Genomic DNA, 225,946 nt, shown 5'->3' with positions numbered 1-225,946 from the left:
CTCGCGACACCGGGGCGTGCGATCGCCGTCAGCGCCTCCGCGCAGGTCTCCACGCTGACCCCGTACGCGGCGATCCGCTCCTCCGCCACCAGGGTGTCCAGGGCGTCGAACACCTCGTCCGCGGAGTACACGGGCGTCGGCGGGCAGTGCAGCTGCACCAGGTCGAGCCGCTCCACGCCCAGGTTGGCCCGTGAACGGTCCGCCCAGGCGCGGAAGTTGGCGAGGTGGTAGTGCTCGGGCCGCTGCTCGACCCGGCGGCCGAACTTCGTGGCCACGAACACCCCGGCATCCGGGCGGCCCTTGAGGTAGCGGCCGATCAACTGCTCGCTGCGGCCGTCGCCGTAGACGTCGGCGGTGTCGAAGAGGGTGACACCGGCCGCCACGGAGGCGTCCAGCACGGCGAGGGCGTCCTCCTCGCGGACGTCCCCCCAGTCCGCGCCGAGCTGCCAGGTACCGAGTCCGACGATCGAGACGGGACGGCCGGTGCGGCCGAGTACGCGCTGTTCCATGACGCGAGCCTCTCACGCCGCACCGCGCGGCACCCCGCGCCGCCCCGGCCGGCCGTCACTCCCTCGGCGCCCCCGCCCCCTCGTGCCCCGCCCCCTCGTGCCCCGGGGCCGCGGCGGTCGGGACCGGCTCGGCGGACCGGCCGTTCAGGAGCCGTGCGATGGCCACCGACCCGGCGCCGTGGATCAGGATGCTGCCGAGCACCGTGAGCGTCATGGTGTCCAGGGCGGTGACGGCGAGCGGCCCCTCCGGGAGGCCGTTGAAGGCGAGCAGGCCGAACACGATGGACGTCGTGCCGCGCGGACCGAGCGCGCCGACCATGAGCCGTTCGCGCCAGCTGAACTTCGAGCCGAGGAACGCGAGCAGGACCGGCACGATCCGCACCACGGTGAGCGCGGCCACGGCGACCACGACGATCGACCAGTCGACGCCCTCGCTCACCGTCAGCACCACGGCGTTGCCGAAGAAGAACCACATGCCCATCGTCATGATCGAGTTGGTGTCCTCGATCAGCTGGAAGTCCGAGGCGTCGGGAGCCGAGGCGCCGTGCCGGCGGACCGGCGCCTGCCGGATGAACCGGAAGGCGATGCCGCACACGAACGCGGCCACGAAGCCGTTCCCGTCCACCGACACCGTCACCGTGTACGCGATCAGCGGCGAGACGAGCACCATGATCCGCCGCGACTGCCCCGTCATCCAGCGCGCGCCGTCGGCCCGGTTCATCAGCCACGCGATCAGCGCCCCCAGCAGGAAGCCCGCCAGGAGGGCCTTCACCGCCGCCGGCACGGTCGTGCCCAGCGCCTCCGCGGGCGTGCGCGCCTCGGAGTGCGTCCCGGCCAGGATCAGCGCGAACAGGAACAGCGGCGACACGATGCCGTCGTTGTAGCCGCTCTCCACGTTCAGCACACCGCGCACCCGCGCCGGGATCCGCGGATCGCGCACGAGGGTCTCGGCCGGGGCGAAGTCGGTCGGGACGATGATGCACGCGATGAGCAGCAGCACCGCCCACGGCATGGCGGGCAGCAGCAGCCACCCGAGCAGCACCATCAGACCGAGGCTCAGCGGCATCGCCACCAGCAGCGCCCGCACCGCCGACACGGGGTCGTTGCCGAACAGCCGCCCACCCGGCAGTTCGGTGGCATCGACGAACAGCAGGACGGCCAGGATCACCTCGGCCACGTGCTGGGCGACCTCGGAGTCCATCGTCGCCGCGAGGTGACTGTGCGTGAACACCCCGGTGAGGACCCCCGCCAGCACCAACACCAGCGGGGCCCGCACGTGCCACTGCTCCAACCGCCCGGCGACCAGCGACCACGCCGCCACCACGCTGGTGATCACGATGAGTACAAAGATCATCGTCGAGAGGGTACCCCACCAAGGTGTCGACGCAGCGCGTCCGTCCCCGACGACCCGCGCGGCTGTTCGCAGGACTGCCATCGGGCTGTTACGGGTGTCCATTGACCTGCTGAAACGGGCTCGCCACCATCGGGGCATGACCTTCGCGAGCTGTCGCCGTCCCCGGTAGTCACCCCACAGGCCGTTGCCGAACCTCGACCGGACCGAGGACCACCATGACGCTCGCACTCGTCGCCGACCCCGCCCCGCCGTCCGCCGCCGACAAGCCGGAGGGGGCCGCCGCCGTGCTACGCGCCGTGCTCGATCACGGGCCCCTCGGGCGCGGGGAGCTCAGCCGGCGTACCGGGCTCAGTCCGGCGACCGTGTCGCGGCACGGCGCGGACCTGGTGGCCCTGGGGCTGGTGCGCGAAGCCGCGGCCGACCGGGAGCCGGCCCGGCCTGGGCGCCCGCGCAGGGCGCTGGAGATCGACACCCGGCGGCACGTGGCCGCCGGGGTGCACATCGCCGGCCCGTGGCTGACCTTCGCGCTCACCGACCTGCGCGGGCGGGTCGTCGCCCACGAGCGGACCGCCAAACCGCAGGGCGCCGACGCGCGGTGGGTGGCCGCCCGGCTGCCCGGCTTCCTGCGCCGGCACGCCGGCGGACGATCGGTGCTCGGCGTCGGCGCGGTCACCGGGGGCTGGGTGGACCCGGTGCGCGGGACCGTCGTGGAGAACGCGGCGCTCGGCTGGCACGAGGTGGCGCTGCGCCAGGAGCTGGAACGGGCGACCTGGCTGCCCGTGCACGTGGAGGGCCACGCCCACGCGCTCGCCCAGGCGGAGTGCCTGTTCGGCACGGCGCGCGGCGCCGACCTGGTGCACCTGTTCGTCGGCAACGTGGTGGACGCCGCCATCGTGGCCGGGGCCACCCCGCTGCGCGGCCCTCGCAACGGGGCAGGAGGCATCGCCCACCTGCCGGTGCCGGACTCCACCGCGCGCTGCCCGTGCGGCGCCGTCGGCTGCCTCCAGGCCACCGTCTCGGACCGGGCCTTCGCCGCGCGGGCCGCGGCGGAGGGGGTCATCGACCGGCCCGACCTGATGCTGCTGCTGTCGGCGGCCCGAGCCGGTGACGCCCGCGCACTGGACCTGTGCCGGACCCGGCTGCGCCTGCTGGCCGGGGTGGTGAGCCTGCTGCTCGACCTCATGAACCCGCAGGCCCTGGTGCTCACCGAGGCCGTCGCCATTCACCTGCCGGAGCTGCTGCCCGCGCTGCACACCGCCGTCGCGGCGCGCGGGCCCCGCGCCGGGGAGGCCGTGGTCCGCGCGGGCTCCTTCGGCACCGAGACGCTCGCCGTCGCGGCCACCGCCCCGGTGCTGGCGGCCGTCCACCAGGACCCGCTGGGGCTGCGCACCGCACGGAGCGTCCGGTGAACGGCATTACTTCCAGGCGGTCAGAAATCCTTGCCGGTGCCGCGAGCGCCCGGGAGACTTCAGCCATGGACGCACAGCGCAGGGCGACGATCCGGGCAGCCGCCGACCGGCAGCCCGTGAACGCCTTCCGCCTGCACCACTTCGCCGGCCTGGGCTGTTGAGCCGCCGCTGAGCCGCCGGGGCACCAGCCCCCGGGGCCCGTCCCGCCGTTCGAACGCCGTCGGCATGCTCCCGTGACCGTTCCGGGAGTCCTGCCCGGCCCGCACCCCCTCCACCTTCACCGCTCGGCCCACCTTCACCGCTCGGCTCACCCCACGCCGACCGCGCTCCCCGTCACGTCGCGCCCACCTCCCTAGGAGCACCATGACTCCCCCCGCCGTCCGCCGTGCCCGGCCACTGGCCCTGGTCGCCCTGCTGTCCCTGGTCGCCGCCTGCGGCACCAGTGCGAGCGCCGACAGCGCCGCCGGGGGCGGATCCGGGCAGCTCACCCTGCACGTCGGTGACCAGGGCAAGTACCTGCAGACGCTGCTCGACACCTCCGGCCAGTCCCGGGGGCTCGGCTACCGGGTGGTCTTCGACCAGTTCAACAGCGGCCCGCTGGTCAACCAGGCGTTCGCCGCCGGGGCGATCGACCTCGGCGTGATGGGAGACACCCCCGCCATCTACGCCGCCGCCGCGGGAGTCCCCGTCGACGTGGTCGGCGTCAGCCACACCGTGGGCCCCGGCTACACGCTGGTGGCCCGGGCCGGCACCGGGATCCGTACCCTGGCCGACCTCAAGGGCCACAAGGTCGCCTACTCCAAGGGCACCGCCAACCAGGGCTTCCTGCTCCAGGCCCTCGACACGGTCGGCCTCAAGCAGCACGACGTCACGGCCGTGGACGTGCCGCTGCAGAACATCGGCGGCGTGCTGGAGTCCGGCACCGTCGACGCCGCCACCGCCTCGCCGCAGGACCTGATCACCTATGGCCGCGCGCACTCCGACGCGGTCACGCTGATCAACGGTCAGCAGGTGTCCTCCGGCTACACCTTCTGGCTCGCCGCGCAGAAGTCTCTCGGCGATCCGGCCCGCCGCAAGGCCCTGGTCGACCTGGTCGGCCGGATCGTCACGGCGAACAGCTGGAACCGGGCCCACCCTGACGCCTGGATCGACGCCTACTACGTCAAGGTCAACAAGCAGACCCCGGAGGTCGGCAAGCTCGTCTGGCAGGCCTCCGGGGAGACGGAGTTCGCCCCGCTGAGCGACCAGGTGGTCGCCGCCCAGCAGCGCCAGGCCGACCTCTTCCTCGCCAACGGCCAGGTGCCGAAGAAGGTGGACGTCTCCGGCGGGTTCCCCGCCGACGTCCAGCGCGACTTCAACCCGGCCGTCGCGGCCGGCCAACACTGATCGCCCTCCCACCCCCGTCGAAATCCCAGCAGAGGAGTTCCCGTGAGCAACGTCTCGGTGCGCCCGGTCGCCGGCCACATCGGTGCCGACGTCGACGGCGTCGACCTGTCCCAGCCGCTGCCGGCCGAGTCCGTGGAGCTGATCAGGCAGGCGCTGCACCGCCACAAGGTCCTGTTCTTCCGCGGCCAGCGGCTCGACCACGCCACCCAGATCGCCTTCGCCCGCCAGTTCGGCGAGCCGACCCACGCCCACCCGCACGACGACGCGCCGCCGGTCGACCACCCGCAGATCTTCACCATCGACCCGCGCCGCTTCGAGGAGCGCTACGGCGCCGGCTTCCGCGACGAGTACCGCCGGCGCCAGTACAGCTACTTCGACGGCTGGCACACCGACGTCACCGCCGCCGTCAACCCGCCGGCCGCCTCGATCCTGCGCGCCGAGGTGGCCCCCGACATCGGCGGCGACACCCAGTGGACGAACCTGGTGGCCGCCTACCAGGGCCTGTCCGCGCCGGTGCGGGCGTTCGTGGACACCCTGCGCGCCGAGCACCGCTACGGCGGCGCACGGGAGTTCGGCGCGGGCAGCGAGTACGCCAAGCGGATCGACGGCAACCTGCTGGTCGCCGTGCACCCGGTGGTGCGGGTGCATCCGGAGACCGGCGAGCGGGCGCTGTTCGTCAACCCCGGCTTCACCAGCCACCTGGTGGACGTCTCGGCCGCGGAGAGCCGGCGCCTGCTCGACCTGCTCTACGCCGAACTCACCCGCCCCGAGTACACCGTGCGATTCCGCTGGGAGCCCGGACACGTGGCCTTCTGGGACAACCGGGCCACCGCCCACCTGGCCCCGCGCGACCTGGAGCACCTGGACGTGGCCCGCACGCTGCACCGGGTCACCCTGATCGGCGACGTACCGGTGGGGCCGGACGGACGGGAGTCCGAGCTGGTGCACGGCCGCCCGTTCACCGCCGACCGCGTGGTCAGCCCGGTCTGAGCCCGGCCCGCCTGAAGAGAACCCGAAGAGAATCCGAAGAAAGGAGGACCCACCATGGCGACCGCCGCCCTCGCGTCCCCGCCCGCCGCCCCACCGGCCGACACCGCCCCGCTCGTCGACGCCGCCGGGCTGAGCCGGCCCCGCCGCGCCCGTCTGCCGCTGCCGCGGCCCGTACGGCGCCTGGCCGGACCGCTGATCCTGGTGGCCCTGTGGCAACTGCTCGGCAGCCTCGGGGAGATCGACCCCCGGGTCCTCGCCACCCCGGGCCAGGTGCTCGCCGCCGGCTGGGACCTGGCCCGCAGCGGGGAACTCGCGAGCAACCTGCTCGCCTCGCTGCTGCGGGTCGCGCAGGGCCTGGTGATCGGGGTGAGCCTGGGCGTGGTCCTGGCGGTGGCCGCCGGCCTGTTCCGGCTGGGCGAGGACCTGGTCGACTCCACCGTGCAGGTGCTGCGCTCGCTGCCGGTCCTCGGGCTGCTGCCGCTGGTCATCATCTGGTTCGGCGTCGGCGAGGAGCCCAAGGTCGCCCTGGTGGTGTTCGCCACCGTCTTCCCGGTGTACCTGAACACCTATGCCAGCATCCGCGGCGTCGAGGGCCGACTGGTCGAGTCGGCCCGGGTGCTGGGGCTCGGCCGCCTCGCACTGATCCGCCACGTGGTGCTGCCCGGCGCCGTCCCCGGTTTCCTGGTCGGCCTGCGCTTCGCGCTCACCAGCTCCTGGCTGGTGATCATCATCGCGGAACAGCTCAACGCCACCAGCGGCATCGGCTACCTGATGAACCAGGCCCAGGCCTGGTACCGCACCGACATCATCGTGCTCGGCCTGCTGATCTACGGGCTGCTGGGCCTGGGCGCCGACGCCGTCGTCCGCCTGCTGGAACGCCGGCTGCTCCGCTGGCGACGCGGATTCGACGGAAGCTGAGAGGAGTCGGACCATGACCACGGCCACCGCAGACACCACGGGCACCGCAAACACCACTCGCGCCCCTGACACCCCTGGCACCCCTGACACCAGCCCGGCCCAGGACACCGCGGTCCTCGCCCGCGGCCTGCACCGGTCCTTCGGGGACCGGCAGGTGCTGGCCGGCCTCGACCTGCACATCCGGCGCGGGGAGTTCCTGGCCCTGCTCGGCCGCAGCGGCTCCGGCAAAAGCACCCTGCTGCGCGCCATGGCCGGCCTCGATCCCGACTTCCGGGGCCGGTTGCTGGTACCGCGGCGGCGCTCCGTGGTCTTCCAGGAGCCACGCCTCCAGCCCTGGAAGCGCGTACTGGACAACGTGGCGCTGGGGCTGCCGGGGCCGCGCGCCGCGGCCCGCTCCCGGGGCCTGGCCGCCCTGACCGAAGTGGGCCTGGAGCAGCACGCCCGGGCCTGGCCGGTCACCCTGTCGGGCGGCGAGGCGCAGCGGGCGGCCCTGGCCCGGGCCCTGGTCCGGGAGCCCGAGCTGCTGTTGCTGGACGAGCCGTTCGGCGCGCTCGACGCGCTGACCAGGATCCGGATGCACGGCCTGCTGCGGGAGCTGTGCCGGCGGCACCGGCCGGCCGTGCTGCTGGTCACCCACGACGTGGACGAGGCGGTGCTGCTGGCCGACCGGATCGTGGTCCTGGACGAGGGGCGCCTGGGTGAGGCCCACGAGGTCCGGCTGCCAGCGGAACGGCCGCGCAGTCACCCGGAGTTCGGGCGGCTGCGGGCCGCCCTGCTGGCGGAGCTGGGCGTGCCGGCCGGGCCGGACGGGGAGGCGCCCTGACCGACCGCTGCCGTCGTGACCCCGAACAACCCTGTGACCGAACGGAACGGAACCGAACCATGACCTCGGCCGAGCGCCAGCTGCACCTCAACCTGTTCATCCTCGACACCGGCCACCACGAGGCCTCCTGGCGGCTTCCCGAGTCCGACCCGCTGGCCCACGTCGACCTCGATCACCACCGGAACCTGGCGCGGATCGCGGAGGCGGCCACCTTCGACTCGGTCTTCCTGGCCGACGCCCCGGTGCTGTGGGGCGACGTGGGCCAGCGGCCGAGCGGCCGGCTGGAGCCGACGCTGCTGCTGGCGGCGCTGGCGGGCGCGACCAGCCGGATCGGCCTGATCGCCACCGCGTCCACCAGTTACAACGACCCGTACAACCTGGCCCGCCGGTTCAATTCGCTGGACCACGTCTCGGGCGGGCGCGCGGGCTGGAACATCGTCACCACCGCCGGTGACGCCGCCGCCCGCAACTTCGGCCTGGACGCCCAGCCCGCGCACGCCGATCGGTACGAGCGCGCGGCCGAGTTCCTGGAGGTGTCGACGCTGCTCTGGGACAGCTGGCAGGACGACGCCGTGGTGGCCGACAAGGAGCGCGGCGTGCACGCGCTGAACGACCGGGTGCGCCCGATCGGCTTCGCCGGCCGCCACTTCCGGGTCGAGGGCGCGCTGAACGTGCCGCGCTCGCCGCAGGGGCACCCGCTGCTGGTGCAGGCCGGCTCCAGCGAGAGCGGCAAGGACTTCGCGGCGCGCTGGGCGGAGGCGGTCTTCACCGCGCAGCCGACGCTGGCCGAGGGCCGGGCGTTCTACGCCGACGTGAAGCGGCGCGCCGCGGGCTTCGGCCGGGACCCCGAGCTCCTGAAGATCCTGCCCGGGATCGTGCCGGTGATCGGCGACACCGAGGCCGAGGCGCGGGAGTTGGAGGCCGAGCTGGACCGGTTGATCCGTCCCGAGTTCGCCCGGCGGCAGCTCGCGGGCCTGCTCGGCCTGGAGCCGGAGCAACTGCCGTTGGACGAGCAGCTCCCGGCCGACCTGCCCGCCGAGGACCTGATCGAGGGCGCCAAGAGCCGCTACACGCTGATCGTGGAGCTCGCCCGGCGCGAGCGGCTGACGGCCCGCCAACTGATCGGCCGGCTCGGGGGCGGACGCGGCCACCGCACGTTCGCCGGGACCGCCGAACAGGTCGCCGACACGATCGAGGAGTGGTTCCGCCACGGCGCGGCGGACGGGTTCAACATCATGCCCGCCGTCCTGCCCTCGGGTCTGGAGGTGTTCGCCCGGCGGGTGGTCCCGATCCTGCGCGAGCGCGGCCTGTTCCGCACCGAGTACACCGGCACCACCCTGCGCGACCACTACGGCCTGCCCCGTCCGGCCGGCCGCTCCGGCACCGCCGCGAGTCGAGCTGCGAAAATCCCGGCCCCAGGGCATCGCCGCCCTCGGTCATGTACCTTTTGAACGCTGATGACTGACCGTTCATCAGATAGCTGATCCGATGACTGGCGCAGGGGCGTGACGTGGCTTCTCCTTCTTCCGACCCATGGTTGAAGCAGCACACCGTTCAGATTGCCGCGGCGATCATCGCGGCCATGGGGGCGATCGCAGTGGCCTTCATCAGCGGCGCCTTCTCGCACCCTTCCTCGGCCTCGCAATCCCCCGGATCACCCGTCGGAGTCTCGGTTCCGACTCCCACGCCGACCCCGGAACCAGCGTCGAGCCGGCCCCCGTCTTCTCCTGCTCCGGCAACTGCGCCGGCATCCGCCACACCAGGTGCCGAAGCAGGAGAAGGCGGCGCGGACAGCTGGATCGCACAGCTCTACTCCGAACCGGTCTCCACGGGCATCGCCACTCGCGACCAGCGGCTGGCACAGGTCAGGACCGACGTACCGACGGCCCAGGTCCTGCGGAGCGACGACTTCGCCTCACTGCGCCCTGGGTACTGGGTCGTCTACGACCCGGGTCCCTTCAGCGACGGTTCCGCGGCTCTCGCCTTCTGCGCAACACACGGCCGCGTCGGCCAGGACCGGTGCATCGGCCGCTTCCTGAGCCATCACGCCGCGGACTTGCCGTACCAGTGCTTTCCGCCGGCCGCCAACCCGTCCGGCTACTGCAGGCATGGTTGACGATGCAGGGGAACGGTCGCATGCGCGGCCCGAGCCGGCGGCGGGCGGGTCGTCAGAGCACCGGCGGGCCGGCCTCGATGCGGCGCAGGACCGGGGTGAGGCGGTCGAGGTCGGGGCCGGTCTGGAGCCGGCGTTCGTCCCACCAGGTGGCGCCGGCGTCGTGGAGGGGGCCGATCAGGTCCCTGGCCCTGGCCGCGTCCGGGGGCGTGGCTCCGCCGAGCACGAACTCGAACGGGCGGTCGGGCTCGGCCGTGCGCTGCCCGCGGACGTAGCCGATCAGGTCCCGGACCTCGGCCGCGTCCGGCACGTGGCCGTGCCGGGCGCGTTCGAAGAGCGGGACCGCGCCATCGAAGCGGGCCGCGCGGCGCATGGGTGGCCGGCGCGGCCAGAAGCCGCCGATCCAGACCGGCGGGCCGGGCCGCTGCACGGTGGCGGGCAGCAACGTCACGTCGCGGGCCTCGTAGTGCGTGCCCCGGTGGTCCACCGGGGTGCCGGACCAGAAGCGCCGCAGCAGGTCCAGGCCTTCGTCGAGCCGCTCGGCCAGGACGCGCGGGTCGGCGGTGTCGCCGAAGCTGCGGTACTCGTCGTCCACCGGGCCGCCCAGGCCCGCGGCGAAGACGACCCGCCCGCCGCTGAGGTGGTCCAGGGTGGCCACCTGGCGGGCGAGTTGCTGCGGGCGGTAGCGCGGGACCGGTGTCAGCAGGGTGCCGATCCGGATCCGGGTGGTCGCGAGCGCGGCCGCGGTCAGCAGCATCCAGGGGTCGCCGAACGGCCGTCCCTGGTGGTGCCGGTGCAGGACGTGGTCCCAGACGAACAGCCCGTCCCAGCCCGTGTCCTCGGCGGCCACGGCCACGGTCGCGACGTTGCGGGGATCGGCGAAGTCGCCGAAGTTGGGGATGTTGACGGAGAAGCGCATCCCCGTGCGTTCCGACGGGATCACGACCGGCCTCCAGGGGTGTCGGCGGAAAGGCGTTGGGCGAGGTACACCGGGACGACCGAGAGCAGGACCAGGACCGCGGCGACGACGTTGACGACGGGCGCCTGGTTGGGCCGGGCCAGGTTGGCGTAGATCCACACGGGGAGCGTCCGGACGCCGGGGCCGGCCGTGAAGGTGGTCACCACGATCTCGTCGAAGGAGAGCGCGAACGCCAGGAGCGCGCCCGCCAGCAGGGCGGACCGCACGGCGGGGAAGGTCACGTAACGGAAGGTCTGGAAGGTATGCGCGCCGAGGTCGGCGGAGGCCTCCTCGGCCGAGGGCGACATGCGGCGCAGCCTGGCGACGACGTTGTTGAACACGACGACGATGCAGAAGGTCGCGTGCCCGATGACGACGGTGAGCAGCCCGAAGCCGATGCCCGCCGGGCCGAGGACCGTGCGGAAGGCGGCGTTGAGGGCGATGCCGGTGACGATGCCGGGCAGGGCGATCGGCAGGATCACGAGGAACGATACCGTCTGCCGGCCGAAGAAGCGGTGGCGCTGGACGGCGAAGGCGGTCATGGTGCCGAGGACGAGCGCGACCAGCGTCGCCCCGGCGCCCGCCTGCACGGAGGTGACGAGCGCGGTGCGGGCGCCGTCGGACTGCCAGGCCCGGACCCACCACTCGGTGGTGAGTCCGGTCGGCGGCCAGGCGAAGGAGCGGTCCTTGTTGAGCGAGTTGACCAGGACCAGGAGCAGCGGCAGGTAGACGACGGCGAGGCCGGCGATCATGGCCGTGCGCAGCGCGATCCGGGCGCGGCGGGAGAGGATCACTGGTGTTCGCCCCCTACAGCGAGTCCAGGGCGCCGGTGCGGCGCACGGCGAGCAGGTAGCCGACGATCATCACCACGGGCACGCAGGACAGCGCGGCGGCGAGCGGCAGGTCGAGGGTCACGTTGTCGGCGATCGCGGTGCCGAGCATCTGCGTCTTCCCGCCGACGATCCGCACGGCGATGTAGTCGCCGAGGCTCAGCGAGAAGGTGAAGACGGAGCCGGCGAACACCGACGGCAGGACCTGTGGCAGCACTACCGAGCGGAACGTCCGCCCGGCGGAGGCGCCGAGGTCGGCGGAGGCGTCGAGGAGGTTGGCCGGCAGGTTCTCCAGCCCCGCGTACACCGGCAGGATCATGTACGGCAGCCACAGGTACGCGAGGACGACGACGACCGCCGCCGTGCCGTACCCGGGGCTGGACAGCCCGAGCGGCGCGCCGAGCCAGTCCAGCACGCCGCCCTGGCCGAGGATGACCCGCCAGGCGTACGCCTTGACGAGGTAGCTGGCCCACAGCGGGGTCAGGACGGCGACCACCAGGAGCTTGCGGGTGCGCGGGCGGGCGATCCGGGCCATGTAGAAGGCCATCGGGAACGCCACCACGGCGTCGATCACCGTGACGGCGGCGGCGATGCCGAGCGTGCGCAGGGCGATCGCCCGGTAGACCGGCTCGGTGAGGACGGTGGTGAAGTTGGCGGTGTTCCAGGTCCGGACGACGTCGGAGGTGAAGTCGTCGACCGTCCAGAAGGCGGAGAGGAGCAGGACGGCGAGCGAGCCCAGGTAGGCGAGCACGAGCCAGGCCATCGGCGCCGCCAGCAGCAGCGCGAGCCGTAGGCCGGCGTGCCGGTGCAGGACGGACGCCGCCCGGCGCAGGCCGCCGCGCCGCCCGGGTCGGGCCAGGGGCGGGGCGGCCACGTCGATCGTCACCGGTCAGCCCTTGATCTCGGTCCAGGCGGCGGTCCAGGCGGCGTAGTCGGTGCAGGGGGTGCTGCGGCCGTCCAGGCAGTTCTTGACCGGGGTGGTCCAGTAGTAGACGTTCTTCCAGTACGGCTCGTCGGTGGCGTGGAAGGTCGTGCAGAAGTTCTTGTCCGCGGTCTGGTCGCAGGCCTTGGCGTTGGCCGGGGCCTCGCCGAACCATTCGGCGACCTGGGCGTTGGCCTTCGGCGAGACGATCCAGTTCATCCACTGGTAGGCGCAGTTCGGGTGCGCGGCCTTCGCCGACACCATCCAGGTGTCCGACCAGCCGGTCGCGCCCTCCTTCGGCAGCACCGCCTGGACCGGGGCCTTGTCGGCCTGCGCGAGGTTGGCGATCACCTGCCAGGTGGTGCCGACGACGGTGTCGCCGGTCTTGAAGGAGTTCTCCGCCTTCTGGTAGTCGTTCCAGTACTCGCCGACGGACTTGTGCTGGGTCTTCAACAGGTCGACGGCTGCCTTGAGTTGGGCCTGGTCGAGGGCGTAGGGGTTCTTGATGCCGAGTTCGGGCCTGGTCTTCATCAGGTAGAGCGCGGCGTCGGCGATGTAGATCGCGGAGTCGTACGCGGTCACGTGGCCCGCGTACGACGAGGCGCCGTCGAAGACGACGCTCCACGAGTCCGGCGCCGGCGAGACCTTGTCGGTGCGGTACATCAGTAGGTTGGCGCCGCGGCCGTGCGGGATGCCGTACATCTGGCCGCCCACCGAGTTCCACGGCTGGTTCTTGAGTCCCTCGAAGATGTCCGCGTAGATCGGGACGAGGCTCGTGTTGACGGGGGCGACGTCGCCGGAGGCGATCAGGCGCAGCGTCGCGTCGCCGGAGGCCGAGACGGCGTCGTACTGGCCGGTCTTCATCAGCGAGACCATCTCGTCGGAGGTGCCGGCGGTCTTCGTGCTGACCTTGCAGCCGGTCTGCTGCTCGAAGGGGTGGACCCAGTCGACGTTCTTGTCGTCCGCACCGTCCTCGGCGTAGCCGGCCCAGGCGACGAGGTTGACCTGGCCCTCGCCGGCGCCCAGGGACTGGAGCATCGGGAGCTTCGGCGGGTTCGGGCCGTGTGCGCCGGTCGTTGCGGTGTTGCTGCTGCAGCCCGCGAGCAGGAGGACCGCGGCGGTCGCGGCGGTCGTCGCGGTGCGGGCGATCGAGGGGATGCGCATGGGGTGTCTCCGATCTTCAGGGGAGAGGAATTGCGGGGTGGACTACCGGCCGACGCGCACGGTGTGCTTCCGCTGCCAGGCCAGCACGACGTCCGTGCCCCGGTGGCGGACGACGTCGGCCGAGCCCTCGTCGAGGTTCTGCCGGACGGCGGTCAGCCGCCCGCCCGCCTCCAGGTCGACCAGGAACCGGGTGTGGCCGCCCGCGTAGACGACCTCGGCCACCCGCCCGGTCGCCGACAGCTCGTCCGGCCCGGCGGGATCGTCCGGGTGCGCTATCCGGATCTTCTCCGGCCGGATGCTGAACGGCCCCGCCTCGCCCACGACCTGCTCGGCCGCCGCGCCGTCCAGCAGGTTGGAGGTGCCGACGAAGCCCGCGACGAAGGCGGTGGCCGGGTGCTCGTACACCTCGGCGGGCGAGCCGACCTGCTCGATCCGCCCCGCGTTGAACACCGCGACGCGGTCGCTCATCGTGAGGGCCTCGTCCTGGTCGTGGGTGACGAACACGAAGGTGATCCCGACCTCGCGCTGGATCCGCTTGAGCTCCGCCTGCATCTCGTGCCGCAGCTTCAGGTCCAGGGCGCCGAGCGGCTCGTCGAGCAGCAGCACCTTCGGCCGGTTCACCAGCGCCCTGGCGAGCGCCACCCGCTGGCGCTGGCCGCCCGAGAGCCGGGCCGGGCGGCGCCGCTCGAAGCCGTCGAGCCGGACCATCGCGAGCGCCGCGCGCACCCGCCGCGCCCGTTCGGCCTTGGGCACCCGGCGGACCATCAGTCCGTAGCCGACGTTCTGCTCGACCGTCATGTGCGGGAAGAGGGCGTAGTCCTGGAACACCGTGTTGACGTCCCGGTCGAACGGGGCGAGTCCGGTGACATCGGCCCCGCCCAGCAGGACCCGGCCGGCGGTCGGCGACTCGAAGCCCGCGATCATGCGCAGCACCGTGGTCTTCCCGGAGCCCGACGGGCCGAGCATCGCGAAGAACTCGCCCTCGCCGATCTCCAGGTCCACGCCGTCGACCGCGCGGACCTGGCCGTCGAAGCTCTTGGCGAGCGCTTCGAGCCGGACCGCCGCGGGCGGCGGGGCCGGTCGGGGCGCGTGGTCGTCGCTCATCAAGTCCTGCGGCCTTCCTGGTCGGTGTCCCGTCGTCGCTGCCGTCCGGATGGCGCTCGGGTGGGTGTCATGCAACGGACGAACGGCTCGGCGCTCGGAAACCTAGGGGGATTCCCCCGATCCGGCTATGGACGCCCGCACGGTCTTCCGCCGCCGAGTTGTGCGGCGCTACAGTCCGGCGCATGTCGGTGACCCTGCGCGAACTGCTTCGGGAAGAGGCCCTCGGCCTGCGGCTGTGCACCGGCCCGGCCGGGGCCGAACGCGTCGTGCGCTGGGTCGCGGTGACCGAACTCGCCGATCCCACGCCGTGGATGACGGGCGGCGAGCTGCTCCTCACCACGGGCCTGCGGCAGCGGACCGCCGCCGCCCAGACCGCCTTCGTCCAGCGGGTGGCCGCCGCCGGCGCGTCGGCGGTCGGCTTCGGCACCGGGCTGAGCCACCCGACCGTCCCGCGGGCGACGGTGGCCGAGGCCGGGCGGCTGGGCCTGGCCGTCCTGGAAGTCCCGTACGAGACGCCGTTCATCGCGGTGAACCGCCTGGTCGCCGAGCGGATCGCGGCCGAGGACCACAGCGCGCAGCGGCGGCTCGTCGACCAGCACGACCTGCTGGTCCAGGCGCTGCTGGGCGACGAGGGCCTCGGCGCGCTGCTGCGGGTGCTGCGGCGGGCGTGCGGGTCCGAGGTCGCCGTGCTCGACCGGCACGGGACGGTCCTCGCCGCCGCCCCGGAGCGGTCCGACGCACTGATCGAGGAGGTCCGGGCGGCCGGGCCGGACTTCGCGGAGTCGCCGGGTGGCCCGGTCCGGCTGCCGGTCCAGGTCGACGGCATGCTCGCGGCGTTCCTCTGCCTGCGGTCGGCCGGCGACGCCGCGGACGTGCTGCCGTACGCGGTGCGGCTGGTCGGCCTGGAACTGGCCCGCCGACAGGCCCACCTGGCCGGGCGGCGGGAACTGGCCGGCCAGGTCGTCGAGGACATCGTCCGGGACGTGATCGCCCCGGCCGCCGCCGAGCGCAGGCTCGCCGCCTTCGGGCTCGACGCCAAGACCGCCCACCGGGTCATCCTGGGCAGCCTCGGACCGGACGGCGGAGGGCCCGCGGCCGACCGGCGGCTCGCCCGGCTGCCCTGGCTCACGTCACCGGCGCCGGGGCGCCCCGACTCCCCCGAACCCGTGCTCACCGCAGTCGTCGACCGGTACCTGGTCGCGGTGGTCCCGCAGTCCGCCCCCGTCGACGCCCTCGCCCGGCGCTTCGGCACCGCCCTCTCCGGCCTCGACACCCGCGCCTCCGTCGGGATCGGCGGCTGCTACCGGGGCGTCGACGGCCTGCGCTGGAGCTGGTTCGAGGCCCAGGCCGCCCTCACCCGCGGCCCCGGCATCCACACCGGCGACCCGCTCAACCTGCCGCGCCTGCTGCTCTCCAGCCCCGATCTGCCGCTCAAGCAGCTCGCCACCGAGGTGCTGCGCCCGCTCACCCGCTTCGACGAGGCCAACCAGGCCGACCTCGTCACGACCCTGCACGCCTACCTGGCCGCCGACTGCTCGGTCCAGGCGGTCGCCGACCGCCTCTACGTCCACCGCAACACCGTCCGCTACCGCCTGGACCGGATCGAACGCCTCACCGGCCGCTCCCTCCAGTCCATGCAGGACCGCTTCCAGCTCTGGCTCGCCCTCCTCGCCGCCTTCCCCGACCGCGAGCCGGCGAACTCCCGGCCCGACTGACCGGCTCCGGCTGACCGGCTTCGGCCGACCGGCTCCCTCGGGCGGGAACCGGATGGCGCCCGACGTCCGTCCTGGACACCGGAGTTCATGCGTTCGACTGGCATCCACGGGGGGATGGAACGTGTCGGAGAGCGGCAATTTCATCGGAGTGTTCTTCGTCATCGTCGGACTGGTGTTCGCCGGGGCGGGCCTGGCGTCGGCGATCGGCGTGGCCGGCGGGGCCAACCGGCGGGCGCGGATCCTGCAGGACGGAGTGCCGGCCGAGGGGCGGTGCCTGCAGACGTACGTGACGGTCGAGCGGCGGGTGGGCTCGGACCTGTCCGACCCGGGCCGCCACGTGCGGCACACGATCATCGGGTTCCGCACCGCGGACGGCCGCGACATCCGCATCGAGGAGACGTCGGGCGTACCGCGCGTCGTCGGTGACCACGTGCCGGTGCGCTACCTGCCCCTCGAACCGCACGTGGCGATGGCGGTCGACCGCAACCCGGCCGGACAGGCGGCGGCCTCCGGCGCGCGGGTCGCGATGGGAGTGGTGTTCATGGTCGTCGGGCTGATCGTCGTCGTCATCGGCATCGGCATCGCGTCGAGCGGCTTCGGCTCGGGACCGCCGCACGTCCCCGGCTTCCCCGCGCCGCAGGAACCCGGCCCCGGGAGTTACGACTTTCCGTAGGGCCGGCGGGTCGCGCAGCCGCCCGGCCGTGGTGAGACCCGGCGGGATCGACCAACTGCCCCTTGCCGCGCGCCCGATCCGGCTAGCCTCGTACCACCGGTCGGGGCGCGGGAGCGTGCGGGAGTGGAAGTGGCCAGTGATCAGCCGCAGTTCCGGCGGATGGAACGTCATCTGCGCGGCGGCGCCGAGGACGTCGACTACCTGATCGACCTGTCGAACGTCGTGCGGGAGACCGCGCTCGGCGGGGAGGCGCCCCGGGCGCTCGGGCGGCTGCGCCTGGTCCTGCGCGCCCTGCGGGAGTTCACCGGCGACGACCGGGTCACCGTCCACGCGATCGCCGACGACAGCCTGATGCGGCCGGAGTCCGACGGGCAGTACCCGCACCCGGACGAGCCGCGCCTGCTGCGCGAGTGGCGGGACCGGGGGCTGATCGCCTCGGTCGGCACCGCCGACCTCGACCTGCTCGAACAGGCCGACGAGTACCGCATCAGGGTCGTCAGCGGCGACAACTTCATCGGGCACCGGGCGGAGCACCGGTGGATCCAGGGCAACCGCGACCGCTTCCTCAAGCCGGTGCGCCCGCACGGCGGCCCGGTCCGGCTCGTCCCGCGCGACATGCGGGTCTACTCCGACCGGGAGATCTCCCGCGAGGGCGAGAAGGACCGGCTGCGGGGCGACGGGATGCTCTTCGAGGGCCGGCCGCGGCGCAAGGTGCTGGAGCGCTCCTGGCGCTGCCCCCTGCCGGGCTGCCACCCCGCCCCGGCCTTCCGGCGCCGGCGGGTGGTCTGCCGCACGCACGGCACGCTGCTCACCGACAGCGGGCCGCGCCGTCCCCGCGTCCAGCTGAAGGTCATGGTGGACGGGCAGTGCCGGGCCTGGCACAACCTGGTGCAGGACGAACGCGTGGAGTTCGTCCTCGGCCGGGCCAACCTCGACCGCATCGAGCCGTGCCACCTCGCCGAGGAGCGCCGCAAACCGATCAGCCGCGAGCACCTCGTCCTCACCTCCCGCCGCGGCGCCCTCCAGGTGCTCGACACCAGCCTGGCCGGCTGCGCGATCCGCACCGCCCGGCCCGGCGCACGGCCCACCGCCTGGACGGACCTTCCGCGCCTGCGGGAGGAGTCGCCGCAGCGCCCGCGGGAGTCCCTGTTCCGCCCCTTCGGCCCGGACGACGAGATCCTGATCGCCCCCGGCGTCGTCCTGTGCCGCAGCGGCCAGCAGTGGCCCGGGGAACGCCCCGAGGCGGTGCAGGCCAAGGCGCCCCGGCGCTCGCCCACGGCGGACGAGCCCACCCGGCCGGGCTGAGCCGGAGCGGCCGGCGAACCCGAAGCGGACGGCGGACCCGGTCCAGGCCGGCGGAACAGTCAAAGAGGCGACGAGGAAGAAGAGTTGGAACACCTCTGGAACACCGATCCGGAGCGGATCGGCCCGTACCGGCTGTACGGCAGACTCGGTGAGGGCGGCTACGGAACGGTCTACTACGCCCGCCGGATCGAGCCGGGCGACTGGGCGGGGCGCGAGGTCGCGCTCAAGGTGATCCGGCCGGACCGCCTGGCGAGCGACCAGCGCACCTACCGCGAACGCTTCGTCCGGGAGGTGCGGGCGGCCCGCGCGGTCGGCGGCCGGCACACGGCCAGGGTCGTCGACGCCGACACCACCGCCGACGAGCCCTGGTTCGCCACCCGCTACATGCGCGGCATCGACCTCCGGTCGGCGCTCCGCTCCTGCGGCGGCCCGCTGAAGGGGCGCACCTGGCAGGTCCTCGCGGCCGGGCTGGTCGACGCGCTGACCCGGATCCACGCCGTCGGCCTGGTCCACCGGGACCTCAACCTCTCGAACGTCCTGCTGGACAGCCACGGCCCCTGCGTCATCGACTTCGGCATCGCCCGCGACCTCACCCGCACCGACGGGACCGCCCTCACCGGGGCGGGCAACCCCGGCACCCGTGCGTTCTCCTCGCCCGAGCAGCTGAGGAACCGGCCGGTGGAACGGCCAGGCGACGTGTTCTCCCTCGGGCTGGTCCTCGCCTACGCGGCGCTCGACCGCCATCCGTTCGGAGCCGGCTCCGAATCGGAGATCACGGCCGGCATCCTCGCCGGCCGGCCCCGGCTGGACGGCCTCCCGGCGGCGGTCGCCAAGGTGGTCCGCCCGTGCCTGGAACCCCTCCCGCAGAACCGGCCGACCACGGACCGGCTCGCCGCCCTGCTGCCGGCCGCCGAACCGGACGTCACCGGCTGGCTGCCCTCCGCCGTGCTGGCCGCCATCGTCGACCGCTGGCAGGTCGCGAACGAGCTGCGCGAGCCGCTGCGCCGCCGGCCCGCGACCGGGGGTCCGCGGCAATCGCTGACCGTGCCGCCGACCGCGCCCGGCCTGTCCCCCACCGCCGACGGCTGGAACCGCGAGGACCGCGACCTCGCGGCGTCGCCGACGGACAGCGGAAAGCGGCAGGGGACGACCCAGCCGCCGACGGCGGCGAAGCAACCGGCTGCGACGCAGCCCGCTGTGAAGCAACCGGCGGCGAAGGGGACTGCGGCGAAGCAACCCCCGGCCGCCCAAGCCGCAGCGCCGAAGGAGAAGCCCGCCAAGCCGTACGCCGGCGAGCCCGGGGCCAAGTGGCGGGCCGCCGCCGAGGCCGGGAACGCCAACGCGATGCGCCAGGTCGCGCTGGCCGTTCGGGCGACCGGCGACCTGCAGGCCACCCTCTACTGGCTGTTGCTGGCCGCCGGAGCGGGCAACACGACCGCCGCCCGCGAGGCGGCGCAGCTGATCGAACGGTACTTCCCGCACCGCGGGCCCGAGGCCGTCACGCTGTACCGGTCGGCCGCGCGGGCCGGCGAGTCCCAGTCCATGATGCGCCTGGGCACGCTGGCGGAGGCCGAACCGGGCGGCGCCGGACGGGCCGAGGCGCTGGTCTGGTTCGAGCGCGCCACGGCCAAGGGCTCCAACCAACAGGCCACCGACGCCGTGGCCCGGCTCAGGAGCACCCGGCCCAAGACCGGCGTCTCCTGGCGCGAGCGCGCGCTCCTGACCGCCTACCAGGACGCACCACCGGGCAACGAGGGCGCCACGGCGTTCGACCTCGCGAGCTGGTACCACAAGGAGACGCGCGTCCCCGAGGCGCTGCACTGGTACCTGAAGGCCGCCCAGGCCGACCACGCGCACGGCATGCTGCTGGCCGCGGAGCTCCTCGAACAGACCGGCCGGGCCGAGCAGGCGCTCACCTGGTACCGGCGCGCCGCCGAGAAGCGCCACCCTGCGGCCGGCAAGGAAGTGGAACGGCTGCGCACGGGGCTGGAGCGCACCCCCGGGCCCTCGGGCGCGGCGGCAAAGGCGCCTGCCAAGGCACCGGTGCAGACACCCGCGAAGAAGCCCGCCAAGAAGGCCGCCGCCGCCAAGACGTCCACGCCGGCCAAGGGACCCGCAAAAGCGCCCGCCAAGGCGCCGGCGAAGGCCCCCGCGAAGGTGCAGATCCCCTCCACCTCGCTCTCCGCCCGGGAGCAGGCGCAGTTCCACGAGCTCAACGGCCATCCGGCACACGCACTCACCTGCTTCCTGGCGGCCGAGCAGCAGGGTGACCCCACCGCACCTCGCGAGGTCGCCCGCCTCTCACTGGCACTGCACGAGACCGCCACCACGAGCGAGGAGCGCAAGCGGCTCAGAAGGGCGGCCGTCAAGCGCTACCGCGCCCTGGCCGAGGCCGGCGACCGCGCCGCCGCGTCGATCATGGCCACCCTCGACCCCGCCCGCACCCGCCACTGGCTGGAACAGGCGGCCGCGGCGAACGACACCGGGGCGATGCGGAAGCTGGCCCGCCTCCACCTGGAGTCGGGCACCGCCCAGGACCACCGGACCGCGCTCGACTGGCTCCACCGAGCCGGCGAGGCCGGCAACCTGGGGGCGATCCTGGACGGCGCCCGCGCGCTGGAACGCAACGGCTCGTACCGGGCGGCCATCGAGTGGTACGGCTGGGCCGACGAACGCGGCCACCCCGGCGCGGCCGAGCAGGCCGCCCGGATCGAGGCCGAACACCCCTTCGCAGCGGCGCTGCGCCTCTTCTCGAAGAGGACCTGGCTCCGCCCGCGGGACGACCGCACGGGTCGGAACACCTAGAATGTCAGCTCCGGAACCCGGAGGATCACCGCTGCCAGAGGAACGCGGCCCCACCGCACTCGCGGCACGTCGGCCACACGAACCCGTCCGGGACGAGCGGGATTCCGCCGGTGCGCCCCCAGGAGCGGGAGCAGCCTCAGGACTTCTCCTCGCGGCGCCGCGCTCGGCGCCTGCGGAGGTGCCACGCGACGATGGCGATGACGACGAGGGCGGCCAGCGCGATCGCCGCGACGCGGCCCGCGACGCCCTCGACCCGGCGGTAGGCGGCGCCGGCGAAGTAGCCGAGGAGGGTGCAGCCGACGCCCCAGGCGATGCCGCCGACGGCGTTGTAGAACAGGAAGCGGCGGTAGGGCATGCGGGAGGTGCCCGCCAGTGCGGGCACCATCGTGCGGAGGAAGGCGATGAACCGGCCGAAGAAGACGGCGGCCGAACCGCGTCGGCTCATGAAGTCCCGCGCCCTGTCGATCCGTTCCTCGTGGCGGCGCAGCGCGCGCGTGTGCAGGAGGGACGGCCCGAAGCGGCGGCCGATCTCGTAGCCGACGGAGTCGCCGAGGATGGCGGCGCCGACGACGGCGACCGTGATCCACGCGAGCGAGACCTTGCCCTGGTGGGCGAGGAGGCCGCCGAGGATCGCGGAGGTCTCGCCGGGGACGACGAAGCCGACGAATCCCACGAAGATCGCGTCCTCGGCGAAGACCAGCGTCGCGACGACGGCGTACACCACCGGTCCGGACAGTCCGCGCAGCCAGTCGGTGATCACGTTCATCGGCGCACCCCGCTCGGGATCACCCTCCCATGATCCCGCCGGAACGCCCCGACCGCCCACGACCACCCCGGGTGACCACCCGGTGACCACCGGTCCTCAGCGCGTCGGGCGCCTGCCCTTGCGGTGGTCCTGCTTCGGAAGGATCTGCCCGAGCATCGTCGGCCCCGAGGGTTCGCTGCGCGCGGGCGCCTTCGGGAGCGGCGTCTCGCCCTCGAAGACGAAGGTCCGGCCGCTGATCTCGACCCACACGGACTCGTGCAGCAGCAGCCGCTGCCCGCGCCGCAGCTGCCACGTCCGCCCGGGCCGGACCTCGCGCTCCGCGCCGTCGGCCGAGCGGACCCGGCAGCCGTTGGTGCTCGTGTCGTGCGCTTCCAGGACGCCGTCGTGGCAGGCCAGCCGGACGTGCGAGCGGCTGACGAGGTGGGTGGCCGCGCCGGTGAGCCACGGGCCGATCAGGACGGCCCGCTGCCCCTTGCGGGCCACCGGGTCGCGTCCCACGACGACGTCGTGGCCGGCCACGACAACGACGCGCGTCTGCACCTCGTCGTTCACGTGGATCTTGACCTCGACCTGGCTCGGGCGCGGCCCGCGGTCGATCAGCGGCAGCCGGTGCGTCGGGCAGACCGCCCGGCCGCGGTCGTGCCGCGGCAGCGCCTGCCCCGCGCCCGTCCGGCGCCCGCCCTCGAAGAGCCGGCAGCCGCGCTCCGGGCAGCGCCAGAGCCGTTCGAGGAACTCGCGGCGCGGGCCGCTGCCGGTGCGCCGGTCGAGCATCCCGGCGGAGAGCAGCAGGCGTTCCTCCTCCTTGCGCGTGATCTGCCAGTCCTCCGGTACGGGCATGACCCGCCGGGCGATCCCGACCCGGCCGCCGGGCAGGGGGACGGGCTTCACGAAGCGGTCGCGGTTGCCGGAGATCCACGGGTAGCGCCGGTGGAACTCGACGAAGCCGTCGTCGCTCACGACCGAGACGCCGGAGAGGTCGGCGATCTCTATCAGCCGGTCGTCCGCGACCGTTCGCGGCTCCATCAGACCGGCCTCGACCCAGTCGTGCAGCTGCGCCCGCTCGGCCCGGGTGAGGTAGGAGTCGGTGAGCAGCGAGTCGTCGACGACGGCGTAGATCTGCAGGGTGTGGTCGCCCACGTGGGAGGCCAGCGCGCGGCAGAGTGCGGTGAGCCGCTCCAGGTCGGCCTTCCGGGCGCTCAGGAGGGCGTCGTCGCGGACGACGTTGGAGACGTCGACGACGAAGTCGGCCGAGGCCGGGTCCAGCGTCAGGAATTGCTCCGCAGACATGGGCCGAGGCTAGCAGTGGCGGTGTTGAGCCGCCGTCAATGTCGCGGACTCTCATGCCGGTTGCCCTCCTTCTCATGAAGGAGGGCAACCGGGGCCGGATCACGCCACGTTGACGGCGGTGTCGTCGAGGACGAAGGAGGTCTGCTTGGTGTAGTCCTCCGAGCCGCTGAACTTGAGGGTCACGCTCTGCCCGGCGTACGCGGACAGGTCGAGGGTGTGCTGCTGGTAGCCGGCGGCCGCGTTGACGTTCGAGTAGGTCGCCAGGGTGGTGCCGTTCGCGGTCACCGTCAGCTTGTCGAAGGCGGTGGTGCTGCTCGCGGCGGTGTCGATGTGCAGCCAGAAGCTGAGGTTGTAGGTGCTGCAGCCGGCCGGGAGGGTCACGGTCTGGGCGAGGGTGTCGGTGTTGGTGGTGCCGTACCCGTCGAGCCAGGCGTCGTAGGTGCCGGAGTGCGGCGGCTCGCTGGAGCCGCTGTTGATGGTGCTGGTGCCGCTGGTGTTGGTCTCGGTCCAGCCGGCCGTCGAACCGGCCTCGAAGCCCGGGTTGGCGAGCAGTTGGGCGGCGGTGCAGCCGCTGCCGCCGCCGGCGGGCTGGACGGTCCAGGTGAAGGTGACGGAGGAGGACGGGCCGGTGGAGTCGGTCGCGGTGGCCGTCACGGAGTAGCTTCCGGCGGTGGTGGGCGTGCCGCTGATCAGGCCGGTCGTGGCGTTGACGCCCAGGCCGGCGGGCAGGCCGGAGGCGGCGTAGGTCAGGGTGCCGCCGGCCGTGTCGGTGGCGGACAGCTGGACGCTGGTGGCCGTCCCCGCGGTGGCGGTGCGGGCACCGGGGTTGGTGAGGGTGACGCTGCCGGTGGTGCTGCCGCTGCCGGCGAGCCAGGCGGTGGCGTTGAGACCGAGCGCGGCGTCGGTGCCCGCCGGGTCGTTCCAGCCGTTGTAGACGGTCTTGCCGGGCTCGCCGGTGCCGTCGTCGATGGCGGAGCTGTCGCCCCAGATGGCGACGCGGCCCTTGCCGAAGCTGCTGGTGGCGAAGAACGCGCCGGTGGTGCCGGAGTAGCCGGTGCGGTAGACGATGCCCTTGACGGAGGGGTTGTCGGCGGGCTTGAGGGTGAAGGTGGTGCCGTTGCGGATGATGCTGCCGGTGACGGTGCCGAAGGGGCCGTGCAGGACGGGGTCGGCGGCGTCGCTGATCGCCCGCGGGTTGTCGGTCTGGATGTTGAGCAGGTCGACCGAGAGCCCGAACGGGTCGTTGCTGTTGACCGAGTTGGTGGTCATCAGGTCGTTGAGGATGGCCGGGGAGTCCCAGCCGTCGTTGTTGCGGTCGCTGCCGGTGTGGTCGGAGATGAGGAAGAGGCCGCCGCCGTTCTGGACGAAGGTCATGACGGCGGTCTTCTCGGAGTCGCTGAGCCGGATGTTCGGCTCGGGCAGGACGAACTCGTCGAAGTTGGCGAGGTCCAGCGCGCCGCCGGTGCCGTAGGTGATGGTGGAGCCGCTCGGCAGCGTCTTGAGGCTGTACTGGCCGGTCTTCTGGAGGGCCACGCCCCAGGCGGAGATGGCGCCGGTCCAGTCGGTCTCCGACTGCGGGTTGGCGTTCTCGGCGAGCGGGTCCGGCTGGCTGGTGCTGATGATCCAGTCCGCGTTGCCGGCGGTCTCCGCCTTGCTGTTGTCGAACAGGACGCGGTGCTGCGCGGTGGTGGCGGGGGCCGCGGCCGGGGCGGTCGTGGCGTTCGCCGTGGTCGTCGCCGCGGCGGCCCGGTGGGGGACGGCGCTCGATCCGGCGAGGACGGTCAGGACGACCGCCCCCAGGGCGAGGGGACGGATGGTGTCGAGGCGTCTGAGCATGGGTCAAGTCCTCCGTGCAGTGGGGGTACAGGGGGGCGGTGCTACGCGCGTAGGCGCGCCGGACACCGTTCCATGATGGAGCAAGCGGCGCTTGAACGGAACGCGACGAATCAACGTTCCGCACCGCCTCCACATCCCCATAAACGGAAGACGGCCAGTCAGTTCGCGACGCCGTCACGATGACGGCCGGTCAACCCCGTCGGGCGGCGCTGCGGTGGCGGGCGAGTTTGGCCAGGGCGAACACCACCAGGGCCGCGCAGGCCACCGCAGCCCAGGCGGGGAGGAACACCGAGGCGGGTGCCAGGCCGGCCAGGGTGAGGAGCAGGGCGGGCAGGTACCAGCCGAGGACGGTCCGCGGGCCGTCGCCGTAGCGCAGCGAGATGGCGGCGTTGGCGGTGTAGAAGGCGAGGACGCCGCCGCACAACGCCCAACGGGCGCCCACCGGCAGGTGGTGCGTGGGCGCGGCCACGGCGGTGCCGAGGGCGGCGGCGATGACGGTCACGCCGGAGACCAGGACGAACGGGAGGTACATCACCGTGTCGCGGATGGCCCGGTCGGACCGTTCGGCCTGGACGTGGGCGAGTCCGCGCGCCGCCTCCGTCGTGCCCCAGACGAAGAAGACCATCGCGAGTTCGGCGACCACGACGAAGGCGAGCAGCGCCGTCGCCCCCGACGCCCGGGTGAAGTGGGCGGACAGGGTGACGCCGATGGTGTAGACGCTCTCGCCGAGCACGATGACGACGAACAGGCTGATCCGCTCGACGAGGTGCTCGACCGACAGCCGGGCGTAGAACTCGGCGCTGATCCCGGCGCGCACCGACAGCAGCACGACCTCCAGCACCGTCGCCGCGCCCCAGAGGACGAACCTGCCCGGCCCCGGCACGACGGCGGAGACGGCCCAGAGCACCGCGGGCAGGAGGCAGTAGAGGACGGGCCGCCAGACCGGCAGCGGGCTCCCGGGCCGCCGCGCCCGGTCGAGCCAGATCGCGAAGAACCCCAGCCGGACCCACGCCGCGCCCAGCGCGTACGCCCACGCCCGCGATCCGAGCCCTTCCGGCGCCGCCGCGGCCATCAGCCCGAGCGCGGGCATCGTCCCGAGGAGCAGGGCCTGGCCGCGGGGGCGGTCCGAGCCGACCACGTTGATCGTCACCGTGAGGTTCGCCCACGCCCACCAGGCCGGGAAGAACAGCACGAGGAACGTGCCGAACTCCTTCGCCCCGGGGTCGCCGTGCAGCCCCTGGGCGAGGACGCTCACCACGACCACGAACACCAGGTCGAAGAACAGCTCGAACCAGCCGGCCCGCTGTTCCTGTGGCGTCTCCTCGTGCTCCTGCATGCGACCACTCTGCCCGCCCGGCGCCGCCCCCGCCCCCGCGGCGCTCCGGCCGCGCCCCGGCGCCCTACCCGCGCGACGGCGTCACCCGGCCTGCGTCCACCACTTCTTCAGGACGTCCTCCGCCGGCTTCCCGTGGGGCGTGTACGCGAGCTTCTTCTTCGTCTCGCCGCTGTCGGGCCAGTCGTCCCACATCCACCAGCAGACGCCGGCCCACCACGGCTTGCCGTCGAAGGTGGCGAGCAACGCCTCGTAGGCGGCGGCCTGTTCGGCATCGCCGTCGCGCTTGCTGACGGTCCAGGAGTAGGGGGCGGTCGTCGTGCCGCGCTGGCTGACGTAGCCGGCCTCGGTGAAGAGGATCTTCCGCTGCCGGCTCTGGGAGAACGCGGCGAGCTCGTCGGCGATGGGCTGCCACGCCTGGCGCAGCTGGGCCGGGTCGGTCGTCGCCTTGTCGGTCAGCGGCCAGTAGGCGTCGATGCCGATGACGTCGAGGTCCTTCCAGAAGGGGACCTTCTTGTACTCGTCGTAGTTGGCGGCGTACGTCAGCGGGCCCTTGAAGCGGTCGCGGACGGCGGCGATGACGCTGCTCCAGTGCGCGCCGTCCTGGGAGGTGCCGGCGAGTTCGGTGCCGACGGCGAGCTGGTCGACGCCGTTGTCGGTGGCGAGTTGGGCGTAGTGGGTGATGAGGCCCTGGTAGGCGGTGAACCAGGCGTCCGGGTCGGACGGCCTGATCTCGGCGCGGTCGCCGCCCTCGGTCAGGTCGACGTGGGGCTTGATCATCGTCTTGAGGCCCGCGTCGTGGGCGAGGCGGATGATGTTGCGCAGGCTGTCGTCGGCGGCGGTCTCGTCGGTGGTGCGCATGGCCGAGTCGGTGACCCGGTCCTGGTACCAGGTGGGGGTGAAGGTCACCCACCGGGTGCCGGTGGCGGCGATCTGCTGGATGTAGGTCGCGGCCTGCGGGCTGTCGTAGTCGTCGGTGTTCCACGAGGGGAGCGTCATGCCGCGCATCTCGCTCGTCTTCCCGTCGTCGGGTCGGCCGGTCGGTGGTGCACCGGCCGAGGAGGGGCTGGGCTTGGGCTTGTCCTCGTCGTCGCCGGACTCCGCGGAGCATCCGGCGGCGACGAAGAGGACGGCCAGCGCCGCGAGGGCGGCGGCCGACCTCTTCACCGGGTTCACTGCTGAGAGCTCCTCACCTGTTCGGGCCGCTCAGTTGGCCAGGTCCATCGGGCCGACGAAGGTGTAGCCGAGGGCCCTGATGCCGTCGATCGTCTGCTGGAGCGGCGCCACGGGGTAGTACGGGTGGTAGAAGAAACTGGCCACCCCGTCGCGGACGGCGAGGTTGGCCCTGGCCGAGTTGATCAGGTCGGCCGGGAGCCGTGCCGGGTGGTTGTTGACGGGCACGGGCTCGTAGTTGCCGATGTCCTCGGGGAGCACGGTCGTACCGTAGACGTCCTTGACCGCGTACGGGAAGAACTGCCCGATGTAGCGGCCGGGGTTCACGGGCGCGCCGCTCAGCGTTCCGGCGAAGTACAGCGGACGCTCCAGCCGGGCCGTGTAGTTCTGGCCGAAGACCCGGTAGTCGGCGGCCGAGGCGGCGTAGTGCGGGGTGGTCCAGAGGGCGGGCCTGGGCAGGCCGGCCGCGGCGAAGCCGGCGAGGGCCGCGGTCACCCGGGACTGGGCCCAGGCGGTGGAGTCCTCGGCGGGCGGCCCGTCGTAGACGACGTTGTTGGCGGCGTCGACGTGCGAGCGGAAGAACTCGAAGTCGTCGGCCGTGACGCCGGTGTAGGGGTTGTTGACGTTGCCGTACTGGTGCGTGTAGCCGTGGTTCATGAGGACGGCGCCGTGCGCGAGCATGTACTGGAGCGCGGCGACGACGTCCGGGGCCTGGGCCAGGGTGATGGTCTGGGGCGTGCCGTTGTTGTAGACGCCCCGGGGGTCGGTGTAGACGGGGATGACGTTGATCCCGTAGGGGATGTTCTGCGAGGCCAGGTAGTCGGCCATGGTGCGCAGTTCGGTCGGGTCCGACCCCGGGCTGATGTCCTCCAGGCGCACGAACGCGCGGTGGCGCTCGGTGGTCGCCGGGGCGAGGGCGTCGAAGAGGAGGTCCTCGAACGCGACCACGCGGTCCGACTCGGACACGTAGGCGAAGGGGATCTCGCCGACGTAGGTGAGGTTGGCGGAGCGGATCGCCCACGGCGTGACGGCCCCGGTGGAGGCGTCCGTGGCCAGCGCGAGCTGGTTGACCTGCGGGTAGCCGGCGCCGGAGAGGGCGGGGTGCAGCACGCCGCCGTCCGCGCCCGCGGGGATCTTCCGGGTCAGCGTCTGGCCCTTGTACGTGACCTGGTTGATTGTCCCGACGCTGCCGTTGGTCGAGAAGTAGGAGTTGGTCGGGTCCCAGCCGTACTTCTTCTTGAAGTTCTCGATGCCGACGGCGTTGGCCATGTTCCAGACGTTGTCGCCGATCCAGTCGACCGGCTTGGCGGTCGTCATGACGTCCTGGTAGAACGCCGCCGGGACGTCGTCCGGGATGGAGCCGCCGTAGTACGTCGAGCCGACGTAGAAGGTGGCCGAGTACTGCTCCACCAGGCCGGGGGTGTACGCGGAGACCGGCTTGGCGGTGACGGTGCCGAAGTGGCCGGCGAGGTTGGCCGTCGCCATGGCGTAGAGCTCGCCGAGGTAGCCGTAGGGGCCGGTGGTGTCGTAGAGGACGAGGGCCGAGGCACCGGCCGCGGCGGTCGGGGCCTGGACGGACGGGCGCGCGGCCGCGGCAGCGGGGGCCGCCGCCGGAATGACGGGGAGCCGGTGCGCCCGGCGCTTGAGGTCGTTCACCCGCTGGGCGGCGCTCCAGGCGGCCAGGTCCGCGGAACCGGCCCCGGTGGCCGGACCGGACGCGGCGGCGGCGAGCAGCCCGCCGGACGGAACGGCCGGATTCCCGGCGCCGCCCGTCGCCTCGGCACCGGTGGAAAGTCCGACGCCGCCCAGCAGGGCGGTGATCACGGTCAGAATGAGCGGGACCCGGGCAACCGGGATTCTCCCTCTCGCCTTGCTCATTGTCGTCCCCCCTGATTCATGGGTTTCGCCGGTCCCGCACCCCAGGCACCCCCCGGTGAATCTGGTGAAGACATGGCAAGGCACGGCGGTGAAGCCCCGGCATTTTGCCGATTCTCACGCCGGGCGCAAGGAGTGTCAACAGCATTTCTCGGTCCGGCCCGTGCACTTTTCGACGGTCGACTTCGCACGGAGGAGCCGGCGTCCACGACGCGGAACGCACGCCCTCCGATGGCACCACATTCGGCCAATCATCGGCCCTCGGCCTGCGGTAATGAAACGATCATCGGCCTACCGAACGCCCGATCGGGCCGGTTCACCGCCGTTTCACGGAATTTAATATTCCGATTCGCAGCCTTTCGTGATCACGTGCTTAAGCCTGCTTGTCATCTGATAGCCTCCGACCGCACGCCCCGGACCGACGGGCGGGCTGAAATCCGGGGGGATCTCATGTACGGAAAACCCGTTCTGGGGATAGTCCTGCCCTTGGCCGGACTGATGGCGGCCCCAGAAGTTCTGCCGGGCGTACCCTTCGCCAGGGGACTGCAGGAAGCGGCCGGTGCCGGGTTCCTGCTCTACTGTTCGACAGCCACCATTCTCCTTCTCGTCAAATTCTGGTTCGCGTTCCGGAGCTCCGGTGATCGCCCGTGATCACGGAGGTCCTTCTCTGGTCGAGCGTCGCCATCATCGTGATGGCGGGCTGCTACAACGCCACCCTCTTCGTCCTCTCCAGGCGCAGGGTCCGCAACGACCGCGGTCCGCAGGCCGAGCGTCTCTACGTCTTCCTCCTCGCCTGTCTCAACGAGGAGAAGGTGCTCGCGGAGAGCCTGGCCCGGATCACCTCACTGCCGGCGGCCGACTTCATGGCACTGGTCATCGACGACGCGTCCGACGACCGCACCGCGGAGATCGCCCGCGCCGCCGACCCCGACCGGGTCAAGCTGCTGCAGCGGCACCTGCCGAACGCCCGCAAGGGCAAGGGCGCCGCCCTCAACGCCGGCATCCGCCACCTGCGGGAGTCCGGCATCCTGGACGGCCGCGACCCGGGCGAGGTGATCGTCTGCGTCGTCGACGCCGACGGCCGCCTCGACCCGCACGTCGTCCAGGCCGTCGACCCCTACTTCGACGACCCGCGCACCGGCGCCACCCAGATCGGCGTGCGCATGTACAACCGTCAGCAGGGCCTGCTCGCCCGCCTCCAGGACATGGAGTTCGTCATCTACGGCGACATCTTCCAGTCCGCCCGCCGCTACTTCGGCAGCGTCGGCATGGGCGGCAACGGGCAGTTCATGCGACTCTCCGCGCTCGACACCCTCTGCGGGGAGGACGGCTCGGGGCCGTGGAGCGACTCCCTGACCGAGGACCTCGACCTCGGGGTGCGCCTCATCGCCGGCGGCTGGACCAACCACCACTGCACCACCGCCGCCGTCTCCCAACAGGCCGTGCTCGACGTGCGACGGCTGGTGCGCCAGCGCTCCCGCTGGTTCCAGGGCCACCTGCAGTCGGCCCGGCTGGTGCCGCTGATCCTGCGCGAGGTGCCCACGAAGCCCGCGATCGACCTGCTGTACCACCTCTCCAGCCCCGTCCTGATCCTGCTCACCTCCCTGCTCCCGCTGTCCTTCGTCATCGCCACGGGCGGCGTCCTCCTCGGCTCCGTCGAGGCCGGGCACCCGTTGGTGTCGCCGATGTGGATCATCGGCCCGTACGTCCTGTCGTTCACCGCGGCGTACGCCTACGGCTGGGTCTACTTCCGGCGCGAGCGCGGGCTCGGGCTCGTCCGCGCGGTCCTGCTCTCCCACGTGTTCGTCGTCTACGGCTACATCTGGTTCGCCGCCGGATGGTGGGGCCTGTGGCGCATGCTCACCGGCAAGCAGACCTGGCTCAAGACCGCACGCACCTGACGCGCACCCGACACACGCACGCCCGTCTCCTTCAGCACCGTCCACGCACGTGCGCACGCACGACCCTCCGCGCACGTGCGGAAAAACCCTGTGCGGAAAACCCTCCCTGCCCCTCGGCAGGCACCCTCTCTGGAGACTCATGTCCCCGAACGCGAACACCACACCCGTCCGCGCCATGCTCGTCCTCGGCACCCGCCCGGAGGCGATCAAGCTCGCGCCGGTCGTCCGCGCCATGGCCGCCTCCCCGCACTTCGAGCCCCTCGTCGTCTCCACCGGCCAGCACCGCGAGATGCTCCAGCAGATGCTCGAACTGCTGCAGGTCGAAGCCAAGTTCGAGCTCGACGTGATGAGAGAGCGGCAGGAGCTGTCCAAGCTGACGGCCCGTCTGGTCGAAGGCCTGGGCGAGGTCGTCCACGCCGAACGCCCGGACCTCGTCGTCGTCCAGGGCGACACCACCTCCGCGCTCACCGGCGCCCTCGCCGCCTTCTACGAGCACGTCCCCGTCGCCCACGTCGAGGCCGGGCTGCGCACCGGGGTGCTGGACAACCCCTTCCCCGAGGAGCTCAACCGCCGCCTCATCGGGCGCATCGCCCGCTGGCACTTCGCGCCCACCCCCCGCGCCGCCGGACACCTCACCGCCGAAGGCGTCCCGGAGGCGGAGGTGTTCGTCACCGGCAACACCGTCATCGACAACCTGCTGTGGGTGCTCGACCAGGGCGCCGGCCGCGACCACTTCGAGAGCAACGGCCGGCGCCGCGTCCTGGTCACCCTGCACCGCCGTGAGAACCAGGGCGACAAGATGCGCGCCATGGGCAAGGCCCTGCGCCGGCTCGCCGACCGCGGCGACGTCGAACTCGTGCTGCCGCTCCACAAGAGCCCCGCCGTCCGCGAGGCCCTCCTGCCCGAACTGTCCGGCCACACCGCCATCCGCATCGTCGAACCACTCGACTACGTCGACTTCTCCGCCACCCTGGCCGGCTGCGACCTCGTCCTGACCGACTCCGGCGGCATCCAGGAGGAGGCCCCCACCCTCGGCAAGCCCGCCCTCGTGCTGCGCACCACCACCGAGCGGCCCGAGGCCGTGGAGGCCGGCGCGGCCCAACTCGTGGGCACGGAACCGCACGTCATCCTGGACGCCGCCATGCGCCTGCTGGACGACGACGACGCGTACCGGCGCATGGCGAGGGCCGGCAACCCCTTCGGCGACGGGCACGCCACCGCCCGGATCCTGGCCCAACTCGCCGAGGACTTCGGCGTCGACGCCGACCCGGCGCCCGCACCGGCCCCCCTCGCCGTCCCCCAGCCCAAGGGTCCGGAGTCATACTCGACGGCATGACGAGAGTTCACCGGCTCCTCACCGTCGTCCTCCTCTCCGCCGCCGCGGTGGCGGGGCTCGCCTTCGCGGTGAGCGCCATCTGGGGGGACGAGTACGGGGAGCCGGTGCGGCCGTGGACCGACGGTTCGGTCCACGGCCCCTGGCGGTCGGTCTTCGACGGCCACGGCGCGAACACCGGCTTCACGAACGGCCTGGCCCTCTCCCCCAAGCCGGCGCGGCAGCCGGACGAGACCCACGCCGGACTGATCGTCTCCACGCGGCAGTACGGGGACATGAGCCTCCAGGCCCGCATGCGCACCGTCGCCCAGCTGCGCACACCCACGCCCAACCCCTGGGAGGTGCCGTGGCTGGTGTGGGCGTACACCGACCCGGACCACTTCTACTACCTCATCCTCAAGCCCAACGGCTGGGAGCTCGGCAAGCGCGACCCCGCCTACCCCGGCGGCCAGCGCTTCCTGGCGACGGCCGCCGAGGAGTTCCCCGTCGGCGACTGGTCCGACGTCAAGGTGGTCCAGCGCGGTGCCCACCTGGACGTGAGCGTCGACGGCAAGGGCCTGGTCTCCTACGACGACGAGGAACGCCCGTACCCGGGCGGCAGCATCGGCGCCTACACGGAGGACGCCCAGGCGGTGTTCAGCGACATAGCGGTGGAGCCGACGCAGTAGCGTCCGCCGCCCACTGCCGCGACCTCGACGGGCTGCTCCGGCGCCGGCGCGGGGCGCAAACCCACGTGATCACGGGGCACCCGGTCTGCCAGACTGCCCGGCGTGAGCAATTCGAACGCCCTGCCCGTCCTGCGGACCCCCGATCTGCCGACCGCCTACCGTGCCGTCAAGCGGCTGCTGAACCTCGCGATCCCCATGGACTCGTTCAACGTCAGCGCGGAGACGGAAGCGCTCACACTCGAAGAGGTGCAGCGCATGGCGGCCGCCTTCCCGACGGCCACGATCGCCCCTGCCGACCCGTACCGGCCGGAGTCCAACGACGACGTCCGACGCATGGTCGTGGCGGGGGACCCGAACGTGGCGGCGCTGCTCCCCGTCTCGCTGATCCTCGAACGGCTGCCGGTCGGGTCGATCGAGGAGTCGTTCTTCGGGGTGGTCGGGTCCGGTCCGGGTTCGATCGACTGGGACTGCTTCAGCTGGCCGGCCGTTCCGGAGCTCGGCCTGGCGGTCCGCAACAAGGACGCCTACGTCCAGATCGCGCTCAACAGCCGGGACGTTTTCCGTGACGTGCCCGCCGAGGACCACACGGTCTTCGTCCACTTCCGGCAGGGCGACGTGGAGCGCGCCGAATGGCTGGCCCGGCAGGCCGGGTTGCAGCCGGTCGGCCCGGTGGAGTGGGGCTGGTAGGGGTCCTGCTCGCGGCCGGGCGGCCGCATTGCGCGCCGTTCGTCCTACTGGCGGGACCGCGCGCTCTCGATGCCGTCGAGCATCAGGCCGAGCGTGAAGTCGAAGCGGTCGTGGGTGGTGCCGGCCGTCAACTCCTCGGCGTAGCGCCGGGTCTGGGGGTAGGCGTCGGGGAGGGCGGCGAAGCGGCGCAGGAGTTCGTCGCGTTCGACGACCCACTCGCCGTCGCCGCGTTCGTGGCGCTTGCCGGCCATGGAGAGCTCAAGGCTGTACGCGTTCACGTAGAGCATCAGCGAGTCCATGGCCCAGGCGGCGGCCTGCGGGGGGATGCCGCCGGCGAGGAGGATGGCGAGCAGGCCCTCGCCGACCCGGAGGGTGTCGAGGTCCGAGGGGGCGGCGGCGAAGGCGGCCCGGGAGATGCCGGGGTAGCGCAGGTACTGGTCGCGGAGCTGGGTGCAGACGTCGGTGACCTGCTGCCGCCACCGGGCCGGGTCCGGCTCCGGGAGGTCGATCCGGGCGCACAGGCGGCCGATGAGCAGCTCGTCCAGGTCGTCCTTGTTCACCACGTGCGCGTAGAGCGAGGACGGCCCGGTCTCCAGGGCCGTCGCGAGGCGCCGCATGGTGAGGGCCTCGAAGCCCTCCTCCTCGATCATCGCGAACGCCGTGCTGATGATCGCCTCGACCGTGATCGGCTTCTTGCGTCCGGCGGACGGCCCGCGCCGGACGCCCGGCGCGTCCGTGTCGGTGCCGAGCTGGTGCCGCGCTGCGCGTCGCTCCTGCGGGGTGGGTGCCATGCGAGCAGTCTAACCAACCTGCGAACGGTGTTCCACGCCACTAAGAACGATGTTCGTATTGAACAGAACAGCGATCTGCTGTAGAACGGTGTTCGTGTCTACTGACCAGCTCACTTCCCGATCCCCCGCGACCACCGGCAGCACCGTGCTGCCCCCGCGCACCGCGTGGCTCGTCGTGGTCGTCGTCTTCCTCGCCGACGTCATGGACCTCATCGACGCCAGCATCGCCAACCTCGCCGGCCCCTCCATCCGCGCCGACCTCGGCGGCAGCGAGTCCACGCTCCAGTGGGTGCTCAGCGCCTACACCGCGGCCTTCGCCCTCGGCCTCGTCACGTCCGGACGGCTCGGCGACCTGCTGGGCCGCCGGCGGCTGTTCCTGCTCGGCCTGACCGGCTTCACCCTGGCCTCGCTCGCCTGCGGACTGGCCCCGAACCCGGCCCTCCTGATCACCGCCCGCACGCTCCAGGGCCTGTGCGGATCGGTCATGATCCCGCAGGGCATGGCCCTGGTGAAGATCGTCTTCCCGCCCCACCAGCTGCGCAAGGCCCTGACGCCCATCGGCCCCCTCATGGGCCTGGCCACCGTCGCCGGCCCGATCCTCGCCGGGTGGCTGCTCCACCTGAACCTCTTCGGCAGCGAGTGGCGCCCGATCTTCCTGATCAACATCCCCTTCGGCGTCGCCGCCCTCGCGATCGCCTGGCGCGTGCTGCCCGCGCACGGCGGCGAGGACCGCTCCGCCCGCCTCGACCCGGTCGGCGTCGGGCTGCTCACCGCCGCGTCGGCACTGCTGATCGTCCCGCTCATCCAGGGCCGCGAGCACGGCTGGCCCGCCTGGAGCTACGCCATGATGGCGGGCGCGGCGGTCCTGTTCGCCCTGTTCGCGCGCTTCGAGCGGCACAGCGCGCACCCGGTCATCACGCCCTCGCTGTTCCGCAAGCGCGGCTTCGTCGTCGGCCTGATGGTCTCGGGCGGTTTCTACGCCGCGCTGAGCGCGTTCGTCCTGACCGTCAACCTGCTGCTGCAGCAGGGCCTGGGCTGGTCGCCGCTGCACACCGGCCTCACGCTGATCCCGTGGGCCCTCGGCACCGCCCTGGCCGTCCTCCTCGCCGGCCGGTCGCTGGCCGTGCGGCTCGGGCGCACCGCCCTGCACCTGGGCCTGGCGATCGCGGTCGCGGGCCTGCTGGCGCTGTGGTGGTCCACCGCCCACTGGGGCACCGACCTCTCCGTCTGGAAGCTGGCGCCCGCGCTCCTGCTCACCGGATTCGGCTCCGGCATGGTCTTCGTCCCGCTCGTCGACTACATCCTCGGCGACGCCACGACCGAGGAGGTCGGCACGGGCGCGGGCACCCTCAACGCCGTCCAGCAGTTCGCCGGCGCGATCGGCGTGGCCGCCCTCGGCACGGTGTTCTTCGCCCGCGCCGGGCACGGCTCGCCGCACTCCAGCATCGACGCCGCCGAACTCGTCCTCGCCATCACCGCCGGCCTGAACCTGATCGTCTTCGCGCTGGTGGGGCTGCTGCCCCGGCACGCGCAGCAGGCGCACGGCTGAGGACGCACCCACTGACGCAAGGGAAAACACCATGAAGGCAGCACAGTTCAGCCGCTTCGGCGGCCCCGAGGTCCTGGAGATCGTCGACCTGCCCGACCCGCATCCGGGCCCCGGCGAGATCCGCATCGCCGTCCGCGCGGCCGGCATCAACGCCAGCGACTGGAAGAAGCGCCGGGGCGAGATGGACCAGGCACTCCCCCAGACCCTCGGCCACGAGGCGGCGGGCATCGTCGACGAACTCGGCGAAGGCGTCGAGGACTTCGCGATCGGCGACCGCGTCTTCGGCCTCTGCACGTCCGGCGCGGCCCAGGCCGAACTCGCGGTGCTCTCCTGCTACGCGCCGATCCCGCGACCGCTCGACTTCCCGGCCGCCGCCGCACTGCCCGCCGCCGCCGAGACGGCCACGCGGGTGCTCGACCAGCTGGGCGTCGCGGACGGACACGTCCTGCTGGTCCACGGCGCCTCGGGAACGATCGGCAGCGCCGCCGTCCAGCTCGCCGTGGCGCGCGGTGCGCGCGTGATCGGGACCGCCGGCCCCGCGCGGCAGGACTACCTGCGCGGCCTCGGGGCCGAGCCCGTCGTCTACGGACCCGGGCTCGTCGAACGGGTCCGGGCGGTCGCCCCCGACGGAGTCGACCTCGCGCTCGACGCCGCCGGGCGCGGACTGCCCGACCTCATCACGCTGACGGGCGGCCCCGGGCAGGTCGTGACGATCGCCGACTTCGCCGGCGCACGGGAGCATGGCGTCCGGTTCAGCCGGGGCGACGATGGCCGCGCCCTCCACGCCATCCGCTCGATCGGCCCGCTGATCGAGGCCGGGCGCTTCGCCCTCCCCGCCGTTCGGACCTTCGCGCTCGCCGACATCGCGGACGCGCACCGGGCCGGCGAGAGCGGCGGCCTGCGGGGGAAGCTCGTGCTGGTGATCGGCGCCGACGCTCGGCGTCACTCGGGCGGCGGGCTGTCCCAGGAGTAGGTGTCGGGCCGGTTGTGCGTACCGCCGGAGTTCTGGTCGTGGATGGCCGCGTCGGCGGTGTACGACGTCCCGTCGGCGAACTCGACCTGGCAGCGCAGGTGAACGGTCTCCCCGCGCACGGTGCCGTGGACGTGCGGGGTGCAGGAGACCGAACCGACCGGCCGGTGGTCCTGGGTGGTGATGTGGGACTTCATCACGTTCTGCAGGGCCACGTAGGCGTCGTTGTTCGGCCCGCAGGCGGCGGCAGTGGCGGCCAGGGCGACGACCGCCGCGGCTGCCACGGATGCCCGCGACAGCCGGGCCGACCGGGTCAGCCGGGCCCGCCCGCGAAGTCGGTCCACGCGCATCGGTGAGCTCCAGATCGCCGGTCGGAGGGAGCCCCGATCGTAGCCCCCGCGCGCGGGGCCCTTCACCACGCGATTCACCCGACCGGTCCCGCCCGCCCCGTCCGACACACCACGACCGGCGGACCATCGCCCGCCCCGGCAGGAGCGGCGCCTACTGTCACCCTCGCCCCTCAAAAGGGATATTTTCTGACAGATCGGAGAATCATCATGCACCGTCACACCACCTGGGCGCTGGCCGCACTCGCCGCCGCCGGCATCGCCGCCGTACCGACCGTCGCGAGCGCCGAGGTCGTCTCCGGCGGCAACCACGGAACGGTGGTGGTCGGCAACGGCAACCAGGTCGCGGGCTACGACATCATCAACGCGGGCCACGACGCCACCGTCGGCTCGCACAACGGCTCCAGCGGCGTGGCCGGCGGCGCCATGGACGCCGCCCAGGCGGCGGGCGGCAACTGGGACACCGTGATCGTCGGCAACGGCAACCAGGTCGCCGGTGACGACATCGTCAACGCCCTGAACGACGCCACCGTCGGCTCCTACAACGGCGGCTCGGGCATGGCGGCGATGATGACCACCGCCCTGAGGCCGATCACGGGCTGAGGCCTGGGCAGCCCCGGTTGAGCGCGGGAAGTCGGTGTGGCCGACTTCCCGCGCCGCTCTGTGTTCTCCCATGCGGCTGATCACGAGTCCGGCAGGAGAAGCCAGACTTCGGAGAGGGCGAGGCCGTGTTCACGGGTCGTCTCGCCGCACGGGCAGCCCAGCGCGATCAGGCGCCAGTCGCAGGCCACCGCCCACGGCCCGGCCGTGCCTCCGCAGGCCGGACAGGCGACGGTCTCCGCGGTCCACACCCCGGGGGCCGATCTGCCGTAACGGCGGAAGCGGCCCGCGTACCGGGCCCGCCAGGGCTCGACCGGGGGCGTGATCGGTGGAGTCCCGGGCCGCCTCGTCGAGGCCAGCAGGGCGAACAGGGAGGCCAGTTCGGGGATCAGGGCCTCACCGGCCTCCGTCGGCGGTGCGGCCGGGCCGGCCGGCGTCCCGTACGCCCGGGCCGCTGCCGGGGCCGGCGGGTTCGGGGTGGCGTACCAGGGCAGGAACGCTCGGGCGACGGCGGCCAGGAGGGCGGCTGCGGGCGGGCTGACGGCGCCCGCGTCCAGGTGGTGGAGGGTCGTGCGCAGCAGGCGCTGGAGCCGCCGGTCGCGGTCCGCGGCCACCAGCGTGCGCGCGGCCCCGCGCCGGGCCGGGAGCGGGGCTTGTAGGCGGGCCAGCACGGCCGCGGCCGCTTCGGCGTCCGCAACGGCAGGACGCCACTCGCCGGCAGCCAGAAGCTCCCGGGCCCGACCGGTTTCCGCCACGAGGGCGCGCGTCCGCAGCGATCGCGGCGCGAGATCGGTCTCGTGCATCCCGTGCCCGCTCATCACGCCCGCCCTTCCCCCGACCCGTGCGCACATCCCATCACACAAGCAGCCGCACCCGGCCACCACCGAAATCCACTGGACGCCGGACCCCTGACTCAGTTGCCTCCCGCCCTGCGATCGAGCGTGGCCTCAAGCCGATTCCGGAGGTCCGGCGGGCAGGCCGGGTTGGTGGCCACCGCGTAGCGGACGTCGCGTGACGGGTCTTCGGCGAGGGCCGTGAGCACGTCGGGCGGGAGGTTCCGGTTGCCGGCCAGCCAGCGACGGTTCTCCGTGTCGGCGGACGTCGCCGCGGCCCGCATCAGCCGCCGGCTGGTCGTCGCCCACAGGGCCCACCGGCGGACGACGGGGTCGAACCGCTTACGGGCGGCGGCAGTGACCAGCTCGGGCGGCGCCGACGGATTGCAGACGGCGGAGACGCGCACCTGCTGGTCCCGGTCGCGGGCGAGCTCGTTCAGGAGCTCGGCGGGGGTATGGGGGTTGGTGGCCACGGCGACGCGGACGGTCCACTCGTCGCGGGCCGCCGCCCGTAGGGCTACGGCGTCCCGGGTCCGGCCGATGGCACTGCGCCGCACGTCCCAGTCCGGATCGCCGAGCATCCGGTCCACCAGGTCGGACGGCACATCGGGGTGGGCCAGCACCGCGACGCGGACGTCGGAGGCCGGGCTCTCCGCGAGCGTGCGCAGGAGGTGTTCCGGCAGGTCGTCCCGGAGGCTCGGCCCGGTTCGCCGGCCGTAGTCCTCGATCCACTCCTCCGGGTGGTACCAGTCAGGGCCTTCGAGCACCCGCTCACAGCCCGGGGTGAAAACGGTGTTGCAGGGCCGTTGTTCGTCCACGGCGTCCTCCTGGGGCAGGCGGCCTTCAGCATTAACGTCAGATGGACGATAACACTTATCGTCGTTCGGACGATAATGGCGCCGGAGTCCTGCTGCCCCCCGATGGGACCGACCCGATCGTCAGGAGCTGTGGACCGGGCTGTCGGGGTCGAGGAGGTAGGCGCCCCTCGCGAGGCCCTCCAGGACGCGGTCGGCGGTCACCTCCGCCGTCAGTCGGCCGGAGTCCAGGACGTTCGCCTCGTAGGCGCCCAGGTCGCTGAACTGGGCGTGCATCGACCGGACCGGGGCGGGGTCGGTCAGGGCGTCGTCGCCGGTGCGGCCGGTCGCCCGGTCCAGCGTGGTGTGCTCGTCCGGGCGCAGGATGACGTAACTCAGCGGCACGGCCCGCTCCTTGGCCGCGGTGCGGAAGAGGTCGATGAACCAGGGGCCCACGACGCCGTCGTACACCACGTGGTAGCCGCCGGCGGCGTAGCCGAACGCCGCCGCGACCAGGACCTCCAGGACCACCTGGTTCTGCCGGTGGGCCTCGGGCAGGTAGGCCGGGAGCCGGCCCTGCTTGATGTAGCGCCAGAAGTCGTCACTGTGCAGGTGGACGCTCGGGGTCAGGCGGTCGGCGAGGAGCGCCGAGACGGTGCTCTTGCCGGCTCCGGGCGGGCCCGTCAGGAGGATCACCCGGCCGCCGGCGGGACTCGTCTGCTCGAAGCTCGGTGGGTTCACCCCGCCACCGTGTCACGTTCGGCCGGTGCTCCGCCCCCGATTTTGGCCCCCACGCGAGGGGCCGCGCGCTCAGTGCGGCCCGCGGCCGATGTCGCGACCGAGTTCGAGGGCGAGGACCTGGTCGAGCCGCACGAAGGTCTCGAAGCGCGTGCCGGGCGACAGGTCGGTGCGGGCCTCCAGGGCGTCGAGTGCGCGCAACGCGACCCGGGCGTCGAGGTCCTCGTCGAGGCCGTCGAAGCTCGCCTGGACCATGTCGGCCTCCGGCGCGCCGGAGGGCATGGAGGCGAGGTCGGCGACGAGCGCGCGCCAGCGGGTCAGCTTCTCGGCGGCGTCCGCCAGGGTGCCGGCGGTGAGCCGGACCGGGGTGGTGACGGCGTGTTCGAGGAGGGCGAGGCGCAGCGCGAGGGGGTCGTCCTCCGGGGTGAGGGCCGGGGTCGGCAGGTCCTCGGCCACGGGACCGGTGAGCAGGAGTAGGGCCGCCGGCGGTTCGGGTTCGGCGTCGGGGCGGCTGGTGACGGTCAGGTCGGCGACCGGCCCGTCCTGCGCGTCCGCGCGCGCGTGCAGGTGGGCGGGCGGGTGGATGCCGAGTCGGTCGGCAGCGATGCGGAGGGCCCGGAGCTGTTCGTCCGGCCCGTCGGAACCGTTCGGGACGGCGAGCTCGGTCAGCACCTGGAGGCCGTGCGTCTCGCAGGTGCGCGCCAGGACGTCACCGACCAGCAGGGCGCGCAGATCGCCGAGCCGGAACGGCCGGCCCCGCTCCCCCACGTCGACGGTCACGCGCAGGAGTCCGGTCCGGCGGGGGCGGATCTCGCTGTGCCGGCCCGTGCGGGCGTCGGTGATACGCAACGGCGTCTCCCTCTCGACTCAGTGGTGCGGTCAGGCGTGATCAGGTCCGGTCAGGATGCGGCATCGTCCGGTGCGTCACCGGTACGGCTGTCGGCTCCCCCCGGTGAGTTCCCCCTGAAGGTCCTGACGACGCCGACCGTGCCGAGGCGAACGCAGGTCGATACTCTCGGCATGACCCGGTCAGAAGACGGAACGGAAGGAGCGCCCGCATGCGCCGTGGGAGGGCCCGGGACGACGACGTACCGGCGGAGGCGAGCGAACCGGCTCAGCGGCGGCAGCATGCGCGGATCACTCCGGCATCCGTCCGCGACTCGGCGCTGATCGGGCTGCTCGCCGGTCTGATCGTCTTCATCGCCGCCATCCCGACGGCCGGTTCGGCGGCCGGAGGACCGTCCCGCCATCAAGGCCCGGGCCAGCGCGTCCACATCCTGCGGCAGTGCTGCGACAACCCCGTCCGCTGCCGGTCCGCCCGGCGGCGTCGACTGTGGTGTCCGCCGTCCCGGCGTCCGCACGGCATCAAACGCCGTGGCCCGCGGGCCCGGTGAACGATCGCGGCGGAGCCGACGTCGCTACGCTCGGTCCCGCGCTGCGCCGTCCGACCGGCACGGCGGCCTCCCCTGGTTCCTGCGACCGCGAACGGACGACCATGAGCACGCCCCTCCAGGACCCCGGATTCTTCCGGGACCCGTACCCGACGTACGCGGCGCTCCGCAGCCGAGCGGCCGTGCAGAAGCTCCCGGGCAGCGGGCACCGGGCCGGCTACGTCGTGACCGGTTACGCCGAGGCGCGGCAGGCGCTGGCCGATCCCGGACTGTCGAAGGACACCGCGCGCTTCTTCGCCGGCAAGGAGACCGGGCGCGACGTCCACCCCGCCGTCTCGCAGAACATGCTGGCCACGGACCCGCCGGACCACACCCGCTTGCGACGGCTGGTCACGAAGGCGTTCACCCCCGGGGCCGTCGACCGCCTGCGCCCGTACGTCCGCGGCGTCGCCGACACCCTCCTCGACTCGTGGACGCCCGGGGAGGAGGTGGACCTCATCGCAGGTCTCGCCGTCCCGTTGCCCGTCACGGTGATCTGCCAGCTCCTCGGTGTCCCGGCCGCCGACCGGGACGCCGTCCGGGCGTGGTCGACGGACCTGTTCGCCGCCGGCGACCACGCCCGCACCGACACCGCCTCCCACGCGCTCGCCGACTACATGACCGGGCTCGTCGCGGCCAAGCGCCGCACCCCGGACGACGCTCTGCTCTCCGCGCTGGTCGCCGCCCGGGACTGCGACGGCGACCGGCTGACCGAGCGGGAACTGGTCTCGCTGGCGGTGCTGCTCCTGGTCGCCGGGCACGAGACGACCACCGCCGCCATCGGCAACGCCGTCCTGGCCCTGCTCCGGCACCCCGACCAGCTGGAGGCGCTGCGCACGGACCCGGGCCGGATCGACGGCGCCGTCGACGAACTCCTGCGCTACGACTCGGCGGTCACCGTCGCCACCTGGCGCTGGGCCCCCGAACCGGTCCGGATCGGTGGGACGGACGTCCCGGCGGGCAGCCCGATGTTCGTCAGCCCGGGCGCCGCCAACCGCGACCCGGCCCGCTTCGCGGACGCGGACCGGCTCGACCTGGACCGGGCGGACGCCCACGCGCACCTGGCCTTCGGCCACGGCATCCACCGCTGCCTCGGCGCACCCCTCGCGCACGCCGAGGTGGCGACCGCGCTGCGCGTCCTGCTGGCCCGCTTCCCCGGCCTGCGCCTCGCCGTGCCGGCCGACCAACTTCGCTGGCGGCACTCGCGGCTCGTCCACGGGCTGGAGGCACTGCCCGTCGTGCCGTAGGCGGCGACGCTAGCCCCAGGGATCGAGGGCGTGTTTGCCGAGCGTCCGACCCGCTTCGAGTGCCTGCAGTACCCGCGCCCCCTCGGCCAGGGGGTGGACCTGAGGAGTGCCGGGCGCGTACACGCCCTGCGCGATGAGGGCCCCGATCTCGGCGAGCAAGTCCCGGTAGACGGCCGGTGCTGCGGCCGCCAACGCACCGATGTGCAGGCCCTTGACCTGGACCTGGTGGGTGAAGACCAGGTCGTGCGTGGTCAGCGTGGCGTCGCCGGAAGCCGCGCCGAAGACGACGATGCGTCCGGTGAAGGGCTTGGTGACCGCCAGACTGGCCGGGAACGTGGCCCGTCCCACCGACTCCAGGACCAAATCGACCCCGCCGCCGAGGCGGGTGATCTCCTCGGCCAGGTCGGATCGTCGGGCGTCCAGGACCGCCTCGGCGCCGATCGCCCTGACGGCATCGTGCTTCGCCGGTGACGCCGTGGCGATCACACGCGCACCGTAGTGGTGGGCGAGACGAACGGCGGCCCGCCCCACGCCTCCGGCGGCGGCATGGACGAGGACGACCTCACCGGCCCTGATCCCGCCCAACGGCTTCAGCGCCGCCAGGGCCGTGGCCCAGTTCAGCACCATGCCGAGGGCCGCGGCATCGCTCCATCCGCGCGGCACGGGAAGAACGCCCGCCGCCGGCATCGTCATGTACTGCGCGAAGGCGCCGGGGCCGGTGCCGACGACGTGGGTGCCGGGTCGGAGCGGGCTCCCGACGTCCGGGCCGACGCCCACGACCTCACCGGCGGCCTCGAAGCCGGCCACGTAGGGCGGCGTCGGACCGGCTCCGTATGTTCCGTGCGTCTGCATGACGTCGGCGAAGTTGATCCCGGCGGCGCCGACGCGGATCAGGTACTCGCCGGGCCCCGGGGTGGGGCGGCGGTGATCGGTCGTCAGGGTCAGGTCCTTCGGCCCCCGGTGCGACCGCTGGACCAGTGCCCTGCCCGTCTGCCCGGTGGTGTGCTGCTGCTCGTCGATCTCCATGCACCGACCGTAGGAACCTGACACTTGCGTGAAGGTCAAGCGGCGGTCATCGATGCGGTCGCCCGGCCTCTCGGAGGTAGGCGTCGAGCGCCGCCTGCTGCTCGCCGAGCACCGCGATGCGCGCGGCGAGCCGATCGCGGTAACTGCGTACCTCGCCCAGGAACTCCGCGCACACCGCGTCGGTGCCGGCTGCGGATCCGTCGGCGAGGCCCGGCAGGACTTCCCTGATCAACCGCACGGGCAGCCCGGACTCCAGGAACGAGCGGATGACGAGCACCCGGTCGATCGTGGACCGGCAGTAGTCCCGGAAGCCGTTGTCGAAACGGCCGGGGACGATCAGGCCCTCGTCCTCGTAGTGCCGCAACGACCTCGCGCTCACGCCGCTGAGCCTGGAAGCTTCGCCGATCTTCATGACCAAGGACAACGGCGAAGGGGCGTCGCGGTCTTCCGGCACCCGGGCCGGAAGACCGGAAGGGCAGACGCGTCCTACGCCTGCGGGCGCGGCCCGACGTATCCGGCCCGGGCCCGCATCCGCAGTGGCTCCTCGCCGTACTCCTCCACCGCGTGGGCCAGCCAGCCCGGGGTGCGGGCCACCGCGAAGACCACCTCGCCGGCCTCCGCCGGGAGCCCGGCCGTCAGCGCCATGGCGGCCAGCGCCAGGTCGATGTTGGCCCGCAGCTCCGGCCGCCCGGCCGGGCCCGCGGCCGCCTCCACCGCGGCGACGGCCGCCACCACGGCCGCGCCGCCGTCGAGTCGACGGACCGCGTCCAGCAGCGCGACCGCTCTCGGATCGCCTTCCGGGTAGAGCCGGTGGCCGAGCCCCGGGATCGGCCGTCCGGTGCGCAGGTAGTCGGACACCACCGGCACGGCGCCGTCGGCCAGCACCTCGGCGAGCATCCGGTGCGCGAGCGGGCTGGCGGCGCCGTGCAGCGGACCGTCGGTCGCGCCGAGTCCGGCGGAGACCACGGCGTACGGATGCGCCCGCGCCGACGCCGCGAGCCGGGCCGCCACCGTCGAGACCGCCAGCTCGTGGTCGATCAGCAGGACCAGGGCGCGGTCCAGGCAGGACAGCGCCTCCGGCGTGGGCGCGGCCGTGGCCAGCCGGCTCCACAGCCGCGCGGCCAGCGAAGACCCGGGGCCGGGGTCCGGATCGGGCGCGGTGCGGGGCAGCGCCTCGACCATCCCGGCGATCAGCGCCGCTCCGGCGGCGTGGACGGTCCGCTCGCGCAGGTCGAAGCGCAACGGGTCGAGCGCGGCGGCGACGGTCGCCGAGATCCGGAGCCGGTCGGGCAGCCGGATCCCTTCGGGCAGCGCGGCGGCGGCGCGGGCCAGCGCCGCGGCGGTGGCGGGCGGCACCCGCAGCTCCACCGGGGCGTCGGTGCCCAGGCCCCAGAGCCAGCCGATCGCGGCCTCGAAGCCGTACCGGGCGGCCAGTTCGACGGCGTCCCGGCCGCGGTAGTAGAGCCGACCGTTCTCGATCAGCGTCAGCCCGGTCCGCACCGCGACCGGTTCGCTGCCCCACGATGCGGCGGCGGGAGCCTCACCCGGAGCCGGGCGCACCGGGGCGCGGCGGCCACGGGCGGCCAGCTCGGCGACCTCGCGGGCGTCGAAGGTGCTGCCCTTGCCGCCCGGGGCCCGCTCGCTGCTGAGCTGTCCGCGGCTGGCGTAGGCGTACACCGTCTCCACCTTGACGCCGAGCTGCTCGGCGACCTGCTGGGTGGTCAAGCGTTCGGCCATGGTCTGCCCTCGCCCTCCGATCGGGTACGTGCGCCCTGTGTCCGCATGCCTTGATGATGACCCACAGTATTCCACATTGATTTCAATCAACGTTGACAACATAGATCAACAGTCGGAGAGTACAGAACGTCGCCGGAAACACCCACCACCTGGCACGAAGCACGCACGAGAAGGGCCACTGCCATGCCGAGCACCACCGAGATCGAGGTCCCGCGCGGCCTCAAGGGCGTCGTCGTCACCGAGACCGAACTCGGCGACGTCCGAGGGCTGGAGGGCTTCTACCGCTACCGCCAGTACTCGGCGATCGACCTCGCCGAGCAGCGCACCCTGGAGGACGTCTGGCACCTGATGCTCCTCGGCGAGCTGCCCGACGCCGCCGGCCGCGCCGCCTTCCTCGCCCGCACCACCCCGCTGCGCCGCCTGCCCGACGCGCTGCGCCCGCTCCTGCCCGCGCTGGCGGCGAGCACCGCGCACGGCGGCCCGCTCGGCGCCCTGGGCGCCGCGCTCACGGTCGCCGCGGCCGACCGGGGCGTCCGGCCGCTCTACGACACCGCGCCCGAACAGCGCGTCGAGGACGCGCTGTTCGCCACCGCACTGGTACCCACCATCCTCACCGCGCTCCAGCGGCTGCAGCAGGGCGAGCAGCCGATAGAACCGCGCGAAGACCTCGGCTACGCGGCCAACTACCTCTACATGCTGACCGGCGAGGAGCCCGAGCCCGCCAAGGCCCGGGCGATCGAGCAGTACCTGATCTCCACGGTCGACCACGGCTTCAACGCCTCGACCTTCACCGCCCGCGTGATCGCCTCCACCGGAGCCGACCTCGTGGCCTGCCTGGTCGGCGGCCTCGGCGCGCTCTCCGGGCCGCTGCACGGCGGCGCGCCGAGCCGCGCCCTCGACACCCTGGACGCGATCGGCACCCCGGAACGGATCGACGGCTGGATCCGCGAGCACGTGCTCGCCGGCGACCGGATCATGGGCTTCGGCCACGCCGTCTACCGCACCGAGGACCCCCGCTCCCGCATGCTGCGCGGCGTCGCCGAGTCCTTCGGCGGCGAGCTGGTCGAGCTCGCCGTCCAGGTGGAGGCCCGGGTCGAGGCGATCCTGGCCGAGCTGAAGCCGGGCCGCGAACTCCACACCAACGTCGAGTTCTACGCGGGCGTGGTGATGCACCTGTGCGGCCTGCCCAGGGAGATGTTCACCCCCACCTTCGCCGCGGCCCGGGCGATCGGCTGGAGCGCCAACATCCTGGAACAGGCCGCCGACCCCAAGATCATCCGCCCGGCCGCCCGCTACACCGGCCCGGCTGCCCCGCAGCCGCTGCCGACGGCCTGAGCGGCGGGCGGACGAGGCAGGCAGGGCCTCCTGATCGGGGGAGAGGAGGCCCTGCCGTCGTTCCGCTACGCGCCGACCGCCGTAGAGCCCGGCAGGTACGGCGACGTATCGGGCAACCCGACGGAACTCATCTGCACGTCAACGGCCTTCGGGTGCTTCGCGGCATCGACGGACCCGGGCCCGTGGACGGTGAATTCGAAGTCCCGGTGTGCCTTGGCATCCGGAGCGAACGGCAGCCGGATGCGCCCGTCCCGGACCATGCGCCCCACGGCACCGCGGCTGAGGCCGAGCCCGAGCATGAGCAGCCGCTCGACCCGAACCGGCGCGGGCAGCTCGAAGCCGACCAGCACCTTGAGCGGCGTGGGGTCGTCGAGCGCGTAGAGGGGCGTGCGCGCCTCGACGTCCCAGGTGCCGCTCCAGTCGAGGCGGTACCCGTTCCTCGCGGCGAGCGACGCACTCATCGTCAACTCCCGGACCACGGCGGGGTCGTTGTTCTCGTACGCCACCAGGCGGGCGGGTTCGAGCGACGACACGTGGACGCGTTCGTGAACGGGCACCTTCGAGGTGCGGTCGCACGACGCGCAGCTCAGCAGCAGCCAGACGTCGAGGAGCTTCCCGCTCGCATTGACCCGGATCTTCCCCGAGGCACGGTGCCGCACACCGGAGCAGTCCGGGCAGGGCCGAACGACGGTGGGCAGGGCGGACTGACGCACGGCCCACAGGGCCTTGCGGTCGGTATTCATGAATGTGGTTGCTTTCAGGACTCACCAGGAGCGCTCGCAGGCCGAGCCGCAGCTCTCCCGGACATGACGGATGCACACGTGAGCGCGGGTGGTCACCCCAGGGCCGAGTGCTCAGGCCCGGGTGCCAACCCGCGCGACGGGTTGGTGACAGCTACGTGGCAACCGCTAAAAGTCCATGGCCCGATCCTCATCGAGGCCGCGCCCCTCGGGCAACTCCTTTTTCTCTGGGAGAAGGTCCTCCAGGAAATGGCCCATGTCGTGAAACAGCGGAGGCCGCCGTCCCCACCTCGGGGACAGCGGCCTCCCGGCGTTACGGTCTGTCAGCCGGAGCACCGGACCGGCGGTCCGGAGGTGCGATCCTGCCCAGCGGCGGCAGGGGCGGCTTTCGGAAGCGGTTCCAGCCGTACGCCCACAGGACGGGGATGGTCACGGCGGCGGCCGTCACCGCCTCCGCCAGGAGCAGGACGGGGACTCGCCAGACGCGGCGCATGTGTTCGGTATCCCTTCTGATGCGACGAGGTTCGGTTTCCGGCCGGCGCCGGCGGCCCCCTGGACACGCGGGTGCGGCCTTTCTTCCTACGCGCAGCTACTCCGTCCCGATGGCCGCCAGGACCGGAGTCCGGGCCGCCCGGCGTGCCGGCCACAGGGAGGCCAGGAGGCCCGCTCCCGCCGCCGCGGCCAGCAGGACGGCGAGGCGCAGCACCGGCATGCTGTGGCGGAAGCCGGGCGTGTGGCGTGCGATCGCCTCGCCGCTCGCCCAGCCGACGAGGAGGCCCAGGGCCAGGCCGAGGGCGCCGCCGAGGAGGGCGATGATGAGGGCCTCGGCGCGCACCATGGCGCGCACGCCCGCCCGGGTCAGGCCGATGGCCCGCAGCATGCCGATCTCGCGGCGGCGTTCGGTGACGGACAGGGCCAGGGTGTTGACGACGCCCAGGAGCGCGACGCCGATGGAGAGGCCGAGCAGGGCGTAGAGCAGGGCGAGCATGCGGTCGGTGTCGTCGGCGGCGGCGCGGGCCAGGTCGTCGCTGCTGTCGATGCGCAGGGCGGGGCTGTCGCCGAGGGCGTGGGCGAGGGTGCGGCGCAACTCGGGGCTCGGGTGGTCACGGGTATTGACGAGCACGCTCCGGACGGCACCGGCAGGACGGGCATCCACAGGAAAGGTGGCGGCATCGACCAAGAAGCCGCTCACCAGCGCGTTGGGCTCGTAGACCCCTGTGACCGTCAACTCGGCGGCCCGCCCGTCAACCAGACGCGCGTGCACCGTACTTCCCACCTCCCGGCCGTAGCCGGCCGGCACCAGCACCTTCCCACCGCCGATGTCGGCCGCTCCCCCACTCATGCGCAGCCGCAGCATGTCCCGCACGGCGTTCGACGGCAGGGCGAGGCCGAACGCGCGCACCCCGTCGACCGTCAGTTCCACCTCCCGTAGCGCCGCGACGGCGGTGACCTCGGCGCTGGCGGCCAACGTCCTTTCCACCACCGCCGATTGAGCGTCCAGGCTCCGCATCGACACCACGTAGTCCGCCTTGAGCACGTGCGCGCCCGCGGCGTCCGCCGCCTCGAGGCCGCCGGCGGCGACGACCGTGAGGGTGGTCACCAGGCTCACGCCGATGACCAGCGACGCGGCCGGGGCGGACACGCGGCGCGGGTTGCGGGCACTGTTCCGTTCGGCGAGCCGCGCGCCGATCCCCGCACGACCGAGGAGCGGTCGGACCACCGCGAGCAGCGGCCCGACCAGCGTCGGCATGAGCGCGAGCAGGCTGCCGGCCGCCAGCACGGCGCCCAGGGCCAGGACGGGCGCGCCCTCCTGGATGCGGTCGCTGCTCGCCCCGCTCAGCAGGCCGGCCGCACCACCGGCGGCCAGCACCACACCTGCGAGCACGCGTCGCCTCCCGACGCCCTCCCGAGCCGGAGCCTCCGCGACACGCAGCGCGGCCAGCGGCGCGATCCGTCCGGCCCGCCGCGCCGGGAGCCGGGCGGCGACCACCGTGGTCAGCACCCCGGTGGTCAGCGGGACGAGCAGCGCGTACGCGGGCAGGCTGAGCGCGTCCCCGGTCGGCAGCGGGCCGCCCTTGCCGAGGTCACCGGCGATCGGGCGCAGCACTTCGCCGACGCCGACGCCCGCCGCGACCCCCACCAGCGAGCCCGCCAGCCCGACCAGGGACGCCTCGGCGAGCACCAGGCGCCCGACCTGCCGGCGCGAGGCCCCGATCGCCCGCAACAGTCCGACCTCGCGCGTCCGTTGGGCCACGAGCATGCCGAAGGTGTTGGCGATCAGGAAGCAGGAGACGAACAGCGCGACGGCGGCGAAGGACAGCAGTGTGGTGCGCAGTGAGGAGACCTGGTTCTCGGCGCGCAACGCCCGGTCGCGGGTGAGGACGTCCGCCGTCAGGACGGTGGCGCCCGGGACGGCCTGCTTCGTCGCCTGCCGCAGCCGCTCGGCGGTGACGCCGGGCGCGGCCTTCACGTGGAACTCGCTGTAGCGGCCGGGGCCGGTGAAGTGCTGCTGCGCCGTCGCGGTGTCGAACAGCACCACGCTCCCGCCGTCGGTGATGGCGGGCTCCGCGCGGGTGGTGAAGACGCCGCTGATGCGCACGGTGAGGCCGGGGCCGTCCACCGAGATCCGTGCGGCGTCCCCCACGCGGTAGCCGCAGTGCGCGGCGGCGGCCTCGTCGACGGCGATCTCGTCGCCGCCCGCGGGCGGGCGACCGCCGGTGAACGAGTACCGCGGGTCCGACCCGCCGTACCCCGCCCCGACGGCCGGGCCGCCGCGGTCGGCGGAACGCCCGTCCGGGCAGCCGAGCGCCGTGTACCCGGAGACGGCCGGGATGACCCGGCCCGTCTCGGGAAGGCCCTGCACCCGCTGGAGCTCGGCCTCGCCCAGGTCGGACGCTGCGCCGACGCTCCTGGTGTCCGGGCGGACGACCACGTCGGTGTGCGCGTACGTCTGCCGGGAGGCCCCGGTGAGGGCGTCGGACACGGTGGCGGTGACCAGCAGGATCCCCGTGACGAAGGCGACGCCGACCGCGACGGCCAGCGCGGTCAGCCCCATGCGGGACTTGTGGGCGCGGACGGTGCGCCAGGCTGCGCGAAGCATGGGTTTGCGGAAGACGGGTTGACGGAGGACGGGCTTGCGAGGCATGGGTGTGCGAGAGATGGGTGCGCGAGACATGGAACTCCGAAGTCCCCGGGGCGGACGGCAGATCGACGTCACCGATCCTGTCCGCGCCGTCCGCCCGCCCGTAACAGCCGTCCGGCCGACCGCCCGGGCATCCGCCTCGGTCAAACGGTGGAGGCGCCGGACCTGTGCAGCCGCGTACGGTTGACCGTCATGATCCCCCTCCCGACACGCGCCGACTTCGCCTCGTGGGCCTCCACCCGCAGCGGCCCCGCCATCGGTGCCACCGTCGGTGTCGTGGTCCTGGCCATGGCCGCGATCGTCACCGAGGCGCTCGACACCGGCTTCCCGCCCACCACCGTCGCCACGGTCGCCACCGGCCTGCTGTGCCTCGCCGCGCTGCTCTCGCCGCCCCGCCGCCTCCTGCGCGTCGGGTGGGCCGCGGTCTCCGCCTCCGCCGCTCTGTCCCTCGTCACGAGCCAGCTGCGGCACCGCCCCGAGCACACCTTCGGTGTCGTCGAGCTGTGCGTGCTGCTGCTCCTCGTCACCCGCACGGTCCGGTACGAGCCGCTCACACGTATGCTCCCGCTCGCCACCGCCGCCTGGCTGGCGACCCCGCTGCTCCTCCTGCGGCTGCCCGGTTCCCAGCTCACCCACGTGGCCGGCTACGCCGGGCCGGTCCTGCTGCTCGCCGCACCCGTGGTGGTCGTCCTCGGCCTGTACCTGCGCCTCCTCGACGCCACCCGGGAGCGGGAGAAGAACACCCGTCTGAACGACCAACGCCTCGAATTCGCCCGCGAGTTGCACGACTTCGTCGGACACCACGTCACCGCCATCACCGCGCAGGTCAAGGCGGTGCGCTTCATCACGGCCTCCGGGCACCCCCCGACAGCGGAGGTGCTCGACCAGGCGCTGGCGAACATCGAGGACGCCGCCGCGCAGGCCACCGGCTCCATGCGGGCCATGGTCGACCTGCTGCGCCGGCCGGACCGCCGGCCCCCGCTCCACGCCCCCGAGGGGCTGCAAGCGCTCCACGGCCTGGCCGAATCCCTCCGCGTGGCCGGCCCCGCCGTCGGCCTCACCATCGACCCCCGGCTCGAAACGGACCCCCCGGCCGACCACATCGCCTCCACCGTCCACCACATCGTCCGGGAGGCGCTCACCAACATCCGCAAGCACGCCGCCCGGGCCGAGACGGTGACCATCGACGTACGCCTGTCCGCCAACGACTCCGGCGTGCTCACCGTCTGCGTCCAGGACGACGCCGACCAGCCCCCGGCGGGCCCGTCGGCGGACCGGCGCGGCAGCGGGTTCGGCATCCTCGGGCTGCACGAACGCGTCCACGCGCTCGGCGGACACCTGACCGCGGGACCCGGACCGGTCGGCGGCTGGCAGGTCGCCGCCGACATCCCGCTCCGCCGCGGCACGCCCGATCGCCCGTCGGCACACCTGGCAGGATGACCGGCATGACCATCCGCGTCCTCCTCGCCGACGACCAGTCCACCCTGCGCGCCGCGTACCGGATGATCCTCGACTCCCAGCCCGACATCGAGGTCGTCGCCGAGGCCGCGGACGGCACGACGGCCGTCGCCGAGGCCCGCAGGCTGCGTCCCGACGTCTGCCTGCTCGACATCCGGATGCCGGGCATGGACGGACTCGAAGCCACCCGCCTCCTGGCCGGCCCGGACGCCGCACGACCGCTCAAGGTGGTCATCGCCACCACCTTCGACCTCGACGAGTACGTCCACCGCGCGCTGCACAACGGCGCGTGCGGCTTCGTCCTCAAGGACTGCTCGCCGGCCCTGCTCATCGAGGCCGTCCGCGCGGCCGCCGTCGGCGACTCGCTCATCTCCCCGTCCGTCACCGTCCGGCTGCTGCGGCACATGGCCGGTGAGCGGCCGGGGCCCGTGGCTCCGCCGCCGTTCGAGCCGCTCACCCCTCGCGAGCAGGACGTCGTCGCCATGGTCGCGAAGGGCCTGACCAACGACGAGGTCGCGGCCGCCCTCCACGTGACCCTCTCCACGGTGAAGACGCACCTCGCCAACAGCCAGCGCAAGCTCGGCGCCCGCAACCGCGTCGAGGTCGCCGCCCGCGCCTGGCAGCACGGGCTGGTCTGAGTCCTGCCGCTCGAAGAAGCCGCCGTGGACGCGATGGCCCGGAGGCGGGCACGTCAACGGGCCTTCCCGGTCCGGACCGCGACCGGCCGCAGTCAGCCGATGCCGGGACGGGGGCCGGCCGGGACGGGCATGGCGCGCCAGGTGTCCGCGAGGACCTCCATGACCACCAGGCGCATGGTGACGTCGGCCTCGGGGAAGTAGCGCTCGGTCTCGCCGATGGGGCTGAAGCCGAAGCGCGTGATCGCGCGGACCGCGTCGGCGTTCTCCAGCGACGTCATGCTCCACACCCGGCCGAGGCCGAGGTCGGCGAAGGCGAGTTTGAGCATGAGCCAGCCGATGTCGGTGGCGCATCCGGTGCCGCGCAGGTGCCGGGCCATCGTGAGGACGCCGGCGTAGCCGGTGGTGGCGTCCTCGACGTCGAGGCGGATGCCGCCGACGGGCCGGTCCTCGCCCTGCAGGCAGGCGGCCAACTGGTACTGACGGCGCGGCACTTCGGCGGCGCTCGCCACGGCCTGGTCGAGCTTGCGCCGGATCCTGGTGTCGTCCATGACGCCGGTCGAGAGATGGCGCATGCCGTCCGCGTCGCCCCAGACCGAACGCATGGCGTCCACGTCGTCGGCGCGGTGGTCCCGCAGTCGGACGAGAGCGGTCTCCAGCACCGGGAGCACCGTGGGCGGATGGACGGACGTGCTGTTCATGTTCGAACCCCAACGAGCTGTCGTGTGATTGCGGGGAGCAGGCCCCGCGCAGTACTGCTCGCAGTAGAGCAGCCGCGCGTTGACATCCGATCAACGCCACCCGAGCGGGACGTTTCGGGTGAGGAGCGACCGTCACCGTGCGCGATCGGCCGCCTGCCCGGCCACACGTGTGTAGGGTGCGCTGTCATGGTTGAAGACTGGCGGGACGACAGGATCGGCAGCGCCCTGAAAGGCGCGAATCCCACGGTGCTCCGGCGACTTGACGCCGGCTTCGCGGTGATCGGCGACGTGCAGTTCCTGCCGGGGTATTCGGTCCTCCTGGTGGACGAGCCCGAGGTGCAGCGCCTGTCCGAGCTGCAGCGGACCAAGCGGACGGCCTTCCTGGCGGACATGGACCGGCTCGGCGAGGCCGTGGAGCGGGCCTGCCGGCGTCTGGACCCGGAGTTCCGGCGCGTGAACCTGGAGATCCTCGGCAACACCGACGGCTTCCTGCACGCGCACGTGTGGCCCCGGTTCGAGTGGGAGAGCCCGGATCTCGTCGGCCTCCCGGTGTGGCTGTACCCCCGGGACAACTGGCGCGATCCCGCGAGCGCTCTCGGCCCCGAGCACGACGTCCTCCGCGAGGCGATCGGCCACGAGCTCGACGTGCTGTCAGCCGACGCTCCTGCGAGTCTTCACACGCCCGCGAGTTGACGAGACCGTTCGTACTCGGGAGCATGTGACGCTGCCCGTGCCCGCGGGTGCACGCAGACCGGTTTCTGAGGTGTGGGGTCATGGAGTTCGTGGTGTCCGAACGGTACGTCAGCAAGATCGGCCTGGCCGTCGGCGCGGCGCTGGTGCTGGCGACCTGCGCGGCAGGCGGCGGCGACGCGGTGGCGGCCACCAGCCCGGCCGCGCACGGCGCGGTGGTCGGTGCGCCCGGCGTCGCGCAGCCGGCGGCGGCCGGCGTCTCGATCACCGAGGGCGAGGTCGCCGAGGTGGGCCCCAAGGGCACGATCCTCTACCCGTCGGTGACCAGCTGCCTGGTCGTCACCGTGTACCTGCGGGACGGCGGCAAGGTCGGCGGCCACGCGAGCCTGTTCCAGGTGCCGGGCAAGTACCGTTCGGACGAGATCCTTCCGGCCATCAGGCGTGCCGTCGGCGGCCGGCCGGTGCGGGCCGTCGACGTCAGCGGAGCCGTCGGAGCCTGGAACCCCTCGTACTTCGAGAAGGCCATCGAGCAGTACACCGACGGGTCGGCCCCCGAACCGACGGGCGACGCCAAGGGGATCGGCGACGTCGTGGCCAAGCTCCTGGGACAGCCGCGCAAGGCCGTCACCGTCCGGGACGTGCCGGACGGTGACATCACCAGGTGAGCGCAGGCGGCCGGCCGGTGCACCGTCCGGGATTCGGAAGATCCGCCGTGCGGCACTGAACTCCCGTGGGATGCTGTGCCCTTGGTCCGGATACCGCATCGACCGGGGGGAGCCACCCATGCCACTGTTCGGCAACCGCAAGAACCTTCCGAAGCCGCTGTGCGACCAGCACGGCCCGTGCAAGGCGCTGGCCGAGATCTCGGTCTTCGAGGTCCGGGACCGGCTGCGGCTGCTGTTCGCCCCCACCCGCACGCTGGGCCCCGACCCCGTGGCCCGGCCGATCGACGACGAGCTGTCGGTCGTCCTGTGCGTCGACGGCGGGAAGCGGGGCGGGCGGACCGACGCCCTGTCGATAGCCGAGCACGCCGCCGACCAGTGGAGCATCAGCCGGGCCGAGCTCTGGGAGCGGGCCTTCGCCAACCTGGCCACCGAGCGGCTCAACCGGCAGTCCTTCAACGCGACGAACGGCGACGTCCTCCACACGGTCAACGGGACGGGGGCGTGGCCCGGCGCAGCCCAGGCACTGCGCCTGGAGAACGCCCTGGGCGGGGCGGAGCTGCCGCACGGCGCACTGGTCACCCTGCCGACGAACAACGGGTTCTGCGCGGCGCCGATCCGCAGCGGGTCGTCGCTGAACGCGATCCGGTTCATGATCGACCTGTCGAAGCAGCTCCAGATCAACGACCCGGCCCCGCTGTCCTCCTCGGTCTTCTGGTACCGGGACGGCTGGCTGGAGAACCTGAACGTCGGCGACAACGGCATGATGCGGCCGTCCGCCCGCTTCCGGGACATGGCGAACGGCCTCCCCGCCACGTGATCCCGCCAGGGCCCGGCACCGGGCCCCACGGCCCGGTGCCCCCTACCTCCCCCTACTCGGTCCGGCGTTCCACGCCGTCGAGGAGTAGGCCGAGGCCCAGTTCGAACCCGCGGTCGTCGAGGCCCGTCGCGCCTCCGCCGCGGGCGAAGGAGCCGTCCAAGGCGTCCGCGAGCGCCGGGTACTCCGGCCGGTAGGCGGCCGGTTCCCGGGTGAAGCCGGCGGTGAAGGTCTCCATCGCCGAGCCCAGGACCAGGTAGTCCAGGGCCGCGGCAACCTCCGCCGCGTCCGCGGGGCCGAGGCCGGCCCTGCCCAGGAGGGCGAGCAGCGCGTCGTAGCCGCGCAGGGCGCTGTCCGCCTCGACGCGGCGCCGGGCGAGCAGCGCGACGGCGTTCGGGTGCCGCAGGAAGACGGCGCGGTAGCCGCGCGCGTACGCGGCGAGGCCGGAGCGCCAGTCGGGGTCGCCGAGCGGCTCGTGGTCGATCTCGTCGTTGACCAGCTCGGAGACCGCGTCGACCAGTGATTCCTTGCTCTGGATGTGGTTGTAGAGCGACGCCGCCTTGACCCCGAGCCGGTCCGCGAGTGCGCGCATGGTCAGCCCCTCGGGACCTTCCTCGTCCACCACCTGGAGCGCGGCGACCGCGATCCGCTCGTGGGTCAGCAATGCCCTGCTCGGTCGGCCCACCAAAAATCCCCTCTTCCGCTGTCCCCGTCCAGGGGCTATGGTGCCAGACCAACAGCCGTCGCTAACTAAGTTAGTTTTATCTGGAGGGCGCAGTTCGTGGCCGAGAACACCCCCACCGAGCACACCCCACCCGTGCGCACCACAGCCCAGGGCGCCCCGGCCCAGAGCACCCCGACCGGGAGCGCCCAGACCGGGAGTGCCCCGACCGACGCCGACCGGCTCGCCGCGCTCGGCTACCAGCAGGAGCTGCGGCGCAGCCTCAGCGTGCTCGGCAACATCTCCATGGGCTTCGCTGTCGTCTCCCCGGTCGTCGGGCTGTACGCCGCCGTGCAGGTCGGCATGAGCGTCGCGGGCGGGGCCTGGATCTGGGCGCTGCCGCTGTGCCTGCTCGGGCAGTGCCTGGTCGTCGCCGTCTACTCCGAGCTCGCCTCGCAGTGGCCGCTGGCCGGCGGCGCCTACCAATGGAGCAGACGCCTGTCCAGACCGGCCTTCGCCTGGCTGAGCGGCTGGATGTGGCAGTTCGCCGTGATGTTCGGCAACACCACGGTCGCCTACCTCGCCTCGCCGTGGCTCTTCGCACTCTTCGGGGCCGTCCCGACGCCCACCGAGCAGGTCCTCGTCTCGGTCGGCTTCCTGCTCCTCTGCACCGCGGTCAACGCCTACGGCATCAACTTCCTGCGCTGGTTCGTCAGCCTGGGCATCGCCGCCGAGGCCGTCGCGTCCGTCCTGGTCGGCTTCACCCTGCTGCTGGTCTTCCGGCAGCACGGCTTCTCGCTGCTCACCGACTTCCTCGACGCGCCGAAGGGGCTGGGCATCAGCGACACCGGTGCCCTGCTCGCCGCCGTGGCCGTCGCCGGCTGGGCCTTCATCGGCTTCGACGCCTGCGTGTCGACCGCCGAGGAGACCAAGGACGCGGCCCGGCAGGTCCCCAGGGCCATGTGGTGGTCGCTGCTCAGCGTCGGGCTCGTCGTCATCCTCAACGCGGTCTCGGTCGAGCTCGCCCACCCCGACCCGGCCGCCGTCGTCGCGGTCACGGACCTCGACCCGGTCACCACCGCCGTCACCCACGCCTTCGGCGGCTGGGCCGACAAGCCCTTCGTCCTCGTCGTCCTGATCAGCTTCACCGCCTGCCTCATGGCCTCCCAGGGCGGCGCGGCCCGCGGCCTCTACTCCCTCGCCCGCGACGACGTCTTCCCCTTCTCCCGCCACGTCCGCCGGATCAACCGGCACAAGGCGCCGATCGGCGGTCTCGTCGCCGCCACGGTGATCAGCTGCGCCGCGCTGCCCCTCGGCCTGAGCACCTCGGCCATCGGCAGCCTGATCACCTTCGGCAGCGCCGCCACCTTCGTGCCGTTCTTCCTGCTCACCGTCGTCGCCCTGACCGCCCGCCTGCGCGGCACCTGGAAGCCCGCCGGAGCGGTCGGCTACGGGCGCCTCGGCACTCCGATCAACCTCCTCGCCGTGCTGTGGACCGGCTTCGAAGTGGTCAACATCTGCTGGCCGCGCGCCGTCCTCGCCCCGGCCGGAGCGCCCTGGTACCAGGTCTGGGCGGCGCCGCTCGGCGTCGGTACCGTCACCCTCGCCGGCCTCGCCTACCTGCTGGCACGCCGCCCCGACCGCCGCATGCCCGACCCCGACCAGGACCGCCCTTCCACCGACGAACTCGCCCCGGCCGTCCTGTAGTTCCGCGACCACCCCGTGACGCGTCCGGGGCCGAGCGCCCCGGACCGTCCGACCGCCTCACATTCCTAGGGACACCCGCATGACCCACCCGTTCGACGTCGTCGAGACCGGCATCGCCGACCTGCGCGCGGCGCTGGAGAAGGGCGAGACCACCTCGGTCGGCCTGCTCGACGCCTACCTCGCCCGGATCGAGGCCTACGACCGGCCCGGCACCCCCACGGCGCTCAACTCCGTCGTCGTGATGAACCCGGACGCCCGCGCCGACGCCGAGGCCTCCGACGCCCGCCGCGCCCAGGGGCGGACGCTCGGTCCGCTCGACGGCATCCCGTACACCGCCAAGGACAGCTACCTCGCCAAGGGCCTGACCGCCGCCGCCGGTTCGCCGGCGTTCGAGCACCTGGTGGCCCGGCGCGACGCCTTCGCCATCGAGCGGCTGCGCGCCGCCGGCGCCGTGCTCATCGGCCTGACCACCATGCCGCCGATGGCCAACGGCGGCATGCAGCGCGGCGTCCACGGCCGCGCCGAGAGCCCGTACAGCGCCGACTGGCTGACCAGCGCCTACGGCTCCGGCTCCTCGAACGGCTCGGGCACCGCCACGGCGGCCTCGTTCGGCGCGTTCGGCCTCGGCGAGGAGACCTGGTCCTCGGGCCGCGCGCCCGCCTCGAACAACGCCCTGTGCGCCTACACCCCCAGCCGCGGCGTGATCTCGGTGCGCGGCAACTGGCCGCTCGTACCGACCATGGACGTCGTGGTCCCGCACACGAGGACCATGGCCGACCTGCTCGAACTGCTCGACGTCATCGTCGCCGACGACCCGGACACCCGCGGTGACCTGTGGCGGGCCCAGCCCTGGGTGCCGCTGCCCGCACCGTCCCGCGTCCGCCCGGCCTCGTACCCGGCCCTGGCGCCCGCGGACACGGCGGCGGCGCGTGCGACGCTCGCCGGCAAGCGTGTCGGCGTGCCCAGGATGTACATCAACGCCGACCCCGACGCGGGCACCAACCCGGACGGCGGCATCGGCGGCCAGACCGGGCAGCGGATCGACACGCGCGCCTCGGTCCTCGCCCTGTGGCAGGCCGCCCGCCGCGACCTGGAGTCCGCCGGCGCCGAGGTCGTCGAGGTCGACTTCCCCGTGGTGACCAACTACGAGTCCGACCGCCGCGGCGCGCCGTCCCTGCTCTCCCGGGGCCTGGTCGGCCGCGACTTCCTCGCCCGCGAGATCCTCGACCTGTCGGCCTGGGCCTGGGACGACTTCCTGCGCGCCAACGCGGACCCCGCGCTCCCCACCCTCGCCGACGTCGACGGCGCCCTGATCTGGCCCAAGCACCCGGGCGAACTGCCGGACCGCTACGCCGGCTTCGACGACGTGATCGCCGACTACCCCCGACTGGTCCGCGACCAGGCCTACCGAGCGTTCACCGACATCCCGCACCTCGAACAGGGACTGCGCGGGCTGGAGGAGACCCGCAGGATCGATCTGGAGGAGTGGATGGACGAACTCGGCCTGAACGCCGTGGTCTTCCCCACGGTCGCCGACGTCGGCCCGGCCGACATGGACGTGAACGAGGCCTCCGCCGACCTGGGCTGGCGCAACGGCGTGTGGGTCGCGAACGGCAACCTCGTACCGCGCCACCTGGGCATCCCGACGGTGACCGTGCCGATGGGCACCATGACCGACACCGGCATGCCGGTGGGACTGACCTTCGCGGGCCGCGCCTACAACGACAACTCGCTGCTCCGCCTCGCCGCCGCCTTCGAGAGGACCGGGCGCCGCCGCACGGAACCGCCCCGCACCCCACGGCTGCGGGCCTCCTGAGGCCCCGACCCCGAGCGGCCCGTCCCCGCCTGAACCGGGGACGGGCCGCCGTCCGGGGCGGACGGGAACGAACTCAGTCGGACGGGCCGACCGGGCTCGGACTGAGCCGGCGGCCCGCCCGGCTCAGGTCGTCCCCGCTCAGGTCGTCCCGCGATCGTTCCGGCCCGCGGCCTGCGCGGTCTCCGCCGCCCTGGCCGCCTGGCGCTGGCGCCGCCTCGCGCCCAGCCAGCCCGCCAGACCGATCAGTCCGCCCGCGATCGCCGCGGCGACCAGCTTGTGCAGCAACTCGGACACAACGACTCCGCTTCCCGAAAGTGGCCGGCGCAGAGGATCGCGCCGCCGTGAACACCGATGGCCCGACGTTAGGAAGCGGCGATGAAATCACCGTGAAAGCGGCCGCGGGCCCTGCCCCGGTCACGTTTCCGCAGGTGAGACGCCGTATGCACGACCGGCCAGATATGGCCGCTCCCCCGTCCTGTCCCCCCGGCCGCCGCCCGGACCAGCATCGAGGCCTCAGCAGAAGCCCGGAGCCGTCCGCCCCGGCCGGAGAACCAGAACCACGGAGCAGCCATGCCGCCGAGCCCACCCGCCGTCGCCGCCCTCGACCCCCGCCAGCGCGACGTGCTGTACGCCATCGGCTGCGGCCTGACGGACGCCGAGATCGCCGCCTCGCTCGCCATTCCGGAACGCGCCGTGGCCGGCCACCTCGGCCGGATCCTGGCCACGCTCCGGCTGCGCGACCGGGCCGCCGCCATCGTCCACGCCTTCGACTGCGGACTGGTGACGCCCGGCCACGGCCCGCGCCGGCGGGCAGCGGACGCCCCGTCACGGACCGGCGCTCGCCGGCCGGCGGACCGTACGCCCGATGCGGGCCTGCGGATCTCCCTCCTCGGTCCGCCGCGGGCCTGGCGGGACGGACGACCCGTCGGCCTCGGACCGGCTCGCCAGCAAGCCGTCCTCGCCGCGCTGGCCCTGCGGCCGGACCGGGCGGTGGGCACGCACGAACTGCTGGACCGGATCTGGGGGATGGAGCCGCCGATCGGGAACGTCGTGCCGGTCTACATCTACCGGCTGCGCAAGATCCTGCGCACCGGGCCCGGGGGCGGCACGGACCCGGTGATCGAACGGGAGCAGGCCGGCTACCGGCTCAACCGCCGTGCGGTCGAGGTCGACGTGGCCCGCGCCGAGCAGCTGGCCGCCGCAGCGACGACGGCCGAGCGCGCCGGTGACCTGGCCGAGGCCGTCCGCGCCTGCTCCCAGGCGCTGGACCTCTTCTACGGCGAGCCCCTGGCCGGCCTCCCCGGACGGTTCGCCGAACTCGAACGGCTACGGCTGACCGAACACCGGATCACCCTGGCCCAGCGGAAGGCGGAGTGGCAGCTTCAGCTGGGCCGGACCGCCGAGGCAACCGCCGAACTGTCCGCCCTGGCCACGGCGCACCCGCTCAACGAGCAGGTCGTCGCGCTCCTGATGCGCGCCCTGCACCGGGGCGGCCGGCAGGCCGAGGCCCTGGCCGTCTTCGACCGCACCCGCCACCGGCTGGGCGAGGAACTGGGGGTGCTCCCCGGCGAGTTGCTGCGCCGAACCCGGCAGACGCTGCTCCGCCGGGGCCGGAGCTCCTGACCGGGCCCGCGTCCGTCTCCGGGGAGTACGGAACCGGGCCGGGCTCCGGATCTTGATAGGGTCGAACGCCAGGGGGGCTGTCATGAGCGAGATACCGCAAGCACGTGAGGAACTGAACCGGCTGGGCCGGTCCCTGCGCGAGCAGATGGTCGCGCTGATCACCGACCTGACGCCCGGCGCGGACCTCCACCTGCTGTTCCTCGACGATCCGTTGCTCGCCGACTGGCACGAGCCGCTCCGCCACCACTTTTCGGCCCTGTTCCGCGGGGAACGTCCCGCGACCGTCACCGCCGCCGAGATCACCTCCCGTGCGGCCGCCCTCCTCGACGCGGCCGGTTGGGACGTCACGACATCGGAGGAGCAGCAGGACGGGAAGCGCGCCACCATGGTCCTCGCCCACCGTGACGGCAACGTCATCCGGGTCGGGACCGGCGACCACACCTCCGCCGTGATGTTCAGCGGGCGGACGCCGGCACTGGCACTCCGCGCGCCGAAGCCGTTCCAGCGGCCGGAGCCGGTGCGGACAGCGCAGACCGTCACACCCGGTTATGTCCTCTGCTACGAGTGCGAGGGCCTCGGGTGGTGCTACGGCTGCGGCGGTCGCGGGTGGAGGCCCGGCGAACCCCATGGGCGGACCCGCTGCAGGGAGTGCTCCGGGAGGAAGGTCTGCCCGATCTGCCGTGGCGGGGGTGAGCTGGCCGTCTCCCAGCTGTCGGGGTACCAGCGGGGCTACTACCCGGACGTGGATTGACACCGGACCGGTGTCCTGCGTCCTGCGTCCACGGATGACACTCCCGCCGGACATGGCCGGAACTCGCCGGTGCACGGCGGGGAGTGGGGTTAGCCTGACGACATGGTTGCAAACTACAAGGAAGAAGTAGCCATGGGCGACCCGGAGTTCATCAGCGCACCCGCCCTGATCCTCCGGGCCCTGTCCACCGACCCGGACCGGCGCGCCATCACCACCGCCGACCGCGTCGAGATCACCGCGGGCGACTTCGCCGCCGCCACCTACCGCCTGGCCCACGAGCTCGTCGCCCGGGGCGTCCGCCGCGGCGCGACCGTCACCCTCCTCACCGGCAACACCGCCGAGGCGCTCAGCGCCCGCTACGCCGCGGGCCTGGCCGGCGCGCGCGTGGTGAACCTGTACGACGGGATGAGCGCCCCGGTCCTGGCCGAGATCGTGGCCGGCGCGGACACCACCGTCCTGCTCGTGGACGCCGAACGGTACGCGGACGCGGCCGAGTTGCTGCCCCTGGTCGACGTCACGGCGGTCCTCGCGCTGGGGCCGGGCGGGCCCGCCGAGGACGTGATCGCCGCCTCCGCCGGCCGGCCCGCCGAGGACCCGGCCGTCCCCGTCGACCCCGGCGACGACATCGGGATCCGCCACACCGGCGGCACCACCGGCATCCCCAAGGGCATCGTCAGCCTCCACGGCGCCTACCGCAGCATCCTCGACACTCCGTTCGACGGCCGTCCGCACGACGAGCCGCCCCGCCTCCTCGTCGCCACCTCGCTCGCCCACCTCGCCGGGGTGCTCGCCGACGTGACGCTCCACGCCGGCGGCTCGGTCGTCCTCCAGCGCTCCTTCGACCCCGGCGCGGTGCTCGCCGCCATCGAGCGCGAACGCGTCACCGACCTGTGGCTCCTGCCGCCACTGCTCTACCGGCTGCTCGACCACCCGGCCATCGGCCGCACCAGCCTGGCCGGGCTCCACCGCATCACGTACGGCGGCTGCCCCTCCTCCCCGACCAGGATCCGCGAGGCCGTCAAGGTGTTCGGGCCCATCCTGGTCAGCCTCTACGGCATGTCGGAGGCGCAGAAGATCGCCGTGCTCACCCCGGACGAGTACGCGCGGTTCGGCGACGACGGCCCGCTGCCGGTCGGCCGGCCCTTCCCCGACGTGGAGGTGGCGATCCGGTCCGCCGACGGCACCGACCTGCCGGCCGGCGAACAGGGCGAGGTCCACGTGCGCTCCGCCACCCTGATGGCCGGGTACCTGAAGCGGCCCGACCTCACCGAGCAAGTGCTGCACGACGGCTGGCTCGACACCGGCGACGTCGGCTACTTCGACGCCGACGGCTACCTCTACCTCTCCGACCGCCTCAAGGACCTGATCATCGTGGTCGGCGGCCACGTCTACCCCACCGACGTCGAGGACCTCCTCCTCACCCACCCGGCCATCGCCCAGTGCGCCGTCTACGGCGTGCGCGACGCCCAGGAGGCCGAACACGTCCACGTCGCCGTCGTCCCCGCCCCGGGGCAGCGGCCGCAGCTGGAGGACGTCCGCGCCTTCGTCACCGCGAACAAGGGCCGCATCTACGCGCCCGAGGCCCTGCACCTGGTGGACGCGATCCCGCTGACGGCCGTCGGCAAGCCGGACAAGAAGCGGCTCCGCGAGGCCCTCGCGGACTGAACCCCGAATTCGCCCGGACGGCGGGGCGCTCACCGAAACCCCACCGAACCCCGCACGGATCCACACCCGCTTTCAGCCCATGGTGGGGTTTGGCTCAATGAACCACCGCCCGGGTGCCGAGAAGCCAACGGGGGTGGCGGCGCTGAGGGCTGCCACCCCCACCACGGCCCGTCAGGGCGGATACCCGGTTGGAGAACACCGGGCGCAGCACTACCATCCGGCACATGATCATCTCTCATGACGTGGCCGGGACCGGACCCGCCGTCCTCCTGCTGCACTCCTCGGTGTGCGACCGCCGGATGTGGGACGCCCAGTGGCAGCCGCTGGCCGACGCGGGCTACCGGGTGGTGCGGTGCGACTTCCGGGGGTTCGGCGACTCCCCGCTGGCGGACCGCCCGTACAGCGACGCCGGAGACGTCCTCGCCCTGCTCGAGCACCTCGGCATCGAGTCCGCCGCGCTGATCGGCGCCTCCCACGGCGGACGGGTCGCGCTGACGGTGGCCGCGCTGCGCCCGCACGCCGTGTCCGCACTCGCCCTGCTGGGGGCGGGCATGCCCGGCCACGAGCCCAGTGCGACGCTGCGTGCCTTCGGTGCGCGCGAGGACGAGCTGATCGAGGCCGGTGACGTGGCGGCGGCCGTCGAACTGAACGTCTCGACGTGGCTGGGGCCGGACGCGGACGAGGAAGCCCGCGAGAGCGTCCGGCGGATGCAGCGGCACGCCTTCGAGGTGCAAGCCGAGGCCACCGGCGGACCGGATCGCGAGGAGGTCGACCTCACCCGGATCACCGCCCCCACGCTGGCCGTCTCCGGCGCGCACGACCTGCCGGACTTCCGCGAGATCGCGGCCGCCCTGCCCGTCCGGCTCCCGGGCGCCCGCCACCTCGAACTGCCCTGGGCCGGCCACCTGCCGAACCTGGAACGGCCGCACGAGGTGACGCGGATGCTCGTCGATTTCCTCGCGGACACTGCCGGATCGCGGTAGCGGTGACGGCGCCGATCCCCCTGTGGAGGCCTCGGCACGACGGAATCCTGCTAGCGCTCGAATGCTCCGGGGAGGCGGGTGAGCCCCCGACGCTCCTGCTCCGCTGTCCGCCAGGCCGCCGTGACCGCGCGGTGGGCGGCGGCCGTCGCCTCCGCCACGTCGCCCTCCAGGTGGAGCGGCGCGCCCACGTGGACGTGCACGGCCGGACGCCGCAGCGGGGCGGTGGCGAAGCCGGCGATCTGCTTGGTGGCGCTGCCCGAACTCAGGCGGCGCGCACCGCACTGGCCGAGCGGCACTACCGGGGCGCCGCTCGCCGCGGCGAGCCGGGCCAGGCCGGTGCGGAAGGCGCCCGGCTCCGCGTCACCGGAGTCCCGGCGATCGGGAAGGCAGCCCTCGCCGTAGATCAGCACGACGCGGCCGGCCGCCAGCGCGGCCGCGGCCGAGTCGAGGGCCGAGGCCGCCCGGGCCGTCCCCCGGTGAACCGGGATGTGCCCGCCGGCCCGCAGCACCCCGCCGAGCACCGGGATCCGCCACAGCCCGGCGGTCGCCATCACCACCGGCTCGGTGCCGAGGCGGCGCAGCGCGGCCAGCACCACGCCCGGGTCCGCGAGGGAGCTGTGGTTGGCCACGACGATGCTGCCCGGGGCGACCGGGCCCGCCAGTTCGGAGGTGACGGACAGACGGCCGAGGACGGGGAGCAGCGTGCTGGCGATCCGGCTGAGCATGGACGTTCCTCTTCTGGCCTTCGACGCGGGCTGGTGCCGCCATCCTCGCGGAGCACCGCCGCCGGCCGCCTGAGTAGCGGTACTCAACCCGGCGTGGGGTCGCCCGTCCGCGAAACCCCAACTCGGCTTCACCCAGGGCAGAACGCCGCGCCCTTCCCCCGGAGCCCGGGATCCATAGGCTGGAGGGGTGAGCACTCATGCGCCGAACGAAGCCCGCGTCATCCCCCTGCGCCCGAAGACCGCGCCGGCCGGTTCCGGCCGGGCGGCCGGTGCCCCGCAGCGGCCCGCCGCCGCCCCGCAGCCGTCCGAGCCGAAGGAACCGCTGTGGCGCGACCTCGTCGGCGACGTGCTGCGGCGCGAACGGCTGGCGCAGGAACGCACGCTGAAGGACGTCGCCGACGAGGCCCGGATCTCGATGCCGTACCTGTCGGAGCTGGAGCGCGGACGCAAGGAGGCCTCCTCCGAGGTCCTCGCGGCCGCCGCCCGGGCCCTCGGCCTCGGCCTCGGCGACCTGCTCTCGCTCGCCCAGGAGGACCTCGCCCGGCACGCCCGGAGCAGCCGGCTGGGCCGGAAGTCGCCCACGGCGCAGTCGCGGTACGACGGCCTCTGCCTCGTCGCCTGACCGGGCCGGCGGCCGGTACACCCCTGTGGTACCGGCCGCCGTGTCCGTGCCCGTGCCGTCAGTGGTCAAGCGGCTCAGGCGAACGCGAGTCGCCGGCTCAGCACCTCGTCGGCGATCCCGTACGCGACGGCCTCCTCGGCGGTGAGCACCTTCTCCCGGTCCATGTCCGCGCGCAGCGTCGCCGCGTCGTGGTGCGTGTGCCGGGAGAGGACCTCCTCCACCTGCGAGCGGATGCGGACCATCTCCTTGGCCGCGAGGCTGAGGTCCGAGACCGTCCCCTGCCGCCCGCCGCTGGCCGGCTGGCCCAGCAGCACCCGCGCGTGCTGGAGCACGAACCGCCGCCCGGGATCCCCGCCGGCCAGCAGCACCGCCGCCGTCGACGCCGCCTGGCCCACGCAGAACGTGGAGATCGGCGCCTGGACGAACGTCATCGTGTCGTAGATCGCCATCAGCGAAGTGAACGATCCGCCGGGCGAGTTGAGGTAGATCGAGATCTCCCGCTCCGGGTTCTCCGACTCCAGGTGCAGGAGCTGCGCGATGACCACGTTGGCGACGCCGTCGTCGATCTCGGTGCCGAGGAAGATGATCCGCTCGTTCAGCAGCCGGCTGAAGACGTCGTAGGACCGCTCGCCCTGCGCGGTGCGCTCGATCACGTACGGAACCGTGTACGACCCCATGTCACAGCCCCATCCGTCGGCGCGACGAGGCCGGGCGGATGTCGGCGAGCGACTCCACCACCCGGTCCACGATCCCGTACTCCCTGGCCTGTTCGGCCGTGAACCAGCGGTCGCGGTCGCCGTCGCGCGCGATCGTCTCCTCGCTCTGCCCGGTGTGCCCGGCGGTGATCCGCTCGATGGCCTTCTTGGTGAACAGGAGGTTCTCCGCCTGGATCTCGATGTCCGCGGTGGAGCCCCCGATGCCCGCCGACGGCTGGTGCATCATGATCCGCGCGTTCGGCAGCGCGAACCGCTTGCCGGCCGCGCCGACGGTGAGCAGGAACTGCCCCATGCTGGCGGCGAAGCCCATCGCCAGCGTCGAGACGTCGTTCGGGATGAGCCGCATGGTGTCGAAGATGGCGAGCCCCGCGGTGACCGACCCGCCCGGGCTGTTGATGTACAGGCAGATGTCGGTGCGCGGGTCCTCCGCCGAGAGCAGCAGCAGCTGCGCACAGACCCGGTTGGCCGACACGTCGTCGACCTGCGTGCCCAGCAGGACGATCCGCTGGGCGAGCAGTTGAGCCGCGAGGTGGTCGTCGAACCGGCTGGGCGGGGTGTCTCCCTCCTCCGCGCGGGGCAGGAGGGTGCCGAGTGGAGTCATCAGGTCTCCTCGAAGAGCCGGGGATGCTGTCCCCATCACTCTCGACCGCCGAAGACCCTCGGATGCGATTTCTCTGCCCGCCGCAGATTCGCCACGGGCAGAGCCCAGTCGGCGGCGCGCTGCACGCGCCCGCCGATGGCCGGTGTGTGGGCTACTCGGCGTCGCGCGGGGGCAGGCGGCGGGTGATCCGGTCGAACAGGTCGGCCAGCGGCTCGGCGACCTCCCGGCCGAACTCGGTCAGCCCGTAGGTGACCTGAGGCGGTGACGTCGGTTCGACCTCGCGCCAGACCAGGCCGTCCTGGACCAGGACGCGCAGGGTCTGGGCGAGCATCTTCTCGCTGATCCCGTGGATGCTCTCGCGCAGCTCGTAGAAGCGCAGCGCGTTGCTCCCCAGCGAGATCAGCACCCAGACGCCCCACCTGCTGGTCACGTGGTCGACCACGTCGCGCGCGGGGCAGTCGGTGTGAAACACCTCATACCGCTTGCCGGCCTCGGCCTGTCTGAACTGCACTCCTCCCACCATGTTATGAGCTTACCTCAAGGTATGTCCTTACGAAAGATTAGCTCCGGCTCCTACCATGAAGGCCACCTCAGGAAGTCGAGCAATCGAGCTATCGAGCAATCGAGCTATCGAGCTATCGAGCAAGGAGCTGATCATGATCGTGGTGACCGGGGCCACCGGAAACGTGGGCCGACCGCTGGTGCAGGCGCTCGCGACCGCGGGCCACCAGGTGACGGCGGTGTCGCGACGCACTGCGCCGGTACCGGACGGAGTCCGCCATGTCGCGGCCGACCTCACCGGGCCCGCCGGCCTTGAGCCCGTCCTGACGGGGGCGAAGGCGCTGTTCCTGCTGCTGTCCGGCGACATGCACGCCGCCGGCGCCGACCCGGCCGACATCATCGGCCGGGCCGCGGCGGGCGGGGTACGGCGCATCGTCCTGCTGTCCTCGCAGGGTGTGGCGACCAGGCCGTTCGGCCCGACGCGGATCGCCATACGCGGCGTGGAGGACGCCCTGCGCGAGTCCGGAACGGAGTGGGCGATCCTCCGCCCGGGCGGCTTCGCCTCGAACGCCCTCTGGTGGGCCGATTCCGTCCGCGCGCAGCGAGTCGTCGCCGCCCCCTTCGGCGACGTCGGCGTGCCGATCGTCGACCCGGCCGACATCGCCGAGGTCGCGGCGGCCTGCCTGGTGGAGGACGGGCACACCGGCGGCGTCTACGAGTTGACCGGCCCGGAGCTCATCACGCCCCGCCGGCAGACGGAGGCCATCGCCGCCGCGCTGGGCTCGCCCGTCCGGTTCGCCGAGCTCACGCGCGAGGAGGCCAGGTCCGCGATGTCCCGGGCCATGCCGGTGGAACTCGCCGACGACACCCTGGACATCCTCGGCTCCCCGAACCCGGCCGAACTGCGGATCAGCCCCGACGTCCAGCGCGTCCTCGGCCGTGCGCCGCGCCCGTTCGCCGACTGGGCCGCCCGCAACGTCGCCGCGTTCCGCTGATCACAGGCCGACGGCCGGCCCCCACCTCGACGAGCGTGGGGACCGGCCGTCCTCACTCCGCCGCCGCCTGGTCAGGCGTCAGCTGCCACCCCGGCAGTTGACGACGACCGCGACCGTGGCCGCACGTCAGCGCACGGTCACGGTGAACACGGGCGACGCGGTGTTCCCGCTGACGATGCGCAGCTCGTTCAGGCCCTTGATGCCGAGCTTCACGCCGAGCGAGTAGGCGCCGTTGCGGTTGGTGTTCACGGACGCCGGCAGGGTGACCCACTTGCCGTGCTGCTTCTGCTGCAGGGTCACCTTGGTGCCCGGCTTGAGGCCGGTGGTCGTGCCGTTGACCCGGAACAGCTCCCAGGCACGGACGGACGTCACCGACGGCTTGGCGGTGATGCCGGCCTGGGCGGCGGCCGCGGCGGCGACGGGCTGCGCCGCCGGGGCGGACGGGGTGGCGGCGATGGCGGTGCCCGCCAGGCCGATGGAGAGCACGCTGACGGCGGTCACGGCGGCCAGGCGCATGGAGTTCCGCTTGGAGACGATCACGGGTACACCTCTTTCGAGGGGAGGTGGGTGCCGGCCCGACCGCGGTGTCCGGTGCGGTTCGGGCCCTGTCATGTATACGGACGCCGCACCGCGCCGGTCGGTTGTGGTCGAAACGTCACCGCCTTGTAACAGCCTGCGACCGTCCCGGCCCGCCCTCGTCCGACCGACCCCCTGTCGTCACCCCGTCAACCCTGTGGTGTGATCGTCCTGTTGACGTACGACCGACAGGAGCTCGTCCCATGACCACCACGCCCACTCCCACCCGGCTGACCGTCGGCCCGCACACCTTCGACGCGCTCGCCGCCGGGCCCGCCGACGGTGAACTCGTCCTGCTGCTGCACGGTTTCCCGGAGTTCGCCGACTGCTGGACCGCCGAACTGACGGCACTGGCCGCCGCCGGCTACCGCGCGGTCGCCGTCGACCAGCGCGGCTACTCCCCCGACGCCCGCCCCGAGGACATCGCCGACTACGCCGTCGAGCACCTCGTCGCGGACGCCCTCGGCTTCGCCGACACACTGGGCTCGCCGCGCTTCCACCTGGTCGCCCACGACTGGGGCGGCCTCGTCGCCTGGGCGCTGGCCTCTGCCCACCCGGAGCGGCTCCACAGCCTGACCGTCCTCGCGACGCCGCACCCCGAGGCGCTCTTCGAGGCCATGAACAACGGCAGCGACCAGCGCGAACGCTCGCAGTACGTCAAGCTCTTCCGCCAGCCGGGCAACGTCGCCGAGCAGGGGATGCTCGCCGACGGCGCGGCCCGCCTGCACACCCTCTACCGGGGCGCACTGACGGAGGAGCTCATCGAGTCCAACGTCCGTCGCCTCACCGAGCCCGGCGCGCTGACCGCCGGCCTCAACTGGTACCGCGCGATCAACGACGAACTCCGGGTGCCCGCCGGGGAGATCACCGTCCGCACGCTCTTCGTCTGGGGCACCGAGGACATGGCCCTGGGCCGCGACGCCGCCGAACTGACGGCCAAGCACGTGAGCGCCCCCTACCGCTTCGTCCCCCTGGAAGGCGCCACCCACTGGCTCCCGGAAGCCGACGCCGACCGCATCATGCCCCACCTCCTGGAGCACCTCGCGGGCTGACCGGAGCTGCGGTCCCGACCGGCCACGCCAGCCGGGCTCAGAGGAACACGATGGCCTTGCCGTCGGCGATGCTGGCCCGGCAGGCGCGGTACAGCTGGTGCCAGGCGATCTTCTCAGTTTCGAAGGGGGACCCCGGCTCGAGGTCCGCGAGGGTGGAGTCCTCCGCCGCGGGGAGCGTGCCGTCGGCGTCGAGGTGGATGCCGAGTGACGGTGCGAGGCTCGCCAGTTCGGCCAGCAGGCGCTGGCTGGAGCCGACCATGCCGTAACCGGCGACGTCCGATTCTTCCGGGAGGAAGAGCGGATCGTCGAAGTCCACGGGTATGTAGTAGCCCGAATTGTCGGCGTGGCAGAGCAGATGGGAAGCGAACATGGACGTCTCGTCCTGGATCTTCCGGCCGTCGCGCTCGTACTGCTCGGCGTCGGTCTCCAGCGCGGGAGTGAGCGGCTCGCCGCGCCCGGCGAGCACGAAGACGCGACGCAGGTGGTACAGGTAGCTGTACGGGAAGTGGGCGGAGACGGCGGGCGCGGCGGGCGGATCGGCGATCTCCGGCTCGTGCCAGTCGACGCCGCTCTCCGCGAGCGCCGCGCTCAGGCGCGCGAAGGCGCCGCGGAAGTACGCCAGTCCCTCGGCGTCGTTCCTCGCCTGGTCGTCCAGGAGTCCCACGGTGATCGAAAGTCCCATGACCGCAGACAGTAGCGGTCACGACCGACAGCAGCGGACGCCGGTGCGCCGGGCAGTTCGCGGTGAACCGGATCGCCTGACGGGTGTCGCACTTCGACTTGCCTTCTCGGGCGGCCCGGGCCGGCCTCTCCCCCGTCGTGCACGGCGCCGCGCGCGTCAGCCGCACAGCGCTGCCGTCTGCGCCTGCATCATCCCCTTGCTCAGCGGGACGGGCGGCTCGCCCTTCAGGTCGGCGCCGAGGTCGTAGAGGTTGCCGACGAGGACCAGCTGCCGCTCGCCGTCGGTGGTGGTGAGCGAGACGCTGGTGAAACCGGGCCCGCCGCCGTCGGTCTCCCAGGCGCCGATCGTCCTGGTGCCCGGCCCCGCGCCGCACGACACGTCCATCTGCTGCACGCCGAGTCCGTACGCCGGTGCGTGGGGGAACTGCACCGTCGTGAGGAGTTCGCGCTGCTGGGCGGGGCGCAGCAGCTCGCCGGTGAACAGCGCCCGGTGGAAGTGGGCCAGGTCGTTGACGGTGGAGATCATGGCGCCGGCGGTCCAGTCGTAGGACGGACTGAAGCGCGTCACGTCCTGGTGCTTGAAGTCGTAACCGTGCAGATGGGGGCCGTGGATGGCCGGATCGGTCAGTGGGAAGGCGGTGTCAGTGAGGCCGAGCGGGGCGAGGATCCGCCGGCGGATCTCGGCGGAGGCGCTGTGGTGCGTGACCGCTTCGATGACCAGACCGGCGACCAGGTAGTTGGTGTTGGAGTACGACCAGCCGGATCCGGGCGCGAACAGCGGCTCGTGCCGGACGGCGCGGGCGATCACCTCGCGCGGGGTGTAGACGTAGTCCCGGTCGTGGCCCTCCAGGTAGGGGGCGAAGAACTCGGGCTCGGTGGTGGGATCGTAGATGCCCGCCGTGTGGTTGAGCAGGTGGCGGACGGTGATGGCCGAGCCGTCGTTGCCGTTCCCGTCGACCACTCCGGGCAGCCACTTCTCCACGCTGTCGTCCAGGGACAGCCTTCCCTCCCCCTCCAGTTGCAGCAGCACCGTCGACACGAACGACTTGGTGTTGCTGGCGATCCTGAACCACTGGTCCGGCCGGGCCCGCTCGCCGGTCGCGAGGTCCGCGACCCCGGCCGCCACCCGCGACTCCCGCTCCCCGTCCCTGGCGTAGGCCAGAACCCCCGGGAACCCGTCCGCGACCGCCTGCTGGACGCCCTCGGCGAGTCCGGCGGGCGGCGCCGTCTCCCCCGACACCGACACCAACAGCGGCCCCCTCCCCGGCACCCGCACCGGCTCCGCGACGGCCGTAGCCGGGAGAAGCCCCGTGACCGCCACCGCGCACACGCCCGCCCACAGCGCCGCCGTCCCCGTACCTGCCCTCATCGACATCCCCTGTTCGTGCTGCCCGTTCCCCGTTCACGCCCAGCGTGCCGCGCCGGCCAGCCCCTCGCCCAACCGGCTACCACCCGAATAGTTGCGGGGGTTAGCCCCCAGGTCAGGTGGCGGAGCTGGAGGCGCGCACCATGAAGAGGTACGGCAACCCGCTCGGTCCGACGAACGTGCGTGGAGAGCACGGGCATCGGCGGCCGCAGCCTTCCGTTCGCCGTCCACGCGGTGCCGACGGGGACCTTCAGGCGAGCGCCGCCTTCGTCAGCACCCCGGCCGCTTTCCCGTCCACCAGCACCACCACCGCCGCGTGCCCGCCCGCCAGCGCGGCCCGCGCCTCGGCGGCCGGCTGCCCGACCCCGACCGTCGGCAGGGCCGGCCCGAGCAGCGGGCGCACCGGGCCGTCGGGCTTGGCGCCGCCGTCCGCGAGCGCCGCCCGGAGCACCTCCCGGGACACCGAGCCGAGCACCTCCGCCTCGGCCACCCCGTACGGCCGCGCCGCCCGCGGCAGCACCGCCGGGGCGACCCCGCCCGGCACGGCCCGCAGGGCCTCCAGCGCCTCGCCGACGGTCGCGTCCGCGCCGACCGTCACCAGCGGGCCGGCCCCCTCCAGGGCCGCCCGCAGCTCGCCCTCCCCCGGTTCCTCCAGGAAGCCCAGGCGCCGCATCCACCCGTCGTTGTGGACCTTGGACAGGTAGGACCGGCCGGAGTCCGGCAGCAGCACCACGACCAGGTCGTCCGGTCCCAGCCCGCGCGCCACCCGCAGCGCCGCCGCCACCGCCGTCCCGGACGAGGGGCCGGCCAGGATGCCCTCCTCGCGCGCGAGCCGGCGGGCCGTCAGCAGCGACTCGCGGTCCGGGACGCGCTCGAACCGGTCGATCACCTCCGAGCGGTAGGCCTGCGGCCAGCGGTCCTCGACCGTCTCGGGGTGGAGGAAGTGGCCGATGCTCTCGACGAACCACGGGCTGCCGTCGCCGCCCCCGTACGACGAGGACTCGGGATCCGCGCCGACGACCGTCACCGCACCGCCGGAGGCCTGCTTGAGGTACCCGCCGGTGCCGGTGACGGTGCCTCCGGTGCCCACGCCCGCGACGAAGTGGGTGACCCTGCCGCCGGTCTGCTCCCAGATCTCGGGGCCGGTGGTCCGGACGTGGGCGTCCGGATTTGCCAGGTTGTCGTACTGGTTGGCGAGCCAGGCACCGGGGATCTCCTCGGTGAGCCGCCGGACCACGTTGAACAGGTGCAGCGGGTCCTCCTGCGGCACGGAGGTCGTCGCGAGCACCACCTCGGCCCCGTACGCCCGCAGGATGTCCGCCTTCTCGGGCGCCGACTTGTCCGACACCCCGGCGATCACCCGGTACCCCCGCCGGCGGCCCACGATGGCGAGCCCGATGCCGGTGTTGCCGGACGTCGCCTCGATGATCGTCCCGCCGGGCGCCAGCAGCCCCTCCCGCTCGGCGGCCAGGATCATCGACAGCGCGGCACGGTCCTTGACGCTCCCGCCGATGTTGAGGAACTCGGCCTTGGCGTAGATCGGCGCGGCGATCCCGGCCCCCAGCCGCGCGAGGCGGAACAGCGGCGTCCCGCCGATCGCGTCGAGGACGGACTCGTGCACTGCGGTCATCGGGCGCTCCTTCATCCGGGTCAACGTGCAACCGGGTCAACGTGTGCGGACATGTCCGAGCCTGCCCACGCCCGCGCCCCGGTAGACGAGTCCGGGGCGAGGTCGGTCACATGTCTCCCCAGACGGTGAAGAAGAGCACGATGGGGACCACGCTCAGCAGGACGCCGATCGCCTTACCGATCGGGCCGCCGTTCTTCCGGCCCGCGAGGAGCAGCACGAGGCCGGACGGGAAGAAGCCCACGAGGATGGGCAGCGGCATCATCAGCCACGGCAGCGAGACCACGAGCTCCAGGCCGAACTGCAGCCAACCGACGACGAGACAGGCCACGCGGAAACCCCAGCGCCCGGGCACCGCCAGGGGAATCAGCGTGCTGAAGCCGGCCAGGCACCACCTGGTGAGGGTTTCCCCGTCGGCTCCCGCGTGACCCGTCGCGTACGCGACGGCGTAGACCAGCCACGAGGCACCGGCACACGCGGCGAGCCCCCATGGCCGAGGCTCGGCGTAGTGCTGCGAGAGAGATCGCATCATCATCCACCCCCAGGATGCTTTGAACGCGTTCAAGGCTCTTGAACGCGTTCAAAGTAGCACCGCCATCCACCCCGCGAAGACCCACCCCCCACGGGCGGACGACCCTCGCGCGACCCCGCCGGACCAGGTGTCCGAGCGATCCGTGAGACTGGCCAGCGCAAGGACCGGCCATCGCACCACCTCGGGGGAAAACATGCACGACCCGCTCGACGGGCTCGACGACATCGACTGGGCCGCGCTGAACCACGCCTACGGACCCGCCACCGACGTCCCCGGCCTGCTGCGCGACCTCGCATCACCCGATCCGGCCGAGCGCGACCACGCGCTGGACGCCCTGTACGGAGGGGTCCACCACCAGGGCGACGTGTACGACTCCACCCTCGCCTGCCTGCCGTTCCTCTGTGCGCTCGCCGCCGCGCCGGCCGTCGCCGACCGGGGCTCCCTGCTCACCCTGCTCGACAGCATCGGCGAGAGCGCCGCCCGGCGCGCCGAACTGGCCGATCACCTCCCCGACCCGCAGGCCGTCGTCACCAGGGCGCAGGAGACCGGCTGTTGGGGCGACGACCTGGAGCTCGCGTACGGCCTGCTGGCGCGCGAAGCGCTGGAGCAGCGGCTGCCCGGCCTGACCGCACTGCTGGCCGACGCCGAACCGGACGTGCGCGCGGCAGCCGCCGTCCTCCTGGCAGGCCGCCACACCCGACCCGCAACCGTCCTGGACCTCATCACCACGCCGGCCGCCGCCGAGGAGCACGACCCGACGGTCCGCCACGCCCACGTCATCGCCCTGAGCACCCTGGCCGGGCGGCTGAGCGACGACCCGCCGCAGCAGCTGCGGGCCACGCGGGCGCTGGCCGGGCTCGCCGAGCCCGGCCAGGAGCCGGCGACGGAACTGGCCGCGCTCGCCGCCCTCGCCCGCCACACCCCGCAGCACCTGCCCGAGGGCCTCACGGACCGGGCGACGGCCGCCCTGGACCGCGCCCGGCAACACCCCACCGCATCACCCGGCGAGCCCCGCCCCGAAACCGACACCCTCCTCTCCCACCTGCGCACCCTGCAGACCGCGTCCTTCACCGAGGACACCGACGAACTCGTCGCCGAAGCACTCGACGACCTCATCGACGCCCTCGGCGACCGAGTGGCGGAACGTCACCGGCTCGTGCTCCACACACTGCGCCACGGAGACCCGCACAGCCCGCAGGCCGCTGTCGACCGGGCGGGCGACCTGCACAGCGGATGGCGCGTCCCCGACCCGGACGCCGCACGGACCGCCGAAGCGCTGGGCCGGCTCCTCCGCGGCTCCGACCCGCAACTCGCCGCAGCAGCGGCCCAGGAGCTGCGCCTCGGCCGGTTCCCGCTCTCTCCCGACCTGCTCGACACCGCCGCCACGATCGCCGACGACGGCCGGTACCGCACCGGCTGGGGCTGGGAGCGCTACCTGCCCGGCCAGTGCATCCAACTCCTCGCCGCCGCGGGCGACGAACGGGCCGTCGGCCTCCTCGCGCCGCTGCTCGCCGGCCGCTCCGTCCCCGAGGACCTGGCGCTCTACTGCCGCCAACTTCGCCCGCACGCCCACGAGATGCTCTCCGCACTGCTCGCCCGGGCGCACCCCGCGACCGAACGCTGCGAGGTGGACGGCGTCATCGACGACGCCGCCCTGGCCGAAGTCGGCCGGCTCCTCGCCGCCATGGCCGCCACCGGCCACCCGCAGGCGCACGTGGTGATCGGCCCGGTGCTGGCCGCGTGCCTCGACCTCACCCGGGACACCACCGGCTCGCTGCACCGCGGCCTCCGCACGGTCCTGTCCGACCCCGAGGGCCTCGGCCCCGACGCCGAGGACGCCCTGCCCGTCCTGCGCGAACTGCTCGGCGACCCGTACCCCGTCACCCGGGTCGACGCCGCCCGCGCGCTGTGGCACGCCGGACAGGACCCCGCCGAGATCCTGCCCGTGCTCGACGCCCTGATCGCGGACACCGACGACTGGTTCCCGCGCTTCCACGCCCTCGAACTGGCCGCCGCGATGGGCGCGGACGCCGCCCCGCTCGGGGAGCGCATCCGCACCGCCCTCGCCGCCGAACTCGCCATCGAGGAGCACGACCGAACCCTCGTCCGCCTCCTCCTCGCCGCCCGGGCCACCGGACCCGCGGAATCCCGTGCCCGGCCCGACGACGACCTGCTGCGCACCCTGTGGACGCGCAGTCGCCCCGTCCGCCCGCTCATCGCGGCGGCACTGCGGCGCGAGCAGGCCGAGCGCGACCTCCCGCCCGGCTTCCCGGAACTGCTGCACGCCGAACTCGCCGACACCCGCCGCGTCGACAACAACGGCGACCACAGCCGCGGGACGCGGTACGACACCGACGCCGACGACCGCTTCCGCGCCGACTGCCGGGCGCTGCTCGCGGAGCAGCCGGACTGATCGCCGACCGGCGGGGGCTCCGCGGTGACGATGTGCCGGCCAAGGCGAGCGAACGAGCCCCGGATTCCCGGATTCCCGGATTCCCGGACGGCGAGGACACGGCCGTCCGTTTCCGGGATGCTGAAGTCCCCCGAGCTGAAGTCCCCCGAGCCTAGGGAGAAGAGACCGTGGAGAAGTTCGTCCCGAAGTTCCAGGGCGCCCCCTGGCCCGACGGCGCGCGCGTCCTGCACGTCTACGCCGTCCCCGACCAGGCGGCCCACCCCCCGCTGGCCCGCCTGGTGGCCGAGTGCCACGAGGCGATGCGCCCGTTCCCGATCACCCCGCTCGTCGACGGCACGCTGCACTGCACCGTCGAGATGGTCGCCGACACCACGGCCGACAAGATCACCACGGACGAGCGCGACGACCTCCTCGCCGCCCTGCACGAGCACCTGGCCACGGCCGGTCCGCTGGAGGTCGTCGTCGGCTCCCCGATCGCCAACCGGGCCGGCGCCTTCCTGGACGTGTCCCCCGACGACGGCCTCGTCGACCTGCGCGAGCGCGTCCGCGACGCCATCCGGGAGGTGCGCGGCCCCGGCGCCCTGCTCCACAACGGCGGCAGGCACCACATCTCCCTCGGCTACGCCTGGGCCGAGGCCTCCTCGGACGCCCTGCAGACCGCACTCCGCCGGATCTCCCCGAGCCACGTCCCCGTCCGCTTCACCGGGCTCCACCTGCTCGACGTCCTCTTCGAGCAGCGTCCCCGCCCGCAGGGCGAGACGGCGTGGGAACTGTCCTGGGAGACGGTCGGGACCGTGGCGTTCCCCGACCGTCGTTCGACCGCCTGACCCGTCCGCCTCGTCGGCCGGCTGTTCGAGTCCGGCCGGGGGCTGGAGGTCATCGTGGCCGGAGGGACCTGGCGCGGTCCGTGGAGATGGCCAGGACGAGCCCAGGCGAACTGGCCCGCGGCGAGCAGCCGTGACCTGCTTGTATACCCTCTGGCTGGACGGCAAGGCGACCCGCCCCTCCTGAGACGGGTCGCGCCGCCAACTCACCAACCGCACCCGCCTCCTGGAGAACCCGGCATGGCCTGGACCGAGCACACCGTGATACGCGACGACGTCCGCATCTCCTGCCGCGACTGGGGCGGTTCGGGAGCCCCGGTGGTCCTGCTTCACGGGCTGGCCGGCCACGCGGGCGAATGGGACACCATCGCCCGGAGCCTGAGCCCCCGCCACCGGGTCGTCGCCGTGGACCAGCGCGGGCACGGCGCCAGCACGCGCCGCCCCGGAGACGTCTCCCGCGCCGCGTACGTCGCCGACGTCGCCGCTGTCGTCGAACAGCTCGACCTGCACCGCCCGCTCCTGGTGGGGCAGTCGCTGGGCGGCCACACCGCCATGCTCACCGCCGCCGCGCACCCCGACCTCCCGGGCGGCCTCGTCCTCGTCGAGGCGGGAGCCGGCGGCCCGAGCCCGGACGTCCCCGCCGAGATCGGCGCGGCGCTGGAGGCGTGGCCGAGGCCCTTCCCGTCACGCGGTGCGGCGGTCGAGTTCTTCGGCGGCGGTGCGGTCGGCGAGGCCTGGGCGGACGGGCTGGAGGAGCGGGACGGCGGGTGGTGGCCGCGCTTCGACCGGGACGTGATGGTCGAAGCGCTGGCGGAGAACGCCCGGCGCGCCTTCTGGGACGAGTGGACGGGCATCACCTGCCCGACACTGGTCGTCCTTGGCCAATCGGGCATCATCCCCCGGGACGAGACGGAGGCCATGCTCCAATGCCGCCCCGAGACGGTGGCCATGAGCGTCCCCGCAGCGGGCCACGACGTCCACCTGGAACAGCCCGAGACCCTGTACCGGGCACTGCACGAGTTCCTCGAACAGGTCGCCGCGGGGACGATCGACCGATGACCGGCCCCGTGGACCGTGACCGCACCCTTGAGGAGCTGATGACCGGACAGGACGTCTGACTGGCTCATCTCCTGCCACTCGCATGGGAGGTGCTGCGGGACGACCCGATGGCGGAAGGCGACATGTATGCGGGCGATCTGCTGAACACAGTGCTGACCAGGAGCCCGACGTTCTGGAGCGAGCTGCCCGGGCTCGCGCAGGAGCTCGGAGCGATCGTCTCGGAGTCGAGCGACCTGCCGCCGGACCTGATGCAGAAGGCGACAGGGTTCCTGAGCCGGTAGGAGCCCGCTGCGGCCCCGCCTACAAGTCCGCCAGGAACTCGGCCAACGACGGCGCGACCAGGCGACCACCGGGGTGGCCGGCCTCTTGGAGCAGGATCTCGCCGGTGGCGTTGTCGAGGGCGAAGGACAGGTCGGAGTAGGAGCCGGCGACGGGGAACGAGATGGCACCGCCGAACTCCGCCGCCTGCCGCCGCGTGTGTTCGGCCAGGCCGCGCACGGTGCGCTGGAGTTCTGCTTCGTTCCACAGCGTGCGGAGCGACACCGATTCACCGGAGTGCTCCAACCCGTCCACCGGGCCGCACCAGAGGCTGCCGTAGAACGCTGTCACGTCCGGATGCAGCACCCCACCGATGGCGGCGACTGCGGCCTCAAGGTCGGCGAAGTCGGGGGCCCGGTCCATTGGCACGGGCTTCCACCGGATCATGCCGTCGGGGTCGGGCTCCCCCAGCTGACAGGGCGACTGCCACTCGGGGTCGTACTCCACGACGTTCAGACCGGCTCGATCCAGACCCGGCCAGAGTCCGTCGAGAAGCAGGGCGGCGAGCCCGGTCCGCGTGTCGTGCCCGGTCAAGTGAACTCCCCGTCAACGCTCTCGTCTGCACTCGGCACGTGGCACGCTACCGGGCCGGTACGACAACGGGCGCTCGGGGTGAGTGACCGTCAGTAGATCCCGGAGAACCGGTCCCACCAGGTCGGCCGCGCCACGTGGCTGGGGAGCGGGCTCGGTCCTCGGTAGTCGGTCTCGATGAGCTCCTCGGGGATCACCACGTACTGGAGGTCTGCCAACGCCCGGCAGACGGTCGCAGAGGTCGGCGGCGTCCAATTCCGCCTCGGTCGACGTCATCCGCACATTTTGTCGCAACGGCCGTATCCGGATCCACCCGGTTCGCCCCGCGCCGGGAGGCGGTGGGTCGCGGGCCCGTCGATACTGGGCGGGACCCCGAGGAGGAGATCGTGGACTACGGTTTCGGCGTCCGGCTCGGCCGGCCGTTCGCGGAGGCGGTGGAGGCCGTCACGGCCGCGCTCAAGGAGCAGGGCTTCGGTGTCCTGACCACCATCGACATCCGGGCGACCCTCCGGGAGAAGATCGGCGAGGAGGTCGAGGACTACGTGATCCTCGGTGCCTGCAACCCCTCCCTCGCCCACCGCGCGCTCCGGGCCGACCGGCGGATCGGGCTGCTGCTCCCGTGCAACGTGGTCGTCCGGGCGGACGGTGACGGCGCCGTCGTCGAGGCCGTCGATCCCCAGGTGCTGGTCGCGCTCGCGGGGCCGGACGGTGGGCTCGGCGAGGTCGCGGACGAGGCCGGCCGGCGACTGCGTGCCGCGCTCGGCTCGCTGCGGGACTGAGGGGGCCGGCCGTGAACGCTCCCGTGGTCGTCGGATTCGACGGTTCGCCCGAAAGCCTCGCCGCCACCGAATGGGCCGTCCGCGAGGCGCAGCGCCGCCGGTGTCCGCTCACGCTCCTCCAGGCCTGGCCCGGGCCGCATCGGGATGTGGCGGGACGGGACGAGACCTTCCGCCGCGCACAGGAGCAACTCGCCTCCCGGGAAGCGGAATTGAGCGAGATGGCACCCGGGGTGGCGGTGACCGCGTCGCCGGTGTCGGGTGACCCCGTCGAGGCGCTGGAGGAGGCCGGCCGAACCGCCGCCCTGCTCGCGCTCGGCTCGCACGGCCTCGGCACCATCCGCGGGTACCTGACCGGCTCGGTGAGCCAGGAGGTGCTGCGCCGGGCGCCCTGTCCGGTGGTGCTCGTCCGCGCGCAGGCCCCGGGCGCACAGGGAGGCGGGTCGGACGGTCCGGTGGTCGTCGGGCTCGACCTGGCGCACCCTGCGGAGGACGTGCTGGCGTTCGCCTTCGAGGCCGCCGCCGTCCGCTCGGCGCCGCTGCGGGTCGTCCACGTGTGGTCCCCGCCGGCCGGGACCGAGTACATGTCCTACGGCGCCATCGGCGGGCTGGAGGGCGAGATCTCCAGCGTCGAGCGGAACGGGCTCGCCAAGGCCGTGGAGGTCTGGCGGGCCCGTCACCCCGAGGTGACCGTGACCGCCGACCTGGTCCGGGGCAAGGCGGCCGTCGAGCTCGTGGACGCGGCGGCGCCGGCCAGGCTGCTCGTCGTCGGCCGCCGCGCCCGGCACACGCCCCTGCGCCACCACCACCTGGGGCCCGTCGCGCACGCCGTGATCCACCACGTCCACTGCCCGGTCGCCGTCGTCCCGTACGGCTGACCCGGCCGGCGCCCGTCACCCGGGTGGCAGGCCGTACTGGCGCCGGCAGGGGACGGCACGCACGGTGGACGAGGGGCTCCAACGGTTCACAGGACGGTGACGGTACAGGTGGCGACACAGATGAACGCGCACGATTCCGCTCCCCGCGTCGTGGTCGGCGTCGACGGCTCGCCGTCGTCGCACGCCGCGCTGCGCTGGGCCCTCCGGCACGCCACCCTGATCGGCGGCGTCGTGGACGCGGTGGGCGCCTGGGAGCCGCCGAGCCACATCGGCTGGTCGGCGCCCGTGGTGGACCACTCCTTCGACCGGGAGGTGGCCGAGAAGCGGTTCGCCGACGAGCTCGACCGCGTGCTCGGCGACCGGGTGCTCGGCGAGGGCCGGACGGTGGAGGTGCGGCGGACGATGGTGATGGGCGACCCGTCCGACGTGCTCCTGAACGCCTCCCGGGGCGCCGAACTGCTCGTGGTGGGCAGCCACGGCCGCAGCGGCTTCAGCCGCGCCCTGCTCGGCTCGGTCAGCACCCGCGTGACGCAGCACGCCACGTGCCCGGTGGTCGTCGCCCGCGCGCACTGACGGGTCTCGGAGCTCCCCCGTTGCCGTGCGGCGGGCCCGCCCGACCAGGGCCTCGCGTCGGAGCAGCCGGTCGGGTCGCGTGCGATCAGTCGGTGTGGTTCGGCCCGTGCGGATCGGTCCACCGGGCGGGCCCGGTGAGGCCGATCAGCCGCAGGCGGTGAAGCAGGTCGTCCGGGGCGCCGATGGCTCTCAGCCGGGCAGGGGCGTGGCGGGTGAGCCAGGCGGTGAGGACGGCCACCATACCGTCCTTGTCGTCGTGCCAGGTCCACCAGGGCAACTCGTCGGCGAGCAGGTCGTCGCCCCACTCGTCGACGGCCTCCGCGAGGCGACGATCGGCCGCCGGGTGGTCCAGCGCCTCCCAGTCGTCGAGCCAGGGGCTCAGTTCGCCGGACGCCTCGACGCACAGGACGAGGGTCCGGGGCGCGTACGCGCCGGGGTCGGGGGTGACGAGGGTGTGGGCCCAGAACGCGTGCAGGAACTCCCGAACGGCCGCGGCCTGTTCCGGGGGCCACGCCTGCCAGTCCGCGCGGGCGAGGACAACCCCGATCTCGTCCCGGTACCGGTACGACTCGGACCGGCTGTCGACGACGGCGCCCGCGAGCTGGGGCAGGATGCGGCGAAGCACGGCTCCGGGGTCGCCCCACCCGGGGATGTGCCAACTCCGCCGGAGGAGGTCGGGATCGAGCACAACCCCGGGCACCTTGAGGAGGGCGAGCTCCTCGGCGCTGCCCCAGTGGCACTCGCAGTTGTGCTCGTCGGGGAGCGCGACCGCGCCGCGGAAGGCGTCCGCGAGGCCCTCCAAGGCGGCGTCGAGGCGCAGCCTCGCCCGGTGGACGTGCATGTCGGTCATGGGCGTTCGCCTTCGGGGACTCCACCGGCCTGCGCCTGGCGAAGATCGCCACGCTACCAGCCGGGAAGCGCCCCCCTCCCGGCGGGCTCACCATCTCCCGGCCTCGGGGCGGACCTTGGGCCGGATGACGCGGGGGCGCACGGAAGCTCACCCCGCGTCTGCGGCTGCTCCGTCCGGACAGCGCCCGCGCGCGGTCCGGACGGCCTCCGGCGTGTCGTGGCGCGGGCTAGAACGAGGCCCTCACCGACTCGTCGACGCGGCCCACGGCCTCCTGTTGGAACCGCTGGTCGTAGGCCCGGCGGATCTCCTCCACCGCGGCACCCGCCGTCCGCGCGGCGGGCAGCGGGTACAACAGCGTGACCAGGTAGGACCGTTCGTGCTCGATGACGCCGTGGCGGTCGCGGTACTGGCCCCGCCCGTCCTCGATGGTCAGGCCGTCCGGGAAGCGCGGCGTGATCTCCGAGTCGACGAAGGCCTGGAACTCCTGCTCCGTGACGGCGGGACCGCCGTCGGGGCGCTCGGTGCCGAAGAACAGCTCGGTGCGGGTGTACGGATCGTGCGGTGCGACCGGCGCACCGGCCGCGCCGGCGACGGGGGCGAGGGTCGCACCCGTCACCAGCAGGGCGGCACCGGCGACCACGCCGGCCCAGGTGTTGGTCTTCATGCCGTGGTCAACGCCCGGCCGGGACGCGCGATGCGCCGGTTCAGCCGTACGAGCGGTGACCGGCCGCCGGGACGGGCCCGTTCGCGCGAAGCCGCCCACCTGCATGCTGGACGGCACGGCAACGGGATCAGCTCCGGGCCACCCGCAGCGCCCAGAGCACCAGCGGCACCTGCAGCGGGAGCCGGGCGACGGCGGCGGTGCGCAGCGGCGCCGGGCGGGTGCGCCAGTCGCGGGCCATCTGCACGTTGGCGGGGAGCACCGCGACGAACAGCCCGGCGGCGGCCAGTGCACCAACGCGGCGGGTGCGCGGGTGCGCGACGGCGGCGCCGACGGCGAGCTCTGCCAGGCCGCTCAGGTGGGTCCAGGTCCGGGGGCTGCCGGGCAGGGCACGCGGGACGATCGCGTCGAACGGGCGCGGGGCAGCGAAGTGCGCCACCCCGGCGCCCAGCAGCAGTCCGCTCAACAGGCGGGCGGATCGGGCGGATCTGTCGGCGGGCATGCTGCTCCTCGGGGTGCTCGTCGGCGGGCCCCGGCGGGGAAGGCCTCCCGGGGCTACCGGAGAGTAACCCCGACGGGGCTGCGGGCGGAACTCCCTGTCGAGGCTTGCCCGGCCTCACGTGAACGACAGCAGCATGACCGGCGAGCCGCTCGGGTGGGCGGACCCGCCCGCCGGTTCGACCGTCACTCCGACGCCCGTCGCCCCGCCCAGCGGCCCGGACAGCACCAGCGAACCGTCGCCGCCCGGCAGCAGCCCCGCGGGGCGCATCGTCCCGGCGTCGTCGAACCACAGCTCGTACGTCCTGCCCCCGGCCGGGGTGGGCATGCCGGTGGCGAGGAAGGCTGCCTGGCCGCGGCCGTGCGACCACACGACGGTGCCCACGCCCGCCCCGCCGGCCACCGTCCCGCTGGCTGTACGGGCATCGGGTGCCGCGAGGAGGTCCGCGAACCGGTTCTGCTGCTGCTGGACGGCGGCGGCCCGCGCCCGTGCCTGGTCTGCCTCCCGGTGCTGCTGGACGGCCAGACCGCCGGCCCCGGCCGCGACGGCCAGGCACGCGGCGAGTGCCACCTTCGGCCAGGCTCGACGCAGCCGGCCCGGCCCGGGGCCCGCCGGCTGGACGGGGGCGGTCCGCGGGGCCTCCTGCCGGATGGCGGGCAGCGCGGCCATCACCCGCGCCTTCATGGCCTCCGGCGGCACCACGGACTCCGCCGCCCCGAGCCTGGCCAGGGTCGCGGCGAACTCGGCCACCTCCTGGGCGCAGGCCGGGCAGTCGGCCAGGTGCCGCTCGAACGCCGAGCTCTCGGCCGGGTCCAGCGCGTGCGCGGCGTACGCGCCCGTCAGCGTGTGCAGGTCGGCGACGCTCATGCCCCCACCCCCAGGCAGTCGCGCAGGCGGATGAGCCCGTCGCGCACGCGGGTCTTGATCGTGCCCAGCGGCACGCCGAGCACCTCGGCGACCTGCGGGTAAGTGAAGCCGCGGTAGTACGCCAGCGTCAACGACTCGCGCTGCAGTTCGGTCAGCACGCGCATGCACCGCCGCACCTGCTCGCGTTCCAGCCGGCCCTCGACCTGCTCCGCGACCTCGTCGAACACCGGGGCGTGGGCGGCGGCCGCGGCCCGCCGGTCGCGGTCGGCGGCGGCCTGCGCGGCGCGGACCCGGTCCACCGCGCGCCGGTGCGCGATGGTCAGCACCCACGGCATCACCGCGCCGCGTTCGGCCCGGTAGCGGGCGGCGGTCCGCCACACCTCGAACAGCACCTCCTGGGCGACCTCCTCGGACTGCGCCGGGTCCCGCAGGACGCGGCGCACCAGGCCCAGCACCGGCCCGGCGACCGCGTCGTACAGGTGCGAGAACGCGTCCTGGTCCCCGCGCGCGACCCGCGCGACCAGCTCCCCGAGGTCCGGTCCCGGCCGTCCCGGCCCGGACAGGTGCACGACGGCGCTCATCCGGCCGCGCCCCGGTGACGGCGGGCGGGCGGCGGGCCCAACGGGCGGACGGCAGGCATGGTGGACCTCCCAGGGGCCCCGCCGGAGAGGGGCCCGGCAGGGCGGAGCGGAACGGACTGGCACCCGTCCTTCGAGGCTGGCACGCGACCGGATTGGCCCGCATCCGAGGGCGCCGCCGCCTGTGCGGGGTTGTACGGAATTCGTGACTCCACACGCCGCTTCGGCCAGCCTTGAGGCGGAACACCACGGGCGCGACCGGGCCCGGCCGAGGCGACCCGCCGCCCGCGCCAAGTCCCGGGGCGCGACCGTGAGTTCCCGATGCGAGAAGCACGGACCGACCACTCCCATGCCGAAGGAGCCCCTGTGAAACTCCGTCTCGCCGCGTCGGCCGGGGTGCTGGCGCTCACCGCGACCGCCACCCTGTTCGCCGCCGGCACCGCCTCGGCCGACAACGGCGGCTGCCGGTCCCCGTACTACGCCGACGGCGTGCTGACCCAGTCCTGCATCAGCTCGGAGGGCGGACGCAACATCCGGGCCGCCGCCTACACCATGGACCACGTGCACAACAGCATCCACCTGTGCGTCAAGATCGTCGACGGGGCCGGGAACCAGTACGGCGGCACGGCGTGCAGCCCGCAGGACGCCTTCTACGGCTCGGTGTACGGCTACCTGACCCCGGTGCCCCCGGGCAGGTACTACGCCGTGGCGTGGTTCACCGCCCCCGGTTACTACTACGCCGGCGAGTCCCCCGCGATCGACGTCTCCTGAGCAACGGGACGTCCCCCGAGCACGGGCACCGGCATCCACGGGGGTGACGTCGGCGCCCGCCCGGCCCGCCCTGCGCCGCTGCCCGGCGCGGGGCGGGCCTGTGTTCATCCGTTCGGGTGATCGATGGGCCACGGCGTGTGATGCGTACGCGTCGGGGAAGGGACGGGAACGGCCCAACGTGCCCGCCGTGGGCGGGACTTCCGATGATGCCCCGATGGAGACGAACCCATGACCGACAGCCAGACCGTCACGTCCTCAGCCGTCCGCAGCGGGAGCCCGGACTCGGCAGTCGACCGCGTCGCCGACTTCTACGGCGCCTACATCGACGCCGTGTCCGACGGCACGGACGACCTGTCCGACGAACTCCGCGCCCACTGCCTCACCGAGGACTTCCGCCGGCGCCTGGCCGCGTGGGAGGAGGCCAACCACGCCGACGGCGTCCTGCGCGCCCAGGACGTCCCCACCCGCTGGGAGGTCCGCTACCACGACTCCGGCGCCGGCCACCTGTTCACGACGGTCACCCTCACCTGGGGCACCGGCCCCGACGCCGGCCACACCCGGCTGGCCGTGCAGAGCGACCTGAGCACCAAGCTGATCTCGGACATCGAGGACGGACCAGCGGATTCCTGAACGACACCCCCGGGCAGTCCTGGTCTCCGAGCCACGGCCGGCCGGGTGTGCGGCACGCGTCCGGCCCGTGAGCGGCCGCCCACGGGCCGGACGTCGGTCACGTGGTGTGAGGGCCCCGGGCCGGGCCCGGGGTGTCGACGGACTCCCGCGCGTCCGGGCGGCGCCCTGCCGCGTCCCCCACGGATATGCGCGGCAGGGCGTACGGATGCTCGTCCCGCAGGTAGCCGATGAGGTGCTCGCGCAGGGCGCAGCGGAGCGCGAACGCGTCGTCGGCGTCGGCCGCCGTCGCCAGCGCGCGGACGACGATCGTGGTGGGGGTGGTGTCGACCACCTGCAGGGCGCTGCCCTGGCCGTCCCACAGGTCGCTCTTGGCCAGGAAGTCGTCGAACTCCTGCCGCAGCAGCCCCACCGGGGCGTGGTGGTCGAGGTGGAGCAGCGCCGTGCCGGTGATCCGGCTGGAGCGGCGGGACCAGTTCTCGAACGGGCGGCCGACGAAGTAGGACATCGGCATCACCAGCCGTCGCTGGTCCCAGGTCTCGATCACCACGGCCGTCAGCGTGATCTCCTCCACCTTCCCCCACTCCCCGGCCACCACGACGACGTCCCCGATGCGCGCCAGGTCGCCGAAGGCCATCTGCACCCCGGCGAAGACGTTGGCGAGCGTGCTCTGCGCCGCCACGCCCGCCGCCACGCCGACCAGGCCCGCGGAGGCCAGCAGGCTCGTGCCGACGCCGCGGACCTCCGGGAAGGTCATCAGGACGGCACCCAGCGTCGCGACGGCGACGATCGCCTGGCAGATCCGGCCGAGCAGGCCGACCTGGGTCCGGGCGCGCCCGGCCCACACCGGGTCGCGCCGGTGGACGGCGATCCTGAGGGCGCCCTCGGCGAGAAGCGCGACGAGGCGGCCGCACAGCCATCCGCCGGAGGCGATCGCGAGGATCACCGCCAGGTGCCGCAGCCCGGCGCGGGCGGCGGGCGGCGCGGCGATCCACGGCTGCGCGGCGGCGAGCACGAGGCACGCCGTCAGCGCCAGGACCGGCCGGCGGCAGCGGCGCACCAGGAGCGGCACGCCGGCCGGGCTCCCGGGGACCACCAGCCGCCGCGCCACCGCCTGCACCACCCGGTCGAGGCCGTAGGTGACGACGGCGGCGGCGACGCCGGCGACGGCGAGGCGGAGCAGGCTCCACCACATGTGCCGGTCTCCTTTCTGCGGCGACGGGTTCGAACGGGCCGAACGGCTGGTTCAGTCGGGCGGCTCGGGCGGTTCCGGGTGGCCCGGCCGCGGCCCGGCCGGTTCGGGCGGGGGCCACAGGGGGTCCGGATCCGGGAGCGGGTCGGGCGGGGGCTCGGGCGTGCCCGGCGACGGCGGAGGGTCGGGCACCAGGGGCGGGCCGGGCGGCCGGGTCGGATCCGGCGGCGCCAGGGGCTCCGGCGGGAGTGGCGGCGGTGGCGGGAGGCCGGGCTCGGCGGGGGTGAAGGCCATGGGTGACGTCTCCTCTCCAGCGGGGGGGGACCGATCGATTCGGTCCGGTCAGGCGGCCAGCAGGTCCTTCAGCTCCCGGTCCCAGTCGATCCGGGTGTGTTCGAGCCCGGGCGGCACTATCCGGGCGGTGGCGGCCAGGAACCGGGCGACGGCGTCGGCGGAGGCGGCGAGCAGGGCGACGCCCTCGTCGTCGGCGAGCGCGATCAGCACGTAGGCGTCGTCGAACGGGGCCACGTGGACGTCGCCCTCCCCCGCGGGACCGTGGAGGCCGGCGGCGAGCAGGTCGCGCGAGAGCGTCCACGCGGCGTCCGGCTGGAAGTCCGCGAAGTCCAGCGCCACCGCGTGCGGTTCGTCGGACCGGTAGGACCAGCCGACCTCCAGGAGCCGGCTGCGTTCGTCGCCGGTCATCAGTCGCATGGTGATCCGGGCGGCAAGACGTTCCATGGGCGTTTCCCCTTTCCCGGGTTCCTCGGGCCGGGACGACCGCCGGCTGTCCCGGCCCCTGTGTGTGGTGTCCGGCGGTCCGGCGCGTCCGCCGTGACCGCTCGGCTGCCCCGGTTGCCGCGGTTCATGCCACCGGATCGGAGAACCGCCCGGGACACCCGAGAATCCGCCGCCGAGGATCCGCCGTCGAGGATCCGCCGTCCCCGGCCGTTCACGCGATCCTCACACCGGCCACCGGCATGGATCCGGACTCGGCGGGTACCCGGGGACGGACCGTACGCCGAGGGGAAAGGACCGACATGGCCACGACCAGTGACGAACTCCTCCACCGCGCGACAGGCCGGGCTCCGGACGAGGCCCCGGCGGTCGGCGCGCCCGGAGACCCTCGCGCCGCCACCCCCGCGCTGGACTCCCCCACGCTGGACTTCCCCGCACTGGACTCCCCCGGACTCGACGGCATCCCCGGGCTGGACGGCATCGACGACCCCCGGCACGTCGCGCCCGCCGACGCGCGCGAGCTGACGCGGGTGCTGCTGGTCCGGTTGGCGGCGCTGGAGGAGGGCACCCGCGAGTACTCCTACGTGCGCACCACGCTGATCGAGCTCAACCTGTCGCTGGTCCGGTTCGCGATCCGCCGCGTGGGCAACCACCGGGAGCCCCTCGAAGACCTCGTGCAGGTCGGCTCGGTCGGCCTGATCAAGGCGATCGACCGCTTCGACCCCGACCACGGCGCGGAGTTCACCACCTTCGCCCTGCCGACCATCCTCGGCGAGATCCGCCGCCACTTCCGCGACGCCACCTGGGCCGTCCACGTGCCGCGCCGCCTCCAGGAGCTGCGCATCACCCTCGCGAAGTCCCGCGACGAGCTGTTCCAGCGCCTGGGCCGGGCGCCGACGGTGCCCGAGATCGCCGCACACCTCGCCCTGTCGGAGGAGGAGGTGATCGAGGGTCTCGCCGCCGCCAACGGCCACACCGCGGGCTCCCTGGACGCCCCCGCCACCGAGGGGCGGCAGGAGCCGAACCCGCTCACCCAGCGCCTCGGCGAGGAGGACCCGCGGTTCGCCACCGTCGAGGACCTGATCGTCCTCAAGCCCCTCATCGCCGCCCTGCCGGAGCGTGACCGGCTCATCCTGTCGATGCGCTTCGGCGAGGACCTCACCCAGTCCCAGATCGGCGCCCGCCTCGGACTGTCCCAGATGCACGTCTCCCGGCTCCTCAACCGCCTGTTGAAGAAGCTCCACGCGGACCTCACCGCCCCGTAAGCCGGCCCCGCACTCCCGCGACGCCGCGCACGCCACCCACGGCCTTGGCCGCACCCGGGTGGCGTGCGTACGCTCGTGGAGCACACCCGTGGAGGGGAAGCACGACGATGCCCGCAGAGCAGACGATGCCCGCAGAGAACGAGCCCGCGACCGTGCCGACCACCGCGTTCCCCGACCCCTTCCAGGCGGGCTCCCGCCCCCGGCCCGACCTGGTCGTGCACACCCGGCACACCGACACCCGGGCGGCCGTCTGCGCGCTGGCGGGCGACCTCGACATCGAGGGCCTGGAGCCCGCCAGGAACGCGCTCGACGACCTGGTGGCCCGGCGCCCGCCGCTGCTCGTCGTCGACCTCGGACTCGTCGACTTCTGCGACTCCTCCGGCCTGAACCTGCTGTTGCGGACCCGCGTGGCGGCGATCGCCTCGGACGTCGGGTTCCGCCTCGCGGCGCCGTCCGCCACCGTGCTGCGGCTGCTCGAACTGACCTGCGCCGACAGCGTCTTCTCGCTCCACCCGTCCGTGGACGCGGCGCTCGCCGCACCGCTCTGACCGGCGGCGCAGATCCCGCCCCGACCCGGCGCGGTCGAATCCGGTCGACGGCGCGCATGATCCGCCCACGGCCGGGAATCCGAGCAGACGAAGCACGACCAAGCACCTCCAAGCACCTCCAAGTACGACCAAGCACGACGAATCACGACCAAACGCACGGAAACAGACGAAACGGACCACGACGCCGAAGCCGAAGGGGACCCCGCACATGACGACCAGCCGGGCAACCCTCGACGACGACCGGCCGGGCACCGGCCCCACGCTGCCGCCCGGCGGACAGCGCCGCCGCCTGCACCTGGCCGGGCAGCCGAAGCCCGTCGCCCGCGCCCGGGCGTACGCCGCGCAGGCCGTCGCCGACTGGTCGTGGCCGACGGGCGGCTCCGGCGCGGACGACATCGTGCTCCTCGTCGCCGAGCTGGTCGCCAACGCCCTGCTGCACGCCGGCGGCCCGGTGGACCTCGTCCTCGACGCCTCACCGGCCCGTCTGCGCATCGAGGTCACCGACCGCTCGACCACCCTGCCCGAACCGCGCCTGCCCCACCGCCCGGGCGTGCCGGGCGGGCACGGCCTCTTCATCGTCCGGAACGCCGCGACCCGCTGGGGCGCCCAGCCGCACCCCGGGGGCAAGACGGTCTGGGCCGAGCTCGACGCCGCTCCGCCGCGGTGACGTCGTAGCCGTCCCCGTGCGGCGCAACTACCGTGCCCTGAAGCACTAGTGACCCGAGCACCGCCCTGTCAAGGCAGCGGGAAGGATCCGTCAAAGTATCCGCCGCGGACGCCCCGCCCGGCGCGTCGAACGCTCCGACCCGCTAGCCTGGACCGCTTGTTCCCCCCGCGTTTCCCGCGGTCCCCGAGATCCCTCCGAGGAGCACAGCGCCGTGTCCGACAGCTTCGCGCACCTGCACGTCCACACCGAGTACTCGATGCTGGACGGGGCGGCGAAGAACGGCAAGCTGTTCGCCGAGGCGGAGAGACAGGGCATGCCCGCCATCGCGATGAGCGACCACGGCAACATGTTCGGCGCGTACGAGTTCTTCCACGCCGCCGCGAAGACCGGGGTGAAGCCGATCATCGGCATCGAGGCGTACGTCGCCCCGGCCTCGCGCTTCCACAAGAAGCAGGTCTTCTGGGCGCCGGGCGGCCAGCGCCCCTCCGGCGCCGACGGCGAGGGCGGCAAGGACGTCTCCGGCGGCGGCCGCTACACCCACATGACCATGTGGGCGCAGAACGCGACCGGCCTGCGGAACCTCTTCAAGCTCTCCTCGCTCGCGTCGATGGAGGGCTACTACATGAAGCCCCGCATGGACCGCGAGCTGATCGCCGCCAACGCGGGCGGCATCATCGCCACCACCGGCTGCCCCTCCGGCGAGGTGCAGACCCGGCTGCGGCTCGGCCAGTACGACGAGGCGGTCAAGGCGGCCGGCGCCTACCAGGACATCTTCGGCAAGGAGAACTACTTCCTGGAGCTGATGGACCACGGCCTCGACATCGAGAAGGACGTCCGCGAGGACCTCCTGCGCCTGGCCAAGCAGCTGAACATCCCGTTGCTCGCCACGAACGACTCGCACTACGTGACCGCCGACCAGGCCGACGCCCACGACAGCCTGCTCTGCGTCGGCGTGGGCAAGAACAAGGACGACCCGAACCGGTTCAAGTTCCAGGGCACCGGCTACTACGTCAAGACCGCCGAGGAGATGCGCGAGCTCTTCCGCGAACTGCCGGAGGCCTGCGACAACACCCTCGCGATCGCCGAGCGCGTCGAGTCGTACGAGGAGGTCTTCACCTACGTCGACCGGATGCCCCAGTTCGACGTGCCCGAGGGCGAGACCCAGGCCTCCTACCTGCGCAAGAAGATCGAGATCGGGCTGCAGCACCGGTACGGCGACAGCCCGAGCCAGGAGGTGCTGGACCGCATCGAGCTGGAGATGGGCGTGATCACCCCGATGGGGTTCGACGCCTACTTCCTCGTGGTCGCCGACATCTGCCAGTACGGCCGGGACAACGGCATCCCGGTCGGCCCCGGCCGAGGCTCGGCGGCCGGCTCGATGGTCGCCTACCTGACCGGCATCACCCAGCTGGACCCGCTGGAGCACGACCTCCTCTTCGAGCGCTTTCTCAACCCCGAGCGCATCAACCCCCCGGACGTCGACATCGACTTCGACGACCGCCAGCGCGACCAGATGGTCCGGTACGTCACCGAGAAGTACGGGGCCGCCTACACGGCCCAGGTGAACACCTTCGGCACGATCAAGGCCAAGGCGGCCGTGAAGGACGCCAACCGCATCCTCGGCTACCCGTTCTCCATGGGCGACCGGATCACCAAGGCGATGCCGCCGGACGTCATGGGCAAGGGCGTGCCGCTGGCCGACCTGTTCGACGAGAAGCACGCCCGGTACAACGAGGGCACCGAGATCCGGGCGCTGTACCAGAACGAGCCGGACGTCAAGAAGATCATCGACACCGGCCGGGGCATCGAGGGCCTCATCCGCGGCACCGGCGTGCACGCCGCGGCCGTCATCCTCTCCTCGACCCCGCTGCTCGACCTGATCCCGCTGCACATGCGGGACAAGGACGGCGTGATCATCACCGGCTTCGACTACCCGTCGTGCGAAGCCATGGGCCTGATCAAGATGGACTTCCTGGGCCTGCGGAACCTGGGCATCATCGACCACTGCATCAAGATCGTGAAGGCCAACCGGGGCATCGACGTCGACATCGAGAAGATCCCGATCGACGACCCCACCACCTACCAGCTGCTGGCCCGCGGCGACACCCTGGGCGTGTTCCAGCTCGACGGCGGCCCCATGCGCGCCCTGCTCAAGCTGATGAAGCCCACCGAGTTCGCCGACATCTCCGCCGTCTCCGCGCTCTACCGGCCCGGCCCGATGGGCATGAACTCGCACACCAACTACGCGCTGCGCAAGAACGCCCAGCAGGAGATCATCCCGATCCACCCCGAGCTGGAGGAACCGCTCAAGGACGTCCTCGGCCCCACCTACGGCCTGATCGTCTACCAGGAGCAGGTCCAGCGAGCCGCCCAGGTGCTGGCCGGCTACTCGCTCGGCCAGGCAGACCTGCTGCGCCGCGCGATGGGCAAGAAGAAGAAGGAGGTGCTGGAGAAGGAGTTCGTGCCCTTCCACGCGGGCTGCAAGGAGCGCGGCTACTCCGACGAGGCCATCCAGGCCGTGTGGGACGTCCTGGTCCCGTTCGCCGGCTACGCGTTCAACAAGTCGCACTCCGCCGCGTACGGCCTGGTCTCGTACCAGACCGCCTACCTGAAGGCCAACTACCCGGCCGAGTACATGGCCGCGCTGCTCACGTCCGTCGCCGACGACAAGGACAAGATGGCGGTCTACCTGGCCGAGTGCCGGCAGATGGGCATCAAGATCCTCTCCCCCGACGTCAACGAGTCGGTGGTCGACTTCACCGCCGTCGGCAGCGACGTCCGCTTCGGCCTCAAGGCCGTGCGCAACGTCGGCGTGCCGGTCATCGAGTCCCTGGTGCGCACCCGCACGGAGAACGGCAAGTACACCTCGTTCCCCGACTTCCTGGACAAGGTCGAGCTGGTCGTCTGCAACAAGCGCACCGTCGACTCCCTGGTCAAGGCGGGCGCCTTCGACTCCCTCGGCCACACCCGGCTCTCGCTCAGCAGCGTCCACGAGACCGCGATCGACGCCGTCACCGGGGTGAAGAAGCAGCAGGCCATCGGCCAGGACGACCTGTTCGGCGCGATGGACGCCGGCGACGGCGACGGCCCGGGCATCGGGCTGGACTTCCAGCTCACCAACCAGGAGTGGCCCCGCCGCCAACTCCTCGCCCTGGAGCGCGAGATGCTCGGCCTGTACGTCTCCAGCCACCCGCTGGACGGCGCCGAACACATCCTCTCCCAGAACCGCGACACCTCGATCGCCGAACTCCTCGGCTCCGGCCGCTCCGAGGGCGAGGTCCGCCTCTCCGGCCTGATCACCGGCGTGGACCGGCGCATCAACAAGGCGGGCAACGCCTGGGCGATCATCACCCTCGCCGACCGCGACGGCTCGGTCGAGGTGCTGTTCTTCCCGGCGACCTACAACCTCATGGCCGACCAGATGATCGAGGACAACGTGATCTCGGTCCGCGGCCGCCTCAACGAGCGCGACGGGTCGCTCAGCATCTTCGGCCAGGAGATCAGCACGCTCGACGTCTCCTCCGCCGAGCTCGGCACCAAGCCGCCGGTCCAGATCACCGTCCCGGTCTCCCGGCTCACCCCCCAGGTGGTCGCCGAGCTCAAGCTCGCCCTCCAGGCCCACCCGGGCGACGTCCCGGTCCGGCTGCTGACCACCAACTGGGACAAGAACACCCTCTACGAGCTCGGCTTCCTGGTGAACCCCGACAACGGCCTCGCCTCGGACGTCAAGACCCTCCTCGGCAACCGCGCCTGGGCGGGCGCGGCCGTGCGGGCCTGAGCCCGGTCGCCTCCGGCGGGTCGTCCGACCGGCCGGAGGCGACCTGTCCGTCGGGCGGTGGCGCCGTCACCAGGAGGTGGCGTCGTCCAGCGACTGCTGCCAGTAGGTGACCTTGAGGGAGTCGTCCACGTAGACGCCCTTCTCCGGCAGCGGCGGGTGGGCCCCGGCGCCGACGCTCCCGTTGCCGGAGGGGCCGCGGAAGTAGACGACCAGGGACGTGGCGGTGCGGCCGTTCGAGCCGTTGGTGCCGTCGGTGGAGGACAGGTCGACGGACGCGTAGCCGGACTCGCCGGGCTTCAGCGTGACGACGGCCTGCGGCTTCGACTCGGCGATGACCGGGGGCACGGACTGGTCCTCGCCGAACCGCACGGCCGGGTAGCCGTGGAGGTAGCAGGTGCCGGGGCCGGTGTTGGTCACCGTGAGCAGCAGGTGGTTCACCGGGCGGTTGAGCGGGGCGGCGACCGTCTTGGTGTCGGCGGCCTGGCAGGTGGTCGGGGCGGCGGGCGCGGAAGACGCGGAAGGCGCGGAGGTCATCGGCGCGGGGGTCTTCGGAACGGCGGCCGGGGTCTTGCCGGCCGCGCCGACGGACGTGGGAGCCGCCGGCGAGGCGGGTGCGGTGGCCCTGAGCGACGGGCCGGTGGACGTCGCGATGTCCCCGATGTCCCCGTTGTCGTTGCACGCGGCCAGCGAGAGGGCGGCGGCCACGACGGTCGCGGCGACGGTGATCGGACGGGTGCGGGAGGTACGGACGGACATGTGGTCGCGCCCCTTTCGGCATTCGGTCGGACGGTGCGTCCATCGGATGACCGAAGCCTGCGGAACCGTCCGTCCCAGCCGCCACGTCTGACGGGGCGATAGGTAGGGTGGAACGGCGAACCGGGCTCTGACCAGCGCGACTTGGACGAGCCCGGAACGCCGGAACGGGACGCGGGGGGATCGGAGGGGACGGGTGTCGGAGGGCACGGGGACCGCGGAGGCGGAGGACTTCGCGCGGTTGCTGAGCGGACTCAAGACCCGCTCGGGACTGAGTTACGGAACGCTGGCCAAGCGCCTGCACACGAGCACGTCGACGCTGCACCGCTATTGCAACGGCACTGCGCTGCCCAACGAGTACACGCCGGCGGAACGCTTCGCACGGGTCTGCCGGGCGACGCCGGAGGAGCTCGTGGAACTGCACCGGAGCTGGATCCTCGCGGACGCGGCGCGGGCTCGTCGGAGTGCCCCGACCGCACCTCCCGAGGCCCACGCGGAGCCGACCGTCGACGAGCCGGCCGTCGACGAGCCGGCCGTCGAGGCGGCGGCGGAGTCCACTCCGCCACGGCGCCGCCGGAACGCGCTGATCGCCTCCGCCGCGGCCGTCGCCGTGCTGGCCGCCGCGGTGATCGTCGTGCGTCCCGCGATCTGGGGTGCCGACAGCGATGCGGACGGACGGCAGGAGGCCGGCGCGACGGTGTCGGCTGGTCCGGCGGTTCCGGCTACGGCGGGTACGGCTGCCGCACCGGAATCCCCCCTCCCCGTCCCCGTCCCCGCCGCCTCCACCGCCGCGGCCGCCGTCACGCCCGCGCCGCCGAGCCCCACCCCCACCCCCACCGCCGAGGCGCCGGCGCCGCTCACCGTCGGCATCCGCCCGTACGTCTACGCCGACCCGTGCAGCCAGCACTTCCTCGTCAACAGCGCGCCCGCCCAGGTCGGCCCGCCGGCCACCGAGCGCGACGCCCCGCGCTGGGCCGCCGCCTACAGCGCGGTCTCCTCCCGCGAACAACAGGTCGCCCTCACCGTCCAGGGCACCGGAGCGGACACGGTCGTCCTGGAGGCGCTGCACGTGCGGATCACGGCCAAGGGCGCACCGCTCGCGTGGAACGACTACTCGATGGGGGTCGGCTGCGGCGGCGAGGTCGGGACCAAGTCCTTCGACGTCGACCTCGACCGGGGCAGTCCCGTGCTCGGCGGCCAGCGCGAATTCCCGTACAAGGTGAGCGCGTCCGACCCCGAGGTCTTCTACGTCACCGCGCACACCAAGGCGCACGACGTCCGCTGGGACCTGACGCTGGACTGGTCCAGCGGCGGCCGCCGCGGCACCGTCCACATCGACAACGGCGGCACCCCCTTCCGCACCAGCGCCGACGTCAACCGCCCCGGCTACGACTACCCGCTGGGCTACACCGACTGGATCAAGCGGCGGCTGGACGGCTAGCACCGGTCCGGCACCGCCCGGCGGTCACTCGCCGAGCTCGAAGGTGTCCGTCGCCACGCGGTACGGCCCGGAGGCGGCGGTCGAGGCCGGGTTCACCAGCACGACGAAGTCGGCGAGCGCGTCCTGCGAGGGCTTCCCGTCGACGGTGCTCCCCGGCTCGGCCTCCCAGTCGATCAGGTGGACGACCACCGAGTGGTCGCCGTCCGCCAGGTCGAGCCGAACCGTGTCGGGCCACGGCTCACCGGCGACGGCCTCGATCCCGCTGAGGCAGGCCACGCCCTGCGAGCGGAGGAGGTACGGTTTCGAGGACACGACGACGTACGTCGACTCGCGCTCGGTCAGCCGGGCGTCCGCGGCTGCGGAGCCGGCCCGGACCACGACGCCGAAGGCGCCGTCCGAGCGGATGTTGATCGGCACCAGCGCCCCGGCCCGGATGTGCCGGAGCCGGCCCTCCTCCTCCGACAGCTCCGGCTCCCAGCTCGCGTGGTCGACCACCCCGGAGAACGCGGCCGGGCTCCACAGCGCGAGCATGCCCGCGTCGGTGGCCACGGTCACGGGAGCGGCGTCGGGCCGGGGGTCGCTCATCGGGTTCTCCAAGATCCACGCAGCCCGAACCGGTCGGCACCGAGCCGGGCCATCCTGTCAGGGAGCCGGGCCGGCACTCGCCCCGCCCCCTCCTTCCGGACCCGTCACCGGCGACGGTCCGGTCAGGCCTCCGCCGGCGGCGCTTCCACCGGTTGCGGGGTGAGGCGCTTGAGGCCCTTGCGGTCGTAGTAGCGCGTCATCGCGAAGCCGAAGGCCAGGGCGGCCGCGAAGCCGACCGCGATCATGATCCAGGCGCGGGTCAGCCCGGCGTCGGCGCGGGCGTCGAAGTAGAGGATGGCCCGGACGCCCGCGCTGAGCTGCCGCATCGGTTCGAAGGCGCCCAGGAAGCGGTAGAAGGCCGGGGTGGCCTCCAGCGGGATGGTCGCCCCGGAGGAGGGCAGGGCCAGGGCGATGAAGACGAACATCGACACCAGTTGCCCGATGCTGCCGAACGCCGCGTTGATGGCCTGGACGCCGAGGCCGACGGCGAGGCAGGCGCAGTAGGAGAAGATCCACAGCAGCGGGATGTGCGAGGCGTCCATGCCGAGCACGACGACGCAGGCCACCATGACCATCGACGTGGTCAGCACCGAGATCCCGGCTGTCATCACCATCTTCAGCACCAGCGTCCGGGTCCGGTCGATCGGGACGGTGGGCCGGCGGGTGTGCCAGGGGCCGATCTCGCTGTCCGCGTAGCCGAGCGCGGTGTCGACGCCGTTGTGGACCAGGTTTCCGCCGATGAACCCGGCGAGCACCAGCAGCAGCGTGTAGTAGAACGCGCTCAGTCCGAGGCCGCTGTGCCTCCCGATCGGGTGGCCGACCTGCACCACCACTGCGACGGGATCGGCCAGCAGCAGCCGGGTGGTCGCGTCGGCCCCCGTCGCGGCCAGCTGTTTCCCGATGGTCAGCGAGGCCTGGTGGGCGGCGTTCTGGTTGATCTGGGACGCGAGCGAGGAGCCGAGGCTGCCCACGCCCGGGTTGGTCAGCACGGTGATGGTGGGCCGCGACGTCGCACCCGACGTGGTCAGCGCCCCGACCGAGGCCGTGAAGTCCTCCGGGATCACCAGCACGCCGTAGACCTTGCCGGAGGCCAACCGGTCCTGCGCCTCGGCCCGCCCGACCTGCCGCCACTCCACCGAGCCCGCGGGCGAGGCCGCGACGACCGCCCCCGTCACCTGCGCCCCGAGGTTCTGCTGCTGCCCGGGCAGCGGCGCGCCGGTGTCCGCGTTCACCACGGCGACCGGCAGGCGGTGCAGGTTGCCGTTCGGATCGAGGATGCTGCCCATGTAGAGCAGCGACAGCCCCAGCGCGACCAGCGCCGCGAGCACGGACGGGACCAGCCACAGCATCGGCCGTCGCAGCAGGGCGCCGACGCGCACCTGCGGGCGGGCGCCGTGGGACGGGGCGTTCGGGGAGGGCACGGTGGACCACGCTAGAACGACGCCGCACCGGTTCGGCGGCGCGACACGACGGCGATGGTCCGCGGTCGGCTGATCACCAGCAAGCAACCGCATCAATCAGGTCACATCTAGAACATCGTATGATGACCCAACTCCCGCGCTACGCGCGAAGAGTTCCATAGATGTTCCATTTGCCCGATTAATCTCCCGCTTCACACGCACGGAGCCACCCTCATGGACAACCTGTCCACCGTCGACGTCGACGGCGCGATAGAGACCCGCGGTATCGAACCCGTCCCCGACCACGAGCGCGGGGGCAGAGTCCGGGAGCTCTTCCCGACCTGGGTCGCGGCGAACATCAGCGTCCTGCTGCTCACCATGGGTGCCGCCCTGGTCGTGTTCAACCAGCTGAACTTCTGGCAGGTCCTGATCGTCGCGGCGTGCGCCGCGCTCATCTCGTTCGGCATGGTCGGCGTGCTGTCGGTCTCCGGCAAGTGGGGCGGGGCGCCGGGCGCGACCCTCTCGCGGGCCACCTTCGGGGTGCGCGGCAACCTCTTCCCCGGCGCGATCCTCTGGATCGCCCGGTTCGGCTGGGAGACGATCAACGCCGTCACCGGCGCCTACGCCGTGCTGACCGTCCTCGACCTGATGTTCGGCGTCAAGAGCAACACCGCGCTGATCGTGATCACGCTGTTCGCCTTCGTCGCCTGCACCTTCCTGGTCTCCGGCATGGGCCGCAAGGCGCTGAACGTCTGCAACACCTGGTCGACGTACCTCTTCGGTCTCTTCAGCGTCCTGGTGCTGGGCTACCTGATCGCGACCATGAAGTGGAGCGAGGTCTTCGCCAAGCCCGCGGGCACCACCGCGATGATGATCGCCGGCATCGGGACCATCGCCGCCGGCGGCATCAGCTGGGTCCCGACCGGTCCCGACTTCGCCCGCTACCTGCCGCACGCCGCGTCCGGCAAGAAGATCGTCGGCGTAACGGTCTCCGGCGCCGGCCTGGTCATGGTGCCGATGGTGCTGATGGGCGCCGTCATGGCGGTGGCCTCCCCCGGCCTGGCCCAGGCCGCGGACCCGGTCTCCTTCCTCGGCGACCTGCTGCCGACCTGGCTGGCCGTGCCCTACCTGCTCACCGCGATCGTGGGCATGCTGCTGATCAACAGCCTCTCCATGTACTCGGCCGGCTTCACCGCGCAGACCATGGGCGTCAAGCTCCCGCGCGCCCTGGCCGTCAGCATCAACGCCGTGATCTCGCTGGTCGGCGGCCTGCTGCTGATGCTGGTCGCCAAGAGCTTCCTGGGCTCCTTCATCACCTTCCTGATCCTGCTCGCCGTCTCCTTCTCGGCCTGGATCGGCGTCTACGCGGTGGACATGTTCCGCCGCCGGTCGCGCGCGGTGCGCTACGACGCCGCCGCGCTGATGGACACCAGCAGGAACAGCCGCTACTGGTACGCGGGTGGCTTCTGCTGGCAGGCGATGGTGTCCTGGGTGCTCGCACTGCTCTTCGGGCTCGCCTTCACCAAGTGCGACTGGTTCGCCGGCCCGCTCTCCGGCACACCGGTCGGCAAGTACGGGCTCGCCTGGGCGGCGACCATCGTGATCTCCGCCGTGATCATGGCCGTGCTCCCCGAGCCCCGGGAGAACACCCCCGCCGGGCAGCCCGCCGACATCCGGGCGGAGCAGCCCGAGAAGGTCACCGCCTGACCGCACTCCAGAACACCCCCGGACCGCCCGGGCACCGACTCCCCCGAGCCGGCGCCCGGGCGGTCCGTTTCTGCCCCGCTCAGGTACGACCCGGAGCCGAACGTGCGGTGGTACTCGTGCGTACGAGCCGGTGCTGCCGGTCGTGTCGGAGGTCCAGGCCGATGTCGAGGATCGGCGAGGAGTGCGTCAGGGCTCCGACCGAGAGGTAGTCGACACCCGCCTCGGCGTACGCGCGGGCCGTGTCGAGGGTCAGGCGGCCGGAGGACTCCAGCATCGCCCGGCCGTCGACCAGGGCCACGGCCTCGGCCGTCTCCGCCGGGGTGAAGTTGTCCAGGAGGATCAAGTCCGCGCCGGCGTCCAGGACTTCGGCGAGCTGGGTGAGGGTGTCGACCTCCACCTCGATCGCGAGGCCGGGGAAGCTTTCGCGGACGAGCGTGAAGGCCTCGGCCACGCCTCCCGCCGCCACCACGTGGTTGTCCTTGACCAGGGCCGCGTCCGAGAGGGACATGCGGTGGTTGACGCCGCCGCCGCAGCGGAGCGCGTACTTCTCCAGGGAGCGCAGGCCCGGGGTCGTCTTGCGGGTGTCGCGGACCTCGGCCCTGGTGCCTTCGACGGCGTCCGCCCAGGCGCTGGTGGCCGTCGCGATGCCCGAGAGGCGGCAGAGGAGGTTGAGGGCGCTGCGCTCGGCAGTGAGCAGATCGCGGGTGCGGGCGGTGACCGAGAGGAGTTTCCGGCCCGCCTCGACGCGGTCGCCGTCCTCGACGTGGCGCTCGACCTCGAAGGTGTCCGTGCAGACCACCGAGAGCACTGCTTCGGCGATGTGGATCCCGGCGACGGTGCCCGCCTCGCGCGCGGTGAAGTCGCCTGTCGCCACGGCCTCTTCGGGGACCGTAGCGACCGTGGTGACGTCCACGCCCCCGGCCAGGTCCTCCCCGAGTGCCGTGCGCGCGATGTCCTCGACCTCGACCGGGTCCAGGCCCGCGTCCTTGAGGAGCCGGGCGAGAGCGGGGTCGAGGCCGCCTGCCCCGCCGCAGTCGTCGCTGCGGCCGTCGGCCGGGAGGAGGGGGAGGTCAAGGGTGCTCACGGTCACACCTCCTGGAGAAGGGGAGGAAGGGTAGGGGGGAATTCCGTGGTGTCCGTGGTGTGGACCGCGAGCGAGCGGTCCGACTGCAGCCGTACGACCAAGTGGCGGCGCCAGTCCGCGTCTTCGCGGTCCGGGTGGTCCTCGCGCCAGTGGCAGCCGCGGGTCTCCTCGCGGAGTCGGGCCGCGGCGACCAGGGCGCGGGCCACGCACAGGAGGTTCGTCGCCTCCCAGGCCTCGACGCCGGGGACGGCCGGCTCGCGGCCGTCGGGAGCCTCGGCGTCCGCGTCCGCCCTGATGGCTTCGAGGTGCGCGGCCGCCTCGGCGAGGCTCGCCGAGGAGCGGATCACTCCGGCGCCCCTCGTCATGATCCGCTGGATCGCGAGGCGGGTCTCGGGGGCCAGGAGCGGGAGCGTGGTGCCCTCGGGGATCACCGGGTCGGTGTGCTCGCGCGCGGTCGCCGTGATGTCGTCCGCGATGCGTTCCGCGAAGACCAGGCCCTCGAGGAGGGAATTGGAGGCGAGGCGGTTGGCGCCGTGGACCCCGGTGCACGCGACCTCGCCGCAGGCGTAGAGGCCGGGGACCGTGGTGCGGCCGCGCAGGTCGGTCCGTATGCCACCCGACGCGTGGTGGGCGGCCGGAAAGACGGGAATCGGCTCCGTGACCGGGTCGATGCCGTGGCTGCGGCAGACGGCGAGGATCGTGGGGAAGCGGCTCTCCCACATCTCGGCGCCGAAGTGGCGAGCGTCCAGGTACACGTGCTCGGTACCGTGGAGCTGCATCTGGCGGGTGATGGCCTTGGCGACGATGTCGCGGGGAGCGAGTTCGGCCAGTTCGTGCTGCCCGAGCATGAACCGGGTGCCCGTCGCGTCGACCAGGTGGGCGCCCTCGCCCCGTACCGCCTCGGACACCAGGGGCTGCTGGCCCCCCGCGCCCGGCCCCAGGTAGAGGACCGTCGGGTGGAACTGGACGAATTCGAGGTCGGCGATGTCGGCTCCGGCGCGCAGGGCGAGTGCCACGCCGTCTCCGGTGGAGACCGAGGGGTTGGTCGTCGCGGAGTAGACCTGGCCGATGCCGCCCGTCGCGAGGACGACGGCCGGGGCGCGGACCGCGCCGACGCCGTCGCGCCGGCCCTCGCCCATGACGTGCAGGGTGACGCCGGCCGTACGGCCTTCGGCGTCCGTCAGCAGGTCCAGGACCAGGGCGTTCTCGATCGTCCGGACCACTGCGGCACGGACCGCTTCGACCAGGGCGCGGGAGACCTCCGCGCCCGAGGCGTCGCCGCCCGCGTGGACGATGCGGCGGCGATGGTGGCCGCCCTCACGGGTGAGCTGGAGGTCGCCCTCGGGCGAGGTGTCGAAGTGGGCGCCGGCGGCGATGAGGCGGCGTACCGCGTCGGGACCCTCGGTGACCAGGGCGCGGACCGCGCTCTCGTCGCAGAGTCCGGCCCCCGCGACCAGCGTGTCGGCCAGGTGCTGCTCAGGGGAGTCGCCCTCGCCGAGCGCGGCCGCGATGCCGCCCTGGGCCCAGCGGGTGGAGCCGTCGTCCAGGCGGGCCTTGGTGACGACGACGGTGCGCAGGCCGGCTGCCGTGCAGCGGAGGGCCGCGGTGAGGCCCGCCACGCCGGAGCCGACGACCACGACGTCCGCGTCGATCGACCAGCCCGGGGCCGGTGCGTGCAGGCGTATGCCGGTCGCGGTCGGTGTTCCGGTTCCTGTTGCGGTCATTCGGTGCCCCCTCGAGATTGTTTCTAAATCAGAAACACGCGGTGGATGCTAGTGTTTCTGATAACGAAACACAAGGAGGACCATGCCGACACCGCGCCCAGGAACACCGGTTCGTGGATCGACGACCGGCCGTCCGATCATGGCCGCGATGGACCTCTTCGGCCGTCGGTGGGCGCTGCGCATCATCTGGGAGCTGCGGGCCGGTCCGCTCGGTGCGCGGGCGCTGCTGGCACGGTGCGCAGGCATGTCGTCCAGCGTCCTCTACCAGCGACTTCGCGAACTCTCGTCAGGCGGGATCATCGCCCCCTCGGCCGATGGCTACGAGCTCACTCGGCTGGGGGCGGAGCTCGGCGATGCCCTCCGGCCACTCGGCGAATGGGCGGCCACCTGGGCGCAGGCGCAAGAGCAGGACGATCGGGGTCCTGCGGGGGCATGAAGGCCGTCCCGGCAGGCTTCGTGCACCGCAGCCTCGGCGAACCCACCCGACCGGGGCGGGCGGTCAGGCTCGGCGGGCGTGGGACGTGAGGCGCTCGGCCAGAGCGAGGACGAGGTCGCGCAGTTCGGCGGGGCGGTCGATGACGAAGGGGCGGTCGAGGGCGGCGAGGACCGCCGGGAGCCAGTCGAGGCGCTCCACCCGCAGCTCGACGCGGCGCCAGCACTCGGCCGTCTCCTCCTCCCCCTCCTCCTCCAGGATCGCGACGGCGGCGGGGAGGTGGGCGCGGATCTGCTCGACCGTTCCGTGGATCCGCACGGTCACCTCGTGCCGGTAGTCGGCCGTGGCGAAGGCCGACAGCACCCGCTGGGCCGGATCGGGGCCCTCGGGCGCCTCGAACGAGCCGGGCAGGGGCCTGGCGTCCGCGATGCGGTCGAGCCGGAAGGTCCGGTCCTCGCCGAGCCGGGCGTCCCGGCCGGTGACGTACCAGCGGCCCGCGTGGGCGACGATCCCGTACGCGTGGAGCGTGCGGTCGCTGCGGCGTCCGTCGCGGCCGGTGTAGCGGATCGAGAGCGGCCGGTGGTGGCGCACGGCGTCGGCGACGGTGAGCAGGACCTCGGCGTCCGGGGTGTCGAACTCTCCGGGCCGGTCCGTGAAGGCGAGGGCTTCCATGAGCGTGTCGAGCCGGCGGGCGACGTGCTTCGGCAGCACCCGCCGGATCTTCGCCGCCGCCGTCTCGCCCGCCGTGCGCTCCGCCGCCGCCAGGCCCGTTCGACGGCCGGCGACCAGGCCGAGCAGCACGGCCAGTGCCTCGTCGTCGTTGAGCATCAGCGGAGGCAGGCGGTAGCCGGGGGCGAGCCGGTACCCGCCGTAGCGGCCGCGCACCGATTCCACGGGCACGTCCAGGTCGATCAGCTGGTCCACGTACCGCCGCACGGTGCGCCCCTGGACGCCGAGCCGCTCGGCGAGTTCGGCCACGGTGCGGGTGCCGCCCGACTGCAGCAGCTCCAGGAGTGTGAGGACACGGCCGGTGGGTCGGGGCATGTTCGCAGCCTAACGCGAATAGTGGACCGATTCTGTCCCCTATTTCTCCTAGCCTGCGACGTACAAACCCGTGCACGCCTCGTGCACACCTTCCGAACGGCCGAGGAGCCCGCCATGGAATTCGTCTCGATCCGCATCATCACCGCCGACGTCGCACGCCTCGTCGACTTCTACGAGCGGGCCACCGGGGCCCGGGCGGCGTGGGCCACCGAGGACTTCGCCGAGATCGCCGTCGGGGGCGCGACCCTCGCGATCGCCGGCACCCGCACCGTCCCGCTGTTCGCCCCGGGCTCCGCCCGGCCGGCGGCCAACGACAGTGTGATCACCGAGTTCCTGGTCGACGACGTGGACCTCGTCCACGAGAAGCTGACCTCGTTCGTCACCGACTTCGTCGCCGGGCCCGCCACCATGCCGTGGGGCAACCGGTCGCTGCTGCTCCGCGACCCCGACGGGAACCTCGTCAACTTCTTCACCCCCGTCACGCCGGCCGCCATCGCACGGCGGAAGGACGGCAAATAGGATTGCGCACCGCCCCCGTGAGCTGGCACGGTTTCAGCGCTTCGACGTGCGAAGCGTTCCGACGACCACGGGGGGCCGTCCATGACCACGTCCGTGCCGCCGGGCGGCCTCGCGGCCGGGTACGAGCGGCCGCCCTACTGGCAGCCGCCGGTGCCGCGGCGGCCGCCGCGGGACTGGGTGCTCGACGTGGTCCTGCCCTGGCGGCTGGCGAGCCGGCTGTACGGGCCCTACCGGATGATGCGGATGTCGGCCTCCGGCGTCGCGGCGCTGGCGGGGGCGGAGCTGCTGGATCCGATGCTGCAGCCGGTGGTCACGCAGCTGGTGGCGCAGACGCTCGACCCGCTGGTGGAGCGGCTCATGCTGGCCCGGGCGCTGCTCGGCCTCGGCCTGGTCCTCTTCGTCGTGCGGGTGGCGAACGGCGCCTCCGCCAACGAGCTGTTCCTGGACTCGTTCGGGGACAGCATCGTGATGCTGCTCAGCGGGCCGGCCGCGCTGCTGCTCGCCTGTGTGCCGCTGGTGCTGCTGGCCCGGAGCGGCACCAGGCGGCGGGTGGCGCGCCTGGTGGCCCGGCCGGTGTTCACCGGTGTGGCCACGTTCGCGGCGTTCCTGGTGATGATGAAGTCCGACGCCAACGCGTACATCGGCAACACGGTCGGGCTGAACCTGCTGGTGGCGATCTGGCTGCCGGCGTTCACCCTCCCGTCGGTGTACCTGATGCACCGCAACTCCTTCGCCGTGGGCGGGCACCCGCTGGTGCGGCCGTTGGTCGCGGTGCTGCTGGTCTGGCTCACCCTGCTCGGGCACGTCACCCTGGTCGACACCAAGCACACGTCGACGCACGACGCGGCCTCGGTGGCCGGACTGCTGGCCGGGCCGGTCGCGGTGACGGTCACCGCGGTGATCGAACTGGTGCGGCTGAGGTACCGTCACCGGGTCGGCTTCCGCGGGCCGTTGCCGCCTCGCCCCCCGCGAGAACCGCGCGGCCCGGCGGGAACGCGGTAGCGTCGGCCCTGCCCACCCCGGAAGGAGCCCCGCCATGACCACGCCCGCCTTCCCGCTGGAGCCCACCCCGATCCACGTGCCCGACGAGGTCCTCGCCGACCTCCGCGCCCGTCTCGCCTCGACCCGGCCGCCGGTGGACGAGGGCAACGAGGACTGGTCCTACGGCGTCCCGGCCGGCTACCTCCGCGAGCTGGTCGCCCACTGGCGGGACGGCTACGACTGGCGCAGGGCCGAGGCCGCGATCAACGTCCACGAGCACTACGTGGCGAAGGTCTCCGGCGTCCCGGTGCACTTCCTGCGCGAGGCCGGCCGCGGCCCGCGCCCGGTCCCGCTGATCCTCACCCACGGCTGGCCGTGGACGTTCTGGCACTGGTCGAAGGTGATCGGGCCGCTCGCCGACCCGGCGGCCTTCGGCGGGGACCCGGCCGACGCGTTCGACGTCATCGTGCCGTCCCTGCCCGGCTTCGGCTTCCCCGGGCCGCTCACCGGCTTTCCGGACGTCAACTTCTGGAAGGTCGCCGACCTCTGGCACACCCTGATGACCGAGACCCTGGGGTACGGGAAGTACGCCGCCGGGGGCTGCGACATCGGCGCGCTCGTCTCCAGCCAGCTCGGCCACAAGTACGCCGACGAGCTGTACGGCATCCACATCGGCTCCGGCCTGCCGCTCGACTTCTTCAACGGTCCCCGCGCCTGGGACTTCGCCCGGAACCGGCCCCTCACCGACGAGCAGCCCGCCGACGTCCGCGCGCGCATCGTCGAGCAGGACCACCGCTGGGCGTCGCACCTCGCCGTGCACGTGCTCGACGGTGCCACCCTGGCCCACGGGCTGGGCGACTCGCCCGCCGGGCTGCTCGCCTGGCTGCTGGAGCGGTGGAACGCCTGGAGCGACAACGGCGGCGACGTCGAGTCCGTCTTCAGCAGGGACGACCTGCTCACGCACGCCACGATCTTCTGGGTGAACAACTCCACCGCCACGTCGATGCGTTACTACGCCAACGCCAACCGCTACCCGTGGTCCCCCGCCCACGACCGCGCCCCGGCCGTGGAGGCCCCGGTCGGCCTCACCTTCGTCACGCACGAGAACCCGCCGGGCGTCCACACCGCGGACGAGCGCGTCCGGGCGTTCGAAACCGGCCCGCAGGCCGCCTGGTTCAACCACGTCAACGTCAACGCCCATGACCACGGCGGCCACTTCATCCCCTGGGAGAACCCCGACGCCTGGGTCGACGACCTGCGCCGGACGTTCCGCGGCCGCCGGCCCTGAACGCCCCGGCGGGCTCAGGCGCCGTCGTTCAGGTCGGCGCGCGTCCGCAGGAACGCGAGGTACTCGGGGTCCCCTCTCAAGACTCGCACGCGGTGCCCATCCTCCCCTGAGCTACGCGCCGGGGACGTCCGGGGTCCGGGACGACGGGCGGGGGCGCAGGACCGGGAGGGCGGAGAGGACGGCCGCCGTCGCGGCGCCGAGGGCGGCCAGGGCGAGGACCGTCCAGAGCGACGGGGCCCGCGCGATGCCCGCGCCGATGCCGCCCAGCTCGCCCTGGCGGTCGATCAGCCACCGGACGATCGGGATGCCGGCGGCGGCCCCGGCGGCGACCGTGGGCAGGGCGATGGCCGTGCCGCGCACGGCCAGCACGACGGCCGACTGGCCCGGGGTCAGGCCGAGCGCCCGCAGCAGGCCGAGGTCGCGGCGCCGCTCGTGGAAGCCCGCCGCGGCCGTGGTGAGCAGCTCCACCAGGCAGATGAGGGCGAGCAGGAGCAGCAGCCCGACCACACTGGCCCGCAGCGCGCCGGGGCGGGTGACCGGGCCGGCCGGGAGGCGCAGCTCGACCTGCCCGGCGAGTCCGGCGCGGGCGGGGAGGTCGCGCTGGACCTCGGCCGGGTCGTGGCCGGGGCGCAGCGCGAGCTGCCAGAAGTCGGGGCGGGTGGGGTCGCCGGGCCGGTCGAGGGTGTCGAAGCCGGTGGAAAGGACGCGGCCGCCGTGCTCGGGTTCGAGGTCGCGCCCGACGACGTGCAGGATGCGCGGGGTGCCGCCGGTGGTGACGCGCACCCACTGGCCGACCTTGGCGCCGAGCAGGTCGAGGGCGCCCTGGCCGGCGACGGCCTCGTCGGTCGCGCGGATCGCCCGGCCCTCGACGACGGCGTACGGGTAGGGCGCGTCGGTGGTGCCGACGGCGCGGAGGGTGAGCGTCGCTGACTGGCCGGGCGCGAGGGCCTGCATCTCGCTGCCGGGGTAGGCGCCGCGGACGGCGGGGTCGGCGGCCAGGGCGGCGGCAAGCCCGGCGTCGTCCGGCGTGCGTTCGGGGCTGGCCCGGCGGGCCGTGACGGACGGGGCGGTGACGCCGCCGTCGGGGCGGGTGACGGCGTCGAGCGTGGCCCAGGTGCTCAGGGCCAGGGTGGCGGCGACGACCGGGACGGTGAGCCGGACGGCGCTGACGACCAGGCCGGAGCGCCGGCGCAGCACGCCGCCGAGGCCGAGGACGAGGGCGGGCGGCAGCCGCCGCAGCGGGCCGAGGCGGACCGGGCGGGCCGTCATGGCGGGCGGTCGGGTGCCGTCGGTCGGCGGGACGGGGGCGACCCGGGCGGCGCGCAGGGCGGGCAGGGCGGCGGCGGCCCCGACGGCGGCGAGCGCGGCGGCCATGACGCCGACGGTGGCGGCGGTGCCGCCGGGGACGAGCCGGTGGAGGACGTCCGTCCCGCCGCCGAGGGCCGGGACGGCGCGCGCGGCGATCGCGGCGCCGCCCGCGCCGAGCAGGACGCCGGTGCCGGCCAGGAGCAATTGTTCGGCGATGAACATCCAGGCGACCTGGCCGGCGGTGAAGCCGAGCGCCTTGAGCAGGGCGATGTCGCCGGTCCTGGTGCGGATCCGGCCGCCGGCCGCGCCGGCCACCGCGAGGGCGGCGGAGACCAGTGCGGCCAGGCCGCAGAGCCCGAGCAGGAGGCCGGCGAGCCGGTCGTCCTGCTGCCGCGCGTCGCGGGCGTCGAGCCAGGTGGTGATCCGGGAGACCCGGTCGGCGCCGAGGAGGCTGACCGCCCGCTGGGCGGTGTAGGCGGCGTCGGAGGGGTGGGCGAGGCGCAGTCCGAGGGTGAGGCCCTGGGCCGCCCGGTCCGGCTGGACGAGGTCGAGGGTGGCGGGCAGGGTCCAGCCGAGGTCGTAGCCGGCGGCCTGGCTGGGCAGTTGGTCGGGGCTGTCGGCGATGCCGAGGACGCGCAGTTCGACCGGGCCGCCGTGGCCGTCGAGGACGGTCAGGCGGTCCCCGGGGCGGGCCCAGGCGGCGTCGGCCGCGGACTGTTCGAGCACGATGCCGTGGACGTCGGACGGGTCGAGCCAGCTGCCGGAGCGCAGCAGCGGGCGGGGCGCGTCCGGGGTGTCACCGCGCAGCACGAGCGTGGTGCGGTCGGTGGGGCCCGCGGTGGCGGCGCCGTCGGGGCGGCGGCCGACGAGGGTGGTCTCGGCCGTGTGCTGGGGCGGGGAGACGGCGACGACGCCGGGTTCGCGCGCGAGCAGGGCGGCGGACGGTCCGTCGTCCCCGGCCTGGGCGCTCTCGGCCCCGGCGGCCCCGGCGGCCTGGGCGGTCGCGGACGGTCGCAGGTCGATCCGGACGTCGGGCGATCCGGCGGCCTGGAACTGGCGCTGCCACGGGTCGGCGGCGGCGCCGAGCAGGGCTCCGGCGAGCAGGAGGGCCGCGGCGGTGCCGCCGGTGGCGAGGACGACGAGCAGGGCGTGGACGCGGTGCGAGCGCAGGTCGGCGCGGATCCAGCGGAGGAGGGCGCGCACCGGCTCAGCCGCCGAAGTCGATGATGTCGCGGACCCCGATGGCGCCGCGCCGCGCGGCCGGGGGCTCCTCGACCCGGGCGTCGTCGGCGATCCGGCCGTCGAAAAGGCTGACGACGCGGTCGGCGGTGCTGGCGGCCCGGGCGTCGTGGGTGACGAGCACGATCGTGGTGCCCTGCTCGTGGTAGCGGGTGAGCAGGGCGAGGACGTCGCGGGTGCTGCGGCTGTCGAGGTTGCCGGTGGGCTCGTCGGCGAGGAGCAGGTCGGGCCGGTTGACCAGGGCGCGGGCCAGGGCGACGCGCTGGCGTTCGCCACCGGAGAGTTCGCCGGGCCCGGCGGCGGCCTTGTGGGCGAGGCCGAGCTCCTCCAGGAGTTCCTGGCGGCGTTCGCGGGCGGTGCGGGCCGGCAGGCCGGCGAGGACGGCGGTCAGTTCGATGTTGTCGGCGACGGAGAAGTCCGAGAGGAGGTTGCCGCTCTGGAAGACGATGCCGTAGTGGCGCCGGCGCAGGCGGGCCCAGGCGGCCTCGCGCAGCCCGTCGACCCGGCGGCCGTCGAGCCGCAGCTCGCCCTCGTCGGGGCGCAGCAGGCCGGCGAGGAGGTGCAGCAGCGTGGACTTGCCGGCGCCGGAGGGGCCGGTGACGGCGACGAACTCGCCCCGGTCGATCCGCAGGCTGATGCCGCGGGCGGCGGGTATCAGGGTCGAGCCGCTCAGGTGCGAGCGCACCAGGGCGTCGGCGGCCAGCAGCGGCGGTATCGGCTCCGAGCCGCTCACGTGAGTTCCTCCTGGCAACGCTCCAGCCAGTCGAGGTCGGCCTGCAGGTGCAGGACGGCGCCCTCGATCAGCAGCAGCGAGGTCCGGTTGCCGCGTTCGGTGGCGGCCAGTTTGTTGAGTCCGCGCATCGTGTTGATGCAGTGCCGGCGCTGGTTGTTGATCAGCGTCAGCCGATCGGCGAGGTCGGTGCCTTCGGCGAGGATCAGCTTCATGAAGAACTCGTCCCTGACCCTCGGCCCTTCGGTGGGGGCCTCGAACCAGCCGGCGAGTTCCGCGGTGCCCTTCTCGGTGATCTCGTAGACCTTCTTGTCCGGTCTGCCCTCCTGCGTCACCTCGGTGCCGCGGATCAGTCCGGACTTCTCCAGTCGGCTCAGGGTCACGTAGATCTGGCCGATGTTCGGCTGAGGGTACGCCGCGCCGAAGGTCTGCTCAAGCCCCTGCTTGAGCTCGTACCCGTAGGCGGGCTGCCGGGCCAGCAGCGCCAGCAGCTGATGGCGCACCGGGCGTCACCTCTTCCTTGGTCTTCCGTCGTCGCTGGTTACACCTCGGTCACACAGTACGGGCAGGTGGGCGCCGTTGAGCAGGGAGGCCGTATAAAGGGACGTGCGTCGGCGCCCCACCCGCGCCGACCCGATGAAGGAGCTCCATGGCAGACCGGCCGCCCACCGGGCCCCACGCGGGCCGCCGTCGCGTGACGCGCGCGCTGGTGGGCGGGGCGGCGGTGCTCGCGGCCGGGGGCGCGTCCGCCTGGTACGGCCTGGCCGGGCGCTCGCACGCGGCGGGCGATCCACAGGGCGTCGGGCCGGTCACGCTGGCCACCGGCCGGGACACCACGCACTACCTGGGCGGGCTGCTGGCCGACTGGAACGCCGAGCACCCGGACCAGCCGGCCGAGCTGGTCGAGCTGCCGGCGGCGGCGGACGAGGTGCACGCCCAGCTGGCCGGGGAGCTGTCGGCCGGCGGCAGCCGTTTCGACGTGCTCAACATCGACGTCGTGTGGACGGCCGAGTTCGCGGCCCGCCGCTGGACGGCGGCGCTGGACGAGGCGGAGTTCGCGCTGGACGGCCTCCTCCCGCCGGTCGTCGGCACCGGACGGTACGACGGGCGGCTGTACGCGGTGCCGTTCGTCGCCAACGCCGCCCTGCTGTACTACCGCAGCGACGTGCTGGCCGCCGCCGGCGAGCAGCCGCCCACGACGTGGGACGAACTGGCCCGGCAGGCCAGGACGCTGGCGCCCGCGCACGGACTGGGCGGGTACGCGGGCCAGTTGAGCCCGTACGAGGGACTCGCCGTCAACGCGCTGGAGGCCATCCGCTCGGCGGGCGGGGACCTGCTGGCGGGCGACGGCTCGGTCGTGGTGGACAGCCCGCAGGCCCGGGCCGGGCTGGAGTTCCTGGCCGGGGGCGTGCGCGACCGGTGGATCCCGCCCGAGGTGCTCGGCTACCAGGAGGAGGAGTCCCGCGCGGCGTTCGAGCGCGGCGGCCTGCTCTTCCTGCGGAACTGGCCGTACGTCTACCACGAGGTCGCCACGGCCGGCTCGCCGGTGGCGGGGCGGTTCGGCGTGGTGCCGCTGCCGGGACCGCACGGGCCGGGCAGCGGCGTACTGGGCGGGTCGGGGCTGGCGGTCAGCCGGTTCTCCCGGCACCAGCGCACCGCGCGGGCGCTGATCGGCTACCTGACGAGCCGGCGCGCGCAGTCCCGCGTGCTGACCGACGGCGGACTGCCGCCCGTGCGGGCGGACCTCTACACGGATCCGGAGCTGACGGCCCGCTTCCCGTACCTGCCGGTGCTCCGCACGGCGATCCTGGCGGCCGGGGCGCGCCCCGGCGTGCCGCAGTACCAGCAGCTGAGCCTCGCATTCAGCGAGTCGGCGTTCGAGGTCGTGTCGGGCCGCCGGAGCGCCGATGCGGCGCTGCCCCGGCTGGCGGCCGACCTGCGCGCCATCGTCGGCTGAGCCTTCGCGCCGGCCGTCTTCGGGGGCGTTCCCCTGGTTCCTGAGCACCTACTCGCGAGTACCTAACACGTATCTATGTCGAGCCGGTCTGGCTCGTTCGTAATCCCTGGAAAACCCTTTTGAAGCAGGGTCTTAACAGCGGACGTCTCTGCCTGCTATACCTAACGCGAATGCATAACCGTTGGAGTAGCGAGATGCCCCACACCCTCCCCGACGGCGACGCGGCCGCCTTGCCGCGCGCTCGGTCACACGCCCTCATCGCCCCCGCCGCCCGCCCCTGGTGGCGCGACGCGGTGATCTACCAGATCTACGTGCGCAGCTTCCGCGACACCGACGGCGACGGCGTCGGCGACCTCGCCGGCGTCCGTGAACGCCTGTACCACGTGCGGCAGTTGGGCGCCGACGGCGTCTGGCTCAACCCGTTCTACGTCTCGCCCCAGCACGACCACGGCTACGACATCGCCGACCACTGCGCCGTCGACCCGGTCTACGGGGACCTCGCCGAGTTCGACCGCCTGGTGGCGGACTGCCGCCTGCTCGGCCTCAAGCTGGTCCTGGACGTCGTGCCCAACCACTGCTCCAGCGAGCACCCGTGGTTCCGGAAGGCGCTGGCCAACGGCCCCGGCAGCCCCGAGCGGGCCCGGTTCCACTTCGCCGAGGGCCGCGGCGAGCACGGCGAACTGCCGCCCAACAACTGGCGGGCCATGTTCGGCGGCCCCGCCTGGAGCCGGGTCACCGAGCCCGACGGGCGGCCCGGCCAGTGGTACCTGCACCTGTTCACCCCGGAACAGCCGGACTTCAACTGGCGCGACCCCGACGTCGGCGCCCACTTCGAGGAGGTCCTGCGGTTCTGGCTGGACCGCGGCGTCGACGGCTTCCGGATCGACGTCGCGGCCGGGCTCTACAAGCACCCCGACCTGCCCGACTCCCCCGACCCGGACGTCGACGAGCGCACCCGCGACTCGGTCAACCCACTGGCCTGGAACCAGCCCGAGGTGCACGGCGTGTGGCGCCGGTGGCGGGCGGTCTGCGAGGAGTACACCGCCCGCGACGGCCACGAGCGCCTCCTCGTCGGCGAGGCCTCCGTGCCCACCCCGGCCGAACAGGCGCTGTACGTGCGGCCCGACGAACTGCACCAGGCCTTCTTCTTCCACCTGCTGCACGCGCCGTGGGACCTCGCGCACTTCCACCGGGTGATCGACGACGCCGTGCGGGACATCACCGCCACCGGCTCGACCGTCACCTGGGTGCTCAACAACCACGACCAGGTCCGCACGACGACCCGCTTCGCCGGCCAGGACCCGGCCTCCGGCCCGGCGCGGGCCGCGGCGGCCGCCCTGCTGATGCTCGCCCTGCCCGGCGCCGCCTACATCTACCAGGGCGAGGAGCTCGGACTACCCGAAGTCCTGGACCTGCCGGACGATTTGGTCACCGACCCGATCTTCCGGCGGACCGGCAGCCGCACCGGGATCCGCGACGGCTGCCGGATCCCGCTGCCGTGGTCGGGCACCGAGGCGCCGTTCGGATTCAGCCCGCCGGACGCCCCGGCCGCGCCCTGGCTGCCGCAGCCGGCCGCGTTCGCCGCCCACACCGCCGAACGGCAGCGGGCCGACGCCGGATCCGTCTACCACCTGTACCGCACCGCACTGCAGTTGCGCCGGGAACTCCCCCAGCTCGGCGAGGGCACGCTGCGGTGGCTGGAGGCCCCGCAAGGGGTCCTCGCGTTCGTCCGCGGCGAGGGCCTGGTGTGCGCCGTCAACTTCGGCGACACCTACGCACCGGCCCCGGTCGCCGGTCCTCCCCTGCTCGCCAGCGGCCCGTGCGTCGACGGCCTCCTGCCGCCGGCCACCGCCGCCTGGTGGATCAAGTCCACTTCCGCACAAGCGATCTGACGCCGATTCGTGCAACCACCCACCCACACGAAGGAAGCCTCGACGATGAGACTCCGCAGCATCCTCCCCACCCTGGCCACCACCGTCGTCCTCGCGGCCACCGCGACCGCCTGCGGCAGCGGCGGCGGCTCCGGGTCCGGCTCCGCCACCCAGGAGCTCAAGGGCCAGAGCCTGACCGTCGCCGCCGTCTGGAGCGGCACCGAGCAGGAGAACTTCAAGAAGGTCCTGGACGCCTTCACCGCGAAGACCGGCGCCAGCGTCAGCTACACCTCCACCGGCGACAACCTCTCCACCGTCGTCGGCAGCAAGATCGAGGGCGGCGACCCGATGGACGTCGTCATGGTCGCCCAGCCCGGCGTCGTCAAGCAGTTCGCCGACAAGGGCTGGCTCGCGCCGCTCCCGCCCAGCGTCACCGAGGCCGCGAAGAAGAACTACGCGAGCATCTGGTCCACGCTCGGCACCGTCAACGGCACCCAGTACGGCCTCTACTTCAAGGCCGCCGACAAGTCGACCGTCTGGTACAGCCCCACCGCCTTCCAGAACGCCGGCGTCCAGCCCCCGGCCACCTTCGACGACCTGCTCAAGGCCGGCCGCACCCTCTCCGACTCCGGCACCCCGGCCTTCTCCGTCGCCGGCCAGGCCGGCTGGCCGCTCACCGACTGGTTCGAGAACGTCTACCTCTCCCAGGCCGGGCCCGAGCTCTACGACAAGCTCGCCCGGCACGAGATCCCGTGGACCGACCCGTCCGTCGTCAAGGCCCTGACCACGCTCGGCAAGGTCTTCGGCGACCGGCAGCTCGTCGCGGGCGGCGGCCAGGGCGCGCTGCAGACCGACTTCCCCACCTCCGTCCAGCAGGTCTTCGGGCCGCAGCCCAAGGCCGCCATGACCTACGAGGGCGACTTCGTCGGCGGGGTCATCGCCTCCGAGCTCAAGAAGCAGGTCGGCACCGACGCGAAGGTGTTCCCCTTCCCCGCCGTCGACGGCGGCAAGGCGCCGGTGATGGGCGCCGGCGACGCGGCCGTCGTCCTCAAGGGCGCCAAGCACGCCGAGGCCGCGCAGAAGTTCGTCGAGTTCCTGGCCGGCCCGGAGGCCGCCGCCGTCTGGGCCAAGGCCGGCGGGTTCATCTCGCCCAACAAGGCCGTCGACCCGGCCGTCTACCCCGACGACACCACCCGCCAGTTCGCCAAGTCCGTGATCGACGCCGGGGACGCCTTCCGCTTCGACATGTCCGACCAGGCCCCCGCCGCGTTCGGCGGCACCGCCGGCCAGGGCGAGTGGAAGGACCTCCAGGACTTCCTCGCCGACCCCTCCGACGTCCAGGGCGCCGCCGCCAAGCTCGAAGCGGACGCCGCCAAGGCGTACAAGGGCTGATCCACATGTCTCTGCGTCCCACCCGCGGGGACCGGGCATCCGGTGGCGCCCTGCGGCGCCACCGGGGCCTCGCCCTGCTGTTCGTCCTCCCCGCGCTCCTGCTGCTCGGCGCCCTCGTCGTCTACCCCATCGGCTACTCGGTGGCCCGCAGCCTCTTCGACGCCTCCGGCCACCGCTTCGTCGGGCTCGACAACTACGGCGCCGCCTTCACCGACCACGCGACCCTCACCGCCGTGCGCAACAACGCGATCTGGGTCGCCGTCGCGCCGGCCCTGGTCACCGCGATCGGCCTGGTGTTCGCCGTGCTGACCGAGAAGGTCCGCTGGGCCACCGCCTTCAAGCTGCTCGTCTTCATGCCGATGGCGATCTCCTTCCTCGCCGCCGGGATCATCTTCCGCACCGTCTACGACGCCGACCCGCACCGCGGCGTCCTCAACGCCGCCGCCGTCGCCGTCCACGACACCTTCACCGACCAGCCCTCCTACCCGGGCGCCCGGCCGCGCCCCGGCACCGGCCTCGACCAGGCCCAGGGCGGCGACGTCACCGCACCGGCCGCCACCCGCGCCGTCCTGCTGCCACTGGTCGGCGTGCAGCCCGGCGCCGTCCCGGCCGCCGCCCAGGCGGCCCGGCAGCCGACCGGCGGCGACGGCGTCAGCGGCACCGCGTTCCTCGACTTCGTCCCGGGCGGTGGCGGCCGTCCCGGCCGGCTGGACCCCGGGAAGAAGGGCCTGCCCGGCCTCAAGGTCCAGCTCCGCGACGGCGGACGGACGATCGCCACCACGACCACGGCCGCCGACGGCACCTTCCAGTTCGCCGCGGCCCCCTCCGCCACCCTCACGGTGGTGTTGCCCGCCGCCGACTTCGCCGCCCCCTACCGCGGCGTCGACTGGCTCGGACCCGCCCTCGTCACCCCCGCCATCATCGGCGCCTACACCTGGATCTGGGCCGGCTTCGCCATGGTGATCATCGCCGGAGGCCTCGCCAACCTGCCCCGCGAGACCATCGAGGCGGCCCGGATCGACGGCGCCGGCGAGTGGCAGATCTTCCGCCGCATCACCGTGCCCCAACTCGCGCCGGTGCTCGGCGTCGTGTTCGTCACGATGGTCATCAACGTGATGAAGATCTTCGACCTCGTCTACATCATCGCGCCCGGACCGGTGCAGCAGGACGCCGACGTGCTCGCGCTCCGGCTCTACCTGGTCTCCTTCGGCGGCGGCAACGACCAGGGCCTCGGCAGCGCGCTCAGCGTCCTGCTGCTCCTGCTCGTCGTCCCCGTGATGCTCCTCAACGTCCGCCGCTTCCGCGGGAGTCACTCATGACCACCACCTCTCCTGCCCCCGGCGGGCGGCCCGCCAGGCCGCTCGCCGGCCGGCTCGCCGCCCTCACGCGCAGCGGGCTCGTCCAGGCCGTGCTGATCGTCGCCGCCGTGGCCTGGCTGGTGCCCACCGTCGGCCTGCTCGTCTCCTCGCTGCGGCCCAAGCAGGCCACCGCCAACGGCGGTTGGTGGACGGCCCTCACCAAGCCCGCCGAACTCACGCTGCAGAACTACTCGGCGCTGCTCGGCGGGGGCGACGTTCCCAAGGCCCTGTGGAACACCGTTCTGATCAGCGTCCCGGCCACCCTGCTCACCGTCGCCCTCGCCGCGGGCGCCGGGTACGCCTTCGCGTGGATGCGCTTCCCCGGGCGGGACGCGATCTTCGTCGGCGTCGTCGGGCTGCTGGTCGTCCCCGTGCAGGTCGGGCTCATCCCGGTCGCGAAACTGGAGGGCGCCGTCGGACTGTTCGGCACCATCCCGGGCGTCGTGCTGTTCCACGTCGGCTACGGGCTGCCGTTCGCCATCTTCCTGATGCGCAACCACTTCCTCGACATCCCGGCCGAACTCCTCGAAGCGGCCCGGATCGACGGCTGCGGCGAGTGGCGGATCTTCCGCACGCTCGCGCTGCCGCTCGCCGCGCCGGCCGTCGCCTCGCTGTGCATCTTCCAGTTCCTCTGGGTGTGGAACGACATGCTCGTCGCGCTCATCTTCGCGGGCAACGACGCGCAGCCGCTCACCGTCTACCTGCAGTCCCAGATGCGGCAGTTCGGCAGCAACATGGACATCCTCGCGCCGGGGGCCTTCCTGTCGCTGCTGGTGCCCGTGGTGGTGTTCCTCTGCTTCCAGCGGTTTTTCGTCCAGGGGGCGATGGCGGGGTCGGTGAAGTGACGCGTGCCCGCGGGCGTCACTCGGCGTCCGCGCCGAGCAGCGTCCGCGTCTGCACCTCGTGGAACTCGGGCTCGCCGTCCCCGCGCCGGCTCCGGACGGTGGCCGCCCAGCCGAGCAGGAAGGCGGCCGGCACCGAGACCACCCCGGGCATCTGCAACGGGAACCAGTGGAAGTCGACGTTCGGGAACAGCGCGTCCGGCGCGCCGGAGACCGTCGGCGAGAACAGTTGCAGCCCCACGGAGGTGAGCAGTCCGCCGTACACCGTCCACAGCAGTCCGGTGCGGTTGTAGCGGCTCCAGAACAGGCTGTAGACGAGGGCGGGCAGGATGGCCGACGCGGCGACCGTCACCGCCAGGGAGGACAGGAACTGGAGGTTGTAGCCCTGCGCGGCGACCGCGAGGGCGATCCCGACCGCGCCGACGGCCCCCACCGACCACCGCACCGCGCGCACCTCCGCGACCTGTGTCATCCGGCCCCGGCGCACCGCGCAGGCGGCCACGTCGTGGGCGAGCGCGGCCGCCGCCGCGAGCGTGATGCCCGCGACGACCGCCAGCACGGTGACGAACACCGCGCACGCGACGGCGGTGAACAGCGCGCCGCCCGCCGTCGTGCCCGTGCCGCCCTGCAGGTTGCCCGCGAGCAGCAGCAGGGCGGCCTGCCCGTTCGGGTCGACCGCCGAGATGAGCCGGCCGCCGAGCAGCGCGACGGCGCCCAGGCCGAGCACCACGACGGCCAGGCAGAACGCGCCGACCATGCCCACCGCGTGCCGGGTCGAGCGCCGGGCGGCGGCCCCGGTCGGCGAGGCGTTCACCCGCATGATCATGTGGGGCATGCAGGACGCGCCGAGGACCACGGTGAGGTGCAGGCCGACGAAGTTCAGCCAGCCCTCGGCGGAGTCGCCGAACCGCAGGCCCGGACGCAGGTAGGCGTCCGCCCGTCCGCTCCCCTTCACGGCGGCGGCGAGCAGCGCGTCGACGTCCCAGTGGAAGCGCGCGAGCACCGACAGCACGACCACGAGGACGGTGCCGAGGGTCAGCACGACCTTGACGATCTGGACCAGGCTGGTGCCCTTCATGCCGCCGAGCACCGTGTAGCAGACCATCAGCATGCCGACCAGCACGGTGCAGAACTGCTGCACGCCGCTGTGGGTGAGCCCGAGCATGAGCGCGGTGGCCGTGCCCGCGCTGGAGAGCTGCACGACCAGGAACGGCAGCGAGACGGCGAGCGTCACCACGGCCGCGGCGATCCTCGGCGCGGCGCCGTCCGCGCGCAGGGCGAGGACGTCGCCGAGGGTGTAGCGGCCGGCGTTGCGCAGCGGCTGGGCGAGCAGGAGCAGGACGCCCAGCGAGAGGGCGGTGCTGAGGGCGAGGGTGACCCCGTCGTAGCCGTTCACCGCGACGATCCCGGTGGTGCCGAGCAGGGTGGCGGCCGAGATGTAGTCGCCGGAGAGGGCGAGGCCGTTCTGGAACGGCGTCAGCGTGCGGTTGGCGGTGTAGAAGTCGGCCGTCTCGTCGCCCTCCGGGCCGACCAGCACGCACAGCAGCAGCGTCACGCCGACGAAGACCAGGAAGGCGATGAGCACCATCGTCTGGGTGCCGGCGCCCGGGGTGGCGGGGTTCATCGGGCCTCCGTCCGGTGGCCCGCGCGCAGGCGCTCGGCCTCCGCGTCGCACCGCGCGGCCGCGCGGCGGTCGAAGCGGGCGGCCGTCCACAGCAGCAGGGTGCCCTGCACGACGCCGAGCAGCATGCCGACGGTGAACTGCCCGAGCACCTTCGTCCCCAGCAACCCGCCGGCGGTGCACGCGAGCACCACCGTGAGCGCGAGGGGCACGCCGTTGAGCAGCGCGAAGCCGCGGGTGATCCGCAGGGTGCGGCGGCGCAGGACGGCGAGTTCCCGGGGGCTGACGGCCGGACGCGCGCCGGGCGGCGGGGTGCCGGCCGACCGGTGGCCGAAGAGTGAGGGCGACGAGGGCATGAGGGTGGTCCTTGCGTCCTTGCGTCGGTGTGTGGGCGGGCGGGCTTCTCTGCTGGGCGGCTGCGGGCGGGTTTCTCTGCAGACGGGCTGCGCGTAGTCCTCCATGATGGAGGCGCACCGGCGGGGTGACTCCTGTGCCGAACACAGAGTTCCGGGTCAGGAGTTGTCACGGATCACAAGTCGGATCACCGAGCAGGTCGCAAGGCGGATCACAGGGCCGCGTGCTCCAGCCGCCGGGTGTCCAGGGCGGCGAGCGCGGCGCTGAGCTTGATGCGGTCGCCGTGCTCGGCGGGGTTCAGGCCGGTCAGGGCGGCGATGCGGCGGATGCGGTAGTCGACCGTGTTCGGGTGGACGTGCTGCTGCGCCGCGACCTCGCGGCGGTTGAGGTTGCTCTGGAGGTAGAGCCGCAGGGTCGGCAGCAGGTCGGGCTTGTCGGCGATCGGGACGAGCAGCTCGGCGAGGTGGTCGCGGGCCGCGCCCGGGCGGGTGAGCTGGTGCTCGATGAGCAGGTCGTCCAGCAGGTAGGCGCCGGGCGGGCGCTGGAAGACGACGGCGGTGTCGCGCACCTCGGTCGCCAGGCGGACGGCGTCCGGCACCCGGTCGGGTGCGCAGACCGCGGCCCCGGCGGTGAGCGGCGCCCGCGCGGCGCGGCCGAGGTCCTCCATCGCGGCGGCCAGCCAGGGGCGGTGATCGGCCTCCGGCTCGGTGCGGGGCAGCAGGGCGACGCCCTCGGTGGCGGTCAGCTGCGCGAGGACGGGCCGGCCGGTGCGCCGGTCCAGTTCGGCGCGGATCCGCCGGATCTTCCGGCGGGCGGCGACGGCGGTGTCGACGTCCTCGCGCAGCTCGTCGCGGTGTGTGCCGATCGCCAGCGCGAGCACCAGGTAGGCGGGCGGCAGGGCGGTGCCGCTGTGGCGGGCCGCGGTGTGGATGTCGGTGCCGGTGAGCAGCGCCGACAGCATCGTGTGCCGGGCCGCGTCGCTCTCGCCGGCCTGCGCCTGGCGCTCCTCCAGGTATCCGGCGGTGACCTCGGAGACGGTGACCCGCAGGCCGGTGAGCAGCGTCCGGTAGGCGATGCCCACCTCGGCGGGCGGCAGGTAGCGGGCCAGGAAGTCGACGCACACCTGCGCGCCCAGGTAGTAGGCGTCGACCACGGCCTCGATCGGCACGCCCTCCTCCGCCCGGCGGGCGGCCGAGGCGCGCTGGTAGGCCCGCCACTTCGGCTCCAGCGGCCGGCCCGTGCGCAGCGACTGGGCGATGCCGCGGATGCTCTGCTCGGTGACGCGGCTGACGTCGTGCTCCAACTGCTCGCCGGGCAGCCGCCCGTACACCGGTTGCTCGGCCAGCAACCGCGCGGTTATCTCCGCCTTCAGCCGCGGCAGGTCGGCCAGCAGCCCCTCCGCCATGACCTCCCCGGTCGCCGGGTCACACACGCTGTCATCCGTCACAACCACGCCTTCCGCTCGCCCGTCACGCACACCCTCCCCCGCACCGGCGGGAGTTGGCCGACCTGCATGCTAGGCGCGCGGCCGGACATCGGACCGTGTGACGCGTGGCACGGTCACGAAATCGGCACTCTCGGAGGCGGCGAGTGCCGCTCCGGGCCGGCCGGCGTCATGACCCGTCACAGGGCGTACCGCCCGCTTCGGCCGCGTCCGGGGTTCCGTGCGCCATGCTGGAGGCCGTGCTGCGACTCCTGATGACCTCGGACACCCACCTGCCCACGCGTGCCCGCCGGCTGCCGCCGGTGCTCCTCGACGCCATGGCGGACGCGGACGTCGTCTTCCACGCCGGCGACTGGGTGGACACGGACACGCTCGACCTCTTCGAGGCCAGCTCCGCCCGGCTGGTCGCCGTCCACGGCAACAACGACGGGGCCGCGCTGCGCGCGCGGCTGCCCGAGGTCGCCCGGGTCGAGCTGCAGGGCGTGCGCTTCGCCGTCGTCCACGAGACGGGGCCCGCCAAGGGCCGCGAGGAGCGGTGCGAGGCCCGTTTCCCGGACGCCGACGTGCTGGTCTTCGGGCACAGCCACATCCCGTGGGACAGCTCCGCCCCGGGCGGCCTGCGGCTGCTCAACCCCGGCTCCCCGACGGACCGGCGGCGGCAGCCCACGACGACGTACCTGACCGCCCTCGTGGGCGACGGCCGGTTGAGCGAGGTGCACCTGCACGACGTCCCGCGCCCTGTCTGAGGCGGTGCCTCAGTTCGGACAGTACGTCGTCGGCAGCTGCCACTCCGGCCCGACCAGCCGCCGCTCCAGGTCGTCGATCGTGATGCGGATGCCGACCGTCCCCGCGAGTCCGACCCGGAAGCGGCTGCGGGCCAGCGCGAGCAGGGCCGTCAGGCCGTACTTGTTGATCAGCGAGGTGCGGTAGCGCGCGGTGGAGTCCGCGTCGCAGAGCCGTGCCCGGGCCGGGATCCGGCGGCCGGTCGGGCGCCCGTGGGCGTCGCAGGGGCCGACCAGCACCCTGGGGTGGCGCCGGATCCGCTCGGCTTCCCCGGATCGGGCGGGGGTCCAGATGCCGAGGGCCGGGCCGTCGGCGACCACCCAGATCTGCGACTCCAGGCGGCTGCCGTCGTCACCGAAGGTGGTGAGCAGGAGATACCTGCTGTCGGAGAGCTGCTCGGTGCGGTCGTGCACGATGTCCTCCCTCTGGCGTGACGAGCCTGGGCCGGGTCAGTGGCCGGGGCCGTGGCCGCTGGTGATCTCGTGGTGCTCCTCGGCGGTGGGCTTGGGGATCTGGCTGCCCTCGCCGTAGAAGCCGTGGGAGAGCTTGGCCCGGGTGCGGGCGAGGATGCCGGCCTTGCGGGCCACGCCGTTCTCGTCCGTCCGGGCCGGCAGCCCGACCGGCCGGTTCTGCTCGTGCGCGGTGAGCCGGTGCAGTTCCGTGGGCGTGAGCTGAGCGTGCACCTCGACGAACTCGCCGTGCGGCAGGCGCTTGATGACGCCGGTCTCGCGGCCGTGCAGCACCTTCTCCCGGTCCCGTCGCTGGAGGCCGAGGCACCAGCGCTTGGTGACGATGAACACGGCCACCGGGAGGACGAAGAAGCCGACGCGCACCGCGTAGGTGATCGCGTTCAGGGACAGGTGCAGGTGGGTCGCGATCAGGTCGTTGCCGCCGCCCGCGAGCATCACCAGGTAGACGCTGATCCAGGCGGCGCCGAGCGCGGTGCGGACGGGCGCGTTGCGCGGCCGGTCCAGCAAGTGGTGCTCCCGCCGGTCGTTCGTCACCCAGCCCTCGACGAACGGGTAGACCGCGATCGCGCCCAGGACCAGCGGGAAGAGCGTGAACGGGACGAGCACCCCGAGGTTGAGGGTGTGCCCCCAGAGCCCGACCTCCCAGCCGGGCATGACGCGGATCAGGCCCTCGGCGAAGCCCATGTACCAGTCCGGCTGGGCGTCGGTGGACACCTGGTCGGAGCGGTAGGGGCCGTACGACCAGATCGGGTTGATCGTGGCGACCGCCGACATCAGCGCGATGATGCCGAACACCAGGAAGAAGAAGCCGCCGGCCTTGGCCAGGTAGACCGGCATCAGCGGCATGCCGACGACGTTCTTCTCGGTCCTGCCGGGGCCCGCCCACTGGGTGTGCTTGTGGTAGAAGACCAGGATCAGGTGCGCCACCAGCAGGCCGAGCATGATGCCCGGGATCAGCAGCACGTGGATCGTGAAGAACCGCGGCACGATGTCGTGGCCGGGGAACTCCCCGCCGAACAGGAACATCTGGATGTACGTGCCCACCACCGGCACGGCCAGCAGCACACCCTCGATGAAGCGGATGCCGGTGCCCGACAGCAGGTCGTCCGGCAGCGAGTAGCCGAAGAAGCCGTCCAGCATGCCGAGGAAGAGCAGCAGGAAGCCGAAGACCCAGTTGATCTCGCGCGGCTTGCGGAACGCGCCGGTGAAGAACACCCGCATCATGTGCACGAACATGGCCGCCACGAACACCAGGGCCGCCCAGTGGTGGATCTGACGGATCAGCAGACCGCCGCGCACCTCGAAGCTGATGTTCACCGTCGACGCGTACGCCTCGGACATGCCGATGCCCTTGAGGGGCACGTACGAGCCGTTGTAGACGACCTCGGCCATCGACGGCTTGAAGAACAGCGTCAGGTACACGCCCGTCAGGATGATGATGACGAACGAGTAGAGGCAGATCTCGCCCAGCATGAAGGACCAGTGGTCCGGGAAGATCTTGCGCAGGTTGGCCCTCGCCAGGGTGTAGATCCCCAGCCGGCCGTCCGCCCAGTCGGCCGCCCGCTGCCCACGCCCCGGGCTCTGATTCCGCGTCATGTCCACGCACCTCGGTCGAAAGTGAAACGGGGATAGCTCCCCGTATCAAGCCGAGGCCACGATAACCGGGGAGTGATCCCCGGTTCCAGGCGGGGTGGGCATGATCACAACGGTCGGCCACCCCGCCTGCGGACGGAGTGGCGCCCCTCACGCCTCCCAGAGGCGGTAGAAGGTGTCCTCCAGGTGCTCCGAGCCGACCGGCGCACCGGGCAGCGCGTGCGTCGCGCCGGCCGGACGGAAGGCGTCGAGCAGGAGGGCGAGCGGCCGGCGCCAGCCGTCCGGGTGCTGCTCCGTCAGGGCGGGCATGGCGCGCACCAGCGGGCCCATGAGGATCAGCAGGTCCATGGTGGTCACGTCGGTGCGCACCGTGTGCTGCTCCTGGGCGCGGGCGACCAGGGTGGCGACCGTTGCGGCGTTGCGCTCGGAGAGTTCGGCGAGGAACCGGGAGTCGCGGGCGGTCGCGGTGACCAGGTCGTTGAGGCCGCGGTCGCCGGCGACCAGGGTGAAGATCCGCTCGAAGTAGCCGTGCAGCGCCCGCCAGCCGTCCGGCTCCGCCAGGGCGTCGGCGGCGGCCCGGTCGAACACGGTGCGCGTGTCGGCGAAGATCTCCTCGATCAGGGCCTCGCGCGTGGGGAAGTGCCGGTAGAGGGTGGCGTTGCCGACGCCCGCGGCCTTGGCGATGCGGTCCAGCGGCACGTTCAGACCCTCCCGGGCGAACAGCTTGCGGGCGGCGGCGGCCAGGATCTCGCGGTTGCGGGCGGCGTCCCGGCGGCGGGAGGCGGCCGGCACCGGGCCGGCGGGAGAGTCGTTCGGGGTGGCGGGCATGACGGCGGCCTCGGTGATCGTCGCGGGCGGGCGGAAGGCGGGACAACGGGAGGAAACGGGCGCCCATCAGCCTATCCGGGCACCTCCGCGGGCTCGGGGCCCGCACGACGACGCCCGCGCCCCGGGCCGGGGCGGCCCGGGGCGCGGGGGTCAGCGGAGGGTCAACGGCCTTGCAGGGACTTGACGTTGTCGCCGAAGGTCCAGCCCTTCGAGCCGTCCCAGTTGAGGGACCACGTCATGAGGCCCTTCAGCGAGCCGCCGAAGGCGTTCCAGGACTGGCCGACGAGGCCCGGGTCCAGGTAGCCGCCGCCCGCGCCCGGCTGGGCGGGGAGGCCGGGGACCTGCTTGTCGTAGGGGACCTTGACCGTGGTGCCCTGGATGGTCAGGCCGTTGTTCAGGCAGGTCGTCTGGGCGGTGAAGCCCTGGACGGTGCCGGCCTGGTAGGAGTCGCCGGAGCAGCCGTACATGCTGCCGTTGTAGTACTGCATGTTGAGCCACCACAGCCGGCCGTTGTCGGCGTACTTCTTGACGATCGGCAGGTAGGCGCCCCAGATCGAGCCGTAGGTGACGCTGCCGCCGGTGACGTACGCGGTCTCGGGGGCCATCGTCAGGCCGAAGCCGGCGGGCATCTGGGCGAGCACGCCGTCGATGATGCGCTCCAGGTTGGCCTGGGAGGCGGAGAGCGTGTTGATGTCGCCGCCACCGGACAGGCCGGTCTCGATGTCGATGTCGATCCCGTCGAAGTTGTACTTCTTGAGGATCGGGACGACGGTCGCCACGAAGCGGTCGGCGACGGTGCCGGAGCTCAGGTCGATGCCCGCGGCCGCGCCGCCGATGGACATCAGGATCGTCGCCCCGGCCGCCTTGGCCTGGCACATCTCGGCGGGGGTCGCGACCTTGACGTTGGTGTCCATGCCGTCCTGCCACTGGACGGTGCCGTCCGAGAGGATCACCGGGAAGGCGGCGTTGATGACGTTGTAGCCGTGGGCGGCGATGCGGCTGTCGGTGATGGGCACCCAGCCCATGCCGGGGTGGACGCCGTTCGCGGCGCCGTCCCAGTTCTCCCAGTAGCCCTGGAGGACCTTGCCGGACGGCCTGGGCTTCGTCGGGCAGGTGTCGCCGGGCGGCGGGGTGGTGGGCGGGGCGCTCGTGGGCGGCGTGCTCGTGGGCGGCGGGGTGGTCGGCGGCGCGCTGGTGGGCGGCGCGGACGTGGGCGGCGCGCTGGTCGGCGTCGTGGCGGTGGGCGATGGGCTGCTGCCGCCGGGGCCGGTGAGCGACACGTCGTCCGCGTAGTACGCGGGCTGCCCGTACCAGCCGTGCAGGTAGACCGTGACCGAGGTCGTGCCGGGCCCGGTCGTGAAGCCGACGCTGAGCTGCCCGTACGACGCGTTGCCCGGCGTCCAGGTGGACGGGTCGCTGCCGCCGGTGCCGGTGGCACCCAGGTAGACGTAACTGCCCTGGACGTAGGCGCTCAGCGTGTACTGGGAGTTGGGCTGCACGCTGACGGTCTGGCTGCACTGGGCGGTGTCCTGGCCGGTCGGCGTGGCCTGGAGCGCGGCGGCGCCGGAGTGGACCGGGCTGCCGACGGTCGTCCCGGAGCCGCCGGTGCAGGTCCAGCCGGAGAGGCCGTTCTCGAAGCCGGGGTTGGCCACCAGATTGGTGGTGGCGGCCCCGGCGGTGACGGAGCCGACCGCGGCGAGGCCGGCGCCGATGACGGCGGCGGCGCTCACCCCGGCGAGGGACCGCCCCAGGAGGGTCGGCCCGTGCTCGGCGCGGCTCGTGCGGTTCACCTGGGGTGCGCGTGCCAGGACCGCGCGCTGCGGGCGTGGGCCGTGCGGCCTCCGATGGAACATGCGGTGCTCCCTTCCCGCCGAGCGTCATGGACATGACCGACACGTGGGGGCGTGACGCCCGGCTCTGGGTGAGGTGGGGGGACATGTGGGGCTGTGCCGGTCCGGATCGTAGGAGGGGCGGCAAGGCCCGTCAATAGGTCTGGACCACTTGCGGAGCGGTCCGGCCGAACACGCCCCGGACACCGGCCGAATGATCCCGGGACTTCGCGGTCGGCTGCCCGTTATCCGAGGAATGACCCGATATGGTCGGTCTGCCCCGACCCCGACTCGAAAGGCTCCCGCGTTGAAGGTGACCGAGATCATCCCCGGCTCCCCCTGCTGGGCACAGCTGAGCGTCAAGGACATGGACGGCGCCGAGCGGTTCTACGGGGAACTGTTCGGCTGGACCGCCGAGACCGACCCGGACCCCCAGTACGGCGGCTACACGACCTTCTCCCTCGGCGGCTCCCCCGCCGCGGGCGCCGCCCCGCTGATGAACCCCCAGCAGCCGGTGATGTGGCTGCTGTCGTTCGCCACCACCGACACCGACGCCACCTGCGAGACCGCCAAGGCCGCGGGCGCCCAGGTGTGGATGGGCCCGATGGAGATCGGCGACCTCGGCCGCTGGGCGCTGCTCAGCGACCCGACCGGCGCCCCGTTCGCGGTCTGGCGGGCCCGGGCCTTCCAGGGCTTCGGCGTGGTGAACGAGCCGAACGCCTTCGGCTGGGCGGACCTGTCCACCAGGGACCGCAACGCCGCCGTGGACTTCTACAAGTCCGCCTTCGACTGGCAGGTCTGGCCGAACGACGTCTACCCGATGGTCGGACTGGCCGGCGAGATGTTCGGCGGGGTGATGGAGATGGGCGACCAGTTCCCGCCCGAGATCCCGTCCCACTGGATCCCGCACTTCCTCGTCGCCGACGTGGACGCGTCCGCGGCGACGGCGGGCCGCCTCGGGGCCGAGGTCCTGCACGGGCCCGTCGACGTGGAGATGGAGAACGGCCCGAGGATCGCGGTGATCCGCGACCCGCAGGGCGCCGCCTTCGGCGTCTTCGCGCCCCGCACCGGCGGCTGATCACGCCGCTGCGGCTGTCGAACCACCCCGTGCAGGCCCCGGCTGTCGGACCGCCGGGGCCTGCGCGTTCCCGCAGCCGTTGCGGCCGCGCTTCGACGACGCCGGTCGTACGTTCACAAATCATCGGCCCCAAGGGCACATTTTCCTCACTTGCCGTCAGGACGGCGCTCCGGTTGAATAAATTCCGTTGAACCGGACTTCGTGCGCGACCCGTTGAGCATTGAGGGGACGCGCTCCGCCCGTCCGACGGCTATTCGAGGCCGGCCCGCCCGTGCCCGCACCGCTGCACGGAAGTCACCGAAAATCACCTGGAGTTCGTCGCCATGACGCTTCATTCCCTCTCCCGCCACGCCGACTGCCAGGTCAGACCTCAACAGTCCCCGCGCAATGACCGCTTCTTAACCCTGGGGTTACTGTGACTTCAAAGCACGTCTCCATTGCCATCGTGGGCGGCGGCCCGCGCGGACTCAGCATTCTGGAGCGGATCTGCGGAATACCACAGATCCCCTGGGAAAGCCTGTCGATCCATCTGATCGACCCGAATCACCCGGGTTCAGGGACTCATTACCCGAGCCAGCCGAACCACCTGCTCATGAACACCATCGCCGGCCAGGTCACGGTGTTCCGCACCGGTGACTCCAGCGCTCCCGGGCAGCCGGCCTCCGGCCCCGGCCTGGCCGAATGGGCCGGCGTCCCCGAGAACACCTACCTGCCGCGCGGCGTCCTCGGCCGCTACCTGGCCCACTCCTACCGGCTCCTGCGCCGACAAGCGCCCGACACGATCAGAGTCCACGAGCACCGGGCGAGCGCGCACACGCTGCGGGCCCTGCGGGACCGGTCCTGGGTCCTCAACCTGTCGGACGGCGCGATCGTCGCCGCGGACTTCGTCTTCCTCACCACCGGCCACGGGACGAACCACCCGACGGAGGAGGACCAGGCGGTCCAGCAGTTCGTCGCCGACCACCACCGGGCCAACCCCCGGCTGCGGTACGTCCGCAACTGCTACCCGCTGCAGAAACTCGACACCATCGAAGCCGGCGCGCGCGTCGCGGTGCGCGGCATGGGGCTGTCGGCGATCGACGCCGTCGCCAGTCTGACCGTCGGCCGCGGCGGACGGTTCGTCACGGGGGCGGACGGGGAGCCCGTCTACCGTCCGAGCGGCGACGAACCCCGGATCCACGTCTACTCGCGCAGTGGCCGGGTCTTCTCTCCCCGGGCCGTCAACCAGAAGACCCCGGCGGACGCGCACCGGCCCTCGGTCCTGACGGCGGACGAGCTGCGGAACCTGCGCCGGACCCACGGTCAGCTCGACTTCGAGAGCCACCTGCTCCCCCTGCTGCGGGCCGAGCTGCGAGCGGCCGCCGAAGCCGTGGGAGGACCGGCGGACCTCCCGGAGGTCGACTCCCTGCTCCGCCGCCCCGAGCCGGGCCCGCCCAGAACGCTCGGCGCGTACCAGTCGGACCTCGTCGGCTTCCTCGCGACGGACGAGCGCCGCGCCGCCGAGGGGAACCTGAAGAACCCGGTCAAGGCCGCCGCCGACGCCCTGCGCGACCTGCGCGACGAGCTCCGGCTGGCCGTCGAGCACCGGGGGCTGACTCCGGCCTCGCACCAGCGGTTCTGCCGGGTGTACGCCCCGATGCTGAACGCCGTGGCGGCCGGGCCGCCCGCCTCCAGGTCGCGCGAGTGGCGCGCCCTGTTCGCCGCCGGGGTCCTGCACCTCGGCGCGGGCCCCGGGGCGACGGCCCGACTCGACCCGGAGAGCGCCGAGTTCGTCCTCGACAGCGCCCTGCAGTCCTCACCGCCCACCCGCTTCGACGTGCTCGTCGGGGCGAGCGTCGACCCGTTCCTGCCCGAGCACGACGCCTCGCCGCTGACGCGGTCGCTGCTGTCGGCCGGCCACGCCCGTCCCTTCGCGAACGGCTGGTTCCGGCCGGGCGGCTTCGACGTCGACACCGCCGGACGGCTGATCGACGCGGAGGGCTCGGTCGTGCCGAACATCTGCGCGCTCGGCCACATCACCGAAGGCGCGCACTACTTCACCAACATGCTGCCGGCCCCCGGCGTCGACTCCCGGATCACCGCGGACGCCGCCGCGGCCGTCCAGGCCATGGTCGACCACCTGCCCGCGCCGCAGCGGTCCCCGCAGCAGGCCTGACGGCCGGGACCCTTCCTCAAGACCCTTGGAGACGACGATGACCACCACCCAGCAACGAGCCCCCTGGATAACGCCGTTCACGGTCAAGGGCGACCACGTGACGCTGGTCCCGCTCGAAGCCGGCCACGAGGCCGAGCTCGTCGACGCCGTCGAGGACGGCAAGGTGTGGGACACCTGGTTCGCCGCCGTGCCCTCCCCCGACGGCATGCGGCAGGAGATCGAGTGGCGCCTCGGGCTCGCCGAGGAGGGGCGGATGGTGCCCTTCACCGTGCTCGACGCCCAGGGCCGGATCGCGGGCATGACCGCCTACATGAACGTCGACGCCGCCAACCGCCGGCTGGAGATCGGGCACACCTGGTACCGCAGGAGCGTGCAGCGCACCTCGCTCAACACCGAGGCGAAGCTGCTGCTGCTCCGGCACGCGTTCGAGCAGCAGGACTGCATCGCGGTCGGCTTCCGGACCGCCTTCTTCAACCAGCCCAGCCGGCGCGCGATCGAGCGGCTCGGGGCGAAGCTGGAGGGCGTCTGGCGCAACCACCTCGTCCTGCCGGACGGGACCCTGCGGGACACCTGCTACTACAGCGTCATCAACGGCGAATGGCCCGCCGTGCAGCGGCACTTGACCTGGCTGCTCGCCCGCGCCGGGTCCGCCTCCGAGTCCGCGTAGTGTCGACTGATCCCGACGCCGCCGGGCCGCTGTCCCCGAAGGCCCGGACGGCCGTCTTCCTGCTCGGCCTGTGCGCGCTGCTCACCATCTACTCCACCCAGCCGCTGCTGCCCGAGCTCGCCCAGGACCTGAACGTGCCCGTCGGGCAGGCCGCCTGGACCATCACCGCGACGACGCTGGGCGTCGCGGTGATGGCCCCCTTCGCCGGCTCCGTCTCCGACTTCCTGGGCCGCAAGCGGGTGATGGTGGCGGCGATCGGCGCGTCGCTCGCCGCCACCCTCGCCTGCGCGCTGGCCCGGGACTTCACCGCGATGCTGGTGTGCCGGTTCGCCCAGGGCCTGTTCATCCCGTTCGTGTTCGCGGTCGCCGTCTCGTACGTCGCGGAGGAGTGCACCGGCGCGGCGGCGCAGGGGGCGAACGCCCTGTACGTCTCCGGCACGGCGTTCGGCGGGTTCTGCGGGCGCTTCCTCTCGGGCGCGGCGGCCACGCACTTCGGCTGGCGGTCGTCCTTCGTCGCGATGGCCCTCGTGCTGCTCGTCACCCTCGCGGTGACGGCGGCCTGGCTGCCCAGGGAGCGGCGGTTCCGGCGCTCGGAGTCGCTGCTGGCCAGCCTGCAGGGCATCGGGCGGCACTTCGGCAACGCGCGGCTGCTCGGCACCTGCTTCATCGGGGCGGCGATCCTGTTCCTCCAGGTCGGATCCTTCACCTACGCGGGGATGGTCCTGGAAGCCCCGCCGTTCGAGCTGAGCAGCTTCGAGATCGGCGCCGTGTTCGCCGTCTTCCTGGTCGCGGTGGTCGTCACGCCGCTCACCGGCCGCCTGATCGGCCGCATCGGCAGGCTCAGGACCTTCGTCCTGGTCAGCGTCGTCTCCCTGGCCGGTCTCGGCCTCACCCTCGTCCCGTCCACCCCCGCCGTGATCGTCGGCCTGGCGGCGTCGTCCACCGGGGTCTTCTCCGGCCAGACCTGCGCCATCGGCTACGCCGCCGAGGCCGGCGGGCCCGCCAAGTCCAGCGCCGTCGGGCTGTACCTGACCTCCTACTACGCGGGCGGCAGCATCGGCGCCGTCGCCCCCTCCCCCCTCTACTCCGCCGCCGGCTGGGGCGCGACCGTCGGGCTGCTGGCCGCCGTGGTCGGCGTCAGCGTCCTGGTGGCGCTCGCCGCCTGGTCGGCCGGGGCCGGCCGACCCCATCGAATCGAGGAACCCGTTTCATGACCGACACGACCGACCTGAACAGCCGGGACACGTTCTTCTGGCTCTGCCGGCTGGACAAGGCCTCGACGGTGATGACCGTCGAGGAGGGCATCGCACCGCGCGAGGTCGGCGCCCGGACGGCGGCCGCGATCGCCAAGGTCGTCTCCGACGCCGAGGCACCCGGGGCCGACCGGCCGACCGACTACCTTCACGTCGAGCCACTGGTCCGGAACCTGGTGGGCCCCGACAGCTCCCGCATCCACTCCGGGCGCAGCCGTCAGGACATGCTGCCCACCGTCTACCGGCTGCTCCTGCGCGACCGCCTCGTCCTCGTCCACCGCGCACTCGGCGAGCTGCGCACCGGACTGCTCGCGCTCGCCGAGCGGTACGGGACGGCGATCGTGCCCGCGTACACCAACGGCGTCCAGGCCCAGCCGACCACCTTCGGACACCTCCTCCTCGGCTACGAGGCGACCCTCCGGCGCTCGGCCCTGCGCCTGGCCGAGGCCTATCCGCGCGTCAACCGGTGCCCGCTCGGGGCGGCGGCCCTCGCGACGTCGAGCTTCCCCGTCAACCGGGTGCGGCTGGCCGAGCTGCTCGGCTTCGACGAGCCCGTGCAGAACTCCTTCGACGCGGCCCAGCTCTCGCCGATCGACATCGGGTTCGAGGTGGCGGCGAACGCCATGACGCTGGCGCTGTCCCTCGGCACCTTCGTCCAGGACGTGCACGCGCAGTACCACCACGCTCGGCCGTGGATCACCCTGGACAACACCGACCTCCTCAGCCCCAGCACCCTGATGCCCCAGAAGCGCAACCCCGTCGCGCTCAACCGGGCGCGGCTGCTGGCCAGCGAGGTGATCGGCGACGGCGTCTCGACGGCACTCGCCGCGCACAACGTGTGCTCGGGCCTCACCGACTACAAGCGGGCCGAGGCGCAGCGGACCCTCGACCGCACGCTCGCCCTGCTCGGGGAGGTGCACGCCATCGTGGGCGGCATGCGGCTGGACGAGGAGGCCGCGCTCGCCGAGGTGCGGTCCGACTACTCGACGACCTCGGAGCTGGCGAACGTCCTGCAGCGCGACTGCGACGTCCCGTTCCACGTCGGCCACCGGTTCGCCTCCGCCCTCGTCACGTACGGGCGCGGCGGCGGGCTGACGGTGGAGCGGCTCGACTTCGCCGAGGCGCGGCGGCTCTACCGGGCGATCGCGGTGGAGTTCGACGGCGTCGACGGCGAACTCCCGTTGACCGAGGCGCAGTTCCGTGCCGCGCTGGACCCGGTGGACATGGTCGCGTCCTACCGCGGGCTCGGCGGCCCGCAGCCGGCCGAGTTCCGGCGGATGCTCGCGGAGGCCCAGGAGGCGGTGCGGGCCGACGCGTCGTGGCTCGACGAGGTGGCCGCCCGCCTGAGCTCGGCGGAGGCCGCACTGGAGGCGAGCTTCGGCGAACTGGCCGGGTAACCGGCCGCCGACCCGACCGGACAGGCCCGGACAGGAGTGGACAGTCGCCGCTCCTGCCGGGCCTGGATAGTGGACACCGGCCCGCACGAGTCTGTGCGGCATGAACCTCCACCGCACTCGGCCGGGGCCGCCGACGCCCGGCCCCCGGCCGGCGGCCGTGCTCACGGTGCTCGCCGCCGCGCAGTTCACCGTCATGGTCGCGACCTCGATCGTGAACGTCGCGCTGCCGCAGATCCGCGCCGGGGTCGGCCTGTCGGACGGCGGCACCACGTGGGTGGTCAACGCCTACGGCCTGGCGTTCGGCGCGCTCCTCCTGGCGGGCGGACGGGCGGCCGATCTGCTCGGCCGCCGCCGGGTGCTGACCGCCGGCCTCGCGCTGTTCGCGGGCGCCTCCCTGGCGGCGGGACTGGCCTCCTCCCCCGCCGTGCTGCTCGCGGCCTTCGCCGTGATCGAGCTGCGTCGCCCGAACGCGCTGAGCCCGCCGTACCTGTTCGCCACCGGCCGCCTACGAGGACGGCCAGGGCCGCATCGTCCTGGAGGGCCCGACCGTCGACCGCGAGGGCTTCCGGCTCTCCTGGAACTGGTGGGTCGGCGCCCCCGGGCGCGGCACCGAGCCCAACGCCCGCTCCTACACCCGCCGTTGGGTGATCGACCTGGCGGCGGGCAGCGTCGACGAGCGGATCGTCGACGACCTCCCGGTGGAGTTCCCGACCCTCAACGAGGACTACCTCGGGGTCGAGAACCGCTACCAGTACGCCGTCTCCTTCCCCGACGAGAAGGGCTACGGCGGCTACGGCGTGGTCAAGTACGACCGCACCACCGGCGCCCGCCGCATCCACCGGGTCGGCGACGCCCGCCTGCCCAGCGAGGCCGTCTTCGTCCCCGCCGCCGGCGCCGTCCACGAGGACGACGGCTACCTGCTCACCGTCGTCTCCGACCTCAAGCAGGACGCCTCGCAGCTCCTCGTCCTCGACGCGGCCGGCCTGGACCGGGTCGCCGCCGTCCACCTCCCCCGCCGGGTGACCGCGGGCATCCACGGCTCCTGGATCCCCGACACCGCCCTCGACGGCTCAGACGCCTGAAACGCCGCCGGCGCGCCCTCCCCCACGGCAGGGGGCGGGCGCGCCGGCGGTGTCGGCGGGGCTACTGCGGCGTCACGTACGCGCCGGAGATGCCGCCGTCGACGAGGAAGGTGTTGGCGGTCATGAAGGAGGAGTCGTCGGAGGCGAGGAAGGCCACCGCGGCGGCGATCTCCTCGGGCTCGGCGAAGCGGCCCAGCGGGATGTGGACCAGGCGGCGGGCGGCCCGCTCCGGGTCCTTGGCGAAGAGCTCCTGGAGCAGCGGGGTGTTCACCGGCCCGGGGCACAGGGCGTTGACGCGGATGCCCTCGCGGGCGAACTGCACGCCCAGCTCGCGGGACATGGCCAGCACGCCGCCCTTGGAGGCGCTGTAGGAGATCTGCGAGGTGGCCGCGCCCATCACGGCGACGAACGACGCCGTGTTGATGATCGAGCCCTTGCCCTGGCGCTGCATGTGCGGGATCGCGTACTTGCAGCACAGGTAGACGCTGGTGAGGTTGACCTCCTGGACGCGCTTCCAGGCCTCCAGGCCGGTGGTGAGGATGGAGTCGTCGTCCGGCGGGGAGATGCCCGCGTTGTTGAAGGTGATGTCGAGGCGGCCGTACTCGTCGACGGCCCGCTGGAAGAGGTCGCGCACCGCGGCCTCGTCGGTGACGTCGGCCTGGATGAACAGGCCGCCGACCTCGTTGGCGGCCTTGGCGCCGGTCTCGGGGTCGAGGTCGACGCAGACCACCTTCGCGCCCTCGGCGGCGAAGCGGCGGGCGGTCGCCAGGCCGATGCCGCTGCCGGCGCCGGTGATGACGGCCACGCGGCCGTCGAGTCGCTGGGTCATGCTGATCATTCCTCCGTGGAGATGAAGACGTTCTTGGTCTGGGTGAAGGCGTCGAGGGCGTCCGGGCCGAGCTCGCGGCCGAGGCCGGACTGCTTGAAGCCGCCGAACGGCGTGGTGTAGCGCACCGAGGAGTGCGAGTTGACGGAGAGGTTGCCGGCGTCGACGCCGCGCGAGACCCGCAGGGCGCGGCCGAGGTCCCGGGTCCAGATGGAGCCGGACAGGCCGTACTCGGTGGCGTTGGCGATGCGCAGGGCGTCCTCCTCGTCGCGGAACGGGACGACGGCGACGACCGGGCCGAAGATCTCCTCGGTGAAGGCGCGGTCGTCGTGCCGCACGGGCGCGAGGACGGTCGGCGGGTACCAGAAGCCGGGCCCGTCGGGGGCGCTGCCGCGGAAGGCGACGGCCGACGCGTCCGGGACGTACGAGGAGACCCGCTCGCGGTGGGCGGCCGAGATCAGCGGGCCCATCTCGGTCTTCTCGTCGGTCGGGTCGCCGACCCGCACGCCGCGGACGGCCGGCTCCAGGAGCGCCATGAAGTCGTCGAACACGGAGGCCTCGACGAGGATCCGGGAGCGGGCGCAGCAGTCCTGGCCGGCGTTGTCGAAGACGGCGTAGGGCGCGGTCGCGGCGGCCTTGGCGAGGTCGGCGTCGGCGAAGACGATGTTGGCGCTCTTGCCGCCGAGTTCGAGGGTGACGGGCTTCACCTGGGCGGCGCAGCCCGCCATGATCTCCTTGCCGACCCTCGTCGAGCCGGTGAACACGACCTTGCGCACGTCGGGGTGGGTGACGAAGTGCTGTCCGACGACCGGGCCGCGGCCGGGCAGGACCTGGAGCACGCCCTCGGGGATCCCGGCCGCCAGGGCGAGTTCGCCGAGGCGCAGCGCGGTGAGCGGGGTGAGCTCGGCCGGTTTGACGATGACGGTGTTGCCGGCGGCGAGCGCCGGGGCGAGGGCCCAGGCGGCGATCGGCATGGGGAAGTTCCAGGGCACGATGACCCCGACGACGCCGATCGGCTCCTGGAAGGTGACGTCGATGCCGCCGGCGACGGGGATCTGCCGGCCGAACAGGCGCTCGGGGGCGGCGGCGTAGTACTCGATGACGTCCCGCGCGTTGCCCGCCTCCCAGCGGGCGTTGCCGATGGTGTGCCCGGCGTTGGCGACCTCCAGGGCGGCGAGGTGCTCGCGGTCGGCGTCGACGGCGGCGGCGAAGGCGCGCAGCAACCGGGCGCGGTCGGCGGGGGCCACCCGGCGCCAGGTGTCGAAGGCGGCGCGGGCGCGGGCGACGGCGGCGTCGGTCTCGGCGAGGCCGGCCAGTTCGACGGTGGTGATCACCTCCTCGGTGGCGGGGTTGACGACCTCGAAGAGGTCAGGTTCGGTCATCGGGCGGTCTCCCTCTGGCTGGCGGTGATGAACGCGTGGAACAGGCGCAGGTCGTCGGGGTCGGTCTCGGGGTGCCACTGGACGCCCAGGGCGAAGCGGTGGCCGCTGAGTTCGAGCGCCTCGACTGTGCCATCGGCACTGTGCGCGGTGGCCTGAAGGCCGGTGCCGAGCCGGGCGACGGCCTGGTGGTGGTAGCAGGAGACCTCGGTGGCGGACCCCAGGACGGCGGCGAGCCGGCTGCCGTCCGCGATGCCGACGCGGTGGCGGACGAAGCGGGCGGGGACGATCTGGTGGCTGTCGTCGGGCAGGTGCTGGACGAGGGTGCCGCCGAGTTCGACGTTGAGCAGCTGCATGCCGCGGCAGACGCCGAGCAGCGGCAGGTCCCGGGCGAGGGCGGCGCCGAGGAGCCGGCTCTCCCAGTCGTCGCGGGCGTGGTGGGGCGGGCCGGTGCGCGGGTCGGGGGTCGCCGCGTAGCGGGCCGGGTCGACGTCCGGTCCGCCGGCGAGGACGAGTCCGTCGAGGGCGTCGAGCAGGTGGCCGGCGCCGCCGGGCTGGGGCGGCAGGAGCACCGGGGTGCCGCCCGCGCGGACGACGGCGTCGACGTACGTCTGGGGCACGAGGGAGGCGCGCTGGTTCCAGACGGACCAGGCGGCGTCGTCCTGGTAGCTGCTGATGCCGATGAGGGGTCGCCGGCGGTCGTCGTGGGTCACAGCCGCTCGAATCCGCGGCGCCGCTCCCAGTCGGTCACCGCCCGCTCGTAGGAGGCGAGTTCGGTGCGCCCGGCGTGGGTGTAGTGCCGGACGACGTCCTTGCCGAAGGCCTCGGTGGCGACGGCGCTGCGCTCGAAGGCGTCGACCGCGTCGCGCAGGGTGGCGGGCACCCGGGGCGCGTCGGAGGCGTACGCGTTTCCGGTGAACTCCGGCTGGAGTTCGAGCTGTTGCTCGACGCCGTGCAGTCCGGCGGCGATCAGGGCGGCGACCGCGAGGTAGGGGTTGACGTCGCCGCCGGGGACGCGGTTCTCGAAGCGCAGCGACGGGCCGTGGCCGACGACGCGCAGGGCGCAGGTGCGGTTGTCGCGGCCCCAGGCGATCGCGGTGGGCGCGAAGCTGCCGGGGACGTAGCGCTTGTAGGAGTTGACGGTGGGGGCGAACAGCAGGGCGAAGTCGGCGAGGCAGGCGAGCTGGCCGGCGAGGAAGTGCTCCATGGTGCGGGAGAAGCCGTGCGGGCGGTCGCCGGCGAACACGGGGGCGCCCTGCTCGTCGCGCAGGCTCAGGTGGATGTGGCAGGAGTTGCCCTCGCGTTCGTCGTACTTCGCCATGAACGTGAGGCTGCAGCCCTCCTGGGCGGCGATCTCCTTGGCGCCGGTCTTGTAGACGGCGTGGTTGTCGCAGGTGGTGAGGGCGTCGGCGTACTTGAAGGCGATCTCGTGCTGGCCGAGGTTGCACTCGCCCTTGGCGGACTCGACGGTGAGGCCGGCGCCGGCCATGCCGTTGCGCAGGCGGCGCAGGAGGGGTTCGATGCGTCCGGTGCCGAGGATGGAGTAGTCGACGTTGTACTGGTTGGCCGGGGTGAGCCGGGTGTAGTCCTTGTCCCAGGCCTGTTCGTAGCTGTCCCGGAAGACGATGAACTCCAGCTCGGTGGCGGCCTGGGCCTGCCAGCCGTAGCCGGCCAGGCGGTCCAGCTGGCGCTGGAGGACCTGGCGCGGGGAGACGGCGACCGGGGTGCCGTCGTGGTGGACGACGTCGCACTGGACCATGACGGTGGCGGGGTGCCAGGGGACGGACCGCAGGGTGGCGAGGTCGGGGCGCAGCGTCAGGTCGCCGTAGCCGTTCTCCCAGGAGGAGATCTCGTACCCGTCGACGGTGTTCATGTCGACGTCGACGGCCAGCAGGTAGCCGCAGCCCTCGGCGGCGCCGGGCACGACGTCGTCGAGGAAGTACTCGGCGGCGACGCGTTTGCCCTGGAGGCGCCCCTGCATGTCGGTCATGGCGAGCACGACGGTGTCGACGGACCCGTCGGCGACGCGGGTGCGCAGCTCGTCGAGGGTGAGCCGGGGGGTGGTCATCGGGTCTCCAGTTCGGTGTCCGGGGCGTCGGGCGCGGACGGCGTGGACGGTGCGGTCGGGACGGCGTCGACGTGGGGCCCGGTGAACCAGTGCCGGGCGGAGGCCAGCCACCAGAGGCCGGCGAAGCCGACCACGACGGCCACGGCGACGGGGGTGTAGTTGAAGCTCTCGGCGTCGATCGGACTGGCGGTGGGCAGCATGAACAGGACGGTGATCACCGCCGTCCAGGCGACGGCGACGACGCCTATCGGCCGGCTCCAGCGGCCCAGGTGCCAGGGGCCGCGCGGGAAGTCCTCGCCCTGGCGCAGCCGCAGGTACACCGGGATGACGTAGGAGATGTAGAGGCCGATGACGGAGATCGAGGTCACGGCCGTGTAGGCGGTGTTGTTCCAGAGCGCGGGCAGTCCGAGCAGCAGGGCGCCGCCGGTGGCCAGCCAGACCGCGTTGGTCGGGGTCTGGGTGCGCGGGGAGATGCGGTGCCACAGGCGGGAGCCGGGCAGCGCGCCGTCGCGGGAGAAGGCGTAGATCATGCGGGAGTTGGCGGTGACCGAGGCCATGCCGCAGAAGAACTGGGCGCCGATGACGATGAGCAGCAGGAACTGGGCGCCGCCGGAGCCGATCGCGTCGATGAAGATCTGCGCGGGCGGGACCTGGGTGTCGCTGTTGAGCGCGCCGTCGTAGTCGCGGATCGCGAAGGTGATGCCGAGCAGCAGGATCCAGCCGGCGACCAGGGAGACGGTGATGGCGTTGACGATGCCGCGCGGGCCGGAGCGGGCGGCGTCCTGGGTCTCCTCGGTCATGTGCGCGGAGGCGTCGTAGCCGGTGAGGGTGTACTGGGCCATCAGCAGGCCGAGCATCGCGACGTAGAACTGGTTGTGGAACCCCGTCTGGTTGACGAACTCGGTGAGGACGAAGGACACGGAGGCGTGCCGCTCGGGGAGGAACGCGAGCGCGCCGACGATGATCGCGACGCCGACCAGGTGCCACCACACGGACACGCTGTTGAGGAGGGCGACCAGGCGCACCCCGAAGGTGTTGAGCAGGCCGTGCACCACCAGGATGACCGCGAAGATCTCCATGGTGTGCGCGGGGGTGGCCGCGACGCCGAAGCGGAGGTCGAGGAACGCGTTGGTGAAGAAGGCGGCGCCGTAGTCGACGCTGGCGGTCACCGCGACCTGGCCGAGGAAGTTGAACCAGCCGGTGAACCAGCTCCAGGCCGGGCCGCTCGTTCGACTCAGCTTGGCGGACCAGTAGTAGAGCCCGCCGGCCGTCGGGTAGCTGGAGCAGATCTCGGCCATCGCGAGGCCGACGCAGAGGGTCAGCAGGCCGACCACCGGCCAGCCCCAGATGATCAGGGCCGGGCCGCCGGTCTTCATCCCCGTCCCGTACAGGGTGAGGCAGCCGGAGAGGATCGAGACGATGGAGAAGGAGACGGCGAAGTTGGAGAAGCCCGACATCGAGCGGGCCAGCTCCTGGGTGTAGCCCAGCTCGCGGAGGCGTTGTTCGTCGGCGGAAACGGGGGAGGAGTCCACCGGAAACACGGCGGGGCCAGGGTGGTCGGGTGAGCGTGCGTCGGTCATGGGCACCCCTGGGGGTTGAGGGTGTGCCGGGGTGCGCGCGGCCACGACGGCGTGACGCGGTCGCCCCGGCGGGTTCGACGGTCGGACGGCTCTTCAATGGTCTGGAATCAGTCCATTGGGTGGGTGAGCAGCATCGTTCCGGCTGGACGGGGGCCGCGTCAAGAGTGGGACGGGAACGAGTACGGGAATCCCGTTCGTAGGTACGATTCCGGCGTGGACGTGGACGAAACACGTGAGCGGGCGCGGCTCGACTGGCAGGCCGGGGCGATCTTCCGCCCGGTGCGGACCGGAAACGCCTTCGAGGAGACCGTCGAACGGCTGCTCCAGGCGATCAAGCTCGGCGTCTTCGGCCCCGGCGACCGGCTGCCCGCCGAACGCGACCTCGCCGCCCGGCTCGGCGTCAGCCGCGACACCCTGCGCGAGGCGCTCCGCACGCTCCAGCAGGCCGACTGCGTCGAACCCCGCCGCGGCCGCTACGGCGGCACCTTCGTCACCTACCGGATGCCCGAACCGGACGTCGACGACCTGCGCCGCGCGGCCCGCGACCTCGGCGGCGCGCTGGAGGACGCGCTGACCTACCGCCAGGTCCTGGAGGTCGGCGCCGCCGAGGCCGCCGCCCGGCGCCCCCTCTCCCCCGAGCAGCGGGCCCACCTGGAGAGCCGGCTGGAGGAGCTGGAGGGGGCGCCGGCGGAGCAGTACCGCCAGCTGGACTCGCGCTTCCACCTCGCCATCGGCGAGCTCACCGGCTCCCCCACCCTCGCCGCGGCCATCGCCGAGGCCCGGATGCGGCTCAACGACCTGCTCAACGCGATCCCCATGCTGGACCGCAACATCGAGCACGCCGCCGAGCAGCACCGGGCGATGGTGCGGGCGATCCTCGACGGCGACGGCGACGGCGCCCGCCGCGCCACCGAGGAGCACCTCGCCGCGACGGCGGCGCTGCTGCGCGGCTTCCTGGCCTGAGGCCGCTACGACGCCGCCGCGGACCGGTGGTGCAGCGTGTCGTCCAGCCGTCGTACCTCACGGCGTCGGGCCGTACAACTCCCGCTGCCACAGGGCCTCGCCGAGCAGGTCCAGGCCCTGGCGCAGGTGACGCCGGTAGGTGCCGAAGGGCAGGCCGAGGCGGCGGGCGGCGGCCTCCTGGGTGGGCGCGCCGGAGAAGTGGCCCGCCGTCAGGGCGTCCCGGGCCCGTACGCCGCGCGGGTCCCGCGCGAGGTCCTCGACGGACCGGCGCAGCAGCGCGCGCAACTCCGCGACGGGATCGGCGAGGTCGGCCGCGAGACGGGCCCGCATCAGCGCGCAGGCGGCGAAGGCGCCCGGGTCGCGCCAGTGCGTCAGCGCCTCGCGCACGCCCTGGTCGAACGCGGATTCCCGATGCCGCCCGGTCCGACCACGTAGAAGGCGAACGGCGCCTGCGGCCGCCCGGCCAGAGCGTCTCCGAAGCGCTCCAGTTGCTCGTCCCGGCCTATGAACGCCCGGACGCGCGCGCTGCTGAGCCTCTCCCCCACGGACACCACGGCGGCTCCCCTTCCCTCCGGTTTCAGCCGCCCATCCAACCAGACGCAACTCCTTCGCGTTAGTCTGGACCGCATGAGTGCCCGACCGACCACACGCCCCGGCGGGCGCAGCGCCCGCGTCCAGCAGTCCGTCCACCAGGCCGTCCGCGATCTCGAAGCGGAACTGGGCCGGGACGCCCTCACCGTGCCCCTGATCGCCGCCCGCGCGGGCGTCACGCCGTCCACCGTCTACCGCCGCTGGGGGGACCTGCGGGAACTCCTGTCGGACGTGGCCGTGGAGCGACTGCGCCCCGACGCCCCGCCGGCCGACCACGGGAGCCTGCGGGCGGACCTGGAGGCGTGGACGGCGCAGTTCGCCGAGGAGATGTCCTCGACGGCGGGCCTCGCGTACATCCGCGACGCACTGCTGGGCGATCCCGGGCACGGCAACGCGGCGCGCTGCTCCGACTACGCCGCCGAGCAGTTGAAGGCGATCGGGGTGCGCGCGGCCGGGCGCGGGGAGGCCGTGCCCGACCTGGAGGGCCTGCTGGACGCCGTCGTCGCCCCCCTGATGTACCGGATCCTGTTCCGCCCCTCGGACCTGTCGGCCGCCTACACGGACCACCTGGTGGCGACGGCGCTGGGCCGGATCGCGCCGCCTCCCGCCCTCACGTAAAAGCTAAGGGTTTGCGTTTGAGGGACTGTGAGCCTAGAGTACTTAACGCAAAGCATTCGCCTTAAGGCTCAGAGGTGCTTCCATGTCCAGCGTCATCGCCTTACTGTCCCGTCCCCCTCGCCTTCCCGTCCTGGGCCGCCGCGTCGCCTTCCCGCTCCACGCCTCGGTCCTGGTCGGCCTGCTGGCCGCCTCCAGCGCGCCGACCCCCGTCTACGCGCTCTACCAGGCCGCCTGGCACTTCTCGGCCATGACGCTCACCGTCGTCTTCAGCACCTACGCACTCGCCCTGCTGGTGGCACTCCTGACCGCGGGAACGCTCTCGGACCACCTCGGCCGCCGCCCGGTCCTCGCCGGGGCGCTGGCCGCCGAAGCCGTCGCCATCGCCCTCTTCGCCACCGCCCAGGGCGTGCCGGCGCTGATCGCCGCCCGGATCCTGCAGGGCCTGGCCACCGGCGTGGCCACCAGCGCCGCCGGAGCCGCCCTGCTCGACTTCGAGGACCCCGACCGCCCCGGCCGGGCCACGGCCGCCAACGGCATCACCCCCGTGGCCGGCATGGCGGCCGGCGTCCTGGCCGCGACCGCCCTCGTGCAGTACGCCCCCGCCCCGACCCGGACGGTCTACCTGCTGCTGCTCGTCCTGTTCACCGCCCAGGCCGCCGCCGTCCTGCTCACCCCCGAGACCGCCCGCCCCCACCCCGGCGCCTGGCGCTCCCTGCGCCCCGCGGTGACCGTCTCCCCCGCCTCCCGCCCGGCCTTCGCCCTCGCCGCGCCCGGCATCGTCGCCGCGTGGGCCCTGGGCGGCTTCTACTCCTCCCTCGGCCCCTCGCTCGCCCGGCTCATCGCCCCGCACGCCACCCGCGCCACCGGCGGCCTGGTCTTCTTCACCATGACGGCCGCAGCGGGCCTCGCCGCCCACGCCGCCCGGGCGCTGCCCGCCCGCACCGTCAACCTCGCGGGCACCGCACTCCTGATCCCGGGCGCCCTGCTCACCCTGAGCAGCCCCCAACTGCACAGCCTGACCGCCCTGTTCGCGGGCACCGCCCTCGCCGGCGCGGGCTTCGGCGCCGTCACCCAGGGAGCCCTGCGCCTGCTGCTCCCCCCGGCCGCCCCCGACGAACGCGCCGGCACCCTCGCCGCCTACTACGTCCTCAGCTACCTCGCCATGAGCATCCCCGCCGTCCTCGCCGGACTGCTCACCAACCTCTACGGCCTGCAGACCGCCGTCGCCGTCTACGCCGCGACCGTCGTCCTGCTGGCCGCCACCGGCCTCACCCACGCCGCGCGGCAGCACCGCCCGGCCCCGCACCCCTCCGGAAGGACCCCCCGATGAACACCGGCTGGAACCTCGGCGACCTCACCGTCCGCCGCGTCGACGAGATCGAACTGCCCCGCCAGACCGGCCCCTGGCTGCTGCCCGCCGCCACCAAGGAGGTGCTGGACGAAGCACCGTGGCTGCGCCCCGACTTCGCCGACGCCGACGTCCCCCGCCTGGCGAGCCACGGCTTCGCGCTGGAGGCCGGCGGACTGCGGATCGTCGTGGACACCGGCATCGGCAACGGCAAGACCCGCGCCAACCCGGCCTGGAACGGCCTCGACACCGACTTCCTGGACCGCCTGACGGCCGCCGGCTTCCCGCCCGAGAGCGTCGACCTCGTGATCACCACCCACCTGCACACCGACCACGTCGGCTGGAACACCCGCCTCGACGGCGAGGACTGGGTCCCCACCTTCCCCAACGCCCGCTACCTCACCAGCCGCACCGAATGGGACCACTGGGCCGCCACCGAGCTGGACGAGGCCCGCGCCCAGATGTTCCGCGACTCCGTGCACCCCGTCCACGACGCCGGGCTGTACCACCCCGTCGACGTCCCCGAGCAGGGCCGCGAAGTGGCCCCCGGTGTCCGCCTGGTCCCGGCCCCCGGCCACACCCCGGGCCAGGTCGCCGTGGAGCTGCGCGGAGCCGACCGCCGCGCCCTGATCACCGGCGACAGCATCCACCACCCCGTCCAGCTCTCCCACCCCCACGTGCACAGCTGCGTCGACATCGACTCCGCCCAGGCGATCCGCACCCGCGCCGGGATGCTCGAAGCCCTCGCCGACACCGACGCCCTGCTCCTGGGCACGCACTTCCCGCACCCCACGGCCGGCACCGTCCGCCGCGAGAACGGCCACTACCGCCTCCACGCCGAGCCGGCCGGCAAACTCCCGCCCACGGCGGCCTGATCCAGGCGCCGGCCGCGGCTCACTCGGTGCGCTCGACGCTCCACCCCGGCAGGTACTCGAAGAACGCGACGGCCTCCTCCCGCCACCGCGGACGCCACCCGGCGGCCTCGGTGGCGGCCTCGCGTGCGCGGCGCCGCATGTCCGCCGTCATCTTCTCGGGGACGCCGTGGCGCTCGGCGATGTCCCGGATGGCGGTAATGGCCTCCTCGGTGCAGGCTCCGTCGCCGAGTGCGGACTCCACCAGGGCCCGTTCGGAGCCGGTCGCCACCGCCAGGAGGGCGCGGACGGTGTAGTTGCGGCGCCCTTCCCGGATGTCCGCGCCGGTGGGCTTGCCCATGGCGGCCGCGTCGCCGAAGAGGTCCAGGTAGTCGTCGCGCATCTGCCCGCAGATCCCCACCAGCCGGGCGTAGCGCCGCAGTTCCTCGTCGTGGCGGCCCGGTTCGGCGCCGGCGGCGAGCAGTCCCAGCTGGAGCGGCGCGAGGACGGAGTAGCGGGCGGTCTTGTACTCGGCCACGTCGTGCAGCAGGTCCTCGGCCGGGTCCGCGGTGAAGTCCCGTTCCAGGTCGGCGATCTGGCCGGCGAACGTGGCCGACGCCGCTCGCGTCTGCACCTCCACCATGGCCTGCCGCACCGGGAGCGGGGCCCGGGAGTCGAGGAGGACCCGGAGGGACAGGGCGAGGGCGAGGTCGCCGGCGAGGAGGGAGAGCCCGAGCGCGGCCTGCGGCCGGTCGGGGAACCGGGCGCGGTAGGCGTAGTAGGTGGAGGGACCGCCCCGGCGGGTGGGGCTGTCGTCGATGATGTCGTCGTGGATCAGCCCGTGGGTCTGGAGCAGTTCGATGCTCAGTGCGGCGTCGTCGAGCCCCTCCACGGGGTCGGCGGTCACCAGGTGGGCTGCTTCGAAGAGGAGGGCCACCCGCATCCGCTTGCCGCCGCGCAGTGACAGGTCCCGCAGGAGGTCGAGGCACTCCGGGGTGAACCGGCTGGAGGTCGGGGCGTCGAAGTCGGCGGCCAGGTCCCGGAAGTACTGCTCGAACCGTGCGCCGAACCGCCGCTCGTACCCGGCGAGGCGGGCCCGGATCTGCTCGGTGAGGACGGCGGCATCGGTCACGGGACGGTCTTCCGTTCTAGGAGGGAACGTGCATCCGGCTTGCGCGGAGCGGCACGGACCGGGGCAGCGGTTCTCATGGCGGTGGTTCGGACACCATGCTCCCCCATCCGCAGCGCGGTCCGAGCAGCCGGTGGCCGGCCAGACCCTCACAGCCCCAACGCCAAGACTTGGCAATGATTTCCATCTCAAACTACAAGCCCCTGGTTGTGAAAATCGTTTCCATCTAACGTGGAGGTGTCCACCGGAGCTGGACCCCGCCCACCGGCAGGGCCAGCGGGTTCGAAGGAGCAAGTCCCCATGCGTGCCGCCCCGTCCAGCAAGGCCCGTCCCCGCCCCCTCGGAGTCGTCCTCGGCGCCACCGCCGTCGTCGCCCTCGCCGCCACGAGCGCGTGCTCCACCAGTTCGTCGGCGAGGACCGCGCCCGCGGCGTCCGCGGGGTCGAGCAGCGCCGGTGGCGGCTCGAAGGTGATCCAGGTCGCCGCCGCGGAGAACTTCTGGGGCTCGATCGCCGCCCAACTCGGCGGGGACCACGTCAAGGTGACGAGCATCATCACCAACCCGGACACCGACCCGCACTCCTACGAGCCCACCGCCGCCGACGGCCGCACCGTCGCGGGCGCGGACTACGTGATCGCCAACGGGATCGGCTACGACGCGTGGTCCGACAAGCTGCTCTCCGCGAACCCGGGGCCGAACCGGATGACGCTGAAGATCGGCGACCTGGTGGGGAAGAAGGAGGGCGACAACCCCCATCAGTGGTACTCGGCGGACAGCGTCACCAAGGTGATCGACCGGATCACCGCCGACTACAAGAAGGCGGACCCGGCCGACGCAGCCTACTTCGACCAGCAGAAGCAGACCTTCACCACCCGGACGCTGGCCAGGTACAACCAGCTGGAAGCCGACATCAAGGCGAAGTACGCGGACACCCCGATCGGCGCCTCCGAGTCGATCGTCACCCCGCTCGCCGAGAGCGTCGGTCTGAAGATGCTCACCCCGGAGACCTTCCTCGACGCGGAGAGCGAGGGCACCGACCCGACCGCCGCCGACAAGGCCGCCATCGACCGCCAGATCTCCGGCAAGCAGATCAAGATCTACGTCTACAACTCCCAGAACTCCAACCCCGACGTCGTGGCGCAGGTCAACGCCGCCAAGGCGCAGGGCATCCCGGTCGCCCAGGTCACCGAGACCCTCGCCCCGGCCGACGCCACCTTCCAGGACTGGCAGACCCAGCAGTTGCAGGGCATCGCCGACGCGCTGAAGGCGGCCACGGGCAAGTGAGCGGGCGGAACGAGCCGGGCAAGTGAACAAGCGGAGGGAGACGGGCACATGAGCATCCATCCGATCGAGAAGGTCCGTACGGACATCGGGCACACCGCTCCCGCCGGGGAGCCGGTGCTGTCGCTGCGCGGCGCGGCCGTGCGCGTGGGCGGGCGGACCCTCTGGTCGGGGGTCGACCTGACCGTCGGGGCCGGGGAGTTCACCGCCGTCCTCGGCCCCAACGGGGTCGGCAAGTCCACCCTCGTCAAGGTCCTGCTGGGAGTCCTCCCGGCGGCGGCCGGCGAGGTGCGCGTCCTCGGCGGCGCGCCCGGCGAGCGCAACGCGGCCGTCGGGTACCTGCCGCAACGCCGCACCTTCGACGCGGGCGTGCGCATCCGCGGGGTGGACGTGGTGCGGCTGGGCCTGGACGGGGATCAATGGGGGATCCCCGTCCCGGGCCCGGGCCGGGCCAAGCGCCGGGCCGCCCGGGAAAGGGTCGGGCAGGCCGTCGAACTGGTCGGCGCGGGCAGGTACGCGCACCGGCCGATCGGGCAGTGCTCGGGCGGCGAGCAGCAGCGGCTGCTGATCGCCCAGGCGCTGGTGCGGCGCCCGCGCGTGCTGCTGCTGGACGAGCCGCTGGACAGCCTGGACCTGCCCAACCAAGGTGCGATCGCCGGGCTGTTGGGCCGGATCTGTCACGAGGAAGGGGTGTCGGTGGTGATGGTCGCCCATGACGTCAACCCGATCCTCCACCACCTGGACCGGGTGGTGTACATCGCCGAGGGCGGCGCCGTCGCGGGCAGGCCCGCCGAGGTGATCACCTCCGAGACGCTCACCCGGCTGTACGGCACGCCCGTCGAGGTGCTGCGCACGAGCGACGGCCGCCTGGTCGTGGTCGGGCAGCCGGAGGCGCCGGCGCTCCACACCGACCGGCACGGGAGGGGGGACGCCGATGCCGCTCGCGACTGATGCGTGGTCACCACGGTTCTCCTGGAACCTGGTCGCCGACTTGCAGGACATGTGGTCCTACCTGTCCATGGTGAACGCCTTCCGGGCCGGGCTGATCGTGGCCGTCGTGTGCGCCGTGGTGGGCTGGTTCGTGGTCCTGCGCCGGCAGACCTTCGCCGCGCACACGCTGTCCGTCGCGGCGTTCCCCGGCGCCTCGCTGGCCGTCCTGGCCGGCTTCTCCACCTCGCTCGGCTACCTCGGGTTCTGCACCGCCGCGGCCCTCGTGATCGCGGCGCTGCAGCGCGGGGGCCGGGAGGGCGGGGCGGAGGAGTCCGCCGTCACCGGGACGGTCCAGGCGTTCGCGCTGGCCTGCGGCTTCCTCTTCATCAGCCTGTACAAGGGCCTGCTGGAAGGGCCGATGGCGCTGCTGTTCGGCGACTTCCTGGGCATCACCACCGGGCAGGTGGTGACCCTCGCGGTGATCGGCGCGGTGGTGCTCGCCGTGCTCGCGGTGATCGGACGCCCGCTGCTGTTCGCCTCGGTGGATCCGGAGGTGGCGGCCGGCCGGGGCGTGCCGGTGCGGCTGCTGGGCACGCTGTTCCTGGTCCTGCTGGGCGCGGCCACGGCCGAGGCGAGCCAGATCACCGGCACGCTGCTGGTGTTCGCACTGATGGTGATCCCCGCCGCGACCGCCCAGCAGCTCACCGCCCGGCCGGGGCTCGGCCTGGTGCTGTCGGTGCTCCTCGGCCTGGCCGCCTGCTGGGCCGGACTGATCGCGGCCTACTACCAGCCGTACCCGCTGGGCTTCTTCGTGACGGGCTTCGCGTTCGCCGCCTTCGTCCTCGCCCACCTGGTCCGCCACACCCGCGAGGCCGTCGGCCGCCGCGCGCGGACACCACTCGCGACCGGAGGTGCCGCATGACGTCCGTCGTCACCCAGGCGTTCTTCCAGCACGCCCTGCTCGCCGGGACGTTCATCGCGCTCGCCTGCGGCCTGGTGGGCTACTTCCTGGTGCTGCGCGCCCAGATCTTCACCGGTGACGCGCTCAGCCACGTCGCGTTCACCGGCGCGATGGCCGCCCTGGCCGGCGGCTACGACCTGCGCCTCGGGCTGTTCGCCGCGACCATCGGCGTCGGCCTGCTGATCGGCGGCCTGGGCCGGCACGGGCGCGCGGACGACGTGGTGATCGGCAGCGTCTTCGCCTGGATCCTCGGCCTGGGCGCCTTCTTCCTCACCATCTACACGACCTCGCGCAGCGGCGCCCGGGGCGGCGCCGGCACCAGCGTCCTGTTCGGCTCGGTCTTCGGCCTGCACGGGAACCAGACCGCCGTCGCGGTCGCCATCGCGGGTGCGGTGTGCCTGACCGTGCTGCTGATCGCCCGGCCGCTGCTGTTCGCCACCCTGGACGAGGCCGTGGCCGCCGCCCGCGGCGTGCCCGTCCGGCTGCTGGGATTCGCGTTCCTCGCACTGGCCGGCGCGTGCGCCGGCGAGGCCACCCAGGCCGTCGGATCGCTCCTCCTGCTCGGGCTGCTCGCCGCCCCGGCAGGCGCGGCGATCCGGCTCACCGACCGCCCGTTCCGCGCCCTCGCGCTGTCGGCCGCGCTCGCCGTCGCCGACATGTGGGGCGGCCTGCTGCTCAGCGCGGCGGCGCCGAAACTGCCGCCGAGCTTCGCGATCATGGCCGTCGCCACCGCCGTGTACGCCGCCACCTTCCTGGTCCGCCCGACCCGGACCGCCGGTCCGGCAACGGCCCGAACCGGGCCGTGAGCACGGAGGGTGAGCCGATGACCTCGACGCCGATGACCTCGACGCCGATGACCTCGACGCCGATGACCGAGACGCCGATGACCGAGACGGAGAACACCCCGCTGACGGAGGCCTTCCGCCGAGCCGCCGCCCGCCGCCGGACCACGCGCGAACAGACCCGGGACGACGGCGGGTTCGGCCGCCTCACCCCGCAGCGCGCCGAGGTGCTGCGCGCCCTCGCCATGTGCGAGGACTTCGTCAGCGCCCAGCTCCTGCACGCCGGACTGCTCGCCGCCGGCTCCCGGGTGGGCCTGAGCACCGTCTACCGCACCCTGACCGCGCTGGCCGCCGTCGGCCGCGCCGACGTCATCCGCGACACCAACGGCGAACGGCTGTTCCGCCACCGGCCGGGCACCGCCCACCGGCACTACCTCGTCTGCCGCGCGTGCGGCCTGAGCCGGTCCGTCGAGTCCGCCGCCGTCGAGGCGTGGGCCGACCACGTCGCCCGGACATCGGGCTTCGCGGACGTGCGGCACACCGTCGAACTCACCGGCACCTGCGCCACCTGCCTCGCGGCCGGCTGACCGTCCGCGGCCGCCACCGGCCGCGCGGACGACCCACCACTCCCAGACCCTCCGCGCGACCGGCCCACCGGGACCTCTAGATGAAGATGATTATCAACGCTACTCTATCCCCGCTCCCCACTTGACGGTGAGCAGACAGTTCTCGCCGTCCATCGGCGGCGAGCGGGCTGAGGGGCGGTCACCTTGGTGGAGACGAGTCTCGGCAGCGCCCGGCACCTCCCGGCGGAACCGGCGGTCACCCCGCCCCGCCGGAGGCCCGCGCTGCCGTTCGGAGTACTGGCGGCAGCGGTGGCCACCGTCGTCCTGGTGCCGGCGTGGGACGCGGGCATCGTACGGACCTGGCGGACCGTCATGGTCGCCATCGTGGTGCAGGGCGTGCCGTTCCTGGTGCTGGGCACCGTGGTCTCGGCGGCTCTCGGGGCGTTCGTCCCCGAGCGGGTCTTCACCCGGGTGCTGCCGCGCAACCCCGCCCTGGCCGTACCGGTGGCCGGGGTCGCCGGCGCCGTCCTGCCGGGGTGCGAGTGCGCGTCCGTCCCGGTGGCCGGAAGCCTGATGAGACGGGGAGTCGCCCCGGCGGCGGCCCTGGCGTTCCTGCTCTCCGCGCCGGCCATCAACCCGGTGGTGCTCGTCGCCACCGCGATCGCCTTCCCCGGAATGCCGGAGATGGTGCTGGCGCGCCTGGCCGCCTCGCTCCTGACGGCGGTCGTGATGGGGTGGCTCTGGGTGGCGTTCGGCCGGCCGGAATGGCTACGGCTCCCGAAGGGCCCGGCCGGTGACGGCGACGGCTCGCGCAACCCGCTGGAGGAGTTCCGGCGCGGCTTCCAGCACGACTTCCTCCAGGCCGGCGGCTTCCTGGTGGTCGGCGCCGCGGCCGCCGCCACCTTCAACGTCCTCGTCCCGCCGTCGGTGCTGCGCGTCTTCGCCGACGAACCCTGGCTGGGCGTCCCGGTCCTGGCGTTCCTCGCCGTGGTGCTGGCGGTCTGCTCCGAAGCGGACGCCTTCGTCGCCGCCTCGCTGACCGGCTTCTCACCGGTCGCCAGGCTCGCCTTCATGGTCGTCGGCCCGATGGTCGACCTCAAACTCGTCGCGCTCCAGTCCGGCGCCTTCGGCCGCGCGTTCGCCGCCCGCTTCTCCTCCGCGACCTTCGTCGTGGCCGTCGGCACCAGCATGGTGATCGGAGGGCTCGCGCTGTGAAGGCCACGCTCCGGGGCCTCGCCCCGTCCCTGCTCGTCGCGCTCGTGGGCGCGGCACTGCTACGGATCACCCTCGCCGGGGACGTGTTCCTCCAGTACGTCAAGGAGGGCCTGCGCCTTCCGCTCATCGGCTCGGGACTCGTCCTGGTCGGACTGGGCATCGCGGGCGTCGCACGCCGGCTGGCCGAGCGGCACCGGGAACCCGTGCTGCGCTTCGGCCGGGACGCCGAGGGCAACGCCGTCTGGCACCGGCCCGCCACGCACGAAGGGCACGAGTCCGGGCACGGACACGGGCACGACCACGGCCCTCGGGTGGCGTGGCTGCTCACCGTCCCCGCCCTCCTGCTGCTCTGCCTCGCCCCTCCCCCACTGGGCTCGTTCAGCGCCTCCCGTGACGGCACGGACGCCGTCGTCGACCAGGCCGGCTACGCCCAGCTGGCCACACCTGCGGCCCCCGGCACCACCGTCGGTGACACGTGGACGGACGTGGTCACCCCGATGTCGCTCACCGAGTTCATCGGCCGCAGCCACGACCCGCAGCGGAGCCTGGAGCACCGCAAGGTCCGGCTCACCGGCTTCGTCGCCCCCGGCGCGCAGCCGGGCGAGTGGTACCTCAACCGGCTGGTCGTCAGCTGCTGCGCGGCGGACGCCCGCCGCCTGCGCGTCCTGGTGCACGCCGACGGCCCGCCCCCGGCCACCGACAGCTGGGTGGACCTCACCGGCGTCTGGCACCCCACCCCCGGCACATCGGCCACCGCCGCCCCGCGGATCGACGTCTCCGAACAGCACGGCGTCCCCCAGCCCCGCGCCCCGTACCGGGACATCCCACCTTCGGACGGGTAGCCGGCCACCGCGCAGCGGCGCCGGGCCGCCTTTCGGGTTCGCCCGCCGGACGCGATGATGTCCAGCGGTCCGACTCGTCCGAGCGGGCACGGCCGTCGAGGAGAGCATCGGTGAAGATCTTCATCTCGTCCGACATGGAGGGCACCGCGGGGATCGTCGACTGGGAGCAGTGCCGGCCGACGGGCTCCCAGTACGGCTACTACCGGGAGTTGCTCGAACAGGAGGTCAACGCGGCGATCGAGGGCGCCGCCGCCGCGGGGGCCACCGAGTTCCTGGTCAACGACTCGCACTCCGCGATGTCCAACCTCCGGCCGGACCGCCTCGCGCGCCGCGCCCGCTACCTGTCGGGCCGGCACAAGCCCCTCTACATGATGCAGGGTCTCGACCCGTCGTTCGACGCGGTCTTCTTCGTCTCCTACCACGGCTCGATGTCCGGCGCGGCGTCCGCGCTGTCCCACACGTACAACCCGCGCGCGATCGCCGAAGTGCGGCTGAACGGCATCGCGGCCGGGGAGGCGGGCATCAACGCGCTGGTCGCGCTCGGGCACCGGGTGCCGGTCGTGCTGATCACCGGCGACGACGTCACCGCCCGGCAGTTCGCACCGTTCTGCCCCGCCGCCGAGGCCGTCGTCGTCAAGACCTCGGTCTCCCGGTTCGCCGCCGACAGCCTGCACCCGGAGCAGGCGAGGGAGTTGATCCGGGACGGCGCCACCACCGCCGTACGGAACCTCAGGGACGCCGCACCGCCCGCGATCGCCCTGCCCGCCACCCTCGCCGTCCGCTTCCGCAACGCCGACCTCGCCGAGATGGCGACCTGGATCACCGGCGTGATCCGCGCCGACGACCTCACCGTGCACATCACCGATGACGACCCCGTCCGCCTCTACCGCGCCTTCGTCACCGTCGTGTTGCTCACCCGGGGAATCGCCGAGTAGCCCCCTCGCGCGCCGCCAGCTCGAAGTGGCCGAGCAGGGCACGCGCGGCCCGCCCCGGGTCGGAGTGCCGGAAAACCGTTGGACGGACCGGGCCGGGAGTCGTCATGATCCGCAGTCGTGACGACTCCCGAACAATTCCTGGTCCGGGCCGCCGCCCGCAACAACGCCGAGTGGTGCGCAGCGATGGGCCGATCCCACGGCGTGGCGGGCGAGTTCGGCCCGCACGCCTGGTCCGCGCCGTCCCGAACGCCGGTCTACTACCCGGACGCGGTGACGCTGGCGCCGGGCGCCGACGAGGCCGCGCTGGTGTCGCGGATCGACACCGCCGCACCCGGCGCCTCCGTCAAGGACAGCTTCGCCGACCTCGATCTGACGGCGGCCGGCTTCCGGGTCCTGTTCGAGGCGCAGTGGATCCACCGCCCGGCCGGCGCGCCCGCCGTGGCCCCGGATCTCGCCTGGGACGTGGTGGCAGACCCGGACGCGTTGCGCGCCTGGGCACTCGCGTGGGACGACGGGGGCGGCGACGCAGACCTCTTCCGCCCCGAACTGCTGGACGACCCCGCCACCTCGGTGCTCGCCGCCCGTTCGGCCGACGGCCGGGTGGTCGCCGGAGCGGTGGCGAGCCGCAGCGACGAGGTGGTCGGAGTCTCCAACGTCTTCGCACCGAACTGCGGCCCCGACGCGGCCTGGCCGTTCGTCCTGGACGCAATGACCCGGTTGTTCCCCACCCTGCCGGTGGTCGGCTACGAGCACGGCGACGACCTGGCGGCAGCCGTCCGCCACGGCTTCGAGCCGCTGGGCCCCTTGCTGATCTGGCTGCACGAGCGGTAGCCGATCTTTCTGCGCGAACGCGACGCTCACACCTAGGCTCCAGCGTGGCCCGAGGTCGCTCAGCGGGCGGCTTCCCGAGCCGGATCGCGGAGGAGGGCGAGGCGGCTGGCGGTGCGGTCGAGGTCGCGCATGAGGGTGGAGTCCGTGGAGAGGCCAGCGAGCGGGTCGGCTCCGATCAGGACCAGGCGGACGTCGCGGTCGCAGCAGACGTCGACCAGGTTGGCGAAGCGCCGACGGCCGTCGGGGGACGCCTCGGTGAGCGGGATGACGCCGTCGAGGACGACGGTGGGGAAGCGGTCGGCGAGCGCGAGGTAGTCGGCGACGGCGGTGAGGCCCTCGCACAGCTCCCCGAAGCCGAACCACACGTGGTCGTCGCGAACCGCCCGGGCCGGCAGCTCACGGTGGTGGGCGGCGACCGGACCCGCTTCCTCGGGCCGGGGCGGGGTCAGGCCGGCCGACGTCTCGTCACCGGGGTGGAGACGGGCGCCGAGGGCGAAGCCGTGGCCGCCGTCCGCCCGGGGCCGCTGCCGGAAGTCGACGGGTCCGGAGACGTCCAGCACGTCCATCCGCTCCTCGATCAGCCTGATCGTCGGTTCGAAGAGGTGGTGGTACAGCGGGTCGGGCATCAGGCCGGCGGGCGGGTAGTTGGAGGTGGTGACGAGCGTGATCCGCCGCTCCAGCAGGGTGCGGAGGAGACGGGCGACCAGCATCGCGTCACCCGCGTCGTGGGCGTGGAACTCGTCGAAGACGAGGATCCGGCAGTCGCCGAGGAGTTCGTCCACGGCCCGGTCCACCGCCGCGCCGTCCGCGGGCCGGTTCTCCGTGCCGTGGGCCACGCCCTCGTGCAGCCGGCGGAAGAAGTCGTGGAAGTGCAGCCGCCGCTTGCGCGGGGTCGCCAGCCCGTCGAGGAAGGTGTTCACCAGCCAGCTCTTGCCGCGGCCGACCGGGCCCCAGAGGTAGAGGTGCCGCGGACTGCGGCGCAGCCGCCAGGCCGGGTGGGCCAGTTCGCCGGCCAGTCGGCTGAGTCGTTCGACCGGGAGTTCCTGGGCGGGGTCGAGCGTGAATCCGTGCTGCCCGGCGGCCCGCTGGAAGTGACCACGCATCGCCTCGTACTGCTTCTGCACCCTGTCCGTCACGGGTCCGGACCCTAGCAGGGCACCGGTGTCAGCAAGATCGTCGGCCACACCCCCATGGTCGTGGACCGCGCCGCACCGACCGGGGGCGGGGGCACTCCCACGCAATGCGCCAGGGCGCTCCCACGCAGCGCGCTCGGACGAACACGCCCTCACACGAACGACACCCGACCCCCGCAGAAGTCTCGCGTCGGCCGGGTGTCGCAAAGCGGTCCGGTCTGCGTACGCTCGCATCCCGATCCGATCCGGTCCGGCCTGTGGGCGGCATGGCAGTCACCGCCGGGATCCCGGTCATGCCGCGCCTACGGAAAAGATCCCATGAGTTACTGCACCCCCTGCCGACGCCACCTCAACGGCGCGCTCTCCTGCCCCGGCTGCGGCCGGGCCGCCGAGGCCACGACCGGGGAGGGTGCGGGCCAGGAACCCACCCGGCCGGTCGAGGTCCCGTCCACCGCGCCGTCGCGCCAGTCGGCACGACGGTCGGCCCGGCGGCGGGCCGGCCGGGCGCGGGGCCGGGTCCTGGCGGTGTCGGCGGCCGGGGTGGTGGTCTGCGGGCTGGCCACCGTGCTGCTGGCCGGCGGCAACTCGGACGGTGCGGTGACCCCGGCCTCCGCCGGCACCGGGTCACCGTCGCAGAACAACGCACCGGTCCCGGCCGCACCGGCCGCACCGGCATCGGCCACCACGGCCGCGGCCACCGCCCGCCCGCAGCCGTCGGCTTCCAGCACCCGGCCGAAGCCGTCCAGCAGCACCACGTCCGCCACGGCGTCCCCGTCCGGCCCGCCCACGTCCGCCGCCGCGCCCCTTCCCCCGGCGGACCCGCCCGCGAAGCCGGCCCCGAGCACGACCACGCCGAACACGGGCCCGGCCCCCCAGCCCTCCCCCACCCAGCACCCGACCACCCCGCCGACCACACCTGGCTGCAAACCGTTCCTGTTCTGGTGCACCTGAGCGTTCTGGTGCACCAGAACGACAGCACGCCCGGGAGGTGTTCAGGCCCGGTACGTGAACCGGCCGAGGTAGCGCAGAGCGGTGCCGTACGGGGTGGTGACGACGGTGGGGGCGAAGACGCAGATCCCGGCGTCGGCCGGCTCGGTGGACTCCACCTGTGACAGCCACTGGTCGGCGTACGAGGCCCCGCGCAGGAGCACCTCGGGCACGACCGGCGCGCAGTGGCCCTCGTCCCGGGCGTGAACGGCTTCGACGCACATCGGTTCGAGTTCGGCGATGCCGGCCTCCGCCATGAAGGCGGACGGCGTCGCGCCCTCGTTCTCCGACCACTCCGGGTCGACGTAGTCGCGGATGTCCTCGAACGACGGGAACCGACCGCGGGATAGGAAGACGTGGACGACGCCGGCTTCAGTCACCCGACGATTGTCGCCCACCGTCGACGGGTTCGCCGTGGTCACCTCCGTGGGTCGCCTGCTCCCGCCAGCGGGCCCGGTGGAAGATCGGCTCGACGGCGACCACGCAGAACGCGTGCATGGGCCGGTTCGTGCCCTCGGGGTCGAAGAAGCCCACCATGTCGCCGAGGAGGCTCTCGCCGTGCTGGTGGACGCGGCTGTCCTGGGCCACGCGGTCGCCGACGGCGGTGAGCCAGTCGCCCATCCAGAACAGGAGCTCGGCACGGGCGGTGATGACGATCGTCGCGGCGTGCTCGGTGAAGCGGGCGGGGTGACGATCGGCTCGGCGGCGGACGTCGTCGGGGCGGTCGGGAGGTCGCGCCGCCGGGGCGGTCACGCTCAAGGGCACCGGGGCGCGACGCATCCGGCGCCGCAGATCGGGCCAGTCGGAGGGCCGCAGTTCGGTGTCATCACGAGCCAGGAGCACCGGCAGCGGATGGGTGTCGCGGTCCCCGAAGGTCATCGGTCGGGCATCCGGCGGGACCGGCACGTGCACCGCGCTGTGCGGACTCGTCGCGGCGACGCGGAACAGGGCGCCGAGCCGGAGCAGATCGGCGCGGCTCGCGTTCAGGTACCCGACCTGGTGGTCGGGCGGGTACACGCACGTGTTGCGGAGCATCGGACCGGCGCTCAGGATCCGGCTGAGCCGGGTTCCGGGAGCGGCGACGGGATGGCTCGTCACCCGCAAGCGCATCCGGCCGTCGTCACCCCCCATGCGCCAAGTACAACACGCGCGGCGAGTGGCCTCACACTCCTTTTGCGGGCCCCGGGGGTGCCGCCGGCCTCCTCGGGCCTCCTGGCGGCGACGTGCCTGCACCGGGCTCAGCGCGCGCTCACCGGCACGGCCCGGAGCGGCACCAGGGTCGACGTCCCGAGGCTGGAGTTGGCGCGGCGGAACTGTTCGGCGACCCGTCCGCAGCCGGGGCACTCGCGCAGGTGGCGGGCCAGCTCGCGGCCCCGGCGGCGGCCCGGCCGGCGGGCGTCGCCGGTCAGCACCGACGTGAAGTACCGGCACTCCTTCCCGGCCCCCTCGCCCTCGTGCGCGCTCAGGTAGGCCTCGCGCAGTCCCGCGCGGGCGCGGGCCGCGAGGGAGCGCACACCGCTCGGGGTCATGCTCATCCGCTGGGCGACGGTGGCGGCCGACTCGCCCTCCACGACGAAGAACCACAGCAGCACCTGCCACCGCTCGGGCAGGGCGCGGTAGGCGCCGGCTATCAGGGCCGTCTCCTCGGCCGCGAGCAGCGCGTCGTCGGTCCCGGCCTCGTCGGCCAGGCACTCCGCCCACGTGTGGAAGTCGGCCGCCAGGACGATGCGGTCCCGGGTCTGGGCGCTCCACTCCATGGCGGTGCGCCGGACACAGGCCTGGAGGTAGGGGCGCCAGGCGTGGCGCGGGCCGCGGCCGCGGGCCACGGACTGGTAGGTGCTGGCGTAGGCCTCGGCGGCGAGGTCCTGGGCCGTCTGCTGGTCGCGGCAGAAGCGGCGGGCGTAGGCGAGCACGGCGCCGTGGTGCCGGGTGAACACCTCGGCCATGACTTCCCTGATGCGCGAACCGCCGGCCGGGGCCGGCACGGTGAGCACCTCCGCGAGTTCGGCGTCGCTCAGGTCGCTCAGTCCCGGTTCGCGGGTGCTGGTCAGCAGGGTCACCTGGTCCTCCTCGGCTGTGGCCTTCGTCCGGCGGGGATTCCGCGGGCCCGGCCGGTGTGGCGGCAGCAGGGGCCCGCACGGGGGAACCGCCCGGACGAAGGACGCGACGGCGGTCCGGTGCCGGGGCCGTCGGGACGGTGTGGCGGGAAGGGCCACAGCACACCAGTCCCACGGGTTTCCGGGCAACTGTCCGAAAACCTCCGCGCGGCCGGTGATTCCGGATCCGAATGGGGGAAATCCGTGTGCGGGGCGGCGGACGCGCCCGGGGTGGCGCCGGAGCCGCCCCGATGACGCGCGGCGGCGCTCCCCGGCACCGTGGCGAGGTCTCGTCAAGCGCGGCGGCCACGGATAACAGAAAAGGCCATACGGCATTCGCATGAGTGAACGGGCCTGCCCCGACGGATTCATGACACTGTGCCAGTTGTCGTGCGCCGAATGCGACTTGGCACACGTGTCGAACCGGTGAACAACGGGGCGAGGGTCCCCACCGGCCCGACACCGGTGGGAACCCTCGCCCTGTCGTTCGCTGTTGTCGCCGGTCACCCACCTCCCGTGTGTGCGTGCCCGGTGTGGTCGGCGCCGTCGACGACCGTGCCGCCGAGCAGCCCGTGCAGGAGGTCCGCGGTGGTGTCGGACAGCACGACCACCCACGCGTCGCCCACGAGGTACGAACCCCCGTACGCCTTGGCCTCCTCGATCCAGGCGTCCTTGGCGCGCGGCGTCGGGAAGGTGGCGATCCAGATCTCCTCGTCACCGGAGGTGCACAGGCCCTGGCGCAGGTCCGCCGCGTCGGTGGTGATCTCGGCCGTGCAGCCGATCCGCCGGGCCAGGGCCTCCACGGAGTTCCCGCCGGGGCCGGCCGTCGGCGCCGACGGCACCGTCTGCGCGGCTCCGGCCAACCCGCCGTTGCCCCAGAGGAGTTCGACGGACCCGAGCGCGAGCAGGAGGATCAGCGCGGCCCATTGGAGCGCGGTGCGCACGCGCCGGCTGTTCCCGGCCGGCCCGAGGGCGACGCCCGGAATCCTCACCTGCCCGTCGCCGGCTTGCCCTGCGGGCTGATGGCCGTCCAGAGGCCCCCGGCCATGCCGTTGCCGAGGGCGTCGCCGTAGCCCTTGTCGCCCGAGTAGACGTACGCGGGCGTGCAGTTGATGCTCAGCTGCCAGGTGCCGTCCGGGCGCTGCATCTTGCCGACGAGCTTCGGGTCCACACCCTGGATCTTGGCCGGGTCCACGGGCGCCGCGGGCATCCACGTCTTCAGGCAGTCACCCTCGCAGTTGGAGCGCATGGGCCAGGCGGTGTCCTTCCCGAAGTGGTACAGGGTGCGGCCGTTGGCGTCCACCATGATCGGGCCGAGCTGCGGGTGGGCGAAGATCGAGAGCTGCAGTCCGGCCGGGGGCTGCTGGGTCGGCTGCGGCGTCGGGGCCGCGGTGGCGGTGGGCGCCGTCGTGGCCGTGGCCGTCGCCGACGGGGTCGCCTGGGCACCCGCGCCGGTGGCCTTCGACCCGTCCGGCGCCAGGGCGTGCCAGGTGCCGCCCACGCCCTCGCCCTTGGTGTCGCCGGGCGCGGTGTCCTGCGCGTAGCGGTAGGCCGGCCAGCCGCCGACCGTCAGCTGGTGCGTGCCGTCGGCCCGGACGATCTCACCGAGCTTGGCCGAGTCGATGCCGGTGCCGGCCATGGTGCTCGCGTCCTTGATGACGGGCGGCCAGGTGGTGGCACACCCGCCGGAGCAGTTCGACATCGGCGGCCTGGCCGAGTCCTTGTCGAACCGGTAGAGCGTGAAGCCCTGGCCGTCCGTCAGGACGGAGCCCAGCTTCTCGTCCACCCGGACGGCCAACTGCCCGCCGGGCGAGCCGCTGCCGGCCGACGAGGGCGAGGCGGAGGCGGACGCCCCGTAGTCGCCGTAGGAGCCGTAGGCCCCGGCCGGAGCCGGCGCCGTCGCACCGGCCAGCTGCCCGGGGTCGGTGGGCCCGGCGGACGGGTAGGCGTTGCCGCTGCCGTTCCCGAAGGCCGCCATGAGCACGAGGCCGGCCAGGAGGAGGCAGAGCGCCACCAGGCCGTACCGCTTCGTTGTCGTCGTCAAGGTATTCCTTGCCTTTCCATCGGTGGAGCCTGGTGTTTCGGGGAATTGGGGGCCCGGAGCGCATGGGTCCGGGAGTGGCGGAGGCGCACGCGGGCCTCGGGCCCGGCGGCGGCTCACTGGATCCGCAGCGCCAGCGCGGGACACCGGTCGACCGCCCTGGCCGCTTGCTGCAGCAGCTGCGGCGGGACGGGCATCACGCCGGCGGCGGGGAATCCGTCCGCCTCCAGGCTGATGACCTCGGGCAGGACGCTCGTGCACAGCCCGTGGGCCTCGCAGAGCGTCCAGTCCACGACGATGCTTCCGGCGCTCTCCACGGCCGGCATCGGGAGCACGCCCTGGACGGGGCGGCCGCAACCGTACCGGTGTGTGTGCAGTTGGAGGTCCTCGTCGAAGACCTCCAGGGCCGAGGCCACGAACCGGGAGGCGGCGTCGGGGTGACTGCACGCCCCCCGTCCGGTGACCGCCCGCATCCGGGTCTCGACCGCGTCCAGGGCGGCCCGGCCGCCCCGCACCACCTCCTCCAGTGCTCTGACCAGCGCGGGCAGCCCGAGGTAGCACGGCCCGCACTGGCCGGCCGTCTCGTCGGCCAGCCAGCGGGCGACCCGGAGCGCCTCGCCCAGCGGGCAGGTCGTGTGCGGCAGCGGCAGGATCGCGCCGGCGCCCAGCGCCCCGCCGAGGCTCCGGAGCGACTCGCGCGACACCTCGGCCGCGGCGGCGGCCACCGGGGTCAGCCACGTGCCGTGGTAACCGCCGGTCAGGACGCCCTGCCCGACGTCCAGGCCGAACATCGCGAGCAGCTCGCCGAGCGGGACGCCGGTGGGCGTCTCCACCACCCGGGAGCCGGCGAGGGTCAGCAGGACCGTCCCGGGCTCCGACGGCGTGCCGACCTCGCGGTACGGCAGCGCCCCGAGGCGGGCCGCGACCGCGAGCTGCGCGTAGGTCTCGGCGTTGGACAGCAGGGTCGGCACTCCCCTGACCCCGCTGTCGCTGGTCCGGACGCCGCCGCCGCGCGGCAGGGCGATGCCGCTGGTGATGCCGCGAGCCAGCGCGCTCCCCTCGCCCGAGACGAACCGCTCGGGGAGCCGGGCGACGGAGACCGGCAGCCGGGTGGTCCGCCGCTCGGCCAGCGCCCTGCGCAGCGACTGCTCGGTGTCGGCCCGGGTGACGCCGACCGTCACCTGCTCCGCGTCCAGGGCCTCGGCCGCCAGCAGCGCCCCGTCCAGGACGAGGTGCGGCGTGCGCAGCAGGAGCGCGGCGTCCTTCAGGCAACTCGGTTCTCCTTCCGTGCCGTTGACGACCACGACCGGACGCGTGCGGCGGCGGGCGGCGGCCTTGACGACGGCCCGGAGCTTGCGGGCGAACGGGAAGCCGGCCCCGCCCCGTCCGCGCAGGTCGACGTTCTCGGCGAGGTCGGCCAGCTCGTCGGCCGGCAGCGCGGGCATCCCGCCGTGGACGACCAGGTGGGCGCGGTGGTCCAGGCGCTCGTCCCGCTCCAGGCCCGCGAACAGGACCGGCCGGCCGAGCCAGGCGATCGGTGCGCCGCTCATCCGTCCCGCCACCGCCGTCCGGCGCCGGCGCCGCCCTGCGGTCGGCCCGCCGCCCCCTCCGTCCGGCCGGGGCCGCCCGGACGGAGGGGACCGAGCGGACGGACGGGTGCGCCGGGCCTGCGCTTGCTGCCGCCGTCCCGGAAGACCAGCCGCAGCCCGAGGGCGATGATCACGCCCACCACGGCCACGCCGTAGAGGACGGAGACCCACGAGGCGGGCAGCCGGCCCGCGTGCAGTCCGTGGTAGAGCGCGGCGCCCCACGCCGGGTAGGCGCACATGTGGACGATCCGCCACCGGCGCGCCGCACCGGTCCTGGCCAGCAGCCCGCGGGCGGCCCCGGCGAGGGCGACGGCCAGCAGCAGGTAGCCGGCCAGGGCCCCCAGGCCCAGGACCACCGGCCGGTGCGGGTCGGCGAACGGGACGAAGGCCGCGAGCGCGCCGATCCGGTCCTGGATCAGGTTCATCCACACGTGCAGGACGAGGAACACGACGCCGGCGACGCCCATCGCCCGGTGGATCGTCTGGGCTGCCAACCGGTGGACCGGGTACAGCAGCAGCCGGTCCGTCGCCGTGAGCCCCCACAGGACGGCGGAGGTGAAGGACACCAGGGTGATGACCCCGGCGGCCACGCCGAGGAACGCCTGCAGCGCGCCGTTCACCATCACGGCCGTCAGGCCGAGCCCCGCCGCCAGCAGCGGGAGGAACCGCCACGCCCGGTGCGTGACCGGGCCACCGGGCTCGGGCCGGCCTTCGGCGGTCCCGTCCGGCGTCCGCTCCCCGACGGCGGCGCGGCGCGCCTGGCGCGTCCGGTCGGCGCGGCCCGTGCGGCTCGCGTGGCCCGAGCGGCCCGCGTGCCCCGCCCGGCGCGGCCGGCCCACCGGCGCCGGTCCGGCGGCCGAGTGCCAGGCCAGGCGGCCGTCCTCCGTCGACATTGCTGAGCCCTCCGGGCTGGTGTGGGTCATCCGCAGCGACGCCCCTCGTTGATGCAGGTCGCCATCTGGTCCAGCAGGTCCCGGGACATCACGTTGATGAAGTCCCCGTGGTCCGTGATCGGGTTGTGGAGCTGCTCGGGGAAGGTGTCGACGGCGAAGCGCACGCCGGTCGGCACGTCGTAGGCGATGCGCTGGGTCAGCCGGGGGATCGCCCGGAAGTTCCGCGGGCAGCTGCCGTCCGCCCGCGAAAAGGCGGTGTGGGTGCGGTGGTTGGCGCTGTCGGTGTTCCGGCCGTCCCAGCAGTCGGGGAACTTCAGGGTCCGGACGACCCGGCTGCCGTCCGGGCAGATCGGGTACTTGTCGGCGAGCTGGCGGTCCTCGAAGCCGGTGCAGCTCCACGAGGCGTGGGCGTTGGCCGGGCCGTTGGTGAGCGCCTTGGCGTCGCCGGTGATGATCCGCAGGAAGCGGGTCATCGGCTGGACCCTGTTCCCGGCGGCGGAGTCGTACGTGATCCCGACCTCGGCGGGCTGGAGGATGCGTCCGACGTTGCGGTCCTTCCCGCCGCCCGGCGCCCTCGCGTCCTTCTCCGCCTGACCGTCGAGGACCCGCAGCACCGGCCAGTAGTAGGCCGACTGGTCCCCGTTGGAGCAGGTGGTGCCGGCGTTGGCGAGCCTGCCGTTGGTGGAGAACGCGTCCGTGACGAGGTTCCCGACGTAGTCGTGCATGTGGTGGGCGCCGTTGCTGACCCCGGGCGCCACGATCACGTTGTCGGGGTTGAGATGGCGGTTCTCGTTGAGCCCGCACTGCGAGGTGAAGGTGCCGGTGGCCGGCCCGGTGCGGGTGGGCCTGGCGGTGTTCGGGGTGACGGTCCTGATGTCGACGAAACCGCGCCCCAGGGCGGACCGTCCACCGCTCGCCAGGTTCTTCGGCCCGGCCGCGCCGTTCTGTCCGTTGGCACCGTTCTGCCCGGCCGCGCCGTTCTGCCCTCCGTCGCCGCTCCCGCCGTCGGGGGCGTAGTCCTGGGCGGAGGAGTCGACCACCAGGTCGCGCCGGATCGCGCAGGTCGCCAGTCCGGAGACGTCCTCGGGCAGGCCGGAGTCCGGGCCCGCGCTCGCGACGAGCTTGCGCAGGGTCGCCGACCGCTTCCCGGCCAGCTCGCCCATGACCTGCTGCTCACCGCCGCCGGAGCCCGGCTCGGCGAGGCTGCGGTACGCGTCCGCCACCTGGATGTCGAGGTCGGCGAGGTCCTGGTCGACGTCCTGCTGCGCGCTCTCCGGCACCGAGGCCAGGGCCGTGCCGACGTCCGCGCAGGCGACCGTGCCCGGCCGGGCCCCGGCCTGCTGGGCAGCGGCCCCCTGCGACCGCGACGGCCGCTGCCCGGCGAACGCGGCCGCCGCGAGCGCCGAAGCGCCGGTGACCGCCAATATCCCGGCCAGCAGGAGGGCGAACGCCTTCCGCCTGGCCTTGCCGCGTTTGTGAATCCTCATGTCGCATCCTCGAAACGGGATCGGGCCTGCCTGGCAGGCCGTGGAAAGCGTTGTGCTGCCGCGGTGTCCGGGCAGGGTTTCTAGTGCTGCGTCGCCGGCCCGGAACTCGGCGCCGGGCTCGGGCCCTGACTCGGGCCCTGGCTCGGAGCGGACGTGCCGGACGGCGGTCCGGAAAGGTCGCCGAATTTCACCAGCCCGGTGTTCTCCAGGACCGTCATGTGGTCGAGCACGGTGGAATTCGCCGTCGTCGCCAGATCGCGGACGGTGGAATTCTGGGTCCCGGCGCGCACCTGGGCGACCACCGCGAAGACCTGGCCGTGGGCGTTGCGCACGATGTTCGCGAACAGCCGGTCGAAATCGGGCCCCTGGGCGTCGTCCAGCTGTTTCAGCCACGCCTTCTGCTGGTCGGAGGGCTCGTCGGGCAGGCCCAGGCCGAGGGTCCTGGCGACGTCCACCACGTCCCGGTCCAGATCCGTGTGCCCGTCGATCAGGTGCTGTCCCGCGGTCCTGACCTCGGGCGTGCCGCCCTTGGCGACAGCCATCCGGCCTGCGGGGATCTCCCACAGCCCGGCCAGCCGGACCCGTTTGACGAAGTCCCGGTCGAGCGGTGTCAGCGGCCCGGACGCCGTCTGCAGGGTCGCCACCGCGACCGGGGACGGGTCCGCCCGCGCGGCGGTGCGGTACGAGCCCGCCGATCGCACGATCGGAACCGCCAGGGCCGTGCCCGTGAACAGCACGGCCACGATCACGAGCAGGGTGGCGAACCACCGCGGAAGTCTGGTCGCCCCGGGTATTCCGTAAACCGCCGTTCCGGGTTCGCGTTTCTTCCTCGAAGATGACATCGGCTTCCTCATCGCGCCGGGATTCCGTTCACCGTCACCGGGCGGACGGTTCGGCGGCGACCGCACCGCGGAACCTCCCGGGAACCACCGGCCGCTTGCGGGCCGGTCACCGTGGAAAGAGGCCGAACCCGGGGATCCGTCCCGCGACTTTGCCCATCCTTTACCCCGAGCGCGCGGGGACGCCACACCGGAGCGCCATTCCCTACGCTTGTTCGACAATCCGTCAGCATGTGCGAACCATGTGCGGAAGGCCACTGTGGCGCGGGGCCCGGGAGGCGGTAGATTGCCGTACCGGTCGGTACCCCAGGGCGCCGCACCGGCCTGGTGTCCCCCCTTTCCGTCCGGACGCGAGCGAGGCCATGTGCGACTGAACCTCAATCAACTGGCGGTGTTCGCCAAGGTCATCGAATGCGGCGGCTTCTCGGCGGCGAGCCAGGTCCTGTTCCTGAGCCAGTCGTCCGTCTCGAAACAGGTGCAGAACCTGGAAATAGCCCTGCGCACCCAGCTGGTCGACCGGTCCGGCCCGAAGATCCGCCCGACGTTGGCCGGGGAGGTCCTGCTCGCGCAGTCCAAGGAGGTGCTCGCCCTCGCCGACCAGGCCGTCGCGGCCGTCCAGGCCGCAGCACTCCTGCTGGAGGACCCGCTGGTGATCGGCAGCACGAGCACCATCGCCGCGCACTTCCTGCCGTCCGTCCTGCTCGAACTGCGGCACCGGGCGCCCGAGGTGCGCTTCGGCCTCGTCGTCGACGGCGCCGACCGGCTGGCGACCGCGCTGGAGGAGGGCCGGATCGGCGTCGCGCTGAGCGGCGGCCCGCTGCCTCCCGGGCGCTACCGGTCGGAGCGCCTCGCCGACGACGACATGCTGCTCGCCTGCCCGGCCGGTCATCCACTGGCCGGACGGGACGTCACGGCCGCCGACCTGGCGGACGAAACGTTCCTGCTGCGCGAGGCCGGCTCGGACACCCGCCGTCAGCTGACGGACCTCCTGCACGCCTGGGAACTGTCCGGCGCCCGGACGCTGGACCTGTGGGGCACCGACGGCATCAAGGAGGCCGTACGGATCGGCCTGGGAGTCGGGCTGGTGGCGCGCCGGTCCGTCCAATTGGAGCTCCGGCACGGTGTCCTGGCCGAACTGCGGATCCACCCGGCGCCCGGGCACCGGACCGTGACGGCCGGCTCGACCCTGGCCCGGCCCCTCACTGCGTACGAGCAGATGCTGCTGCTGGTCCTACGGGACAGAGCCGCCCGGGCGACCGTGGAGGCGTGATCCCCCTCGATCACACGCGCGGCGGATTCCGCTCCAGGTAGCGGAGGCCCTGCTTGAGGTGGGCCCGCGGGTTGGTGTCCAGATGCCGGGCCCAGGCGGGCTTGCTCTCGCCGCGCCGGTAGGCGTAGCAGGCCAGGGCGTAGCCGAGCATCCGCTCGCTCAGGTAGCCGAGCCGCGAGGACGACCAGCCCTGCTTGCCCTGCCGGAAGTCGAACGCGGAGTTGGCCGTGAAGACGCCGAGGCCGAAGTGCACCGTCAGCAGGTCGGTGAGCGGCTCGTGGTCGCGCCGTTCGGCGGAGACGCGCCGCTCGTCGAGGAGGCGGACGTGCCCCAGCTCGTGCGCGATGGTGGCGACCAGCGCGACCGGACGGGCGGCCTGGCGCTGGGCGACGGCGATCACCGGCCGCCCGTTCTCCCGCCGGTAGTGCCCGGCGGCCGAGCGCGACCTGTGGGCGAGCCCGAGGCCGGCGACCATGGCGCCCTCGCCGTCGTCCGGCTCGATCTCGATCGTCAGCCGGTTGGGCGCCACGTCCAGGTACCCGCAGAGCTGGGCGATCAGGCCCCGGATGTCGGCGTCGGAGCCCACGTACGGCCCCGGGAAGAACTCGGCGGTCGGCAGCACCGGAGCACGCTCCAGCACCCCGCGCCCGAACTCGGCCGCCAGCCAGGCCATGGACTCCTCGATCCAGACCCGCTCGTCCGGCCCGACCGGGCACTTCGGCGGGAACAGCGCCATGACACCCCCCAGTGATCATGGCCATCATGCACCACGACGCAGGCGGCGTCGGCTACCGGGCCGCGGTGAAGCGGACCGAGCCGACGCCGCCTCCGGCGCTGGCACCACCCGGGCCGACGGTGTCGACCGCGTCCTGGCAGCCGGCGTCGCCGAACACGGTCGCCTCCGCGTCGGTGTCGTTGTACAGCTCGGTGACCTCGCCGCCGAGCTCGTAGCACCGGCCGTTGCCCGGGTTGTCCAGGTAGTGCTCCTGGTTGTCGCTGATGTACGTGAAAGTCCCGTCCGTGGCGTGGGCGTTGGTGGGGAATCCGATACACAGGGCCACCACGGCGGCGCCGGTGGCCAGCGTCCTTCGGAAGTTCTTCACGGGACTCGTCTCCTTCTGAACGGTGAGCCTGAACGGTGAGCTCCCCCGGCTTCCAGCGCTGCCAGTCTCACCGTTCGGCTGCGCGAAGACGCGGGACCTCACTCGAACGGCCCTTCTCCGGCGCTTCCCGTCCCCCGGAAGGCGGTACGCCGGCGCTTCCCTCTCCAGGCCCCAGGGCACCCGCGACTCGGGGCGTCGGACTCCGCCCGACAAACGCAACGCGTTTGCTTTAAGGCGGCGGGAGGGTCTACAGTCACTAACGCAAAACATTAGCTTTTGATGTGGGAGCGCTTCGCCGCCCCACCGGCCAGGAGGAGCGTCCGCCATGCCCGCAGCCGAACTCACACCACCGGAGGCGGCCCGCTGGGCCGACCGTGCCGGGCTGCCGCTGCCCGCCGACCGTCACGCCGCGGTCGCGGCCACCGCGAACCACATCCACTCCGTCGTCGCGACCCTCCGGGAGCTGGACTTCGGGGACACCCCGCCGGCAGGCGCCTACCGCGCGGAAGGAGGGCGGCCCGATGCAGCCGTATGAGCTCTCCCTCACCGCCGCCGCGGACGCCGTCCGGTCCCGCCGGCTGTCCCCCGTCGAGCTGGTGGACTCGGTCCTCGACCGCATCGAGCAGGTGGAGCCCGACCTCGGCGCCTACGTCACGGTCGCCGCGGAGCAGGCTCGCCGGGTGGCGCGCGAGGCCGAACGCGAAGCGGCGCAAGGCCGCTACCGGGGGCCGTTGCACGGCGTCCCCATGGGGCTCAAGGACCTGATCGACGTCGCGGGCATGGCCACCACGGCCAGCTCCCGGGTCCGCGCCGACCATCGCGCGCCGGCCGACAGCACGGTCGCCGCCCGGTTGACGGCGGCCGGCGCGGTGCTGGTCGGCAAGACCCACACGCACGAGTTCGCGTTCGGCCTGACCACCCCGCAGACCCGCAACGCCCGGGACCACGACCGGGTCGCCGGCGGCTCCAGCGGCGGGTCCGCGGTCGCCGTGGCGTCGGGCGCGGCGACCTTCGCCCTGGGGACCGACACCGGCGGGTCGATCCGGGTGCCCGCCGCGCTCAACGGGGTCGTCGGCCTCAAGCCGACCTACGGTCTCGTCCCCCGTCACGGCGTCACGTCCCTGTCCTGGTCGCTAGACCACGTCGGCCCGATCACCCGCACCGTCGAGGACGCGGCCCTGGTCCTGACCGCCCTCGCCGGGCACGACCGGCGCGACCCCGCCTCGCTGTCCCTGCCCGCCGAGGACTACCGGCCCGGCACGGGCACGGACCTGACGGGCCTGCGCGTCGGCGTGCCGCGCACCTACTACTTCGACCACGTCGACCCGCAGGTGGAGACCGCCGTCCGGCACGCCGTCGAGCACCTGGAGGACCTCGGCGCACGGCTCGTCGAGGTCGACATCCCGATGACCCGCTACATCCAGGCCACCCAGTGGGGCCTGATGGTGCCGGAGGCCGCCGCCTACCACGAGCGCACCCTGCGCACCGCACCGGAGTTGTACGGGGCGGACGTCCGCATCCTGTTGGAGGCCGGCGAGTTGATGAGCGCCGGGGACTACCTGCGGGCCCAGCGCGCCCGGACCATGATGCGGGAGGAATGGGCCGGCCTGCTGGAGACGGTCGACGTGATCGCCGCCCCGACGGTCCCGACGACCGCGGTGCGAGCCGGCCAGGAGACGGTCACTTGGTCCGACGGCACGGTCGAGAGCGTCTCCGACGCCTACGTGCGCCTCTCCGCCCCCGCCAACATCACCGGGGTGCCCGCCCTGACCGTCCCGGCCGGCCAGGACGCCGAGGGCCTGCCGATCGGCCTGCAACTGCTCGGCCGGCCCCTCGGGGAGCGCACGCTCCTGCGCGTCGGTCACGCCTACGAGCAGACCCAGCCCACCCGGGAGCTCACCACGGTGTCCTGAGGGCGGCGTCCGGACCGGGCGGAGCTCCGCTCGACACCGAGGCACCCCTTAAACGCAATCACTGAGCCTTAAGGGATGCCCACGCGCCGCCGACCGACAGCGCGCTCGGGCCTCGGGCACTTGGGCCCAGGGAGATCAGGGCAGAGGCAGCGCGACGGCGCGCAGCCGGTGCGTCGTGCACCGGCTGCGCGCCGTCGTCGTCGTGTGGCGTCAGGACATCAGGTGTGCATGGCCCTCCACCAGGAGCTCGCCGTACTCGAATTGCCGCCCGAGGGCCACGTACCGGTCGTACTGCTCCCGCGCGACCACGGGCCCGACCTTGGCGAGCGCGCGCAGCAGGAGGCGGAACGCCAGGTCGGGGCAGACCCGCGCCGCGACCTCGTCGAGGGCGGGCACGATGCCGGGGACGTACCCTCCGGGCGCGTGCATCGCCCCCTCGGTGATCCCGGCGGAGACCAGCAGGATCTCGTCCAGGACGGCTCCCGCCACGTGTCCGTAGGGACTGGGCGGCACGCGCTCGTCGCTGCCGCCGCCCTCGGCGGCGAGCCGCTCCCGGCCGAGCCGGACGATCAATCGGAGCCAGTCACGGCCGTCGTGACCCTCCCGGCGGAGGTCGTGGAAGGGATGGGTGACCGTCGACCAGAGCGCCTCGATCTGCCACGCGGGCAGGTCGGCGGCCTCCAGCCGCAGGGCGTCCACGAGGACCGACTCGGCGACCCAGGAAGGGTTGCGGGCGAGGTAGTCCGCCAGGACCTCGACGTCCTCGCCCTCGCTGCGCCAGTGTGCGTGGAACGCCTCGGCCAGGAGGGAGAAGCCGAAGTCGGCCGCGCCGCCGTACCGTTCCGCCATCAGACGCCCCTGCGCGGGAGCGGGAAGATGGAGGTCACGTACCAGCCCTTGGGGTGCTTGGTCGGGCCTTCGGTGTAGTCGATCTTGACCCGGACCTCGACCTTCGTGCTGGAGGGGGTGGTCACGCCGTTGCCTCCCCGCTGGTAGACCTCGCCGAGGGAGGTCAGCTTGTCGCCGTTGGCATCGAGGACGGACACGTCCGCGGTGAACTTGAACTCGCTCTTGCCGAGTCGCTTGGCCTGCCCGTACTGCTTCGCCCCGTCCGTCAGCCACGCCTGCTTGAGCGCTTCTTCCGCGGTGGCGAGGTCCTTGAACACGCCGGTGTATCCGTCGGTCTCGGCCTTGAGCTGCGCGCGGATCGCGTCGGTGCCGCTGACCGTCCCGAGGTTGTTCGTGTAGGGGCCCCCGGCGACATGGTCCTTGATGGTGTGCAGCCCCGGGTCCTTCGCCTCGTCGTTGAGCAGGTAGAGGCAGTTGTGGACGAGCAGGTCGGGCTCCTGGCCGCCACCGGTGCGCACGAAGAAGGTGTGCGGTCCGTCGACCGTCAGGTCGTAGACGGCTTCCGGTGCCTGCCCGGTCCGGTCGGTGATGCCGGTGACGGTCTGCGGGGCGTTGTCCGAGGCCCGCAGGCGGTCTCCCGGGCGCAGGGCCGAGGCGAGGGTCCAGCCGGCCTGCTCGGTGTAGAAGCGGTGACCGGCCGTGGTGGAGAGCGTGCTGCCGTCCGCGAGGGCGATGTCCACCAGGCGCCGCGTGGTGTGGGCGTAGGTGGCGGTCACCGGCTGCGGGTGCAGTCCCCCGACCGCCGGGTCGGCCGTGAGCACCCGGTCACCGGTCCGGATCTCGCTGATGGCCCGGTACGAGCCGTCGGCCAGCAGGACGCGGGTGCCCGCGGGGAAGCTGTTGACCTCGCACGTCTCGTAGACGTACTGCACCGACTTGTACTCGTCGTTCAGCTGGCGGACGAGGGCCGGGTCGATGTCGGGGGTCTTGCTCAGCGCCTCAAGGGCCTCCTTGGTGCCGACGCCGTTCTTGAAGGTGTTGCGGAAGGCGGACACGGCGTCGGCGGCGCGGAGCAGCTTGCTGGTGATCGCGTCGCTGTAGCCGTTGAGCGTCGCCTGGAGGGCGAGCTTGGCGTCCTCGATCCCGACGCCGGTTTCGAGGGCGAAGCGGAACGCGACGATGCCCTTCGCGCCCTTGGCGAGGGTGCCGAAGGGGATGAAGTTGGACGCGGCCCAGGCACAGTGCGAGTTGAATCCCGGGTCCTTGAAGCACGCGATGAAGTCGCCCGCGAAGAGGGTGAAGGCGTTGACGGTCGGTGATCCGCAGACGCCCCGCTGGCAGGTGACGTTGATCTTGTCGAAGTCCTTCTGCGTCATGGCGACGGTGGTGGTGATCTCCGACTTGTTCAGCTGGTCGCTGCCGACGAGGAGGGTGTCCCAGACGCTGTACTTCCCCATGCAGGCGGCGATCGACAGGCCCGCTTCGGGGCAGGTCTTCAGGATGTAGTCGATGGTGCCGGTGACCCTGATGGTGTACGTGACGTCGCAGACCCTGACTCCGGCGGCGTTCGTGTAGAAGTTCTCATCGGTCCACAGGTCCGCGAGGGTTCCCGTCTGTCCCTTGCCGCAGCGTGCTTCGTTGCTCTTGACGACCTCCTTCTGGAGGTCCCCGCGGGGCACGGACTCGATGTAGGAGACGCGGCCGTTGTCGTCGACGACGGCCGTGTCGCTCTGCAGCTTTCCGCCGGCCGCGTCGGCCTGCTGCTTCGACATGATCAGCTGCGCCGCCTCCCTGGCGGCCGCGTACGCGTCGTCCCTGCTCTTGGCAGCGGCGGCGGCCGAGGCCTTCGCCTGGTCGGACGCGGTCTTGGCGTCGGCCGCGAACTGGCTCGCCTGGGCCGCGTAACCGGTGGCCTCGGCGGCCGAGGCGACGGCGCGGTCGGCCGCGACGCCGGCGGAGGCGGCGGACGCCTGGGCCTGCTGGGCGTACTGGGCGGCCTGCGCCGCGGAGGCCTGGGCGGCCTGCGCGGCCTGGGCGGCCTGGTTGGCGAAGCCCTGGGCGGACTGGGCGGACTGGCTGGCCTGGTTGGCGTAGCCCGCCGCCTCGTTGGCGGCGCCGCGGGCGGTGGCGGAGGCCTGGGCGGCCTGCGCCGCGTACTGGCGGGCCTGGGCGACCGAGCCGTCGATGGTGGCGAGGTAGGACGCGACGGTGGCCACGTGGGCCGCGGTCATCGCGTCGCGCTGCTGGGCCTTGGGCAGGCCGGTCTGCAGGAACGGCACCAGACGGTCGGCGGGGCCGGACAGGACGGCCTGGGCGGCCGCCTTGACCTCCTGGCCTCCGCCGGCCAGGGCCTGGGTCACCAGGACGCGGTTGTCGTCGTCGCGGGCCTTGAACTGACCGGTGGCCAGGAAGGCCCGGACGTCGTCGATCGTGCCGTCCAGGGCCTTGCCGGCCGCGGCCTTCACGCCCGGTCCGCCGGCGGCCATGATCTGCGAGAGGGCGACGCGGTCGTCGTCGTCCTTGCCCGGGTACTGCCCGGTGGCCAGGAACGCCCGGACCTGGTCCGGCGTACCCACCGAGGCGGTCTCCGCGGCGAGGCGCTTCTCCAGCTTGCCGGGCGTCTTGGCGATCGCCAAGACGCTGGTGCGGTCGTCGCGGTCCCGGGCCACCGTCAGGTCGGTGGCCAGGAAGGCCTGGACGGCGTAGTCGTCGCCCTCCAGGGCGCTCTGGGCGGCGGCCTTCGTCCACGGGCCGGCCGAGTCCAGCAGCCGCAGCGCGGCCTGACGGCCCTTGAGCAGGGCGGTCTTGGCGTCGGTGCCCGGTGCCTGGGCGTCCTTGATCAGCTGGTCGGTGCCGGCGGCGAACTGCGTCGCCTTGCCGGACTCCCAGGCCGCCGTCTTGGCCTTCTGGTCGGCCTCGCGGGAGGCCTCGTCGGCGGCGGCCATCTCGGCGGCCTGCTGAGCGTCGAGGCGCTCCTTGTCGGTGGCGCGGGCGATGTTGGTGACCTTGTGGGCCTGCGCGGCCGAGTTCGCGGCCGAGTTGGCGGCGGCGTCGGCCGCGGTGGCGGCCGCCTGCGCGACGTTGGCGGCGGTGGCCGCCTCACCGGCGTGCCTGGCCGCCTCCTCCGCCGCCGCGGCCGCGGCTTCGGCGTGGGCGGCGGCCTCGTTGGCGGCGCGCTGGGCGTCCCCGGCCGCGGCGGCGGCCTCGTTGGCGATGGCGACGGTGGCGTTGGCGGCACGCTTGGCCTCGGCGGCGGCGCTCTGGGCGCGGGCCGCCGCGAGGCGGGCCCGGGCGGCGTCGTCGGCGGACACCCCGGAGTACTCGGCGGCCTCGGCGGCGGCCTGAGCGGCCGCGGAGGCGTTCTCGCCGGCCGACGCCGCGGCCTGCGCCGCGACTCCCGCCTGCGCCGCGGCCCGGCCGGCCCACGCACTGGCCTCGCCCGCGGTGCGGGCGTCACCGGCGGCGTTGCGGGCGGTGACGGCGGCCGCGCGGGCCGCGTCCGCCTGCCCGGCATCGCTCGCCGCGTTGGCGGCGGCGGCCAGCGCCCTGGTGGCGGCGTTGCCGGCCTTCGTCGCGGCCGACGCGGCGTCGGCGGCGGCGCTGGCGGCCTGCCGGGAGGCCTCGTTGGCGGCCTTCGCCGCCTTCGAGGCGGTCTGGGCGGCAGCGGCGGCGCGGCTCGCGGCGTCCGCCGCACGGCCTGCGGCGTTGGACGCCTGCCCGGCCGCACCCTGCGCGGCCTTGGTCTCGGCGGCGGCCTTCTCGGAGGCCTCCTTGGCCAGCCTGGTGGCGTCCAGGGCCTTGCCCGCCGCGTCCACGGCCGTCCGGGCCTGCTGCCCGGCCTGGGCGGAGGCGTTCTTCGTCAGGTCGGCCAGCTGGGAGACGGTCAGGGTCTCCTGGTCGTGGGCGGCCGCGGTCTGGTAGCCGTACTGCAGGAACTGCTGGACGTCGTCCATCGAACCGTTGAGCGCGGTGTTGGCGGCCTTCTTCACCTCCGGCCCGCCCGAGGCCATCAACTGCGACAGGTGGACGCGGTCGTCGTCGTCCCTCGCCTTGAACTGGCCCTCGTTGAGGAACTGGTTGACGTCGGTCAGCGTGCCGTCCATGGCCTTGGCGGCCGCGGCCTTCACACCCGGCCCGCCGGCCGCCATGATCTGCGACAGCCGGACCCGCTGGTCGTCCTCGAAGGCCTTCTTGGCGCCCTGGTCGAGGAACTTCTTCAGGTCGGCGGCCGAGCCCTTCAGCGCGGCCTGCCCGGCCTCGCGCACGCCGGGGCCGGAGGCCGCGACGAGTGCCTCGATCTGTGCCTTCTGGTCCTGGTCGGCCGCGACCGCCTGGCCCTTGGTCACGAACGCCGTCAGGTCGTCGCCACCACCGGTCAGTGCGATCTCGGCCGCGTGCCGTACGGCCGGTCCGCCGGCCTGCCAGGCCGCGACGGCCTTCACCCGGTCCGGGTTGGCGGCGGTGGCCGGCGGTGTGTCGGCCGCCACGGCCGGAATCGTCAGCAGCCCGGTCAGCAGGCTGCCGGCCACGAACCCGGCCGCGAGCCGTGATCGGGCCCGTGATGTCGGTGACATCCTCATGGGAGCTTCGTCATCTCTCTTCGTGTTTCGGGCACCGGAGTGCCGCCTGGCCGGCCGCGGTCACGCATCGACGGGCCGGAAGTTCTGCGGGGGGAGGAGGATTCGTTCGACGCGGCGCGACGTGGCCGCGCGAAGGAGGAAGTTCACCGAACACCGGCCCGGCGCTGCCGCCGAGGGCCCGGCCGGGGCCCCGCCACGGGGCCGGGCCGGTCTGCGGACGGTACGCACAGGGACTCCCGGAAGAAGACGCACCCGGGCGACGAACCAGCGCCCCCGAGCCGGTAAAGTGAAGATCAAGTGGACGCTATCGACAGGAAATCCGGTACGTCAAAGCATGTCCACGGCCCGGCGAAATCCTGATCCACCGTCACGTCCGGTACGGGAAACGCGGCCGAACCGCCCGAAATCCGTCATTCCGAAGGCGGACATTAAGGATGTTCGAGAACCTGGGATCCCGTCCCCCGACCATCACGGTTCGGTGACGTTTCCTCTGCCCGGTGCCACTGCGGCACCGGCGCCGGGCGCCCGACTTCCCAGCGTCGGCGGTGATCACTAAGGTCTGGCGCTGTGACTAAGCGTGAATCCGGTGACGACCTGTGGGACGAGTTCGTCCGGGAGTTCGAGAAGAACAACGCGGTGCGGGAGCCGAGTGCCGCCGAACGGGCGCGGCAGGCCCGGCAGACGAAGCCGCGGCGCTCGCGGCGGCTCGTCCTTCCCGTGGCCGCCGCCCTCCTGGTGGCCGCCGGCGCGACGGCGTACGTGCTCCGGCCGTCGGACCGGGCACCGGCCGCCGCGCCGGCCGCGTCCGCCCCCTCGGCGCACGCGGCGACGGCGTCGGCCGGTGCTCCGGCTTCGGCGATCCCGCTGTCCGTCTTCCCGGCGCAGGTGCAGGGGTACACGTTGGTGGCGAAGGTGGCGAACCCGAGCTGCACCGGCGCCGACACCGTGGCGCCGACCCTCGCCGGGCTGATCACGCAGGGGCACGGCTGTGTCGGCGTCGACCTGGCGCTGTACAAGGACGCCGACGGCAACCAGTACGACCTGGCGCTGTTCACCATGAAGGACCCGATGGAGTGCGTGCACCTCATCAACGTGCTGGCCTCCGACCCCGCGTCGTACCAGGTCGCCGTCCAGGTCCCGCCCAAGGACTCCGGCCTGCGCCAACTGCCGGCCGACAGCGGCCTCGTGCAGAACTTCGCGTCCTACGGGAACGGGATGCTCGTCGGCATGGCCCAGTGGTCCGACGGCCGGACCGCGGACTTCGGCGCGCTGTCCGACCGGCTCTCGCCGCTGACCGGGGCGGTCATCAAGAACGTCCCCGTCTGACGGAAGGCCCGGCCGGGGCGGCTCGGCGGCCGGCGCCGGGCCAGGCGCCGGAGGCCGCTTCGGACGGAGTCGCCCGGCGTCGGCCACGGGCTCGCTAGGCTGGCCGCATGGCCTCACTGGGAAGTCACGCCAACGTCTGGGAGACATGCCTCCAGCTCCTGCGCCGTCAGGGGTACCACCTGACGGTGAAGCTCGCCGACGAGGAGGACGAGGACGGGCTGGACGCCTGGCTCGCCGAGAAGGACGGGTTCACCTTCTGGGCGGACAATCCGATCGAACTGCTGGGGCTGGCCGCCGTGTACGAGGACGTGCGGCCCGAGGAGGACCGGCCCTACTGGTGGTCCGCGAAGACCGTGCGCGAGCGCCCGGACGTGCGCGAGCAGCTCGTCGACGAAGCGCTCGCGGTCCGGGACGCGCGCGTGGCGGAGCTCGCCGCACGACGGGAGCGGGATCCGGAGGGCTGGGAGGAGGAGATCCGCGCGGCCTTCTGCTTCGACGGCGACGAGCGGCATGCGGCGAACCACCTGGCTCTCCCCCGCGCCGAGTTGAGGCAGCTCCTGGACGATCCGCGCCTCGCCGACCTCCGGGACGAGGAGAACCGCGGGACCGATGGCTGAACCGCGCCTCCTGCCGGAGCACCCACGTCATGCCGTCGTGCTCGGGCTGGTGGCGGTCCTCGCGGCGCTGGTGGTCGCCGCGCTCGGCGTCCGCTACGCCGGCGCGAGCGAGCCCGGAGGGGTGGACGCGCGCATAGCGGGGGCGTTGTACGGGGTGGAGCCGCCGTGGCGGTCCATCGCCCTGGCCATGGATTCGCTGGGCGAGCCGGTCGGAGCCGCGGCCCTGGTCGTGCCGATCGTGGCGGGCTGCCTGCTGCTCCGGCGTCCGCACGCGGCTGCGTTCGTCGTTGTCGGCGTCGGTTCGGCCGTGGGAACGGCGACGCTGCTCAAGCACCTGGCGGGGCGCACCATCCACGGCGACAACCTGTCCTACCCGAGCGGGCACACCGCCTTCGCCACGTCGCTCGCCCTCGCGGTGGCGATGGTGGCGACCCGCAGGGCGGCCGGCACCCTGCTCGTGTTCGCCGCGGCGCTGGTCGCGGGCGCCGTCATGGGGTGGGCGCAGGTCGCGCTGGGCGCGCACTACCCGACCGACGTCCTCGGCGGCTGGTGCACCGCGCTGGCGGTGGTGCCGGCGACGGCGTGGCTGGTCGACCTGGCAGCCGACCAGCTCCGCCGGAGCCGTCCGTGACGCCGCGTCACACCAAGCGGCGGAAGACGGGTTTCACCGGCCGCCCGCCCAGCCACGGGGTGGGGTCGCCGGCATCGAGTGCCTTGCGGTAGACGGCACAGGCCCCGGCCACCACGGCCACGGTGCGGTCGATGTCGGCGTCGTCGAGCGCGCTGCTCACCACGAACGAGGGGGCCAGGACGCCCCCCGCGAGGAGTTGGCGCAGGAACAGGGTGCGGTACTGCTGCGAGGGCTCCCGGTTCTCGTCGAGGGTGGCGAAGACCAGGTTGCTGGCCCGGCCCCGGACGACGACGTGGTCGCCGACGCCCATGCCCACGGCGGCCTCGCGGACGCCGGCGGCCAGCCGCTCGCCGAGGGCGTGCAGCCGGGCGGTGACGCCCTCCTCGACGTAGGTGGTCTGGACGGCCATCGCGGCGGCGAGCGAGTGCGTCTCCGCGCCGTGCGTGGTGGACAGCAGGAACACCCGGTCGCCGGTGTGGCGCAGCCCGCCCCACTCCATCAGGTCCCGCCGCCCGGCGAGCGCGGAGACGGCGAAGCCGTTGCCCAGTGCCTTGCCGAAGGTGGAGAGGTCGGGCACGACGCCGTAAAGGCCCTGGGCGCCCGCCTCGGACCAGCGGAAGCCGGTGATCATCTCGTCGAAGACCAGCACGCAGCCGTGCCGGTCGGCCAGTTCGCGCAGGCCGGCGAGGTACCCGGGCGGCGGCTCGGCGTGTCCGGCGGGTTCGAGGACCAGGCAGGCGACCTCGCCCCGGTACCGGGTGAGCAGTTCCTCCGTCGCGGCCAGGTCGCCGTAGGGGTACGCCACGGTGAGGTCGGTGATCGCCGCCGGGATCCCGGCGGACATCGGCGTGGTGCCGATGAACCAGTCGTCGACGGAGAAGAACGGGTGGTCGCCGCAGATGGCCACTCGCGGGCGCCCGGTGACGGCGCGGGCGAGCCGCACCGCCGCGGTGGTGACGTCGGAGCCGTTCTTCGCGAACTTGACCATCTCGGCGGTCGGCACGGTCTCCAGGAAGCGTTCCGCGGCCCGGGCCTCCACGACGGACGGGCGGACGAAGTTGCTGCCGCGGTCCAGTTCCCGCCGGACCGCCTCCAGTACGCGCGGGTGGGCGTGGCCGAGGCTGACCGAGCGCAGGCCGGAGCCGTACTCGACGTAGCGGTTGCCGTCGACGTCCCACACGTGGGCGCCGCGGCCGTGGCTGATGACCGGGGCGAGGTGCTCGGGGTACTGGTCGTCGCCCTTGGCGTAGGTGTGCGCGCCCCCGGGGATCAGGGCGTGCAGCTTCTCGTTCGCCGCCCGCGACCGGGGCAGGGCGAACTCTTCGGCAGGTTCGGTGACTTCGGTGTCCACGCGGTCCTCAGCTCTCGTTCCGGCGCAGGACCTCGGCGAGGCTCGGCGCCTCCCGGTCCCGCTTGGACATCGACGTGGGCGGCAGCGGCCAGGGGATGGCGAGCTGCGGGTCGTCGAAGGCGATCGTCACGTCCTCGGCCGGATCGTGCGGGCGGTCGATCAGGTACGAGACGTCGGTGGTCTGCGTCAGCGCTTGGAAGCCGTGCGCGCACCCCGCCGGGATGTAGACGCTCGTCTGCGTCTCGCCGGACAGCTCGAAGTGGGCCTGGTTCCGGTAGGTCGGCGAGTCCGGCCGCAGGTCCACGACGACGTCGAAGACCCGCCCGTACGAGCAGCGCACCAGCTTGGCCTCGCCGGCGCCGGAGCGCAGGTGCAGCCCGCGCAGGACGCCGCCGACCGAGCGGGAGACGCTGTGCTGGACGAAGGCGTCCGGGTCGAGGCCCACCGAGCGGATCACGTCGGCGTCGAAGGTGCGGCAGAAGAAGCCGCGTTCGTCGGCGTACGGCGTCGGCTCGAACAGGTACGCGCCGGCGATCGCCGGGACTTGGGTCGCCTTCACGGCGCCTCCCTCACAACGTGGTCGGTCCTCGGGAAGAGGACCCTGGTCAGCTCGCGGAACTGGTCGTCGAGGCGCCGGGCCACGGCCAGGTTCCGCTCGGCGAGGGTCTGCCGCAGCTCTGCCGAGCGCTTCTCCAGCTCCCGGAACTGCTCGGTCAGCCGGTCGGCGTCGACCTCGCGCGCCGGGTGGCGGTACGTGCCCAGCCCCATCTGCTCCATGAGCGCGTCGCTCTTGGCCGCGTAGCTCAGGGCGAGCGTCGGCGTGCCGGCCTTCAGGGCGCAGACGAGGTTGTGGTACCTGGTCGCCACCACGGCGTCGGCGGCCGCCGCCTCCTCCATCAGGTCGGCCAGCGACGCCGTCCGGGCGGCGGTGACCAGCGGCGAGTCGACGGCTTCGAGGATCGCGGCGACCACCGTCGCGTCGACGTCGTCGCCGGTGAGCAGCCGGACCGGCCTGCCCTCCTCGACCAGGGTGCGGACGAAGCGGGTCGTCCCGTCGAGGTAGCGCCGGTGGATCTCGTCGGCCCTGGCCCGGTCGTCGTTGCCGCCGTGGAAGTCCATGACGCCGACGCAGACCACGCCGGGAGCACCGGACGAGGGGGCGGCCGGCGTCGGCAGGGCGAAGGCGAGGTCCGGGTGGACCGCGTCCCGCGCGGTGTCCACGCCCATCGCCCGCATCGCGTCGCGGGACAGCTCGTCCCGGTACGACCGGTACGCGGAGAGGCGCGCCGACCAGCGCACCAGCGCCCGGGTGGGCCGGTCGGCGATGGGCGCGGCGCCGACGCCGACCAGCGCCACCCGGGTGCCGAAGAGCCGGCCGGACGCGCAGAGCAGGAACAGCGCGTACGGGAAGCCCCACGGCCGCAGCGGCAGCGTGGCCTCCAGGACGCCCATGCCCGGCACGATCACCACGTCGTGCCGGCGCACCCACGCGGCGGTGCGGACGGCGTCGACGAGTTTGCCGAGGCCCTTCGCCGCGACCGCACCCGCCCGGGAGGCGGTCCGGTACTCCCCGCGGTACCAGTGCAGCCGCGTCGCCGGGATCCGGTAGCGGGCCGTGACGGCCTCGGGCCCGCCGCACAGCGCGTCGACGACGGCCTCCGGGTGCTCGGTGCGCAGGTGGCCGAGCACGGCTTCGAGCGACCCGTCGTTGCCGAGGTTGCCGGAGCCGAGCAGGCCGAAGACCCCGACCCGCACGGGGGTCATGCCCGCCGCCCCTCGCGTCCGGCCACGAGGGCGTCGACGGAGACCGTGAGCAGCCCCGGGTCGGCCGGGGCCCGGTCCTCGACCCGCTCGCCGGCGCCGGGCCGGACCCGGCTGGTCATCCAGGCGGCCAGGTGGCCGTAGCAGGCGCGCCGGTCGGCGGCCGACAGCGGCGCCCGCCGGACGGCCGAGGCGAAGCCCCAGACGTACTCGGCGAGCAGCCGGGGCGTCGGGTGCAGCGGCCCGGCGCGGCGCGGGTCCAGGTTGACGCACCGGGAGCGCTTGGAGGGGTTCGCCCGTTCGGCGCGGGTGGGGTGGTCGCGGCGGAAGTACAGCAGCTCCGGCACCTGGTGGAAGCGCCCGTGCAGGGTGATCTCGGCGACGAACGTGCGGTCCGCGTGGTGGTAGCTGTCGTGCGGCTTCACCCGGCGCAGCACGTCGGCCCGCATCACCCCGTAGAAGTCGTCGCCGCCGGGCTCGAACAGCAGGCTGCGGAAGCGCTCGGGCGCGTGCGGCGAGTCGGTGGCGAGCCCGTACTCGTAGGGCACCTTCACCTGGCCGTCGCCGTCGATGACGGCCTGGCCGGAGTGGGCGAGGATGACGTCCGGGCGTTCGTCCAGCGCCTCCACGCAGCGCAGCAGGAGGTCCCGGGCGTACAGGTCGTCGTGTGAGGCCCACTTGAAGAGTTCGCCGCGGCACTCGGTGAAGACGTGGTTGTGGTTCGGCGCGGCGCCGATGTTCCGGGGCAGGCGCAGGTAGCGGATCCGGGGGTCCTCCGCGGCGTACGTGCGGCAGATGTCCTGGGTGCCGTCGGTCGACGCGTTGTCGGAGATGACGAGCTCGAAGTCCTCGTAGGTCTGTCCGAGGAGGGCGTCGAGCGACTCGGCGAGGTACTCCTCGCCGTTGTAGACGGGCAGGCCGATGCTCAGCCGGGGAACGGCGGTCAAGGGGTCCTCACTTCGGGGATCGGGGTGCGGTGGTGCTCGCGCAGGGCGGCGCGCAGTTGGAGCCACCAGACGGCGGCGCCGCAGGCGGTCGCGCCGGCGACGCCCCAGGCGGAGCCGACCGTGCCGGCCGCGGCGGCGCCACCGAGCCCGCCGCCGAGGTAGCAGGCGGAGGCGAACAGCTGGCAGCGCAGGCTGCGCCGGGCCGCGGCGAGGGCGCGCAGCCCGGCGGCCGCGCCGCTGCCGAGGCCGGCGCCCGCGACGCCGAGGGTGGCCGGCAGGATGAGCCGGGAGGCGGAGTGCCAGACGTCGCCGAGGACGAACTGTCCGGCCCGGTCGGGCATCAGCAGCAGGGCCGAGCCCCACAGCAGCGCGGCGCCGGCCTGCCCTCCGCCCAGCAGGAAGCAGAACCGGCCGAGCCGCTCGGGCGTCCGCCGCAGGACCCGGGCCGCCTCCGCCACGGTGACCAGGGAGAGCCCCATCAGCAGGGCGAGGAACGGTCCCTGGAGGAGTTCGGCGCCCCGGACGGCACCGACCGCGCCGACCCCGACGATCGCGCCGAGCCCGTACGCCCGCAGCTGGCCGGCGCCGCTGAGGCTGACGTTCTCGACCAGGTAGCGGCTGCCGAGGTCGCGCTGCTCGCGCAGCCAGCCGCGGGCTTCGGTCACCCGGGGCCGGACGCCGGACTGGAGGAAGCCGTATCCGGCGGCGGCCGCCGCGGCGGCGCCCCAGGCCAGCAGGAAGGCGGGCACGGTGCCCACCCGGGCCGCCACGACCATGGCCGGGACGAGTGCGACGCCCTGCACCAGGTCGTTGGCGAAGGCCTTCCGCCCGGTGCCGGCCGCGAAGAACGCGAACCGCCGGGCATCCTGGAGCAGGAGCGCCGGCAGGGCGGCGCCGAGGCTCGCGAACGCGGGCCCCACGTCGCCGCCGAGGCCGAGCCCGACCAGCAGGCAGACGGCGCCGAGGGTGGCGCCGACGGCGAGCGCGGCACCGGACGATCGGGCCGCACCGGCGCGCCAGGTCGCCTCCGGCACGCCGCTGAACCGCACCATCAGCGGGTCGGTGGCCAGCCCGCGGGAGACGTTGAGCACCACGCCGTAGGTCAGCCAGGCCAGGCTGAACACGCCGAACGCGTGCACCCCCAGCTCCCGGGCGACGTAGATGCCCACCGCGAAGTTGATCATGCTGGTGACCGCCTGGTCGGCCAGCCCCCAGGACACCCGGCCGAGCACGCCCCGCCTGGCGGGCCGGGCCTGCTCGGTCCGCCCCGGTTCCCCGGCCGGGCCGGCCGGGGTCGTCGTCTTCACCCCCTCGGTGGTCATCCGCGTCACGCCTTGATCAGACCGGCGCCGCACAGGGCGTCGGCCGCGGCGGCGACCGCGTCGAAGGGCAGCCCGGAGCGCTCGGCGACGTCCAGCAGGCCGTGCTCGCCGTCGGAGAGGCTGAGCACCCACAGCATCGCCATCTGGGCCTGCTTGGCGTCGCTGCGCCCGCCGAGCGATTCATACAGCCCGCGCCGCCCCAACTGCGGTTCGCCGTACGGGCTGAGGTTGACGTAGCGCCGGTTGCGGTCGAGCACGGCGAAGGCCTCGCGGCAGACGGCGAGCGTGTCCGCCAGCGCCTCCGGGGAGACGAAGTCCGGGTTGTCCGCCGAGGTGTGGTACTCGGGGTAGCCGGCGTACGGGGTCCGGCTCAGCGAGCCGACGCCGAGGTCAAACCCGGGCGAGCAGTACTGCCGCTCGTCGTAGCCGTACGGGGTGAACTCGACGACGTCGTGCGGCCGTTCGGAGGTGCGCAGCACGTGCCGCAGCACCCGGTCGATCTCCGCGTCGCCGCGCCGGCTCTGCTTGTACGTCAGCCGTCCCCGGTCGCCCGCGCAGGCCAGCACCAGCCCGTGCTTGACCCGCTCGATCCGCTCCGCGTTGCGGGCCAGCCAGGTGATCGCCCCGATCGTGCCGGGCGCGTAGATGAAGCGGTAGGTGTAGTACGGGCTCCGCTCCGCCAACTCCCGTGCCAGATAGGTCGCCACCGCGACGCCCGCCATGTTGTCGTTGGCCAGCGCGGGGTGGCAGACGTGGCAGGAGACGATCACCTCGTCGGCGACCTGCCCGGGGACGACGTGCTCGGCGTAGGTGAGGTGGCCGTCCGCGAGGGTGGAGTCGATGCGCACCTCGTAGTCGCCGTCCGGCAGCCCGTCCAGGGTCTCCTGGGACAGGCAGAACCCCCATTCCGGCGTGTAGTAGCTGGTGCGGTACGGCACCCAGGCCGGGTGGTCCGGCAGGGTGTGCAGGTGTCCGCGCAGTTCGGACAGCGGCATGGTCGCCGCCACCGGCACGCTGTAGCCGAGCACGTGCAGGCTGGACGCGGCGAAGTCGACGACCCGGTTGCCCGCGGCGTCGGCGACGTAGGCGTCCCGGATGTTCCACTCCTGCGGCACCGTCCAGTCGAGCACCTGCGTCCCGGTCGGGACCTCGTGCACCTGGAGCGGAACGTACTCGCCGACGATGTCCAGGGTGGCGCGCACGCCGTCGCCGGTGATGCTCCGGCAGAGCGGGTACAGCCGCTCCACCAGTGCGTGCATCTCCTCGCCGAGCCCGGTCACCGGCGCCACCGCAGGGTCTCGTCGACGGCTCCGGCGGAGGACGCCTCGCGCAGCACGGCCAGCCGGGTGAAGCGGCGCTCGAAGTCCTCCCGGGTCAGACCGAACGTGCGGTAGGCGTCGGCGAGTTCGAGCGCGCCCTGCTTCACCGTCCACTCGCAGTCGAAGCCGGGCAGCGCGGCGCGGAACCGCGAGAAGTCCACCCGGTACGACCGCGGGTCGGCGCCGTTCTCGCCGGTGATCACCACCTGCGCGCCGGTCACCGCCTCGGCGACCTGCTCCGCGATCTCGGCGACGGTGACGTTGTTGACCTCGCTGCCGATGTTGAACGCCCGGTCGTGCACGGCTTCGCGCGGCGCGGTCAGCGCGGCCGCGAAGGCGCGGGCGATGTCGGCGGCGTGGACCAGCGGGCGCCAGGGCGTGCCGTCGGAGAGCACCAGCACCTCGCCGGACAGGAGCGCGTGGCCCACCAGGTTGTTCAGCACGATGTCGGCGCGCAGCCGGGGCGAGTAGCCGAAGGCTGTGGCGTTGCGCATGTACACCGGGCTGAAGTCGCCGTCGGCCAGGGCGTGCAGGTCGTCCTCCACCCGCACCTTGGACTCCGCGTACGGCGTCACCGGGCGCAGCGGGGCGTCCTCGGACACCAGCTCGTCGCCGCCGGCGGCGCCGTAGACGGAACAGGTGGAGGCGTACAGGAAGCGGCGCACTCCGGCGTCGCGGGCCAGTTCGGCCAGCCGGACGGAGGCGTGGTGGTTGATGTCGTAGGTGAGGTCCGGCGCGAGCGAGCCCAGCGGGTCGTTGGACAGCGCGGCCAGGTGGATCACGGCGTCCACGCCGGCGACGTGGTCGGCGGTGACGTCGCGCAGGTCGACCCGCGTTCCCGGCGGGTCGGCGGGCTTCGGGCCGAGGACGCAGTCGGCGAACAGGCCGGCGTCGAGGCCGACGACCTCGTGCCCGGCGGCGGCGAGGACCGGGGCCATCACGGTGCCCAGGTAGCCCTGGTGTCCGGTCAGCAGTACGCGCATGGGTTCAACCCCCCAGGTTGAGAGTGCCGAGGTCGAGCGTGAGTTTGGTGGTGGCGAAGGCCTCGGCGTAGCGCGCGTGGCATTCGATGCCGCGGATCCGCGCGAGCCCGAGGAAGGCCTCGCGGTCGTACCAGGGGCGGTGCCGCTGCGAGGGGTAGTGCTCCTGCAGCAGCCGCACCTTCTGTTCGGCGGTCTCCGGGGTGAGCGGCTGGTAGGCCGTGGGCCGGCCGAGGTCGCCGTCCCACTTGACGATCTCGTAGCCGAGCACGAGGTGGTCGCGGAACGCGGTGGTCAGCAGCTGTGCCAGGCCGCGGTGGTCCTGGTGGGCGTCGTCGGTGCGCGGGGCGAGGATGAGGTCGGGCTCGGTCCGCCCGCGCAGTTCCTCGACGGCGGCCTTGGCCTCGTCCCAGTACGCGGGCAGCCGGCCGTCCGGCAGCTTGAGGACGGTCAGGCGCAGGTCGGCGCCCGGGCAGAAGGCGGCGAGCGCGGCCTGCTCCTCCTGCTCGCGCTCGCTGCCGCCGCCGGAGAGGACCAGCGCGTCCACCTGGATGCCCGGCCGCGCGAGGCACATCGTCAGCAGCGTGCCGCCGGCGCCGATGGCGATGTCGTCGCAGTGCGCCCCCACGGCGACGATCCGGTCCAGGCGCCCCGCGCCGAGCCGGATCACGCCTTGGCTCCCACGGTGTTCGCGCCGTCCCGTTCCCACACGGCCCACGGGCGGTCGCCCCGGGCGTAGGCGAGGTCGAGCGCGGCCCGCTCCTTCACCGTGTCGGTCGGCTTCCAGAAGCCGCGGTGCTGGTGCGCCACCAGCCGCCCCTGCTTGGCGAGTCGGGCGCAGCCGTCGGCGACCAGGTCGCCGTTCTCCGGGATGTGGTCGAAGACCTCCTGGCGGAGCACGAAGTAGCCGCCGTTCTCCCACAGCGGCATGTCGCTCACCGCGGTGATGCCCCCGACCAGGCCGTCCTCGCCCAGGTCCACGCAGTGGAACGAGGACTGCGGCGGCACCACCATCATCGACGCGCCGGCGTCGCGCCGGGAGAACCGCTCGATCATCTCGGGCAGCGGGGCGTCGGTGAGCACGTCGGCGTAGTTGGCGAGGAACATCTCGTCGCCGTCCAGGTGGTGGCGCACCCGGCGCAGCCGCTCGCCGATCGGCGACTCGATGCCGGTCTGCGCGAAGGTGATCGTCCAGGACGATATGTCGGTGGACAGCAGCTCGGTCTTCCCGTTGCGCAGCACGAAGTCGTTGGACGTGGTCTCTTCGTAGTTGAGGAAGAAGTTCTTGATGTGGTGGGCCCCGTACCCGAGGCACAGGATGAACTCCGTGTGCCCGAAGTACGCGTAGTAGCGCATGACGTGCCAGATCAGCGGCCGCGGACCGACCATCGCCATCGGCTTGGGCACGTCGTCGGACGCTCCGCTGCGCATGCGCAGCCCGTAACCTCCGCAGAACAGGACGACCTTCACCGCTTCACCTCGACGATGCTGAGTTCCGGGACGGGGAAGACCAGCCGGCCGCCCCACTGGTGGACGAAGGACAGTTGCTCGACCAGCTCGTCGCGCAGGTTCCACGGGAGGACGAGGACGTAGTCGGGCCGGTCGGCGGCGATCCGCTCGGGCGCCAGGATCGGGATGCGGGTGCCCGGGGTGAACCTGCCGTGCTTGTAGGGGTTGCGGTCGACCGTGTACGGGAGCAGGTCGGGCCGGACGCCGCAGTGGTTGAGCAGGGTGTTGCCCTTGCCCGGGGCGCCGTAGCCGACGACCGTCTCGCCGCGCTCGGCCGCGTCGACGAGGAAGCGCAGGAGGTCCCGGCGCACCTTGGCCACCCGGGCGGAGAACTCGGTGTAGCCGGACAGTTCCTGGAGCCCGGCGGCCTTCTCCCGGTCCAGCACCTCGGCCACCCGCCGCGTCGGCTCGCCGGCCGCCTCCACCGGCCGGGCCCACAGCCGGATCGAGCCGCCGTGGGTGGGCAGCAGCTCGACGTCCACGAGCGCGAGTCCGCCGCTCGCGAGCGCCCGGGTCGCGGACGCGACCGTGTAGTACTGGAAGTGCTCGTGGTAGATCGTGTCGTACTGGTTCTCCTCGATCAGGGTCAGCAGGTGCTGCACCTCGATGGAGACCCAGCCGTCGTCGGCGACCAGGGCGCGCAGACCCTTGGTGAAGCCGACCACGTCGGGGATGTGCGCGTACACGTTGTTCGCCACGACCAGGTCCGCCGGGCCGTGTTCGGCGCGGACGGCCGTGCCGGTGGCCTCGTCGAGGAACGCGGTGAGCGTGGGCACGCCCGCGTCGCGCGCCGCGGCGCCGACGTTGACCGAGGGTTCGATGCCGAGGCAGCGGATCCCCCGGTCCACCACGTGCCGGAGCAGGTAGCCGTCGTTGCTCGCGACCTCGACCACGAAGGCGTCGGGGCCGAGACCCACGCGCTGGGCGGCGCCGTCGACGAACGTCCGCGCGTGCTCCACCCAGGAGGTCGAGTAGGAGGAGAAGTACGCGTACTGCGTGAACGTTTCCTCCGGCGTGATCAGCGGCGGGATCTGCGCGAGCCAGCACTCGGTGCAGACCCGCAGGTGCAGCGGGTACGTCGGTTCCGGCCGGTCCAGTTCGTCCGCGGCGAGGAAGCTCTCGCACGGCGGTGTCGCCCCCAGGTCGACGACGCTCGTCAGCGCCACCGATCCGCACAGTCGGCATGTCATCTATTGCCCCCACTCCTGCCCGCGCGGGATCCCCGTCGCGGGCCTGCGTTGTCCGTTCCCTGCGGCGGCGCGCCCTCGGCGCCGCCGGCCCGACCCGCGATCGCGGTGCGGTACCCCTCCACCAGGCGCTCCAGCCCGACGGCCGGGCTGAACGCCTGCTCGTAACGGCGCCGGGCCGCCAGTCCCATCTCCCGGTTGCGCTCCGGCTCCGCCGCGATCCGGCGCAGGCCGGTCGCGAGCGAGGCCGCGTCGCCGGGCTCGTGCAGCAGCCCGGTCACGCCGTCCTCCACGAGTTCGACGAAGGCGCCGTGCCCCGCGGCGACGACCGGGACCCCGGCCGCCATCGCCTCCACGACCACCAGGCCGAACGCCTCCAGCCACGTCGAGGGCGCCACCACGGCCACCGCCCGCGCGACGGCCTCCCGGCACTCCGCCGTGTCGTACAGGCCGGCGAACCGCACGTCGTCCCGGCCCGCCGCCCACACCGCCACCTCCGGCTCCAGCGGTCCCGCTCCGGCGATCACCAGCGGCACGCCCACGCCGCCGTCGGCGGCGATCGCGTCCCACGCGGCCATGAGCAGCCGCACACCCTTGGCCTCCGCGAGCCGGCCGAGGTAGAGCACGTGCTCACCGGCACCCGTGCGGAGCACGCCCGGCTCGGGCACGAAGTTGTGCTTCACCGCCAGCCGTCCGGCCGGCAGGCCGGCCCGCACCAGGACGTCGCGCTGCGCCGCCGAGATGCAGAAGAACCGCTCCACGCCGGACCACCACCGCCGCCGGTTGACCGCCAGGCTCAGCGCCAGCGGCACCGTCGCCAGCCGGGAGCCGCGGTAGCAGCCGTGCCGGACGGCGGGCAGCGGTGACCCCCCGACGCACTCGGTGCACGGCCGCCCGTCCCGCTGCAGCGTGCCCGGCGGGCACACCTGGGTGTAGTTGTGCAGCGTCGCGACGGCCGGCACGCCGGCGTCGGCGCAGGCGGCCAGCACCGCGGGCGACAGCAGCGGGAAGACGTTGTGGACGTGCACCACGTCCGGCCGCTCGCGGCGCAGCCGGGCGGCGAGCTCCGCGCGGGCCGCCGGGTTCCACGGCACCAGCAGCGGCACCGCGACCTTGCCCGGCAGGGACCGGGCCCCGATGTCGTCACTGCGCCGCTCGAACAGCTCGACCCGGTGGCCGGCCTCGCGCAGCAGCCCCACCTCCTGGTCGACGACCTTGTTCTCCCCGCTCGGCTGCGCCGAGGAGTAGCGGTTGTGCACCACGAGGACGTGCATCAGGTCACCTCCGATCTCTGGGCTCGGTGCAGTACGGGTTTTGGGAGTTCAACCGGGGCGGGTGCGGCCAGCAGCCCGGCGGCCACGGTCAGGTGGAGCAGGTACGGCGAGGCGTCGCCCAGTCCGGCCTCGGTGTAGGAGGCGATCGCGCAGTAGCCGATCAGGAAGATCGCGCAGGCCCGCGCCAGCGAGGGCGGGCGCAGCAGCGCGACGCCGCCCAGCACGATGATGATCGCCGCCACGATCGCGACGCCCGCCAGGCCCTGTTCGTTGTAGACGGCCAGCCAGCTGTTGTCGATCGGCAGCCCGCCGAAGGACTTGTCGCCCAGTCCGGCGCCGAACAGCTGCTCCGTCGTCGTCCGGGGCGCCGCGAGCAGGGCGTCCCAGACCTTGGCCCGGCCGGTGAGGCTGGAGAAGTTCTCCTGGCTCTGGCCGCGCAGGAACCACGCCTGGAGCAGGGAGCCGAGCGCCACGGCGGCCACGGCGGCGCACAGCACCGCCCGGGTGAAGAACCGGCGGGCGGCGGCGCTGGTCAGGACGAGCGAGCCGATCGCCAGGGCCAGCCCGAGGATCAGGCCGAGCGTGGCCGTCCGGGTGTGGGTCAGCGCGAGCAGGACGAAGGACGGCACGATGACGGCTGCCGCGCTGCCCCTGGTGGTCCGCCCGCCCAGGAGGAGCAGCACGGTGAGCCCGATGATCACCGCCGCGTACTGGCCGATCTGCGGCGGGGTCAGCGGCCACAGCGCGCCGACCAGCCGTCCGCCGTAGAGCTCGGGCATCGCCGCGCCCGGTGAGACGACCAGGCCTGCGGCCACCGAGGCGAGCACCGCGGAGTACGCCCGGATGTGGTGGCGGACGAACGTCTCGCCGCCGTCCCACCACCGGCTGAGCAGCCACAGCGTGCCGACGAAGAGCGCCAGCCGGAAGCAGCGGAACAGCGCGCCGAAGCCGGACTCCAGGTGCGCGCTGGAGATCACGCTCAGCACCAGCAGCACGGTCAGCAGGAACAGGTAGGCGCTGGGCCGGATCCGCAGCCGGAGGTTGAGGACGAGCGCCAGCGCGAACGCGGACACCAGCGAGCCCATGGTGACCATCTGGATGAGGGAGCGCGGCAGCGGGATGACGGTCTGCGCGCCGGCGGAGCCGAGCGTGTTGAGGATCAGCAGCGCCCAGACCGCGCCGACGGCCTTGGGCGTCGCCGGGCCGGCCTGCGGCCCGGCGTGCGTGAGGTCCCGGGTCACCTCAACCACCGGCCTGGGGTTGGTAGGTGCTGCCCGTGTCCTGCTGGTAGGGCTCACCCTGCCACTGCCCGAAGTCGAGCGTGCGGCTCGGGTCGTGGGCGACGAAGCTCCACGGTCCGAGGTAGGCGTTGTCGTGCCAGCGGTTCTGCTGGCCGCCGGTGATCGCCTCGGCGACCGACTGCCCCTTGTACGGCGACCAGTCCGGGTAGGTGCCGTAGTTGGCCAGCACCGCCATGCGGCCGCACTTGACCGTGCAGCCGACGGCGGACGGGTGCAGCACGAAGCGGTTGCCGTGGATGTCGACCCGCTGGGTCTTCCACCGGCAGTCGTCGTGGAGCGGCGGGGTGGCGATCGCCGGCTGGGCGCAGCGGGCGGTGTTCTTCGCCAGGAGCGTGCAGTCGCCGGAGGAGGTGTTGGCCGGGCTGTTGCAGAAGCGGTCGGCGTTCTCCCACAGGGTGATCCCGGACCAGTTGTCCTCCAGGACGTTCCCGTAGATCTCGATCCTGTCGGTGCGGGCGGGGATCCGCGGTTCGCCGCCGGACTCGGACAGGTAGACGGTCGCGTACGGGAAGTCGTCGCCGCGGTCGGCGGACCTGCGGCCCTCGACGACGTCGTTGCGCCGGATCGTGTTGTTGCGGATGACGGCGTTGTAGCTGGTCTCGTAGATCAGCGCGGCTCCGTCGTTGGCCTCCAGGACGTTGTCCTCGATGCGGAAGTCGTTGTTGTTGGTGTCCGCCCAGAGCCCGGGGCCGCGGTTGTCGTGCACCCAGTTGCCGCGCACGTCGGCGCCGTTGACGGCCCAGAACTTGACGCCCCCGGTGCAGCCGCAGCCCGGCTGGCGCTGCTCCCACTGGTCGGTGTCGTTGCCCGTGATCTCGTTGCCCTCGACCACCAGGCCGCCGACGGGGGCGCCGGACTTGTAGGCGTTCATGCCGTACTGCCCGTTGTTCTGGAGGCAGTTGGCGCGGACCTGCTGGTGGGCTCCGGCCATCAGTCCGGCGCCGGAGTTGTCGCGGATCGTCGCGTGCTCGATGACCCACCCGTCGGCCGAGTCGTGGTTGACCACGCCCTCGTTCTGCGGCGCGTTGAAGCCCTGCACGGTCAGGTAGCGGATCGTGACGCCCGCGGCGTCGCCGCCGAACGCGTACTGGTTGGTCTTCACGCCGTCGAGCACCGCGCCCGGTGCTCCGAGGTAGGTGTCCCCCTCCTTCGGGACGACCTGGGCGTACCGGTCCGCTTCGAGCTTGTGCGTCCCCGGCTGGAGCCAGAACGTGGTGTGCGGTGGGCTGCTCTTGGTCTTCGCCGTCAGGTCGCCGACCACCGCGGGGTCGACCGTCACCGCGCCCGCGGGCGCGGCGGCCGGACCTTCCCCGGGGTGGGCGCACACCTGGGCCGCGGCCACGGAGCCGGAGGGCGTGGCGGTCGGCTGCGGCGAGGTGTCCGAGCCGCCGCTCGTGCAGCCGGTCGCCAGCAGCAGGACCAGCGCCGGCGCCCCCCAGTGCCGCTTCTTGATCCCCACCCCTCCCCCCTCAGTCCCGGAATCCGAGCACGGTGGTGAACTCCTCGGTGCCGTCGGCGAATCCGGTGCCGACGAGCGTGGTCGCGGGTTCCTTGCGCCCGAAGCCGGCCGAGTACCAGCCCAGCGGCGGGTCGGTCTCGCCGCGGTGCGCCCGCCAGGACAGCCGCGCGGGCAGGTCGAGCACCGCGGAACGGCCCTCGCCGTCCCGGGTCCAGGTGAGCAGGGCCCGGTGCCCCGTCAGGTCGGCAGTGATCGCCGGGCCGAGGTGGAAGGCCAGGCGCACGGCCCGGCGCGGGCCGCGCACCTCGTCGACCACCCGCAGCTCCCGGGTGGCGGCGGTCAGCTCCACCCGGCGGCGGTGCACCGAGTCCTGGTAGCCGTCGTGTTCGGCGCTCCAGCGGGCCACGCTCCCGTTGAAGGTGTCCGCGGCCAGGACGCGGCTGCGGGCGTGCCGGGTCCACAGGAACGGGCCGCCGGAGACGGACTGGTCGCCGCCGTCCAGCTCCAGGGTGTTGTGTCCCAGGGTCGAGCGGAAGTAGCTCCGCCACTCGGGCTGTCCGTGGTAGCAGAACGTCCCGGGGTCCGCGAGGACGTCCACGCCGTCGTGGCGGACTTCCACGGACAGCGCGTCCGCGTGGGCGTGCGCGGCGATGGACAGGAAGCCGTGCGGACCGCCGTCGCAGCGGCACCAGATCTCCCCCGGGCCGCGCAGGATGGTCATACCGGCGTCGGCGAAGTGGCCGGGCCGGCGTGCCGGGCGGGTGACGGCTCCGCTCTTCCCGTACGGGCGGACCAGCGCGGCCAGCAGCGGGGTGCGCACGTCGCCGCCGGTCACCGCCGGCCACCAGGCGAGCCGGCCGAACACGGCCTCGCCGGTGGCCAGCAGCGAGGCCCAGCGGTCGGTGCCGGGGCCGTCCAGGACCAGGCCGTACCCGTCGTCGGCGTCGCCCTGGCGCGGCGGCCGCAGCCGGTTGTCCACGACGGCCGCGAGGGCGTCGGTCATCCGCAGCAGGACCAGCCGGACGGACGCCGGGACGGGCACGGCGGCGGCGTCCGCCTCGGCCAGCGCGGCGAGGCCCAGCTCCAGGACGAGCCCGTGGTACTCGGTCGCCAGCTCCCGGTTGAGGCCGGACGGGAAGGTGTTGCCGCGCAGGTGCCGCTCCAGCGAGCGCAGCGCGCCGGACCGCCAGCGCTCCGAGGCCGGGAACCAGCCGAACGCGCAGGCCGCGGCGAACTGCCCGGCGGCCTCGGCGATGACGTGGTTGTTGGCCGAGGACCCCCGGCTGGGGAAGGCGGCCAGCCAGCGCTGGTGGTGCCAGATCTGCTCCAGCGCCACCGGGTTGCCCTCGAACAGCCCGGCCGCGCCCGGCCAGCCGTCGAGCAGCCGGCGGATCCACACCCAGGACAGCAGCCGGATGCCCAGCTCGATGCCGCTGATCCAGTGCACGCCGCGCAGCGGCGGGTTGGCCGCCCACCACGACCGCAGGTGCGCGGCCACGCGCTCGGCGTAGCGCTCGTTCCCGGTGAGGGCGTAGGCGGCGGCGAGCACGGTCAGGTAATGGTGCCGGGACGGCTCCCAGATCTGCTTGATGTCCCCGACCGCGTCCTCGTTGCGGTAGGGCACGTCGAAGGCGTAGCCGGCCGGGGCCCGGCGCCCGGTCTTCGGGTCGCGCCACCAGTCCGGGTCGGCCAGGTCGTCGCGGTCCACCCCGAAGAACTCGGCGTACCCGTCCATCAGCCGGTCCGCCTCGGCGACGAGTCGCTTCGCGGCCTCCGCCGGCACCGCGGCGAGCGCCCCGGCGGGCAGGACGGCGGTGAACCGGGCGCCGGTGACCGCCGGGCAGGGCGGCGGCTCCGAGCGCCACCGCCGCCTGCGCACCGCGTCGCCCGCCCGGCCGCCGACCTCCCGCGGCCCCATCCGGGACAGCCGCCGCAGGTACCAGCCCGCGCTCATCGTCATCGCGCCCGCTCCAGCGCCACCGGCACGCCGCCGGCCAGGCCGGTCTGCACGGCGAGGGTGGCCGCCGTGGTGGCGACCAGCGACTCCAGCGGCACCGGCATCGGCCCGCCGGTCCGCACCGCCCTGACGAACGCGGCCAGCTCGTTGGACTGGCCCTTGTCCCTGGCCTTCGGCAGCCGCGAACTGACCCACCGCTTGCCCCCGTACACCGAGGCGCGGACGAAGTCGTCGAGCTTCAGCACCTTGCCGTCCGCGACGAGGTCCAGCGTCTCCTTGGGGAAGCCGGACGCGCCGGTGGTGACGTAGCTGATGGTGGCCGTGGAGCCGTCCGGGTAGCGCAGCACGACCTGGAGGTCCTCGTTGCCGGCCGAGGCGACCGCGTACACCGAGACCGGGTCGGCCTCCAGCAGCCAGCTCGCCGTGTCGATGAAGTGCCCGCCCTCGCCGGCGAACCGGGAGCCCTCGGTGCCCTGCTGGAGGTACCAGCTGCCGTGCTGCAGGCGGCCCGCGTTGACCAGGTAGCGCAGGCTCGCCGGGCCGCTCCGCGCGCCGAACCGGGCCTTGGCCTCGCGCAGCAGCGGCGAGAACCGTCGGTTGAAGCCCACCTGCAGCCGGTCGTTGCCGGACTCCGTCACGGCCGCGAGCACACCCGCCAGGTCGTCCTCGGTGAGGGCCAGCGGCTTCTCCACGAACACCGCCTTGCCGGCCAGCAGCGCCCGCCGGGTCAGTTCGGCGTGCGAGCTGTGCCGGGTGACCACGAACACGGCGTCGATGGACGGGTCCCCGAGCACGCCGTCCAGATCGGTGGTCGCCCGGGCGAAGCCGAACTTCCGCTGCGCGTTGGCCGCCGAGAGCGCCGTCGTGGTGACGACCGTGGACAGCGCGACGCCGTCGCGCCCGGCCAGGTGGGGCAGCAGCATCGACGTCGCGTAGTTCCCCGCGCCGACGAACGCCAGCCGCACCGGCGTGTTGACGGGACGGGACGGCGCGGGTGCCCTGGTCTCGACGCGTACCGCCGGCACCGCCACCACCGGGGCCTCCGCCGTTCCCTCCCCCTCGGACTCGGGGTACCGGAAGAGCACGGCCACGGCCTTCAACTCGCCGTCCTTCAGGCGCCGGTACGTCTCGACGGCGTCGCCGAAGTCGGCGATGTGGGAGATCAGCGGCTCCACGTCGACGCGGCCCCGGGAGACGAGGTCGAGGAAGCACGCGAGGTTGCGGCGCTCGGTCCAGCGCACGTAGCCGATCGGGTAGTCCCGCCCCTCCAGCTCGTACTCCGGGTCGTAGCGCCCGGGGCCGTACGAGCGGGAGAACCGGACGTCGAGCTCCTTCTCGTAGTACGCGTTCCACGGCAGGTCCAGGCGGCACTTGCCGATGTCGACGACCCGGCCCCGGTCCCTGGCCAGCGCGGCGGCCAGCTCGACGGGCTGGTTGCTCCCGCCGCCGGCCGCCAGGTACACCTGGTCCACGCCGTGGCCGCCGGTCAGCTCGGCGACGGCCGCCGCCACGGCCGAGGACCCGGGGTCGCCGCAGGCCACGGCGCCCAGGCGCGCGGCGAGTTCGCAGCGCGCCGGGTCGGGGTCGGCCCCGACGACGCGCACCCCCGCGGCGGTGAGCAGCTGCACCACCAGCTGCCCGATCAGCCCGAGGCCGATGACCAGCGCCACCTCGCCGAGCTGCGGCTCGCCCTGGCGCACGCCCTGCAGCGCGATCGACCCGACGGTGCCGAAGGCCGCGTGCCGCGGCGCGAGGCCGTCCGGCACCGGGACGTAGAGGTTCTTCGGCACCCAGTTCAGCTCGGCGTGCAGCGCGTGCTCGTTGCCGGCGCAGGCCACCAGGTCGCCGGCCTTCACGTCGTCGACCCCGGCGCCGACCTGCTCGACCACGCCGCACAGCGAGTAGCCCAGCGGCGTGTAGGAGTCCAGCTTGCCCATCACCTTGCGGTAGGTGGCGGGCAGTCCGTTGGTGGCCACGCTCTGCATGACCTTGGCCACCTGGTCCGGCCGGGAGCGGGCCTTGCCCAGCATCGACATCCCGGCCTCGGAGACCTTCATGAGCTCGGTGCCGGTGGAGATCAGCGAGAAGGCGCTGCGGACCAGCACTCCGCCCGGCTTGCAGCCCGGCACCGGCACGTCGAGCACCGACAGCTCGCCGCTCTTGTAGTTCTGCACGACCTGTTTCACCCGAAGTCCCCTTGTTCCCATGTCGTCACGTCGTCACGTCGTCACATTCCGGCCGAGGTCTCAGCCGGAGGTCGCGCCGCGGTACCAGTACTCGAGGGTCAGCACGTGCCACAGGTGCTTGGAGTAGTCCTGCTGCCCGGCGGCGTCCGCGGCGACGAGCCGCGCCAGCGCGTCCCGGCGCAGGAACCCCGACCGGACGAGCACGCCGTCGTTCACCACCTCGCGCACCAGCGGCGCCAGGTCCCGGCTCATCCAGGCCCGCAGCGGCGCGCTGAACAGGCCCTTGGGCCGGTACACGATCTCCCGGGGCAGGACGGAGGTGGCCGCCTCCTTGAGCACGGCCTTGCCCTGCCGTCCGACGATCTTGCGGTCACCGGGCACCGCGAACGCCGCCCGCACCACCTCGACGTCCACGTACGGCACCCGCACCTCGGTGGACGCGGCCATGCTCGACCGGTCCGTGTAGGCGAGGTTCAGGCCCGGCAGGAACATCCGCGCGTCCCCCAGGCACATGCGGTTGACGAAGTCGTCGAGGTCGTTGTCCCCGTAGACGTCCGCGTGCTCGGTCAGCACGTCGTCGACCGTCCCGGCCAGGTCCGGGTCGACCAGGGCGAGCAGTTCGGCCCGGTCGTACATCGTGTAGCTGCGCCGGAACGCCGTCTCCTCCGGCAGGTCGGCGAAGGAGAGGAACCGCTTCGCGAAGCGCACCGAGCGGAACCCGCGGGTGGCCGTGGCGACCGGCAGCCGGTCCACGGCCGCGGACAGGCCGCGCCGCAGGGGCCGCGGGACGCGCTGGTAGCGCAGCGCGAGCCGGTTGGCCAGGTGCTTGCGGTAGCCGGCGAACAGCTCGTCGGCGCCCATCCCCGAGAGCATCACCTTGACCCCGGCCTCCCGGGCGGCCGAGCAGATCAGGTAGGTGTTGATCGCGGCCGGGTCGCCGATCGGCTCGTCCAGGTGGTACGTCATCCTCGGCAGCAGGTCGAGCACGTCCGGGGCGATCTCGATCTCGTGCAGGTCGACGCCGAACCGCCCGGCCACCTGCCGGGCGTAGCGGAGGTCGTCGGGCATGGCCTCGAACCTGGCGTCCTCGGCGCGGAAGCCGATCGTGTAGGCGGAGATGCCGGGCCGGTCGCGGGCGGCCAGCGCGGTCAGGTAGCTGGAGTCCAGCCCGCCGGAGAGGAAGGTCGCCACGGGCACGTCGGAGAGCAGGTGACGCCGGGTCGACTCCTCGACGATGGCGGCGAGGTCCGGCCGCTCGCCGGCCCGGGCCCGCTCCCGGCCCTCGGCGGCGACGTCCCGCAGGTTCCAGTACCGGCCGCGCTCGACCCGGCCGTCGGGCCTGCACCGGAGCCAGCTGCCCGGTGGCAGCTTCTCGGCCTCGCGGAAGGCGCACCGCGAGTCCGGCACCCAGTAGTAGAGCAGGGAGGCCACCAGCGCCGCGTGGTCCACCTCCAGCGACCCGCCGGTGGCGGCGGCCAGCGCCTTGAGCTCGGAGGCGAACACCAGGCCCCCGCCGCGCCGGACCAGGAACAGCGGCTTGATGCCGAGCTGGTCGCGGACGAGCACCAGCTCGCCGGTCCGCTCGTCGAAGATCCCGAACGCGAACATGCCGCGCAGCCGGGGCAGGCAGTCGGTGCCCCAGCGCCGCCAGGCCTCCAGCAGCACCTCGGTGTCGGAGGTCCCGCGGAAGCGCACCCCGGCGGCGGCCAGTTCGGCGCGCAGCTCGGGCGCGTTGTACAGCTCGCCGTTGTACGTCAGGACGAGGCCGTCCGAGACCATCGGCTGGGCGCCGGTCTCGGAGAGGTCGACGATGGCCAGCCGGCGGTGCCCGAGCTGCACGTCGCCGTCGCCGACCGGGTGGCCGTAGCGGCCGGCCCCGTCCGGGCCCCGGTGGGCGAGGGTGTCGGTGAGCAGGTCGGTCACGGCCTTCCCGTCCGGCCACCGGTACGCTCCCGCGATGCCGCACATGTCTAGCCCGCCTCCTGGTCGTTGTCCGGGACCGGTGCGGTCCTCGTCGGTTGTCGTTCCGGGCGCCGGCGGCCGGTCCCGTCGCGCCGGGGCGGGCGGGCGCGCCGGCCGCGCGGCGCGGCGTGCGGCCCGTCCCAGAGGGTGCCGTCGGTCCGGTCCCGCGGATCGGGGTCGATCAGCACCACCCCGATCACCGGGATGCCCTGGTCCGCGAGCTGCCGGGCCACGGTGTGCAGCCAGGCGGCGCTGCCGTGCCCGGCCCGCACGACGAGCACCGTCCGGGTGCCGAGGTGCCGGAGGTCGGTCCACGCCGTACCGGGCGCCACCGAGCCGACGCCGAGCCGGCGCTCCTCGGGCGGCACGGCCCCGGCGCGCCCGCCGACGACGACGGTCGGATCCCCCGGCCTGGCGCGGCGCTTGGCGAGCTGCGGGCCGGGCAGCCCGTCGACGACGACCACCGGCCCCTCCTCCTCCGACGCCAGCTCGCCGGCGAGGTCCAGGGCGATCACGCTCGTGGTGCGCGCGCAGCCGAGTTCCAGCAGCGACACCGCGTCCGCCGAGCCGCGCACGCTGCGGGCCAGGGTCGCGGTGAGCCGGGTCCTGGCCGCCCTGGTCCGCCGGCGCTGCCACCGTCCGACGGACCTGCGGGGCACGCCGCGCAGCTCCGCGATGACCGAGGCGCCGAGGTTCGCCGCGATCTCCCGGCGCAGCACCGGGCGGTCCGCCACCACCGCGCCGACGGCGGCCACCGCGAGCCCGAGGACGAGTCCGAGGACGAGCCCGAGGGCGGCGTCGGTGGCGGCGGTCTTGGGCAGCGACTGCCGCACCGCGCGCGGGGCGTCCACGATCTGCGTGCCGGCGACGAGCCGGGGCGTGCCCACGCCCGCCTCCGCGGCGCGCTGACTGAAGTCGGCGATCCGCGACATGAGTTCGGACCGGCTGGTGTCGAGCGACTCCCGGCTCGCCGCCGTCTTCGGGTCGTTCTGCTGCGAGGCCTCCCCGATCGACTTGTTGACCTGGGCGAGTTCCTCGCGCAGCCGGTCGCGCTGGTCGAGGTAGGCCTTGGCCTCGGCGTCCGCGGCCTCCTGGATCCGCCGGACGTGGTCCGCGACGAACGCGTCGGCCAGCGCCTTGGCCCGGGCCACCGCCTCCGCGTCGCTCTTTCCCGTCACGTTGATCTGCAGGAGGTTGTTGGTCAGGCCGGCGCCCGCGTAGTCCCGCATGAAGTCCTCGGGCTTCTCCGCGGATCCGAGGGCTTGCAGGGCCTTGCCCGCGATGCCCGTGGTCTGGAGCAGCGCGGCGTCGGTGCGGATCAGCGTTCCGGGGTCGTTCGGCTGGTCCGCCTGGTGGGCGACCAGCACCTTGACCGTCGCGCTCGGCGCGGGCGGCCGCAGGACGGCCACCGCCGCACCGGCCAGCAGCCCGAGCAGCGCCATGACGCACCACAGCCGGCGGCGCCTGCGCACCGCGACCACCAGCGACTGCAGGTCCAGCAGCGGGGCGGGGGCCGAGGGCTCCGGCGTCGTACTCGTCGTCACTCCGGGCCCCTTCTCGCGTCGTCGCCGACGGCGAGCACCGGCACAGCACCCTCCGGGTGGCGGTCGGCGGAGCGCCCTGCTCGGGCCAGGACCGGCTCGGCGACGACGACGCCGACGACCTCGTGGCCGGCGTCCGCGCACGCCCCGGCGACGTCGGCGAGCTCCCCCGCGGTCCAGTCGCCCGCGCTGAGCACGACCACCGCGCCGGACTCGCCGTCGTGGTCCGGCACCAGCGGCCGGGACACCGACACGTCCACCGTCCGCAGCACGGGATCGCCCGCTGCCTCTGCGACGAGCTGCCCGGCGGCCCGGCGAGCCGTCTCGTCGCCCTCCGGGACGACGACCAGCAGCCGCCCGGGGGACGGCAGTTGGTCCCGCAGGCGGGCGCACACCCGCCGGTAGCGGAGCTGCCGGCCGGCCTCGTCGCCGGAGACGCGCGGGGCCGGCAGGTCCCACCGGACGTCCGCGCCCAGCAGTCGGCGGACCAGGGCCCGGGGGCCACGGCCGTCGGCCCGGTGGGCGGACCGGTCACCGGGGACGTCGACGGCACCGAGGAGCACCGAGCCCAGCGCCGCGGCGATCTCCGGTCCGGTGCGCAGCCGGCGGCTCGTCCGCCCGGCGGCGAGGTGGCCGACCAGCGCGACCAGGAAGAACAGCAGCGCCCCGGCGGCGACGAGCTGGATCCTCGTCGGCGGCGCCTCGCCGGAGGGCCGGGGCGCCGACCCCATGACGACCATGTTGGCCTTGTTGGCGGCCGGGTCGACCTGGTCCAGCTTCTTGATGGCGTCCTGCAGGGCGGTGCGCAGCTTCGCCAGCTCCGTACGGGTCGACACGCTGTCCACGGTCTGCCCCGGACCGGCCGCGGCGGCGAGGTCGCTGATGTTGCGGCCGGCCTGCAGCACGAGCTGGCGCAGCGCCTCGGGCTGCGCTGCCTCGGGGTCGGTGCTGTCGCCCGCGACGTGCGAGGCGAACGCGACGAACTGATGGGCCACCTGGTCGGAGAGCTGCTGCGCGCGCTCCGGGGTCTCGGCCGTGCCCGAGATCTTGATGATGTTCCCGTCCGACGCCGTGGCGCTCACCCGGTGCTGGAGCTTGGTGCCGGTGACGCCGGTCCAGCCCAGGGTGGCGGCCGCCCGGTCGACCACCACCGAACTGGTCGCGATCTGGGCCTGCGTCAGCAGCTCGCGGTCCTGCCACACCCCCGGCAGCAGGACCGACGCCGACGTCGTGTAGCGCGGCGGGAACAGCAGGGACGTGCCGTACCCGACGAGCGCACCCACCACGGCGAGGACGGCCAGGAGCCGCCACCGCCGTCGGAGGATCCGGCCGACCGTGACCAGGCGGATCGTTTCGTCGCTCAACGCCGAGGCCTTCTCCCTGCCCGACGGCCCGGGGTACGGCTGCCGTTCACGAGCGGACGGCAGGCGGCGGCGTAGGCGTCGAGCAGCGCGCGCTGGGAGTTGCGCCAGGCGAGCGGCCCGTTGATCCGCTCCTGGCCGAGCTTGCCCATCCAGGCCCGCTTCTCCGGATCGTCCATCAGCAGCGCGACGAGCCGGGCGAACTCGGCCTCGTCGTTCGCGGGCGCGTAGACGGCGGCGTCACCGGCCGAGACCCGTGCCTCCCGCAGGTCGAACGAGACGATCGGCCGGCCCATGACCATGTACTCCAGGACCTTGTTCATGGTCGACACGTCGTTGAGCGGATTGCGCGGGTCGGGCGAGAGGCACACGTCCGCGCTGGACAGGTAACGCACCAGGTCGGCGTCCGGGACGCGCCCGGTGAACTCCACCTGCTCCGCGAGCCCGAGCCGCCGGGACAGCGCCACCATCTCGTCGAAGGTGTCGCCACCGCCGACGAACACCGCGTGCCAGTCGGTCCGCCCGAGGTCGTCGCGCAGCTTCGCGAGCGCCCGCAGGGCGTAGTCGACGCCGTCCTGCGGGCCCATCACGCCGAGGTAGCACAGCAGATGGGGCTTGCCGCGCTTCAGCTCCGGCTCGGGCTCCACCGGCCGGAACCGCTCGGTGTCGGGCGCGCTGCGCACCACGAACACGTCCTGTGGCCGCAGACCGCCGCGGCGCAGCGCGACGTCCCGGTAGCTCTCGTTCGTCGCGAGCACGACGTCCGCGGCCCGGTAGGTCAGCCGTTCCAGTGCGCGCACTCCGCGGTAGAGCAGGTCCTCGCCGCGGTCGAACCGGGACAGGTACAGCTCGGGCACGAGGTCGTGCTGGTCGAAGACGAACCGCGCGCCGCGCCGCTTCAGCCACAGGGCCGGCAGGAACAGCAGGTCGGGCGGGTTGCAGGCGTGGACGACGTGGACCGGGCCGACCTCGCGGGCCAGCCGGGCCGTGTGCCACAGCGCCGTTCCGTACTCCCGCAGGTAGCCGGCCGGTCCGCCGGTGGCCGCGCGCAACGGGTAGCGGTGGATCCGCACCCCGTCGATCTCGGCCTCCGGTTCGGTGTCCCGCTTGGTGCCCTGCGGACAGATGACGTGCACCGTCCAGCCCGCATCGCGCAGCGTCGTGCACTCCTGCCACACCCGCCGGTCGAACGGCACCGACAGGTTCTCCACCAGGACCAGCGCGCGACGGCCCCGCCCGTCGCCGCCGGCCGCGTCACCAGGCAAGGCCCGCGTACCCCGGCTCGGCCCGGCGCGCCTCGGCGTCGGGCAGGCGGACGAGGTCGACGATCGCGGGGCCGTCGCCGCCGTGCGGCAGCGCGGACAGCACCGCGGGGTCCTTCGTCCCGACCACGCACACCTCGGCATGGTCGAGCACCTCGCCGACGGACTGGGCGAGCAGCTGCGCGAGGTGCGGCAGCCGGGTCTCGATGTACTCGCGGTTCGCGCCGAGCAGCCGGGAGAGGTTCACGTTGGGGTCGTAGATCCGCAGGTCGTAGCCCTTGCCGAAGAGCCGCTCGGCCAGCTCGACGAGCGGGCTCTCGCGGAGGTCGTCGGTGCCGGGCTTGAAGGACAGGCCGAACAGGCCCACCCGGCGCTTGCCGGTGCGCTCGACCAGCTCCACCGCGCGCTGGAGGTGATCGGCGTTGGAGGCCAGCACGTGGGAGAGGATCGGCACCGAGACGTCGGCCCGGCGCGCCGCGTGGACCAGGCTGCGCAGGTCCTTGGGCAGGCACGAGCCGCCGAAGGCGAAGCCGGGCCGCAGGTAGGCGGGGCTGATGTTGAGCTTGCGGTCGGCCAGGAACACGTCCATCACCTGGTGCGAGTCCACCCCGAGCGCCTGGCACACCGCGCCGAACTCGTTGGCGAAGCCGATCTTGAGGCCGTGGAACGCGTTGTCCGCGTACTTGATCGCCTCGGCCGTCGGGACCGGCACCCGGAACACCTCGCCGGGCAGCTCCTCGTACAGCGCCGCGACCACGTCCCCGCTCGCCGGGTCGAGCTCGCCGATGACGGTCTTCGGCGGGTCGAAGAAGTCCCGCACGCTCGTGCCCTCGCGCAGGAACTCCGGGTTCACCGCGGCCCCGAAGTCCGTCCCGGCCGTGCCGCCGGCGTGCTTCTCCAGGATCGGCACCAGCAGGTTCAGGCAGGTGCCCGGGAGCATGGTGCTGCGGAACACGACGGTGTGCCGCCCACCCCGCCCGCCCCGCTCGGCCACCACGGCGCCGATCTGCTCGGCGACCCGCTCCAGGTACGTGGTGCACAGGCCGCCGTTGGGCTCCGACGGCGTGCCCACGCAGACCAGCGACACCTCGCTGCCCAGGACCGCCTCGCGGACGTCGGTGGTGGCGCGCAGCGCCCCGGTCCGCACCATCTCGGCGATCAGGTCGCCGATCCGCTCCTCGACCACCGGGGCCTTGCCGTCGTTGACCAGGTCAACCTTCACCTGGTTGACGTCCACGCCGATGACCTCGTGCCCCAGACTGGCCAGGCACGCGGCCGACACGCAGCCCACGTAGCCGAGCCCCAGGACGCTGACCCTCATGACCCGTTCCTCCCCTCGGGCAGGCCGATCCGGCCTGCCGTCCACGTGCCGTGCCGTGCGTTGTCGCGTTGTGCGTTGTCGCGTTGTGCGGCGCCCCTGGCGGCTAGTACGCCCCCTGCCCCTGGAGCACCGCCCGCAGGGTCTTCCACAAGATCACCGTGTCCAGGGCCAGCGACCAGTCCTCCACGTACCGCAGGTCCAGCCGCACCGCCTCCTCCCACGGCAGGTCGCTGCGCCCGCTGATCTGCCACAGGCCGGTGAGCCCGGGCTTGACGAGCAGTCGCCGCCGGATGTCCGGCCCGTACGCGGCGGACTCCTCCGGCAGCGGGGGCCGCGGGCCGACCAGCGACATCGACCCGGTGAGCACGTTGAGCAGCTGCGGCAGCTCGTCGAGCGAGTAGCGGCGCAGCACCCCGCCCACCCGGGTCACCCGCGGGTCCCGGCGGAGCTTGAACAGCAGGCCGGCGCCCTCGTTGCGGTCGGCCAGCGCGGCCCTGGCCCGGTCCGCCCCGGCCACCATGGTGCGGAACTTGACCAGGGTGAACTCGCGGCCGTCCTTGCCGACCCGGTGCTGGCGGTAGAACGCCCCGCCCCGGCTGTCCGCCAGCACGAGCAGCCCGACGAGCAACATCAGCGGCGCGAACAGGACCAGCAGGACAGCGGCGCCCAGCCGGTCGACGACCTCCTTGACGGCCCGCCGGCCCCCCGTGAAGGTCGGCATGCTGACCCGCAGCATCGGGATCCCGAGCACCGCGTCGACGTGCAGCCGCGGTCCGGCCACCTCCATCAGCACGGGGGCCACGACCATCTCGGCGTCGCTGCCTTCGAGCTTCCAGGCCAGCCGCTGCAGCCGGTCCGGTGTCCAGTACGGGTCCGGGGTGACGGCGACGACCCGGTAGCCGTCGCGGCGGACGTGGTTGGCCACGTCCGTCAGCCGGCCCACGACCGGCACGCCGTCCAGCCGGTCACCGCCCAGCCCGAGGGCGTACGGCGTGCAGACCGCCTCCACCCGCCAGCCGAGGTGCGGGAACTTGCGGGTCCGGGCGATCAGGTCGCGCATGGTGGCCGGGCTCCCGGCGGCCAGCACCGGGCGCAGGCACCGCCCTTCTTTCCGCTGCTTGTGCAGCCACAGGCGCAGCAGGTACCGCTCGGTCATGGTGACGCCCGTGATCGCCGGGATCGCGACGAAGATCCAGAGCTTGATGTTGGTCGAGGTGAGGGCGATCCCGCCGAGCGACAGGACGACGGCCGCCGCGAACAGCGCGCGTCCGAGCCGGCGGAACTCCTCGGCCCCCTGGCCGAGCACGGCCGGCGCCCACGACCGGGTCGTCGCCAGCGCCGCGAGCACCAGGAGCTCGGTGCCGAAGGCGAGGATCCCCCACTTCTCATGCCAGTTGGCCGCGTCCCTGACCCCGAAGAACCCGCCGATCGCCGCCACCACGAAGGCGGTGGTCACGGTGTCGCCGATGATCACCGTTCGGCGGTACTGCTGCTCCCAGTCACTCTCGGGCCGCCCGATCCTCCCGTTCACCGGGCGCCCCCGCACCGCCTGGAACGGGCGGACTAATTCCCCCTCCCCCTGCTCGACAGCCCCTTCCAGGTCACCTGTGGGTTCGACGTGCTCGCTCCACACGATTCCTCCCCCCGGGAGGCTCGCACCTCCCGCACCTGATTCCTCCCCTTCGGGAGGCCCCGCCGCCTCCCGTGCCGCGCTGTTCCTACCACCGGGAGGTCCCGCTCCCGGGCATGGCGAAATCGGCTCCTGCAGCGCTGCGTGTACATCCCCCAAAAAGCACCGACGGACCCGTACGTCGTGCCGGAATCCCGAAATGGACGGGAATCCGCCGGCGGTCGCTCTCCACACTCGAAGCCCGATTTCCGGGCGCCGGGAATTCACCGCCCCCCACGGCTGCCGCCGGGACGCGACTACCGGCCATGCGCAGCGCCGGACCCGTGAATCATCGATCGTCGCCCCGCGTCGAACCGAGCGAAGTGCACATCAATGTAGAGCATCGGGGGCACCCAAAGTGGGGGATGTGTGAAACACGTGCACGAGAGCTGAATCTTGATCTACCGAGCGGTGACCATCGGAGGGCGCCCCGGAGCCGCCGACGTACGGGGTGACCTGTGACGACGGGATTACACCGAGCCCTCACGCGCGATGATCCGGAGGCTTCCCGTCGTGGCCACCGACAGCGCGTTCAGGACATGGACCCGAGGTCCCGCCGCGGCGGATGACCAGGCCGTACCGGGGATCGGGCCGTTCGAAGCGGCGTTCGACGACGCCAGGGGAGCCGGCGGACGGACCGATCGATTCCGGACAACCGGCTGCCGCCGCCCCTTCCCCCACCCGCCAGGAGCCTCCGTGATCACTCGCCGAACCGTGCCGGGCGTCTCCGGCACGACCGCGGTGGCGGCGGTCCCGCGTGGGGACCGCCGCCACCGGACGGGTGACCGCCGGACGCCTCAGCCGGCGACCGCCGACCGTTCGGCACCGGACTCCGCGGCCTGCTGGATCCGGCCTGATCGGAGCACCTCGTCGACGGCCCACGGGCCCGGACCGAGCGTGGCGATCAGCAGGAAGATCCAGCAGTAGAGGGCCGACAGCTCGCCGCCGTTCTCGATCGGCAACAGGCCGTGGTGCCGGTGGACGACGAAGTACGCGTACGCCATGGAGCCGGAGCAGATCACGGCCGCGGGCCGGGTGAACAGGCCGAGCAGCACCAGCGCGCCGCCGGCCAGCTGGATGGCGGCGGCCCACCAGCCGGGCCAGGCCCCGGGGTGGAGCGTCCCGCCGTGGGTGCCAGCGGCACCGCCGAAGAAGCCGAAGAGCGAGGCGGTGCCGTGGCAGGCGAAGAGGAGTCCGGCGACGACGCGGAACACCGACTGCACGGGGCCGGCGAAACGCGCCTGGAGATGGTCGAGCACGAGTTCAGACCTCCGGGAAAGGGAATGGAATGTCCATGGCGGATATCCGTGGCGAATATCCGTCGTGATCAGGCGGAATTCACCCACCGTCCGATCGGCGATCCGGGACGCTACAAGCCTGCGCGAGCCGGTTGCCATGTCCGTCCGGCGAACGGTCGACCAATTCCCGAAGACACCCTGAATTTGACGCGGAGGGGCCAATCCGAAAGAACTCGGCGAATATCGCCGACCTGGTCGAACGCGCCGTTCGGCGACCGTTCACCGCACCGTCGTTGCCCGGCCCGGCCCGGATCCCGCATCCTTCGTCGCACCTCAGCGACCGCACCGGAGGGGCTTCGATGATCGGCCACCTGTCCCACCCCGCCGGCAGCACCCGCCCCGCGCTCGTCCTGGACCGACGGGTGCTGCCCCCGGACGGACGGGAACTCGACGAGGCCCTCCTGATCGCGCGGAGCTGGGTGGCCGACACCTACCGCGTTCCCGTCTCGGCCATCGCGATGATCGAGCCGTCCCGCGATCCGCGGTTCGACCTGGACTACCGGTCCGAGCGCCACGGCGGCGGCCACGCGCTCCTCGCCGCGGTCGCGGTGGCCGACCGGCTGGCCTGGCTGCCGCGCGACCGCCCGGCGTCCCGGGCGCGGATCAACGTGGTCGACACCGGGCACCGGGTGCTGTGCGAGCGCGACCACACCGGCACCGGCTTCGGCCTGGAGTTCGCCTACCGCCGGCCACGACGGCTCGGCGACCTGCTGCCGTCCGGCAGCGCCCTCCTGCCCGTCGACGGAATGGAGGTCTCGCTCGTCTCCGCCGGACGTCCGTACCTGTTCGTGGACGCCGCCGACCTCGGCGTCCACGACCAACGGGAACTCTTCGCCGACGCCTTCACCGCCCGCCTCGGCTGGCGGCTGGCCCAACTCGCCCGCGCAGCGGCCCGGTTGCTCGGCCCGGCGCGGATCGGCACCGGCCTGCGGGCCGCCGCGGTCGGGCAGTACCAGTACCGGCGCCTCGCCGTCCGGCCCCTGCCCGTCCCCGGCGACCGGATGCTCACCCCCGGCGGAACCACCACCCTGGCCGCCGCAGCGGCGATCGACGGCACCGTCCCGTACCGCCTGGCCCGCCGCGGCTGGAGCCGCCTGGACGAACTGGTCATCGACACCCCGGCCGGAACGACCGTCGCCCGCCTCTCGGTCTCCGGCTCCGGCGCCGACGACACCCTCAACCGGGCCGGCGTCCGCCGCAGCACGGTCCGGTACTGCGGCCCGGTCGTCATCGAACCCCTGCGCCACCTGCTGGGCACCCCCGACGGGCGGCTCTGCCGCCGGCGGTGAGCACGCCTGCTACATGTGCGTCCACCCGCCGTGCGCCAGGAGCAGGATCGGGCAGGCCGCGAGCAGCACCGGCATCGCCGTGCCGACCGTGCCGCGGTTGCGCCGACTCGCGAGCAGCAGCACGACACCCGACGGGCAGACGAAGACGAAGAAGGGCACCGCGAGCAGCAGGAACGGGACGGAGAGCACGATCTCGATCGCGAACTGGAGCCAGCCGACGGCGAGGCAGGTGATCCGGAACCCCGGATCACCCGGCACCACCAAAGGCAGCGCGGTCAGCCCGACCAGCGTGAAGAGGAGGGCCCAGTACCTCGGGCTCGCCGGGTAGTGCAGCCCCTCGGCGACGAACGGCACCCACGCGACCACGGCCAGGGCGACGAGCACCCGCGAGCTGGGGCGGACCCGGTGACGATCGAGCTCCGCTTCGACGAGAGCGGCGTGCTGCAGCGACGGTTCTTCGGTCATCCCGTACCCCCCGAGGGCTAAATTGAACACGTTCAAAGTAGCGCCAAGCACGCCCCGATGGAAACCCGGGGCCCGGACCGTTGACACCGCCACGACCGGCTCCTAGCGTGGCGCCGTCGATTACCCGTGAGTAGGGACCGTTGATGGCCGAGCCCCGCCCGTACGACCTCGTCCTGTTCGGTGCCACCGGGTTCACCGGCGGGCTCACCGCCGAGTACCTGGCCCGCACCGCACCCGAGGGGTGCCGCTGGGCACTCGCCGGGCGGGACGAGGGCAGGCTCGCCGCCGTCCGGGCGCGGCTGGCGCGGATCGACCCGCGCTGCGCCGACCTCCCCCTGCTGATCGCGGACGCCGCCGACCGCGCGGCGCTGCGCGACGTCGCCGGCTCCGCCCGCGTGGTGATCTCCACGGTCGGCCCGTACCTGCGGCACGGCGAGCCGCTCGTGGCGGCCTGCGCGGACAGCGGCACCGACTACGTGGACCTCACCGGCGAGCCGGAGTTCGTCGACCGGATGTACCTCCGGCACCACGAGCGGGCGGTGGCCACCGGCGCGCGGCTGGTGCACTCCTGCGGCTTCGACTCCGTACCGCACGACCTCGGCGTGCTGTTCACGGTCGAGGAACTGCTCCGCCGCGACGGCCCGTCGGCCCGGGTCTCCGTCGACGGCTTCGTCCGCGCGGGCGGCACCATCTCCGGCGGCACCTTCGCCTCGGCCATGACGGCCTTCTCCCGGCCCCGCGCGATGGCCCGGGCCGCCCGCGGCCGCCGCGCGGCCGAGCCCCGGCCGAAGGGACGGCTGGTCCGCACCCCGGCCGGCCGGCCGCACCGGTCACGGGCGGCCCGCGCGTGGGCCGTGCCGATGCCCACGATCGACCCGCAGGTGGTCTCCCGCTCGGCCGCCGCACTGGACGAGTACGGCCCGGACTTCGCCTACGCGCACTACGCGGCGGTACGACGGCTGCCGATCGCCCTCGCCGGTGTCGCCACGGTGACGGCCCTCGCCGTCGCCGCCCAACTGCCCACGCTGCGCCGGGCCCTGGGCCGGCTGCGCAAGCCCGGCGACGGCCCGAACGCGGAGCAGCGGGAACGCTCCTGGTTCGCCGTCCGCTTCGCGGCGCGGACGCAGGGCGGGCAAACGCTCCTCACCGAGGTGTCCGGCGGCGATCCCGGCTACCAGGAGACGGCGAAGATGCTGGCCGAGTCGGCGCTGTGCCTGGCCTACGACGACCTGCCGCCGGTGGCCGGGCAGTTGACCACGGCAGTGGCGATGGGCCGCCCCCTGATCGACCGGCTGATCGCAGCGGACATCTCCTTCCGCGTGCTGGACACCCCGCCGACGACCGCCCCCGGGCGGTAGGCACACGACGGGGTGTCACCGCTCAAGGGACTCCTTGGCGGCCGCAAGCGCGGCCTCCCAGGGGTACCCCTCGGGTCGCTCCTCGCCCGGATCGTTCGGCACGAAGCCTCCGTCGCCCAGCAGCACCCGGACCCCGGCCCCGCGCAACGTCTCGACGCTGCGCGGGAACTGGGGGTGCGCGGCGAGGGCCGTGTTCAGGCACGGCACCACCGTCACCGGGATTCCCTTGCCGATCGCCTCGGCCGCGTACCCCACGACCCAGGAGGTCGTGAGCCCGAGGGCGAGGCTGTTGATGCAGTTCATCGTGGCGGGCGCGAACAGGACCGCGTCGGCGGGCGGGAGGACGTCCGGGTCGCCCGGCCGCCGGTAGACGGACTTCACCGGATGGCCGGTCAGCCGCCTCAGCTTGGACATCTCCTCCTGGAGCCAGCCCGCCGCCGTCGGAGTGAGCCCGAGCGCGACGTCCCACCCCCTGAACTGGGCGTGCCGCACGATCTGCGCCGCACTCAGCACCGGCGGGGCGGCGGAGCCGAACAGGTACAGGACCGGGCGCGGGGAGGACGTGGCGACCATCAACCGATCTCCTCGACGTGGACGACGGTCGTGGACGTCGCGGTGGCCCGTGCGTACGCGACGGCGCGGATCTGGGACGGGCCGCAGGCCCACACCATGATCCGGCCGGCGGTCCGCGCCACCGGGCGGTCCCAGAGCGCCCGGACCAACCGGGGCCGGTGCACGCCGAGTTCGGCCCTGGCCCAGTCCGGGAGCAGGGCGATCGCGGCGTTCGTCAGCACCCGGACGGCAAGGCGTTCCCGGCGACTGCGGCCGAAGCCCCGCAGCAGGCGCAACACGTCCAGGGCCGGCCGCGTCACCCGCAGCTCCGGCCGGATCCGGGCCAGGTAGGCCGCCACCTCGGCGCGCGACCCGGGTATCGCGGCGGCGCCCAGCCGTTCGGCGACGCGCGCGGCCTCGGCGTAGTAGCGGTCGCACTCGGCAGCGGTCAGCGGGGTCGCGGCGAAGATCTGGTAGCCGGTCAGGAAGCAGTGCACCTCGGCGGTGTGCACCCAGGTGAGCAGCTCCGGATCGTCGGCACGGTACGGGCGGCCGTCCGGCGCGGTGCCCCGGATCCGCGGGTGGATCCTCCGGACGCCGGCTATCGCCGCCTCGGCCGCCGCCGTCGAACCGAGCGTGGTCGTGGTGACGAAGCGGGCCGTCCGGTTGAGCCGGCCGGTCGGATCGACCCGGAAGTCGGAGTGCGCGTCGACGGCCGCCATCGCCACCGGGTGCAGGGACTGCAGCAACAGGGCCGCGAAACCGCCCGCCAGCATCCCGGCCGGGTGCCCGTGCACCCGCCACACCACGCTGTCCGGACCGTACAGCCCGGGGTCCCCGGCCGGACGGTCGTACCGCTCCAGGTGCAGGTCCTGCCCGTGCACGGTCGCATTGATCTCGGCCAACAGCCGCATCCGCAACCGGACGAGCGGCCCGCGCCACGCTCCCGCCCCCATCAGGCCCACCCTTCCCACGCTCCGGGCCACCACAGTACCGAGGCGATCCCCGGGCGGGGAGTCCGGCCGCTGCCTCGACGACCCGACCTCGCCACCAGCGACAGCACCCCGCATGAGATCCGGACGGCAACGGCAGCGAGAGCCGACGGTGGACCCTGCCGTGGCCCTACGCGCGGCGGGTGCCGATCCGCCGTTGTCACCCGATGGTCGCCTCATCAATACCTCAGCTTTCATCCGAGAGGATCACGTGGTGATGAAGTGTCCGAACACGCGGCCGACAGGCCGGACCCCGGACACTCCTCATCCGCCACCCGCCGACACCCACCGAACGGAACAGAGCACCAGTGGGCGATCACAGCCGCCACGTCGCCACCGCCGCCACGGGCGCCGTCCACGCGCCCGACGCCCGTGCACCGCGGCCCGGACCGGCGGACGTGTCCTCGGCGGTCGCCGCCGCGCTGGCCGAGGTGCCGACGCGTTCGGCGACCGTCCGCGTTCCCGACCGGCTGCCACCCGTCCCCGTCGACCAGGGCCGGCTGGAGCAGACTCTCGCCGCGATGGTCCGGTCCGCGTGGCTGCGCACCCCGCTCGGAGCCCGCGTGCTCGTCCAGGCGACCACGGCACCGGAGCGCCCCGGCGGGCCGGGCGCCCTGCAGATCCGGGTGACCGACCGGGGCCCGGACGTGGCCGCGGGAGCCCGGCCCTGGCTGCACGCGAAGCCCCGGGGCCCTCAGGACCTTCACGGCACCGACGGCGGCGCGGGCCGGCTCACCGTGGAGGCCAACCCCGGGGGCGGACTCGTCCACGTCCTCACGCTTCCGCTGGCGAGCTGACCGGCGCCCCGCGACAACGTCTCAACGCCTCAACTCCTCAACGCTGAGGACCCGTCCGGAGGTCGTGGTACACAAGGGCAGGGTGCTCACCGCCTGCCCCCTTTGACGAAGCCTGGAGTTCACCGTGGGACTGGACGTGTTCTGGCACTCCGAACTCCCCGATCTGAGGAGCTGGGAGTCCCTGCAGCGGACGGTCACCGAATCCTTCGGGGATGAGCACGACGTCCTGATGGACGTCGTCACGAAGCTCCCCCGCAAGGGCTTCCCCGTCCTCGCGGCCATCGACCCCTACGGGGACACCGTGCTGGACTCCCGGCAATGCGCCTCCGCGCGCGCGGAGGTGCAGGGAATCACGACCTGGCGGGACGACTCACAACTGGTGAGCCTGGAAGCACTCCTGGGCAAGTGCAGCCAGGCGCCAGGCACCTACGTGTACGTCGCCGGCGACTGAGGCGACCGGACCGCACGGCGGTGGGGCGTCCTCGGACGCCCCGGCGAGGCGTTCGCGTCGATCGCGCCGCCGGGGCCGGACGAGGGCCGAGTCGGTGGCGGACCGGGATCCGGCGGAGGGCCGGTCAGCTCTCGGCAAGCCAGCGCGTGACGACGCCACCGAACCAGGCTGCGTCGTCCAGCCAGGGGTGGTGCCCAGCCCCGGGCTGCACGACGAGCTGCACCCAGCCGTCCGCGAACAGCTCGCCGAGCCGTGTCGCGAGCACCGGGCTGGGACTGAAGTCGAGCTCCCCGATCAGAATCAGGACCGGGATCTCGAGCCCCGCGATCGCGGCCCTCGTCGCCTCGGGGTCGAACGCGCCCTCGGCGTAGTGCGCCGCCCGGGCGTCACGGTTGAGCTGCGTGGCGCGCGTGGCATGGTGCTCCTGCGCGATCTCGTCCCACCGGCCGTACCAGAACGGGCCCGCCAGGGCGGCGTCCTCGTCGGACCCCACATCGGTCCAGTCCCTGCGGAACGCGCCGATCGCCTCGTCGTACCAGGGCTCGTCCTTCCGCAGCGAGGTCGCGGCCTCGCGGCTGCCCTCGTCGACCGGGATCCCGACGGCCCGCATCCCCGGCGTGATCAGCGCGATGCGTGCGACGCGCTCGGGGTGGCGCTGCATGTAGAGGACGCCGAGGTTCGCCCCGGCCGAGTGGGTGAGCAGGTCGACCTTCTCCAGCCCGAGGTGCACGCGCAGGGCCTCGACGTCCGCGACGACCCGGTCGCAGCGGTAGCTCTCGACCTCGGCGGGCTCGGGGGAATCACCGGTGCCGCGGTGGTCGAGCAGGACCAACTGCCGGTGGGCGGACAGCCCGCCGTAGTCGCCGAGGTACTCCGAGGCGCGCATCGCGCCGCCGGGCAGGCAGATCAGCGGCTCGCCCTCGCCGATGAGGTGGTAGGCCAGTTCGGTACCGTCGTAGGAAGAGAAAGTTGGCATGCTGCGAGCTTTCCACCCGGTTGTTGATCTTCGCAAGGCGCTCCCGTCCCGGCGCCGTGGCAACGGCCCGCACCGGCCGGACCGCGGTCAGCGGCGGAACAGGCCGCGCCGCTTCGCCGGGGGTGGCGGTGGCGGGTCGAGGAGGGCCTCGACGGCGTGGAGGAAGGGGCGGGCCTCGGCGGTCATGCCGGTCCGGTGCAGGCGGTGGCGTCCTTCCCCCTCCCACTCGCCCAGCACCGCCCCGCGCTCGCCCGTGATCGGGTCGACCGCGTACTCCAGGGTGAAGGCCCGCAACGCGGACCCGTCGCTCGGCCAGGCCAGCACCACCGCGAAGGCTTCCGTCGCCGCCCGCGGCACCGGCAGGGCGACGAGGAGCATGCGGTGCCGCCCGCCCCGGACGAAACCGCCCCGGAGGCCGTCGGGCTCCAGCCGGTGCTCGACGGGCAGGCTCGCGCCGTACCCCTCCCAGAGCCGTCGCAGCTCGGTGTCGAGCCGCTCCCCCGGTACCGAGCCCAGCTCCGGGAGCGAGGGCAGCAAGCGGTGCGCGAAGCGGTAGTGGTGCGGACGCGGCGCGGGCAGGTCCCCTCCCCCGCCAGCCAGCCGGGTGACCGCGGCGACCACCTCGTCCACGTGCACGAGGTCCAGCAGACCGCCCTCGCCCACCTCGGTGAGCGGCGTCAGCTCTCCGCCGCGCCACCAGTAGGTGTGCCGGGACAGCGGCGAGGCGGACGCGTCGCACTCCCGGGCGGCCGTCTCGATCAGGACCTGCAGCACATCCGGTACTTCGGCGTCGAACGGCGCGAACAGCAGCCGGAACGGCGTCGGGAACGCCACCACCGCGCCGTCCGGCGGCAGGTCCCGCCCGGCGACCGCACGGTAGAGCGCGTCCAGGACGAGGACCCGGCTCCCCGTCAGCGCCGAGCCCCCGGTGACGACGTGGAGGCTGCCGCCCTGCCCGGTCGGCCGGACCTCGTGCCGCTCGACGGGCAGCCGGGCGAGCCGCGCCCGTGCGTCCACGCGCAACCGCGACGCTTCCCCGAGTTCGGCGACGGCCTCCGACGTCAGCACCTGCCAGCCGACGGACGACTCCAGCGCGAGTAACTCCATTACCCCGGGCGAGATTTCGAGCGCATGCGGGAGCCGCGCGGGATCGACCAGCGTGGTGGCGTCCAGGAGCACCGGGTAGAGCCGGGCGGCCGTCTCCTCCGGGGAGCCCGCGTCGCCCGCCATCGGCCCCTGGACGGCGACGACCAGTTCGAGGACGTGGGCCCGGACCAGTTCCGCCAGCGGAACGTCCGGCCGCCGTTCCACCAGCTCCAGCAGCCTGCCGAGCCCGTAGTCGCGCCCGTGAAGGTCCCGGGCCACCTCCCCGTGCAGGGTGACCTCGTTCCCGAACTCCGCGAACGCCGCCCGCACGTGCGCGGCCAGCTCCGGCTCCAACTCGCGCTGCCCCATCGTCCCCTCCCGGCTCCCGGTCCGCCCCGTCCGACCGAAGACGTGACCGGTGTCCCACCCGGTTGCCGCATGGGCGCGATCGGATGGCGACACGCACACATGTCACGGCAAGGCGGCATGGGGACCCGAGCCGCCGACGGTGCCTTCGGGAAATCAACCGAAGCAGGCTTAAGAGCCGCTTACGGTGACAGATATTGACGTGTTCGCGCCCCGGCGGGAGGGTGGCGGGCAGGCGGCGCCGTCCGGGTCGCCGCCCGTCCCCCACCCCCCGGAGCCCCCGTGATCACTCGCCGGACCATGCTCGGCGCCTCCGTCGCGGCCCTGGCCACGCCCGCGCTGTTCGCCCTGTCGCAGCGCGCCGACGGCACCACCACCCCGCAGCGGCTCGACGTCGATCTGGTCAACACCGTGCCGTCCCAGCCGGTTTACGCCTACGTCCTCGGTCTCGACCCCGCCCAGGGCAACAGCTGGGCCTTCCTGCGCTCCGACGGCAGCACGCTCTACCACCCGCCCTCCCCCAGCGCCCCGGGCGCGCCGCTCGGGGCCGACTGCGCCATCGCGCTGGGCGCGTCCGGTGGCACCCCGCGGCGGATCAGCCTGCCGTACCTCTCCAGCGGGCGGATCTACTTCTCCATCGGCCGCGAGCTCACCTTCCTGATCAACCCGGGCCCGGGCATCGCGCTGCCCTCGGTGAGCAACCCCACCGATCCCAACATCGCCACCGCCTACGGCTTCTGCGAATTCACCTACGGGCCCGACCAGTTGTACGCCAACATCAGCTACGTCGACTTCGCCGCCGTCCCGATCGCGTTCGACCTGGCCGCCGGCGACGGACGGCAGAACGTCAGCGGCCTGCCCGTCGGCGGCCTGGAGTCCGCCGCGGCCTCGCTGCGCACGCAGGCCACCGCCGACGGCGGCGACTGGTCCCGGCTGATCGTCCCGGACCCCGCCGGCCGGACCCTGCGCATCCTCAGCCCCAACACCGCGATCAGCAGCGACCCGTCACTGTTCAACGGCTACCTGGACGACTACCTCTCCGCCGTGTGGCAGAAGTACCAGAGCACCGACCTCGTGGTCGACACCCAGTCCGGCTGGGGCACCGTCACCGGCCGGGTCCGCGACGGCGTCCTCACCTTCCCCGGTGCCGGCGGCTTCACCAGGCCCTCCACCGCCGCCGTCTTCAACTGCAGCTCGGCGCCGTTCACCACCGGCAACGACCTCATGGGCAACCTGAGCGCACGCCTCGCCGCCGCGCTCAACCGCACCACCCTGCTGGACGATCCGCACCAGCCGGACGGCGAGAACCCGGCCGCCTTCTACACCACCGCGCGCACCAATCACTACGCCCGCATCCTGCACGCGACCAACCCCGACCACCTCGGCTACGCGTTCCCCTACGACGACGTCCACCCGGCCGGCGTGGACTTCGAGGGCAAGGTGCAGTCGGCGAACCCGACCCTGCTGTCCGTCACCGTCGGCGGCACCCGGACCCCGCCCGGCCCAGGGCCGTCGCCGTCGCCGTCGCCCCAACCCGGCGGCGGGACCAGCGCGTTCGGCACCATCCGGGCCGAGTCCTACAGCGCGCAGTCCGGCACCGCGCTGGAGCCCTGCGCCGACACCGGCGGCGGCCACGACGTCGGCTGGATCGCGAACGGCGACTGGCTCGCCTACGCGGGCGTCGACTTCGGCGGCTCCGGCGCGACCCGCTTCCTCGCCCGGGTCGCCTCCGGCGCCGCCCCCGGCGTCAGCGGTCTGGTCCAGGTCAGGCTGGACAGCCCGACCGCGGCACCGGTCGGCAGCTTCGCCGTCGCCAACACCGGCGGCTGGCAGGCCTGGCGGACGGTGCCCGCCGACATCACCCGGACCACCGGCACGCACACCGTCTACCTCACCTTCGCCAGCGGCCAGGGCGCCGACTTCGTCAACGTCAACTGGTTCACGTTCGGCTAGCCGACACGCTGTGACCGCCAGGGGCAGCCCTGATCCGAGCTGCACGGGCAGCCCGGCCGCCCGCGGCGGTCGTCAGACGCAGAGCACCTCGACGCCCTGGGCGGCGATCTGCTCGACCACCTCGTCGGGTGCGTCGCCGTCGGTGACCAGTACCGCGATGTCGCCGATCGCGCAGACCTTGGCGAAGGCGCGCCGGCCGAGCTTGGTGGAGTCGGCGACGACGATCACCTTGGCGGCCCGCTCCGTCATGGCGCGGTTCGTACTGGCCTCCCCCTCGTCGTGGGTGGCCGCGCCGAAGGCGGGGTCGATCGCGTCCACGCCGAGGATCATGCAGTCCATCGAGAGGCCCTGGAGCACGAGGGTGGCCAAGGGGCCGGTCGCCTCGTAGGAGTTGGACCGGATGACGCCCCCGGTGATGACCGTCTTCACGTACGGGCGCACCGCCAGCTCGTTGGCGATGTTGATCGCGTTCGTGACGACGGTCAGCGCCGGCCCCTCGGAGTGCTCGGCGAGGTCCGCCCGGACGGCCAGCTCGCGGGCGACCTCCGAGGTCGTCGTCCCGCCGTTGAGGCCGACGACCGCACCGGGCGGCACGAGCCCGGCGGCCGCCCGCGCGATGCGGTGCTTCTCGTCGGCCTGCCGCGCGGTCTTGTAGCGCAGCGGCAGGTCGTAGGCGACCCCGCCCAGGACGGCGCCGCCGCGCGTGCGGGTCAGCAGCTGCTGCCGGGCCAGCTCCTCCATGTCACGGCGCACCGTGGCCGTGGAGACCCCCAGGAGCTCGGCGGCCTCGACGACGTCGATCCGGCCCTTGTCGCCCAGGATTTCGAGCAGTCGCGTCCACCGGTCGTGCATGCCCACTCCACTTTCCACTGTCTGCGCCGTCACCAAGCGTATATCGCGCGTGGATCATGCGGGACCGGCCGAGGAGGTCTCCCCGTCCGTTTCGCTACTTGACCGAGCCGGCGGTGAGGCCCGCGACGACGTGGCGTTCGATGAAGGCGAAGAGGATGACGACGGGGACGATCGCGACGAGTGACGCGGCGAACACCTGGTTCCACTGCACGCTGTAGGCGCCGATCATGTTGTCGATCCCGACGGTGAGGGGCTGGCGCTCGGGCGTGGTGGTGAGGGTGAGCCCCATGACGAACTCGTTCCAGGCCGAGATGAACGTGAAGATCACGGCGGTGACGACGCCGGGCAGGGCCAGCGGCAGGGTGACGCGGAAGAACGCGCCGATCCGGCTGCTGCCGTCGATCTGGGCGGCCTCCTCCAGTTCCACCGGGATGGAGGCGATGTACGCGCTGAGGATCCAGATCGCGAACGCCAGGTTGAAGGCGGCGTTGGCGAGCACCAGCACCCCCACGCTGTCGAGGAGGCCGAGGGTGTGGAACTCCCGGTAGAGGCCGACCTGGAGTGCGGTGGGCTGGAACATCTGGGTGATCAGGACGAGGAGCAGGAACGCCTTGCGGCCGCGGAAGCGGACCCGGGCGGTGTGGTGCGCGGCGGGCAGGGCGACCAGCAGCACGAGCAGGGTGGAGCCACCGGCGACGAGGAGCGTGGTCCGGAGGTTGCCGCCGAGGGTGGTGTCGGTCCAGACCCTCGTGAAGGAGGAGAGGTCGAAGCTGGTCGGCAGGTAGGCGTTGTCGCGCAGTTGGCCTGCGGGCCGGGTGGCCGTGACGAGCATCTCCAGGTAGGGCAGGAGGAACAGGGCCGCGAGTGCCCAGGCGGTGGCGGCGTAGAGGGCGGTCCGGGCGGTCGGGCGGCGGGCGGGCGACCGGGGCGGGCGGTTCATCGGTTCTCCTGCTCGTTCCAGCGGCTGACCTTGAGGAAGAGCAGCACCATGACGATGACGGCGGCGAAGTTGACGACGGACATGGCGGCGGATTCGGCGACGTCGTAGCCGCGCAGCATGTACATGAACACGGTGGTGGTGGCGGTGTCGGCGTTGGGTCCGCCCTGGGTCATGCCCCAGATGACGGGGAAGGAGTTGAAGACGTTGATGAGGTTGACGACGAGGGCGACGAGGAAGGCCGGGCGCAGCAGCGGCAGTGTGACGAGCCGGTAGGTCTGCCGGGGGGTGGCGCCGTCGACGCGGGCGGCTTCGTAGACCTCGGTGGGGATGGTCTGGAGGCCGGCGAGGAGGGTGTAGGTGGTGAAGGGGAGGGAGACGAAGACCGCGACGGCGATGAGCCAGGGTTTGGCGTGGGTGGCGTCGCCGAGCCAGGCTTGTGGGTGGTCGATGAGGCCGAGGTCGAGCAGGAGGCGGTTGAGGACGCCGGCGACCTGGTCGAGCATCCAGCGGAAGCCGATCGCGGTCATGAGGACGGAGGCGGCCCAGGGGGCGATGAGGGCCCAGCGGGTGATCCGGCGGCCGGGGAAGTCCTGGTTGAAGAGCTGGGCGAGGGCGAGCGAGAGCAGCATCGTCAGGCCGACGACGGCGACCGTCCAGAGCACGGTCCAGCCGAGGACCTCGGGCAGGCGCGGGTCGGCGAACAGTTTGCGGTACTTGGCCAGGCCGGCCGCGCCGTGGTCGGTGCCGGTGGTGTCGATGCGCCGCAGCGAGGTGCGGACCATCTCCACCACCGGCCAGACGACCACGGCGAGGATCAGCAGGACGGCGGGCGCGATCCAGGGCAGTGGACCGAGGCGGTCCAGGAGGCGCAGGGGCCGGTGGGCCCGGCGGGCCGTGCGGCCCGCCGGGACGGCGGTGGTGGCGGGGCGGGACACGGGGGATTCCTGTCTGTGGCTCGGCCGACGACTCACTGACCGGCCTGCTGGGCGGCCTGCTGCAACGCGCCAAGCGTCCTCTTCGGGTCGCTGACGGCGGTGCCGATCTGGGTCTTGACCTGGGCGGAGACCGCGGGCCAGGTCGGGTCGCTCAGCGGGTAGAAGCTCGCGGTGGGCAGGGCCTGCAGGAACGGCAGCAGGTCCTTCTCGTCCGGGTCGCCCTGCAGGGCCGCCGACGCGGACTGGGTGACCGGCAGCAGGTTGTACTCCTTGGCGAACTTCACCACGTTGTCCTTGCCGTAGGCGAAGTCGAGGAACGCCTTGACCTGGTCCTTGTGGCCGCGCTTCTTGAAGGCCATCATCCAGTCGCCGACGCCGAGGGTGGCCTTGGTGGCGCCGTCCTTGCTCGGCATCGCCGTCCAGCCGACGTCCATGCCCTTCAGGTCCGCGAGCTGTCCCGGGAAGCCGTTGAGCATGCCGACCTTGCCGGACGCGAAGTCCTTGGTGAGGTCGGTGCGGTTGACGGCCGCCGGGCTCTGCTCGGTCAGGCCCGCGTCGACCCAGGACTTCAGCTGCGCGAAGGTGTCGAGGTTGGCGGGCGAGTCGATGGCGTAGTGCCCGTCCTGCCCTTGGTAGCCGCCGTGGTTCTCCAGCATCCAGATGAACGACTCGCCCTGCGCCTCCTCCTTGCCGAGCGGCACCCCCAGCGGGATCTCGACTCCCGCCTTCTTGAGCGCGGTGGCGGCGGCGGTGACGTCCGCCCACGTCCTCGGGGGCTTGGCCGGGTCGAGGCCGGCCTTGCGGAAGAGGGCGTTGTTGACCAGGAACAGCCGCGTGCTGGCGACGAACGGGATGCCGTACTGGGTGCCGTCCTGCTCGCCCGCCCGGGCCATTGCGGGGACGAAGTCGATCGCGGTGTTCCCGGAGAGCACCTCCTGGGCCGGGTAGAGCAGGCCGTCCTTGGCGAAGTCCGCGTAGCCGCCGGTCTGCAGGAGGTCCGGCTGGTTGCCGTTCTGCACCATCGTCTTGACCTGGGCGTCCAGGTCGTTCCAGTTGATCACCTGCAGGTCGACCTTGATCTTCGGGTTCTGCTGCTCGAACGCCGAGATCACGCCCTGCCAGTACGCCTGGCCGGGGTTCTGTCCGTTGGAGCCGTAGTCCGCCGCGACGAACTTGATCGTCGTGGTGCCGTCGGCCGAGGGCCCGGAGCCGTCGGAGCCGGAGCCGCAGGCCGACAGCGTGAGCGCGGCGGCCAGACAGACGGCGGGGAGGACGAGGACGCGCGGGTTCATGGGGGACCGCCTTTGCGGGGAGGAGGGGGTCGCGAGCCGGCCATGCGCCGCCATGCTCATTGGTGAGCGAAGCAGGCAGATATGCGCACGCTTGAACATTCTCGCGAGGAGAGTGTGCAACGCCGACGCCCCCGCAGGCCAGTCGGCGTTACCGAAGTGTTGCCGGAAGATTCGGTCGGCAGGACTCCGCGCAGATGCCTTGACTCATGCGCACCGCAGCCTCGAAGCTGTCGCGCACACGCTCGAAGATGCCCACTAGACGTGGATTTAGAGCAACTTTGCTCATTCGACTCCAACCCACTGTGGAAGGATTCCCCATGACCAGACGCCCCCTCCGGGCCGCGTCCGTCCTGCTGTGTACGACGCTGATCGTCACCGGCTCCGCCCTCACCGTGACCCCGGCCGCCGCCGACGACGGCGTGACCGCCCCGGTCGCCAACTACTCGGCCGCGGCCACCCCGCAAGGGCCGATCGCCGCCACCCCGCCGATGGGCTTCAACAACTGGGCCCGCGCCACCTGCACTCCCCAGGCGCCGCTCGACGGCTCGCCGCGGCTCGGCTACTCCTTCCAGCAGTACATGGAGGACAACGCCAAGGGCCTGTCCGACGCCGGGCTGATCGCCGCCGGGTACAAGACCGTGACGGTCGACGACTGCTGGATGTACCGCAACGGCTCCGGCTACCTGCACGGCGCGGCCAACTGGGGCTCGCGCACGGACGTTCGCGACACCACCCAGCAGCCCGGCTTCGACGACGAGCTGACCGCCTACGGCGACTACCTGCACGGCCTGGGAGCCAGGTTCGGCATCTACGAGACCTCCGGCACCCACACCTGCTCGACCGTCGCACCGACCTCGCCCAACCTGCCCAACGGCAGCGAGCACTACGAGCAGAACGACGCCGGCTCCTTCGTCTCCTGGGGAGTCGACACGCTCAAGTACGACAACTGCGGGCAGCAGGAGCCGATGCGGACGCTCGACAGCCGCATGGCGGGCGACCTCGCCACCGCCGTCACCGCCGCCAACAACGCCGGCACCCCCACGCCGAACGTCACGTTCAACATCTCGGCCCCCGCCGCCTACGGCAACGGATCCACCAAGTCCGACGCCATGACCTGGGTGCGCGGCCTCGGCCAGCTCTGGCGGGTCGGCCCGGACATCTTCAACGACTACGACAACGGCGCCACCGACCCGTGGAACCAGCCGCTCGGCGTGCAGTCCTCGTACAACTTCGGCGCCTACCAGAGCTTCGACAACTCCCTGGAGCTCAGCCGCTACCAGGGGCCCGGCGACTGGAACGACGCCGACATGCTGCTCATCGGCGACAACGGCATGACCACGGCCGAGGAGCGCAGCCAGATGTCGCTGTTCTCCGCGCTCGCCGCGCCGCTCGTCATCTCCACCGACGCCCGCAAGTTCTCCCCGTCGTACATCGCCGCGCACCCGGCGGAGGCGGCGCACCTCAACGCGTCGGTCGGCATCCTGGGCAACTCCGAGGTCATCGCCGTCGACCAGGACCCGCTGGGCGCCGGCGGCCAGCGGGTGGTCGGCGGCGGTGCCAACGCGGACGGCACCCCCGCCGCGAGCAGCGGCGTCGACGTCGTGGTGAAGCCGCTCGCCGACGGCAGCCGCGCCGTGGTGGTGCTCAACAAGGGTGCTTCCGCCGCGAATTACACCCTCGACCTGCACGCGATCGGCTTCGACGCCACCGGCGGCTACACCGTCCGGGACCTGTGGGCCCACACCACCGCGACGTCGGCGGGCACCGTCGGCCTCACCGTGGCCCCGCACGACAGCGCCATGCTGAGGATCACCCCGCCGAGCGGCAGCGGCGCCACACCGCGCGGCCAGATCACCGCCTCCCGCGACAGCTGGGGCAAGGCCTCGCTCTGCCTGGACAACTACCAGTCCCGGACCGCCGACACCGCCGTCGACGTGTACCCGTGCTCCGGCACGTCCAACCAGCAGTGGCAGCGCGACACCGACGGCTCCGTCCGGCTGCTCCAGGGCGGCGGCGCCGATCTGTGCCTCACCGCGCAGAGTTCGACCGGCACCGGGGTGGTCAACGGACAGCAGGGCCAGTGGGTCGGCGTCGCCCCCTGCGGCTCCGACCCGGGCTACCAGAGCTGGACGTACGACCGCGACGGGAACCTGAAGCTCGCCGGCACGAACCTGTGCCTGGACGTCTACCGCGGCACCACCACCACGGCGGGAACCCCGGTCGACGTCTACACCTGCGGCGTCGCACCCGGCGCGATCCAGACCAACCAGACCTGGGCCGCGCCCTTCGACGCCCCGCCCGGCGCCTGACGTCGGGCTGAGCGGCCCGGGGCGGGTGGCGCGGCCTCGACATCGGCACCCCGTCCACCCTCGTGTCCATCCGCCCCGGGCCGCTTCCTCTGCTGCAATGTTCTGCGCACTGTTGCGCACTTCTGCTCATTCTCACTATCTTCAGAGCATCACCGCGCAGGCGTCGCCGCTCCGCCGCGCCTCTTCCCCCTATGCAGGAGCCCTCCATGACCCACGTCTCCGACGAGATAGCCAGCCAGCCGAGCACCTGGCGCCGCGCCCTGGACCTCACCCCCGGCGGGCTGCCCGAGCCCGGCGAACGGGTCGCCGTCCTCGGCTGCGGCACCTCGCTGTACATCGCGCAGGCCTACGCCGCACTGCGCGAAGCCGCCGGACAGGGCGAGACCGACGCCTTCGCCGCCTCCGAGTTCCCGGCCGGCCGCCGCTACGACCGGGTGCTCGCCATCAGCCGCTCCGGCACCACGACCGAGGTGCTCGCCGCCCTGCGGCAGGCCGCCGACGTCGGCACGCCCACGGTCGCGATCACCGGCGACACCGCGACCGCGATCAGCGCGGCCGCCGGCACCGTGATCGACCTGGGCTTCGCCGACGAGAAGTCCGTCGTGCAGACCCGGTTCGCCACCACGGCCCTCGTCCTGCTGCGCGCCCACCTCGGCCTCGTCCCCACCGACCTGCCCGAGCAGGCCGAGCGCGCCCTCCTCACCCCGCTGCCCCAAGGGGCCGTGGCGGCGCGCCAGTTCACCTTCCTCGGCGCCGGCTGGACGGTCGGCCTGGCCAACGAGGCGGCGCTCAAGCTGCGCGAGGCCTCCGGGTCGTGGACGGAGTCCTACCCGGCGATGGAGTACCGGCACGGCCCGGTCAGCGTCACCGAACCCGGCAGCGTGGTGTGGTTCTTCGGCCCGCCGCCGGCCGGGCTGCTCGACGAGGTCCAGGCCATCGGCGCGCTCGCCTCCGTCTCCGACCTCGACCCACTGGCCGACCTGATCCGCGCCCAGCGCCTCGCCGTCGAGCTGGCGCACGGCCGCGGCCTCGACCCCGACCAGCCGCGCAACCTCACCCGCTCCGTCGTCCTGACCGCCCCGGCCGGGCCGGGTGCCTCCGGGCCGGAGGGCACGGCATGACGGTCATCGCCCTCGACGTCGGCGGCACCCAGATCAAGGCCGGCGCCATGGCCGACGACGGCACCCTCGTCCACACCGAACGCCGTCCCACCCTGGCCGAACGCGGCCCGGACGCCGTCGTCGACACCGTCCTCGGGTTCGCCGCCGACCTCGCCCGCACGTTCGCGCCGTCCGCCGTCGGCATCGCGGTCCCGGGCATCGTCGACGAGACGACGGGCACGGCGGTGTTCGCGGGCAACCTCGGCTGGCAGCACGTCCCGGTCCGGAGCTGGCTCACGGAGGAACTCGGCCTCCCG

The 225,946-nt window shown here is 73.2% G+C and carries 206 protein-coding genes and 3 pseudogenes (2 of these 209 cut by a window edge); 94 read left to right on the top strand and 115 right to left on the bottom strand.

Features of this window, described 5'->3' with window-relative positions; translation table 11 throughout:
• On the bottom strand, positions 1-509 hold the 5' portion of the coding sequence (locus tag ACFVSN_RS18670; RefSeq protein WP_387956176.1) for an aldo/keto reductase. Its footprint begins 475 nt before the window's first position; only the first 509 of its 984 coding nucleotides appear in the window; the start codon lies at positions 507-509; the stop codon falls past the left edge of the window.
• Between the two features lie 55 nt (positions 510-564).
• Positions 565-1,863 (bottom strand): cation:proton antiporter, encoded by a 1,299-nt coding sequence (locus ACFVSN_RS18665; protein ID WP_387956175.1) that lies wholly within the window; start codon positions 1,861-1,863, stop codon positions 565-567.
• Positions 1,864-2,078: 215 nt separating this feature from the next.
• Here ACFVSN_RS18665 and ACFVSN_RS18660 point away from each other — a divergent pair, with 215 nt between their 5' ends.
• The 7 genes from ACFVSN_RS18660 (at position 2,079) to ACFVSN_RS18630 (ending at position 9,505) form a co-directional block, all read left to right on the top strand.
• Positions 2,079-3,272, top strand: coding sequence for an ROK family protein (locus ACFVSN_RS18660; protein WP_387956174.1), 1,194 nt, complete (start codon positions 2,079-2,081; stop codon positions 3,270-3,272).
• Positions 3,273-3,635: 363 nt separating this feature from the next.
• Positions 3,636-4,658: an ABC transporter substrate-binding protein gene (locus ACFVSN_RS18655; RefSeq protein ID WP_387956173.1), complete on the top strand. Its 1,023-nt coding sequence runs from the start codon at positions 3,636-3,638 to the stop codon at positions 4,656-4,658.
• A gap of 42 nt (positions 4,659-4,700) precedes the next feature.
• A complete protein-coding gene (locus ACFVSN_RS18650; protein ID WP_387956172.1) occupies positions 4,701-5,648 on the top strand; it encodes a TauD/TfdA dioxygenase family protein in 948 nt (315 codons plus the stop codon).
• A 54-nt stretch (positions 5,649-5,702) separates the two neighbouring features.
• A complete protein-coding gene (locus ACFVSN_RS18645; protein WP_387956171.1) occupies positions 5,703-6,566 on the top strand; it encodes an ABC transporter permease in 864 nt (287 codons plus the stop codon).
• Positions 6,567-6,579: 13 nt separating this feature from the next.
• The gene (locus ACFVSN_RS18640) at positions 6,580-7,389 is read left to right on the top strand and encodes an ABC transporter ATP-binding protein (RefSeq protein ID WP_387956170.1); all 810 of its coding nucleotides are present in this window, start codon (positions 6,580-6,582) and stop codon (positions 7,387-7,389) included.
• A 59-nt stretch (positions 7,390-7,448) separates the two neighbouring features.
• Positions 7,449-8,840, top strand: a complete 1,392-nt coding sequence (locus ACFVSN_RS18635; protein ID WP_387956168.1) for an LLM class flavin-dependent oxidoreductase — start codon at positions 7,449-7,451, stop codon at positions 8,838-8,840.
• A gap of 86 nt (positions 8,841-8,926) precedes the next feature.
• Positions 8,927-9,505 carry a hypothetical protein gene (locus tag ACFVSN_RS18630; protein WP_387956166.1) on the top strand — a complete coding sequence of 193 codons (579 nt, stop codon included), beginning with the start codon at positions 8,927-8,929 and terminating at the stop codon, positions 9,503-9,505.
• 52 nt (positions 9,506-9,557) lie between these two features.
• Here ACFVSN_RS18630 and ACFVSN_RS18625 read toward each other — a convergent pair whose 3' ends face one another.
• Genes ACFVSN_RS18625 through ACFVSN_RS18605 form a run of 5 tightly spaced genes read right to left on the bottom strand, consistent with a single transcriptional unit; the run spans position 9,558 to position 14,480 of the window.
• Positions 9,558-10,421 carry an LLM class flavin-dependent oxidoreductase gene (locus ACFVSN_RS18625; RefSeq protein WP_387956225.1) on the bottom strand — a complete coding sequence of 288 codons (864 nt, stop codon included), beginning with the start codon at positions 10,419-10,421 and terminating at the stop codon, positions 9,558-9,560.
• A gap of 20 nt (positions 10,422-10,441) precedes the next feature.
• On the bottom strand, positions 10,442-11,212 hold the full coding sequence (locus ACFVSN_RS18620; RefSeq protein WP_380492183.1) for an ABC transporter permease: 771 nt from the start codon (positions 11,210-11,212) through the stop codon (positions 10,442-10,444).
• A gap of 55 nt (positions 11,213-11,267) precedes the next feature.
• Positions 11,268-12,176: an ABC transporter permease gene (locus tag ACFVSN_RS18615; RefSeq protein WP_387956164.1), complete on the bottom strand. Its 909-nt coding sequence runs from the start codon at positions 12,174-12,176 to the stop codon at positions 11,268-11,270.
• Between the two features lie 3 nt (positions 12,177-12,179).
• Positions 12,180-13,376 carry an ABC transporter substrate-binding protein gene (locus tag ACFVSN_RS18610; RefSeq protein WP_387956162.1) on the bottom strand — a complete coding sequence of 399 codons (1,197 nt, stop codon included), beginning with the start codon at positions 13,374-13,376 and terminating at the stop codon, positions 12,180-12,182.
• Positions 13,377-13,418: 42 nt separating this feature from the next.
• The gene (locus tag ACFVSN_RS18605) at positions 13,419-14,480 is read right to left on the bottom strand and encodes an ABC transporter ATP-binding protein (protein WP_380492051.1); all 1,062 of its coding nucleotides are present in this window, start codon (positions 14,478-14,480) and stop codon (positions 13,419-13,421) included.
• A gap of 182 nt (positions 14,481-14,662) precedes the next feature.
• On the opposite strand from ACFVSN_RS18605, the gene ACFVSN_RS18600 reads away from it, so the two are divergent.
• The 4 genes from ACFVSN_RS18600 (at position 14,663) to ACFVSN_RS18585 (ending at position 20,978) form a co-directional block, all read left to right on the top strand.
• Positions 14,663-16,195 carry a PucR family transcriptional regulator gene (locus ACFVSN_RS18600; protein WP_387956160.1) on the top strand — a complete coding sequence of 511 codons (1,533 nt, stop codon included), beginning with the start codon at positions 14,663-14,665 and terminating at the stop codon, positions 16,193-16,195.
• A gap of 121 nt (positions 16,196-16,316) precedes the next feature.
• Entirely contained in the window at positions 16,317-16,868 is a 552-nt protein-coding gene (locus ACFVSN_RS18595; protein WP_387956158.1) for a DUF3592 domain-containing protein, read from the top strand.
• Between the two features lie 129 nt (positions 16,869-16,997).
• Positions 16,998-18,173, top strand: a complete 1,176-nt coding sequence (locus ACFVSN_RS18590; protein WP_387956156.1) for an FHA domain-containing protein — start codon at positions 16,998-17,000, stop codon at positions 18,171-18,173.
• A gap of 84 nt (positions 18,174-18,257) precedes the next feature.
• The gene (locus ACFVSN_RS18585) at positions 18,258-20,978 is read left to right on the top strand and encodes a protein kinase (RefSeq protein WP_387956154.1); all 2,721 of its coding nucleotides are present in this window, start codon (positions 18,258-18,260) and stop codon (positions 20,976-20,978) included.
• A 136-nt stretch (positions 20,979-21,114) separates the two neighbouring features.
• Here the strand turns inward: ACFVSN_RS18585 and ACFVSN_RS18580 are convergent, their stop codons facing one another.
• The 6 genes from ACFVSN_RS18580 to ACFVSN_RS18555 form a co-directional block, all read right to left on the bottom strand.
• A complete protein-coding gene (locus ACFVSN_RS18580; protein ID WP_380500392.1) occupies positions 21,115-21,744 on the bottom strand; it encodes a DedA family protein in 630 nt (209 codons plus the stop codon).
• Positions 21,745-21,840: 96 nt separating this feature from the next.
• A complete protein-coding gene (locus ACFVSN_RS18575) occupies positions 21,841-23,031 on the bottom strand; it encodes a hypothetical protein (RefSeq protein WP_387956152.1) in 1,191 nt (396 codons plus the stop codon).
• Positions 23,032-23,130: 99 nt separating this feature from the next.
• Positions 23,131-24,867 (bottom strand): putative Ig domain-containing protein, encoded by a 1,737-nt coding sequence (locus tag ACFVSN_RS18570; RefSeq protein ID WP_387956150.1) that lies wholly within the window; start codon positions 24,865-24,867, stop codon positions 23,131-23,133.
• A gap of 190 nt (positions 24,868-25,057) precedes the next feature.
• Positions 25,058-26,203, bottom strand: a complete 1,146-nt coding sequence (locus ACFVSN_RS18565; RefSeq protein ID WP_387589002.1) for a low temperature requirement protein A — start codon at positions 26,201-26,203, stop codon at positions 25,058-25,060.
• Between the two features lie 81 nt (positions 26,204-26,284).
• Entirely contained in the window at positions 26,285-27,376 is a 1,092-nt protein-coding gene (locus ACFVSN_RS18560; RefSeq protein WP_387956148.1) for a glycoside hydrolase family 113, read from the bottom strand.
• A 30-nt stretch (positions 27,377-27,406) separates the two neighbouring features.
• Positions 27,407-29,197: a DUF2334 domain-containing protein gene (locus ACFVSN_RS18555; RefSeq protein WP_387956146.1), complete on the bottom strand. Its 1,791-nt coding sequence runs from the start codon at positions 29,195-29,197 to the stop codon at positions 27,407-27,409.
• A gap of 698 nt (positions 29,198-29,895) precedes the next feature.
• Here ACFVSN_RS18555 and ACFVSN_RS18550 point away from each other — a divergent pair.
• The 4 genes from ACFVSN_RS18550 to ACFVSN_RS18535 all read left to right on the top strand — a co-directional run bounded on the left by ACFVSN_RS18550 (position 29,896) and on the right by ACFVSN_RS18535 (position 33,837).
• Positions 29,896-31,149 (top strand): glycosyltransferase, encoded by a 1,254-nt coding sequence (locus ACFVSN_RS18550; protein WP_387956144.1) that lies wholly within the window; start codon positions 29,896-29,898, stop codon positions 31,147-31,149.
• A gap of 139 nt (positions 31,150-31,288) precedes the next feature.
• Positions 31,289-32,485 carry a non-hydrolyzing UDP-N-acetylglucosamine 2-epimerase gene (wecB, locus tag ACFVSN_RS18545; RefSeq protein WP_387956142.1) on the top strand — a complete coding sequence of 399 codons (1,197 nt, stop codon included), beginning with the start codon at positions 31,289-31,291 and terminating at the stop codon, positions 32,483-32,485.
• Positions 32,482-33,150 (top strand): family 16 glycoside hydrolase, encoded by a 669-nt coding sequence (locus ACFVSN_RS18540; RefSeq protein ID WP_387956140.1) that lies wholly within the window; start codon positions 32,482-32,484, stop codon positions 33,148-33,150. Before wecB ends, ACFVSN_RS18540 begins: the two co-directional genes overlap by 4 nt.
• Positions 33,151-33,252: 102 nt before the next feature.
• Positions 33,253-33,837, top strand: coding sequence for a hypothetical protein (locus ACFVSN_RS18535; protein ID WP_387956138.1), 585 nt, complete (start codon positions 33,253-33,255; stop codon positions 33,835-33,837).
• Positions 33,838-33,881: 44 nt separating this feature from the next.
• Here ACFVSN_RS18535 and ACFVSN_RS18530 read toward each other — a convergent pair whose 3' ends face one another.
• The gene (locus ACFVSN_RS18530; protein ID WP_387956137.1) at positions 33,882-34,628 is read right to left on the bottom strand and encodes a TetR/AcrR family transcriptional regulator; all 747 of its coding nucleotides are present in this window, start codon (positions 34,626-34,628) and stop codon (positions 33,882-33,884) included.
• 94 nt (positions 34,629-34,722) lie between these two features.
• Here ACFVSN_RS18530 and ACFVSN_RS18525 point away from each other — a divergent pair, with 94 nt between their 5' ends.
• The gene (locus ACFVSN_RS18525) at positions 34,723-36,177 is read left to right on the top strand and encodes a DHA2 family efflux MFS transporter permease subunit (RefSeq protein WP_387956136.1); all 1,455 of its coding nucleotides are present in this window, start codon (positions 34,723-34,725) and stop codon (positions 36,175-36,177) included.
• Positions 36,178-36,208: 31 nt separating this feature from the next.
• Positions 36,209-37,150, top strand: coding sequence for an NADP-dependent oxidoreductase (locus ACFVSN_RS18520; RefSeq protein WP_387956134.1), 942 nt, complete (start codon positions 36,209-36,211; stop codon positions 37,148-37,150).
• Here the strand turns inward: ACFVSN_RS18520 and ACFVSN_RS18515 are convergent.
• A complete protein-coding gene (locus ACFVSN_RS18515; protein WP_387956132.1) occupies positions 37,120-37,497 on the bottom strand; it encodes a hypothetical protein in 378 nt (125 codons plus the stop codon). The two genes, ACFVSN_RS18520 and ACFVSN_RS18515, sit on opposite strands and share 31 nt — an antisense overlap.
• A 207-nt stretch (positions 37,498-37,704) precedes the next feature.
• Here ACFVSN_RS18515 and ACFVSN_RS18510 point away from each other — a divergent pair, with 207 nt between their 5' ends.
• Positions 37,705-38,097 carry a hypothetical protein gene (locus tag ACFVSN_RS18510; RefSeq protein WP_387956130.1) on the top strand — a complete coding sequence of 131 codons (393 nt, stop codon included), beginning with the start codon at positions 37,705-37,707 and terminating at the stop codon, positions 38,095-38,097.
• Between the two features lie 80 nt (positions 38,098-38,177).
• Here the strand turns inward: ACFVSN_RS18510 and ACFVSN_RS18505 are convergent, their stop codons facing one another.
• The 4 genes from ACFVSN_RS18505 to ACFVSN_RS18490 all read right to left on the bottom strand — a co-directional run bounded on the left by ACFVSN_RS18505 (position 38,178) and on the right by ACFVSN_RS18490 (position 41,308).
• Positions 38,178-38,897, bottom strand: a complete 720-nt coding sequence (locus tag ACFVSN_RS18505) for a hypothetical protein (RefSeq protein ID WP_387956128.1) — start codon at positions 38,895-38,897, stop codon at positions 38,178-38,180.
• A 110-nt stretch (positions 38,898-39,007) separates the two neighbouring features.
• Positions 39,008-39,745 (bottom strand): hypothetical protein, encoded by a 738-nt coding sequence (locus ACFVSN_RS18500; RefSeq protein WP_387956126.1) that lies wholly within the window; start codon positions 39,743-39,745, stop codon positions 39,008-39,010.
• Between the two features lie 120 nt (positions 39,746-39,865).
• The gene (locus ACFVSN_RS18495; protein ID WP_387956124.1) at positions 39,866-40,462 is read right to left on the bottom strand and encodes an AAA family ATPase; all 597 of its coding nucleotides are present in this window, start codon (positions 40,460-40,462) and stop codon (positions 39,866-39,868) included.
• Between the two features lie 69 nt (positions 40,463-40,531).
• Positions 40,532-41,308, bottom strand: a complete 777-nt coding sequence (locus ACFVSN_RS18490; RefSeq protein WP_387956122.1) for a hypothetical protein — start codon at positions 41,306-41,308, stop codon at positions 40,532-40,534.
• Positions 41,309-41,517: 209 nt separating this feature from the next.
• Here ACFVSN_RS18490 and ACFVSN_RS18485 point away from each other — a divergent pair, with 209 nt between their 5' ends.
• Both ACFVSN_RS18485 and ACFVSN_RS18480 read left to right on the top strand, forming a co-directional pair.
• Positions 41,518-41,853 (top strand): hypothetical protein, encoded by a 336-nt coding sequence (locus ACFVSN_RS18485; RefSeq protein ID WP_387956120.1) that lies wholly within the window; start codon positions 41,518-41,520, stop codon positions 41,851-41,853.
• Between the two features lie 101 nt (positions 41,854-41,954).
• Positions 41,955-43,136 (top strand): cytochrome P450, encoded by a 1,182-nt coding sequence (locus ACFVSN_RS18480; RefSeq protein WP_387956118.1) that lies wholly within the window; start codon positions 41,955-41,957, stop codon positions 43,134-43,136.
• 9 nt (positions 43,137-43,145) lie between these two features.
• On the opposite strand, the gene ACFVSN_RS18475 is transcribed toward ACFVSN_RS18480, so the two are convergent.
• The 3 genes from ACFVSN_RS18475 to ACFVSN_RS18465 all read right to left on the bottom strand — a co-directional run bounded on the left by ACFVSN_RS18475 (position 43,146) and on the right by ACFVSN_RS18465 (position 45,899).
• Entirely contained in the window at positions 43,146-44,162 is a 1,017-nt protein-coding gene (locus tag ACFVSN_RS18475; RefSeq protein ID WP_387956116.1) for a zinc-binding dehydrogenase, read from the bottom strand.
• A 46-nt stretch (positions 44,163-44,208) separates the two neighbouring features.
• Entirely contained in the window at positions 44,209-44,574 is a 366-nt protein-coding gene (locus ACFVSN_RS18470; RefSeq protein WP_387956114.1) for a MerR family transcriptional regulator, read from the bottom strand.
• A gap of 74 nt (positions 44,575-44,648) precedes the next feature.
• Positions 44,649-45,899: a citrate synthase gene (locus tag ACFVSN_RS18465; protein WP_387956112.1), complete on the bottom strand. Its 1,251-nt coding sequence runs from the start codon at positions 45,897-45,899 to the stop codon at positions 44,649-44,651.
• A gap of 183 nt (positions 45,900-46,082) precedes the next feature.
• On the opposite strand from ACFVSN_RS18465, the gene ACFVSN_RS18460 reads away from it, so the two are divergent.
• Complete coding sequence (locus ACFVSN_RS18460; protein WP_380500375.1) at positions 46,083-47,234, top strand: citrate/2-methylcitrate synthase; 1,152 nt, start codon at positions 46,083-46,085, stop codon at positions 47,232-47,234.
• Positions 47,235-47,299: 65 nt separating this feature from the next.
• Here the strand turns inward: ACFVSN_RS18460 and ACFVSN_RS18455 are convergent, their stop codons facing one another.
• Both ACFVSN_RS18455 and ACFVSN_RS18450 read right to left on the bottom strand, forming a co-directional pair.
• Positions 47,300-47,977, bottom strand: coding sequence for a DUF1062 domain-containing protein (locus ACFVSN_RS18455; RefSeq protein ID WP_387956109.1), 678 nt, complete (start codon positions 47,975-47,977; stop codon positions 47,300-47,302).
• A 586-nt stretch (positions 47,978-48,563) separates the two neighbouring features.
• Positions 48,564-51,074 carry an FtsX-like permease family protein gene (locus ACFVSN_RS18450; protein WP_387956107.1) on the bottom strand — a complete coding sequence of 837 codons (2,511 nt, stop codon included), beginning with the start codon at positions 51,072-51,074 and terminating at the stop codon, positions 48,564-48,566.
• Between the two features lie 234 nt (positions 51,075-51,308).
• On the opposite strand from ACFVSN_RS18450, the gene ACFVSN_RS18445 reads away from it, so the two are divergent.
• Positions 51,309-52,556: a sensor histidine kinase gene (locus tag ACFVSN_RS18445; protein WP_387956105.1), complete on the top strand. Its 1,248-nt coding sequence runs from the start codon at positions 51,309-51,311 to the stop codon at positions 52,554-52,556.
• Positions 52,557-52,561: 5 nt separating this feature from the next.
• Positions 52,562-53,212 (top strand): response regulator, encoded by a 651-nt coding sequence (locus ACFVSN_RS18440; protein ID WP_380448544.1) that lies wholly within the window; start codon positions 52,562-52,564, stop codon positions 53,210-53,212.
• A 92-nt stretch (positions 53,213-53,304) separates the two neighbouring features.
• On the opposite strand, the gene ACFVSN_RS18435 is transcribed toward ACFVSN_RS18440, so the two are convergent.
• Positions 53,305-53,910: a GNAT family N-acetyltransferase gene (locus tag ACFVSN_RS18435; RefSeq protein ID WP_387956103.1), complete on the bottom strand. Its 606-nt coding sequence runs from the start codon at positions 53,908-53,910 to the stop codon at positions 53,305-53,307.
• A gap of 186 nt (positions 53,911-54,096) precedes the next feature.
• On the opposite strand from ACFVSN_RS18435, the gene ACFVSN_RS18430 reads away from it, so the two are divergent.
• From ACFVSN_RS18430 to ACFVSN_RS18420, 3 genes are all read left to right on the top strand, one after another.
• A complete protein-coding gene (locus tag ACFVSN_RS18430) occupies positions 54,097-54,603 on the top strand; it encodes a diadenosine tetraphosphate hydrolase (protein WP_387956101.1) in 507 nt (168 codons plus the stop codon).
• A gap of 80 nt (positions 54,604-54,683) precedes the next feature.
• On the top strand, positions 54,684-55,265 hold the full coding sequence (locus ACFVSN_RS18425; RefSeq protein WP_387956100.1) for a hypothetical protein: 582 nt from the start codon (positions 54,684-54,686) through the stop codon (positions 55,263-55,265).
• A 118-nt stretch (positions 55,266-55,383) separates the two neighbouring features.
• A complete protein-coding gene (locus ACFVSN_RS18420; RefSeq protein WP_387956098.1) occupies positions 55,384-56,082 on the top strand; it encodes a hypothetical protein in 699 nt (232 codons plus the stop codon).
• A 52-nt stretch (positions 56,083-56,134) separates the two neighbouring features.
• On the opposite strand, the gene ACFVSN_RS18415 is transcribed toward ACFVSN_RS18420, so the two are convergent.
• Complete coding sequence (locus tag ACFVSN_RS18415; protein WP_387956096.1) at positions 56,135-56,764, bottom strand: TetR/AcrR family transcriptional regulator; 630 nt, start codon at positions 56,762-56,764, stop codon at positions 56,135-56,137.
• A 96-nt stretch (positions 56,765-56,860) separates the two neighbouring features.
• Between ACFVSN_RS18415 and ACFVSN_RS18410 the strand changes: the two genes are divergently transcribed.
• Both ACFVSN_RS18410 and ACFVSN_RS18405 read left to right on the top strand, forming a co-directional pair.
• Positions 56,861-58,447, top strand: coding sequence for an APC family permease (locus tag ACFVSN_RS18410; RefSeq protein WP_387956094.1), 1,587 nt, complete (start codon positions 56,861-56,863; stop codon positions 58,445-58,447).
• 79 nt (positions 58,448-58,526) lie between these two features.
• The gene (locus ACFVSN_RS18405) at positions 58,527-60,263 is read left to right on the top strand and encodes an amidase (protein ID WP_387956092.1); all 1,737 of its coding nucleotides are present in this window, start codon (positions 58,527-58,529) and stop codon (positions 60,261-60,263) included.
• Positions 60,264-60,401: 138 nt separating this feature from the next.
• Here ACFVSN_RS18405 and ACFVSN_RS18400 read toward each other — a convergent pair whose 3' ends face one another.
• The gene (locus ACFVSN_RS18400) at positions 60,402-60,557 is read right to left on the bottom strand and encodes a hypothetical protein (protein WP_380446112.1); all 156 of its coding nucleotides are present in this window, start codon (positions 60,555-60,557) and stop codon (positions 60,402-60,404) included.
• A 276-nt stretch (positions 60,558-60,833) separates the two neighbouring features.
• Between ACFVSN_RS18400 and ACFVSN_RS18395 the strand changes: the two genes are divergently transcribed.
• From ACFVSN_RS18395 to ACFVSN_RS18380, 4 genes are all read left to right on the top strand, one after another.
• Positions 60,834-61,886 carry a BTAD domain-containing putative transcriptional regulator gene (locus ACFVSN_RS18395; protein ID WP_387956091.1) on the top strand — a complete coding sequence of 351 codons (1,053 nt, stop codon included), beginning with the start codon at positions 60,834-60,836 and terminating at the stop codon, positions 61,884-61,886.
• 82 nt (positions 61,887-61,968) lie between these two features.
• The gene (locus tag ACFVSN_RS18390) at positions 61,969-62,637 is read left to right on the top strand and encodes a hypothetical protein (protein WP_387956090.1); all 669 of its coding nucleotides are present in this window, start codon (positions 61,969-61,971) and stop codon (positions 62,635-62,637) included.
• A gap of 102 nt (positions 62,638-62,739) precedes the next feature.
• Positions 62,740-64,302, top strand: a complete 1,563-nt coding sequence (locus tag ACFVSN_RS18385) for an AMP-binding protein (RefSeq protein WP_387956088.1) — start codon at positions 62,740-62,742, stop codon at positions 64,300-64,302.
• Between the two features lie 224 nt (positions 64,303-64,526).
• Entirely contained in the window at positions 64,527-65,285 is a 759-nt protein-coding gene (locus ACFVSN_RS18380) for an alpha/beta fold hydrolase (RefSeq protein ID WP_387596553.1), read from the top strand.
• Positions 65,286-65,335: 50 nt separating this feature from the next.
• Here the strand turns inward: ACFVSN_RS18380 and ACFVSN_RS18375 are convergent, their stop codons facing one another.
• Positions 65,336-66,010 (bottom strand): lysophospholipid acyltransferase family protein, encoded by a 675-nt coding sequence (locus ACFVSN_RS18375; protein WP_387956086.1) that lies wholly within the window; start codon positions 66,008-66,010, stop codon positions 65,336-65,338.
• A gap of 187 nt (positions 66,011-66,197) precedes the next feature.
• On the opposite strand from ACFVSN_RS18375, the gene ACFVSN_RS18370 reads away from it, so the two are divergent.
• Complete coding sequence (locus ACFVSN_RS18370; protein WP_387956085.1) at positions 66,198-66,632, top strand: helix-turn-helix domain-containing protein; 435 nt, start codon at positions 66,198-66,200, stop codon at positions 66,630-66,632.
• A 74-nt stretch (positions 66,633-66,706) separates the two neighbouring features.
• Here ACFVSN_RS18370 and ACFVSN_RS18365 read toward each other — a convergent pair whose 3' ends face one another.
• The 3 genes from ACFVSN_RS18365 to ACFVSN_RS18355 all read right to left on the bottom strand — a co-directional run bounded on the left by ACFVSN_RS18365 (position 66,707) and on the right by ACFVSN_RS18355 (position 68,472).
• The gene (locus ACFVSN_RS18365) at positions 66,707-67,309 is read right to left on the bottom strand and encodes a ClpP family protease (protein ID WP_387956083.1); all 603 of its coding nucleotides are present in this window, start codon (positions 67,307-67,309) and stop codon (positions 66,707-66,709) included.
• 1 nt (position 67,310) lies between these two features.
• On the bottom strand, positions 67,311-67,949 hold the full coding sequence (locus ACFVSN_RS18360) for an ATP-dependent Clp protease proteolytic subunit (protein ID WP_387956081.1): 639 nt from the start codon (positions 67,947-67,949) through the stop codon (positions 67,311-67,313).
• 151 nt (positions 67,950-68,100) lie between these two features.
• The gene (locus ACFVSN_RS18355) at positions 68,101-68,472 is read right to left on the bottom strand and encodes a winged helix-turn-helix transcriptional regulator (RefSeq protein ID WP_387956079.1); all 372 of its coding nucleotides are present in this window, start codon (positions 68,470-68,472) and stop codon (positions 68,101-68,103) included.
• A gap of 133 nt (positions 68,473-68,605) precedes the next feature.
• On the opposite strand from ACFVSN_RS18355, the gene ACFVSN_RS18350 reads away from it, so the two are divergent.
• The gene (locus ACFVSN_RS18350; protein ID WP_387956077.1) at positions 68,606-69,445 is read left to right on the top strand and encodes an SDR family oxidoreductase; all 840 of its coding nucleotides are present in this window, start codon (positions 68,606-68,608) and stop codon (positions 69,443-69,445) included.
• A gap of 126 nt (positions 69,446-69,571) precedes the next feature.
• Here ACFVSN_RS18350 and ACFVSN_RS18345 read toward each other — a convergent pair whose 3' ends face one another.
• Positions 69,572-69,982: a hypothetical protein gene (locus tag ACFVSN_RS18345; protein ID WP_380446114.1), complete on the bottom strand. Its 411-nt coding sequence runs from the start codon at positions 69,980-69,982 to the stop codon at positions 69,572-69,574.
• A 242-nt stretch (positions 69,983-70,224) separates the two neighbouring features.
• On the opposite strand from ACFVSN_RS18345, the gene ACFVSN_RS18340 reads away from it, so the two are divergent.
• Complete coding sequence (locus ACFVSN_RS18340) at positions 70,225-71,073, top strand: alpha/beta fold hydrolase (protein WP_387956075.1); 849 nt, start codon at positions 70,225-70,227, stop codon at positions 71,071-71,073.
• 37 nt (positions 71,074-71,110) lie between these two features.
• Here ACFVSN_RS18340 and ACFVSN_RS18335 read toward each other — a convergent pair whose 3' ends face one another.
• From ACFVSN_RS18335 to ACFVSN_RS18320, 4 genes are all read right to left on the bottom strand, one after another.
• Positions 71,111-71,755: a hypothetical protein gene (locus ACFVSN_RS18335; protein ID WP_387956073.1), complete on the bottom strand. Its 645-nt coding sequence runs from the start codon at positions 71,753-71,755 to the stop codon at positions 71,111-71,113.
• A 156-nt stretch (positions 71,756-71,911) separates the two neighbouring features.
• A complete protein-coding gene (locus ACFVSN_RS18330) occupies positions 71,912-73,123 on the bottom strand; it encodes a serine hydrolase domain-containing protein (RefSeq protein ID WP_387956071.1) in 1,212 nt (403 codons plus the stop codon).
• Positions 73,124-73,370: 247 nt separating this feature from the next.
• Complete coding sequence (locus ACFVSN_RS18325; RefSeq protein WP_387956069.1) at positions 73,371-74,750, bottom strand: pyridoxal-phosphate dependent enzyme; 1,380 nt, start codon at positions 74,748-74,750, stop codon at positions 73,371-73,373.
• A 106-nt stretch (positions 74,751-74,856) separates the two neighbouring features.
• The gene (locus ACFVSN_RS18320; RefSeq protein WP_387956067.1) at positions 74,857-75,282 is read right to left on the bottom strand and encodes a hypothetical protein; all 426 of its coding nucleotides are present in this window, start codon (positions 75,280-75,282) and stop codon (positions 74,857-74,859) included.
• Positions 75,283-75,472: 190 nt separating this feature from the next.
• Between ACFVSN_RS18320 and ACFVSN_RS18315 the strand changes: the two genes are divergently transcribed.
• From ACFVSN_RS18315 to ACFVSN_RS18300, 4 genes are all read left to right on the top strand, one after another.
• On the top strand, positions 75,473-77,692 hold the full coding sequence (locus tag ACFVSN_RS18315) for a hypothetical protein (RefSeq protein ID WP_387956065.1): 2,220 nt from the start codon (positions 75,473-75,475) through the stop codon (positions 77,690-77,692).
• A gap of 167 nt (positions 77,693-77,859) precedes the next feature.
• Positions 77,860-78,519 (top strand): 2'-5' RNA ligase family protein, encoded by a 660-nt coding sequence (locus ACFVSN_RS18310; protein WP_387956063.1) that lies wholly within the window; start codon positions 77,860-77,862, stop codon positions 78,517-78,519.
• A gap of 237 nt (positions 78,520-78,756) precedes the next feature.
• Positions 78,757-79,575: an alpha/beta fold hydrolase gene (locus ACFVSN_RS18305; RefSeq protein WP_387956061.1), complete on the top strand. Its 819-nt coding sequence runs from the start codon at positions 78,757-78,759 to the stop codon at positions 79,573-79,575.
• A gap of 59 nt (positions 79,576-79,634) precedes the next feature.
• Positions 79,635-79,856 (top strand): contact-dependent growth inhibition system immunity protein, encoded by a 222-nt coding sequence (locus tag ACFVSN_RS18300; protein WP_387956224.1) that lies wholly within the window; start codon positions 79,635-79,637, stop codon positions 79,854-79,856.
• 19 nt (positions 79,857-79,875) lie between these two features.
• Here ACFVSN_RS18300 and ACFVSN_RS18295 read toward each other — a convergent pair whose 3' ends face one another.
• A complete protein-coding gene (locus ACFVSN_RS18295; RefSeq protein ID WP_387956059.1) occupies positions 79,876-80,427 on the bottom strand; it encodes a SecY-interacting protein Syd in 552 nt (183 codons plus the stop codon).
• Positions 80,428-80,516: 89 nt separating this feature from the next.
• On the bottom strand, positions 80,517-80,642 hold the full coding sequence (locus ACFVSN_RS18290; RefSeq protein ID WP_387956057.1) for a hypothetical protein: 126 nt from the start codon (positions 80,640-80,642) through the stop codon (positions 80,517-80,519).
• 168 nt (positions 80,643-80,810) lie between these two features.
• Here ACFVSN_RS18290 and ACFVSN_RS18285 point away from each other — a divergent pair, with 168 nt between their 5' ends.
• The 3 genes from ACFVSN_RS18285 to ACFVSN_RS18275 all read left to right on the top strand — a co-directional run bounded on the left by ACFVSN_RS18285 (position 80,811) and on the right by ACFVSN_RS18275 (position 82,651).
• Entirely contained in the window at positions 80,811-81,203 is a 393-nt protein-coding gene (locus tag ACFVSN_RS18285) for a DUF302 domain-containing protein (protein ID WP_387956055.1), read from the top strand.
• A gap of 11 nt (positions 81,204-81,214) precedes the next feature.
• Positions 81,215-82,078 carry a universal stress protein gene (locus ACFVSN_RS18280; RefSeq protein ID WP_387956053.1) on the top strand — a complete coding sequence of 288 codons (864 nt, stop codon included), beginning with the start codon at positions 81,215-81,217 and terminating at the stop codon, positions 82,076-82,078.
• A 120-nt stretch (positions 82,079-82,198) separates the two neighbouring features.
• The gene (locus ACFVSN_RS18275; protein ID WP_380446088.1) at positions 82,199-82,651 is read left to right on the top strand and encodes a universal stress protein; all 453 of its coding nucleotides are present in this window, start codon (positions 82,199-82,201) and stop codon (positions 82,649-82,651) included.
• A gap of 85 nt (positions 82,652-82,736) precedes the next feature.
• Here ACFVSN_RS18275 and ACFVSN_RS18270 read toward each other — a convergent pair whose 3' ends face one another.
• From ACFVSN_RS18270 to sigK, 5 genes are all read right to left on the bottom strand, one after another.
• Entirely contained in the window at positions 82,737-83,501 is a 765-nt protein-coding gene (locus ACFVSN_RS18270; protein WP_387956051.1) for a hypothetical protein, read from the bottom strand.
• Positions 83,502-83,727: 226 nt separating this feature from the next.
• A complete protein-coding gene (locus ACFVSN_RS18265; protein WP_380446085.1) occupies positions 83,728-84,165 on the bottom strand; it encodes a DUF3574 domain-containing protein in 438 nt (145 codons plus the stop codon).
• Positions 84,166-84,292: 127 nt separating this feature from the next.
• Positions 84,293-84,664, bottom strand: coding sequence for a hypothetical protein (locus ACFVSN_RS18260; protein ID WP_387956049.1), 372 nt, complete (start codon positions 84,662-84,664; stop codon positions 84,293-84,295).
• A gap of 114 nt (positions 84,665-84,778) precedes the next feature.
• Positions 84,779-85,528 carry an anti-sigma factor domain-containing protein gene (locus ACFVSN_RS18255; protein ID WP_387956047.1) on the bottom strand — a complete coding sequence of 250 codons (750 nt, stop codon included), beginning with the start codon at positions 85,526-85,528 and terminating at the stop codon, positions 84,779-84,781.
• The gene (gene sigK, locus ACFVSN_RS18250; protein ID WP_380492162.1) at positions 85,525-86,109 is read right to left on the bottom strand and encodes an ECF RNA polymerase sigma factor SigK; all 585 of its coding nucleotides are present in this window, start codon (positions 86,107-86,109) and stop codon (positions 85,525-85,527) included. Before sigK ends, ACFVSN_RS18255 begins: the two co-directional genes overlap by 4 nt.
• 363 nt (positions 86,110-86,472) lie before the next feature.
• Between sigK and ACFVSN_RS18245 the strand changes: the two genes are divergently transcribed.
• Both ACFVSN_RS18245 and ACFVSN_RS18240 read left to right on the top strand, forming a co-directional pair.
• Positions 86,473-86,877 (top strand): hypothetical protein, encoded by a 405-nt coding sequence (locus tag ACFVSN_RS18245; RefSeq protein WP_387956045.1) that lies wholly within the window; start codon positions 86,473-86,475, stop codon positions 86,875-86,877.
• 228 nt (positions 86,878-87,105) lie between these two features.
• Entirely contained in the window at positions 87,106-87,507 is a 402-nt protein-coding gene (locus ACFVSN_RS18240) for a hypothetical protein (protein ID WP_387956043.1), read from the top strand.
• A gap of 97 nt (positions 87,508-87,604) precedes the next feature.
• Here ACFVSN_RS18240 and ACFVSN_RS18235 read toward each other — a convergent pair whose 3' ends face one another.
• Together ACFVSN_RS18235 and ACFVSN_RS18230 are read right to left on the bottom strand one after the other, a co-directional pair.
• Entirely contained in the window at positions 87,605-88,699 is a 1,095-nt protein-coding gene (locus ACFVSN_RS18235) for a mechanosensitive ion channel family protein (RefSeq protein ID WP_387956041.1), read from the bottom strand.
• Positions 88,700-89,038: 339 nt separating this feature from the next.
• A complete protein-coding gene (locus ACFVSN_RS18230) occupies positions 89,039-89,434 on the bottom strand; it encodes an SsgA family sporulation/cell division regulator (protein ID WP_387956039.1) in 396 nt (131 codons plus the stop codon).
• Positions 89,435-89,733: 299 nt separating this feature from the next.
• Between ACFVSN_RS18230 and ACFVSN_RS18225 the strand changes: the two genes are divergently transcribed.
• The 4 genes from ACFVSN_RS18225 to dnaE all read left to right on the top strand — a co-directional run bounded on the left by ACFVSN_RS18225 (position 89,734) and on the right by dnaE (position 95,689).
• Positions 89,734-90,696: a SigB/SigF/SigG family RNA polymerase sigma factor gene (locus tag ACFVSN_RS18225; protein WP_387956037.1), complete on the top strand. Its 963-nt coding sequence runs from the start codon at positions 89,734-89,736 to the stop codon at positions 90,694-90,696.
• Between the two features lie 107 nt (positions 90,697-90,803).
• A complete protein-coding gene (locus ACFVSN_RS18220) occupies positions 90,804-91,244 on the top strand; it encodes an STAS domain-containing protein (RefSeq protein ID WP_387956035.1) in 441 nt (146 codons plus the stop codon).
• Positions 91,245-91,452: 208 nt separating this feature from the next.
• Positions 91,453-91,911, top strand: a complete 459-nt coding sequence (locus tag ACFVSN_RS18215) for an ATP-binding protein (protein WP_387956033.1) — start codon at positions 91,453-91,455, stop codon at positions 91,909-91,911.
• A 211-nt stretch (positions 91,912-92,122) separates the two neighbouring features.
• Positions 92,123-95,689 (top strand): DNA polymerase III subunit alpha, encoded by a 3,567-nt coding sequence (gene dnaE, locus ACFVSN_RS18210; RefSeq protein ID WP_387956031.1) that lies wholly within the window; start codon positions 92,123-92,125, stop codon positions 95,687-95,689.
• A gap of 66 nt (positions 95,690-95,755) precedes the next feature.
• Here the strand turns inward: dnaE and ACFVSN_RS18205 are convergent, their stop codons facing one another.
• Complete coding sequence (locus ACFVSN_RS18205) at positions 95,756-96,445, bottom strand: DUF4232 domain-containing protein (protein ID WP_387956029.1); 690 nt, start codon at positions 96,443-96,445, stop codon at positions 95,756-95,758.
• Between the two features lie 193 nt (positions 96,446-96,638).
• On the opposite strand from ACFVSN_RS18205, the gene ACFVSN_RS18200 reads away from it, so the two are divergent.
• Positions 96,639-97,883 (top strand): helix-turn-helix domain-containing protein, encoded by a 1,245-nt coding sequence (locus ACFVSN_RS18200; protein WP_387956027.1) that lies wholly within the window; start codon positions 96,639-96,641, stop codon positions 97,881-97,883.
• A gap of 24 nt (positions 97,884-97,907) precedes the next feature.
• Here ACFVSN_RS18200 and ACFVSN_RS18195 read toward each other — a convergent pair whose 3' ends face one another.
• Both ACFVSN_RS18195 and ACFVSN_RS18190 read right to left on the bottom strand, forming a co-directional pair.
• Entirely contained in the window at positions 97,908-98,468 is a 561-nt protein-coding gene (locus ACFVSN_RS18195; RefSeq protein WP_387956025.1) for a hypothetical protein, read from the bottom strand.
• 122 nt (positions 98,469-98,590) lie between these two features.
• A complete protein-coding gene (locus ACFVSN_RS18190) occupies positions 98,591-99,817 on the bottom strand; it encodes a YhgE/Pip domain-containing protein (protein WP_387956223.1) in 1,227 nt (408 codons plus the stop codon).
• A gap of 285 nt (positions 99,818-100,102) precedes the next feature.
• On the opposite strand from ACFVSN_RS18190, the gene ACFVSN_RS18185 reads away from it, so the two are divergent.
• A complete protein-coding gene (locus ACFVSN_RS18185; protein ID WP_387956023.1) occupies positions 100,103-101,575 on the top strand; it encodes a purine-cytosine permease family protein in 1,473 nt (490 codons plus the stop codon).
• Positions 101,576-101,654: 79 nt separating this feature from the next.
• Here ACFVSN_RS18185 and nadC read toward each other — a convergent pair whose 3' ends face one another.
• On the bottom strand, positions 101,655-102,659 hold the full coding sequence (gene nadC / locus ACFVSN_RS18180) for a carboxylating nicotinate-nucleotide diphosphorylase (RefSeq protein WP_387956020.1): 1,005 nt from the start codon (positions 102,657-102,659) through the stop codon (positions 101,655-101,657).
• A gap of 2 nt (positions 102,660-102,661) precedes the next feature.
• Positions 102,662-104,383, bottom strand: a complete 1,722-nt coding sequence (locus tag ACFVSN_RS18175) for an L-aspartate oxidase (protein WP_387956018.1) — start codon at positions 104,381-104,383, stop codon at positions 102,662-102,664.
• 139 nt (positions 104,384-104,522) lie between these two features.
• On the opposite strand from ACFVSN_RS18175, the gene ACFVSN_RS18170 reads away from it, so the two are divergent.
• Positions 104,523-104,819, top strand: coding sequence for a winged helix-turn-helix transcriptional regulator (locus ACFVSN_RS18170; protein ID WP_387956016.1), 297 nt, complete (start codon positions 104,523-104,525; stop codon positions 104,817-104,819).
• 63 nt (positions 104,820-104,882) lie between these two features.
• Here ACFVSN_RS18170 and ACFVSN_RS18165 read toward each other — a convergent pair whose 3' ends face one another.
• A complete protein-coding gene (locus tag ACFVSN_RS18165) occupies positions 104,883-105,860 on the bottom strand; it encodes a helix-turn-helix transcriptional regulator (protein WP_387956014.1) in 978 nt (325 codons plus the stop codon).
• A gap of 114 nt (positions 105,861-105,974) precedes the next feature.
• On the opposite strand from ACFVSN_RS18165, the gene ACFVSN_RS18160 reads away from it, so the two are divergent.
• The 3 genes from ACFVSN_RS18160 (at position 105,975) to ACFVSN_RS18150 (ending at position 108,648) form a co-directional block, all read left to right on the top strand.
• Positions 105,975-106,379, top strand: a complete 405-nt coding sequence (locus tag ACFVSN_RS18160; protein ID WP_387956012.1) for a VOC family protein — start codon at positions 105,975-105,977, stop codon at positions 106,377-106,379.
• Positions 106,380-106,460: 81 nt separating this feature from the next.
• Positions 106,461-107,381: a hypothetical protein gene (locus ACFVSN_RS18155; protein WP_387956010.1), complete on the top strand. Its 921-nt coding sequence runs from the start codon at positions 106,461-106,463 to the stop codon at positions 107,379-107,381.
• 34 nt (positions 107,382-107,415) lie between these two features.
• Complete coding sequence (locus ACFVSN_RS18150; RefSeq protein ID WP_387956008.1) at positions 107,416-108,648, top strand: epoxide hydrolase family protein; 1,233 nt, start codon at positions 107,416-107,418, stop codon at positions 108,646-108,648.
• Between the two features lie 111 nt (positions 108,649-108,759).
• Here the strand turns inward: ACFVSN_RS18150 and ACFVSN_RS18145 are convergent, their stop codons facing one another.
• From ACFVSN_RS18145 to ACFVSN_RS18135, 3 genes are read right to left on the bottom strand one after another with little or no spacing between them, the layout of a single operon-like run.
• A complete protein-coding gene (locus tag ACFVSN_RS18145) occupies positions 108,760-111,159 on the bottom strand; it encodes an FtsX-like permease family protein (RefSeq protein WP_387956006.1) in 2,400 nt (799 codons plus the stop codon).
• 4 nt (positions 111,160-111,163) lie between these two features.
• Positions 111,164-111,928, bottom strand: a complete 765-nt coding sequence (locus tag ACFVSN_RS18140; RefSeq protein WP_387956004.1) for an ABC transporter ATP-binding protein — start codon at positions 111,926-111,928, stop codon at positions 111,164-111,166.
• The gene (locus tag ACFVSN_RS18135) at positions 111,925-112,428 is read right to left on the bottom strand and encodes a PadR family transcriptional regulator (protein ID WP_359970602.1); all 504 of its coding nucleotides are present in this window, start codon (positions 112,426-112,428) and stop codon (positions 111,925-111,927) included. Before ACFVSN_RS18135 ends, ACFVSN_RS18140 begins: the two co-directional genes overlap by 4 nt.
• 146 nt (positions 112,429-112,574) lie before the next feature.
• On the opposite strand from ACFVSN_RS18135, the gene ACFVSN_RS18130 reads away from it, so the two are divergent.
• The 5 genes from ACFVSN_RS18130 (at position 112,575) to ACFVSN_RS18110 (ending at position 119,348) form a co-directional block, all read left to right on the top strand.
• Positions 112,575-113,882: an ABC transporter substrate-binding protein gene (locus ACFVSN_RS18130; protein WP_387956002.1), complete on the top strand. Its 1,308-nt coding sequence runs from the start codon at positions 112,575-112,577 to the stop codon at positions 113,880-113,882.
• Positions 113,883-114,076: 194 nt separating this feature from the next.
• Positions 114,077-115,774, top strand: a complete 1,698-nt coding sequence (locus tag ACFVSN_RS18125) for a glycoside hydrolase family 13 protein (RefSeq protein WP_387956000.1) — start codon at positions 114,077-114,079, stop codon at positions 115,772-115,774.
• 45 nt (positions 115,775-115,819) lie between these two features.
• On the top strand, positions 115,820-117,145 hold the full coding sequence (locus ACFVSN_RS18120) for an ABC transporter substrate-binding protein (protein ID WP_387955998.1): 1,326 nt from the start codon (positions 115,820-115,822) through the stop codon (positions 117,143-117,145).
• A gap of 5 nt (positions 117,146-117,150) precedes the next feature.
• Positions 117,151-118,464, top strand: a complete 1,314-nt coding sequence (locus ACFVSN_RS18115; RefSeq protein WP_387955996.1) for a carbohydrate ABC transporter permease — start codon at positions 117,151-117,153, stop codon at positions 118,462-118,464.
• Positions 118,461-119,348: a carbohydrate ABC transporter permease gene (locus tag ACFVSN_RS18110; RefSeq protein WP_387955994.1), complete on the top strand. Its 888-nt coding sequence runs from the start codon at positions 118,461-118,463 to the stop codon at positions 119,346-119,348. Before ACFVSN_RS18115 ends, ACFVSN_RS18110 begins: the two co-directional genes overlap by 4 nt.
• 16 nt (positions 119,349-119,364) lie before the next feature.
• Here ACFVSN_RS18110 and ACFVSN_RS18105 read toward each other — a convergent pair whose 3' ends face one another.
• From ACFVSN_RS18105 to ACFVSN_RS18095, 3 genes are all read right to left on the bottom strand, one after another.
• The gene (locus tag ACFVSN_RS18105) at positions 119,365-120,969 is read right to left on the bottom strand and encodes a cation acetate symporter (protein ID WP_387955992.1); all 1,605 of its coding nucleotides are present in this window, start codon (positions 120,967-120,969) and stop codon (positions 119,365-119,367) included.
• Positions 120,966-121,322: a DUF485 domain-containing protein gene (locus tag ACFVSN_RS18100; RefSeq protein ID WP_380448447.1), complete on the bottom strand. Its 357-nt coding sequence runs from the start codon at positions 121,320-121,322 to the stop codon at positions 120,966-120,968. Before ACFVSN_RS18100 ends, ACFVSN_RS18105 begins: the two co-directional genes overlap by 4 nt.
• 209 nt (positions 121,323-121,531) lie before the next feature.
• Positions 121,532-122,767: a PucR family transcriptional regulator gene (locus ACFVSN_RS18095; RefSeq protein ID WP_387955990.1), complete on the bottom strand. Its 1,236-nt coding sequence runs from the start codon at positions 122,765-122,767 to the stop codon at positions 121,532-121,534.
• 239 nt (positions 122,768-123,006) lie between these two features.
• Here ACFVSN_RS18095 and ACFVSN_RS18090 point away from each other — a divergent pair, with 239 nt between their 5' ends.
• Positions 123,007-123,510: a metallophosphoesterase family protein gene (locus ACFVSN_RS18090; RefSeq protein ID WP_387956222.1), complete on the top strand. Its 504-nt coding sequence runs from the start codon at positions 123,007-123,009 to the stop codon at positions 123,508-123,510.
• 9 nt (positions 123,511-123,519) lie between these two features.
• Here the strand turns inward: ACFVSN_RS18090 and ACFVSN_RS18085 are convergent, their stop codons facing one another.
• The 5 genes and pseudogenes from ACFVSN_RS18085 to ACFVSN_RS18065 all read right to left on the bottom strand — a co-directional run.
• Entirely contained in the window at positions 123,520-123,960 is a 441-nt protein-coding gene (locus tag ACFVSN_RS18085) for a PPOX class F420-dependent oxidoreductase (RefSeq protein WP_387955988.1), read from the bottom strand.
• A gap of 36 nt (positions 123,961-123,996) precedes the next feature.
• Positions 123,997-125,613 (bottom strand): cytochrome bc complex cytochrome b subunit, encoded by a 1,617-nt coding sequence (locus ACFVSN_RS18080; protein WP_387955986.1) that lies wholly within the window; start codon positions 125,611-125,613, stop codon positions 123,997-123,999.
• Between the two features lie 147 nt (positions 125,614-125,760).
• Complete coding sequence (locus tag ACFVSN_RS18075; protein ID WP_387955984.1) at positions 125,761-126,438, bottom strand: TetR/AcrR family transcriptional regulator; 678 nt, start codon at positions 126,436-126,438, stop codon at positions 125,761-125,763.
• Positions 126,439-126,599: 161 nt separating this feature from the next.
• Complete coding sequence (locus tag ACFVSN_RS18070; RefSeq protein WP_387956221.1) at positions 126,600-127,718, bottom strand: chitinase; 1,119 nt, start codon at positions 127,716-127,718, stop codon at positions 126,600-126,602.
• Positions 127,719-127,760: 42 nt separating this feature from the next.
• Positions 127,761-128,291 (bottom strand): annotated as a pseudogene (locus ACFVSN_RS18065) (carbohydrate binding domain-containing protein); the annotation flags it as partial.
• 289 nt (positions 128,292-128,580) lie between these two features.
• On the opposite strand from ACFVSN_RS18065, the gene ACFVSN_RS18060 reads away from it, so the two are divergent.
• The 7 genes and pseudogenes from ACFVSN_RS18060 to ACFVSN_RS18030 all read left to right on the top strand — a co-directional run.
• Entirely contained in the window at positions 128,581-129,345 is a 765-nt protein-coding gene (locus ACFVSN_RS18060) for a VOC family protein (protein ID WP_387955982.1), read from the top strand.
• Positions 129,346-129,760: 415 nt separating this feature from the next.
• Complete coding sequence (locus tag ACFVSN_RS18055) at positions 129,761-131,500, top strand: FAD/NAD(P)-binding protein (protein ID WP_387955980.1); 1,740 nt, start codon at positions 129,761-129,763, stop codon at positions 131,498-131,500.
• A gap of 37 nt (positions 131,501-131,537) precedes the next feature.
• On the top strand, positions 131,538-132,167 hold the full coding sequence (locus tag ACFVSN_RS18050) for a GNAT family N-acetyltransferase (protein ID WP_387955978.1): 630 nt from the start codon (positions 131,538-131,540) through the stop codon (positions 132,165-132,167).
• Complete coding sequence (locus ACFVSN_RS18045) at positions 132,167-133,381, top strand: MFS transporter (protein WP_387955976.1); 1,215 nt, start codon at positions 132,167-132,169, stop codon at positions 133,379-133,381. The genes ACFVSN_RS18050 and ACFVSN_RS18045 overlap by 1 nt, the downstream gene beginning before the upstream one ends.
• Positions 133,378-134,817 (top strand): lyase family protein, encoded by a 1,440-nt coding sequence (locus ACFVSN_RS18040; RefSeq protein WP_387955974.1) that lies wholly within the window; start codon positions 133,378-133,380, stop codon positions 134,815-134,817. Before ACFVSN_RS18045 ends, ACFVSN_RS18040 begins: the two co-directional genes overlap by 4 nt.
• A 100-nt stretch (positions 134,818-134,917) precedes the next feature.
• Positions 134,918-135,205 (top strand): annotated as a pseudogene (locus ACFVSN_RS18035) (MFS transporter); the annotation flags it as partial.
• A 127-nt stretch (positions 135,206-135,332) separates the two neighbouring features.
• Positions 135,333-135,899 (top strand): annotated as a pseudogene (locus ACFVSN_RS18030) (carotenoid oxygenase family protein); the annotation flags it as partial.
• A gap of 61 nt (positions 135,900-135,960) precedes the next feature.
• On the opposite strand, the gene ACFVSN_RS18025 reads toward ACFVSN_RS18030, so the two are convergent.
• Genes ACFVSN_RS18025 through ACFVSN_RS18005 form a run of 5 tightly spaced genes read right to left on the bottom strand, consistent with a single transcriptional unit; the run spans position 135,961 to position 141,752 of the window.
• Positions 135,961-136,728 (bottom strand): 3-oxoacyl-ACP reductase, encoded by a 768-nt coding sequence (locus ACFVSN_RS18025; protein WP_030557237.1) that lies wholly within the window; start codon positions 136,726-136,728, stop codon positions 135,961-135,963.
• Positions 136,729-136,733: 5 nt separating this feature from the next.
• Positions 136,734-138,107 (bottom strand): aldehyde dehydrogenase family protein, encoded by a 1,374-nt coding sequence (locus tag ACFVSN_RS18020; protein ID WP_387955972.1) that lies wholly within the window; start codon positions 138,105-138,107, stop codon positions 136,734-136,736.
• Entirely contained in the window at positions 138,104-138,817 is a 714-nt protein-coding gene (locus ACFVSN_RS18015) for a gamma-glutamyl-gamma-aminobutyrate hydrolase family protein (protein ID WP_387955970.1), read from the bottom strand. Before ACFVSN_RS18015 ends, ACFVSN_RS18020 begins: the two co-directional genes overlap by 4 nt.
• The gene (locus ACFVSN_RS18010; protein WP_380437704.1) at positions 138,814-140,172 is read right to left on the bottom strand and encodes a glutamine synthetase family protein; all 1,359 of its coding nucleotides are present in this window, start codon (positions 140,170-140,172) and stop codon (positions 138,814-138,816) included. The genes ACFVSN_RS18015 and ACFVSN_RS18010 overlap by 4 nt, the downstream gene beginning before the upstream one ends.
• Positions 140,169-141,752, bottom strand: coding sequence for an amino acid permease (locus tag ACFVSN_RS18005; protein WP_380492945.1), 1,584 nt, complete (start codon positions 141,750-141,752; stop codon positions 140,169-140,171). The genes ACFVSN_RS18010 and ACFVSN_RS18005 overlap by 4 nt, the downstream gene beginning before the upstream one ends.
• A gap of 219 nt (positions 141,753-141,971) precedes the next feature.
• Here ACFVSN_RS18005 and ACFVSN_RS18000 point away from each other — a divergent pair, with 219 nt between their 5' ends.
• On the top strand, positions 141,972-142,715 hold the full coding sequence (locus ACFVSN_RS18000; protein ID WP_380437767.1) for a FadR/GntR family transcriptional regulator: 744 nt from the start codon (positions 141,972-141,974) through the stop codon (positions 142,713-142,715).
• Between the two features lie 57 nt (positions 142,716-142,772).
• On the opposite strand, the gene ACFVSN_RS17995 is transcribed toward ACFVSN_RS18000, so the two are convergent.
• Positions 142,773-143,102: a hypothetical protein gene (locus ACFVSN_RS17995; RefSeq protein ID WP_387955967.1), complete on the bottom strand. Its 330-nt coding sequence runs from the start codon at positions 143,100-143,102 to the stop codon at positions 142,773-142,775.
• A gap of 240 nt (positions 143,103-143,342) precedes the next feature.
• Here ACFVSN_RS17995 and ACFVSN_RS17990 point away from each other — a divergent pair, with 240 nt between their 5' ends.
• The 3 genes from ACFVSN_RS17990 to ACFVSN_RS17980 all read left to right on the top strand — a co-directional run bounded on the left by ACFVSN_RS17990 (position 143,343) and on the right by ACFVSN_RS17980 (position 146,147).
• Complete coding sequence (locus ACFVSN_RS17990) at positions 143,343-143,924, top strand: TetR/AcrR family transcriptional regulator (RefSeq protein ID WP_387955965.1); 582 nt, start codon at positions 143,343-143,345, stop codon at positions 143,922-143,924.
• A gap of 82 nt (positions 143,925-144,006) precedes the next feature.
• Entirely contained in the window at positions 144,007-145,254 is a 1,248-nt protein-coding gene (locus ACFVSN_RS17985) for an MFS transporter (protein ID WP_387955963.1), read from the top strand.
• The gene (locus ACFVSN_RS17980; protein ID WP_387955961.1) at positions 145,251-146,147 is read left to right on the top strand and encodes an MBL fold metallo-hydrolase; all 897 of its coding nucleotides are present in this window, start codon (positions 145,251-145,253) and stop codon (positions 146,145-146,147) included. The genes ACFVSN_RS17985 and ACFVSN_RS17980 overlap by 4 nt, the downstream gene beginning before the upstream one ends.
• Positions 146,148-146,166: 19 nt before the next feature.
• Here the strand turns inward: ACFVSN_RS17980 and ACFVSN_RS17975 are convergent, their stop codons facing one another.
• Positions 146,167-147,255: a polyprenyl synthetase family protein gene (locus tag ACFVSN_RS17975; protein WP_387955959.1), complete on the bottom strand. Its 1,089-nt coding sequence runs from the start codon at positions 147,253-147,255 to the stop codon at positions 146,167-146,169.
• A 297-nt stretch (positions 147,256-147,552) separates the two neighbouring features.
• Here ACFVSN_RS17975 and ACFVSN_RS17970 point away from each other — a divergent pair, with 297 nt between their 5' ends.
• From ACFVSN_RS17970 to ACFVSN_RS17930, 9 genes are all read left to right on the top strand, one after another.
• Positions 147,553-148,536, top strand: coding sequence for a metal ABC transporter solute-binding protein, Zn/Mn family (locus tag ACFVSN_RS17970; RefSeq protein WP_387955957.1), 984 nt, complete (start codon positions 147,553-147,555; stop codon positions 148,534-148,536).
• 48 nt (positions 148,537-148,584) lie between these two features.
• Positions 148,585-149,484 carry a metal ABC transporter ATP-binding protein gene (locus ACFVSN_RS17965; RefSeq protein ID WP_387955955.1) on the top strand — a complete coding sequence of 300 codons (900 nt, stop codon included), beginning with the start codon at positions 148,585-148,587 and terminating at the stop codon, positions 149,482-149,484.
• Positions 149,468-150,385: a metal ABC transporter permease gene (locus ACFVSN_RS17960; RefSeq protein ID WP_387955953.1), complete on the top strand. Its 918-nt coding sequence runs from the start codon at positions 149,468-149,470 to the stop codon at positions 150,383-150,385. The genes ACFVSN_RS17965 and ACFVSN_RS17960 overlap by 17 nt, the downstream gene beginning before the upstream one ends.
• Complete coding sequence (locus ACFVSN_RS17955) at positions 150,382-151,230, top strand: metal ABC transporter permease (RefSeq protein WP_387955951.1); 849 nt, start codon at positions 150,382-150,384, stop codon at positions 151,228-151,230. The genes ACFVSN_RS17960 and ACFVSN_RS17955 overlap by 4 nt, the downstream gene beginning before the upstream one ends.
• 17 nt (positions 151,231-151,247) lie before the next feature.
• Positions 151,248-151,793: a Fur family transcriptional regulator gene (locus tag ACFVSN_RS17950; RefSeq protein ID WP_387955949.1), complete on the top strand. Its 546-nt coding sequence runs from the start codon at positions 151,248-151,250 to the stop codon at positions 151,791-151,793.
• A gap of 183 nt (positions 151,794-151,976) precedes the next feature.
• A complete protein-coding gene (locus tag ACFVSN_RS17945; protein ID WP_387955947.1) occupies positions 151,977-152,987 on the top strand; it encodes a permease in 1,011 nt (336 codons plus the stop codon).
• Complete coding sequence (locus ACFVSN_RS17940; RefSeq protein ID WP_387955945.1) at positions 152,984-153,829, top strand: TIGR03943 family putative permease subunit; 846 nt, start codon at positions 152,984-152,986, stop codon at positions 153,827-153,829. Before ACFVSN_RS17945 ends, ACFVSN_RS17940 begins: the two co-directional genes overlap by 4 nt.
• Positions 153,830-153,939: 110 nt before the next feature.
• Positions 153,940-154,764 (top strand): M55 family metallopeptidase, encoded by an 825-nt coding sequence (locus tag ACFVSN_RS17935; RefSeq protein ID WP_387955943.1) that lies wholly within the window; start codon positions 153,940-153,942, stop codon positions 154,762-154,764.
• Positions 154,765-154,881: 117 nt separating this feature from the next.
• A complete protein-coding gene (locus tag ACFVSN_RS17930; protein ID WP_387955941.1) occupies positions 154,882-155,595 on the top strand; it encodes a hypothetical protein in 714 nt (237 codons plus the stop codon).
• Between the two features lie 59 nt (positions 155,596-155,654).
• Here ACFVSN_RS17930 and zapE read toward each other — a convergent pair whose 3' ends face one another.
• The 11 genes from zapE to ACFVSN_RS17875 all read right to left on the bottom strand — a co-directional run bounded on the left by zapE (position 155,655) and on the right by ACFVSN_RS17875 (position 166,564).
• On the bottom strand, positions 155,655-156,731 hold the full coding sequence (zapE, locus tag ACFVSN_RS17925) for a cell division protein ZapE (protein ID WP_387955939.1): 1,077 nt from the start codon (positions 156,729-156,731) through the stop codon (positions 155,655-155,657).
• Positions 156,732-157,051: 320 nt separating this feature from the next.
• A complete protein-coding gene (locus ACFVSN_RS17920) occupies positions 157,052-157,654 on the bottom strand; it encodes a hypothetical protein (RefSeq protein WP_387955937.1) in 603 nt (200 codons plus the stop codon).
• A gap of 66 nt (positions 157,655-157,720) precedes the next feature.
• The gene (locus ACFVSN_RS17915) at positions 157,721-158,095 is read right to left on the bottom strand and encodes a hypothetical protein (RefSeq protein ID WP_387955935.1); all 375 of its coding nucleotides are present in this window, start codon (positions 158,093-158,095) and stop codon (positions 157,721-157,723) included.
• Complete coding sequence (locus ACFVSN_RS17910) at positions 158,088-158,750, bottom strand: hypothetical protein (RefSeq protein ID WP_387955933.1); 663 nt, start codon at positions 158,748-158,750, stop codon at positions 158,088-158,090. The genes ACFVSN_RS17915 and ACFVSN_RS17910 overlap by 8 nt, the downstream gene beginning before the upstream one ends.
• A gap of 203 nt (positions 158,751-158,953) precedes the next feature.
• A complete protein-coding gene (locus tag ACFVSN_RS17905; protein WP_380492982.1) occupies positions 158,954-159,775 on the bottom strand; it encodes an RNA polymerase sigma factor in 822 nt (273 codons plus the stop codon).
• A gap of 539 nt (positions 159,776-160,314) precedes the next feature.
• Entirely contained in the window at positions 160,315-160,755 is a 441-nt protein-coding gene (locus ACFVSN_RS17900) for a hypothetical protein (RefSeq protein WP_380492984.1), read from the bottom strand.
• 44 nt (positions 160,756-160,799) lie between these two features.
• On the bottom strand, positions 160,800-161,855 hold the full coding sequence (locus ACFVSN_RS17895; RefSeq protein ID WP_387955931.1) for an SCO0930 family lipoprotein: 1,056 nt from the start codon (positions 161,853-161,855) through the stop codon (positions 160,800-160,802).
• Positions 161,856-161,968: 113 nt separating this feature from the next.
• The gene (locus ACFVSN_RS17890) at positions 161,969-163,402 is read right to left on the bottom strand and encodes an NADH-ubiquinone oxidoreductase-F iron-sulfur binding region domain-containing protein (protein WP_380492988.1); all 1,434 of its coding nucleotides are present in this window, start codon (positions 163,400-163,402) and stop codon (positions 161,969-161,971) included.
• Positions 163,399-164,364 carry a hypothetical protein gene (locus ACFVSN_RS17885; RefSeq protein ID WP_387955929.1) on the bottom strand — a complete coding sequence of 322 codons (966 nt, stop codon included), beginning with the start codon at positions 164,362-164,364 and terminating at the stop codon, positions 163,399-163,401. Before ACFVSN_RS17885 ends, ACFVSN_RS17890 begins: the two co-directional genes overlap by 4 nt.
• Positions 164,361-165,821, bottom strand: a complete 1,461-nt coding sequence (locus ACFVSN_RS17880) for a DUF1996 domain-containing protein (RefSeq protein WP_387955927.1) — start codon at positions 165,819-165,821, stop codon at positions 164,361-164,363. The genes ACFVSN_RS17885 and ACFVSN_RS17880 overlap by 4 nt, the downstream gene beginning before the upstream one ends.
• Positions 165,822-165,901: 80 nt before the next feature.
• On the bottom strand, positions 165,902-166,564 hold the full coding sequence (locus ACFVSN_RS17875) for a DUF4142 domain-containing protein (protein ID WP_387955926.1): 663 nt from the start codon (positions 166,562-166,564) through the stop codon (positions 165,902-165,904).
• A gap of 460 nt (positions 166,565-167,024) precedes the next feature.
• On the opposite strand from ACFVSN_RS17875, the gene ACFVSN_RS17870 reads away from it, so the two are divergent.
• Positions 167,025-167,930 (top strand): LysR family transcriptional regulator, encoded by a 906-nt coding sequence (locus ACFVSN_RS17870; protein WP_387955924.1) that lies wholly within the window; start codon positions 167,025-167,027, stop codon positions 167,928-167,930.
• Between the two features lie 10 nt (positions 167,931-167,940).
• Here the strand turns inward: ACFVSN_RS17870 and ACFVSN_RS17865 are convergent, their stop codons facing one another.
• Together ACFVSN_RS17865 and ACFVSN_RS17860 are read right to left on the bottom strand one after the other, a co-directional pair.
• Positions 167,941-168,666, bottom strand: a complete 726-nt coding sequence (locus ACFVSN_RS17865) for a hypothetical protein (RefSeq protein WP_387955922.1) — start codon at positions 168,664-168,666, stop codon at positions 167,941-167,943.
• 52 nt (positions 168,667-168,718) lie between these two features.
• Positions 168,719-169,033, bottom strand: coding sequence for a hypothetical protein (locus ACFVSN_RS17860; RefSeq protein ID WP_387955920.1), 315 nt, complete (start codon positions 169,031-169,033; stop codon positions 168,719-168,721).
• Between the two features lie 325 nt (positions 169,034-169,358).
• On the opposite strand from ACFVSN_RS17860, the gene ACFVSN_RS17855 reads away from it, so the two are divergent.
• Both ACFVSN_RS17855 and ACFVSN_RS17850 read left to right on the top strand, forming a co-directional pair.
• Complete coding sequence (locus ACFVSN_RS17855; RefSeq protein WP_380437759.1) at positions 169,359-169,568, top strand: hypothetical protein; 210 nt, start codon at positions 169,359-169,361, stop codon at positions 169,566-169,568.
• Entirely contained in the window at positions 169,555-170,946 is a 1,392-nt protein-coding gene (locus tag ACFVSN_RS17850; protein WP_387955918.1) for an amidase, read from the top strand. The genes ACFVSN_RS17855 and ACFVSN_RS17850 overlap by 14 nt, the downstream gene beginning before the upstream one ends.
• 210 nt (positions 170,947-171,156) lie before the next feature.
• Here the strand turns inward: ACFVSN_RS17850 and ACFVSN_RS17845 are convergent, their stop codons facing one another.
• Both ACFVSN_RS17845 and ACFVSN_RS17840 read right to left on the bottom strand, forming a co-directional pair.
• Positions 171,157-171,795, bottom strand: coding sequence for a hypothetical protein (locus tag ACFVSN_RS17845; RefSeq protein ID WP_387955916.1), 639 nt, complete (start codon positions 171,793-171,795; stop codon positions 171,157-171,159).
• Complete coding sequence (locus tag ACFVSN_RS17840; RefSeq protein ID WP_387955914.1) at positions 171,795-176,375, bottom strand: polymorphic toxin-type HINT domain-containing protein; 4,581 nt, start codon at positions 176,373-176,375, stop codon at positions 171,795-171,797. The genes ACFVSN_RS17845 and ACFVSN_RS17840 overlap by 1 nt, the downstream gene beginning before the upstream one ends.
• Before the next feature lie 567 nt (positions 176,376-176,942).
• Between ACFVSN_RS17840 and ACFVSN_RS17835 the strand changes: the two genes are divergently transcribed.
• The 3 genes from ACFVSN_RS17835 to ACFVSN_RS17825 all read left to right on the top strand — a co-directional run bounded on the left by ACFVSN_RS17835 (position 176,943) and on the right by ACFVSN_RS17825 (position 178,949).
• Positions 176,943-177,701 (top strand): hypothetical protein, encoded by a 759-nt coding sequence (locus ACFVSN_RS17835; protein ID WP_387955912.1) that lies wholly within the window; start codon positions 176,943-176,945, stop codon positions 177,699-177,701.
• A gap of 107 nt (positions 177,702-177,808) precedes the next feature.
• On the top strand, positions 177,809-178,318 hold the full coding sequence (locus ACFVSN_RS17830) for a hypothetical protein (protein ID WP_387955910.1): 510 nt from the start codon (positions 177,809-177,811) through the stop codon (positions 178,316-178,318).
• Positions 178,311-178,949, top strand: coding sequence for a phosphatase PAP2 family protein (locus ACFVSN_RS17825; protein ID WP_387955908.1), 639 nt, complete (start codon positions 178,311-178,313; stop codon positions 178,947-178,949). Before ACFVSN_RS17830 ends, ACFVSN_RS17825 begins: the two co-directional genes overlap by 8 nt.
• 7 nt (positions 178,950-178,956) lie before the next feature.
• Here the strand turns inward: ACFVSN_RS17825 and ACFVSN_RS17820 are convergent, their stop codons facing one another.
• The 22 genes from ACFVSN_RS17820 to ACFVSN_RS17715 all read right to left on the bottom strand — a co-directional run bounded on the left by ACFVSN_RS17820 (position 178,957) and on the right by ACFVSN_RS17715 (position 207,877).
• Positions 178,957-180,300 (bottom strand): glutamate-1-semialdehyde 2,1-aminomutase, encoded by a 1,344-nt coding sequence (locus tag ACFVSN_RS17820; RefSeq protein ID WP_387955907.1) that lies wholly within the window; start codon positions 180,298-180,300, stop codon positions 178,957-178,959.
• Positions 180,301-180,307: 7 nt separating this feature from the next.
• On the bottom strand, positions 180,308-180,859 hold the full coding sequence (locus ACFVSN_RS17815) for a dTDP-4-dehydrorhamnose 3,5-epimerase family protein (protein ID WP_387955905.1): 552 nt from the start codon (positions 180,857-180,859) through the stop codon (positions 180,308-180,310).
• Positions 180,856-182,064, bottom strand: coding sequence for a polysaccharide pyruvyl transferase family protein (locus tag ACFVSN_RS17810; protein WP_387955903.1), 1,209 nt, complete (start codon positions 182,062-182,064; stop codon positions 180,856-180,858). Before ACFVSN_RS17810 ends, ACFVSN_RS17815 begins: the two co-directional genes overlap by 4 nt.
• The gene (locus ACFVSN_RS17805; RefSeq protein WP_387955901.1) at positions 182,061-183,008 is read right to left on the bottom strand and encodes a glycosyltransferase family 2 protein; all 948 of its coding nucleotides are present in this window, start codon (positions 183,006-183,008) and stop codon (positions 182,061-182,063) included. Before ACFVSN_RS17805 ends, ACFVSN_RS17810 begins: the two co-directional genes overlap by 4 nt.
• Entirely contained in the window at positions 183,005-184,330 is a 1,326-nt protein-coding gene (locus ACFVSN_RS17800; RefSeq protein WP_387955899.1) for a hypothetical protein, read from the bottom strand. Before ACFVSN_RS17800 ends, ACFVSN_RS17805 begins: the two co-directional genes overlap by 4 nt.
• Positions 184,331-184,335: 5 nt before the next feature.
• Positions 184,336-185,619, bottom strand: a complete 1,284-nt coding sequence (locus tag ACFVSN_RS17795) for a DUF4910 domain-containing protein (protein WP_387955897.1) — start codon at positions 185,617-185,619, stop codon at positions 184,336-184,338.
• Positions 185,607-186,632 (bottom strand): NAD-dependent epimerase/dehydratase family protein, encoded by a 1,026-nt coding sequence (locus tag ACFVSN_RS17790; RefSeq protein ID WP_380500278.1) that lies wholly within the window; start codon positions 186,630-186,632, stop codon positions 185,607-185,609. The genes ACFVSN_RS17795 and ACFVSN_RS17790 overlap by 13 nt, the downstream gene beginning before the upstream one ends.
• A 4-nt stretch (positions 186,633-186,636) precedes the next feature.
• On the bottom strand, positions 186,637-187,299 hold the full coding sequence (locus ACFVSN_RS17785) for a PIG-L deacetylase family protein (protein WP_380445000.1): 663 nt from the start codon (positions 187,297-187,299) through the stop codon (positions 186,637-186,639).
• Positions 187,296-188,099 carry a glucose-1-phosphate cytidylyltransferase gene (locus tag ACFVSN_RS17780; protein WP_380493027.1) on the bottom strand — a complete coding sequence of 268 codons (804 nt, stop codon included), beginning with the start codon at positions 188,097-188,099 and terminating at the stop codon, positions 187,296-187,298. Before ACFVSN_RS17780 ends, ACFVSN_RS17785 begins: the two co-directional genes overlap by 4 nt.
• Positions 188,096-189,328, bottom strand: a complete 1,233-nt coding sequence (locus ACFVSN_RS17775) for a methyltransferase domain-containing protein (RefSeq protein WP_387955894.1) — start codon at positions 189,326-189,328, stop codon at positions 188,096-188,098. Before ACFVSN_RS17775 ends, ACFVSN_RS17780 begins: the two co-directional genes overlap by 4 nt.
• Complete coding sequence (locus ACFVSN_RS17770) at positions 189,325-190,599, bottom strand: glycosyltransferase family 4 protein (protein WP_387955892.1); 1,275 nt, start codon at positions 190,597-190,599, stop codon at positions 189,325-189,327. The genes ACFVSN_RS17775 and ACFVSN_RS17770 overlap by 4 nt, the downstream gene beginning before the upstream one ends.
• The gene (locus tag ACFVSN_RS17765) at positions 190,599-191,840 is read right to left on the bottom strand and encodes an O-antigen ligase domain-containing protein (protein ID WP_387956220.1); all 1,242 of its coding nucleotides are present in this window, start codon (positions 191,838-191,840) and stop codon (positions 190,599-190,601) included. The genes ACFVSN_RS17770 and ACFVSN_RS17765 overlap by 1 nt, the downstream gene beginning before the upstream one ends.
• Before the next feature lies 1 nt (position 191,841).
• Positions 191,842-193,359, bottom strand: coding sequence for a right-handed parallel beta-helix repeat-containing protein (locus ACFVSN_RS17760; protein WP_387955891.1), 1,518 nt, complete (start codon positions 193,357-193,359; stop codon positions 191,842-191,844).
• 10 nt (positions 193,360-193,369) lie between these two features.
• Positions 193,370-195,319, bottom strand: a complete 1,950-nt coding sequence (locus ACFVSN_RS17755) for an alginate lyase family protein (protein ID WP_387955889.1) — start codon at positions 195,317-195,319, stop codon at positions 193,370-193,372.
• Positions 195,316-197,502 (bottom strand): bi-domain-containing oxidoreductase, encoded by a 2,187-nt coding sequence (locus ACFVSN_RS17750; RefSeq protein ID WP_387955887.1) that lies wholly within the window; start codon positions 197,500-197,502, stop codon positions 195,316-195,318. The genes ACFVSN_RS17755 and ACFVSN_RS17750 overlap by 4 nt, the downstream gene beginning before the upstream one ends.
• A 60-nt stretch (positions 197,503-197,562) precedes the next feature.
• Complete coding sequence (asnB, locus tag ACFVSN_RS17745) at positions 197,563-199,470, bottom strand: asparagine synthase (glutamine-hydrolyzing) (protein WP_387955885.1); 1,908 nt, start codon at positions 199,468-199,470, stop codon at positions 197,563-197,565.
• 2 nt (positions 199,471-199,472) lie between these two features.
• A complete protein-coding gene (locus ACFVSN_RS17740; RefSeq protein ID WP_387955883.1) occupies positions 199,473-201,008 on the bottom strand; it encodes a Wzz/FepE/Etk N-terminal domain-containing protein in 1,536 nt (511 codons plus the stop codon).
• A complete protein-coding gene (locus ACFVSN_RS17735) occupies positions 201,005-202,369 on the bottom strand; it encodes a Wzz/FepE/Etk N-terminal domain-containing protein (protein WP_387955881.1) in 1,365 nt (454 codons plus the stop codon). The genes ACFVSN_RS17740 and ACFVSN_RS17735 overlap by 4 nt, the downstream gene beginning before the upstream one ends.
• Complete coding sequence (locus tag ACFVSN_RS17730; protein WP_387955879.1) at positions 202,366-203,631, bottom strand: glycosyltransferase family 4 protein; 1,266 nt, start codon at positions 203,629-203,631, stop codon at positions 202,366-202,368. The genes ACFVSN_RS17735 and ACFVSN_RS17730 overlap by 4 nt, the downstream gene beginning before the upstream one ends.
• Positions 203,621-204,949, bottom strand: coding sequence for a nucleotide sugar dehydrogenase (locus ACFVSN_RS17725; RefSeq protein ID WP_387955877.1), 1,329 nt, complete (start codon positions 204,947-204,949; stop codon positions 203,621-203,623). Before ACFVSN_RS17725 ends, ACFVSN_RS17730 begins: the two co-directional genes overlap by 11 nt.
• Positions 204,950-205,052: 103 nt before the next feature.
• Positions 205,053-206,480, bottom strand: a complete 1,428-nt coding sequence (locus tag ACFVSN_RS17720) for a sugar transferase (RefSeq protein WP_380444987.1) — start codon at positions 206,478-206,480, stop codon at positions 205,053-205,055.
• Positions 206,481-207,415: 935 nt separating this feature from the next.
• Positions 207,416-207,877: a DoxX family protein gene (locus ACFVSN_RS17715; RefSeq protein ID WP_387955875.1), complete on the bottom strand. Its 462-nt coding sequence runs from the start codon at positions 207,875-207,877 to the stop codon at positions 207,416-207,418.
• 338 nt (positions 207,878-208,215) lie between these two features.
• Here ACFVSN_RS17715 and ACFVSN_RS17710 point away from each other — a divergent pair, with 338 nt between their 5' ends.
• Positions 208,216-209,205, top strand: coding sequence for a hypothetical protein (locus tag ACFVSN_RS17710; RefSeq protein WP_387955873.1), 990 nt, complete (start codon positions 208,216-208,218; stop codon positions 209,203-209,205).
• Between the two features lie 9 nt (positions 209,206-209,214).
• On the opposite strand, the gene ACFVSN_RS17705 is transcribed toward ACFVSN_RS17710, so the two are convergent.
• Positions 209,215-209,670 (bottom strand): hypothetical protein, encoded by a 456-nt coding sequence (locus tag ACFVSN_RS17705; RefSeq protein WP_387955871.1) that lies wholly within the window; start codon positions 209,668-209,670, stop codon positions 209,215-209,217.
• A 143-nt stretch (positions 209,671-209,813) separates the two neighbouring features.
• On the opposite strand from ACFVSN_RS17705, the gene ACFVSN_RS17700 reads away from it, so the two are divergent.
• Complete coding sequence (locus ACFVSN_RS17700; protein ID WP_387955870.1) at positions 209,814-211,028, top strand: saccharopine dehydrogenase family protein; 1,215 nt, start codon at positions 209,814-209,816, stop codon at positions 211,026-211,028.
• A 15-nt stretch (positions 211,029-211,043) separates the two neighbouring features.
• Here the strand turns inward: ACFVSN_RS17700 and ACFVSN_RS17695 are convergent, their stop codons facing one another.
• Together ACFVSN_RS17695 and ACFVSN_RS17690 are read right to left on the bottom strand one after the other, a co-directional pair.
• On the bottom strand, positions 211,044-211,601 hold the full coding sequence (locus ACFVSN_RS17695) for a flavoprotein (protein WP_387955868.1): 558 nt from the start codon (positions 211,599-211,601) through the stop codon (positions 211,044-211,046).
• Positions 211,601-212,536, bottom strand: coding sequence for an oxygenase MpaB family protein (locus tag ACFVSN_RS17690; RefSeq protein ID WP_387955866.1), 936 nt, complete (start codon positions 212,534-212,536; stop codon positions 211,601-211,603). The genes ACFVSN_RS17695 and ACFVSN_RS17690 overlap by 1 nt, the downstream gene beginning before the upstream one ends.
• A 344-nt stretch (positions 212,537-212,880) precedes the next feature.
• On the opposite strand from ACFVSN_RS17690, the gene ACFVSN_RS17685 reads away from it, so the two are divergent.
• Together ACFVSN_RS17685 and ACFVSN_RS17680 are read left to right on the top strand one after the other, a co-directional pair.
• A complete protein-coding gene (locus ACFVSN_RS17685) occupies positions 212,881-213,369 on the top strand; it encodes a hypothetical protein (RefSeq protein ID WP_387955864.1) in 489 nt (162 codons plus the stop codon).
• A 124-nt stretch (positions 213,370-213,493) separates the two neighbouring features.
• Positions 213,494-213,820, top strand: coding sequence for a hypothetical protein (locus ACFVSN_RS17680; RefSeq protein ID WP_387955863.1), 327 nt, complete (start codon positions 213,494-213,496; stop codon positions 213,818-213,820).
• Between the two features lie 124 nt (positions 213,821-213,944).
• Here the strand turns inward: ACFVSN_RS17680 and ACFVSN_RS17675 are convergent, their stop codons facing one another.
• Positions 213,945-214,796, bottom strand: a complete 852-nt coding sequence (locus ACFVSN_RS17675; protein ID WP_387955862.1) for an alpha/beta fold hydrolase — start codon at positions 214,794-214,796, stop codon at positions 213,945-213,947.
• A gap of 87 nt (positions 214,797-214,883) precedes the next feature.
• Positions 214,884-216,251 (bottom strand): hypothetical protein, encoded by a 1,368-nt coding sequence (locus ACFVSN_RS17670; protein ID WP_387955861.1) that lies wholly within the window; start codon positions 216,249-216,251, stop codon positions 214,884-214,886.
• A gap of 279 nt (positions 216,252-216,530) precedes the next feature.
• Between ACFVSN_RS17670 and ACFVSN_RS17665 the strand changes: the two genes are divergently transcribed.
• Complete coding sequence (locus tag ACFVSN_RS17665; protein ID WP_387955859.1) at positions 216,531-218,201, top strand: beta-1,3-glucanase family protein; 1,671 nt, start codon at positions 216,531-216,533, stop codon at positions 218,199-218,201.
• Positions 218,202-218,273: 72 nt separating this feature from the next.
• Here the strand turns inward: ACFVSN_RS17665 and ACFVSN_RS17660 are convergent, their stop codons facing one another.
• The 4 genes from ACFVSN_RS17660 to ACFVSN_RS17645 form a co-directional block, all read right to left on the bottom strand.
• Entirely contained in the window at positions 218,274-219,053 is a 780-nt protein-coding gene (locus ACFVSN_RS17660) for a DeoR/GlpR family DNA-binding transcription regulator (protein WP_387955857.1), read from the bottom strand.
• 94 nt (positions 219,054-219,147) lie between these two features.
• Positions 219,148-219,993 (bottom strand): carbohydrate ABC transporter permease, encoded by an 846-nt coding sequence (locus tag ACFVSN_RS17655; protein WP_380448867.1) that lies wholly within the window; start codon positions 219,991-219,993, stop codon positions 219,148-219,150.
• On the bottom strand, positions 219,990-220,928 hold the full coding sequence (locus tag ACFVSN_RS17650) for a carbohydrate ABC transporter permease (RefSeq protein WP_387955855.1): 939 nt from the start codon (positions 220,926-220,928) through the stop codon (positions 219,990-219,992). Before ACFVSN_RS17650 ends, ACFVSN_RS17655 begins: the two co-directional genes overlap by 4 nt.
• Before the next feature lie 32 nt (positions 220,929-220,960).
• Positions 220,961-222,220 (bottom strand): extracellular solute-binding protein, encoded by a 1,260-nt coding sequence (locus ACFVSN_RS17645; RefSeq protein ID WP_387955854.1) that lies wholly within the window; start codon positions 222,218-222,220, stop codon positions 220,961-220,963.
• Between the two features lie 317 nt (positions 222,221-222,537).
• Here ACFVSN_RS17645 and ACFVSN_RS17640 point away from each other — a divergent pair, with 317 nt between their 5' ends.
• From ACFVSN_RS17640 to ACFVSN_RS17630, 3 genes are all read left to right on the top strand, one after another.
• A complete protein-coding gene (locus tag ACFVSN_RS17640) occupies positions 222,538-224,529 on the top strand; it encodes a ricin-type beta-trefoil lectin domain protein (RefSeq protein ID WP_387955852.1) in 1,992 nt (663 codons plus the stop codon).
• Positions 224,530-224,735: 206 nt separating this feature from the next.
• The gene (locus ACFVSN_RS17635) at positions 224,736-225,650 is read left to right on the top strand and encodes an SIS domain-containing protein (protein ID WP_387955851.1); all 915 of its coding nucleotides are present in this window, start codon (positions 224,736-224,738) and stop codon (positions 225,648-225,650) included.
• Positions 225,647-225,946, top strand: the start of a protein-coding gene (locus ACFVSN_RS17630) for an ROK family protein (RefSeq protein WP_387955849.1). 630 nt of this gene lie beyond the right edge of the window; the window shows 300 of its 930 coding nt (coding positions 1-300); the start codon lies at positions 225,647-225,649; its stop codon lies beyond the right edge, outside the window. Before ACFVSN_RS17635 ends, ACFVSN_RS17630 begins: the two co-directional genes overlap by 4 nt.

Source organism: Kitasatospora sp. NPDC057904, from assembly GCF_042887925.1.
In the GTDB taxonomy this organism is placed as follows: domain Bacteria; phylum Actinomycetota; class Actinomycetes; order Streptomycetales; family Streptomycetaceae; genus Kitasatospora.
The sequence above is the reverse complement of the archived record's forward strand: the minus strand, read 5'-3'. Positions and strand labels throughout refer to the sequence as shown.

Bases quoted from the DNA above. Each gene is read 5' to 3' on its own strand.
- ACFVSN_RS18665 (WP_387956175.1), bottom strand. From the start codon at position 1,863: ATGATCTTTGTACTCATCGTGATCACCAGCGTGGTGGCGGCGTGGTCG.
- ACFVSN_RS18660 (WP_387956174.1), top strand. From the start codon at position 2,079: ATGACGCTCGCACTCGTCGCCGACCCCGCCCCGCCGTCCGCCGCCGAC.
- ACFVSN_RS18655 (WP_387956173.1), top strand. From the start codon at position 3,636: ATGACTCCCCCCGCCGTCCGCCGTGCCCGGCCACTGGCCCTGGTCGCC.
- ACFVSN_RS18645 (WP_387956171.1), top strand. From the start codon at position 5,703: ATGGCGACCGCCGCCCTCGCGTCCCCGCCCGCCGCCCCACCGGCCGAC.
- ACFVSN_RS18640 (WP_387956170.1), top strand. From the start codon at position 6,580: ATGACCACGGCCACCGCAGACACCACGGGCACCGCAAACACCACTCGC.
- ACFVSN_RS18635 (WP_387956168.1), top strand. From the start codon at position 7,449: ATGACCTCGGCCGAGCGCCAGCTGCACCTCAACCTGTTCATCCTCGAC.
- ACFVSN_RS18625 (WP_387956225.1), bottom strand. From the start codon at position 10,421: ATGCGCTTCTCCGTCAACATCCCCAACTTCGGCGACTTCGCCGATCCC.
- ACFVSN_RS18620 (WP_380492183.1), bottom strand. From the start codon at position 11,212: ATGATCGCCGGCCTCGCCGTCGTCTACCTGCCGCTGCTCCTGGTCCTG.
- ACFVSN_RS18610 (WP_387956162.1), bottom strand. From the start codon at position 13,376: ATGCGCATCCCCTCGATCGCCCGCACCGCGACGACCGCCGCGACCGCC.
- ACFVSN_RS18605 (WP_380492051.1), bottom strand. From the start codon at position 14,480: ATGAGCGACGACCACGCGCCCCGACCGGCCCCGCCGCCCGCGGCGGTC.
- ACFVSN_RS18600 (WP_387956160.1), top strand. From the start codon at position 14,663: ATGTCGGTGACCCTGCGCGAACTGCTTCGGGAAGAGGCCCTCGGCCTG.
- ACFVSN_RS18580 (WP_380500392.1), bottom strand. From the start codon at position 21,744: ATGAACGTGATCACCGACTGGCTGCGCGGACTGTCCGGACCGGTGGTG.
- ACFVSN_RS18575 (WP_387956152.1), bottom strand. From the start codon at position 23,031: ATGTCTGCGGAGCAATTCCTGACGCTGGACCCGGCCTCGGCCGACTTC.
- ACFVSN_RS18570 (WP_387956150.1), bottom strand. From the start codon at position 24,867: ATGCTCAGACGCCTCGACACCATCCGTCCCCTCGCCCTGGGGGCGGTC.
- ACFVSN_RS18565 (WP_387589002.1), bottom strand. From the start codon at position 26,203: ATGCAGGAGCACGAGGAGACGCCACAGGAACAGCGGGCCGGCTGGTTC.
- wecB (WP_387956142.1), top strand. From the start codon at position 31,289: ATGTCCCCGAACGCGAACACCACACCCGTCCGCGCCATGCTCGTCCTC.
- ACFVSN_RS18540 (WP_387956140.1), top strand. From the start codon at position 32,482: ATGACGAGAGTTCACCGGCTCCTCACCGTCGTCCTCCTCTCCGCCGCC.
- ACFVSN_RS18530 (WP_387956137.1), bottom strand. From the start codon at position 34,628: ATGGCACCCACCCCGCAGGAGCGACGCGCAGCGCGGCACCAGCTCGGC.
- ACFVSN_RS18520 (WP_387956134.1), top strand. From the start codon at position 36,209: ATGAAGGCAGCACAGTTCAGCCGCTTCGGCGGCCCCGAGGTCCTGGAG.
- ACFVSN_RS18515 (WP_387956132.1), bottom strand. From the start codon at position 37,497: ATGCGCGTGGACCGACTTCGCGGGCGGGCCCGGCTGACCCGGTCGGCC.
- ACFVSN_RS18510 (WP_387956130.1), top strand. From the start codon at position 37,705: ATGCACCGTCACACCACCTGGGCGCTGGCCGCACTCGCCGCCGCCGGC.
- ACFVSN_RS18505 (WP_387956128.1), bottom strand. From the start codon at position 38,897: ATGCACGAGACCGATCTCGCGCCGCGATCGCTGCGGACGCGCGCCCTC.
- ACFVSN_RS18485 (WP_387956120.1), top strand. From the start codon at position 41,518: ATGCGCCGTGGGAGGGCCCGGGACGACGACGTACCGGCGGAGGCGAGC.
- ACFVSN_RS18480 (WP_387956118.1), top strand. From the start codon at position 41,955: ATGAGCACGCCCCTCCAGGACCCCGGATTCTTCCGGGACCCGTACCCG.
- ACFVSN_RS18475 (WP_387956116.1), bottom strand. From the start codon at position 44,162: ATGGAGATCGACGAGCAGCAGCACACCACCGGGCAGACGGGCAGGGCA.
- ACFVSN_RS18470 (WP_387956114.1), bottom strand. From the start codon at position 44,574: ATGAAGATCGGCGAAGCTTCCAGGCTCAGCGGCGTGAGCGCGAGGTCG.
- ACFVSN_RS18465 (WP_387956112.1), bottom strand. From the start codon at position 45,899: ATGGCCGAACGCTTGACCACCCAGCAGGTCGCCGAGCAGCTCGGCGTC.
- ACFVSN_RS18460 (WP_380500375.1), top strand. From the start codon at position 46,083: ATGCCGAGCACCACCGAGATCGAGGTCCCGCGCGGCCTCAAGGGCGTC.
- ACFVSN_RS18455 (WP_387956109.1), bottom strand. From the start codon at position 47,977: ATGAATACCGACCGCAAGGCCCTGTGGGCCGTGCGTCAGTCCGCCCTG.
- ACFVSN_RS18450 (WP_387956107.1), bottom strand. From the start codon at position 51,074: ATGCTTCGCGCAGCCTGGCGCACCGTCCGCGCCCACAAGTCCCGCATG.
- ACFVSN_RS18445 (WP_387956105.1), top strand. From the start codon at position 51,309: ATGATCCCCCTCCCGACACGCGCCGACTTCGCCTCGTGGGCCTCCACC.
- ACFVSN_RS18440 (WP_380448544.1), top strand. From the start codon at position 52,562: ATGACCATCCGCGTCCTCCTCGCCGACGACCAGTCCACCCTGCGCGCC.
- ACFVSN_RS18435 (WP_387956103.1), bottom strand. From the start codon at position 53,910: ATGAACAGCACGTCCGTCCATCCGCCCACGGTGCTCCCGGTGCTGGAG.
- ACFVSN_RS18430 (WP_387956101.1), top strand. From the start codon at position 54,097: ATGGTTGAAGACTGGCGGGACGACAGGATCGGCAGCGCCCTGAAAGGC.
- ACFVSN_RS18425 (WP_387956100.1), top strand. From the start codon at position 54,684: ATGGAGTTCGTGGTGTCCGAACGGTACGTCAGCAAGATCGGCCTGGCC.
- ACFVSN_RS18420 (WP_387956098.1), top strand. From the start codon at position 55,384: ATGCCACTGTTCGGCAACCGCAAGAACCTTCCGAAGCCGCTGTGCGAC.
- ACFVSN_RS18405 (WP_387956092.1), top strand. From the start codon at position 58,527: ATGACCCACCCGTTCGACGTCGTCGAGACCGGCATCGCCGACCTGCGC.
- ACFVSN_RS18395 (WP_387956091.1), top strand. From the start codon at position 60,834: ATGCCGCCGAGCCCACCCGCCGTCGCCGCCCTCGACCCCCGCCAGCGC.
- ACFVSN_RS18390 (WP_387956090.1), top strand. From the start codon at position 61,969: ATGAGCGAGATACCGCAAGCACGTGAGGAACTGAACCGGCTGGGCCGG.
- ACFVSN_RS18385 (WP_387956088.1), top strand. From the start codon at position 62,740: ATGGTTGCAAACTACAAGGAAGAAGTAGCCATGGGCGACCCGGAGTTC.
- ACFVSN_RS18380 (WP_387596553.1), top strand. From the start codon at position 64,527: ATGATCATCTCTCATGACGTGGCCGGGACCGGACCCGCCGTCCTCCTG.
- ACFVSN_RS18375 (WP_387956086.1), bottom strand. From the start codon at position 66,010: ATGCTCAGCCGGATCGCCAGCACGCTGCTCCCCGTCCTCGGCCGTCTG.
- ACFVSN_RS18365 (WP_387956083.1), bottom strand. From the start codon at position 67,309: ATGGGGTCGTACACGGTTCCGTACGTGATCGAGCGCACCGCGCAGGGC.
- ACFVSN_RS18360 (WP_387956081.1), bottom strand. From the start codon at position 67,949: ATGACTCCACTCGGCACCCTCCTGCCCCGCGCGGAGGAGGGAGACACC.
- ACFVSN_RS18355 (WP_387956079.1), bottom strand. From the start codon at position 68,472: ATGGTGGGAGGAGTGCAGTTCAGACAGGCCGAGGCCGGCAAGCGGTAT.
- ACFVSN_RS18350 (WP_387956077.1), top strand. From the start codon at position 68,606: ATGATCGTGGTGACCGGGGCCACCGGAAACGTGGGCCGACCGCTGGTG.
- ACFVSN_RS18340 (WP_387956075.1), top strand. From the start codon at position 70,225: ATGACCACCACGCCCACTCCCACCCGGCTGACCGTCGGCCCGCACACC.
- ACFVSN_RS18335 (WP_387956073.1), bottom strand. From the start codon at position 71,755: ATGGGACTTTCGATCACCGTGGGACTCCTGGACGACCAGGCGAGGAAC.
- ACFVSN_RS18330 (WP_387956071.1), bottom strand. From the start codon at position 73,123: ATGAGGGCAGGTACGGGGACGGCGGCGCTGTGGGCGGGCGTGTGCGCG.
- ACFVSN_RS18325 (WP_387956069.1), bottom strand. From the start codon at position 74,750: ATGACCGCAGTGCACGAGTCCGTCCTCGACGCGATCGGCGGGACGCCG.
- ACFVSN_RS18320 (WP_387956067.1), bottom strand. From the start codon at position 75,282: ATGATGATGCGATCTCTCTCGCAGCACTACGCCGAGCCTCGGCCATGG.
- ACFVSN_RS18315 (WP_387956065.1), top strand. From the start codon at position 75,473: ATGCACGACCCGCTCGACGGGCTCGACGACATCGACTGGGCCGCGCTG.
- ACFVSN_RS18305 (WP_387956061.1), top strand. From the start codon at position 78,757: ATGGCCTGGACCGAGCACACCGTGATACGCGACGACGTCCGCATCTCC.
- ACFVSN_RS18275 (WP_380446088.1), top strand. From the start codon at position 82,199: ATGAACGCGCACGATTCCGCTCCCCGCGTCGTGGTCGGCGTCGACGGC.
- ACFVSN_RS18270 (WP_387956051.1), bottom strand. From the start codon at position 83,501: ATGACCGACATGCACGTCCACCGGGCGAGGCTGCGCCTCGACGCCGCC.
- ACFVSN_RS18265 (WP_380446085.1), bottom strand. From the start codon at position 84,165: ATGAAGACCAACACCTGGGCCGGCGTGGTCGCCGGTGCCGCCCTGCTG.
- ACFVSN_RS18260 (WP_387956049.1), bottom strand. From the start codon at position 84,664: ATGCCCGCCGACAGATCCGCCCGATCCGCCCGCCTGTTGAGCGGACTG.
- ACFVSN_RS18255 (WP_387956047.1), bottom strand. From the start codon at position 85,528: ATGAGCGTCGCCGACCTGCACACGCTGACGGGCGCGTACGCCGCGCAC.
- sigK (WP_380492162.1), bottom strand. From the start codon at position 86,109: ATGAGCGCCGTCGTGCACCTGTCCGGGCCGGGACGGCCGGGACCGGAC.
- ACFVSN_RS18240 (WP_387956043.1), top strand. From the start codon at position 87,106: ATGACCGACAGCCAGACCGTCACGTCCTCAGCCGTCCGCAGCGGGAGC.
- ACFVSN_RS18235 (WP_387956041.1), bottom strand. From the start codon at position 88,699: ATGTGGTGGAGCCTGCTCCGCCTCGCCGTCGCCGGCGTCGCCGCCGCC.
- ACFVSN_RS18230 (WP_387956039.1), bottom strand. From the start codon at position 89,434: ATGGAACGTCTTGCCGCCCGGATCACCATGCGACTGATGACCGGCGAC.
- ACFVSN_RS18225 (WP_387956037.1), top strand. From the start codon at position 89,734: ATGGCCACGACCAGTGACGAACTCCTCCACCGCGCGACAGGCCGGGCT.
- ACFVSN_RS18220 (WP_387956035.1), top strand. From the start codon at position 90,804: ATGCCCGCAGAGCAGACGATGCCCGCAGAGAACGAGCCCGCGACCGTG.
- ACFVSN_RS18215 (WP_387956033.1), top strand. From the start codon at position 91,453: ATGACGACCAGCCGGGCAACCCTCGACGACGACCGGCCGGGCACCGGC.
- ACFVSN_RS18205 (WP_387956029.1), bottom strand. From the start codon at position 96,445: ATGTCCGTCCGTACCTCCCGCACCCGTCCGATCACCGTCGCCGCGACC.
- ACFVSN_RS18195 (WP_387956025.1), bottom strand. From the start codon at position 98,468: ATGAGCGACCCCCGGCCCGACGCCGCTCCCGTGACCGTGGCCACCGAC.
- ACFVSN_RS18190 (WP_387956223.1), bottom strand. From the start codon at position 99,817: ATGCTGTGGCTGGTCCCGTCCGTGCTCGCGGCGCTGGTCGCGCTGGGG.
- ACFVSN_RS18185 (WP_387956023.1), top strand. From the start codon at position 100,103: ATGGACAACCTGTCCACCGTCGACGTCGACGGCGCGATAGAGACCCGC.
- ACFVSN_RS18175 (WP_387956018.1), bottom strand. From the start codon at position 104,383: ATGACCGCAACAGGAACCGGAACACCGACCGCGACCGGCATACGCCTG.
- ACFVSN_RS18170 (WP_387956016.1), top strand. From the start codon at position 104,523: ATGGCCGCGATGGACCTCTTCGGCCGTCGGTGGGCGCTGCGCATCATC.
- ACFVSN_RS18165 (WP_387956014.1), bottom strand. From the start codon at position 105,860: ATGCCCCGACCCACCGGCCGTGTCCTCACACTCCTGGAGCTGCTGCAG.
- ACFVSN_RS18160 (WP_387956012.1), top strand. From the start codon at position 105,975: ATGGAATTCGTCTCGATCCGCATCATCACCGCCGACGTCGCACGCCTC.
- ACFVSN_RS18155 (WP_387956010.1), top strand. From the start codon at position 106,461: ATGACCACGTCCGTGCCGCCGGGCGGCCTCGCGGCCGGGTACGAGCGG.
- ACFVSN_RS18150 (WP_387956008.1), top strand. From the start codon at position 107,416: ATGACCACGCCCGCCTTCCCGCTGGAGCCCACCCCGATCCACGTGCCC.
- ACFVSN_RS18130 (WP_387956002.1), top strand. From the start codon at position 112,575: ATGGCAGACCGGCCGCCCACCGGGCCCCACGCGGGCCGCCGTCGCGTG.
- ACFVSN_RS18125 (WP_387956000.1), top strand. From the start codon at position 114,077: ATGCCCCACACCCTCCCCGACGGCGACGCGGCCGCCTTGCCGCGCGCT.
- ACFVSN_RS18120 (WP_387955998.1), top strand. From the start codon at position 115,820: ATGAGACTCCGCAGCATCCTCCCCACCCTGGCCACCACCGTCGTCCTC.
- ACFVSN_RS18115 (WP_387955996.1), top strand. From the start codon at position 117,151: ATGTCTCTGCGTCCCACCCGCGGGGACCGGGCATCCGGTGGCGCCCTG.
- ACFVSN_RS18110 (WP_387955994.1), top strand. From the start codon at position 118,461: ATGACCACCACCTCTCCTGCCCCCGGCGGGCGGCCCGCCAGGCCGCTC.
- ACFVSN_RS18105 (WP_387955992.1), bottom strand. From the start codon at position 120,969: ATGAACCCCGCCACCCCGGGCGCCGGCACCCAGACGATGGTGCTCATC.
- ACFVSN_RS18100 (WP_380448447.1), bottom strand. From the start codon at position 121,322: ATGCCCTCGTCGCCCTCACTCTTCGGCCACCGGTCGGCCGGCACCCCG.
- ACFVSN_RS18080 (WP_387955986.1), bottom strand. From the start codon at position 125,613: ATGACGCGGAATCAGAGCCCGGGGCGTGGGCAGCGGGCGGCCGACTGG.
- ACFVSN_RS18075 (WP_387955984.1), bottom strand. From the start codon at position 126,438: ATGCCCGCCACCCCGAACGACTCTCCCGCCGGCCCGGTGCCGGCCGCC.
- ACFVSN_RS18050 (WP_387955978.1), top strand. From the start codon at position 131,538: ATGACCACCACCCAGCAACGAGCCCCCTGGATAACGCCGTTCACGGTC.
- ACFVSN_RS18040 (WP_387955974.1), top strand. From the start codon at position 133,378: ATGACCGACACGACCGACCTGAACAGCCGGGACACGTTCTTCTGGCTC.
- ACFVSN_RS18025 (WP_030557237.1), bottom strand. From the start codon at position 136,728: ATGACCCAGCGACTCGACGGCCGCGTGGCCGTCATCACCGGCGCCGGC.
- ACFVSN_RS18020 (WP_387955972.1), bottom strand. From the start codon at position 138,107: ATGACCGAACCTGACCTCTTCGAGGTCGTCAACCCCGCCACCGAGGAG.
- ACFVSN_RS18010 (WP_380437704.1), bottom strand. From the start codon at position 140,172: ATGACCACCCCCCGGCTCACCCTCGACGAGCTGCGCACCCGCGTCGCC.
- ACFVSN_RS18005 (WP_380492945.1), bottom strand. From the start codon at position 141,752: ATGACCGACGCACGCTCACCCGACCACCCTGGCCCCGCCGTGTTTCCG.
- ACFVSN_RS17990 (WP_387955965.1), top strand. From the start codon at position 143,343: ATGAGTGCCCGACCGACCACACGCCCCGGCGGGCGCAGCGCCCGCGTC.
- ACFVSN_RS17985 (WP_387955963.1), top strand. From the start codon at position 144,007: ATGTCCAGCGTCATCGCCTTACTGTCCCGTCCCCCTCGCCTTCCCGTC.
- ACFVSN_RS17980 (WP_387955961.1), top strand. From the start codon at position 145,251: ATGAACACCGGCTGGAACCTCGGCGACCTCACCGTCCGCCGCGTCGAC.
- ACFVSN_RS17970 (WP_387955957.1), top strand. From the start codon at position 147,553: ATGCGTGCCGCCCCGTCCAGCAAGGCCCGTCCCCGCCCCCTCGGAGTC.
- ACFVSN_RS17965 (WP_387955955.1), top strand. From the start codon at position 148,585: ATGAGCATCCATCCGATCGAGAAGGTCCGTACGGACATCGGGCACACC.
- ACFVSN_RS17960 (WP_387955953.1), top strand. From the start codon at position 149,468: ATGCCGCTCGCGACTGATGCGTGGTCACCACGGTTCTCCTGGAACCTG.
- ACFVSN_RS17955 (WP_387955951.1), top strand. From the start codon at position 150,382: ATGACGTCCGTCGTCACCCAGGCGTTCTTCCAGCACGCCCTGCTCGCC.
- ACFVSN_RS17950 (WP_387955949.1), top strand. From the start codon at position 151,248: ATGACCTCGACGCCGATGACCTCGACGCCGATGACCTCGACGCCGATG.
- ACFVSN_RS17910 (WP_387955933.1), bottom strand. From the start codon at position 158,750: ATGCTCCGCAACACGTGCGTGTACCCGCCCGACCACCAGGTCGGGTAC.
- ACFVSN_RS17890 (WP_380492988.1), bottom strand. From the start codon at position 163,402: ATGAGCGGCGCACCGATCGCCTGGCTCGGCCGGCCGGTCCTGTTCGCG.
- ACFVSN_RS17885 (WP_387955929.1), bottom strand. From the start codon at position 164,364: ATGACCCACACCAGCCCGGAGGGCTCAGCAATGTCGACGGAGGACGGC.
- ACFVSN_RS17880 (WP_387955927.1), bottom strand. From the start codon at position 165,821: ATGAGGATTCACAAACGCGGCAAGGCCAGGCGGAAGGCGTTCGCCCTC.
- ACFVSN_RS17865 (WP_387955922.1), bottom strand. From the start codon at position 168,666: ATGGCGCTGTTCCCGCCGAAGTGCCCGGTCGGGCCGGACGAGCGGGTC.
- ACFVSN_RS17855 (WP_380437759.1), top strand. From the start codon at position 169,359: ATGCCCGCAGCCGAACTCACACCACCGGAGGCGGCCCGCTGGGCCGAC.
- ACFVSN_RS17850 (WP_387955918.1), top strand. From the start codon at position 169,555: ATGCAGCCGTATGAGCTCTCCCTCACCGCCGCCGCGGACGCCGTCCGG.
- ACFVSN_RS17845 (WP_387955916.1), bottom strand. From the start codon at position 171,795: ATGGCGGAACGGTACGGCGGCGCGGCCGACTTCGGCTTCTCCCTCCTG.
- ACFVSN_RS17840 (WP_387955914.1), bottom strand. From the start codon at position 176,375: ATGAGGATGTCACCGACATCACGGGCCCGATCACGGCTCGCGGCCGGG.
- ACFVSN_RS17830 (WP_387955910.1), top strand. From the start codon at position 177,809: ATGGCCTCACTGGGAAGTCACGCCAACGTCTGGGAGACATGCCTCCAG.
- ACFVSN_RS17825 (WP_387955908.1), top strand. From the start codon at position 178,311: ATGGCTGAACCGCGCCTCCTGCCGGAGCACCCACGTCATGCCGTCGTG.
- ACFVSN_RS17810 (WP_387955903.1), bottom strand. From the start codon at position 182,064: ATGACCCCCGTGCGGGTCGGGGTCTTCGGCCTGCTCGGCTCCGGCAAC.
- ACFVSN_RS17800 (WP_387955899.1), bottom strand. From the start codon at position 184,330: ATGACCACCGAGGGGGTGAAGACGACGACCCCGGCCGGCCCGGCCGGG.
- ACFVSN_RS17790 (WP_380500278.1), bottom strand. From the start codon at position 186,632: ATGCGCGTACTGCTGACCGGACACCAGGGCTACCTGGGCACCGTGATG.
- ACFVSN_RS17775 (WP_387955894.1), bottom strand. From the start codon at position 189,328: ATGACATGCCGACTGTGCGGATCGGTGGCGCTGACGAGCGTCGTCGAC.
- ACFVSN_RS17770 (WP_387955892.1), bottom strand. From the start codon at position 190,599: ATGCACGTCCTCGTGGTGCACAACCGCTACTCCTCGGCGCAGCCGAGC.
- ACFVSN_RS17755 (WP_387955889.1), bottom strand. From the start codon at position 195,319: ATGACGATGAGCGCGGGCTGGTACCTGCGGCGGCTGTCCCGGATGGGG.
- asnB (WP_387955885.1), bottom strand. From the start codon at position 199,470: ATGTGCGGCATCGCGGGAGCGTACCGGTGGCCGGACGGGAAGGCCGTG.
- ACFVSN_RS17725 (WP_387955877.1), bottom strand. From the start codon at position 204,949: ATGAGGGTCAGCGTCCTGGGGCTCGGCTACGTGGGCTGCGTGTCGGCC.
- ACFVSN_RS17710 (WP_387955873.1), top strand. From the start codon at position 208,216: ATGATCGGCCACCTGTCCCACCCCGCCGGCAGCACCCGCCCCGCGCTC.
- ACFVSN_RS17705 (WP_387955871.1), bottom strand. From the start codon at position 209,670: ATGACCGAAGAACCGTCGCTGCAGCACGCCGCTCTCGTCGAAGCGGAG.
- ACFVSN_RS17700 (WP_387955870.1), top strand. From the start codon at position 209,814: ATGGCCGAGCCCCGCCCGTACGACCTCGTCCTGTTCGGTGCCACCGGG.
- ACFVSN_RS17695 (WP_387955868.1), bottom strand. From the start codon at position 211,601: ATGGTCGCCACGTCCTCCCCGCGCCCGGTCCTGTACCTGTTCGGCTCC.
- ACFVSN_RS17690 (WP_387955866.1), bottom strand. From the start codon at position 212,536: ATGGGGGCGGGAGCGTGGCGCGGGCCGCTCGTCCGGTTGCGGATGCGG.
- ACFVSN_RS17675 (WP_387955862.1), bottom strand. From the start codon at position 214,796: ATGCCAACTTTCTCTTCCTACGACGGTACCGAACTGGCCTACCACCTC.
- ACFVSN_RS17670 (WP_387955861.1), bottom strand. From the start codon at position 216,251: ATGGGGCAGCGCGAGTTGGAGCCGGAGCTGGCCGCGCACGTGCGGGCG.
- ACFVSN_RS17660 (WP_387955857.1), bottom strand. From the start codon at position 219,053: ATGCACGACCGGTGGACGCGACTGCTCGAAATCCTGGGCGACAAGGGC.
- ACFVSN_RS17655 (WP_380448867.1), bottom strand. From the start codon at position 219,993: ATGAACCGCCCGCCCCGGTCGCCCGCCCGCCGCCCGACCGCCCGGACC.
- ACFVSN_RS17645 (WP_387955854.1), bottom strand. From the start codon at position 222,220: ATGAACCCGCGCGTCCTCGTCCTCCCCGCCGTCTGTCTGGCCGCCGCG.
- ACFVSN_RS17640 (WP_387955852.1), top strand. From the start codon at position 222,538: ATGACCAGACGCCCCCTCCGGGCCGCGTCCGTCCTGCTGTGTACGACG.
- ACFVSN_RS17635 (WP_387955851.1), top strand. From the start codon at position 224,736: ATGACCCACGTCTCCGACGAGATAGCCAGCCAGCCGAGCACCTGGCGC.